Source organism: Roseibium sp. QJM3NY_11, from assembly GCF_056173175.1.
Genome location: NZ_CM149660.1, coordinates 5,508,085 through 5,734,850, shown reverse-complemented (window position 1 = coordinate 5,734,850; position 226,766 = coordinate 5,508,085). Strand labels below are relative to the sequence as shown.

Annotated in this window: 209 protein-coding genes, 1 tRNA gene, 1 other RNA gene, 1 pseudogene and 1 other annotated feature (2 of these 213 only partly in view); of the genes and pseudogenes, 120 read left to right on the top strand and 92 right to left on the bottom strand. The window is 62.5% G+C overall.

The window, feature by feature from the left end:
• Positions 1 to 501, top strand: partial view of a tRNA pseudouridine(55) synthase TruB gene (gene truB / locus AC0VX3_RS26240; protein WP_475522974.1) — the 3' portion only. The gene continues 444 nt to the left of window position 1, outside the view; the window shows 501 of its 945 coding nt (coding positions 445-945); the start codon falls outside the window, past its left edge; it ends in the stop codon at positions 499 to 501.
• 54 nt (positions 502 to 555) lie between these two features.
• Here truB and AC0VX3_RS26235 read toward each other — a convergent pair whose 3' ends face one another.
• The gene (locus tag AC0VX3_RS26235; protein WP_475522973.1) at positions 556 to 834 is read right to left on the bottom strand and encodes a hypothetical protein; all 279 of its coding nucleotides are present in this window, start codon (positions 832 to 834) and stop codon (positions 556 to 558) included.
• A 319-nt stretch (positions 835 to 1,153) separates the two neighbouring features.
• Here AC0VX3_RS26235 and AC0VX3_RS26230 point away from each other — a divergent pair, with 319 nt between their 5' ends.
• The 3 genes from AC0VX3_RS26230 to pnp all read left to right on the top strand — a co-directional run bounded on the left by AC0VX3_RS26230 (position 1,154) and on the right by pnp (position 5,277).
• Positions 1,154 to 2,368, top strand: a complete 1,215-nt coding sequence (locus tag AC0VX3_RS26230; protein ID WP_475522972.1) for an oxidoreductase — start codon at positions 1,154 to 1,156, stop codon at positions 2,366 to 2,368.
• 239 nt (positions 2,369 to 2,607) lie between these two features.
• Entirely contained in the window at positions 2,608 to 2,877 is a 270-nt protein-coding gene (rpsO, locus tag AC0VX3_RS26225; protein ID WP_342891651.1) for a 30S ribosomal protein S15, read from the top strand.
• Positions 2,878 to 3,147: 270 nt separating this feature from the next.
• Entirely contained in the window at positions 3,148 to 5,277 is a 2,130-nt protein-coding gene (gene pnp, locus AC0VX3_RS26220; protein WP_475522971.1) for a polyribonucleotide nucleotidyltransferase, read from the top strand.
• An 85-nt stretch (positions 5,278 to 5,362) separates the two neighbouring features.
• Here pnp and AC0VX3_RS26215 read toward each other — a convergent pair whose 3' ends face one another.
• A complete protein-coding gene (locus AC0VX3_RS26215; RefSeq protein WP_475522970.1) occupies positions 5,363 to 8,116 on the bottom strand; it encodes a putative bifunctional diguanylate cyclase/phosphodiesterase in 2,754 nt (917 codons plus the stop codon).
• A gap of 457 nt (positions 8,117 to 8,573) precedes the next feature.
• Between AC0VX3_RS26215 and dapB the strand changes: the two genes are divergently transcribed.
• Positions 8,574 to 9,386, top strand: coding sequence for a 4-hydroxy-tetrahydrodipicolinate reductase (gene dapB / locus AC0VX3_RS26210; protein WP_475522969.1), 813 nt, complete (start codon positions 8,574 to 8,576; stop codon positions 9,384 to 9,386).
• A 30-nt stretch (positions 9,387 to 9,416) separates the two neighbouring features.
• Positions 9,417 to 10,037 carry a 2,3-bisphosphoglycerate-dependent phosphoglycerate mutase gene (locus AC0VX3_RS26205; RefSeq protein WP_348142433.1) on the top strand — a complete coding sequence of 207 codons (621 nt, stop codon included), beginning with the start codon at positions 9,417 to 9,419 and terminating at the stop codon, positions 10,035 to 10,037.
• Between the two features lie 315 nt (positions 10,038 to 10,352).
• Here the strand turns inward: AC0VX3_RS26205 and AC0VX3_RS26200 are convergent, their stop codons facing one another.
• From AC0VX3_RS26200 to AC0VX3_RS26190, 3 genes are read right to left on the bottom strand one after another with little or no spacing between them, the layout of a single operon-like run.
• Positions 10,353 to 11,354, bottom strand: coding sequence for an adenosine kinase (locus AC0VX3_RS26200; protein ID WP_475522968.1), 1,002 nt, complete (start codon positions 11,352 to 11,354; stop codon positions 10,353 to 10,355).
• 32 nt (positions 11,355 to 11,386) lie between these two features.
• Positions 11,387 to 12,277, bottom strand: coding sequence for a prephenate dehydratase (locus tag AC0VX3_RS26195; RefSeq protein WP_342891645.1), 891 nt, complete (start codon positions 12,275 to 12,277; stop codon positions 11,387 to 11,389).
• Positions 12,278 to 12,306: 29 nt separating this feature from the next.
• Entirely contained in the window at positions 12,307 to 13,041 is a 735-nt protein-coding gene (locus tag AC0VX3_RS26190; RefSeq protein ID WP_475522967.1) for a 3-deoxy-manno-octulosonate cytidylyltransferase, read from the bottom strand.
• A gap of 197 nt (positions 13,042 to 13,238) precedes the next feature.
• On the opposite strand from AC0VX3_RS26190, the gene AC0VX3_RS26185 reads away from it, so the two are divergent.
• From AC0VX3_RS26185 to AC0VX3_RS26145, 9 genes are all read left to right on the top strand, one after another.
• Positions 13,239 to 13,790, top strand: coding sequence for a c-type cytochrome (locus tag AC0VX3_RS26185; RefSeq protein WP_475522966.1), 552 nt, complete (start codon positions 13,239 to 13,241; stop codon positions 13,788 to 13,790).
• 154 nt (positions 13,791 to 13,944) lie between these two features.
• Positions 13,945 to 15,366, top strand: coding sequence for a diguanylate cyclase (locus tag AC0VX3_RS26180; protein ID WP_475522965.1), 1,422 nt, complete (start codon positions 13,945 to 13,947; stop codon positions 15,364 to 15,366).
• A gap of 110 nt (positions 15,367 to 15,476) precedes the next feature.
• Positions 15,477 to 17,357 carry an extracellular solute-binding protein gene (locus tag AC0VX3_RS26175; RefSeq protein ID WP_475522964.1) on the top strand — a complete coding sequence of 627 codons (1,881 nt, stop codon included), beginning with the start codon at positions 15,477 to 15,479 and terminating at the stop codon, positions 17,355 to 17,357.
• Positions 17,354 to 19,249, top strand: coding sequence for an extracellular solute-binding protein (locus AC0VX3_RS26170; protein WP_475522963.1), 1,896 nt, complete (start codon positions 17,354 to 17,356; stop codon positions 19,247 to 19,249). The genes AC0VX3_RS26175 and AC0VX3_RS26170 overlap by 4 nt, the downstream gene beginning before the upstream one ends.
• A gap of 69 nt (positions 19,250 to 19,318) precedes the next feature.
• Positions 19,319 to 20,443, top strand: coding sequence for a microcin C ABC transporter permease YejB (locus AC0VX3_RS26165; protein ID WP_475522962.1), 1,125 nt, complete (start codon positions 19,319 to 19,321; stop codon positions 20,441 to 20,443).
• Between the two features lie 59 nt (positions 20,444 to 20,502).
• The gene (locus AC0VX3_RS26160; RefSeq protein ID WP_475525253.1) at positions 20,503 to 21,630 is read left to right on the top strand and encodes an ABC transporter permease; all 1,128 of its coding nucleotides are present in this window, start codon (positions 20,503 to 20,505) and stop codon (positions 21,628 to 21,630) included.
• A 31-nt stretch (positions 21,631 to 21,661) separates the two neighbouring features.
• Positions 21,662 to 21,904: a hypothetical protein gene (locus AC0VX3_RS26155; RefSeq protein ID WP_475522961.1), complete on the top strand. Its 243-nt coding sequence runs from the start codon at positions 21,662 to 21,664 to the stop codon at positions 21,902 to 21,904.
• Positions 21,904 to 22,413 (top strand): type II toxin-antitoxin system VapC family toxin, encoded by a 510-nt coding sequence (locus AC0VX3_RS26150; protein ID WP_475522960.1) that lies wholly within the window; start codon positions 21,904 to 21,906, stop codon positions 22,411 to 22,413. The genes AC0VX3_RS26155 and AC0VX3_RS26150 overlap by 1 nt, the downstream gene beginning before the upstream one ends.
• Positions 22,410 to 24,041, top strand: a complete 1,632-nt coding sequence (locus AC0VX3_RS26145) for an ABC transporter ATP-binding protein (RefSeq protein ID WP_475522959.1) — start codon at positions 22,410 to 22,412, stop codon at positions 24,039 to 24,041. The genes AC0VX3_RS26150 and AC0VX3_RS26145 overlap by 4 nt, the downstream gene beginning before the upstream one ends.
• Before the next feature lie 269 nt (positions 24,042 to 24,310).
• On the opposite strand, the gene AC0VX3_RS26140 is transcribed toward AC0VX3_RS26145, so the two are convergent.
• From AC0VX3_RS26140 to AC0VX3_RS26115, 6 genes are all read right to left on the bottom strand, one after another.
• Positions 24,311 to 24,898 (bottom strand): hypothetical protein, encoded by a 588-nt coding sequence (locus tag AC0VX3_RS26140; RefSeq protein ID WP_475522958.1) that lies wholly within the window; start codon positions 24,896 to 24,898, stop codon positions 24,311 to 24,313.
• Between the two features lie 369 nt (positions 24,899 to 25,267).
• Positions 25,268 to 26,533 (bottom strand): SulP family inorganic anion transporter, encoded by a 1,266-nt coding sequence (locus tag AC0VX3_RS26135; protein ID WP_475522957.1) that lies wholly within the window; start codon positions 26,531 to 26,533, stop codon positions 25,268 to 25,270.
• A 99-nt stretch (positions 26,534 to 26,632) separates the two neighbouring features.
• Positions 26,633 to 27,847 (bottom strand): lytic murein transglycosylase, encoded by a 1,215-nt coding sequence (locus tag AC0VX3_RS26130; RefSeq protein WP_475522956.1) that lies wholly within the window; start codon positions 27,845 to 27,847, stop codon positions 26,633 to 26,635.
• 65 nt (positions 27,848 to 27,912) lie between these two features.
• A complete protein-coding gene (locus AC0VX3_RS26125) occupies positions 27,913 to 28,491 on the bottom strand; it encodes a histidine phosphatase family protein (protein ID WP_475522955.1) in 579 nt (192 codons plus the stop codon).
• Positions 28,488 to 29,441 (bottom strand): NAD(+) diphosphatase, encoded by a 954-nt coding sequence (nudC, locus tag AC0VX3_RS26120; protein WP_475522954.1) that lies wholly within the window; start codon positions 29,439 to 29,441, stop codon positions 28,488 to 28,490. Before nudC ends, AC0VX3_RS26125 begins: the two co-directional genes overlap by 4 nt.
• Positions 29,442 to 29,594: 153 nt before the next feature.
• Positions 29,595 to 30,020 (bottom strand): HIT domain-containing protein, encoded by a 426-nt coding sequence (locus AC0VX3_RS26115; protein ID WP_475522953.1) that lies wholly within the window; start codon positions 30,018 to 30,020, stop codon positions 29,595 to 29,597.
• Positions 30,021 to 30,167: 147 nt separating this feature from the next.
• Between AC0VX3_RS26115 and AC0VX3_RS26110 the strand changes: the two genes are divergently transcribed.
• Together AC0VX3_RS26110 and ffs are read left to right on the top strand one after the other, a co-directional pair.
• Positions 30,168 to 30,800: a LysE family translocator gene (locus AC0VX3_RS26110; protein ID WP_475522952.1), complete on the top strand. Its 633-nt coding sequence runs from the start codon at positions 30,168 to 30,170 to the stop codon at positions 30,798 to 30,800.
• Positions 30,801 to 30,891: 91 nt separating this feature from the next.
• Positions 30,892 to 30,989, top strand: an RNA gene (gene ffs / locus AC0VX3_RS26105) — signal recognition particle sRNA small type.
• A 74-nt stretch (positions 30,990 to 31,063) separates the two neighbouring features.
• Here ffs and AC0VX3_RS26100 read toward each other — a convergent pair.
• Positions 31,064 to 31,333 (bottom strand): hypothetical protein, encoded by a 270-nt coding sequence (locus tag AC0VX3_RS26100; RefSeq protein WP_475522951.1) that lies wholly within the window; start codon positions 31,331 to 31,333, stop codon positions 31,064 to 31,066.
• Positions 31,334 to 31,653: 320 nt separating this feature from the next.
• Here AC0VX3_RS26100 and AC0VX3_RS26095 point away from each other — a divergent pair, with 320 nt between their 5' ends.
• The 10 genes from AC0VX3_RS26095 to AC0VX3_RS26050 all read left to right on the top strand — a co-directional run bounded on the left by AC0VX3_RS26095 (position 31,654) and on the right by AC0VX3_RS26050 (position 41,407).
• Positions 31,654 to 33,615, top strand: a complete 1,962-nt coding sequence (locus AC0VX3_RS26095; protein ID WP_475522950.1) for a DNA polymerase III subunit gamma/tau — start codon at positions 31,654 to 31,656, stop codon at positions 33,613 to 33,615.
• 89 nt (positions 33,616 to 33,704) lie between these two features.
• Positions 33,705 to 34,025 (top strand): YbaB/EbfC family nucleoid-associated protein, encoded by a 321-nt coding sequence (locus AC0VX3_RS26090; protein ID WP_342891627.1) that lies wholly within the window; start codon positions 33,705 to 33,707, stop codon positions 34,023 to 34,025.
• A gap of 218 nt (positions 34,026 to 34,243) precedes the next feature.
• On the top strand, positions 34,244 to 34,852 hold the full coding sequence (gene recR, locus AC0VX3_RS26085; RefSeq protein WP_475522949.1) for a recombination mediator RecR: 609 nt from the start codon (positions 34,244 to 34,246) through the stop codon (positions 34,850 to 34,852).
• A gap of 101 nt (positions 34,853 to 34,953) precedes the next feature.
• Positions 34,954 to 35,649, top strand: coding sequence for a sulfate transporter family protein (locus AC0VX3_RS26080; protein ID WP_475522948.1), 696 nt, complete (start codon positions 34,954 to 34,956; stop codon positions 35,647 to 35,649).
• A gap of 121 nt (positions 35,650 to 35,770) precedes the next feature.
• Positions 35,771 to 36,715: a glutaminase gene (locus AC0VX3_RS26075; RefSeq protein WP_475522947.1), complete on the top strand. Its 945-nt coding sequence runs from the start codon at positions 35,771 to 35,773 to the stop codon at positions 36,713 to 36,715.
• 362 nt (positions 36,716 to 37,077) lie between these two features.
• On the top strand, positions 37,078 to 37,476 hold the full coding sequence (gene sdhC / locus AC0VX3_RS26070) for a succinate dehydrogenase, cytochrome b556 subunit (protein ID WP_342891623.1): 399 nt from the start codon (positions 37,078 to 37,080) through the stop codon (positions 37,474 to 37,476).
• Positions 37,477 to 37,486: 10 nt separating this feature from the next.
• A complete protein-coding gene (gene sdhD / locus AC0VX3_RS26065; RefSeq protein WP_342891622.1) occupies positions 37,487 to 37,870 on the top strand; it encodes a succinate dehydrogenase, hydrophobic membrane anchor protein in 384 nt (127 codons plus the stop codon).
• 5 nt (positions 37,871 to 37,875) lie between these two features.
• Positions 37,876 to 39,702 carry a succinate dehydrogenase flavoprotein subunit gene (sdhA, locus tag AC0VX3_RS26060; protein WP_475522946.1) on the top strand — a complete coding sequence of 609 codons (1,827 nt, stop codon included), beginning with the start codon at positions 37,876 to 37,878 and terminating at the stop codon, positions 39,700 to 39,702.
• A 12-nt stretch (positions 39,703 to 39,714) separates the two neighbouring features.
• Entirely contained in the window at positions 39,715 to 40,560 is an 846-nt protein-coding gene (locus tag AC0VX3_RS26055; protein ID WP_475522945.1) for an FkbM family methyltransferase, read from the top strand.
• 64 nt (positions 40,561 to 40,624) lie between these two features.
• The gene (locus tag AC0VX3_RS26050) at positions 40,625 to 41,407 is read left to right on the top strand and encodes a succinate dehydrogenase iron-sulfur subunit (protein ID WP_475522944.1); all 783 of its coding nucleotides are present in this window, start codon (positions 40,625 to 40,627) and stop codon (positions 41,405 to 41,407) included.
• A gap of 289 nt (positions 41,408 to 41,696) precedes the next feature.
• On the opposite strand, the gene AC0VX3_RS26045 is transcribed toward AC0VX3_RS26050, so the two are convergent.
• A complete protein-coding gene (locus AC0VX3_RS26045; protein ID WP_475522943.1) occupies positions 41,697 to 42,506 on the bottom strand; it encodes a class I SAM-dependent methyltransferase in 810 nt (269 codons plus the stop codon).
• Positions 42,479 to 43,672, bottom strand: coding sequence for a Rossmann-fold NAD(P)-binding domain-containing protein (locus AC0VX3_RS26040; protein ID WP_475522942.1), 1,194 nt, complete (start codon positions 43,670 to 43,672; stop codon positions 42,479 to 42,481). Before AC0VX3_RS26040 ends, AC0VX3_RS26045 begins: the two co-directional genes overlap by 28 nt.
• A 267-nt stretch (positions 43,673 to 43,939) precedes the next feature.
• On the opposite strand from AC0VX3_RS26040, the gene msrA reads away from it, so the two are divergent.
• Positions 43,940 to 44,584, top strand: coding sequence for a peptide-methionine (S)-S-oxide reductase MsrA (gene msrA, locus AC0VX3_RS26035; RefSeq protein WP_475522941.1), 645 nt, complete (start codon positions 43,940 to 43,942; stop codon positions 44,582 to 44,584).
• A 143-nt stretch (positions 44,585 to 44,727) separates the two neighbouring features.
• Complete coding sequence (locus AC0VX3_RS26030; RefSeq protein WP_475522940.1) at positions 44,728 to 45,249, top strand: hypothetical protein; 522 nt, start codon at positions 44,728 to 44,730, stop codon at positions 45,247 to 45,249.
• A gap of 78 nt (positions 45,250 to 45,327) precedes the next feature.
• Here the strand turns inward: AC0VX3_RS26030 and recQ are convergent, their stop codons facing one another.
• The 3 genes from recQ to AC0VX3_RS26015 form a co-directional block, all read right to left on the bottom strand.
• Positions 45,328 to 47,217 (bottom strand): DNA helicase RecQ, encoded by a 1,890-nt coding sequence (gene recQ, locus AC0VX3_RS26025; protein WP_475522939.1) that lies wholly within the window; start codon positions 47,215 to 47,217, stop codon positions 45,328 to 45,330.
• A gap of 184 nt (positions 47,218 to 47,401) precedes the next feature.
• A complete protein-coding gene (locus AC0VX3_RS26020) occupies positions 47,402 to 48,295 on the bottom strand; it encodes a GNAT family N-acetyltransferase (RefSeq protein ID WP_475522938.1) in 894 nt (297 codons plus the stop codon).
• 116 nt (positions 48,296 to 48,411) lie between these two features.
• The gene (locus tag AC0VX3_RS26015) at positions 48,412 to 48,789 is read right to left on the bottom strand and encodes an MAPEG family protein (protein WP_475522937.1); all 378 of its coding nucleotides are present in this window, start codon (positions 48,787 to 48,789) and stop codon (positions 48,412 to 48,414) included.
• A 591-nt stretch (positions 48,790 to 49,380) separates the two neighbouring features.
• Here AC0VX3_RS26015 and AC0VX3_RS26010 point away from each other — a divergent pair.
• Together AC0VX3_RS26010 and AC0VX3_RS26005 are read left to right on the top strand one after the other, a co-directional pair.
• Positions 49,381 to 49,905, top strand: coding sequence for a protease inhibitor Inh/omp19 family protein (locus AC0VX3_RS26010; RefSeq protein WP_475522936.1), 525 nt, complete (start codon positions 49,381 to 49,383; stop codon positions 49,903 to 49,905).
• A 74-nt stretch (positions 49,906 to 49,979) separates the two neighbouring features.
• The gene (locus tag AC0VX3_RS26005; RefSeq protein ID WP_475522935.1) at positions 49,980 to 50,762 is read left to right on the top strand and encodes a DUF7662 domain-containing protein; all 783 of its coding nucleotides are present in this window, start codon (positions 49,980 to 49,982) and stop codon (positions 50,760 to 50,762) included.
• A gap of 184 nt (positions 50,763 to 50,946) precedes the next feature.
• Here the strand turns inward: AC0VX3_RS26005 and AC0VX3_RS26000 are convergent, their stop codons facing one another.
• From AC0VX3_RS26000 to AC0VX3_RS25970, 7 genes are all read right to left on the bottom strand, one after another.
• Complete coding sequence (locus tag AC0VX3_RS26000; RefSeq protein WP_342891608.1) at positions 50,947 to 51,312, bottom strand: RidA family protein; 366 nt, start codon at positions 51,310 to 51,312, stop codon at positions 50,947 to 50,949.
• Entirely contained in the window at positions 51,309 to 52,715 is a 1,407-nt protein-coding gene (locus AC0VX3_RS25995; protein WP_475522934.1) for an FAD/NAD(P)-dependent oxidoreductase, read from the bottom strand. Before AC0VX3_RS25995 ends, AC0VX3_RS26000 begins: the two co-directional genes overlap by 4 nt.
• A complete protein-coding gene (locus tag AC0VX3_RS25990) occupies positions 52,708 to 52,959 on the bottom strand; it encodes a 2Fe-2S iron-sulfur cluster-binding protein (protein ID WP_475522933.1) in 252 nt (83 codons plus the stop codon). Before AC0VX3_RS25990 ends, AC0VX3_RS25995 begins: the two co-directional genes overlap by 8 nt.
• A 28-nt stretch (positions 52,960 to 52,987) precedes the next feature.
• Entirely contained in the window at positions 52,988 to 54,088 is a 1,101-nt protein-coding gene (locus tag AC0VX3_RS25985; RefSeq protein ID WP_475522932.1) for an NAD(P)/FAD-dependent oxidoreductase, read from the bottom strand.
• A 116-nt stretch (positions 54,089 to 54,204) separates the two neighbouring features.
• Positions 54,205 to 55,185, bottom strand: coding sequence for a TRAP transporter substrate-binding protein DctP (gene dctP / locus AC0VX3_RS25980; RefSeq protein WP_475522931.1), 981 nt, complete (start codon positions 55,183 to 55,185; stop codon positions 54,205 to 54,207).
• A gap of 57 nt (positions 55,186 to 55,242) precedes the next feature.
• On the bottom strand, positions 55,243 to 56,541 hold the full coding sequence (locus AC0VX3_RS25975; RefSeq protein ID WP_342891603.1) for a TRAP transporter large permease: 1,299 nt from the start codon (positions 56,539 to 56,541) through the stop codon (positions 55,243 to 55,245).
• Positions 56,538 to 57,008 carry a TRAP transporter small permease gene (locus AC0VX3_RS25970; RefSeq protein WP_475522930.1) on the bottom strand — a complete coding sequence of 157 codons (471 nt, stop codon included), beginning with the start codon at positions 57,006 to 57,008 and terminating at the stop codon, positions 56,538 to 56,540. Before AC0VX3_RS25970 ends, AC0VX3_RS25975 begins: the two co-directional genes overlap by 4 nt.
• A 129-nt stretch (positions 57,009 to 57,137) precedes the next feature.
• Here AC0VX3_RS25970 and AC0VX3_RS25965 point away from each other — a divergent pair, with 129 nt between their 5' ends.
• The 12 genes from AC0VX3_RS25965 to AC0VX3_RS25910 all read left to right on the top strand — a co-directional run bounded on the left by AC0VX3_RS25965 (position 57,138) and on the right by AC0VX3_RS25910 (position 72,478).
• Positions 57,138 to 58,067, top strand: a complete 930-nt coding sequence (locus AC0VX3_RS25965; RefSeq protein WP_475522929.1) for a LysR substrate-binding domain-containing protein — start codon at positions 57,138 to 57,140, stop codon at positions 58,065 to 58,067.
• Positions 58,068 to 58,266: 199 nt separating this feature from the next.
• Positions 58,267 to 59,421: a cell division protein ZapE gene (gene zapE, locus AC0VX3_RS25960; protein WP_475525252.1), complete on the top strand. Its 1,155-nt coding sequence runs from the start codon at positions 58,267 to 58,269 to the stop codon at positions 59,419 to 59,421.
• A gap of 173 nt (positions 59,422 to 59,594) precedes the next feature.
• Complete coding sequence (gene mdh / locus AC0VX3_RS25955; protein ID WP_475522928.1) at positions 59,595 to 60,557, top strand: malate dehydrogenase; 963 nt, start codon at positions 59,595 to 59,597, stop codon at positions 60,555 to 60,557.
• Between the two features lie 76 nt (positions 60,558 to 60,633).
• Positions 60,634 to 61,833, top strand: a complete 1,200-nt coding sequence (gene sucC / locus AC0VX3_RS25950; protein WP_342891599.1) for an ADP-forming succinate--CoA ligase subunit beta — start codon at positions 60,634 to 60,636, stop codon at positions 61,831 to 61,833.
• Positions 61,833 to 62,741 carry a succinate--CoA ligase subunit alpha gene (sucD, locus tag AC0VX3_RS25945; protein ID WP_342891598.1) on the top strand — a complete coding sequence of 303 codons (909 nt, stop codon included), beginning with the start codon at positions 61,833 to 61,835 and terminating at the stop codon, positions 62,739 to 62,741. The genes sucC and sucD overlap by 1 nt, the downstream gene beginning before the upstream one ends.
• Positions 62,742 to 62,958: 217 nt before the next feature.
• Positions 62,959 to 65,946, top strand: coding sequence for a 2-oxoglutarate dehydrogenase E1 component (locus AC0VX3_RS25940; RefSeq protein WP_475525251.1), 2,988 nt, complete (start codon positions 62,959 to 62,961; stop codon positions 65,944 to 65,946).
• Positions 65,947 to 66,019: 73 nt separating this feature from the next.
• A complete protein-coding gene (odhB, locus tag AC0VX3_RS25935) occupies positions 66,020 to 67,528 on the top strand; it encodes a 2-oxoglutarate dehydrogenase complex dihydrolipoyllysine-residue succinyltransferase (protein ID WP_475522927.1) in 1,509 nt (502 codons plus the stop codon).
• A 44-nt stretch (positions 67,529 to 67,572) separates the two neighbouring features.
• Positions 67,573 to 68,187: a LysE family translocator gene (locus AC0VX3_RS25930; RefSeq protein WP_475522926.1), complete on the top strand. Its 615-nt coding sequence runs from the start codon at positions 67,573 to 67,575 to the stop codon at positions 68,185 to 68,187.
• Between the two features lie 17 nt (positions 68,188 to 68,204).
• Positions 68,205 to 68,621 carry an LIC10280 family protein gene (lfb1, locus tag AC0VX3_RS25925; protein ID WP_475522925.1) on the top strand — a complete coding sequence of 139 codons (417 nt, stop codon included), beginning with the start codon at positions 68,205 to 68,207 and terminating at the stop codon, positions 68,619 to 68,621.
• 19 nt (positions 68,622 to 68,640) lie between these two features.
• Positions 68,641 to 69,399 carry an SDR family oxidoreductase gene (locus tag AC0VX3_RS25920; protein ID WP_475522924.1) on the top strand — a complete coding sequence of 253 codons (759 nt, stop codon included), beginning with the start codon at positions 68,641 to 68,643 and terminating at the stop codon, positions 69,397 to 69,399.
• Positions 69,400 to 69,441: 42 nt separating this feature from the next.
• Positions 69,442 to 70,845, top strand: coding sequence for a dihydrolipoyl dehydrogenase (gene lpdA, locus AC0VX3_RS25915; RefSeq protein ID WP_475522923.1), 1,404 nt, complete (start codon positions 69,442 to 69,444; stop codon positions 70,843 to 70,845).
• Positions 70,846 to 70,948: 103 nt separating this feature from the next.
• The gene (locus tag AC0VX3_RS25910) at positions 70,949 to 72,478 is read left to right on the top strand and encodes a hypothetical protein (protein WP_475522922.1); all 1,530 of its coding nucleotides are present in this window, start codon (positions 70,949 to 70,951) and stop codon (positions 72,476 to 72,478) included.
• A 50-nt stretch (positions 72,479 to 72,528) separates the two neighbouring features.
• On the opposite strand, the gene AC0VX3_RS25905 is transcribed toward AC0VX3_RS25910, so the two are convergent.
• The gene (locus tag AC0VX3_RS25905) at positions 72,529 to 72,963 is read right to left on the bottom strand and encodes a MerR family transcriptional regulator (RefSeq protein WP_475522921.1); all 435 of its coding nucleotides are present in this window, start codon (positions 72,961 to 72,963) and stop codon (positions 72,529 to 72,531) included.
• A 79-nt stretch (positions 72,964 to 73,042) separates the two neighbouring features.
• Between AC0VX3_RS25905 and AC0VX3_RS25900 the strand changes: the two genes are divergently transcribed.
• Positions 73,043 to 73,681 (top strand): cation efflux transmembrane domain-containing protein, encoded by a 639-nt coding sequence (locus AC0VX3_RS25900; RefSeq protein WP_475522920.1) that lies wholly within the window; start codon positions 73,043 to 73,045, stop codon positions 73,679 to 73,681.
• Between the two features lie 74 nt (positions 73,682 to 73,755).
• Here the strand turns inward: AC0VX3_RS25900 and AC0VX3_RS25895 are convergent, their stop codons facing one another.
• Together AC0VX3_RS25895 and AC0VX3_RS25890 are read right to left on the bottom strand one after the other, a co-directional pair.
• Positions 73,756 to 74,007, bottom strand: coding sequence for a hypothetical protein (locus AC0VX3_RS25895; RefSeq protein ID WP_348142306.1), 252 nt, complete (start codon positions 74,005 to 74,007; stop codon positions 73,756 to 73,758).
• Positions 74,008 to 74,114: 107 nt separating this feature from the next.
• Entirely contained in the window at positions 74,115 to 74,522 is a 408-nt protein-coding gene (locus tag AC0VX3_RS25890) for a serine/threonine protein kinase (RefSeq protein ID WP_348142303.1), read from the bottom strand.
• 344 nt (positions 74,523 to 74,866) lie between these two features.
• Between AC0VX3_RS25890 and AC0VX3_RS25885 the strand changes: the two genes are divergently transcribed.
• Positions 74,867 to 75,430, top strand: coding sequence for a GNAT family N-acetyltransferase (locus AC0VX3_RS25885; protein ID WP_342891587.1), 564 nt, complete (start codon positions 74,867 to 74,869; stop codon positions 75,428 to 75,430).
• Here AC0VX3_RS25885 and AC0VX3_RS25880 read toward each other — a convergent pair.
• Positions 75,427 to 76,386 (bottom strand): tyrosine recombinase XerC, encoded by a 960-nt coding sequence (locus AC0VX3_RS25880; RefSeq protein ID WP_475522919.1) that lies wholly within the window; start codon positions 76,384 to 76,386, stop codon positions 75,427 to 75,429. The two genes, AC0VX3_RS25885 and AC0VX3_RS25880, sit on opposite strands and share 4 nt — an antisense overlap.
• A 414-nt stretch (positions 76,387 to 76,800) precedes the next feature.
• On the opposite strand from AC0VX3_RS25880, the gene tssD reads away from it, so the two are divergent.
• A complete protein-coding gene (tssD, locus tag AC0VX3_RS25875; RefSeq protein ID WP_475522918.1) occupies positions 76,801 to 77,451 on the top strand; it encodes a type VI secretion system tube protein TssD in 651 nt (216 codons plus the stop codon).
• 32 nt (positions 77,452 to 77,483) lie between these two features.
• On the opposite strand, the gene AC0VX3_RS25870 is transcribed toward tssD, so the two are convergent.
• Positions 77,484 to 78,782, bottom strand: a complete 1,299-nt coding sequence (locus AC0VX3_RS25870) for a DUF1835 domain-containing protein (protein ID WP_475522917.1) — start codon at positions 78,780 to 78,782, stop codon at positions 77,484 to 77,486.
• 229 nt (positions 78,783 to 79,011) lie between these two features.
• Positions 79,012 to 79,665, bottom strand: a complete 654-nt coding sequence (gene fsa / locus AC0VX3_RS25865; RefSeq protein WP_475522916.1) for a fructose-6-phosphate aldolase — start codon at positions 79,663 to 79,665, stop codon at positions 79,012 to 79,014.
• A 289-nt stretch (positions 79,666 to 79,954) separates the two neighbouring features.
• On the opposite strand from fsa, the gene AC0VX3_RS25860 reads away from it, so the two are divergent.
• The 7 genes from AC0VX3_RS25860 (at position 79,955) to AC0VX3_RS25830 (ending at position 87,996) form a co-directional block, all read left to right on the top strand.
• Entirely contained in the window at positions 79,955 to 82,150 is a 2,196-nt protein-coding gene (locus AC0VX3_RS25860; protein ID WP_475522915.1) for a primosomal protein N', read from the top strand.
• A gap of 92 nt (positions 82,151 to 82,242) precedes the next feature.
• The gene (locus AC0VX3_RS25855) at positions 82,243 to 82,602 is read left to right on the top strand and encodes a DUF1428 domain-containing protein (protein ID WP_475522914.1); all 360 of its coding nucleotides are present in this window, start codon (positions 82,243 to 82,245) and stop codon (positions 82,600 to 82,602) included.
• Positions 82,603 to 82,942: 340 nt separating this feature from the next.
• On the top strand, positions 82,943 to 83,503 hold the full coding sequence (locus AC0VX3_RS25850; protein WP_348146424.1) for a F0F1 ATP synthase subunit delta: 561 nt from the start codon (positions 82,943 to 82,945) through the stop codon (positions 83,501 to 83,503).
• Positions 83,503 to 85,032, top strand: coding sequence for a F0F1 ATP synthase subunit alpha (atpA, locus tag AC0VX3_RS25845; protein WP_342891579.1), 1,530 nt, complete (start codon positions 83,503 to 83,505; stop codon positions 85,030 to 85,032). Before AC0VX3_RS25850 ends, atpA begins: the two co-directional genes overlap by 1 nt.
• A gap of 33 nt (positions 85,033 to 85,065) precedes the next feature.
• The gene (locus AC0VX3_RS25840; RefSeq protein ID WP_475522913.1) at positions 85,066 to 85,950 is read left to right on the top strand and encodes a F0F1 ATP synthase subunit gamma; all 885 of its coding nucleotides are present in this window, start codon (positions 85,066 to 85,068) and stop codon (positions 85,948 to 85,950) included.
• 119 nt (positions 85,951 to 86,069) lie between these two features.
• The gene (gene atpD / locus AC0VX3_RS25835) at positions 86,070 to 87,494 is read left to right on the top strand and encodes a F0F1 ATP synthase subunit beta (RefSeq protein ID WP_475522912.1); all 1,425 of its coding nucleotides are present in this window, start codon (positions 86,070 to 86,072) and stop codon (positions 87,492 to 87,494) included.
• 94 nt (positions 87,495 to 87,588) lie between these two features.
• Positions 87,589 to 87,996 carry a F0F1 ATP synthase subunit epsilon gene (locus tag AC0VX3_RS25830; protein ID WP_475522911.1) on the top strand — a complete coding sequence of 136 codons (408 nt, stop codon included), beginning with the start codon at positions 87,589 to 87,591 and terminating at the stop codon, positions 87,994 to 87,996.
• Between the two features lie 117 nt (positions 87,997 to 88,113).
• Here AC0VX3_RS25830 and AC0VX3_RS25825 read toward each other — a convergent pair whose 3' ends face one another.
• The 7 genes from AC0VX3_RS25825 to AC0VX3_RS25795 all read right to left on the bottom strand — a co-directional run bounded on the left by AC0VX3_RS25825 (position 88,114) and on the right by AC0VX3_RS25795 (position 96,655).
• Positions 88,114 to 90,714 (bottom strand): sensor domain-containing diguanylate cyclase, encoded by a 2,601-nt coding sequence (locus AC0VX3_RS25825; RefSeq protein WP_475522910.1) that lies wholly within the window; start codon positions 90,712 to 90,714, stop codon positions 88,114 to 88,116.
• A gap of 389 nt (positions 90,715 to 91,103) precedes the next feature.
• Complete coding sequence (locus AC0VX3_RS25820) at positions 91,104 to 91,310, bottom strand: hypothetical protein (RefSeq protein ID WP_342891575.1); 207 nt, start codon at positions 91,308 to 91,310, stop codon at positions 91,104 to 91,106.
• 271 nt (positions 91,311 to 91,581) lie between these two features.
• Positions 91,582 to 93,204: an NTP transferase domain-containing protein gene (locus AC0VX3_RS25815; protein WP_475522909.1), complete on the bottom strand. Its 1,623-nt coding sequence runs from the start codon at positions 93,202 to 93,204 to the stop codon at positions 91,582 to 91,584.
• Entirely contained in the window at positions 93,201 to 93,896 is a 696-nt protein-coding gene (locus AC0VX3_RS25810; protein ID WP_475522908.1) for an XdhC family protein, read from the bottom strand. Before AC0VX3_RS25810 ends, AC0VX3_RS25815 begins: the two co-directional genes overlap by 4 nt.
• Positions 93,897 to 93,900: 4 nt before the next feature.
• On the bottom strand, positions 93,901 to 94,527 hold the full coding sequence (locus AC0VX3_RS25805) for a LysE family translocator (RefSeq protein WP_475522907.1): 627 nt from the start codon (positions 94,525 to 94,527) through the stop codon (positions 93,901 to 93,903).
• 15 nt (positions 94,528 to 94,542) lie between these two features.
• A complete protein-coding gene (locus AC0VX3_RS25800; RefSeq protein ID WP_475522906.1) occupies positions 94,543 to 94,914 on the bottom strand; it encodes an XdhC family protein in 372 nt (123 codons plus the stop codon).
• A 130-nt stretch (positions 94,915 to 95,044) separates the two neighbouring features.
• Positions 95,045 to 96,655 carry a phosphoenolpyruvate carboxykinase gene (locus tag AC0VX3_RS25795; protein ID WP_475522905.1) on the bottom strand — a complete coding sequence of 537 codons (1,611 nt, stop codon included), beginning with the start codon at positions 96,653 to 96,655 and terminating at the stop codon, positions 95,045 to 95,047.
• 531 nt (positions 96,656 to 97,186) lie between these two features.
• Here AC0VX3_RS25795 and AC0VX3_RS25790 point away from each other — a divergent pair.
• From AC0VX3_RS25790 to AC0VX3_RS25710, 17 genes and pseudogenes are all read left to right on the top strand, one after another.
• Entirely contained in the window at positions 97,187 to 97,885 is a 699-nt protein-coding gene (locus AC0VX3_RS25790) for a response regulator transcription factor (RefSeq protein WP_342891570.1), read from the top strand.
• Between the two features lie 141 nt (positions 97,886 to 98,026).
• Positions 98,027 to 99,844, top strand: coding sequence for a stimulus-sensing domain-containing protein (locus AC0VX3_RS25785; RefSeq protein WP_475522904.1), 1,818 nt, complete (start codon positions 98,027 to 98,029; stop codon positions 99,842 to 99,844).
• The gene (locus tag AC0VX3_RS25780; protein WP_475522903.1) at positions 99,841 to 100,308 is read left to right on the top strand and encodes an HPr kinase/phosphorylase; all 468 of its coding nucleotides are present in this window, start codon (positions 99,841 to 99,843) and stop codon (positions 100,306 to 100,308) included. Before AC0VX3_RS25785 ends, AC0VX3_RS25780 begins: the two co-directional genes overlap by 4 nt.
• Positions 100,309 to 100,445: 137 nt before the next feature.
• Positions 100,446 to 100,850 (top strand): PTS sugar transporter subunit IIA, encoded by a 405-nt coding sequence (locus tag AC0VX3_RS25775; RefSeq protein WP_342891567.1) that lies wholly within the window; start codon positions 100,446 to 100,448, stop codon positions 100,848 to 100,850.
• A gap of 8 nt (positions 100,851 to 100,858) precedes the next feature.
• Positions 100,859 to 101,143 carry an HPr family phosphocarrier protein gene (locus tag AC0VX3_RS25770; RefSeq protein WP_475522902.1) on the top strand — a complete coding sequence of 95 codons (285 nt, stop codon included), beginning with the start codon at positions 100,859 to 100,861 and terminating at the stop codon, positions 101,141 to 101,143.
• Positions 101,144 to 101,247: 104 nt separating this feature from the next.
• Positions 101,248 to 102,558 (top strand): class I SAM-dependent methyltransferase, encoded by a 1,311-nt coding sequence (locus AC0VX3_RS25765; RefSeq protein WP_475522901.1) that lies wholly within the window; start codon positions 101,248 to 101,250, stop codon positions 102,556 to 102,558.
• Between the two features lie 219 nt (positions 102,559 to 102,777).
• Positions 102,778 to 104,166, top strand: a complete 1,389-nt coding sequence (gene ahcY, locus AC0VX3_RS25760; protein ID WP_348146387.1) for an adenosylhomocysteinase — start codon at positions 102,778 to 102,780, stop codon at positions 104,164 to 104,166.
• 246 nt (positions 104,167 to 104,412) lie between these two features.
• Positions 104,413 to 106,923, top strand: coding sequence for a PAS domain-containing sensor histidine kinase (locus AC0VX3_RS25755; protein ID WP_475522900.1), 2,511 nt, complete (start codon positions 104,413 to 104,415; stop codon positions 106,921 to 106,923).
• Positions 106,924 to 106,962: 39 nt separating this feature from the next.
• Positions 106,963 to 108,489 (top strand): tRNA (adenosine(37)-N6)-threonylcarbamoyltransferase complex ATPase subunit type 1 TsaE, encoded by a 1,527-nt coding sequence (gene tsaE, locus AC0VX3_RS25750; RefSeq protein ID WP_475522899.1) that lies wholly within the window; start codon positions 106,963 to 106,965, stop codon positions 108,487 to 108,489.
• 51 nt (positions 108,490 to 108,540) lie between these two features.
• Positions 108,541 to 109,275: a nucleotidyltransferase family protein gene (locus tag AC0VX3_RS25745; protein ID WP_475522898.1), complete on the top strand. Its 735-nt coding sequence runs from the start codon at positions 108,541 to 108,543 to the stop codon at positions 109,273 to 109,275.
• A 2-nt stretch (positions 109,276 to 109,277) separates the two neighbouring features.
• Positions 109,278 to 110,861, top strand: a pseudogene (addB, locus tag AC0VX3_RS25740) (double-strand break repair protein AddB); the annotation flags it as partial.
• Positions 110,862 to 110,964: 103 nt separating this feature from the next.
• A complete protein-coding gene (gene addB / locus AC0VX3_RS25735) occupies positions 110,965 to 112,431 on the top strand; it encodes a double-strand break repair protein AddB (protein ID WP_475522897.1) in 1,467 nt (488 codons plus the stop codon).
• A complete protein-coding gene (gene addA, locus AC0VX3_RS25730) occupies positions 112,428 to 115,937 on the top strand; it encodes a double-strand break repair helicase AddA (protein WP_475522896.1) in 3,510 nt (1,169 codons plus the stop codon). The genes addB (AC0VX3_RS25735) and addA overlap by 4 nt, the downstream gene beginning before the upstream one ends.
• Before the next feature lie 84 nt (positions 115,938 to 116,021).
• On the top strand, positions 116,022 to 116,342 hold the full coding sequence (trxA, locus tag AC0VX3_RS25725; protein WP_475522895.1) for a thioredoxin: 321 nt from the start codon (positions 116,022 to 116,024) through the stop codon (positions 116,340 to 116,342).
• A gap of 146 nt (positions 116,343 to 116,488) precedes the next feature.
• Complete coding sequence (grpE, locus tag AC0VX3_RS25720; protein ID WP_475522894.1) at positions 116,489 to 117,109, top strand: nucleotide exchange factor GrpE; 621 nt, start codon at positions 116,489 to 116,491, stop codon at positions 117,107 to 117,109.
• 244 nt (positions 117,110 to 117,353) lie between these two features.
• Complete coding sequence (locus tag AC0VX3_RS25715; RefSeq protein WP_342891556.1) at positions 117,354 to 117,965, top strand: trimeric intracellular cation channel family protein; 612 nt, start codon at positions 117,354 to 117,356, stop codon at positions 117,963 to 117,965.
• Positions 117,966 to 118,099: 134 nt separating this feature from the next.
• The gene (locus tag AC0VX3_RS25710; protein ID WP_475522893.1) at positions 118,100 to 118,486 is read left to right on the top strand and encodes a VOC family protein; all 387 of its coding nucleotides are present in this window, start codon (positions 118,100 to 118,102) and stop codon (positions 118,484 to 118,486) included.
• Positions 118,487 to 118,813: 327 nt separating this feature from the next.
• On the opposite strand, the gene AC0VX3_RS25705 is transcribed toward AC0VX3_RS25710, so the two are convergent.
• The 5 genes from AC0VX3_RS25705 to AC0VX3_RS25685 form a co-directional block, all read right to left on the bottom strand.
• Positions 118,814 to 119,722 carry an ornithine cyclodeaminase gene (locus tag AC0VX3_RS25705; RefSeq protein WP_475522892.1) on the bottom strand — a complete coding sequence of 303 codons (909 nt, stop codon included), beginning with the start codon at positions 119,720 to 119,722 and terminating at the stop codon, positions 118,814 to 118,816.
• Between the two features lie 20 nt (positions 119,723 to 119,742).
• Positions 119,743 to 120,108, bottom strand: a complete 366-nt coding sequence (locus AC0VX3_RS25700; RefSeq protein ID WP_475522891.1) for a DUF1049 domain-containing protein — start codon at positions 120,106 to 120,108, stop codon at positions 119,743 to 119,745.
• Between the two features lie 64 nt (positions 120,109 to 120,172).
• Complete coding sequence (ihfB, locus tag AC0VX3_RS25695) at positions 120,173 to 120,472, bottom strand: integration host factor subunit beta (RefSeq protein WP_269584269.1); 300 nt, start codon at positions 120,470 to 120,472, stop codon at positions 120,173 to 120,175.
• Between the two features lie 14 nt (positions 120,473 to 120,486).
• Entirely contained in the window at positions 120,487 to 121,473 is a 987-nt protein-coding gene (gene sppA / locus AC0VX3_RS25690; RefSeq protein WP_475522890.1) for a signal peptide peptidase SppA, read from the bottom strand.
• Between the two features lie 147 nt (positions 121,474 to 121,620).
• Positions 121,621 to 122,541 carry a MurR/RpiR family transcriptional regulator gene (locus AC0VX3_RS25685; RefSeq protein WP_475522889.1) on the bottom strand — a complete coding sequence of 307 codons (921 nt, stop codon included), beginning with the start codon at positions 122,539 to 122,541 and terminating at the stop codon, positions 121,621 to 121,623.
• Between the two features lie 170 nt (positions 122,542 to 122,711).
• Here AC0VX3_RS25685 and AC0VX3_RS25680 point away from each other — a divergent pair, with 170 nt between their 5' ends.
• From AC0VX3_RS25680 to AC0VX3_RS25670, 3 genes are read left to right on the top strand one after another with little or no spacing between them, the layout of a single operon-like run.
• Positions 122,712 to 123,221, top strand: coding sequence for a TRAP transporter small permease (locus tag AC0VX3_RS25680; protein WP_342891550.1), 510 nt, complete (start codon positions 122,712 to 122,714; stop codon positions 123,219 to 123,221).
• Entirely contained in the window at positions 123,218 to 124,501 is a 1,284-nt protein-coding gene (locus tag AC0VX3_RS25675) for a TRAP transporter large permease (RefSeq protein ID WP_342891549.1), read from the top strand. Before AC0VX3_RS25680 ends, AC0VX3_RS25675 begins: the two co-directional genes overlap by 4 nt.
• A 38-nt stretch (positions 124,502 to 124,539) precedes the next feature.
• Positions 124,540 to 125,586: a TRAP transporter substrate-binding protein gene (locus AC0VX3_RS25670; RefSeq protein ID WP_475522888.1), complete on the top strand. Its 1,047-nt coding sequence runs from the start codon at positions 124,540 to 124,542 to the stop codon at positions 125,584 to 125,586.
• A gap of 127 nt (positions 125,587 to 125,713) precedes the next feature.
• Here the strand turns inward: AC0VX3_RS25670 and AC0VX3_RS25665 are convergent, their stop codons facing one another.
• Positions 125,714 to 126,142: an FKBP-type peptidyl-prolyl cis-trans isomerase gene (locus AC0VX3_RS25665; protein WP_342891547.1), complete on the bottom strand. Its 429-nt coding sequence runs from the start codon at positions 126,140 to 126,142 to the stop codon at positions 125,714 to 125,716.
• Positions 126,143 to 126,381: 239 nt separating this feature from the next.
• On the opposite strand from AC0VX3_RS25665, the gene AC0VX3_RS25660 reads away from it, so the two are divergent.
• Both AC0VX3_RS25660 and AC0VX3_RS25655 read left to right on the top strand, forming a co-directional pair.
• A complete protein-coding gene (locus tag AC0VX3_RS25660) occupies positions 126,382 to 129,288 on the top strand; it encodes a phospholipase D-like domain-containing protein (protein ID WP_475522887.1) in 2,907 nt (968 codons plus the stop codon).
• 3 nt (positions 129,289 to 129,291) lie between these two features.
• A complete protein-coding gene (locus tag AC0VX3_RS25655) occupies positions 129,292 to 130,284 on the top strand; it encodes a trypsin-like serine peptidase (RefSeq protein ID WP_475522886.1) in 993 nt (330 codons plus the stop codon).
• A gap of 63 nt (positions 130,285 to 130,347) precedes the next feature.
• On the opposite strand, the gene AC0VX3_RS25650 is transcribed toward AC0VX3_RS25655, so the two are convergent.
• Positions 130,348 to 130,818 (bottom strand): MarR family winged helix-turn-helix transcriptional regulator, encoded by a 471-nt coding sequence (locus AC0VX3_RS25650; protein WP_348146343.1) that lies wholly within the window; start codon positions 130,816 to 130,818, stop codon positions 130,348 to 130,350.
• Between the two features lie 181 nt (positions 130,819 to 130,999).
• On the opposite strand from AC0VX3_RS25650, the gene AC0VX3_RS25645 reads away from it, so the two are divergent.
• The 4 genes from AC0VX3_RS25645 (at position 131,000) to AC0VX3_RS25630 (ending at position 136,524) form a co-directional block, all read left to right on the top strand.
• Positions 131,000 to 132,943, top strand: a complete 1,944-nt coding sequence (locus tag AC0VX3_RS25645; RefSeq protein ID WP_475522885.1) for an FAD-binding monooxygenase — start codon at positions 131,000 to 131,002, stop codon at positions 132,941 to 132,943.
• A gap of 550 nt (positions 132,944 to 133,493) precedes the next feature.
• Entirely contained in the window at positions 133,494 to 133,781 is a 288-nt protein-coding gene (locus tag AC0VX3_RS25640) for a hypothetical protein (RefSeq protein ID WP_475522884.1), read from the top strand.
• A 51-nt stretch (positions 133,782 to 133,832) separates the two neighbouring features.
• Positions 133,833 to 135,056, top strand: coding sequence for a JmjC domain-containing protein (locus AC0VX3_RS25635; protein WP_475522883.1), 1,224 nt, complete (start codon positions 133,833 to 133,835; stop codon positions 135,054 to 135,056).
• Positions 135,034 to 136,524 carry a DUF4135 domain-containing protein gene (locus AC0VX3_RS25630; RefSeq protein WP_475525250.1) on the top strand — a complete coding sequence of 497 codons (1,491 nt, stop codon included), beginning with the start codon at positions 135,034 to 135,036 and terminating at the stop codon, positions 136,522 to 136,524. The genes AC0VX3_RS25635 and AC0VX3_RS25630 overlap by 23 nt, the downstream gene beginning before the upstream one ends.
• A gap of 10 nt (positions 136,525 to 136,534) precedes the next feature.
• Here AC0VX3_RS25630 and AC0VX3_RS25625 read toward each other — a convergent pair whose 3' ends face one another.
• The 5 genes from AC0VX3_RS25625 to AC0VX3_RS25605 form a co-directional block, all read right to left on the bottom strand.
• Entirely contained in the window at positions 136,535 to 137,233 is a 699-nt protein-coding gene (locus AC0VX3_RS25625; protein WP_475522882.1) for a 2OG-Fe(II) oxygenase family protein, read from the bottom strand.
• On the bottom strand, positions 137,211 to 138,560 hold the full coding sequence (locus tag AC0VX3_RS25620; protein WP_475522881.1) for a tryptophan halogenase family protein: 1,350 nt from the start codon (positions 138,558 to 138,560) through the stop codon (positions 137,211 to 137,213). The genes AC0VX3_RS25625 and AC0VX3_RS25620 overlap by 23 nt, the downstream gene beginning before the upstream one ends.
• Before the next feature lie 455 nt (positions 138,561 to 139,015).
• Positions 139,016 to 140,041 carry a substrate-binding domain-containing protein gene (locus AC0VX3_RS25615; protein ID WP_475525249.1) on the bottom strand — a complete coding sequence of 342 codons (1,026 nt, stop codon included), beginning with the start codon at positions 140,039 to 140,041 and terminating at the stop codon, positions 139,016 to 139,018.
• A gap of 58 nt (positions 140,042 to 140,099) precedes the next feature.
• Positions 140,100 to 141,128 (bottom strand): ABC transporter permease, encoded by a 1,029-nt coding sequence (locus AC0VX3_RS25610; protein ID WP_475522880.1) that lies wholly within the window; start codon positions 141,126 to 141,128, stop codon positions 140,100 to 140,102.
• Positions 141,125 to 142,678: a sugar ABC transporter ATP-binding protein gene (locus tag AC0VX3_RS25605; protein WP_475522879.1), complete on the bottom strand. Its 1,554-nt coding sequence runs from the start codon at positions 142,676 to 142,678 to the stop codon at positions 141,125 to 141,127. Before AC0VX3_RS25605 ends, AC0VX3_RS25610 begins: the two co-directional genes overlap by 4 nt.
• A gap of 136 nt (positions 142,679 to 142,814) precedes the next feature.
• Here AC0VX3_RS25605 and mtnK point away from each other — a divergent pair, with 136 nt between their 5' ends.
• Genes mtnK through AC0VX3_RS25585 form a run of 4 tightly spaced genes read left to right on the top strand, consistent with a single transcriptional unit; the run spans position 142,815 to position 146,842 of the window.
• Entirely contained in the window at positions 142,815 to 144,077 is a 1,263-nt protein-coding gene (mtnK, locus tag AC0VX3_RS25600) for an S-methyl-5-thioribose kinase (RefSeq protein WP_475522878.1), read from the top strand.
• Positions 144,074 to 145,183, top strand: coding sequence for an S-methyl-5-thioribose-1-phosphate isomerase (gene mtnA, locus AC0VX3_RS25595; RefSeq protein WP_475522877.1), 1,110 nt, complete (start codon positions 144,074 to 144,076; stop codon positions 145,181 to 145,183). The genes mtnK and mtnA overlap by 4 nt, the downstream gene beginning before the upstream one ends.
• Complete coding sequence (locus tag AC0VX3_RS25590; RefSeq protein WP_475522876.1) at positions 145,180 to 146,172, top strand: sugar-binding transcriptional regulator; 993 nt, start codon at positions 145,180 to 145,182, stop codon at positions 146,170 to 146,172. Before mtnA ends, AC0VX3_RS25590 begins: the two co-directional genes overlap by 4 nt.
• 4 nt (positions 146,173 to 146,176) lie before the next feature.
• Positions 146,177 to 146,842, top strand: coding sequence for a class II aldolase/adducin family protein (locus tag AC0VX3_RS25585; RefSeq protein ID WP_475522875.1), 666 nt, complete (start codon positions 146,177 to 146,179; stop codon positions 146,840 to 146,842).
• A gap of 551 nt (positions 146,843 to 147,393) precedes the next feature.
• Here the strand turns inward: AC0VX3_RS25585 and rpsA are convergent.
• The 3 genes from rpsA to aroA form a co-directional block, all read right to left on the bottom strand.
• Positions 147,394 to 149,091: a 30S ribosomal protein S1 gene (gene rpsA / locus AC0VX3_RS25580; protein ID WP_348146300.1), complete on the bottom strand. Its 1,698-nt coding sequence runs from the start codon at positions 149,089 to 149,091 to the stop codon at positions 147,394 to 147,396.
• A gap of 277 nt (positions 149,092 to 149,368) precedes the next feature.
• On the bottom strand, positions 149,369 to 149,995 hold the full coding sequence (gene cmk, locus AC0VX3_RS25575; RefSeq protein ID WP_348146297.1) for a (d)CMP kinase: 627 nt from the start codon (positions 149,993 to 149,995) through the stop codon (positions 149,369 to 149,371).
• Positions 149,992 to 151,359 (bottom strand): 3-phosphoshikimate 1-carboxyvinyltransferase, encoded by a 1,368-nt coding sequence (gene aroA, locus AC0VX3_RS25570; protein WP_475522874.1) that lies wholly within the window; start codon positions 151,357 to 151,359, stop codon positions 149,992 to 149,994. Before aroA ends, cmk begins: the two co-directional genes overlap by 4 nt.
• 450 nt (positions 151,360 to 151,809) lie before the next feature.
• On the opposite strand from aroA, the gene AC0VX3_RS25565 reads away from it, so the two are divergent.
• The 4 genes from AC0VX3_RS25565 (at position 151,810) to AC0VX3_RS25550 (ending at position 154,346) form a co-directional block, all read left to right on the top strand.
• Positions 151,810 to 152,211, top strand: coding sequence for a TIGR02300 family protein (locus AC0VX3_RS25565; RefSeq protein ID WP_475522873.1), 402 nt, complete (start codon positions 151,810 to 151,812; stop codon positions 152,209 to 152,211).
• A gap of 150 nt (positions 152,212 to 152,361) precedes the next feature.
• Positions 152,362 to 152,437 (top strand) — tRNA-Ala (locus tag AC0VX3_RS25560).
• 99 nt (positions 152,438 to 152,536) lie between these two features.
• On the top strand, positions 152,537 to 153,079 hold the full coding sequence (locus AC0VX3_RS25555; protein WP_475522872.1) for a DUF6538 domain-containing protein: 543 nt from the start codon (positions 152,537 to 152,539) through the stop codon (positions 153,077 to 153,079).
• Positions 153,080 to 153,126: 47 nt separating this feature from the next.
• Positions 153,127 to 154,346 (top strand): IS3 family transposase gene (locus AC0VX3_RS25550; protein WP_475522871.1). Its coding sequence is split into 2 segments (ribosomal slippage): positions 153,127 to 153,421 and positions 153,421 to 154,346, totalling 1,221 coding nucleotides; the frame shifts between segments, so codons are not numbered across the junction.
• Positions 153,414 to 153,530 (top strand) — a sequence feature (AL1L pseudoknot). It overlaps the preceding gene by 117 nt.
• A gap of 168 nt (positions 154,347 to 154,514) precedes the next feature.
• Here the strand turns inward: AC0VX3_RS25550 and AC0VX3_RS25545 are convergent.
• Together AC0VX3_RS25545 and AC0VX3_RS25540 are read right to left on the bottom strand one after the other, a co-directional pair.
• Positions 154,515 to 155,168, bottom strand: coding sequence for a hypothetical protein (locus AC0VX3_RS25545; RefSeq protein WP_475522870.1), 654 nt, complete (start codon positions 155,166 to 155,168; stop codon positions 154,515 to 154,517).
• A gap of 280 nt (positions 155,169 to 155,448) precedes the next feature.
• A complete protein-coding gene (locus AC0VX3_RS25540; protein ID WP_342891525.1) occupies positions 155,449 to 155,919 on the bottom strand; it encodes an Lrp/AsnC family transcriptional regulator in 471 nt (156 codons plus the stop codon).
• Between the two features lie 122 nt (positions 155,920 to 156,041).
• On the opposite strand from AC0VX3_RS25540, the gene AC0VX3_RS25535 reads away from it, so the two are divergent.
• From AC0VX3_RS25535 to AC0VX3_RS25520, 4 genes are all read left to right on the top strand, one after another.
• A complete protein-coding gene (locus tag AC0VX3_RS25535) occupies positions 156,042 to 156,989 on the top strand; it encodes an aminotransferase class IV (RefSeq protein ID WP_475522869.1) in 948 nt (315 codons plus the stop codon).
• Positions 156,990 to 157,088: 99 nt separating this feature from the next.
• Positions 157,089 to 158,462 carry an NAD-dependent succinate-semialdehyde dehydrogenase gene (locus AC0VX3_RS25530; RefSeq protein WP_475522868.1) on the top strand — a complete coding sequence of 458 codons (1,374 nt, stop codon included), beginning with the start codon at positions 157,089 to 157,091 and terminating at the stop codon, positions 158,460 to 158,462.
• Positions 158,459 to 159,073 (top strand): glutathione S-transferase family protein, encoded by a 615-nt coding sequence (locus AC0VX3_RS25525; protein WP_475522867.1) that lies wholly within the window; start codon positions 158,459 to 158,461, stop codon positions 159,071 to 159,073. The genes AC0VX3_RS25530 and AC0VX3_RS25525 overlap by 4 nt, the downstream gene beginning before the upstream one ends.
• A gap of 60 nt (positions 159,074 to 159,133) precedes the next feature.
• A complete protein-coding gene (locus AC0VX3_RS25520; protein ID WP_475522866.1) occupies positions 159,134 to 159,736 on the top strand; it encodes an SDR family oxidoreductase in 603 nt (200 codons plus the stop codon).
• An 81-nt stretch (positions 159,737 to 159,817) separates the two neighbouring features.
• Here the strand turns inward: AC0VX3_RS25520 and AC0VX3_RS25515 are convergent, their stop codons facing one another.
• The 6 genes from AC0VX3_RS25515 to AC0VX3_RS25490 all read right to left on the bottom strand — a co-directional run bounded on the left by AC0VX3_RS25515 (position 159,818) and on the right by AC0VX3_RS25490 (position 166,677).
• Complete coding sequence (locus AC0VX3_RS25515) at positions 159,818 to 161,491, bottom strand: ABC transporter ATP-binding protein (protein WP_475522865.1); 1,674 nt, start codon at positions 161,489 to 161,491, stop codon at positions 159,818 to 159,820.
• Positions 161,488 to 162,360 (bottom strand): metallophosphoesterase family protein, encoded by an 873-nt coding sequence (locus AC0VX3_RS25510; RefSeq protein ID WP_475522864.1) that lies wholly within the window; start codon positions 162,358 to 162,360, stop codon positions 161,488 to 161,490. Before AC0VX3_RS25510 ends, AC0VX3_RS25515 begins: the two co-directional genes overlap by 4 nt.
• A gap of 73 nt (positions 162,361 to 162,433) precedes the next feature.
• Positions 162,434 to 163,981 (bottom strand): ABC transporter substrate-binding protein, encoded by a 1,548-nt coding sequence (locus AC0VX3_RS25505; protein ID WP_475522863.1) that lies wholly within the window; start codon positions 163,979 to 163,981, stop codon positions 162,434 to 162,436.
• 65 nt (positions 163,982 to 164,046) lie between these two features.
• Entirely contained in the window at positions 164,047 to 164,940 is an 894-nt protein-coding gene (locus AC0VX3_RS25500) for an ABC transporter permease (RefSeq protein ID WP_475522862.1), read from the bottom strand.
• Between the two features lie 4 nt (positions 164,941 to 164,944).
• Positions 164,945 to 165,871, bottom strand: a complete 927-nt coding sequence (locus AC0VX3_RS25495; RefSeq protein WP_475522861.1) for an ABC transporter permease — start codon at positions 165,869 to 165,871, stop codon at positions 164,945 to 164,947.
• Entirely contained in the window at positions 165,865 to 166,677 is an 813-nt protein-coding gene (locus tag AC0VX3_RS25490; protein ID WP_475522860.1) for an HAD-IIA family hydrolase, read from the bottom strand. The genes AC0VX3_RS25495 and AC0VX3_RS25490 overlap by 7 nt, the downstream gene beginning before the upstream one ends.
• A 229-nt stretch (positions 166,678 to 166,906) precedes the next feature.
• Here AC0VX3_RS25490 and AC0VX3_RS25485 point away from each other — a divergent pair, with 229 nt between their 5' ends.
• Positions 166,907 to 167,806, top strand: a complete 900-nt coding sequence (locus AC0VX3_RS25485; protein WP_475522859.1) for a LysR substrate-binding domain-containing protein — start codon at positions 166,907 to 166,909, stop codon at positions 167,804 to 167,806.
• 117 nt (positions 167,807 to 167,923) lie between these two features.
• Here AC0VX3_RS25485 and adhP read toward each other — a convergent pair whose 3' ends face one another.
• From adhP to AC0VX3_RS25460, 5 genes are all read right to left on the bottom strand, one after another.
• Positions 167,924 to 168,940 (bottom strand): alcohol dehydrogenase AdhP, encoded by a 1,017-nt coding sequence (adhP, locus tag AC0VX3_RS25480; RefSeq protein WP_475522858.1) that lies wholly within the window; start codon positions 168,938 to 168,940, stop codon positions 167,924 to 167,926.
• Positions 168,941 to 169,244: 304 nt separating this feature from the next.
• Positions 169,245 to 170,804 carry an ABC transporter permease gene (locus tag AC0VX3_RS25475; protein WP_475522857.1) on the bottom strand — a complete coding sequence of 520 codons (1,560 nt, stop codon included), beginning with the start codon at positions 170,802 to 170,804 and terminating at the stop codon, positions 169,245 to 169,247.
• Positions 170,801 to 171,649 (bottom strand): ABC transporter ATP-binding protein, encoded by an 849-nt coding sequence (locus tag AC0VX3_RS25470; RefSeq protein WP_475522856.1) that lies wholly within the window; start codon positions 171,647 to 171,649, stop codon positions 170,801 to 170,803. The genes AC0VX3_RS25475 and AC0VX3_RS25470 overlap by 4 nt, the downstream gene beginning before the upstream one ends.
• 6 nt (positions 171,650 to 171,655) lie before the next feature.
• Positions 171,656 to 172,642, bottom strand: a complete 987-nt coding sequence (locus tag AC0VX3_RS25465; protein WP_475522855.1) for an ABC transporter substrate-binding protein — start codon at positions 172,640 to 172,642, stop codon at positions 171,656 to 171,658.
• Positions 172,643 to 172,673: 31 nt separating this feature from the next.
• On the bottom strand, positions 172,674 to 173,414 hold the full coding sequence (locus AC0VX3_RS25460; protein ID WP_475522854.1) for a 5-formyltetrahydrofolate cyclo-ligase: 741 nt from the start codon (positions 173,412 to 173,414) through the stop codon (positions 172,674 to 172,676).
• Positions 173,415 to 173,555: 141 nt separating this feature from the next.
• Between AC0VX3_RS25460 and AC0VX3_RS25455 the strand changes: the two genes are divergently transcribed.
• The 7 genes from AC0VX3_RS25455 to AC0VX3_RS25425 all read left to right on the top strand — a co-directional run bounded on the left by AC0VX3_RS25455 (position 173,556) and on the right by AC0VX3_RS25425 (position 181,929).
• The gene (locus tag AC0VX3_RS25455; protein ID WP_475522853.1) at positions 173,556 to 174,407 is read left to right on the top strand and encodes a MurR/RpiR family transcriptional regulator; all 852 of its coding nucleotides are present in this window, start codon (positions 173,556 to 173,558) and stop codon (positions 174,405 to 174,407) included.
• Positions 174,408 to 174,759: 352 nt separating this feature from the next.
• Positions 174,760 to 176,130 carry an ABC transporter substrate-binding protein gene (locus AC0VX3_RS25450; RefSeq protein ID WP_475522852.1) on the top strand — a complete coding sequence of 457 codons (1,371 nt, stop codon included), beginning with the start codon at positions 174,760 to 174,762 and terminating at the stop codon, positions 176,128 to 176,130.
• 78 nt (positions 176,131 to 176,208) lie between these two features.
• Positions 176,209 to 177,513 carry a carbohydrate ABC transporter permease gene (locus tag AC0VX3_RS25445; RefSeq protein ID WP_475522851.1) on the top strand — a complete coding sequence of 435 codons (1,305 nt, stop codon included), beginning with the start codon at positions 176,209 to 176,211 and terminating at the stop codon, positions 177,511 to 177,513.
• Positions 177,510 to 178,355 carry a carbohydrate ABC transporter permease gene (locus tag AC0VX3_RS25440; RefSeq protein ID WP_475522850.1) on the top strand — a complete coding sequence of 282 codons (846 nt, stop codon included), beginning with the start codon at positions 177,510 to 177,512 and terminating at the stop codon, positions 178,353 to 178,355. The genes AC0VX3_RS25445 and AC0VX3_RS25440 overlap by 4 nt, the downstream gene beginning before the upstream one ends.
• On the top strand, positions 178,355 to 179,413 hold the full coding sequence (locus AC0VX3_RS25435) for an ABC transporter ATP-binding protein (protein WP_475522849.1): 1,059 nt from the start codon (positions 178,355 to 178,357) through the stop codon (positions 179,411 to 179,413). Before AC0VX3_RS25440 ends, AC0VX3_RS25435 begins: the two co-directional genes overlap by 1 nt.
• Positions 179,414 to 179,423: 10 nt before the next feature.
• Complete coding sequence (locus AC0VX3_RS25430) at positions 179,424 to 180,893, top strand: glycerophosphodiester phosphodiesterase (protein ID WP_475522848.1); 1,470 nt, start codon at positions 179,424 to 179,426, stop codon at positions 180,891 to 180,893.
• 13 nt (positions 180,894 to 180,906) lie between these two features.
• Positions 180,907 to 181,929, top strand: a complete 1,023-nt coding sequence (locus AC0VX3_RS25425) for a LacI family DNA-binding transcriptional regulator (RefSeq protein WP_475522847.1) — start codon at positions 180,907 to 180,909, stop codon at positions 181,927 to 181,929.
• On the opposite strand, the gene AC0VX3_RS25420 is transcribed toward AC0VX3_RS25425, so the two are convergent.
• A complete protein-coding gene (locus tag AC0VX3_RS25420; protein ID WP_475522846.1) occupies positions 181,889 to 182,815 on the bottom strand; it encodes a DMT family transporter in 927 nt (308 codons plus the stop codon). The genes AC0VX3_RS25425 and AC0VX3_RS25420 overlap by 41 nt on opposite strands.
• Before the next feature lie 203 nt (positions 182,816 to 183,018).
• Between AC0VX3_RS25420 and AC0VX3_RS25415 the strand changes: the two genes are divergently transcribed.
• Positions 183,019 to 183,792, top strand: coding sequence for a LysR substrate-binding domain-containing protein (locus tag AC0VX3_RS25415; protein ID WP_475522845.1), 774 nt, complete (start codon positions 183,019 to 183,021; stop codon positions 183,790 to 183,792).
• Between the two features lie 7 nt (positions 183,793 to 183,799).
• Here the strand turns inward: AC0VX3_RS25415 and AC0VX3_RS25410 are convergent, their stop codons facing one another.
• Positions 183,800 to 184,150, bottom strand: coding sequence for a carboxymuconolactone decarboxylase family protein (locus AC0VX3_RS25410; RefSeq protein WP_475522844.1), 351 nt, complete (start codon positions 184,148 to 184,150; stop codon positions 183,800 to 183,802).
• A 130-nt stretch (positions 184,151 to 184,280) separates the two neighbouring features.
• The gene (locus AC0VX3_RS25405; RefSeq protein WP_475522843.1) at positions 184,281 to 184,949 is read right to left on the bottom strand and encodes a ZinT family metal-binding protein; all 669 of its coding nucleotides are present in this window, start codon (positions 184,947 to 184,949) and stop codon (positions 184,281 to 184,283) included.
• A gap of 243 nt (positions 184,950 to 185,192) precedes the next feature.
• Here AC0VX3_RS25405 and hmuQ point away from each other — a divergent pair, with 243 nt between their 5' ends.
• Positions 185,193 to 185,507 (top strand): heme-degrading protein HmuQ, encoded by a 315-nt coding sequence (gene hmuQ / locus AC0VX3_RS25400; protein WP_342891497.1) that lies wholly within the window; start codon positions 185,193 to 185,195, stop codon positions 185,505 to 185,507.
• A 7-nt stretch (positions 185,508 to 185,514) separates the two neighbouring features.
• Here the strand turns inward: hmuQ and AC0VX3_RS25395 are convergent, their stop codons facing one another.
• The 5 genes from AC0VX3_RS25395 to AC0VX3_RS25375 form a co-directional block, all read right to left on the bottom strand.
• Positions 185,515 to 186,126, bottom strand: coding sequence for a glutathione peroxidase (locus tag AC0VX3_RS25395; RefSeq protein ID WP_475522842.1), 612 nt, complete (start codon positions 186,124 to 186,126; stop codon positions 185,515 to 185,517).
• Between the two features lie 88 nt (positions 186,127 to 186,214).
• Positions 186,215 to 186,775, bottom strand: coding sequence for a DUF1190 domain-containing protein (locus AC0VX3_RS25390; RefSeq protein ID WP_342891495.1), 561 nt, complete (start codon positions 186,773 to 186,775; stop codon positions 186,215 to 186,217).
• A 76-nt stretch (positions 186,776 to 186,851) separates the two neighbouring features.
• Entirely contained in the window at positions 186,852 to 187,262 is a 411-nt protein-coding gene (locus tag AC0VX3_RS25385; RefSeq protein ID WP_342891494.1) for a DUF350 domain-containing protein, read from the bottom strand.
• Between the two features lie 20 nt (positions 187,263 to 187,282).
• Positions 187,283 to 187,927: a DUF2491 family protein gene (locus AC0VX3_RS25380; protein WP_475522841.1), complete on the bottom strand. Its 645-nt coding sequence runs from the start codon at positions 187,925 to 187,927 to the stop codon at positions 187,283 to 187,285.
• Positions 187,908 to 188,984 (bottom strand): potassium channel family protein, encoded by a 1,077-nt coding sequence (locus tag AC0VX3_RS25375; protein WP_475522840.1) that lies wholly within the window; start codon positions 188,982 to 188,984, stop codon positions 187,908 to 187,910. The genes AC0VX3_RS25380 and AC0VX3_RS25375 overlap by 20 nt, the downstream gene beginning before the upstream one ends.
• A gap of 159 nt (positions 188,985 to 189,143) precedes the next feature.
• Between AC0VX3_RS25375 and AC0VX3_RS25370 the strand changes: the two genes are divergently transcribed.
• From AC0VX3_RS25370 to AC0VX3_RS25360, 3 genes are read left to right on the top strand one after another with little or no spacing between them, the layout of a single operon-like run.
• The gene (locus tag AC0VX3_RS25370; RefSeq protein WP_348146207.1) at positions 189,144 to 189,584 is read left to right on the top strand and encodes a YjfI family protein; all 441 of its coding nucleotides are present in this window, start codon (positions 189,144 to 189,146) and stop codon (positions 189,582 to 189,584) included.
• A 32-nt stretch (positions 189,585 to 189,616) separates the two neighbouring features.
• A complete protein-coding gene (locus AC0VX3_RS25365; protein ID WP_348146204.1) occupies positions 189,617 to 190,288 on the top strand; it encodes a PspA/IM30 family protein in 672 nt (223 codons plus the stop codon).
• A gap of 10 nt (positions 190,289 to 190,298) precedes the next feature.
• Complete coding sequence (locus AC0VX3_RS25360; protein ID WP_475522839.1) at positions 190,299 to 191,468, top strand: glutathionylspermidine synthase family protein; 1,170 nt, start codon at positions 190,299 to 190,301, stop codon at positions 191,466 to 191,468.
• 141 nt (positions 191,469 to 191,609) lie between these two features.
• Here the strand turns inward: AC0VX3_RS25360 and AC0VX3_RS25355 are convergent, their stop codons facing one another.
• The 4 genes from AC0VX3_RS25355 to AC0VX3_RS25340 form a co-directional block, all read right to left on the bottom strand.
• The gene (locus AC0VX3_RS25355) at positions 191,610 to 191,789 is read right to left on the bottom strand and encodes a hypothetical protein (protein ID WP_475522838.1); all 180 of its coding nucleotides are present in this window, start codon (positions 191,787 to 191,789) and stop codon (positions 191,610 to 191,612) included.
• A 145-nt stretch (positions 191,790 to 191,934) separates the two neighbouring features.
• Positions 191,935 to 192,702: a sensor histidine kinase gene (locus AC0VX3_RS25350; RefSeq protein WP_475525248.1), complete on the bottom strand. Its 768-nt coding sequence runs from the start codon at positions 192,700 to 192,702 to the stop codon at positions 191,935 to 191,937.
• On the bottom strand, positions 192,635 to 193,174 hold the full coding sequence (locus tag AC0VX3_RS25345) for a GAF domain-containing protein (protein WP_475522837.1): 540 nt from the start codon (positions 193,172 to 193,174) through the stop codon (positions 192,635 to 192,637). Before AC0VX3_RS25345 ends, AC0VX3_RS25350 begins: the two co-directional genes overlap by 68 nt.
• A 196-nt stretch (positions 193,175 to 193,370) precedes the next feature.
• Positions 193,371 to 194,330 (bottom strand): DMT family transporter, encoded by a 960-nt coding sequence (locus AC0VX3_RS25340; RefSeq protein WP_475522836.1) that lies wholly within the window; start codon positions 194,328 to 194,330, stop codon positions 193,371 to 193,373.
• Between the two features lie 258 nt (positions 194,331 to 194,588).
• Here AC0VX3_RS25340 and AC0VX3_RS25335 point away from each other — a divergent pair, with 258 nt between their 5' ends.
• Positions 194,589 to 195,491, top strand: a complete 903-nt coding sequence (locus tag AC0VX3_RS25335; protein WP_475522835.1) for an NUDIX hydrolase — start codon at positions 194,589 to 194,591, stop codon at positions 195,489 to 195,491.
• Positions 195,492 to 195,568: 77 nt separating this feature from the next.
• Here the strand turns inward: AC0VX3_RS25335 and AC0VX3_RS25330 are convergent, their stop codons facing one another.
• Positions 195,569 to 196,183, bottom strand: coding sequence for a ferric reductase-like transmembrane domain-containing protein (locus AC0VX3_RS25330; RefSeq protein ID WP_475522834.1), 615 nt, complete (start codon positions 196,181 to 196,183; stop codon positions 195,569 to 195,571).
• Positions 196,184 to 196,190: 7 nt separating this feature from the next.
• Positions 196,191 to 196,679 (bottom strand): twin-arginine translocation pathway signal, encoded by a 489-nt coding sequence (locus AC0VX3_RS25325; protein WP_475522833.1) that lies wholly within the window; start codon positions 196,677 to 196,679, stop codon positions 196,191 to 196,193.
• Between the two features lie 1,391 nt (positions 196,680 to 198,070).
• Here AC0VX3_RS25325 and AC0VX3_RS25320 point away from each other — a divergent pair.
• Positions 198,071 to 198,745, top strand: a complete 675-nt coding sequence (locus AC0VX3_RS25320) for a DUF2161 domain-containing phosphodiesterase (protein ID WP_475522832.1) — start codon at positions 198,071 to 198,073, stop codon at positions 198,743 to 198,745.
• 32 nt (positions 198,746 to 198,777) lie between these two features.
• Here the strand turns inward: AC0VX3_RS25320 and AC0VX3_RS25315 are convergent, their stop codons facing one another.
• On the bottom strand, positions 198,778 to 199,920 hold the full coding sequence (locus tag AC0VX3_RS25315) for a heparin lyase I family protein (protein ID WP_475522831.1): 1,143 nt from the start codon (positions 199,918 to 199,920) through the stop codon (positions 198,778 to 198,780).
• 331 nt (positions 199,921 to 200,251) lie between these two features.
• Between AC0VX3_RS25315 and AC0VX3_RS25310 the strand changes: the two genes are divergently transcribed.
• The 3 genes from AC0VX3_RS25310 to AC0VX3_RS25300 all read left to right on the top strand — a co-directional run bounded on the left by AC0VX3_RS25310 (position 200,252) and on the right by AC0VX3_RS25300 (position 202,373).
• Positions 200,252 to 200,719 carry a hypothetical protein gene (locus tag AC0VX3_RS25310; protein ID WP_475522830.1) on the top strand — a complete coding sequence of 156 codons (468 nt, stop codon included), beginning with the start codon at positions 200,252 to 200,254 and terminating at the stop codon, positions 200,717 to 200,719.
• A gap of 98 nt (positions 200,720 to 200,817) precedes the next feature.
• Positions 200,818 to 201,165, top strand: coding sequence for a hypothetical protein (locus AC0VX3_RS25305; RefSeq protein ID WP_475522829.1), 348 nt, complete (start codon positions 200,818 to 200,820; stop codon positions 201,163 to 201,165).
• A 317-nt stretch (positions 201,166 to 201,482) separates the two neighbouring features.
• A complete protein-coding gene (locus AC0VX3_RS25300) occupies positions 201,483 to 202,373 on the top strand; it encodes a protein NO VEIN domain-containing protein (RefSeq protein WP_475522828.1) in 891 nt (296 codons plus the stop codon).
• A gap of 12 nt (positions 202,374 to 202,385) precedes the next feature.
• Here AC0VX3_RS25300 and AC0VX3_RS25295 read toward each other — a convergent pair whose 3' ends face one another.
• The 3 genes from AC0VX3_RS25295 to AC0VX3_RS25285 all read right to left on the bottom strand — a co-directional run bounded on the left by AC0VX3_RS25295 (position 202,386) and on the right by AC0VX3_RS25285 (position 204,877).
• Positions 202,386 to 202,973: a PIN domain-containing protein gene (locus tag AC0VX3_RS25295; RefSeq protein ID WP_475522827.1), complete on the bottom strand. Its 588-nt coding sequence runs from the start codon at positions 202,971 to 202,973 to the stop codon at positions 202,386 to 202,388.
• A complete protein-coding gene (locus AC0VX3_RS25290; RefSeq protein WP_475522826.1) occupies positions 202,963 to 203,427 on the bottom strand; it encodes a helix-turn-helix domain-containing protein in 465 nt (154 codons plus the stop codon). The genes AC0VX3_RS25295 and AC0VX3_RS25290 overlap by 11 nt, the downstream gene beginning before the upstream one ends.
• A gap of 361 nt (positions 203,428 to 203,788) precedes the next feature.
• Complete coding sequence (locus AC0VX3_RS25285; RefSeq protein ID WP_475522825.1) at positions 203,789 to 204,877, bottom strand: hypothetical protein; 1,089 nt, start codon at positions 204,875 to 204,877, stop codon at positions 203,789 to 203,791.
• Positions 204,878 to 205,006: 129 nt separating this feature from the next.
• On the opposite strand from AC0VX3_RS25285, the gene AC0VX3_RS25280 reads away from it, so the two are divergent.
• A protein-coding gene (locus AC0VX3_RS25280; protein ID WP_475522824.1) for an IS3 family transposase occupies positions 205,007 to 206,145 on the top strand; the annotation gives its coding sequence in 2 pieces (ribosomal slippage) (positions 205,007 to 205,274 and positions 205,274 to 206,145; 1,140 coding nt in all).
• A 290-nt stretch (positions 206,146 to 206,435) separates the two neighbouring features.
• Here AC0VX3_RS25280 and AC0VX3_RS25275 read toward each other — a convergent pair.
• From AC0VX3_RS25275 to AC0VX3_RS25265, 3 genes are all read right to left on the bottom strand, one after another.
• Entirely contained in the window at positions 206,436 to 209,897 is a 3,462-nt protein-coding gene (locus tag AC0VX3_RS25275) for an error-prone DNA polymerase (protein WP_475522823.1), read from the bottom strand.
• A 337-nt stretch (positions 209,898 to 210,234) separates the two neighbouring features.
• Complete coding sequence (locus tag AC0VX3_RS25270) at positions 210,235 to 211,710, bottom strand: DUF6504 family protein (protein WP_475522822.1); 1,476 nt, start codon at positions 211,708 to 211,710, stop codon at positions 210,235 to 210,237.
• Entirely contained in the window at positions 211,664 to 212,272 is a 609-nt protein-coding gene (locus AC0VX3_RS25265) for an ImuA family protein (RefSeq protein ID WP_475522821.1), read from the bottom strand. The genes AC0VX3_RS25270 and AC0VX3_RS25265 overlap by 47 nt, the downstream gene beginning before the upstream one ends.
• A gap of 516 nt (positions 212,273 to 212,788) precedes the next feature.
• Between AC0VX3_RS25265 and AC0VX3_RS25260 the strand changes: the two genes are divergently transcribed.
• From AC0VX3_RS25260 to AC0VX3_RS25245, 4 genes are all read left to right on the top strand, one after another.
• Positions 212,789 to 214,099 carry an extracellular solute-binding protein gene (locus AC0VX3_RS25260; RefSeq protein WP_475522820.1) on the top strand — a complete coding sequence of 437 codons (1,311 nt, stop codon included), beginning with the start codon at positions 212,789 to 212,791 and terminating at the stop codon, positions 214,097 to 214,099.
• A gap of 135 nt (positions 214,100 to 214,234) precedes the next feature.
• Positions 214,235 to 215,116, top strand: coding sequence for an ABC transporter permease subunit (locus AC0VX3_RS25255; RefSeq protein ID WP_475522819.1), 882 nt, complete (start codon positions 214,235 to 214,237; stop codon positions 215,114 to 215,116).
• 12 nt (positions 215,117 to 215,128) lie between these two features.
• Positions 215,129 to 215,971, top strand: a complete 843-nt coding sequence (gene ugpE / locus AC0VX3_RS25250) for a sn-glycerol-3-phosphate ABC transporter permease UgpE (RefSeq protein ID WP_342891460.1) — start codon at positions 215,129 to 215,131, stop codon at positions 215,969 to 215,971.
• 8 nt (positions 215,972 to 215,979) lie between these two features.
• On the top strand, positions 215,980 to 217,056 hold the full coding sequence (locus AC0VX3_RS25245; RefSeq protein WP_475522818.1) for a sn-glycerol-3-phosphate import ATP-binding protein UgpC: 1,077 nt from the start codon (positions 215,980 to 215,982) through the stop codon (positions 217,054 to 217,056).
• Positions 217,057 to 217,122: 66 nt separating this feature from the next.
• Here AC0VX3_RS25245 and AC0VX3_RS25240 read toward each other — a convergent pair whose 3' ends face one another.
• On the bottom strand, positions 217,123 to 217,878 hold the full coding sequence (locus tag AC0VX3_RS25240) for a helix-turn-helix transcriptional regulator (protein ID WP_475522817.1): 756 nt from the start codon (positions 217,876 to 217,878) through the stop codon (positions 217,123 to 217,125).
• Positions 217,879 to 217,930: 52 nt separating this feature from the next.
• Here AC0VX3_RS25240 and AC0VX3_RS25235 point away from each other — a divergent pair, with 52 nt between their 5' ends.
• On the top strand, positions 217,931 to 218,251 hold the full coding sequence (locus tag AC0VX3_RS25235; RefSeq protein ID WP_342891457.1) for a hypothetical protein: 321 nt from the start codon (positions 217,931 to 217,933) through the stop codon (positions 218,249 to 218,251).
• Positions 218,252 to 218,407: 156 nt separating this feature from the next.
• Positions 218,408 to 219,544, top strand: coding sequence for a DNA alkylation repair protein (locus AC0VX3_RS25230; protein ID WP_475522816.1), 1,137 nt, complete (start codon positions 218,408 to 218,410; stop codon positions 219,542 to 219,544).
• Between the two features lie 31 nt (positions 219,545 to 219,575).
• On the opposite strand, the gene AC0VX3_RS25225 is transcribed toward AC0VX3_RS25230, so the two are convergent.
• The 3 genes from AC0VX3_RS25225 to AC0VX3_RS25215 form a co-directional block, all read right to left on the bottom strand.
• Positions 219,576 to 220,775, bottom strand: coding sequence for an MFS transporter (locus AC0VX3_RS25225; protein WP_475522815.1), 1,200 nt, complete (start codon positions 220,773 to 220,775; stop codon positions 219,576 to 219,578).
• Positions 220,765 to 221,124 (bottom strand): MmcQ/YjbR family DNA-binding protein, encoded by a 360-nt coding sequence (locus AC0VX3_RS25220; protein WP_475522814.1) that lies wholly within the window; start codon positions 221,122 to 221,124, stop codon positions 220,765 to 220,767. Before AC0VX3_RS25220 ends, AC0VX3_RS25225 begins: the two co-directional genes overlap by 11 nt.
• Positions 221,125 to 221,298: 174 nt before the next feature.
• Positions 221,299 to 221,571, bottom strand: coding sequence for a hypothetical protein (locus AC0VX3_RS25215; protein ID WP_475522813.1), 273 nt, complete (start codon positions 221,569 to 221,571; stop codon positions 221,299 to 221,301).
• Positions 221,572 to 221,675: 104 nt separating this feature from the next.
• On the opposite strand from AC0VX3_RS25215, the gene AC0VX3_RS25210 reads away from it, so the two are divergent.
• The 3 genes from AC0VX3_RS25210 (at position 221,676) to AC0VX3_RS25200 (ending at position 223,439) form a co-directional block, all read left to right on the top strand.
• Complete coding sequence (locus tag AC0VX3_RS25210) at positions 221,676 to 222,536, top strand: LysR family transcriptional regulator (RefSeq protein ID WP_475522812.1); 861 nt, start codon at positions 221,676 to 221,678, stop codon at positions 222,534 to 222,536.
• Positions 222,537 to 222,696: 160 nt separating this feature from the next.
• The gene (locus AC0VX3_RS25205; RefSeq protein WP_342891451.1) at positions 222,697 to 223,125 is read left to right on the top strand and encodes an Hsp20 family protein; all 429 of its coding nucleotides are present in this window, start codon (positions 222,697 to 222,699) and stop codon (positions 223,123 to 223,125) included.
• A gap of 32 nt (positions 223,126 to 223,157) precedes the next feature.
• Complete coding sequence (locus AC0VX3_RS25200; protein ID WP_342891450.1) at positions 223,158 to 223,439, top strand: BQ00720 family protein; 282 nt, start codon at positions 223,158 to 223,160, stop codon at positions 223,437 to 223,439.
• Between the two features lie 115 nt (positions 223,440 to 223,554).
• Here the strand turns inward: AC0VX3_RS25200 and AC0VX3_RS25195 are convergent, their stop codons facing one another.
• Positions 223,555 to 224,769: an OpgC family protein gene (locus tag AC0VX3_RS25195; RefSeq protein ID WP_475525247.1), complete on the bottom strand. Its 1,215-nt coding sequence runs from the start codon at positions 224,767 to 224,769 to the stop codon at positions 223,555 to 223,557.
• 104 nt (positions 224,770 to 224,873) lie between these two features.
• The gene (locus tag AC0VX3_RS25190) at positions 224,874 to 226,259 is read right to left on the bottom strand and encodes a tetratricopeptide repeat protein (RefSeq protein ID WP_475522811.1); all 1,386 of its coding nucleotides are present in this window, start codon (positions 226,257 to 226,259) and stop codon (positions 224,874 to 224,876) included.
• A gap of 352 nt (positions 226,260 to 226,611) precedes the next feature.
• Between AC0VX3_RS25190 and AC0VX3_RS25185 the strand changes: the two genes are divergently transcribed.
• A protein-coding gene (locus AC0VX3_RS25185; protein ID WP_475522810.1) for a DUF302 domain-containing protein crosses the window boundary here: on the top strand, positions 226,612 to 226,766 show its 5' portion. 322 nt of this gene lie beyond the right edge of the window; the window shows 155 of its 477 coding nt (coding positions 1-155); its start codon is at positions 226,612 to 226,614; the stop codon falls past the right edge of the window.

Below are 226,766 nucleotides of genomic sequence, written 5' to 3'. Positions count from 1 at the left end.
ATCGAACTGGAAGCCCGCCCGATTGACGTCCATCGGCTGGATCTTGTCGACTGCCCGGATGCCGACCGCGCCGTTTTCGAGGCCGAATGCGGCAAGGGCACCTATGTGCGCGCGATTGCCCGCGATCTCGGCCGCCGTCTTGGCACATGTGCACACGTCACCGAGCTGCGCCGCCTGCTGGTGGGCCCCTTCGGCGAGGACGATCTAGTTGGCCTGGACGAACTCCTGGAAGCTGCCGAAAGCCTGGAAGAGGGTGCGGGCATCGAGACCCTGGTGGAGGAATTCGTTCTGCCGGTGCGCGAGGCGATGGACGATCTGATCGAGGTTCCGGTATCGCTTGACGACGCCGCGAAGATCCGCAAGGGCATGGCGGTGCTGCTGCGCGGCCGCGAGGCGCCGCTCAACACAGAGGTGGCCTTCGCCAGCCACGCCAATGTGCCGGTCGCCATCGGCTCTGTCGAAAAAGGCCGGTTCCAGCCATCGCGCGTGTTCAATCTGTAAGACCGGAGTGCCTGGATCCGGCGCGGCCTGAACGCCGCCGAAGCCTGCCCCTGTTCAAAGGTTTTCCCGGACCCATTTCGTGGTGCCCGGGGCGAGGCCCTTGAATTTTGGCGCGTCGGCCAGCGGCGCGACCAGCAAGGGGTCTCCGTCGGGCAATTGCCATTTGATCCGGTGATAGACCTTCGATCTTGACAGGTCGGTCACGACGAGTGCCAGGGAGGGCGACAGCCAGGAAAATTGCGGGCTTTCGAGCACGCTCAGTTCCACCCCGTCCGGGGGCGTCTTCCTTCCGTCGAAAGCGGGCAGAACGATCAGATAGGCGCTGTTGCTCATGTGTCTCCGGACTGTCTGCCGCGGGGGTGTCGCCCGGGATCGCCCGAAATTCGGCGCCGGGCGCACCGGCAGCCGTCGTTCCAGGCCCTGTTCCTCAAACGTGCAGCGGCCCTGATGGTTCCTTTGCGGAAACCCGGCGCGCGCGCCGCGCCCATGCCGCCGGCGGCCTTGACTGACGCCGGAATGGACGGTGTCCGCGCCCATGCGGCCTGATTGACAAAAGGGCGGGCGGCAGCCAGTTTTCTCTTTTCGAGGCGTTCCCCGAGGCGTTCCCCAGGGCGTTCCGTGAGGCGGCTCCCGAACAGGAAAGACAGCAATCTTGTCCAGAAACTCCGGCCCCGATGGCCGCAACGTGCTGTTCGAACCGCTGCAGTTGCCCTGTGGTGCGATGCTCAAGAACCGGATCGCGAAATCGGCCATGTCGGATTCCCTGGGGGATGGAACCGGCCACCCGACGCAAGCGCAGTGCCGGCTTTACCGACGCTGGGCGGACGGGGGGCAGGCGCTCGCGATTGTCGGCGAAGTTCAGTGCGGACCGGGCTTTGCGGAGAAGCCCGGCAACCTTGTGCTCGACGGCGCTTCCGACCTCGACCGGTTCCGGGATCTCGCACGCAGCGGCGCTGCGAACGACGCCCTGCTCTGGCTCCAGCTCGGCCATGCGGGCGCGATGGCCTATCCGCCGACAAGCAGTCCCAGGGGGCCGAGTGCGCTTGACCTGCCCGGTCTGACCTGCGCCGCTCTGACGTTGGACGAGATCTGTGCAGTGCCGCTCGCGTTCGCGCGGACGGCACTGCTGGCGAAACAGTCCGGTTTCGGCGGTGTCCAGATCCACGCGGCGCACAGGTTTCTGATCAGCCAGTTCCTGTCACCCTTGTTCAATCGCCGCAAGGATGCCCATGGCGGCCCCGTCGAAAACCGCATGCGTCTTTTGCTGGAGGTCATCGATGCGGTTCGCGAGGCGGTCGGAGCGGCGTTTCCCGTTGCCGTAAAGCTCAATTCGAGCGACCAGCTCGAAGGCGGTTTGAACGGCGACGACGCGTTCGAAATTGTTGCTGCGCTGGACAAGACGAGCATCGACCTGATCGACCTCAGCGGAGGAACCTATTTTCCGGGGGCCAAGTCCGCTTCCGACAGCGACGGCAAGGGGCCTTACTTCATCGACTTCGCGAGACGCGCGCGCGGTGTCACGAGCAAGCCGCTCATGGTGACCGGGGGCTTCAAGACCCTGGCCCAGGCGGTGGCGGCCGTTGCCTCTGGGCACGCCGACGTGGTCGGCCTCGCCCGCCTGCTGGCGCTTGAGCCGGCGCTGGCCGGGCTGTGGCACGCCGGCCGCTCTGCGGAGCCGGTTTTCCCGAGGTTCACCGATCCGCCGGAGGGCGGCATAACCGCATGGTACACGATGCGGTTGACCCAGATCGGGGAAGACCGGGAAACGCCCGAATACGGCGACCTGGAGCCTGCGGTAGCCGCCTACGAGGCCAGGGACCGGGAGCGCACGGCGACCTGGCTGCGCCATTTTTCCGGTCCTGGCTGAAACCGGCTGAAACCGGCAGCCCTGCGTCCCGGGGCCAACTGAGGGTCGCTTAAAGAAACCACTGGCTTTTTGGGGCATATTCCGCCATATATCGCCGCCATTGGGCATTCAGGTCCAATACGTCCATGGGAATCCTTTGCTGAACGACATCTCGGCTCTGGAAACTCGTGGATCAGGCCGGTTCCCGGCAGTTCAACGCGTCCGGTCAACGGACCGCAACTCTTCGAAAGGAAAGAGCGATGTCGATTACAACAGAGCGCAAAGCCGAGCTCATGAAAGAATACGCCATCAAGGAAGGCGACACCGGGTCTCCCGAAGTCCAGGTCGCAATCCTCACCGAGCGGATCAACAACCTGACCAGCCACTTCAAGTCCCACGGCAAGGACAATCATTCCCGCCGCGGTCTCCTGAAGATGGTTGCGCAGCGCCGGTCCCTTCTGGACTACGCGCGCGGCAAGAGCGAACAGCGTTACAAGACCCTCATCGAGCGTCTTGGCATTCGCCGCTAACAACCGAAAATCGAAAACGCGGCGGGTAGAGTGCCCGCCGCGTTTTTTTCAACTGCGTTTCCATTTCAGGACAAACGCACTATAGACATCTCGTGACACGTCATGGGGCAGGATTGCCGGCTTCTTTCCGCAGATATTTCGAAAGCAGCCCGTTGTCTTGCCCGTGACCTGTCCGCCGGTAACCGGCCCATCCGGGGCCGACCGGGAATGTGCCCGATAGCCGTGCTGTACCGTAAGCAGCCGGATCGGGTGAAGCTTTAAGGACAGATGATGTTTGACATTCATCGTGTGGAAGTCGAGTGGGGCGGACGTCCGCTCATTCTCGAAACGGGCAAGGTTGCCCGTCAGGCCGATGGCGCCGTCATGGCGACCTACGGCGAAACCAAGGTGCTGGCGACAGTCGTGTCGGCCAAGCAGCCGAGGCCGGGCCAGGACTTTTTCCCGCTCACAGTAAACTACCAGGAAAAGGCCTTTGCGGCCGGCAAGATCCCCGGTGGCTTCTTCAAGCGCGAAGGCCGTCCGTCCGAGCATGAGACGCTGACGTCCCGCCTGATCGACCGCCCGATCCGCCCGCTGTTCGCGGACGGCTACAAGAACGACACCCAGATCGTCATCACCGTGCTGTCTCACGACCTTGAGAACGCACCCGACATTCTGGCCCTGGTGGCTTCCTCTGCCGCGCTGACCCTTTCCGGTGTTCCGTTCATGGGCCCGATCGGCGGCGCGCGGGTCGGTTATATCGACGGCGAATACGTCCTGAACCCGCTCGTGGACGACATGCCGGAAAGCGCTCTGGACCTGATCGTTGCCGGCACCGGCGACGCGGTCCTGATGGTTGAATCGGAAGCCAGGGAGCTTGACGAAGACATCATGCTCGGCGCCGTGATGTTTGGTCACAAGGGCTTCCAGCCGGTGATCGACGCGATCATCAAGCTGGCCGAAACCGCTGCCAAGGAACCGCGCGAACTGGTCCTGCCGGATCATTCCGAGCTGTTCGGCAAGGTCAAGTCCCTGGCTGCCGACGATCTCGCTGCTGCCTACAAGATCACGTCCAAGACCGAGCGCAAGAACGCGATTGATGCCGCCAAGGCAAAGGTCGTCGAGGCTCTGATCACCAACGCTGCTGAAGGCGAGGCGGTCGAAGCGAACGTGCTCGGCGATCAGTTCAAGAAGGTCGAAGCCGAAATCGTGCGCGGCGGCATTCTCGATACCAAGACGCGTATCGATGGCCGTGACCTGTCCACCGTTCGTGCGATTTCCTCCGAAGTCGGCATCTTGCCGCGCGCACACGGCTCCGCTCTGTTCACGCGCGGTGAGACCCAGGGCCTCGTCGTTGCCACGCTCGGAACCGGTGAAGACGAGCAGTTCGTCGATCTCCTGGAAGGCACCGTGAAGTCGCACTTCATGCTGCACTATAACTTCCCGCCCTATTCCGTGGGTGAGACCGGCCGCATGGGCTCCCCGGGACGCCGCGAAATCGGCCACGGCAAGCTCGCATGGCGCGCTGTCCATCCGATGCTGCCGCCGCATCACGAATTTCCGTACACGCTGCGTGTGGTCTCCGAAATCACCGAGTCCAACGGTTCGTCCTCCATGGCGAGTGTCTGCGGCACTTCTCTGGCGCTGATGGATGCGGGCGTGCCGCTGAAGGCTCCGGTCGCGGGTATCGCGATGGGCCTGATCAAGGACGGCGACCGGTATGCTGTCCTGTCCGACATCCTCGGCGACGAGGATCACCTCGGCGACATGGACTTCAAGGTGGCTGGTTCCGAAAACGGCATCACCTCCCTGCAGATGGACATCAAGATCGATGGCATCACCGAAGAGATCATGAAGATCGCTCTGGGTCAGGCAAAAGACGGCCGCATCCACATCCTGGCTGAAATGGCCAAGGCCCTGACCGAAGCCCGTGCCGAACTCGGCGAACATGCGCCGCGCATCGAAGTGATGAAGATCCCGGTCGACAAGATCCGGGAAGTCATCGGCTCCGGCGGCAAGGTCATTCGCGAAATCGTCGAAAAGACCGGCGCCAAGGTCAATATCGAAGACGACGGCACCGTCAAGATCGCCTCTTCCGACGGCAAGGCCATCAAGGCAGCGGTTAACTGGATCAACTCGATCGCCGCAGAGCCGGAAGTGGGCGTGATCTACGAAGGCACCGTGGTCAAATGCGTCGATTTCGGCGCGTTCGTGAACTTCTTCGGCGCCAAGGACGGACTGGTGCACATCTCGCAGCTGGCTCCCAACAAGGTCGCCAAGGTCACCGACGTGATCAAGGAAGGCGACAAGGTCTGGGTCAAGCTGATGGGCTTCGATGAACGCGGCAAGGTACGCCTGTCCATGAAAGTGGTGGACCAGGAGACCGGCAAGGAATTCGACAAGGGCGAAGGCGCTGACTAAGCCTCTTCTTCTGAACAGCATTGGAACCGGGGGCCGCATGGCCCCCGTTTTCGTTTTAAATCCGGTGGTCGTTCCTCGGCGCCGGTCAGCCGGCTTCGGCGACAACCGCGCCCGGACCGTTCATGCCCGTCAGATACCGCTTGAAGTCGGCTCCGGACATGGGCCGCGCGAGACTGTACCCCTGGATCAGGGAACAGCCCATGGCGTGGATCAGGTCGCATTGCTCGCGGGTCTCGGCGCCCTCGCAGACCACGTCGATGCCAAGGGAACCGGCCATCGAGATGATGGCCTGAACCATGGCCTGGCCGTCCCGGTCCTTTTCAAGGCCCATTATGAAGGACCGGTCGATCTTCAGCCTGTCGATGGGCAGGCGCTTCAGATAGCTGAGCGACGAATACCCCGTTCCGAAATCGTCGAGTGACATCTTCACGCCAAGGGAGCTGACCGCATCGAGGATTGTTGCGGGATTGAGGCGCTGGTCGTCGAACATCACGCTCTCGGTGACTTCAAGCTGCAAGCTGGCCGGATCTATCTCGGTCTTCCGGAGAATGTCCTCCAGCAGGCTGAGAAAGCCCGTGTCCCGGCACTGGCGCGGCGATATGTTCACGCTTATGCCGTCCAGTTTCAATCCGTCGCGGTTGCACGACTGGAAGAAGGCGCAGGCTTCGCGCAGCACCCATTCGCCAAGCGGGACGATCAGGCCGCATTCCTCGGAGACCTTGATGAATTCGGTCGGTGGCACGGTTCCAAGGGCCGGATCGGTCCAGCGTGCCAGTGTTTCGCAACTGACAACGCGGCTCTTCGCATAATCGACAATCGGCTGGAAATTCAGATGCAGTTCACCCTTGTCGATGGCTTGGCGAAGGGCGAATTCCATCTGGCCCCTGCGTGCGGTCTGTGCGTTCATGCGGGCTGCGAAGAAGCGGTATGTGGAGCCGCTGTCGGTCTTCGCCTGGAACATGCTCCGGTCGGCCTGCAGCAACAGGGTCTCGACGTCGTCGCCATCGTTGGGGGACAGCGTGATACCCAGGCTTCCTGCCATGATGATCTGCGCGCCGTTGTCCAGATCGATGGGGTCGCTGACACTGGCCAGGATTTCGCGCGCGACCCGTTCGATCTGCCAGCGGTCTTCCGGGTTCGACAGGATGATCGCGAATTCGTCACCGCCCATGCGGGCAACGGTCTGGTCGGGGCCCACCGCGCTGGTCAGCCTGGCGGCGATGGTCTCGATCACATGGTCGCCGGCCGACGGCCCATAGGAATCGTTGACGGTCTTGAAGCGGTCGAGATCCAGCATCATCAGCGCGGTCAGTCCGCCCTGATGCTTGCTCCGCTGCACCGCCTGGCGCAGCCGGTCGATCAGCAGGCGCCGGTTCGGCAGACCGGTAAGCGCATCGATATTGGCGTTGACGGCGACCAGGTTTTCCTGGCGCTTGCGCTCGCTGATATCGGTGATCGTGGCGTAAAAGGCCGGCTCGCCACGCCACTCCATGACACGAACGTGCTGTTCGAGCCAGACGGTCCGCTGGTCCTTCGTGAACCCCTTGACCTCGTAGGCGCGCCCGGCGGTGCCGCTGTCGCTCAGGTCGTAATAGCTGCTCAGGCGGTCGCGTTCCTCCGGCGCGTAGATCACGAGGCTCGGCAGGTCCACGAGTTTCTTGGGATCGCCGCTTTCGTAGCCCAGCATCACCAGCAAGGCGTCATTGACATAAAGGATCCGGTGATTGGCCTGCACAAGCACACCGTGAAGCGACCCGTCGATCAGATCCTTGAACCGGGCGTCCCGGTCGCGCGCCGTTTCAAAGGCTGTCTCGAACATGCGGACCAGGGCATTGAATTCGGTGATCAGTCCCGGGGCGGGAGGGGTGACTTCACGGTCCTGCCTGAGGCTCATGGCGTAGTTGAGCAGGCTGCCGAGGCCTGCTCCCGTGATCCGGTTCACCAGAAGCGCCGCGCCGAGCGCCAGAAGAGCCGTGTACAGCAGGAACGGGCCGAACAGCCGCGTGTAGGTCTCCTCGACCTTCTGCAGTGTGTCGATCGGTTGCTTGATGACCGCTGACAGCATGAGGCCGTCGAGGCTCAGCATCAACGGGGCCTGGATGTAAAGGTGATCCTCCCTGAGCATGTAATTGACATCCGCGGTGGCGCCCTTGAGCGTTTCGGGAAGCCGCTCCGTGGTCAGGTCGCCGAGACCGGCGACGATCTCCTTGCCATGATAGAAAGCCAGGTCGTCAACCTTCAGGATCTTCGCGACGACACCGGGCAGCGTATAGGAATCGGTGACCGTGGTGCCGCCGAAGATCTTGCCGAGTTCTTGGCCTGACACCGGATCCAGAATCGGTGTCGCCATCGCGGCGGTGACCTCGATCGGTTCGGAGGAGTAGTCGGCATAATTGAGCCAGATGTCCGGGGGCATCGCCGCGCGGACGCTGGCAGGCAGCTGATGGCGGATGTCGATCAGGCCCAGGCTGCCGTTGACCCAGCTTTCCTCGTCCTGCCGGTCGATCAGCAGGATGTCGAGAACCGCGCTGGTCATGCCGGTGGAGGCGCGCTCGATGATGCTTTTCGCCGCGACCTTGTCGCCCTCCACGAGGGCCCTGCGAAGGGCCGGATCGGAGGCGACCGACCGTATCTGGGTTTCAAGAAGATCGAGATGCTGGGTGAAGACGAGTCTGGCAAGGGTCGCCCTGGACTTGGCATTGCGGGCGATCTCGTATTCGGCGATCGACAGGCTGCCGAGATAGGTGATCCAGAACAGCGCGATTGCCGTGCAAATCAGTCCGATCGCGAACAGACCCATGACGAGCCGGCTGAACGGTATGGAAAAACCGGGTTTCAAGGAAGCGCTCCCGGACATTCTCTGACACGGCGCCGGCGCGAGACGAAAAAATGAGGCCCGGGATGCCAGCCGGACCATGGCGATGCATTGCAACGCTCGGGATTTCGTACGTACAAATTATGCGCTGCAGCTGTCACGGAAGCTTTCTTGTAGTTCAGGGTTGTCGAAATTGGATCGTACTACCATAGAACTATCGTTGTGTTTCGCAAACATTAAGAATAAGAGTTTTGGCATATAGGGAAGATTTAAATATTAAACTTCGATCGGCTCGATGAATCAGTAATTTCTTGGGGCTGGTCGCTGTTTTCACGGTCTTCGAGATGGATTTATTGAAAATTTATTGTAAAATTTGACAATGCTGAACGTGGGTCTGCCTCGAAAGCGGCCGGCACAAGAGGCGTTTGCCTGCCCCCGTGAAACTGCTATACCGCTGCGGGAATTGTATGAGGGGAATGCGATGGGGCAGATGCGCTTGGTGATTGTGGGGGCGGGCGGCAGAATGGGCCGGGCCCTGACACGCGCCGTGACCGAAGCGTCTGGAGCCTGCGTTGTCGCCGCAATCGAACGCGAAGGCTCCGAACTGCTCGGCCAGGACGTCGGTGATCTGGCGGGAACCGGGACGCTGGGCGTTCCGTTGAGCGATGATCCGCTGACGGCATTCGCAGCCGCCGACGGTGTCCTGGACTTCACGGCGCCTGCCGCAAGTCTCTGGTTCGCCGAACTGGCCGCGCAGGCGCGCATCGTTCATGTGATCGGGACGACCGGCTGGAGCGAGGGCGAGGACGCGCCGCTCCTGGCGGCTGCCCGTCATGCGCGGATCGTCAAGTCCGGCAACATGAGCCTGGGGGTCAATCTGCTCGCAAGCCTGGTGCGCCGCGCGGCCGCCGCGCTGGATGCCGATTTCGACATCGAAGTGCTGGAAATGCATCATAAGCACAAGGTGGATGCGCCGTCCGGTACGGCGCTGCTGCTGGGCGAAGCCGCGGCCGAGGGGCGTGCCATGGATCTGGCCGCCCACTCCGTGCGTGTGCGCGATGGCATCATGGAACCGCGCAAGTCCGGCGATATCGGTTTCGCCACGTTGCGCGGCGGATCCGTCATCGGCGAGCACTCGGTGATTTTCGCAGGCGAGGGAGAGCGCATCGAGCTGACCCACCGGTCCGAGGACCGTCAGCTCTTCGCACGCGGTGCGGTGAAGGCCGCCCTGTGGGGCTTTGATCAGAAACCGGGGTTCTATTCGATGGCCGATGTCCTCGGTCTGAATTCATGACGTGGACTGTATATTTTTGAGGAGAGAGGCATGGATCGCCTTCTTGTGCTTGTTCGTCACGGACAGAGCGAATGGAATTTGAAGAACCTTTTCACAGGCTGGAAGGATCCGGGCCTGACGGAGCAGGGCGTGGCTGAGGCTCACAAGGCCGGTGAGCAGCTCAGGGACCTGAAACTGACCTTCGACCTGGCTTTCACGTCCGTTCTGTCGCGCGCGCAGAAGACGCTCGACATCATTCTGGAGGAGCTCGGTCAGAGCGGTCTTGAAACCTTCAAGGACCAGGCCTTGAACGAGCGCGACTACGGCGACCTGACCGGCATGAACAAGGATGAGGCCCGCCAGCAATTCGGCGAGGACCAGGTCCATGTCTGGCGCCGCTCCTACGACGTTCCGCCGCCGGGCGGGGAGAGCCTGGAAATGACCGCCGAGCGTGTTCTGCCGTACTACAAGGCGGAGATCCTGCCCCGGGTCCTGTCGGGCAAGCGCACGATCGTAGCCGCGCACGGCAATTCGCTGCGCGCGCTCATCATGGAACTGGAAAACCTCACACCCGAGGAGATCCTGAAGCGTGAGCTGGGCACCGGAACGCCGATCATCTATCGGCTCGACGAAAACGGCGGCGTCGTCAGCATGCAGGATCTCGCGGACTGAACCGGGCGGGGCCGCATCGGATTTCATGTGAAAAAGGGGGTGGTTTCGCCCCCTCAGCTTGTTGACAAACTCACGGGGTCATTCCGGACAAGCGCAGCTGCGCTGCGCGCTGATCCGGAACCCAGCGAGTCAGCGCGAGCTTACACGAGCACAAAACCAAACAAGGCTTTGAAAATATGGATAAAGACGCGCCTTCGGCGCGACAGATCCGCTGGGTTCCGGCTCTGGCCATGCAACTGCGCTGCAGACCGTCCGGAATGACCAACTGAGAGTTGGTCAGCAGTCTGGGGGGCGAAACCGCCCGCCCCCTTTTTGTCAGATCTCGAAGCCGTTCTGCGACGCGAGGTTTTTCAGGGGCCTTTCAGGCCGTGCGCCGACATGGCTGATGACGCTGGCGGCACAAAGGCAACCCAGTTCGGCCGCATCCTGCAACGCGTACCCGCGGGCCAGGCCAAACAGAAAGCCGGACGCGAACAGGTCGCCGGCCCCGGTCAGGTCGACGACATTGTCCACGTCGTTGGCCGGTATGGTGCTGGTTTCCGCGCCATTGAAGACCATGGCGCCTTCCTTGCCCAGCGTGAGTGCGGTCAGGACACCCGTTTCCCGGGCCGCCGAAACGGCGGATTCCAGGTCTGATGTCTCGTAAAGGGCCTTGAGCTCGTGCTCATTGGCAAACAGCAGATCGACCACGCCGTCTGTGAGCAGCGACTGGAATTCACTGCGGTAGCGGTCCACGCAGAACGAATCCGACAGGGTGATCGCCACCTTGCGTTCGTTCGCATGAGCGATTTCGGCGGCTTTCAGGAACGCCTTTTTCGCTTCCTCCGGATCCCAAAGATAGCCTTCCATGTAGGTGACGGCGGCAGCGGCCACGACGTCCTCATCCACATCCACGGGGCTGAATTCGGTACAGGCACCCAGATAGGTGTTCATGGTGCGCTCGCCGTCCGGCGTGATCAGGATCATCGACCGGGCGGTTGGCTTCCATTCACGCAGCCGCGGCGTGTTGAAGTAAACGCCGGTGCCGTTCATGTCGTGATAATAGGCATCTCCGAGTTCGTCTTCAGCGACCTTGCCGAAATAGGCCGGATGTCCGCCCAGCGAGGCTATGCCCGCAGCCGTGTTGCCGGCGCTTCCACCCGATATGCGGACGGTCTGTCCCATCTTGTCGAACAGGCGGACGGCTTCGTCCGTCTCGATCAGGCGCATGGAGCCCTTGATCAGGTTTTCCTGCAGCAGGAAGTCCTCTTCGACATGCGCAAAGACGTTGCAGATGGCATTGCCGATGCACAGGGCGTCAAATCTCGTTTCAGTCATGAAGTCCTCTGGGGTTGCCCGTTGATACGGCGTCAGGAGAGTGGATTGGGCCGCAGGGCGCGATTGGCTTCCGGTTCCTTGATCTTGTCCCGGAAGGGGCTTGCCCGGTAGACGCCGAGCATGTTCAGTTCCGCACAGAAAAAGGCCAGTTCCTCGAGGGCAAGAGCAACAGCGGGATCCTCGGGATGACCTTCGATGTCCGCATAGAACATGGAAGCAAAAAACCGGCCTTCCAGCTGATAGGATTCCAGCTTCGTCATGTTGACCCCGTTGGTCGCGAATCCGCCGAGTGCCTTGTAGAGCGCGGCCGGAACGTTGCGGACCCGGAAGATGAACGTGGTGATGACCGGCTGGCCGTTGTGCGCGGCCTCCATCTTATCGCGCGAGAGAATAACAAAGCGTGTCGTGTTGTGAGCCTCGTCCTCCACGTCCCGGCGCAGGATGTCGAGACCGTAGATCTCCGCGGCCATTTCCGGGGCGAGCGCGGCCACGGACGGATCGTTCATCTCGGAGATCTGGCGGGCCGATCCCGCCGTGTCACCGGCCACAACGGCGGTCAGGCCGAGTTCACGAATGACCTTCCGGCACTGTCCCAGTGCATGAATATGGCTGTGAACCTTTTTCAGCCCGGCCAGCGTCGCGCCTTTCGGAGCCATCAGCTGAAAGCGGATCGGCATGAAATACTCGCCGATGATGTGCAGATTGGATTTCGGCAGCAGGTGGTGGATGTCGGCCACGCGCCCGGCGACCGAATTCTCGATCGGGATCATCGCCAGGTCGGCACTGCTCTCGGCCATGGCCGAAAAGCAGTCCTCGAAGGTCGGGCAGGGAATCGCGTCGTAGTCGGGATAGACGCTCTGGCACGCCATGTGCGAATTGGCGCCTGTCTCTCCCTGAAACACTATCTTTTTTCTATCGCTCATGGGTCTTTCAGCCTCGCGGCGGTCTTTTCTCAGGTGGTCAGGTAGGCTGCCCGGGCCCGTTCCAGGTCCTCGGGCGTGTTCACGTCCATCGGGGCGCTGTCGATGATCGAGACATCGATCCGCATGCCCGCTTCCAGGGCGCGCAGCTGCTCGAGTTTCTCGCGCGCCTCCAGCGGCGAGGGCGGCAGCCGGACGAAGTCCGCCAGGGCGCTCCGGCGGTAGGCGTATATGCCGACATGCTGGTAAAGCGGCCCATCGCCGCTCGGTGCGGTCGCACGGGTGAAGTAAAGCGCGCGGTGATGGCCCCGGCCGTTCGGTGTGGTCACCGCCTTGACGAAATTCGGATCGTCCCGAAAGACCGGATCGGTGATCTCGGTCATGATCGTGCCGATAGCGACCTCCGTGATGCCGAGCGGGGTGAACGCGGCGCGAATCGCTTCCGGTGCGATCAGAGGCACATCGCCCTGCACATTCAGGATGACGTCATGGGCCGCATCGGGGTCAAGCAGGCTTGCCGCCTCGAAAATCCGGTCCGAACCGGACCCGTGGTCCGTGCGCGTCATGACGGCCCGGCCGCCATGATCCTGAACGGCCTCGAAGATGTCCCGGTTGTCGCAGGCGACCGCAACCGGGCCGATATCGGCGTTGCGGGCCTGTTCAAGAACCCGCACGATCATCGGTTTTCCGCAAATATCGGCAAGAGGCTTGCGCGGCAGGCGCGTGGCCGCCAGGCGGGTCGGAATAATCACAAGTGCTGTCGTCAACAGGGTCTCCCAGGGGCCGCAGAGATGCGCCGAAGCGCAAAAAACAAGGCCCGCGTCCGTTTGTCGTATCAGATGCCCTTTTAAAGCTATGGACAGCAAGGTCAAAAAATTTGTAGGTTCCGGCAAAATTCGACAAGCTGATAGGGGTCGCGGTTTGGCTGCGGACCCGGACGCGTATGAGCCTGGAGCCGGAGAGAATGGATTCCTTCACGCTGAACAAGGCCGCCGGGGCGGTCCTGATGGTCCTTATTTTGACGATGGGTGTCGGGATTGTATCCGACATCATCTTCCATCCGACGATTCCGGGAAAGCCGGGCTATGAAATCGTCGTGGCATCCGCGGAAGATTCCACATCGGAAGTCGAGGCTGTTCCGGAAGTCGCGCCGATTTCCGAGCGCCTGATCGAGGCGGAAGCCTCCGCCGGTGAAAAGGTCGCCAAAAAATGCGCGGCCTGCCATGACTTCAGCCAGGGCGGCGCCAACAAGGTCGGCCCCGGACTTTGGGATGTTGTCGGTCGCAAGCCCGGTGGACATGAAGGCTTCGGGTATTCTTCCGCGATGGTGGCTTACGGCGAAGAACATCCGGAATGGACCTTCGAGGAACTCGATCATTTCCTGCTTGCACCGAAGAAACATGTTTCGGGAACAACCATGGGTTTTGCAGGCCTGCGCAAGCCGGGCGACCGCGCCGACATGATTGCGTATCTTCGTGAGCTGTCCGACGCGCCGAAGCCGCTTCCGGCGGAGTAAGTCTCCACCACCTGGCAATGGCATGCTGAATTGTTTGAAAGCCGGGTTCCCAACCCGGCTTTTTTATTTGAATTAGATCGAATATTAATAAATCTTACGTAACGTCGCCTTGAAGCGACCGGCAGGGCCGGGCAAGGACCGCATGGGCATAAATTTGACGCGAAATGTATTCTCAGGGTCGAACGGAACGTGGATCGCGGCGGCCGTCGCCGCGGTGTGCTTTCTCGCGGGCATAACCGTGACGGCCCATGTCGGTCAGCTGGTCCGCAGTGAAATGGTGTCCCAGCACAAGCAGCAGGCTGTTGCGAGCCTGTCGGAAGCGCGGGCCCGGCTGGAAGGCGAAATCAACCGCACGGTTGCTCATGGTCTTGGCATCAGGGCCTATGTGGCGCAATTCGTCGACAAGTCCTTCGACATGGATGACTATAGCCAGATCGCGGTCGACCTGATCGAGGAAAACCCGTCCATCCGCTCCGTCGGACTTGCACCCAACAACATTCTTCGTGCCGTGTTTCCGTTAGAGCCGAACCAGTCGGCCATCGGTCTGAACTACCGGCTGAACACCGCGCAGTGGCCGGCAATCCGCGAAGCCATGATGTCGCGCAAGGTCGTCATCGCCGGACCGCTGGAACTGGTTCAGGGCGGTTCGGCCCTGCTGATCCGAATTCCGGTCTTTCCATCGTCCTACCCGGGCCAGGCCATGGGAGAGCGCAGCTACTGGGGGGTTGCCACGCTCGTCCTCGATCAGGCGGAATTGATGGCGCAGTCGGGGATCGGGGATGTTGTCAGCGGAATCAGGATCGGTGTCGTCAACAAGGCGACCGTCGACAGCAGCAAGATGGTTTTCGGCAGCCCGTCACTGTTCGAAAAGGACCATGTGTCCTTGCCGCTTCATCTGCCCGGCGGGCTGGAGTGGAACCTGATCGGGTATCCGGAAACCGGCTGGTCGAGCGCAGGCAACAAGATCTGGATCACCCAGCTGGTCGGCAGCCTGATCTCGCTCGTGTTCGGGTCTATGGCCTTTCTCCTGATCAGCGAGGTCTACAAGGTCCGGTCCATGGCGCTGCATGACCCGCTCACGGGCCTGGCGAACCGCCGCCTGCTGGAAGACCGCATGCATCAGCTCGCCGCCATGTGTGAGCGTACCGGGGCCGGTTTCGAGATCTTTTATGTGGACCTGGACGCCTTCAAGCCGGTCAACGACAATTACGGCCATGCCGTCGGCGATCAACTTCTCATCGAAATCGGTCATCGGCTGCACAGCCAGGTCCGCCAGACCGATACGGTCGCCCGGGTTGGCGGGGACGAATTCATCGTGCTGACGCCGGGCAACATGCGCCGCCAGGAGAAGGATGCGTTTTTCAGCCGCCTCGAAGAGCGGGTCGCGCAGGTTTTCGAATATTCGGGTGCGCGCATCGACGTGATGGCCAGCATCGGCTCGGCAAGCTATCCGGGGGACGCGGCAACCGTGGATGACCTGCTTCGGGTGGCCGACGGCCGGATGTACGCGCAGAAGGCAAAATCCAAGCGGGATTTGCGGGAACTTCCCGGCAAGGGTCTTCCCCAGACAGGTTAAATTTCTGTCATCAAGGCAAGCAGCGCGTGACGCCGGGCGAGCTGGTCCCTAGACTGACCCTCAAGATCTCCTGTTTTGGGATCGGGATCAGACAAGGGACGGAGAAGCCGATGGTGTTCACGTGGCGTGCAATAAAACGGACCGCCGCCGGGTTTGTACTCGCAAGCGGTGCGGTGATCTGCGGAATCGGGCAGGGGCCGGCGGCCGCCGACGAACCCGAGTGGCAGCACGCCACCGCATTCAACGGAACACCCAAATACGGACCCGACGCCCAAGTGTTCGACTATGTCAACCCGCAGGCGCCGAAGGGCGGCAGAGTCCGGCTGGCAGCCAGCGGCGGCTTCGACACGTTCAACATGCTGGCGCAAAAGGGCAACATCGCCCCGGGCATCCTCAATATCTATGAAAGCCTGATGGAGCCGTCGCTGGACGAGGAGGACATCAGCGCGCAATACGGTCTCCTGGCCGATGCCGTGCGTTTTCCCGATGACTATTCCTGGGTCGAGTACCGGCTGAACCCGCAGGCCCGGTGGCACGATGGGGTTCCTGTCTCGGCCGAAGACGTGGTCTGGTCGTTCGAAAAGGCAATCGAGCTCGATCCCAAGCGGAAGTTCTATTTCCAGAATGTCGAGAAGACTGAAATCGTCGATACGCACACGATCCGCTTCGACTTCGACGTGAGCGGCAACAGGGAGCTGCCCAAGATCATGGCCCAGCTCACCATTCTGCCGAAGCACTGGTGGGAGGGAACCAGCGCCAAGGGGGAGCCGCGCGATATTTCCCGCACCACCCTGGAGCCGCCGCTGGGCTCCGGGCCGTACCGGATCCGGGACTTTTCGCCCAATCGGCAGGTCATCTACGAGCGGGTCGAGGACTATTGGGGCAAGGACCTGCCCATCCGGGTAGGCACCCACAATTTCGACGAGATCCGCTACATTTCGTTTCTGGACTTTGCCGTCCAGTTCGAGGCCTTCAAGGGTGATCAGTACGATTTCCACGTCGAACGCAGTTCGAGCCAGTGGGCCAAGCGCTACGACTTCCCGGCCGTCAGGGACGGCCGCGTCGTCAAGGAGATCTTCCCGGACAGGTCGAGCGGTGTCATGCAGGGGTTTTTCCTGAACCTGCGTCGGGAGAAATTCCGGGATCCGGAGGTCCGGCAGGCGCTTAACTACGTCTATGATTTCGAAACCACCAACGAAATCGTTTCGGCCAATCTGCTCAAGCGGGTCAATTCCTACTTCGCCGGAACCGAGCTTGCTTCCTCGGGGCTGCCGGAGGGCAAGGAACTGGAAATTCTCGAGGAGGTCCGGGACCAGGTGCCGCCGGAGGTCTTTACAGAGGAATTCAAAAATCCCGTCGGTGGCAACCCGCGGAACGTGCGCGCCAATCTGCGCGAGGCGGTCACCCTCCTGCGCAAGGCCGGGTTCGAGCTCAAGGATCGCAAGATGATCGATCCTGCGACCGGCGAGCAGCTCAGCATCGAGTTTCTCTACAGCGACAAGGGCAGCGAACGCACGCTGCTGCCCTATGCAAAGAACCTGGAAAGCATCGGCATCGATCCGGTGCTGCGCCTGGTCGACACGTCGCAGTTCATCAACCGCGTCCGCAGCCGGGATTTCGACACCGTGGTTCTGGCGATCGGCCAGTCCCTGTCGCCCGGCAACGAGCAACGCGAATTCTGGGGGTCTGAAGCGGCCGACAACGAAAGCTCTGCCAACTACGCTGGTATCAAGAACCCCGCGATCGATCATTTGATCGACAAGGTCATCTTCGCCGAAGACCGGGAAACCCTGATCGCGGCGACGCGCGCGCTCGACCGGGTCCTCTTGTGGAACCACTATGTGGTGCCGCAGTTCTATTCCGACGAGACCCGTACAGCCCGCTGGAACCGGTTTGGCCATCCGGAAAAAATGCCGGAATACAGCACCGGGTTTCCCGAGATCTGGTGGTATGACGAGGCACTGGCGGCCAGGACGGAGGCTGCAAGATGAGCGGGGTGGCCTCTTTCACGCGCAGGCGCCTCATGCACCTGACGGGCGTGGCTGCCTTGGCCGGTCTTGCGCCTTGGTCCGCGCGCCCGGTGTCCGCGGCCGCGAATGCCGCCGGTCAGGGTCCCCGGCACGGCCTGTCCGTCTTCGGGGACCTGAAATACGGACCCGGTTTTACCCATTTCGACTTCGTCAACCCGGATGCCCCCAAGGGCGGCACATTCTCCTTTCAGGCACCCTACTGGTATTTCAACCAGAACACCCAGACCTACAACACCTTCAATTCCTTCATCCTGAAGGGAGACGCACCACCGCGCATGCAGCTGTGTTTCGACACGCTGATGGTGCGTGCCTGGGATGAGCCGGACGCCGTCTACGGCCTGGTCGCCGAGACGGTCGACGTGTCGGCGGACGCCAACACCTTCACCTTTCGCCTGAGGCCCGAGGCCCGCTTTCACGACGGCTCGAAACTGACGGCCGAGGATGCCGCCTTTTCGATCTTGCTTGCGAAAACCGACGGGCATCCCTTGCTCAGCCAGCCGCTGAGGGCGCTTAAGGGGGTGGAGGCTGTCGACGAACTGACACTGGTCCTGCGTTTCGACGGCACCCAGGCGCGCCAGTTGCCGCTCGAAGTCGCCTCCGACTACCCGATCTTCTCCAAGCGCTACTACACGGCTTACGACTTCAAGCAGTCGACGCTGACGCCGCCCCTGTCGTCCGGTCCCTACAAGGTCGGCAAACATGCCGTCGGGCGCTTCGTCGAATACAGCCGTGTCGAAAACTACTGGGCCAACGACCTGCCCGTGGTCGCCGGCAGGTTCAATTTTTCAACCATCCGGCTCGAATTCTTTCGGGAACGGCAGGTCGCGTTCGAGGCGTTCAAGAAGGGCGATGTGTTCTACCGCGAGGAGTTCTCCTCCAAGAACTGGGCCACGGAATACAATTTCCCGTCCCTTCAGGACGGCCGGGTCGTGCGCAGGGAGTTTCCGGACGGCCGGCCTTCCGGCGCCCAGGGCTGGTTCTTCAACACCCGCCGCAAGAAATTCGCCGATCCGAAGGTGCGTCAGGCGCTCGGGTATGCCTTCGACTTCGAATGGTCCAACCAGAACCTCTTTTACGGCCTCTATGACCGGATCCATTCTTTCTTTGAGAATTCCGACATGAAGGCCTCGGGTCCGCCGGCGCCGGACGAATTGGCGCTGCTGGAGCCGTTCCGCGATCAGCTTCCCGAGGCTGTTTTCGGTGACGCCATTGCCCCGCCGGTCAGCGACGGAAGCGGTCTCGACCGGTCCATGCTGCGCAAGGCAAGCGAACTTCTGGAGGAAGCCGGCTACCGCAGGCAGGGCAGCGATCTGATCGGGCCGGACGGCGAACCGATGACGATCGAGTTCCTGAACAACACCACCGCTTTCGAACGGATCACCAATCCGATGATCCGGAACCTGGAAAGACTGGGCATCAAGGCAAACCTGCGCATCGTCGATCCGGCGCAATACCAGTCACGCATGAACGACTTCGATTTCGATGTCGCCAGCCAGCGGGTGTCGAGCTCACCGACCCTGTCCGACACCATCCGCGAATTGTGGGGCGCACGGGCGGCCGATGTCCCCGGAACCTACAATATCGCCGGCATCAAGGATCCTGTGATCGACGCCCTGATGGACGTGGTCATCGCAGCGCAATCGCGCGCGCAAATGAACACCGCGGCCCGGGCGCTGGATCGGGTTCTCAGGGCCGGGTATTACTGGATCCCGCAGTGGTACAAGAACGTCCACACGGTCGCCATGTGGGACGTCTACGGGTACCCGCAGGACCCGCCGCGCTATTTCTTCCCCATCGAGGAACTCTGGTGGATAGAGCAGGAAAAGGCGGAAAAACTGGGAAAAGGCCGTTAGGGTCAGGTCTGTCGTGACAGCATGGGCCCGTTTCAGAAGGCCGATTCACAAAGGGAATGCACCAGCTCCATGGGCGCTTATATTCTTCGCCGATTGCTGCTGATGATTCCGACACTCGTCGGGATCATGGCCATAAACTTCTTCATCATCCAGTTCGCACCGGGCGGCCCGGTCGAGCGGGTCATCGCGCAGCTTCAGGGAACCGACGTGTCCGCCACGTCGCGGATCAGTGGCGGTGGCGGCGACATGATCGGTGCCGGCAACGATGCCTCGGGCGGCAGCGGTGCCGCCTCTTCCGACAGCGCCTCGTCCAAATACCGGGGCGCACAGGGTCTCGATCCGGAATTCATCAAGGAACTGGAGGCCCAGTTCGGCTTTGACAAACCGCCGCTGGAGCGGTTTCTCGAAATGCTCTGGAACTACGCCCGCTTCGATTTCGGCGAAAGCTACTTCCGCGACATCAAGATCATGGATCTGATCGCCGAGAAGCTGCCTGTGTCGATCTCGCTCGGTATCTGGATGACCCTGATTTCCTATGCGATTTCCATCCCGCTCGGCATCCGCAAGGCAGTGAGTGACGGCTCCCGCTTCGATGTCTGGACATCCGGCATCATCGTGGTGGCCTACGCCATTCCGGGTTTTCTCTTTGCTGTCATTCTGATCGTGCTCTTCGCCGGCGGGTCGTTCTGGGACCTGTTCCCCCTGCGCGGACTGGTGTCGGACAATTGGGAAGAATTGTCCTGGCCGGCCCGGATCGCGGATTATTTCTGGCACCTTGCGCTGCCCCTGACCGCGATGGCACTGTCCGCCTTCGCCACCACGACACTCCTGACCAAGAATTCCTTCCTTGACGAGATCCGCAAGCAATATGTGGTGACGGCCCGCGCGAAAGGGTTGTCGGAACGCCAGGTGCTCTACGGGCACGTGTTCCGCAATGCCATGCTGATCGTGGTGGCAGGCTTTCCGGGAGCCTTCATTTCGTCCTTCTTCGCCGGCGCGCTCCTGATCGAGACGATCTTCTCCCTCGACGGGCTCGGCCTGCTCGGCTTTGAATCCGTGATCAACCGGGACTACGCCGTGGTGTTTGCGACGCTCTACATCTTCTCGCTGATGGGCCTTCTGGTGAACCTCGTTTCGGACCTCACCTACACCTGGATCGATCCGCGGATCGATTTCGAAAGCCGGGAGGTCTGACCATGGACTCGCGTATCAACAAGAACATGGAAAGCGCCGGCTACGACGTGCTCAACCCGATGCCGGAGGAAACCGCACCGCCGCCGAAAAGGATGCGCCTGTCACCGATCAACCAGCGGCGCCTGTCCAACTTCAAGGCCAACAGGCGCGGGCTCTGGTCCCTGTGGATCTTCCTGGTGCTGTTCACCATTGCGATGCTGGCGGAGTTCTTCACCAACGATCGCCCGATTATCGTCTCCTACAAGGGAGAATTGCTGGCCCCGGTCTTCGTCGACTATCCGGAAGAAAAATTCGGCGGATTTCTCGCGGTGACCGACTATCGCGACCCGTTCATCCAGGAGGAAATCGCCGCCAATGGCTGGATGCTGTGGCCGCCGGTCCGCTATTCCTACCGGTCCGTGAACCATGACATTCCGGTGCCCGCTCCTGCGCCGCCCTCCTGGACCATGAACAAGCAGGAGCGCTGTTCGCGCTATCCGCTGGGCGCCGAGGATCCCAATTGTGTCATGGGCAACTGGAACTGGTTCGGCACCGACGACCAGGGCCGGGATGTGCTGGCCCGGCTGGTCTATGGCTTCCGCATTTCCGTTCTCTTCGGCCTGGCGCTGACCCTGGCCTCCTCGGCGATCGGCATCGCGGCCGGCGCGGTTCAGGGCTACTATGGCGGCTGGACCGATCTTCTGTTCCAGCGCTTCATCGAGGTCTGGACAGCCATTCCGACGCTCTATCTGATCCTGATCGTGTCCTCGTTCCTTGTGCCGGGATTCTGGACACTGTTCACGATCCTGCTGGCCTTTTCCTGGGTGGCGCTGGTGGGCGTGGTGCGTGCGGAATTCCTGCGCGGCCGCAACTTCGAATACATTTCCGCCGCCCGGGCGCTGGGCGTGTCCAATCCGGTGATCATGTGGCGGCATCTCCTGCCCAACGCCATGGTGGCGACGCTGACCTTCATGCCGTTCATCCTGAACGGTTCGATCTCGACCCTGACGGCGCTCGACTTCCTCGGCTTCGGCCTGCCTCCGGGCTCCGCCTCGCTCGGCGAATTGCTGGCCCAGGGCAAGAACAATCTCCAGGCGCCCTGGCTCGGCATCACTGGCTTCATCGTCATCTCCCTGATGCTGAGCCTCCTGATCTTCATCGGCGAGGCCGTGCGCGACGCCTTCGATCCGCGCAAGAGTTTTTTATGATAGGTTCTGAATACCGCACGTGGAGGTGGCCATGAACAGGATCGTGAGGAAGCATTTCCCGGTCGACAAGCTGCCCGTCGAACTGCGGGAAGGCCTGCCGGACGGATCCGAAGTGACGGTTACACTGGAGACCGAGCCGAGGGCGAGGGCGGCGTTCGACAGGGTGAAGTTCCGGGAGGGCCTGGATCGTGCTCGGACCTCCTTGGGGCAGACGGTTTCCCTGGAAGAGGCCACGCAGCGCATTCGGGATCTTCGTGAAGAATGGGATGACTGATGGAGCCGGTCGGTCGCCTGTATCTGGATACCAATATGTTCATCCTTCTCGGAGAGGGGCAGGAGGACGATCGCTGGCGACACTTGCTCGATGTCGTGAGCGTGGCTCCTGTGACGGGAGCGTCATTTCTGTGCACGAGTCAGTTCACTTCGGCCGAATTGCTTGACGTTCCTTTTCGGCGGAACAACGACAAGCTGGCAGAGCTCTACGAGGGGTGGGTTCATCCTGAGTCATCATGGCTTGAGGTTGCGCCTGTGGACCGGGACCTGTTGATCCATACAGCTCTGGTCCGGGACCAGTTTCCGGGCGTTAAAATGCCTGATGCCATTCACCTGGCGACAGCTTTGCTGTTGAAGGGATGCACACATATTCTCACTGCGGACAAACGGATCCCGCGAACCTCGAAAATTACGATGACGCGATGGGGCTTAAGCCAAACGTCAAAGGAACTCACGGCGATCGAGCCGTCCGTAGACAATCTGAAGTTGGTTCTGGCGCAATTGAAATGAAACAAGACACACTGCTTTCCGTCGAAGACCTGTCCGTCGCCTTTACCCAGGGCGGCCGGGAGACACTTGCCGTCGACAGGATCTCCTTCGACATCAACAAGGGCGAGACGGTTGCGCTTGTGGGCGAGAGCGGCTCCGGCAAGTCGGTCACCGCGCTCTCCGTGCTGAAGCTGCTGCCCTATCCGGCCGCCTCGCATCCCTCCGGCAGGATCCTGATGGAGGGGCAGGATCTGCTGACCCTCGGCGACAAGGCGATGCGCAAGGTCCGCGGCAACGATGTGTCGATGATCTTCCAGGAGCCGATGACCTCGCTCAATCCTTTGCACCCGGTGGAAAAGCAGATATCGGAAATCCTCAGGATCCATCGCGGCATGAGCGATATCCAGGCCCGGGCACGGGTGCTGGAACTGCTCGAACAGGTCGGCATCCGCGACGCGGAATCGCGGCTCGGCTCCTACCCGCACCAGCTCTCCGGCGGTCAGCGTCAGCGGGTCATGATCGCGATGACACTGGCCAACGAGCCGGATCTCCTGATCGCGGACGAACCGACCACGGCGCTCGATGTGACCGTGCAGGCGCAGATACTGGAGCTTTTGAAGGATCTTCAAAAGCAGCAGGGCATGGCCATGCTGTTCATCACCCATGACCTGGGCATCGTGCGCAAGTTCGCCGACCGGGTCTGCGTGATGACCGAAGGCAAGATCGTCGAACAGGGGCCGGTTGCGGAAATCTTCGACCGGCCGCAACACGCCTATACGAAGCATCTCCTGGCCGCCGAACCCAAGGGAGAGCCGCCCACGACCGATACGGACAAGCCGGTCGTGGTCGAAGCGGACGATCTCAAGGTCTGGTTCCCCGTCAAGCGCGGTTTCCTGCGCCGGACGGTCGACCACATCAAGGCCGTCGACGGCATCAACGTCACGGTCCGCGAAGGACAGACCCTTGGCATCGTCGGCGAGAGCGGGTCCGGCAAGACCACGCTCGGCCTCGCGATCCTGCGCATGATTTCCTCGACCGGCCGCATCGCCTTTCATGGCAAGGACATTCAGGCGAACTCCTGGAAGGAAATGCGCCCGCTGCGCCGGGACATGCAGATTGTCTTTCAGGACCCTTATGGCGCGCTCAGCCCGCGCATGTCGGTGGCCGACATCGTCGGTGAGGGCCTGCAGGTTCATTTCCCCGGCCTGACCGCCGGGGAGCGCGACCGCAAGGTCGCCCGGGCGCTGGAGGAGGTCGGCCTCGACGCCGCCACGCGGCATCGTTATCCGCATGAATTCTCCGGCGGCCAGCGCCAGCGGGTATCCATTGCCCGCGCGATGGTCCTGGAGCCGAAATTCGTCATGCTGGACGAGCCGACATCCGCGCTCGACATGAGCGTGCAGGCCCAGGTGGTGGATCTCCTGCGCGATCTTCAGAAGGCCCATGGCCTGGCTTACCTGTTCATTTCCCACGACCTGAAGGTGGTGCGGGCGCTTGCCAACGAGGTCATCGTCATGCGTCAGGGCAAGGTGGTGGAATCGGGCCCGTCCGAACAGATCTTCGACGCACCGCAGACCGACTATACCAAGGCCCTGATGGCTGCCGCCTTCCGGCTGGAAACCGCGCCGGCTGGTGTCGTCAGCGCGTAATACCAACCTCAATGGAGAGAAACCCATCTGATGGCTCTGATCCGGCTTTGCGGGCAAGGTGTATTGCGCAGGATCAGGCAGCGCAACGCCGCCCGGCAGACCGGAGCAGGTCGCCGAAGGCCGTGTTCGGGGACTGTTCAACTGCGTCGCAGGTTTTGAACGATAAACCATAGCGCCCTGCAATCTGCTCCTTGCCGAACAGTCCCCAAACACGGACAGATCGGTTCTTATCTATTGAAGTTTGTATAACAGGTCGGCTTGCGAGGGCGTCAGGTACAGTCTTTGAGCGGGGCTTCGTCCGTCAGTCCTTCTGCAGCCATCATCTCCTCCAGATCTGCATTCCGCACCAGCGGAACATAGCCACCGAGCTCCGGCGCTTTCAGATAGGTGCTGACCACGATCCTGCCCGGCTTGTCGGACGAGGCAAGGCAGCCGTCGACGCTAAAGTCCAGGCTGCCTTCCATCGTGTCGCGCTCGGCTTTGCTCATGGACACAAGGTGCGTCTGAAAGGCCTCGAAGACCGGAATCTGCCGTCTGGAGAGACGGAAGATCCCGATCCGCCAGCCGGTCTGCAGTTCCGAGGCAAGCTCGGCCTTCTCGGCGGGCAACGTCACCTTTTCGAAGGTGAGTTCCTTTTTCATCAGCATTTTGCCCCCGGATTTTTCCTTGAGCGTCAGCCGCATCCTCGCGCCATCTTTCGGGATGCGGATGCTGTCCGGATACTTGACCGCGACCCTGAGTTCTTCCGGTGCGGTTGTCAGGACATCGAAACTGTTGAGTTTGATGAGCGTTGTCAGCGGGACATGGCCGCAGGCGGTCAGGAACAGCAGAAGACCGGCCACCAGCAGGCTACGCATGTGCGCGCGGCAGTCCGTTGCTTTCGAGAGAATGTGCATAGCTGCACTCCTTGTCAGGGTGTCTTGAGGAAGGCCGGACCGGGGCCGACTGTTGCGGTCCGCAAGCCGGGGCACGTTGCGAAGATCGAAGTTCTTTTCCGGAATCACGTCGTCCCGGAACTCCGGGCCTCCAGTTTGGTCGAGAATAACCCCCGCCGGAGTCGGGGTCTTTCATAATGGTCTCCATCCAACCGCGATGATTAATTATCGTAAAACAATAAAAAATAAAAGCAAAAAATTAAATATGCAGCAGCCGTGCTGTACCCGGCGCGCCGTGTTTCGGTGTCATCTCGGTGGGGATTGGGCGGAAATTGAGCGGGTCAAGCCGCCTCAGCGATCCGGCATCGACCAATCGTCTGGCGGCTTGCCGCGATCGCGCATTCGCAGGGCAAGACCGATGGCGACACCGACGCCGATGGCGACCGTCAGATCGACCAGAACGGTCAGGATCAGCGTGGTCGCGAGCAGCAGCCGGTCGGCAAGCGGTTCGTTCAGGTAGCTTTTCCACTTGTGCGGTTCGCTCATGCCCCAGGCGGTCAGCACCAGGAGCGCAGCCATCGCCGGCAGGGCCAGGTAGCCTGCCAGCGGGGCCGCGACCAGCATCACCAGCAGTATGGTGACGGCATGGACCAGCCCGGCGACCGGTGTCTTGCCGCCGGCGCGGATATTGGTCGCCGTTCGGGCGATGGCGCCGGTCGCCGGCAGACCACCGAACAGCGAGGAGGCCAAGTTGGCCGAGCCCTGGGCAAGCATCTCGGCATTGGGGCGGTGTTTTCCCTCGATCATCCGGTCGGCGACCATGGCCGAGAGCAGAGATTCCACGCCGGCCAGGAAGGCGATCACGAGCGCGGAGGGAAACAGTTCGATGATCCGGTCCGCGGAGATGTCCGGCAGGGACGGCATGGGCAGCGTGTTCGGAAGCGCGCCGAAGCGGGAGGCGATGGTTTCCACCGGAAGGGCCGCGAAGGCCACGGCGAGCGAAGCGGCGCCGACGGCAACGATCAGGCCGGGAAATCGCGGAAACAGCCGCCGCAGCGCCACGATCAGAATCAGGGTGGTAACAGCGATGCCGCAGGCGGCCGGAGACGCCGTGTCCCGTGCGCTCCACAGTGCCGGCAGCTTGTCGAGGAAGTCGGCCGGCACCTCGGCAAGGCGGAGGCCGAAGAAATCCTTGATCTGGCTGGAGGCGATGATGACGGCGATGCCGATGGTGAAGCCATTGACCACCGGTTCGGGCACGTAGCGGATCAGGCTGCCGATCCGGAAGAAACCGGCCAGAAGCAGCATCAGTCCGGCCATGAAAGTAGCCAGCACGAGCCCGTCATAGCCATGATCGGCAATGACGCCGTAGACCACCACGATGAAGGCGCCGGTCGGACCGCCGACCTGCACGCGGCTGCCGCCGAGCAGCGAAATGAAGAAGCCGCCGACAATGGCCGTTACCAGCCCCTTCGCCGGATCCGCACCAGACGCGATCGCGATCGCCAGGCTCAGCGGCAGTGCCACCATGGCAACGGTGACCCCGGCGGCGAGGTCCGCGAGGAACAGGCGCAGGGAATAGTCCTGCAGGGTGGTTACGATCTTGGGGAGCCGCATCAAAGGCACCGGTGGAAGGAATTACGAGAAGACCCTTACTCTTCCGCAGCACGAGCCATTATGCAATGGCCGGTCTCCCTGCCGGTACCATATGTCGCGTCACCCCACCCAGCAGGTCGCGAAAAAGCCGTTCTTTTCCTGATCCTTGCCGATGGACCGGCGGGTCTTGAAGCCGATCAGTCCGTCGGCGCCACCGACATCATGACCGAGGCCTTCCAGGCGCTGTTGCAGGTTGCGCACCGCGCCGCGGGTGGTTTCCTTCATCGGCTTCCATGTGCCGACGAAGGCCTTGTTGCTGCCGTAGCGGTCGGCCAGATGGCCGACGAAGAGCGCATAGGTGTCACTCTCGTTGTAGTCCTTGATCACGTAGAAATTTTCCGTGGCGATGAAGGCCGGGCCGTAGCGGCCGCCGGGCAGGAGAATGTTGCCCGGCCGGTTCAATTCATGCGCCGGAAACGGTTTGCCACTGACGCGCGTGACGCCTTCACGCACGAAATCAGAGATCTTCTGGCGATTGTCCGGTCCCTCGCGCGTGCAGGACACGCTGTCCGGCAGGTGAACCTCGTACCCCCAGTCCCGATCCCTGGCCCAGCCGTGCTCGGACAGGTAATGCGCGATTGAGGCCATGGTGTCAACGTCGGAGGTCCAGATGTTGCGTTTGCCGTCGCCGTCAAAATCAACGGCATATTTGAGATAGGAGGACGGCAGGAATTGCGGCTGCCCCATCGCGCCGCCCCAGGAGCTTTTCATCGCCCGCCGGGAAACGTCACCGTTCTGCAGGATTTTCAGCGCGGCAATCACCTCGCCCTTGAAGAAATCCGGGCGTTGACCCATGAACGCCTGCGTTGCGACAACCCTGAGCGCATCATGCGGGATCTTCGCGCCGCCATAGCCGCTCTCGCGCGCCCAGATGGCCAGGATGATGCGTCCGGGCACACCGTATTGCGCTTCGATTCTGCGGATCGTTCCGGCATGTTTCTTCATCAGGTTGCGTCCGCGCGGCACCAGTGCGTTGAACTGGCTGTCGCGAAAATAACGCGCCGGTGACTTGAACTCCGCCTGAAAGTTGATCTTCGGCGGTGCGCCCTTGCCGCCTGGACCAACGAGGCCGGGCAGGGACGTGTCCGGGCTGAGCCCGTTGAGTTCCCGGTCGAGCGTTGCCTGGGAAATTCCGGCCTTTCGTGCGGCCGGCGCTATCTCGGAGTTCAGGAACTGCCGGAACTGGGCATCGTATTTCCCGGCCTGTGCCGGAAGATGAAACACCATCACGGCGGCGAGTGTTGAGATAAGAAGGCTCGGCAAGCGGCGGATCACGGTGGGCTCCCAGTTCAGACGACCGGTCTCAACCTAACATGATCTCCTGCCCGGACCGACCGCGATCACAGCTCTGTCCAAGCCAAATTGCGGCCGGTCTGGTTGCTCAGCCAGGCCTTGTCGAACCGGAACCAGCTGCCGCCGCGCGTCTGGTCGTGCGCTCGTGAGACAGGCGCGCCCATCAGGTGGCACATCAGCAGCGTGCCGACGCCGCCATGCCCGGTAAAGAGCACGGGATCGGTGTCGGGGACATGGCGCAGCGCGCTCTTGATCCCGGTGACGATCCGGCTCTGCGCATCGAGCGCCCGCTCCCAGCCGCGAACGGATCTGTCCGGCGTTGCGAAAAAAGCGTCGGCGGTTGCCTCAAATTCGTCCGGCGGCAGAAAGCCCGTCGCACTGCGGTCGTTCTCGTGGAGGAAATGCAGAACCCTGTGAAAGACGCTGCGCCGGCCGGCAAAGACCTGCGCGGTCTCGATCGCCTTGGCCTCGCCGCTGGAAATCACCTGACGGATGTCCGGTGCAAAGGCAAGGGCGGGCGCGAGGGCCGCCCGTTCCCGGCCCGTCTGTGACAGGCCCCAGTCGGGCACAGGCACCTCCGGATCGATCCTGACTTCCGGGTGGGTCAGGTAGACGCACCAGCTCATCCGCGGTCTTGCTCCAGCCAGCCCATTATCAGACTGTAGGCGATGGAAATCGACGGCGGAATCATGTGGTTTTCCGGGTGGGTTCCGGCGATCATCTGCCTGACCTCGTCCCGGTCGCACCATTTGCAGGCCTCCAGTTCGTCGTCCTCGATTTCGATGTCGGACAACGTCGCGACGCCCGTGCATCCCAGCATCAGGTTGGCCGGAAACGGCCACGGCTGGTTGGAGACAAGCCGGACTTCGCCGACCGCGATACCCGATTCCTCGAGCGTTTCGCGCCGGACCGCCTGCTCGATAGTTTCGCCGGGCTCCATGAAACCGGCCAGCGTCGTGTATATGCCCTCCGGCAGCCGTGCGGGCCGCCCGAGCAAGGCCCGCTCGCCGGTGGCATCCGTGATCAGCATGATCACGCAAGGATCCGTGCGCGGGAAATGCTGGCCCTCGCAGGAGGGGCAGTCCCGCCGGTATCCGGCTTCCGCCATCACGGTGCGTTCACCGCAGCGGGAGCAGTGGCGGTGGGTGCGGTGCCAGTGGATCATCGCCCGGGCCTGGGCAAGCGCGCCCATGTCCTCGGGCGGCAGGGCATTCTGCAGCGCCAGCGTGCGCAAGTCGATCAGTTGAAGGCCGCCGCGTTCGGACAGGTCCTCGTCCTCCTGCGGCAGCGTTGTGGCGAACACGGCCGCGCCGGTTCCGGCCCGCAGTCCCAGAAAAACCATTTCCTTCGGATCGGCGTCAAGCGCGATGGCAGTATCGAGATCGTGTCCCAGCCTCAGGGGCGTTCCGTCCGCGAACACCAGCGTGCGCGCCGTGGACAGTACGATTTCCGTATCCGCCTTGCGCAGAAGAGCCGCCAGATAGGCCTTGTCGCCGCGCCGGGTCGATCTCCTGTCGAGCGTGTTGCCGAGAAAACTCATCTCTATCGGCTGGAGACCGGCAGCGGTGACTTGCATGTTCTGTCCTTGAGAGGAGGGGCCCGGGGGACGCTCTGGATGGTGGTTCGGCCGAGACTAGGGTACGGACCCGGCTGCTGTCCACACCGCCGTGCTCAGCATGCCATATGCGGGCGTGACGGGGCGTGCCTTCGTGAAACAGACCGGTTCCTGTCAAGCCGCGTCGGCGTCGGATGACAGCATGTCCCTGAGCTGTTCGATCAACGTTTCCGCCTTTTCCGGATCGTAATGCAGGGGCGGGGCGACGCCCCAGACAGGGCCCGGCCAGGCGATGTCGTCGCGGAACCGGGCGATGACATGGACATGCAATTGGGACACCTGGTTGCCGAGGGCGCCGACGTTCAGCTTCTCGGCATCGGTGACCGCGCGCAGGGCGCGGCTTGCCTGCGCGATTTCGCGCATCAGCTGCAACTGGTCGTCTTCCTCAAGATCGATGAGCTCCACCATGTCGATCTTGCGCGGGACCAGCAGTAGCCATGGATAGTTGGCGTCCTTCATGAGGCGGACGGCGCAGAGCGGCAGATCGGCGATGAAATAACTGTCGCCTTCCAGTCGGGGATTAAGATTGAAGAATGTCATTTTGCGATCCAGAATTTTGGTGTCGGTGTGCCGGACACCTGTCGCGCCCGAATTGCATTCGCCCACCTTATGGCTAGAGTGAGCTGGAGGGGAACCGGTTTTGCCGGGTTCCGGACAAGTTCGCTTCACAATCCCGGAAACTCTGCCATGTCATTCGAAACAATCCTGAGTTTCGCCCTTGTTGTAAGTCTGCTGGTCATGTCGCCGGGACCGAATGGTGTTCTCATCGCCAAGACGGTTCCAACGTCCGGCAAGGCGGCGGCCTTTGCCGGTATAGCAGGGTTCACGACGGCCTTCTTCCTTCACGGGAGCCTGTCGATCCTGGGGATTTCCGTGATTCTGGTTCATTCCGCGGAGGCGTTTCTGGTGGTCAAGATGCTCGGCGCCGCTTATCTGTTCTGGATCGGACTGAAAGCCTTGCGCGAAGCCTTCACCACGGGTGGGCGGACGCTCGCCGTGGCGCCGGCACGGCGCAAGCGCACGCTGGCGAAAACCTATGGCGAAGGTTTTCTGACCAATGCGCTCAATCCGAAAGTGTCCATGTTCTACCTGGCCGCATTCCCGCAATTCATCCCGGCGGGCGAGGGCGCGATTTCAGCAGCGATGTCGCTTGTCGCGCTACATTCCCTCATCAACGCCCTGTGGTTTTCCGCGATTATCCTGATGCTGGCAAGGGTCGGGCAGGCGGCGCGCAAACCGACCTTCCAGCGCTGGTTGAAAGGTGTCACCGGTCTGGTGTTCATGGGGTTCGGCGTGAAACTGGCGTCCCTGCAGCCGTGAATCCCCGAAACGGCCGCCGGTTTTCCGGCGAACAAATAAAGCGTCTCCGCCTCTTGCCAAACCCCAGGGGGCATCTGATATAAGGCGCTCGGGAGGTTGGTGGTGGACGAGCCACTCGCCAACCGGGTCAGATCCGGAAGGAAGCAGCCCTAACGAGCCTCGGCACGGGTCGCCGTGCCAGCCTCCCACCCTGTTTCAGCCTCAGGTCCGGCCTCGGGCTAATTCAAAAAGCACCGTCGGTTTTCCGCGGTGCTTTTTTGTTGTCAGGACTTGCCGCCGGTCAGGCGGCGCTGGTTCGAGCGCACCCGTTTGGCGTAGGGCTTCAAGGCGGCGGCCGCCAGGGCCTCGCCGTGCCGGCTTGAAAAGTCCGGCCGTCCCCCAACGCTCATGGTTTTGAAAAAATCCAGTCCCTGGAGCGCCATGGCGCTGTTGATGGCAAGGGCGCTTTCGATGGAGGCCTCGGCCTTTTCAAACACCATGCGGTTCATCTCGGTCGCGTCGTGTGCTTCGCCCGCCAAAGCGGAAGTGGCCATGGATTCGCACCGTTTTGCGATGACCATCGGCGCGTGAAACCACAGGCTGAACATGTCGTTCGCAAGACTTGATTTTCTGGTTATGACGGTATCTCCGTGAGATGGGGCGGCTCGCGGGAATCACAGAACCTGTGGTGTTCCCCGAAGCGAACGAACGGGCAAGATAGGCGTTCGGGAGGAGAACGGCCAGCAATTAAAAAAGTTGCCCGCGACAAGGCGCTGAAATCACCGGAGACTTTCGGTGAAAAGCCGTGGCTCGTCCCCACAAAAACTTTCAAAAGCCAGTCCCACTTCGTGAAAAAACCGGTATGGTGCGGCTCATGAACGAGACAGGATTTCCCGACCAGGGCGCAGCAGACGCCGCCGGGCCGGCTCACGGCAGGACCACGGGCACATCTGCGCCTGATGCTTCCGGTGCGCCCGGTGCTCCGGAAGCAGCCGGCGACAGTGCCTACCGTGTGCTGGCGCGCAAGTACCGGCCGAAGACCTTTGAGGATCTGGTTGGTCAGGAACCGATGGTCCAGACCCTGGAAAACGCATTCGACACCGGCCGGATCGCCCAGGCCTGGATGCTGACCGGTGTGCGCGGCGTCGGCAAGACGACCACGGCCCGTATTCTCGCCCGCGGCCTCAATTACGAGGTTCCCGGCGTCGCCGACAGGCCGACGGTGAAACTGGCCGAGGAAGGCACGCACTGCAAGGCGATCATGGAAGGCCGCCATGTCAACGTCATCGAGATGGACGCCGCCTCCCACACCGGCATTGGAGATATCCGCGAGATCATCGACGCGGCCCGCTACCGCCCGGCGACGGCGCGCTACAAAGTCTACATCATCGATGAAGTCCACATGCTGTCCAACGCGGCGTTCAACGGCCTGTTGAAGACCCTGGAAGAGCCGCCGGAACATGTGAAATTCATCTTCGCGACCACGGAAATCCGCAAGGTTCCGATCACGGTGCTGTCCCGCTGCCAGCGTTTCGACCTGCGCCGGATCGACCAGTCCAAGCTGACCGGACTTCTGCGCCGGATCTCGGATGCGGAGAATATCCGGATCTCCGACGAGGCGCTCATGCTGATCGCGCGGGCCGGCGAGGGCTCGGCGCGCGATTCGTTGTCCCTGCTTGATCAGGCCATGGCCCATGGTGGCGGCGCCATCGAGGCCGACGACCTGCGCCAGATGCTGGGTCTTGCCGACCGCGCCCGGGTGATAGACCTGTTCGGCCATGTCATGGCCGGCAGGATCGAGGAGGCCCTCGGCGAACTGCAGGCGCAGTACGAGGTCGGTGCGGACCCGGCGATCGTGCTGACGGATCTCGCCGATTTCACCCATCTGGTCACCCGCATGAAGGTCGCGCCGAAATCGGCGGACGAGGCGTCCGTGACGGAAGCCGAGCGCGGCCGGGGCCGCGAATTCGCCGACGGCATTTCCATCCGTCTGCTGTCCCGCGCCTGGCAGATCCTGTTGAAGGGCGTTCAGGAAGTGCAGGCGGCCTCAAAACCGCTGGCCGCCGCCGACATGGTTCTGGTGCGCCTGGCCTATGCCGCCGACCTGCCGGATCCGGGCGATCTGGTGGCGCAGATCCGCAACGGGCAGAATCCTTTTGCCGGCGCCGCGCCTTCCGGTGGCGGCGGGAGCCCTTCGGGTGGCGGCGGAGCCCAGGCCATTGCCGTCGGTATGGGAGGCGGGCCGGCAAGTTCCGGCAACGGCCCGGCCATGCAGGCGAGCGCCAGGCCGCAATTGTCCACCATTCAGGGGGGCTTGCCGAGCGCCGGTGCCACCCCTGTGCCCGTGCGGCAGCCGGAACCGCAGCCGGACATCCAGCCGGAACCGGCCTTCAACCTGAAAAACCTGCATGACTGCGTCGCGCTCGCTTCCGAAAAGCGTGACGTGCCGATGAAGGTGGCAATCCAGCGCCAGATGCGGCTGGTCAAGTTCGAGCCCGGCAAGATCGAGATTCAGCCGACCGAGGATGCGCCGCCCGACATTGCTGGCGAGTTCGGACGCAAGCTCACCGAATGGACGGGACAACGCTGGTTTGTTGTGGTCTCGCGCACCCAGGGACGGCCGACCATCCATGAAGAGCAGGAAGCCAACCAGCAGCAGCTTCTCTCCGACGCCAGGTCTCATCCGACCGTGGCCGCGCTCCTGTCTGCATTTCCCGGTGCCAAGGTCGTCGACGTGAAGGTCCAGGTCTCGCAAGAGGATGACGCGGCTCTCGCGGATCCCATGGTCAGCGATCCGCTTTTGAACGAAGCCCTCGGCGACGATGAAGAGGATTGATCGCGGCGCCGTGTTCTTTTACATGCAGGCCACGGACAGGTAAGCGCGCCGCAGACTGCTGCGCATGAGATGCTGGAAGGAGTATTTCCATGGATTTCCTCAAGATGATGAAACAGGCCAAGCAAATGCAGGAGCAGATGGGCTCCCTGCAGGACCAGATGGTCGAAATCGAGGTCGAGGGCTCCGCCGCCGGCGGCATGGTCTCCCTGAAGCTGAACGGCAAGGGCGACATGAAGAGCCTGTCGATCGATCCGTCTCTCCTGAAAGAGGACGAAAAGGAGATCGTCGAGGACCTGATTGTCGCCGCCCACACCGAGGCCCGCGCCAAGGTCGAGCAGGCGATCCAGGAAAAGACCCAGGAACTCATGGGCGGTCTCGGCCTGCCCGAAGGCATGAAACTGCCGTTCTGACGCGCCCTTCGGGAAGGGGACGCCTGCGGCAGTGGCAGGCGCCAAACCCCTCCTCCGGCCTTTGAGCCTGCCTTCTCCCGAGGGGGAGGCATTGACGCACGTGGCGAGCCTGTCCCGGGCATGCGGCACCCCCTCTTTGTCGGAGAGGTCGAACTTCTGGCCCGGTGAGCGCACAGACCCTGGTCTGGCACGCAAGGGTGGTACGAGAGACAGGATAGATGGCGCAGAAAAATGTGGCGGGTCCGGAAATCGAGCGGCTGATCCAGCTTCTGGCCAAGCTGCCGGGCCTCGGGCCGCGCTCCGCCCGCCGCGCCGCCCTGCATCTCATCAAGAAGAAGGACCAGTTGCTGGTGCCGCTCGCGGATGCCATGGGCGTCGCGGTCGCGGAAATCGGCATCTGCTCCACCTGCGGCACGGTCGACACCTCCGATCCCTGCACAATCTGTTCTGATCCCCGGCGCGAGCAGGATGTGCTGGTGGTGGTCGAGGATGTCGCGGATCTGTGGGCGCTGGAACGGGCCGGCGCGGTCAATGCCCGCTACCATGTTCTGGGTGGATCGCTGTCGCCCCTCGACGGCATCGGCCCGGAAGACCTCAATCTTGCCTCGCTGATCAACCGCTGCGGCGTGGAGGGCTTCCGTGAAGTCATTCTGGCGATCAGCGCAACCGTCGAGGGCCAGACAACGGCTCACTACATCATGGATCAGCTCTCGCATCTGGACGTCAGCGTCACCAGACTGGCCCATGGTGTGCCGGTCGGGGGGGAACTCGACTATCTGGACGAAGGCACGCTCGCACAGGCGCTCAAGGCCCGGACACGGTTCTAGCGATCCGGTGCCGTGGGATTTCATTCATGCGACCGGGTCCTTGTGCCTCAGGTCTTCCTTTCCTATCTGAATTCCGTCCGTATCTGTTCCCAAGGGGTCCCATGTTCCAAGCCGCTTCCCGTGCCATGTCCGAGGTTTTCGAGCCGGAGTTCCGGGCGATTTTCTGGAAAATGCTCGGTTTCACGCTTGGCGTTCTGCTGGTGATCTGGATTGCCCTCCAGGGTCTTGTGGCGAATTTTGTCGAGCTGCCCTATGGCTGGATGGAAACGGCGCTGTCGGTTCTGACCGGGATCGGCGCCGTTTTTGCCCTCGGGTTCCTGATCGCGCCGATTTCCGCGCTGTTCGCGGGTCTGTTCCAGGACGACATCGCCGACATCGTCGACCAGAAAGACTATCCGGGTGACAGTCCGGGCAGGGCGCTGCCGTTCGCACAGTCTGTCGGCCAGACCCTCAAGTTCACCGGTATCGTCATTCTCGGCAACCTGTTCGCGCTTCTGCTGCTGCTCGTGCCGGGCGTCAATCTGGTGGCGTTCTTCCTGGTCAACGGCTATCTGCTCGGTCGGGAATTCTTCGAATTCGCCGCCATGCGCTTCATGCCGCCCGCCGAGGCAAAGGCGTTCCGCAAGGCTCGCGGCGGCACGGTCTTTGTCGCCGGCCTGGTCATTGCCGGTCTGCTGGCCGTGCCGATCCTGAACCTGGTCACACCGATCTTCGCAACCATCTTCATGCTGCATCTCTACAAGCATCTGGCCGCGCGGCAGGAGGTCGCCCCGTATTCGTCGCCGCCCCGGCCTTGAGCCGGGACCTTTTTCTCGGCTTCGATTGGCTCCCGGCTCCCGGCCGGGATGGCGCATCAAATCTCCAAGGGCTGGCTTTTCCGCGCAACTTTCTGCATAGCTCTCCCGAATGGAGAGGCGCATGCAGGATCTGCTGACGGACATCGCCGCGGCCGCGGCCGCAAACTCCGACAAGGGCAAGGTCGCAACCTATATTCCGGAGCTGGCCGGCATCGACCCGGACCAGTTCGGCATTGCCGTGGCCACGGCGGATGGAGGTCTGTTCACGGCAGGCGCTGCGGAAACGCCCTTTTCGATTCAGTCGGTCTCGAAAGTGTTCGCGCTGGCCCTGGCGCTCGGCCGCGTCGGCGACCAGATCTGGCGGCGGGTCGGGCGCGAGCCGTCCGGCCTGTCATTCGATTCGATCCTTCTGCTGGAACGCGAGAACGGCATTCCGCGCAATCCCTTCATCAATGCCGGCGCGCTGGTGACGACGGACACCTACCTGTCCGGGTCCAGCCCGCGAGAGGCGCTGGGCGAATTGCTGCGGTTCATCCGTGCGGCGGCCGATGACGAAGGCATCCACATGAACGAGCAGGTCGCCACGTCGGAGTTCGCGACCGGCCACCGGAATTTTTCGCTGGCTCATTACCTGGCCTCTCACGACAACATGCGCTCGGATGTCGACAAGGTGCTGGGAACCTATTGCCATCAGTGCGCCGTCGAAATGAATTGCCGTCAGCTTGCTCTGGCCGGCCGCTTTCTGGTGGATGCGCCGGCCATGCCCGCGCTGGTCTCGATCGAGCGGCGCCGGCGAATCAACGCGCTCATGATGACCTGCGGCCATTACGACGGGTCAGGCGACTTCGCCTTTCGCGTGGGCATGCCGGGCAAGAGCGGTGTCGGTGGCGGCATTCTCGTGATTTCTCCCGGGCGGGCGGCCATTGCCGTATGGTCCCCGGGGCTCAACCGCTACGGCAACTCGAAGCTTGGCACCGAGGCCATGGAACTCTTTGCGCACCGAACGGGATGGTCCGTCTTCGGCGTGCCGCATGCGGGTGGTGCAATTTGTCACGCCCCTTCGTAAGACTCGGTACATTTAAACGATTCAAAAGTGGTTTCGGGGCAATTTGGCCTGTAGGATATTTTGACGTTTGCAGGTGATGGCGCTAGAACCCCTTTGGACAACGCTTTGATTTGCTTACGTTTGCGTAAACGTAAAGTTAAGCGAAGTGAGCCAAGAAAGTCAGGTTTGAGGGTAATGTGCCTTGCGGTGGAAACCGCCGGGAGCCCGGACCAGGCTTCTTTTGCTGATATCGCTTCTGGTGTCTTTCCGCGGCCGGGTGGCCGTGGTCGGAAGGCGCCACCTGATTACTATCGATCACTTGCTGGTCAATCGCTCCCGATTGGACTTGCCGGTGATCAAGCGTCGTACGGGAGAGGAATTCCATGTCGAACGCCGATCTGCGGGGCAACCGCCCGCTGTCGCCCCATCTTCAGATCTACAAACCCATTCTGACGATGGTCATGTCGATCCTGCACCGCATTACCGGTGCAGCACTTTACTTTGGCACCATCCTGCTCGCGTGGTGGCTCATTGCAGCCGCCGCCGGCCCGTCCTACTTCGATTTTGTCAACGGCATCTACGGCTCGATCATCGGCCGCCTGATCCTGTTCGGCTTCACCTGGGCACTGGTGCATCACATGCTCGGCGGCCTGCGCCACTTCATCTGGGACATGGGCGCCGGTTTCGGCGAGCAGGCCCGCATGTGGCTCTCCAAGGCCACCATCATCGGTTCCGTTTCGTTGACGCTGATCCTGTGGGTCATCGGCTACGCGGTTCGCTAAGGAGAGCGTCATGACGGATATGCGCACCCCCCTCAACAAGGTTCGCGGCCTTGGCTCGGCCAAGGAAGGCACCGATCACTTCTGGAAACAGCGCCTGACCGCTGTCGCCAACGTGTTCCTAATCTCCTTCTTCGTGATCATGGTGATCGCGATGCAGGGATCGACCCACGCGGAACTGATCGCGACCCTCAGGAACCCGCTCGTTTCGATCGTCCTGCTTCTGGTGATCCTGTCCGGTGTCTTCCACATGAAGCTCGGCATGCAGGTGATCATCGAGGACTACGTGCACGGTGACGGCATCAAGTTTCTCATGCTGATGGCGAACACCTTCTTCTGCGTTTTTATCGGTTTCGGCTGCATCTTCGCAGTTCTCAAGATTGGCTTTGGAGGCTGACCCGGATGGCCAATACCTACGAATTTGTCGACCACACCTATGACGTGGTCGTTGTCGGCGCCGGTGGCGCGGGCCTGCGCGCGACCCTCGGCATGGCCGAGCAGGGTCTCAGGACGGCCTGCATCACCAAGGTGTTCCCGACGCGCTCCCACACGGTGGCGGCACAGGGCGGCATCGCGGCCTCCCTGAAGAACATGACGCCGGACTGCTGGGAATGGCACATGTACGACACGGTCAAGGGCTCCGACTGGCTCGGCGATACCGATGCCATGGAATACCTTGCCCGCGAGGCTCCGAAAGCCGTCTACGAGCTGGAACATTACGGCGTACCGTTCTCGCGCACCGAGGACGGCAAGATCTACCAGCGTCCGTTCGGCGGTCACATGCAGAACTACGGCGACGGCCCCCCCGTGCAGCGCACCTGCGCTGCGGCGGACCGGACCGGTCATGCCATCCTGCACACGCTTTATGGCCAGTCCCTGCGCCACAATGCCGAATTCTACATCGAGTATTTCGCGCTCGACCTGATCATGTCCGAGGACGGCGTCTGCCAGGGCGTGATCGCCTGGAACCTCGACGACGGCACCATCCACCGCTTCTCGGCCAAGATGGTCGTGCTCGCGACCGGCGGCTACGGCCGGTCCTTTTTCTCGGCAACCTCCGCCCACACCTGCACCGGCGACGGCGGCGGCATGGTGGCGCGTGCGGGCCTGCCGCTCCAGGACATGGAATTCGTCCAGTTTCACCCGACCGGCATCTACGGCTCGGGCTGCCTGATCACCGAAGGCGCGCGCGGCGAAGGCGGTTATCTGGTCAACTCCGAGGGGGAACGCTTCATGGAGCGCTATGCGCCCTCCGCGAAGGACCTTGCCTCCCGCGACGTTGTCTCGCGCTGCATGACCATGGAAATTCGCGAAGGCCGCGGTGTCGGCAAGAACAAGGACCACATCTTCCTGCATCTGGATCACCTCGATCCGGCGCTGCTGGCCGAGCGTCTGCCGGGCATTTCCGAAAGCGCCCGTATCTTCGCCGGCGTGGATGTCACCAAGGATCCGATCCCGGTTCTGCCGACGGTCCACTACAACATGGGCGGCATTCCGACCAACTACTGGGGTCAGGTGCTGAACGCGGACGCCAACAACCCGGACCGCATTCAGGAAGGCCTGATGGCGGTCGGCGAAGCTGGTTGCGCCTCCGTGCATGGTGCCAATCGGCTCGGCTCCAACTCCCTGATCGATCTTGTGGTCTTCGGCCGTGCCGCGGCGATAAAGGCCGCCGAGGTCGTCGATCCGAAAGCTCCTGTGCCGACGCCGAACGAAGCCTCGTGCGAGAAGATCATGGATCGCTTCGACCGCCTGCGCAACGCGGACGGGTCCACACCGACGGCCGATCTGCGCGACAAGATGCAACACGCCATGCAGGAAGACGCCGCCGTGTTCCGCACCCAGGAAAGCCTGGAACAGGGCTGCAAGCGCCTGACCGAAATCTGGGGCGAATTGCAGGACGTGAAGGTCTCCGACCGGTCGCTGATCTGGAATTCCGATCTGGTGGAAACGCTGGAGCTGGAAAACCTGATGGCCAACGCCATCACCACCGTCTATGGCGCGGAAGCCCGCAAGGAAAGCCGGGGCGCCCATGCCCGCGAGGACTTCAAGGACGGTCCGTTATCCGGCCGCGACGATGTCAACTGGCGCAAGCACACGCTGTCCTGGGTCAATGAGGCCGGCGAGGTGAAACTGGACTACCGTCCGGTTGTCACCGATCCGCTGACGACGCTGGAAGAAGGCGGCATCGACCCGAAGAAGATCGCGCCCAAGGCGCGCGTCTACTAAGGAGTGGCCCCGGTGAGCCAGGCGGCAACCCTTCCCGATACCAGAAGCCCGTTCGGCACCTATCCTGCCGAACGGCTGGTCCGGGCTGCGTGGCGGCTGGCCGACCGGCACGATCTCTCGCGCGGCCTGCGCAAGCGGATCCGCGGGCTGGTCGCAAGGGTCTTCAAGGGCCCTTATGACCTGGAGGCCGAGGGTCTCAGGTTCCGGATCTATCCGGGTGAGAACTATGACGACCGCAAGATCCTGGCCAAGGGGCGCCTGCCGGAACGCGAGGAGCACCGGCTGATCGCGCCTTATCTGGGAGACGGCAAGGTCTTCGTCGATGTCGGCGCCAATATCGGCTCCTATTCGGTGTTTGCGGCCAGGTGCGGCGCGGCCGTGCTGGCCATCGAGGCCAACCCGCAGACGGCGCGCAAGCTGAGCTTCAACGTCGAGGCCAACGAACTGGACACGGTCAGGATCGTCAATTCGGCGGTCGGCCCGCGCGAGGACACGCTGCCGCTGTGGCAGGAGCCCAGCAATTGCGGCTTTGCCACGTTCGTCAAGGACCTGACCACGGGCGAATGGGAAGGCGACTGGACTGCGACCTTCGTGAAGGTCCGCCCGCTCACGGCCATCGCGGACGAATACGGCCTGAGTGCGATCGATGTTCTGAAAGTGGATGTGGAAGGGTTCGAGGACCGGGTGGTGCTTCCCTTTCTCAGGCACGCGGACAGGAGCCTCTGGCCCCGCGTGATCCTTCTGGAAACAAATTGCCGGCCCTACTGGACCGAGGATTGCATCGCGGAGCTTGCAAACCGCGGCTACGGGACGGTCGGCCGGACGAATGACAACATGGTCTTCGAGCTTTCAGCCTAAGCCAAGCCACGAGACCAACGGGCCCGGACGCGAACATGGGCCTCAAACGCGGAGCAGTAACAAAATGGTTCAGCTGACGCTTCCCCGGAACTCCACGGTGACGGAAGGCAAGGTCTGGGACAAGCCCGAGGGGGCGACCAGCCTGCGCGAATACCGCATCTACCGCTGGAACCCGGACGATGGCCGCAACCCGCGGGTGGACACTTATTACGTCGATGTGGACGACTGCGGGCCGATGGTCCTGGACGGTCTCATCTACATCAAGAACAAGGTCGACCCGACCCTGACCTTCCGCCGGTCCTGCCGGGAGGGCATCTGCGGCTCCTGCGCGATGAACATCGACGGAACCAACACCCTGGCCTGCACCAAGGGCACGGACGAGATCGCCGGCGAAGTCGTCAAGATCTATCCGCTACCGCATATGCCGGTGGTCAAGGATCTGGTGCCGGACCTGACCCGCTTCTATGCCCAGCATCGCTCGATCGAGCCGTGGTTGAAGACCGTGTCGCCGGCCCCCGAAAAAGAATGGCGCCAGTCCCATGAGGACCGGGTCAAGCTGGACGGCCTTTACGAGTGCATCCTGTGTGCCTGCTGTTCGACGTCCTGCCCGTCCTACTGGTGGAACGGCGATCGCTATCTCGGCCCGGCCGTGCTGCTGCAGGCCTACCGCTGGCTGATCGACAGCCGTGACGAGGCCACCGGCGAGCGCCTGGACGATCTGGAAGATCCGTTCCGCCTCTACCGCTGCCACACCATCATGAACTGCTCCCAGGCCTGCCCGAAAGGCCTCAATCCGGCCAAGGCGATCGCCGAGATCAAGAAGATGATGGTCGAACGCCGGGTCTGACCGGTAGCGCCGTGGAAAAGAAAAAGGCCGTCCCCCGGGGCGGCCTCAGCTTGCTGACAAACTCACGTGAGTCATTCCGGCCGGTCTGCAGCGCAGTTGCATGGCCAGAGCCGGAAACCAGCGTTCACGTCGCGCCGCAGGCGCGTCTTTAATAATGATTTCAGATGTTTGAATTGCTCCGGTGCTCGCCTTCGCTCGCGCTGATGCGCCAGGTTCCGGATCAGCGCGCAGCGTCGCGGCACTTGTCCGGAAGGACCAACCGGGAGTTCGTCAACAAGCTGAAGCCGTTTTACCCCTTCGCCCGGCACACCAGCAGCGAGCTGTTGCACCAGCCGCGGAAACCCGGCAGGCGGCCGAGGCCGCGGGTAAGGGTTGTCTCCACCGGCTTCAGCGGTCCCCATTCGAAGGTCTTGCCGCGCAGGTGATGGAACAGCTTGCCGTGGCGGTTGGTCTCTTCGTACCAGGGGCTCAGCATCGGCAGGTACGGCAGGATCGACAGATAGCCGATCCCGATCACCGCTTCGATCGTCACCGCCTGTTCGATGATGTCCGACCATTCGCGCAAGGTCATGCGCACCTGGTGTTCCGGATAGTGCAGGTGCTTCAGCTTGAGCCGGTCCAGCCGGTAGAGCTGGGGCACGACAGCCAGGACCAGGCCGCCCGGCGCGACCACCTCGCCGCACTGGCGCATAACGGATTCGATCGCCGGCCCCTTGCCGGGCAGATGTTCGAGCACATCCAGCAGCGTGATCACGTCCGGACGCCAGGGCAGCTCGTCGCGGTGCTCGGTGAGGCGCGTCGCGTCCAGCACGATATCCGGTTCGAACGCGGCTTCGTAGTCGGCGCCGCAATAGTTGAATTCCAGGCCGGTATCGGCGAGATACTCTTTGGAAATCGAAGTCGAGCAGCCAATGTCGAGAATGCGCGGCTTGCGGTCGAGATCGCTTGACCATTTGCGTATTTCGCGCGACACGACATCGAATTTCACCGTGCCGTAAAGATTGCGCTGGGCGTTGGCCAGCTTCTTGACCAGATACTCGGAATGTACCGCAACCTCGGGTGCCGGGTCGGTTACATCGCGTCTCTTTGCTCGATCCATAGTTTGGTGCACGCGGCTTCTCCTTCCGGGTCCAGGCGATGAATACCGGGTTCGTAGGTGTATGTTGTCAGGTCCGACATCAGCACGATCAACTCGCCGAGGATCAGCTCGACGATTTCGTCGGCCACACTGCCGGATCCGGGAATGAAATTTGCCGGGTAGCCGTTGTTCACCAGGCAGATCTGGCGGTCTTTTCCGACAGGGGCGCCCGCGAATTGAAAGGCCCGGATCGACGGATGAATATCATGAGAGGGCACGGTTTCGAGATGAGCGACGTCGATCTCGATCCGGCGCGAGCTTGCGCTCGCCACAATGCAGCCATGACGTAATTGCCGCAGCACGTCCGCCGTGACCGAGAGCCGTCCGCTCGCGCCGACCACGAGGTCGCAGCGGTCCAGGTCGTCCGGCGTCATGGTCGCGGGAAAGCCCGCCAGGCGGGCTTCGGCGATCTTCAGCGGGTCGGGGTCGACGAGCGAAGCGATCACATCCAGCCGTCTGAGCGCCTTGGCCACGCCAAAACCGATCCAGCCCGCACCGAAAACGGTCGCGTGGCGTCCGGCAAGACTGTTGCCGAGATCCCGCATGAGCCCGTCCAGGCACCGGGCGATGGTCTCGCCGCAGCGCGCGGCTTCGAGGCGTTTCAATTCGCTGTCCGCGCAATGGAGAACCGGGACGCGCAGCCTGGTCTGATTGGCCCGCCAGACGCCCTGCTTGGTGATCTCCACGACGCCCTCGACCAGATGGAGATCGTCCGCGAAATCCTCGTGCAGCAATTCCACGACGTAGCCGCCGACTTCCTGAATGACAAGTTTCTGGCCGCTGTTCCGGCAGGCGAGGAAGCACGTCTTCAGAACGGTTGTCAGCACCTTGCGAAAGTCGTCTTCCGACTTGGGGCAATGCACCTTGTCGCCGTAAGCCGCCTGCCACTTGGTGCGTGTCGCGTCGCTGCCCGACGAATAGGGAATCCCGATGATCGCATCGAAGTCCATGACGCCCTCAAGCGCGTCCACCATGCGCCTGGTGTCATCGAAGAGATGGGCCACCAGCAGGTAGCGGTGCGCCTCGCTTTCCGCAAGGTCCAGCCGGCTCACCAGAGCAGGGAGAAATTCGGCACGGCGTGCATAGGCGGGCGTCGCCTGGAGAGCCATGTCAATTAATGGATGCATTGTTATAAATCCCAAGGGCTTAGGCATTCTGGCACCGGGCAACGGCTGCGCACAAGCCCGACCCGTCAATTAAAACTGGAAAAAGGCAAGGCAATGCGGCACCGCCCGGCCAGGGCCGGAACGGATGCGTTTTCCCCGGAAATGCAGGTGCCGGCTGGCCGGCCTGTCACGAATTGCTCACGGCCTTGTGCAATCGGCCGCATCCGAGTTGAATTGCAGAGGCTGCCTGATGCGCTATGTCTTGCGGCAACCGATGGAGAATTGATCATGACACACCTTCTGCCGCTCTCTCTGGCCGTGGCTGTCGCTGCCACTGTCCAGGTCTCCTCTCTCAAGGCCGAGACCGCCATTCTGGCAGGCGGCTGTTTCTGGTGTGTGGAATCGGATCTTGAAGCGCTGCCCGGCGTCAACGAAGTCGTCGCCGGATATGCCGGCGGAACGACCGACAATCCGACCTACAAGTCCTATGAGCGTGGTGGCCACCGTGAAGTGGTGAAGGTCGATTTCGACGAGAGCAGGATCAGCTATGGCGATCTGGTCGGCATTTTCCTGAGAACCGTCGATGTGACCGATGCCGGCGGCCAGTTCTGCGACCGCGGATTTTCCTATTCGACCGCGATCTATCCCCTGGACGCCGCCCAGACACGGCAGGCCGAGGCGGAAATCGCGAAGGCGGACAAGACCCTCGGCGGCAAGGTGGTCACGCCGGTCGAGGGCAGTGCCGTGTTCTGGCCCGCGGAAGACTACCACCAGGACTATTACAAGAGTTCGGCGCGCACGCTCACGCGGTTCGGCTACGTCACCCGGGCCGAGGCCTACAAGGGCTATCGCAAGGGCTGCGGCCGGGACGCCCGTGTCGAGGCAGTATGGGGCGAGGAGGCCTACAAGGGATTGCCGAAAGCGGGGTTATAGGCACGCGCGGCACGGACAAGGAACCCAAATGTGTTCCGCATCACTGAATTGATCCGCAGGACCGGGATATTTTGCTCGTGTTTGCCGCAGGGTAACATTTGCACTACATTCTGATGGGGCTCAAGATTCATGAGGCCGGTACCATGCTGAATTTGTTTGCCAGTCGTATCCACACGGAGCCGGAATTCATTTCTGAACTGAGGGCTGTTGAGACGGAGGACCGCCTCCGGAAAACCATGACCGGCCTGCTCGATGCCGCCGGTCTTGAGATAAACGACACCAACACACCGACGGAATTCGCCGCCGCGGCGACCGTCGCGATCATGAAACTTGTTCTCGTCACGGCCGGCCGCGACTTCGCCAAGCTGTCTTTCGAAAACAGGTTCGTGACGGGTCTGTTCGGCTTCCTCGTGGCCCACAAGCTCAGCCGCCGGACCAACGCGGACCTTGGGGTCGTTCTCGGGATCGCCGGCCTCGATCTCTTTTCCCGTGAGGAGATCGATCAGATCTACAAGCTTGGGTCGTCCTACCGGCGCCTGCGCCAGCACAGACAGATGCATGTGGCTCTGGGTGAAATCATCGAGGAGTTTCTGTCCCGGCCGGACGAGGCGGCGCTCGCCGACCTTGCCGATGTCTACCAGTTGTGCCTCCAGGCCGAAGCCTGAGGACGCTCGGGAGCTGACCTGACACGCTCTGGAACCGGTCGCCGGCCCCCGGAAGAACTACCCAGATAAATCCGTGTATCAAACCCCCGCTTCGAAGGCCTCGACCAGCTCCATGAACGCTTCACCGTATTTGTCCAGCTTCGACTGGCCGATGCCGGAGACCGCGAGCAGCGCGTCGGCGCTGACCGGCCGCGCGGCGGCGATGCCGGCCAGCGTTGCATCCGGAAACACCACATAGGGCGGCACGTTCTGGTCCCGGGCGATCTGGGTTCTGAGGCGGCGCAGACGCTCGAACAGGAGCTTGTCCTCGTGATCGAGTTCGTCTGCGATCGACGCCGTTCGCGAGGCGCGCGTCTTCTTCAGTCCGGCGGCGCTGCGGTCCTTGCGCAAGGCCAGCTTTTCCTCGCCGCGCAGGATACCCCGCGCTTTTTCGGTCAGGACCAGGGCGCCGAACTGGGCGTGGTCAACGTCGATGAACCCGGCCGCCACCAGTTGCCGCGCAATGGATTGCCAGGTCTTTAGCGGCACGTCCTGGCCGATGCCGAAGACAGACAGGCTGTCATGGCCGAAGCGGGCCGTCTTCTCGTTGCTCTTGCCGAGCAGGACATCGATGACATGGCCGGTGCCGAACCGCTGGCCGGTCCGGTAGATGGCCGACATCAGCTTCTGGGCGGCTTCCGTTCCATCCCAGGTCTCGACCGGCGAGAGGCAGGTGTCGCAGTTGCCGCAAGGTTCCGGATAGGTTTCGCCGAAATGGGCCAGCAGGGCCTGGCGGCGGCAGCCGACGGTTTCGCAGATGCCCAGAAGCGCGTTCAGCTTGGCGTTTTCCGCCCGCTTGACCTCGTCGGGCGCATCGCCCTCGGCGATCATGCGGCGTCTTTGAACCAGATCCGCCATGCCATAGGCCATGAAGGCCTCCGAAGGCGCGCCGTCCCGTCCCGCACGTCCGGTTTCCTGATAGTAGGCCTCGACGGAGGACGGCAGGTCCAGGTGGGCGACATAACGCACGTCAGGCTTGTCGATACCCATGCCGAAGGCCACCGTTGCGACCAGGCAAAGCCCTTCTTCCAGAAGAAACGCGTCCTGGTTGGCGGCGCGCTGTTCGGCCGGCAGGCGGGCGTGATAGGGCAGGGCCCTGATCCCCTTGGAACTCAGCCAGTCGGCAATGTCCTCGACCTTCGCCCGCGAAAGGCAATAGACGATGCCGCTCTCGCCTTCGTGTTTCTTCAGGAAATCCAGAAGCTGCTGGCGCTGGTTGGTGCGTTCGACGATTTCGTAGCGGATGTTCGGACGGTCGAAGCTGGTGGAAAAGACTTCCGCGTCCTCGAGCTGCAGCCGCGCCAGAATGTCCTTCTGGGTATGCGGATCGGCGGTGGCGGTCAGCGCGACGCGCGGCACGCCGGGATAACGGTCCCGCAGACACGACAGCGCCAGGTATTCCGGACGGAAATCGTGACCCCACTGACTGACGCAGTGGGCCTCATCGATGGCGAACAGGGCGATTTCGAGCGTGTCGAGAAACCGCCGGAATCCCTCGTTGGCGAGACGCTCCGGCGTCACATAGAGCAGGTCGACGGTTCCCGCGCGCACGGCGTCGAGCAGGTCCGACTGTTCGGGCTGCGAAAGTGTCGAATTCAGCGCCGCCGCGTTGACGCCGGCGGCCCGCAGCGCACCGACCTGGTCCTTCATCAGTGCGATCAGCGGAGAGACGACGATGCCGACGCCCCGGCGGCAAAGCGCGGGGATCTGGTAGCACAGCGACTTGCCGGCACCGGTCGGAAACAGCACGACGGCGTCGCCGCCACCGACCAGCGTTTCGATGACGGCCTGCTGCTTGCCCCGGAAGCTGCTGTAGCCGAACACCTTCTCCAGCACCGCAAGCGGCTTTGGCTCCGCACGGACAAGCGGAGCGGCAGCGGGCTGAGGTGGACGGGCGTCATCCGCGGAGAACGCGGGCGAAACAGACATGACCAGACGGATCCTTTGAGTTTCCCGCACCATGTCTTATTCGGGGCACAAGGGCAATCGGCGCGGATCCGGGCCTGTGGATGACACGGCGCCGGGCCGCCCAGCCATCCTTTTGCACATCCTCTTGGCCCATCCTCCTGCACTGACCTGAAGATGGTCACGGCTCTCTTGAGCTCTTTGGACCCTAGAATTCCGCGTCGGGATCCGTTGCCAGGGTCTCGGCGCAATGAACGCGCATAAGTTCCGTCAGTTCGCTCAGGTCGCCCGAAAGCTTCTCCGGCCGGATCGGCTTGCCGAAATGGACATTGAACCTGGCGTCTTTCTTGTTGAGCAGTTCGTTGAAAACCGTCATGTCGCGCAGTTCGGTGGAGACGCGCGCGAGGAAATAGAACAGTCCCGAGTTCCGGCCGCCCATGTGCATCGGAATGATCGGTGCCTTGTTCTTGCGTGCAAGCGCCAGGGCCGAACTCATCCAGGGCCGTTCGGTGAGCTTTCCACCGTGCCAGTGCGCGAGCCGGCCAGAGGGAAACAGCACCACCACACGCTCGTTGGTAAAGGCGGTCGAGGCCAGTTTCAGTGTCTCCTTGGACTTCTGCCGGCTCTTGAAGTCCGCCCGCCACTCCACCGGGATGATCATCTCGGCAAGGCGCGGATTGATGCGGATTGCATCCCGGTTGGCGAAGATGGCCAGATCGTCCCGCCGCGACTTGATGGCGTCGTAGAGCACGATGCCGTCGGCGATGCCTGTGGGGTGATTGGAGACAAGCACCACCGGGCCTTCGGCCGGCACCCGGTCCAGGCCCAGCGTGGTGACATTCAGCGTGAGCAGCTCGCTCAGATGGGCGAACACGTCCAGTGCTTCCATGGGCGCGATCGTGTCGGCCATGTTGACCGCGGACTTGTAGCGCAGGATCTTGTGGGCAAAGGGCTTGATGAACGGCCACCACGGGCTGGCCATCACCAGTTTGCCCCGTTCATTGATGAGTGTGTCGACGATATGCTGGTCCGAGGGAAGCTTCTGAGGCGCCGCCTGCGGGCGCGCCGGCAGGGTGTCTGTCGTCTGATCAGTCGTCCGCACACTTCACCTCTGCCCTTGGGTAACTCGCGATACTTTCGTGCATCGTTAACGAAATCAGCCGCTTGGTGCAAATATTCGTTGAACCTTTCTGGAGCAAGACGCCGCAGGAAGCCAGCTTACCCCCACACGGGGCTGGTGAACAGCGCGACTGTTGTCAGCAGGGAAGCTCCCCAGGCGATAGAGCGCGGCGAGGCCCGGTCGGCCCAGTAGCAGGCAACGTAAATCAGCCTGAGCAGAATGAACAAGACCGCCAGCCGGTCGACCCAGCCCGGATCGGCTCCCTGGTTCAGGGCCACGAACACCGCGGCTGCGAAAAAGGGAAAGGCCTCGAAGCCGTTGGCCTGTGCCCCCTGGGCACGCGCGCGGAAGCCGTCGCGCCAAAAGTCCGGATCCCGGGGCTTCGCGTTGTCATACGCCTTGTCGAGTTTTGCAGGCAAAGCCGAGAGCATCGGCAGGATCGCGGCGACGAGGACGCACCAGAGGGCGATTGGCATTGAGGCTTCCTTTTTGCGTGGGGCAGGCCTGGGAAGGACTGCGGTCTTGCGCCGCCGTTCTATCAGGCCCGGCGGCGATATCCTCATGATTTTCCGAAAGGGCGCCATTTTGTCATGGAGAGGGCCGTTGCAGCCATACGGGGGTGGCTGCCGCGCCCCGGCCATGGCACTCGATCGGCATGCGCGCAGGCTGCCTTCCGCGTCCGGCGTCGATATCTCCGGCCTTGCTCCCCGGCCGGTTGACATTTTCTTGATGCTGAATGCGCAGCTTCCGGAGAGAGGCATCTGCCTGACGAAACTGGCGATTTTCGCACAGCCGTCCCGATGGAAGGCGACATCTTCCGGTCAGGGTGGCGCTGCGCCGGAACGGGCTGTTTCCCGAGGGTTTCGGCGCCTGTGGTGCTTGTTTCAGGCAGATCGCCAACGCGGACGACGCCCTTGTCGGACCGCCGCAGGCCGTTGCGGAACCCGTGTTGTGGGCGATTGCCCGGGCCGTCGAAAGGCGGTCCGGTTGCAGCTATTTGGATTTTCGCCAAATTGTGGGCTAAGAGATGCTGCCATACTGGGACGAAGTTGAGGGACTGATTCGTCATGATGCGCGCTGGAAAATTCATATTGGTTGTCGGACTGGTGGTCCTGGCTGCGGGGTGCCAGCGGTTGTCAGGGGGGCGGAACTATGCCGCGCCACTGCCCGCGACGCCGACCACACCGGTCGGATCCGGCACGCTGGCTCCTCTGGATCCCGGTGCGCCCGGGGGAACGGCCCTCGACGATCCGGCGGCGCAGCCCGCCGATCTCGCGAACAATCCCGTGACAGCCCCCACCGATGCCAAGGACGTTGGCCGCACGGATCTGCTGGGCGGCTGGAAGGTCTCGTCCGGCGGCGACAACTGCATGGCATTCATGACCCTGACGACCTGGTCGGGCGGCTACCGGGCCAATACCAGAGGTTGTGCCAGCCAGGCCCTGTCGGGAATTGCCGCGTGGGACCTGAATGGCAATCAGGTGGTGCTCAAGGATGGCTCCGGCCTGATCGTGGCACAGCTTTACTCCAGCGCTTCCGGACAGTTCAACGGGCAAACGTCGGCGGGCGCTCCCATTTCCCTCTACCGTTAACGGCCCTCCGCATTTTTGCTGGACAGTTCGCGTTATAGGTGTATATTTGCACAGCAACCGGAAAGGCTGTGTAAATGTCGAAATATGAACCATTGCGGGAACATCTGGCACGTCTCGAGGACGTTGTCTGGGCTGCCAAGCTCAATCAGGTAGAAGAGATCATTGGTTCATCTCTTCCCAAAAGCGCCCGGGAACACCGGACTTGGTGGGCGAATTCCGGCGGCAGCCTGGTTCACCAGAATGCCTGGCTCGATGCGGGCTGGCGCGTGGAGCGCACGGATCTGATGCGCGATGTCATCGTGTTCCGCCGTCTGCGCATTGGCGGGACCGCGGCAGGAATGTCGAGCCGCACCGACCGTCCGGCGAAAAACCCCCAGAAAGCAGCGGAAAAGCGGCTGTCCAAGGAGATGGCGGCACTGCGCCAGCCGGCGACCGTGACCTTGCGCTCCGAATGGACGACACTCGGGGACGTTCTGCGCACGCCCTGTTCAAACGCCGGCATCCCCCGGGGCGGCGGCGTGCTTCGCCTGGCCACTTTGAACGGTGACGGGGTCGTCACCGTGATCGTGGCCACCTTGTCCGTGCACAAGGCCTACCGCAGCCTGCGCATGGCACTGAGAGACCTGGACAACGATACCGACAGTCAGATCGGCCGTGAGCTTTATCAGACAGACGGTTTCGACTTGTCGGCGCCGACCGAATGTGACCTGGTCAAGTTCGGAAACGCATGGCTGCTCACGGACGGCAGGGGCCGAAAGGCCAACCTTGACGATCAGTCGGAATGTTATCTCGTGGCGCAACTGCTTTACCTGCAGGAAGTGCAAAGCGGCCGCAAGGCGACCCTGCTGCTGCGCTAGCAGGAACGGGTCCGGTCAATCCTCAGCACCCTCCCGCACGGCAGCTCCGTGCTCCGTGCCTGGCACCCGCAGTTTCCCCCACCGGCTGCGGGTGTTCGGCCTTTTCCGCGATTTTATACAGCCGGTGTTATCGGTTTCCCCGGTGACTTGCTCTTTCCTGCTGACCGGGAGCCTCCAATGGTTTTCAAATGTCTGCTGATTTGTCGGGCTCGGCATAAGCGGCCGTGATGATGATCTCCACTTTGAGCTCGGCACGTGCCAGCCGCGCTTCACCACAGGCTCTGGCGGGGGCGTTTCCTTCCGGGACCCACGCATCCCAGACCGAATTCATCTCGTCGAAATCCGACATATCAGCCAGCCAGACGATGGCCTGCAGGATGCCGTTGCGAGACGATCCGGCCTTTTGCAACAGCGCGTCGATCCGCGACAGGCATTCTCTGGTCTGCTCCGCGACAGACTCGCCATCGCCGACCTGACCGCAAAGGTAAGCAACGCCGTTGTGTTTTACTATTTTGCTCATGCGGGTGCCGGTTTCGAGGCGCTCGATCATTGGGAAGTTTCCTTGTCATGTTCATGCTGTCCGGCCAACGCAGCGAGTTCGCCGAGGGTGACCGGTTTAACAGGTGCGCGGACGCGGAAATAGCCGGTGTCTCGAGGCGTTCGCCCGTTGGCCTCGGCGAGCAGTTCGGTTACTGTCAGCCCGCAGGAGCGCCCCTGACAAGGACCCATTCCCGGCCGTCCAAACGCCTTGGTCTGGTTCGGGCCGCGGCAGCCCAGTTTTGCATATCTTCTTATGTCGCCGGCCGTGACTTCCTCGCAGCGGCAGACAATGGTGTCGTCCGCCGGGGTCAGGGCGTTGGCATATGGGGGATAGGCCCGGTCTACGAAGGGACGCGCAGCCAGTTCCCTCCGCAAGCCGCGGTGCAAGGGTAGCGCAGCCGCGTCGCGTTCCGCTTGTGTAATTGCGCCAATCTCGCCAGCGATCGCCAGTGCAGCAATCCGGCCGGCCATGGTTGCCGCTTCGGCACCGCCGATACCGGCGCCATCGCCGGCTATGAAGATGCCCGGGAGCGGGGTGCGGCCCCATTCGTCTCTTTCGGGAATGAACGCGCGCTGCAGTTCGTTCCAATGGTGAGGAACGCCTAGAGACAGGGCTGCCTGCGTATTGGGAACGACGCCGTGATGCAGCAGTACCGTGGAGCAGTCCATTTGGTGTTGCCGTCCGCGAGCTTTGAAACGGATCGCCTCGACATGTTCGTCCCCCACGATCGCAAGCGCCGAGGCACCGGTAAAACGCTTCACTGCCGATGAGCGAAGCTCCTTCAACAGGTCAAGACCCCTTGCTAGCTGGCGCCAGCCGAGTACGGCTCCCAGGCCATGGTTAAGGAAGGCGGAAAAAATATTTGCGGTCGATCCGGTTTCCACCAGGGCCAGAGGCGGTGTGCCGGCCCGGCACATCTGCGCGGCGACGAGGTAAAGCAGCGGCCCGCAACCGGCGAGGACCGCGTTTTCGATAAGCATGCCGGATTGTTTGATAAGGATCTGTGCAGCACCCGCGGTCATTGCACCGGGCAGGGTCCAGCCGGGTATTGGCATGGGCCGTTCCAGGGCGCCAGTGGCGATCAGCAGGCACTTTGCGGTGACGACGGATGCCTCGCCCTGAACCGTGTAGGCGACACGGGCATCGCGTTCGATTTGCCAGACGACGGCGCCCGCAACATGAGTTATTTTAGGGTGCCGAAGTGAACGGACAAGGTCGAGACCCTTGCTGAAATCAGTTCCGAGGACGGCGCTGCGCGCTGTCGCGGCACGCTCCACATCGCGGTAGATCTGACCCCCTGCACGGTTCTGCTCGTCCAGAAGCAGGACGGAAAGCCCCGCGTCGGCAGCTGTATGGGCTGCGGACATTCCAGCCGGGCCCGCGCCGACGACCACGAGATCCGTTTCAGTCATGTTCGACCTCCGGGGCAGCAGGCCTCGAGACGCGCATGTCTTCGCACACTTCCACCATGCAGGCCTGTCGGACGATGCCGTCGATCTCCACCAGACAGTCGAAACAGGCACCCATCATGCAATAGGGATTGCGGGGTGCGCCGGACACCGGCGTGTAGCGGAAGGGCCCTGCTCCTGCCGCGAGCAGTTCCGCGGCAAGGTTTTCACCCTTGCAAAGCTGAAGATCGGTTCCGGCGAAATTCACGCGTACGGTTTGTTCGCCGGATGAAAGTTTACGAATTTGCAAAGCGGTCCTCACTGAACACCTTCACGTCGGGAGCGGCTGGCGTTCCTTCCAGCCAGTGCGGGAGAAATCGTGCATGGGCCGCCGCCAGCGTGACGCCGCTGTGGCAGGTTACCAGGTACGCCCCGGGCATTTCCTTGCTCTGTTGGTAGATGGGCAGTCCGTCCGGAGAGAGGACCCGCAACGCGCCCCAACTTCTCACAAGCTGGGCCCTGCCGAGTACGGGATAGGTTTCAATGGCGGTCTGGGCGAGACCGGACAGACCCTCCAATGTGACCGTATCGTCTAATCCGACTTCTTCATTCGTCGCACCGATCTGGACCCCTCCCTCCTCGACCTGACGGGCGATCAGCGACGGCCGGTTCATGATCCTTGGCAGCTTTTCGGTAATCAGAACCTGCCCGCGTTGTGGTCGTATCGGAGCCTTGAAGCCCATCCTGGGTCCGAGTTCGGTCGCGCCGAGGCCGGCCGAAAGCACGGTTTTGGCGGCCTCGACCGTGGTCCCGTCGTTGCAGGTCAGCCTGAAACTTCCGGTCCGGCTTACCGATTGTACGGTCTTGCCGGTCAGGACACGGCCGCCGAGACGGCGAACATCGTCCGCCAGCGCCTTGAGCAGCTTGAGCGGATTGGCATGACCATCCTGATGATGGAGGATCGCTCCGATCACCTTAGGACCGATTTCGGGTTCTTCCTTTCGCAATTCATTGTGTCCAAGGATCTCATACGGATAGTCGCCACCCAGTTTCGCTTTCAGCGTTTCGTACTGCCGGACAGTGTCGGCGAGCGTCTCTTCGGAAAAATGGAAGTCGTAGCCACCGTTTTGTTCGAGGCCGACCTCGTAACCGGTGTTGCCGTGAAGCTCGTCCGAAAAGGCGCGCCACGCCTTGACCGATTGCTGCGACCATTGCGCGTAGCGTGGCTGGTTCATCCCCTTGGACTGGACCCAAACCAGTCCGAAATTTCCGCGGGAAGCCCTGAAGCTTCCGTCATCGCCATCGATGACCGTCACCGATCTGCCCTGCTTGAGCAGACCCCAGGCGACGGAAAGCCCTACAACGCCTCCGCCGATGATGGCGTAGTCCGATTCCATGATATGTCTCATTCATGTGGTTGAAAGTCCGGCCGGCAAAATCTTGCCGGCCGGCGGGGCCTCACGATTCAAGGCTGTCCGCGTTTGTTTGAAAGCGGGCGGCTCAGTTCCGCGCTTTATCCAGGATGTCCTGGCCCCATTCCGCGTCGATGTCGGCGAGCACCTGCGGCCAGAACGTCTTTGCGGACCTTGGCGGCCATGGCGGCAAGCTGGGCATCGGTCAGTTCGACGACATTGGTCCCCAGTTCGTCGGCAAGGCGTTGTTCCCACTTGCCCTGATCTTCTTCCGCAACAACCCAGCGCTGGGCCTCGAAGTTTGCGGCCGCCAATTTCAGGGCGTCCTGCTCTTGCGAGTCGATGGACGCCAGAGACTCGTTGGAAATGATCATGAACCAGACTTCAAAATGCGTGTTGGCCGGGATGTAGGTCTTGGTCACGTCCCGGAAGGACGCGTAGTAACCCTCGGCTCCTGAACCTATGACGCCATCGACGACGCCTGTCTGAATGGCCGTGAAAGCCTCGGAAAACGGGATCGGGGAGGGAATGTACCCGAGCGCCTGTCCGGTAAGCTGGAAGCTCTTGATGCCTGGAACGCGGACCTTGATCCCGTTCGATTTCGACGGGTCTCCCGGATCGATCGGGTCGCGATTGAGCGAAATTCCGCCGAAATAGACAGGATAGGCAGCCAGCATGGTTATGTCCTGCTTGGCGTAAAGTTCGGCCATGGTCTGATGAAGAACGCCTTCCGGCCCATAGATCTTGCGCGCCTCATCCCAGTTCGAGGCAAGGAACGGAAAGGATGCGATCTGCATCTGCCGGTCGGTACCCGTCGCGGCTGGTTGGGTGGCCATGTCGACGGCGCCAACCGAAACAGCTTCCTGGACGACGGTATAGTCGCCAAGCGCGGAAGCGGCAAAAATCTTGATGTCTATGCCGCCGTCCGTCGCGTCCTTCACGGACCTGGCGAAGTCCTTCAGTTCGACATCGATCGTGGCTCCCTGCGGACGGACATGACTCATCTTCAGTTCCGTGGCCTGAGCGGCGCAGGCAAGGCTGACAATGGCGACAGCGGCAGTCGCTCCCGAGAGTATGTTCATGATAGTTCCCTTTCTGGTTATGCGGTTTTTGTTTTTTGTTTCATTGGACGGCTCGGTTCAGTAGCCGAACAGTCGTGGCAGGTAGAGCGAGAGGTCCGGCCAGAAGGAGGTCAGGAAGACCACCGGAACGTAGCCGAACAGGATCAGGATCATGGCGGGAGGTATGACCTGGGTGACTTTGACGTTGCCGATTCTGGCGCCGAGATAGAGGATGGACGCATAGGGCGGGGTCACGCCGCCCATCGCGGTATTCACACCCATGATCGCGGCGAACTGCACAGGGCTCACGTCCAGCGCCTGCATGAGCGGCAGGAGAAGCGGTGCGACAAGCAGGATGGCTGTGGCGTCATTGACCACCATTCCAACGAGAAACAGCAGGATATTGATCAGGATCAGCAACACGATCTTGTTCTCGGTGATGTCGAAAATCACGCTGACAAGTTGTTGCGGAATGCCTTCGTAGATGAACATCCGGCCAAGGATCATCGAGAACAGGATCATCAGCATGATGGCGCCGACAGCCGTGGCCGCGTTCTTGCCGGCTGCGAGGAAGTTGTCGAGGCGCAGGCCGCGATAGATGAGGAATCCGATGGGGATCGCGTAAATCACCGCCACAGCCGCGGACTCCGTCGGTGTCATGATGCCGCCGTAGATGCCGCCGAGGATGATGACCGGCATGAGCAGAGCCGGAAAGGCGTGGATTCCTCGTCTGACCACTTCTCCGGTAAACTCCGCCGCAGTCGGCTTTTCGTCCAGCACAAGGTTGAACCTGCGGGCCATCCAGAGGTTCACCACTGAAAAATTGAACATGATGAGCAAACCGGGACCGAGCGTTGCCAGGAAACAGGCGGCAATCGAGGTATCCGTGACCCAGCCATAGAGGATCATCGTTGCCGAAGGTGGAATGAGGAGACCCAGGATGGATGAGTTTGAAATCAGCGCGGTGGCATAGGCGCGGGGATAGCCGCGTTTTTCCATCTCCGGAATGAGCAGCGGGCCGATCGCCGAGACACCGGTGAGGCCTGAGCCGGAGATGGCGCCGATGACCGCGCAGGTGACCGCCGCCACTACGCCGAGCCCGCCGCGCACATGGCCGACGAATGCATTCACAAATCTGAGCAGGGCGGCAGCGATACCGCTTTCCGACATGATGGTGCCGGCCAGCACGAACAGGGGAATTGCGAGCAGGACCGGATTGCCGAGCTGCTGGAACCCCCAGAGGACCATGCCCTTCATGGTGACGTCGCCGATGAAATACATCGTCATCAGGGCGGCGCCGAAGCACCAGGGAAGCGGCACTCCGAATGTCAGGGTCACGACCAGCAGAGCGATGGCAAGAAGCGCGATATCGATCATCGTGCGCCTCCGTTCATCAAGGTCCTGATATGGCCGAGAAGATAATGGGCCGTGTAGACCATCATCAGGAAGAGGCCGGTGACCAGAGCAACGTCGGCATAGAAGGTGGGAATGTAGAGGGTCGGACTTTCCCGCCACACGCGCCAGGCGTAGCTGGTGTAGTCCCACGCCCAGTACAGCAGCCACAGACCGACTGCGAGACTGATGATTTCCCCGATGATGGCCAGGATTGTGTGCTGGCGTTCGGTCTTGAGAAAGATCTCCAGTACATTCGCGCGAATGTGCGTGTTTTCACGCGACGCGTTGACGGCGCCGAGAATGTAGAGCCAAAGGGTCGGAAACAGGATCGTCTCTTCCAGGCCCATCACCGGAACCTGCAGAACATAGCGTGTAATAACCTGAACAAACTGGCCAAGCGCCACACAGCAAATCAATGCTGTGAGCAGCCACTGTGCGAATTTTTGCAAAGTCGATCCCCAACGGTGTCCGGCCTCTTGACTGGCCAATGCGTGTTTGTCTCGACTTTAGAAGCCGTCAATACATAAATACAAATCGAAAATATTGCTATTTTGATAGAGTGGCTTTATGGAAAATGCATGAATCTGTCTTTCCGCCAACTCCAGACGTTTGTCGAAGTGATGCGAACCGGCTCTGTGTCCGAGGCGGGCCGGACGCTCGGCCGGACCCAACCGGCAATCAGCGCCATGATTGCGGGGCTGGAAAGGGAGATAGGTTTTCCGCTTTTCGAGCGGGAAAGACGGCGGCTGGTCGCCAGACCGGAAGCCTACTATTTCATGGAAGAAGCGGAGTTCATGCTCAAACGCATGAACCAGTCCGCCCGGATCCTGCGGGAAATCGGAAATCTTGACAGGGGCAAGCTGAAGATTGCCTGCAACCCGGCTGCGTCGAACTTTTTCCTGCCGAGGGTTGTCGGAGAATTTACGCGGGACAAGTCCAACATTGAGGTCTCGCTCATGATGCGGTCCTCGCCCGTCGTCGCGGAATGGATTGCCTCTCAGCAATACGATGTCGGCTTTGCCGAAACGCCTGAGCCGCGCAGAACCATTCGGACGGAAGATTTTGCATTTGGTTGCCTTTGCGCAATGCCGGTTGGGGATCCTCTGGCTCACAAGTCCGCGATTACGCCGAATGACCTTCACGACAAGCCGATGGCTGTGCTCTTTGAGGACCACGTCAGCACCGTGCAGATTCGCAAGGCGTTTAAAGACGCTGGCGCGCGACTCAGGCAGAGATTTGAACTCAGGACCTTTCTGCCTGCGCTGCAACTGGTCTCCCAGGGGGGCTGCTACACGATCTGCGAAAGCCTGAGTGCCGCCAGTCATGCCCGGAGCTTCGGGGATAGGGGTGGGGTGATCTTCCGGCCCTTCCGGCCCAACCTCTATCTGAACATGTCGGTGATGACGCCGGCGAACCGCCCGGCCTCAAGGCTTGCGCAGGAATTCGTGACCCATCTGAGCCTGGAGACGTCCAGGCTTCTCAAGAGCGTCGATGAGGGTCTTATCTGAAGTCGGAAGACGTATCTGCGGCGATGATCGCCAGGCACTTGTCCGAGAGGCTTTGCATTTCAATCAGTTGAAATGACAGGATGGGATGGATCAGACGATTTCATGACTTGCATCTGCGACGTTTTGACCTTATTCCGCCGTGCAATTGGTCTCACGCGCGACCCCATGAGTTCTCATGGAGGGAGTATCGCCTTTGAAGATGGAACTGCCGGTCAACCGCGCGATGAGCGCGCGCTACGATGCGCTGGTCGCATCCGGCGAGATATCGGAAGACCCGGTACAGCGGGCGGCCGTGCGCCAGCTCGACCTGCTCAACACCCGTCTTGCCGAAACGCGCCTGGCCTCCAAGAAAAGCTCTCTCGGCTGGCTGTTCGCCAGCAAGAAGAACCAGATCTGGTCCGCCGTGCAGGGGCTCTACATGTGGGGCGGCGTCGGGCGCGGCAAGACCATGCTCATGGACCTGTTCCATGAGGTCACGGTCATCCGCCGCAAGCGACGGGTGCATTTCCATGAATTCATGACGGATGTCCACGAGCGCATCCACGCACACCGCCAGGCGCACAAGCGCGGCGAGGTCAAGGGCGACGACCCGATCCCCCCGGTGGCCGAACAGATCTCGGAAGAAACGCGGCTGTTGCTGTTCGACGAGTTTTCCGTCACCGACATTGCCGACGCGATGATCCTGGGCCGCCTGTTCACGCAGCTCTTCGAGAAAGGCGTGATCGTCGTGGCGACCTCGAATGTCGAGCCGTCGAAGCTCTACAAGGACGGCCTCAACCGGCAGCTCTTCCAGTCCTTCATCGACATGCTGATTTCCAGGGTGGAGATCCTGCATCTGGATTCGCCGACGGACTACCGGTTGGAGAAGCTTGCCGGCGCCCCGGTCTACATCACCCCGCTGGACGGCGCGCGGACGCAGATGGATACGCTTTTCGCAAAGCTGACCCATGGCATGAAATCACATTCCGAAGAGCTCGAGAACAAGGGCCGCAAAATTCCGGTGCCTTGTGTGGCGGCCGGTGCGGCGCGGTTTTCCTTCGATGACCTGTGCATGCAGCCGCTGGGTGCGAGCGACTATCTGCGCATCGCCCATGCCTACGGAACGGTGTTTCTGGAGGACGTGCCGGTCCTGTCGAAGGCGCGGCGCAACGAGGCCAAGAGATTCATCAACCTGATCGACACGCTTTACGATAACGGCATCAAGCTGATCGTGTCGGCGGCAGCCGAACCACAGGATCTTTATGTGGGCGAGGACGGTACGGAAGCCTTCGAATTCGACCGGACGGCGTCGCGGTTGATCGAGATGCGGTCCGAAGCGTATCTTGCGGGAGAAAGACGGAATTCGCACGCATAGGTCTGCATATCGTTAACGAGAAGTATGCAGACGGGAAGATTAGAGACTTTTTGGCTGAGATTGCGCAATAATCTTTTGGCGAGGTTGCGCGGTCGCGGCAAACCGAGTAGTGCCATCGTCAGTCATCAGAGGATGGCATGGAGTTCCATCTTACGTAAAGGGAAACTTTCGATATGGCGCGGAACAAGATTGCCTTGATCGGCTCTGGTCAGATCGGCGGCACGCTGGCTCATCTGGCAGGTTTGAAGGAACTGGGAGACATCGTGCTCTTCGACATCGCGGAAGGCATGCCCCAGGGCAAGGCCCTCGATCTCGCTGAGTCCTCCCCGGTCGATGGCTTCGATGCCAAACTGGCCGGTGCCAACACCTATGAAGCCATCGCGGGCGCCAACGTCGTCATCGTGACCGCAGGCGTTCCCCGCAAGCCGGGCATGAGCCGCGACGATCTTCTGGAGATCAACCTGAAGGTCATGGAACAGGTCGGCGCCGGCATTGCCAAGAACGCTCCGAACGCCTTTGTCATCTGCATCACCAACCCGCTCGACGCCATGGTCTGGGCGCTGCAGAAATTCTCCGGCCTGCCGAAGAACAAGGTTGTCGGCATGGCCGGCGTTCTCGACAGCGCCCGTTTCCGCTACTTCCTGGCCGACGAGTTCAATGTGTCCGTTGAAGACGTCACCGCCTTCGTTCTGGGCGGCCACGGCGACACCATGGTGCCGCTGACCCGCTACTCCACCGTTGCCGGCATTCCGTTGCCGGACCTGATCAAGATGGGCTGGTGCACGGCCGAACGTCTTGAAGAGATCGTCCAGCGTACCCGCGACGGCGGTGCGGAGATCGTCGGTCTTCTGAAGACCGGTTCCGCTTTCTACGCACCGGCATCCTCGGCCATCGCCATGGCCGAAAGCTACCTCAAGGACAAGAAGCGCGTGATGCCCTGCGCTGCCGCCCTTGATGGCCAGTATGGCCTGAAGGACACCTATCTCGGTGTGCCGGTGGTCATCGGTGCCGACGGCGTCGAACGGGTCATCGAGATCGACCTCCAGGGTGAGGAAAAGACCAACTTCGACAAGTCGGTCTCATCAGTCGACGGCCTTATCGAGGCATGCAAGAAGATTCAGCCGGCGCTCGCCTGAGGCAGCGTTTGACCTGAAACCGTAGCGGCCGCTTCCGGTACATGCCGGAGGCGGATCGCCGATAACGGGGGAATACATGAACATTCATGAGTATCAGGCCAAAGCGGTGCTGAAGGAATTCGGCGCTCCGGTGGCCGAAGGCGTCGCCATCTTCTCGGCCGACGAAGCCGAAGCCGCGGCGAAAAAGCTTCCCGGACCGCTCTGGGTCGTCAAGTCCCAGATCCATGCGGGCGGACGCGGCAAGGGCAAGTTCAAGGAGCTTCCCGAGGACGCCAAGGGCGGTGTCCGCCTCGCGTTTTCCCTGGAAGACGTGATTGCCAACGCAAAGGACATGCTCGGCAACACGCTGGTCACCAAGCAGACCGGTCCGGCCGGCAAGGTGGTCAACCGTCTCTACATTGAAGACGGCGCCGACATCGAGCGCGAGCTTTACCTCTCCATCCTGGTCGACCGCACCGTCGGCCGTCCGGCCTTCGTCGTCTCCACCGAGGGTGGCATGGACATCGAGGCGGTGGCCGAAGAGACCCCCGACAAGATCATCACGCTGCCGATCGACCCGGAAACCGGCGTCACCGAGGCGGATGCAGGCAAGCTGTGCGACGCGCTGGAACTGACCGGCACGGCCCGCGAAGACGCCATGACGCTTTTCCCGATCCTGCACAAGGCCTTTGTCGAAAAGGACATGAGCCTTCTGGAAGTGAACCCGCTGATCGTCATGAAGGACGGCCGCGTGCGTGTCCTCGACGCCAAGGTCTCCTTCGACGGCAACGCGCTGTTCCGCCATCCGGACATCATGGACTTGCGCGACGTGACCGAAGAAGACGCCAAGGAAATCGAGGCGTCCAAGCATGATCTTGCCTATGTCGCGCTCGACGGCGACATCGGCTGCATGGTCAACGGCGCGGGCCTGGCCATGGCGACCATGGACATCATCAAGCTCTACGGCGCCGAACCGGCCAACTTCCTGGATGTTGGCGGTGGTGCTTCCAAGGAGAAGGTGACGGCCGCGTTCAAGATCATCACCTCCGATCCGAACGTGAAGGGTATCCTGGTCAACATCTTCGGCGGCATCATGCGCTGCGACGTGATCGCGGAAGGCGTGGTTGCGGCGGTCAAGGAAGTCGGCCTGCAGGTTCCCCTCGTTGTTCGCCTGGAAGGGACCAACGTGGAACTCGGCAAGAAGATCATCAACGAAAGCGGTCTCAACGTGATCGCCGCAGACGATCTCGACGACGCCGCCCAGAAAATCGTCAAAGCCGTGAAGGGGGGCGCATAATGTCCATCCTGGTCAACAAAGACACGAAAATCATCGTTCAGGGCCTGACCGGCAAGACCGGCACGTTCCATACCGAACAGGCGCTGGAATATTACGGCACCAAGATGGTCGCCGGCGTGCATCCGAAAAAGGGCGGCGAGACCTGGTCTTCCGGCCTGGAGGGAGCCGCCGAGCTGCCGATCTTCGCCTCCGTCGGCGAAGCGAAGGAAGCCACTGGTGCGGATGCCTCCGTGATCTACGTCCCGCCGGCAGGCGCGGGCGCGGCGATCATCGAGGCGATCGATGCGGAAATCCCGTTCATCGTCTGCATCACCGAAGGCATTCCGGTTGCCGACATGGTCAAGGTCAAGAGACGGCTGGAGAAATCAAGCTCCCGTCTGCTCGGGCCCAACTGCCCGGGCATCCTGACCCCTGAAGAGTGCAAGATCGGCATCATGCCGGGCTCCATCTTCAAGAAGGGCTCCGTGGGTGTTGTCTCGCGCTCCGGCACGCTGACCTATGAAGCCGTTTTCCAGACCACCAATGCAGGTCTCGGCCAGACGACGGCTGTCGGCATCGGCGGCGACCCGGTCAAGGGCACCGAGTTCATCGACGTCCTGGAAATGTTCCTGGCGGACGACGCGACCGAGTCGATCATCATGATCGGCGAGATCGGCGGCTCGGCTGAAGAGGAAGCGGCGCAGTTCATCAAGGACGAAGCCAAGAAGGGCCGTTCGAAGCCGATGGCCGGCTTCATCGCGGGCCGCACAGCGCCTCCGGGACGCACCATGGGTCATGCCGGTGCGGTGATTTCCGGCGGCAAGGGCGGCGCGGAAGACAAGATCGCGGCCATGGAAGACGCCGGCATCAAGGTGTCACCGTCTCCGGCCAAGCTCGGCGAGACGCTTCTCGAAGTCTTGAAGGGCTGATTCAACAAGATTATTTGCTGCGGGAGACGGAAACTGTTTACGTTTCCCGGTGCATGATGAAAGGATGGGTTACGGCGCGGCAGCGCGCCGTGACCATTTTTCGAGGGGCTGGCGTGTCAGGACATCCCGCGCACCGGCCATGGTAGGGAACCGGCCGCGGGTCATATTTTCGGCCCGCCTAAACAAAAAGGGCGGAGCAATCCTCCGCTAGATGAACATGGCACGGCAGGACGCGAACAACGTATTCGCACTGACGTCGTTGCTTTACGGCGCCAACGCAGCCTATATCGAAGACCTTTACGCACAGTACAAGACGGATCCGAATTCGGTTGACGCCGACTGGCGGGATTTCTTTGCGTCGTTCCACGACGAGAAGGAAGCGGTCCTGAAGGAAGCGCGCGGAGCGACGTGGAAACGCAAGGACTGGCCGATCGAGGCAAATGGCGATCTCGTCAATGCCTTTGACGGCAACTGGGGTCCGATAGAGCAGAAGCTTGGCGACAAGCTGAAGAAGAAGGCCGAGGTCAAGGGCGAGCCGGTTTCCGACGCCCAGGTGCATCAGGCGACGCGCGATTCCGTTCGCGCCCTGATGATGATCCGGGCCTACCGGATGCGCGGGCACCTGCACGCGGACCTCGATCCGCTCGGCCTTGCCGGCAAGGGCGATCACGAGGAACTGCATCCGTCTTCCTACGGCTTTTCGGAAGCCGACTGGGACCACAAGATCTTCATCGATCACGTTCTGGGTCTGGAATACGCCACCATCCGCGAGATGCTGGATATTCTCAAGCGGACCTACTGCTCGACGCTCGGTGTCGAGTTCATGCATATCTCCGACCCGGCGGCGAAATCCTGGATCCAGGAGCGCATCGAGGGGCCGGACAAGCAGGTTGCATTCACCTCCGAGGGCAAGAAGGCGATCCTGAACAAGCTGATCGAGTCGGAAGGCTTCGAGAAGTTTCTGGACGTGAAATACACCGGCACCAAGCGCTTCGGCCTTGATGGCGGCGAAGCGCTGATCCCGGCGCTGGAACAGATCATCAAGCGCGGCGGCCAGCTCGGCCTGAAGGACATCGTTTTCGGCATGGCCCACCGGGGCCGGCTGAACGTTCTGTCCCAGGTGATGGGCAAACCGCACCGGGCCATCTTCCACGAGTTCAAGGGCGGATCCGCCGCACCCGACGACGTGGAAGGCTCCGGCAACGTCAAGTATCACCTCGGGGCGTCTTCCGACCGGACTTTCGATGGCAACAACGTTCACCTGTCCCTGACGGCCAACCCGTCCCACCTGGAAATCGTCAACCCGGTGGTGCTCGGCAAGGCCCGCGCGAAACAGGATCAGCTGGCGGCCGACAAGGACGGCAGGTTCATCGAGACGACGGAAGTCGATCGCGGGTCCGTTCTGCCGCTGCTCCTGCACGGCGATGCCGCCTTTGCCGGCCAGGGCGTGGTTGCGGAGTGTTTCGGTCTGTCCGCGCTGCGCGGCCACCGCACGGGCGGATCGGTCCACGTGATCATCAACAACCAGATCGGTTTCACTACCAACCCGCGCTTCTCGCGGTCCTCGCCCTATCCGTCGGACATGGCGAAGGTGATCGAGGCGCCGATTCTGCACGTCAATGCGGACGATCCGGAAGCGGTCGTGTTCGCGGCCAAGATCGCCATCGAATACCGCCAGACGTTCCAGCGTCCCGTGGTCATCGACATGATCTGTTACCGCCGTTTCGGCCACAACGAGGGCGACGAGCCGGCGTTCACGCAGCCGATCATGTACCGCAAGATCCGCAAGCACGCGACCACCTTGCAACTCTATTCCGACCGCCTCATCAAGGAAGGCGTGCTGAGCCAGGAAGAAGTCGACCGGATGAAGGCCGACTGGCGCAAGCATCTGGACGTGGAGTTCGACACCGGCCAGGCGTTCAAGCCGAACAAGGCGGACTGGCTCGACGGCAAATGGGCCGGCATGAAGCGGGCCTCTGACGAGGACGATCCGCGCCGGGGCGAAACCGGCCTGCCGATAGACGAACTGAAGGACATCGGCCGGGCGCTGACCCGTGTGCCCGAGGGCTTCAACATCCACCGCACGGTCGGCCGGTTCATGAAGCAGCGCGAGCGCATGATCGAGACCGGTGAAGGCATCGACTGGGCAACCGCCGAGGCGCTCGCCTTCGCTTCGCTGCTGAAGGAAGGCCATCCGATCCGCCTGTCCGGCCAGGACTGCGAGCGCGGCACGTTCTCGCAACGTCACTCCGTTCTCTATGATCAGGAAGACGAAAGCCGTTACATTCCCCTGAACCACATCTCCCCCGATCAGCATCGCTACGAGGTCATCAACTCGATGCTGTCCGAGGAAGCCGTGCTCGGGTTCGAATACGGCTACTCGCTGGCCGAACCGCGGGCTCTGACCCTGTGGGAAGCCCAGTTCGGCGATTTCGCCAATGGTGCGCAGGTCCTGTTCGACCAGTTCATCTCGTCGGGCGAACGCAAGTGGCTGCGCATGTCCGGTCTGGTCTGCCTGCTGCCGCACGGCTACGAGGGCCAGGGACCGGAGCATTCCTCCGCGCGGCTGGAGCGCTTCCTGCAAATGTGCGCGGAAGACAACATGCAGGTCGCCAACTGCTCGACCCCGGCGAACTATTTCCACATCCTGCGCCGTCAGCTTCGCCGTGACATCCGCAAGCCGTTGATCCTGATGACGCCGAAATCCCTGCTGCGTCACAAGAAGGCTGTGTCCAGGCTCAGCGAACTGGGTCCCAACTCCACGTTCCACCGTGTCTTGTGGGACGACTGGGGACCCAACCTCAACGAGAAGAGCAAGCTTGTCGACGACGACAAGATGCGCCGGGTCGTGATGTGCTCGGGCAAGGTCTATTACGACCTGTTCGAGGAGCGCGAGAAGCGCGGCATCAACGATGTCTACCTGATGCGCATCGAGCAGCTCTATCCGTTCCCGAAAAAGGCGCTCATGCTGGAACTGGCCCGCTTCCCGCAGGCCGAGATGGTCTGGTGTCAGGAAGAACCCAGGAACATGGGTGGCTGGGGGTCCGTAGAGCCCTATATCGAATGGGTGCTGGAACAGATCGACGCCAAGCACCGGCGGCCGCGCTACGCCGGCCGCAATGCGATGGCCTCGACCGCGACCGGTCTGATGTCCGCGCATCTGGCGCAACTGCAGGCATTCCTTGAACAGGCTCTTGGAAGCTAGACGCAATTCGTTCAAGAGGGCCTTCGGGCCCTCTTCGCAAAATTTGGCCAGGTAATTTTAAGAGAAGGCGACCATGGCAACCGAAATTCGCGTGCCCACGCTGGGTGAATCCGTTTCCGAGGCGACGATTGCGCAGTGGTTCAAGAAACCCGGCGACGCCGTTCAACAGGACGAGCCGCTGGTGGAACTGGAAACCGACAAGGTGACCGTGGAAGTTCCCGCTCCCGCTGCCGGAACCCTGGAAAGCATCGTGGTCAAGGAAGGCGACACCGTCGAGGTCGGCGCTCTTCTCGGTCAGATCTCGGAAGGCGCGGCCGCCGCGCCCGCCGCACCGGAAAAATCGGCCGACAAGCCGGCGGCCAAGCCCGCCGCCAAAGCGGACCTTGTCGATGTGATCACCCCGAGCGCGGGCGAATCCGTCACCGAGGCCGAAGTCGGCGAATGGAGCGTCAAGGTTGGCGACACCGTCAAGGTCGACGACACGCTGGTGGAACTGGAAACCGACAAGGCCGCGCAGGAAGTGCCCGCGCCGGTCGGTGGCACCGTCGTGAAGATCACTGCCGAAACCGGCGCCACCGTCGAACCGGGCGCCCTGCTGTGCCAGATCGATCCGTCAGGTGCCGCCGCCGCGCCGGCGGTCGAGGTCCCGGCCGCATCCGCGCCGGCACCCGCCGCAAGCACCGGCTCGTCCATGCCGCCGGCACCGTCCGCCCAGAAGATGATGGCGGAAAACAACCTGTCTGCCGATCAGGTGTCCGGCACGGGCAAACGCGACCAGGTTCTGAAGGAAGACGTTATCAACGCGCTTGCCTCCGGTGCCACGTCCGCCGCCGCACCGGCTCCGGCCGCCATTCCCCGTGGCCCCGTGGCCGCCGGCGACGAGGCCCGCGAAGAGCGCGTGCGCATGACCAAGCTGCGCCAGACCATCGCGCGCCGCCTGAAGGACGCCCAGAACACCGCCGCCATGCTGACCACCTACAACGAGGTGGACATGGGACCGGTGATGGAACTGCGCAAACAGTACAAGGACCTCTTCGAGAAGAAGCACGGCGTCAAGCTTGGCTTCATGGGCTTCTTCACCAAGGCGGTGACGCATGCCCTGAAAGAGGTCCCGGCAGTCAATGCCGAAATCGACGGCAGCGACATCATCTACAAGAACTTCTGCCACGTCGGCGTGGCCGTCGGCACCGACAAGGGCCTGGTGGTTCCGGTGGTGCGCGACGCCGACCAGATGTCCATCGCCGAGGTCGAGAAGGAAATCGGCAATCTCGGCCGCAAGGCCCGGGACGGCAAACTGGGCATGGCCGACATGTCCGGCGGCACCTTCACCATCTCCAATGGAGGGGTGTATGGATCGTTGATGTCGTCGCCGATCCTGAACGCGCCGCAGTCCGGCATTCTGGGCATGCACAAGATCCAGGACCGTCCGATGGCCGTGAACGGCCAGGTGGTCATCCGTCCGATGATGTATCTCGCGCTCAGCTATGACCACCGGGTCATCGACGGCAAGGAAGCCGTCACCTTCCTGGTCCGTGTCAAGGAAAGCCTGGAAGATCCGCAGCGGCTGGTTCTGGATCTCTAGATCCGGAGCAGCCGGCCTCGCCCCCGTTTCTGGAGGACCGCATCATGAGTCTGGAGTTTCTGCTGACTGCCCTGATCGTGGTGCTGGTTCCGGGGACCGGGGTCGTCTACACGGTGGCCGCAGGGCTCGGCGGCGGGCGGCAGGCGTCCATCGCCGCCGCCTTCGGCTGTACCCTCGGGATCATCCCGGCGATCGTGGCCTCCGTGGTCGGTCTGGCGGCATTGATGCATACCAGTGCCCTGGTGTTCCAGGCGGTGAAATATGCCGGGGTCGTCTACCTGCTCTATCTCGCCTGGCAGATGCTGAAGGACAGCGGTCCGCTGGAGCTGAAGGCGGACGGCAGGGCGCGCAAGAGCTTTGCCGCCACTGCGCGCACAGCCTTCCTGATCAACATACTCAACCCGAAGCTGACGGTGTTCTTTCTCGCTTTCCTGCCGCAATTCGTCGATCCGGCAGCGAAGAATGCCGCGCTGGAGGTGGCTCTGCTCGGCGGCGTTTTCATGGCCATGACATTCGTCGTCTTCGCGATCTACGGCCTGTTCGCCGCCCTGATCGGAGAAAGGGTTCTGAAAAGCGACCGGGTCATGGTCTGGATGCGCCGGACGATCGCGGCTACCTTCGCCGGCTTCGGTCTGCGTCTGGCTCTGGCGGAGCGGTAAACCGACGGGAGGTGCAGATGGCATCACGGAACAATGCGGCTGGACTGAAATCATTCTCGTTGAGGCTTGCTGTGGTTCTCATTGTGGCCGTGTCTGCAGCACCCGTGCTGGCGGCACTTTCCGTGCCGTCTCACGCAACGACGAAAACCGCCTACCTGCCACAGATCGAAGGGGTCTATTCCGTGCTGGGCCGCAACCCCGACGGATCGCCCTATCAGGGCCAGGTCACCATCTCGGTGAAGGACGGCACGGCATTTTTTCAGTGGCGGATCGCCGGTCAGACCTTTCACGGCCAGGGGCCGCTGACCGGGGACACGCTTGTCATCGACTGGGGCGAAACCGATCCGGTGCACTACCGGATCGAGGCCGATGGATCCCTGTTCGGAACCTGGGCCAGGGGCCGTGCCTCGGAAACCCTGCGTCCGGTCAAATAGAGTGTCATCCGTAACCCGCATGTCCGATCAAGTTCACATCGTCACCGGCGGCAGCCGCGGAATTGGGGCCAGCGTTTGCGGGAAGCTCGCGGCGCTCGGGCACACGGTCGTGGTCAACTACGCCAGCAACAGCGCGGCGGCGGAGGCACTTGTGGCCGACATTTCCCAAGCCGGCGGCAGGGCGCAGGCGGTGCAGGCCGACGTCGGCAACGAAGCCGACATTCTGGCCCTGTTCCGGGCCGCCGACGATCTGGGGGATCTCGCCGGGCTGGTCAACAACGCCGGTGTTGTCGATCTCGCGCAGCGGGTCGACGAAATGTCGCTGGAACGTCTGAGCCGGATGTTTTCCATCAATGTGATCGGTTCGTTCCTGTGCGCGCGCGAGGCGGTGAAACGCATGTCCACCAGGCACGGCGGCAACGGCGGCGCCATCGTCAATCTCGGCTCGGCCGCGTCCAAACTCGGATCGCCCGCTCAATACGTCGACTACGCGGCCTCGAAGGGCGCGATCGACACCATGACGGTGGGACTTGCGCTTGAAGTCGCCGACGAGGGCGTGCGCGTCAACGCCGTCCGCCCGGGCATCATCGACACCGAAATCCACGCTTCGGGCGGCGCGCCCGACCGTGTTGCCCAGCTCCAGTCCAGGCTGCCGATGAAACGCGCGGGCACTGCCGACGAGGTGGCCGAGGCCATCGTCTGGCTGCTTTCCGCTCAGTCAAGCTATACGACCGGCGCCATTCTGGATGTGTCCGGAGGCCGGGCAATTCTGCCGTAACCTGTTTTTAAACCTGAAGTGAAAGAGACAAAGGCGACCAAAATGTCCCAATATGATCTTGTCGTCATCGGAACCGGACCGGGTGGCTATGTCTGCGCGATCAAGGCCGCGCAGCTTGGCCTGAAGACGGCCGTCGTCGAAAAACGCGCAACGCTTGGTGGCACCTGCCTCAACATTGGCTGCATTCCCTCCAAGGCGCTGCTGCATGCCTCGGAAATGTTCGAGGAAGCCGGCCACGGTTTTGAAAAGATCGGCATCAAGGTGAGCAAGCCGAAGCTCGACCTGCCGACGATGATGAAACACAAGACCGACGTGGTCGATGCCAACGTGAACGGCGTCGCCTTCCTGATGAAGAAGAACAAGATCGACGTGCACACGGGCACCGGCAAGGTTCTCGCCCAGGGCAAGGTCGAGGTGACTGGCGACGACGGCAAGGCAAGCGTGCTTGAAGCGAAGAACATCGTCATTGCCACCGGCTCCGACGTCATGCCCCTGCCGGGTGTCGAGATTGACGAGAAGCAGATTGTCTCGTCCACGGGCGGGCTTGAGCTGGACAAGGTGCCGGCCAGGATGGTCGTGGTCGGCGGCGGCGTGATCGGTCTTGAGCTCGGGTCGGTCTGGAACCGCCTCGGATCTGAGGTCATCGTGGTCGAGTTCATGGACAAGATCCTCGGACCGATGGACGGCGATGTCTCCAAGAACTTCCAGCGCATGCTGAAGAAGCAGGGCATGGCGTTCAAGCTGTCCTCCAAGGTCACCGGCGTCCAGAAGAAGGGCAAGGGCCTTTCCGTCAGTGTCGAGCCTGCCAAGGGCGGCGACGCCGAGACCCTGGAAGCAGACATCGTGCTGGTCGCCATCGGCCGCCAGCCCTATTCCGAAGGCCTCGGCCTCGACGCGGCCGGGGTTGCGCTGGACGAGCGTGGCCGGGTGCAGATCGACAAGCATTACAAGACCAATGTCGACGGCATCTACGCCATCGGTGATGTGGTCGCCGGGCCGATGCTCGCCCACAAGGCCGAGGATGAAGGCGTCGCCGTCGCGGAAATTCTCGCCGGTCAGGCCGGTCACGTGAACTACGATGTCATCCCGGGGGTCGTTTACACCCAGCCGGAAGTGGCGTCCGTCGGCAAGACCGAGGAAGAGCTCAAGGCGGCCGGGATCGAGTACAAGGCCGGCAAGTTCGCTTTCACGGCCAACGGCCGCGCGCGTGCCATGAACAAGACCGACGGGTTCGCCAAGGTGCTGGCCGATGCCAAGACAGACCGCGTCCTGGGCGTGCACATCGTCGGCTTCGCCGCCGGCGAGATGATCCATGAAGCCGCGGTGCTGATGGAGTTCGGCGGCTCTTCCGAGGACCTCGCCCGAACCTGCCACGCCCATCCGACCATGTCGGAAGCCGTCAAGGAAGCCGCCATGGGCGCATTCGCGAAACCGATCCATTCCTGAGGGTCAGTCATGCGTCCCGCTTCGGCGGGGCGCATTGTGCCCTTGGCCGGAACCCCCGGAACCGGTCGGATGAGTCATCAGTAATGCTCTTTGGTAGTCTTCCGTGAACCAGGCCTCAATCGCAAACGATGGCGCTTCGCCGGTGACGCGGGTTCATCTGCTCCTGGTTTCCGGTTTTCTCCTGCCGCTTGTCTGCGGTCTGGTCTTTTTCTGGCCCGACCGGACAATCCCGAATGTCGACGATCTCTTTTTCATTCCCTGGGCGGTGGAATGGGCCGGGACAGGCCGCCACTGGAACAGTCTGCTCGCGGTGCAGTTTCCGGGGCTTCAAAGCTATCACCTGCAACCGCGCATCCACATGATCCTTGCCGGCTGGTTCTTCGCGGGCGCGGGCACAGGTACAACGGCAATGGTGCTGTTCGAGTTCCTTTGTTACGGCCTGACCAGCCTGGCCTTCGTGGCGATCTGCCTCAGGCTGAACTTGCGCCTTGCCGCCATGTTCACGCCGCTGCTGTTCGCGCCTGCCTTTGTGGTCGCGGGCTTCCGGCTGGAACTGACCGGGTCTCTTCTGTTCCTGACCGGACTGCTTGTGTCCCTGCCGCTGCTCCGGAGCGAAGGCCTGGGAGACGGAAGCCGTTTCCGGACGGGCGTCGGCGTCTTCGGCAAGTTTCTGCTCGCCACTGCACCGCTGGCCGCGCCCGCCGTTTTTGCCTGGAGTCTCGGAGCCATCGCGTTGATCGAGATCGCGCGTCTGGCCTCCCGGCAGGCAGGCCCCGTCAGGCTTGCCGTCGAGGGACTGGCAGCCCTGGGGCTCGCCCTGCTTGTCTTTGCTGTCTCCGTCGATTTCGAATTCGCGGCGTTCTTCGAGCAATTTGCCTACCACGCAAGCCGCTCGACCGGTGGCGGGTTCAACGACGAGGCCATCTTCCGGGCCGTGCTGTTCGCGGCCGCGGCCGGTATCGTGTACCGCAAGGCCCGCGCCGCCGCGCTTCTGTGTGCGAGCCTTGCCGCGGGCCAGTTTCTGGCGGCGTTCCTGCACGACAAGGCGCTGATCCGGAATCTCGCCGCCTCCATGGTGTTTCTTGTGGCCGTCGATGCCGCTTTCTCGGCGCGCCGGGCCAGGGCCAAGGCAGGTCTGTTCGCGCTGCTGTTCGGGGTGCTGTCGTTCAATTTTGTCAGTTTTTATCTTCTGTCCACCCCCGCCGGCAACGCGAAGGACGTCGCCGCGGCCTATTCCCGGGATCTCGCGGCGGGCCGGCGCGTGTTCATCGACGAGATCATGGCGCATCATTATCTGGATCAGCAGACGGACGGCGCGCTTGCCTGGACCTGGGGCGGCACCTTTCCCAAGGGCCGGCCCACCCGCACCGCCGATCTGGAGGATGGCGATGTCTGGTACGTCAGCGAATACACGCTGCTCGGATATCTTAAGGGTCACCATGACACGGCGAAGACGCTCTGGCCGGATCCGCAGTACCGGCGCGTTCCGCAAATTCCCTGCGTCCTCGGCCGCCAGTCCTGCAATCTGCCGCAGGAACGCTGGACCATGATGCGTCTGGAACGGACGGCGGGAAGGGTCCTCGCCGAAAAGCTCGGCGAAGGGACCGGACCGCGTGTGCTTGAAGCCGACTGAGGTATCTTGCTCTCAGGTCCGCTTGTCTGCCGCCGGGGCTCGCGGTGCGGTCAGTCGCCTTTCGGAGAATGACCGGACTGGCACAGGCCGTGATCCCCGAACGCCTTCAGGACATTGCACTCCGTCACCGTATGGCTGCCCTTGCAACTGGTGGCAATACGCTTCAGTTCCGCTTCCAGCCTGGTGAGATGCGCGATGCGCCGGCGCACGGCCTTCAACTGGTCGGCGGCGATCCGGTCGGCCTGCCGGCAGGGCTTGTCCGGATGCTGGCCGAGTTCGATCAGGTCGCGGATGGCGGTCATGGGCAGGCCGAGTTCCCTGCAGTGCCGGATGAAACCGAGCCGTTCCAGGTCCGCCGGTCGATAGCGTCTCTGGTTGCCTCGGGTGCGCATCGGCGCATTCAGCAGCCCTTCTTTCTCGTAATAGCGGATCGTCGGAACTTTCACGCCGGTACGCTTTGACATTTCGCCGATAGAAAAATCCATCACAAGCCTCTTGAACCTCTAGTCGCTACAGGGATTACAAGGGTATCCGTGTTGAATTTTCAAGACCCGGAGAGTTTTCATGAGCGCATGTTGCGGACAATCGCAAGGCACATTTGATGGCATGTCGAAGGATTACCGTCGCCGTCTCTGGCTGGTCATTGCCATCAATGCGGGCATGTTCGCCGTCGAAATGGTTGCCGGTCAGGCTGCCGGGTCGAAATCGCTTCAGGCGGATGCGCTCGATTTCTTCGGCGACGCGGCGACCTACGGCATTTCCCTGGCCGTGATCGGGGCGTCCGTCAGGGCCCGTTCTCTGGCGGCGCTGGCCAAGGGCGCCAGCCTGCTCCTGATGGGCATCTGGGTCGCGGGCTCGACACTTTATCAGGTCTTCGTTCTGGGTGTTCCGCAGGCGGCGGTGATGGGCACCGTCGGGTTCATGGCGCTTGCGGCCAATCTCGCCAGCGTGCTGATCCTGGTCCGCTACAAGGACGGCGATGCCAACGTGCGCTCCGTCTGGCTGTGTTCGCGCAACGATGCGGTCGGCAATGTCGCCGTAATGCTTGCGGCGCTTGGCGTCTGGGGCACGGCGGCCGCTTGGCCCGATCTGATCGTCGCCGGTCTGATGGCGGGCCTGTTTGTCAGTTCGTCTGTCCAGATCCTGTCCCAGGCGATCCGCGAATTCCGCGACGACGCCGACCGGACCGTTCCGGAGACCTGACGGACCCCGGCACGAACCGGTTTACCTGCCTGTCTCCGGCGGTCGTGCCGGTCAGGCGCATCGCAGTCGCGGGATCACTCGACCGGCTTTTCCCCGGGCGTGGGCAGAATGATCTCTTCCTTGAGAATGTCATCGCTCAGATCATTGGTGGCGATGGCGACATCCGTTTCGACCTGCGGCACGATCATGGTATCCGCCACGGTCATTTTTTCCTTGGCTTTCGCGGACTTGCCCCAGGAACAGGCATTTGCCGGGGCGATCGCGAATGCGGCCAACGCAATGGCCGCGACACTGGTGCTCAATAGACGCATGATAGTCAGACGCATGATAGTCCTCCGTCGGTGTCGCGCGTTTGAAGAAACGGCATCTGCCGTAGGGTAAGGCAAATCCGCGATCTGGCAAGAAAAAACCGCAAAAGGCCCGTGGTGAGCTGTCACTTCTTGCGGACCAGATTGTAGGTCTTCTCCCTGCGGGGCTCGGACAGGTCATTGACGATGTTGACCACATGGGTATCCAGAAGATCGCCAAACACCTTGAGCGTGAGCTGCTTGCTGCTCAGGAAGCCGATCAGCAGAACCTGAATGGCGCCGTCGGAGCGCATCTCGGCCCTGGTCCAGCCCCATTTGCAATCGCGCGGGATACAGGAGGTGAAGGCCCGGACCCGGACATGGACCCGTTCGTTTTCGCAGCGGCTTTCCACTTCTATCCGGGAAATTTCCTTCGGAGCGGCATCTGCATTGACCCAGATACCGTCTTCGGGAAGCGGGCAATAGACGCGCTGTGCCAGGGAGGGCGTCGCCAGGAACAGAACAAAACCGGCTGCGAGCAGGATCAGACGCATGCGCATTCTCCCAAAAACAGAACCCGGATCGGTGCGGGTCTGAACAGCAACCTAGCCGATTGGTGTCTGTCCGGCTACACCATGGTTTGAGGCAACAAGTCCTTCGTAAAGGATTCCGTTCACGCAACCAGAGACTTATACCAACCTCAACATATAAGAACCCATCTGATGGCACTGTTCCTGTTTGCCGGCCAGGCGCGTTGCGCAGGACGGCCTGGTTGGCCGTTCAAGCGGTGCAACGCCGTCCGGCGGGCCGGAACAGGCCACCGAAGGCCGTGTCTGGAGACTGTTCCGCAGCGTCGAAGGTCTTGGACGATAACCCATATCGCCCTGCGACCTGCTTCTTGCTGAACAGTCTCCAGACACGGTCAGATGGGTTCTTATTTGTTGAGGTTGGTATTATCATGCAGTTCTTGGAAACACGGCGATTTCTTCTGCGCCTGCCGGAGGCGCGCGATTTTTCGGTTTACAGGGCATTTTATGGCGATGGCGAAGCGTCTCGTTTTTATGGCGGGCCGCTGCGCGCGGACCAGGCATGGCGCGTGCTCGCCGGCCATCTCGGCCATTGGCAGCTGCGCGGCTATGGTGTGTGGGCAATTGCGCCGAAGGGGGGCGCTGACATTATCGGCGGGTGTGGTTTTGTCTGGCCGGAGGGCTGGCCGCGCCGGGAACTGACCTGGTGGCTGATGCCGGCCGCACGCGGCACAGGTGCGGCCGTTGAAGTGTCGCAGGCGGCGATCCGGCACGCTTACGAGTGCTTCGGTTGGTCGAAGGTGGAAACCCACATGAACGACGAAAATCTCGCCGCCCGGGGGCTGGTTCGCAAATTGGGTGGCGAGCCCATTGCGCGCGAGCACTTTCCGGATGGTCTGGAGCGCACGGTCTATGGATTTCCCGGACCGCCCTAACGCCTCGGATGGGCCTTGTCATATGCGGACAGGAGATGCGCGCTGTCGATCTCGGTATAGATCTGTGTCGAGGCCAGGCTGGCATGGCCGAGCAGTTCCTGGATGGTTCTCAGATCGCCGCCGCCGGCCAGAAGATGGGTCGCGAAGGAATGGCGCAGCGCATGGGGTGTGGCGCTGTCGGGCAGGCCGAGTGCACCGCGCAGCCTGGCCATGGCCAACTGAATCATGCGCGGGTTCAACGGTCCGCCTCTGGCCCCCAGGAACAGGGGCCCCTGCGCGTCGACGGCATAGGGGCAGAGCTTCAGATAGAGATCCACCGCCTGGCAGACTGCGGGCAGGATCGGGACGATCCGTTCCTTGCCGCCCTTGCCGATGATGCGCAGTGTCCTTGTGCCGGTTCGCGGCGCTTTGGCGCCGGTCAGTGACAGGGCTTCCGAGATGCGCAGGCCGCATCCGTAGAGCAGCGTCAGCACGGCGGCGTTGCGGGCCTCGAGCCACGGCTCGGTTTCCATTGCCAGATCGCCGCTGGTGATGTTCAGGGCGTCTCCCGAAGAGACCGGCTTTGGCAACGACCGCGCCTGACGCGGCGGCCGTATGGCGGAGGAGGCGGCCGCATTGACTTCGCCGCGCCGTTCGAGAAACCGCAGGAAGGACCGGATCCCGGCAAGGCCCCGGGCCAGCGACCGGCTCTTGACGCCTTCGCGGCGGCGATTGGCGAGAAATCCGCGGAAGTCGGCCGGACGGAGCCCGGCAATGTCGTCCAGACCGGGCGCACCGCCCAGATGCATGGTCAGGAAACGCAGGAACTGACGCAGGTCCCGTTCATAGGCAAGCAGGGTCTTGTCCGAGAGACGCCGCTCGTCGGACAGGTGGTCGAGCCATTTGTCGACGCGCCGGTTCAGCTCCGGGCGGGCGCTCACGAGAAGAGCTTCGGTATCTTTTCTGGCGGCATTCATGGCGTCAGTCTGACGCCGGATCGGCAACGGTTCCGTTAACGGGCAATCGAATTGTGCAGTTTTACGCAGGACACCACCCAGGGCATCGCGGAAAACAACGCCTGAAACCGGTGTGAACAGACCCGCATGACCTTCGGGAACCTCATTTTGTGATGTTCGTCACACTTTGGCTGCGCATGTTTGTTCGCACCCTGGGGCGTACTGTGCAGATTTCTGCACATGGCCATATTTCACGAGACCCAAAGGATTGTCGGTTCAGGTAATAAAATCAATAGTTTGATGTTTTTTCGGCAAACTGGCACACCCGTTGCAATTCAACTGGTATCGGCGCCACACACCAACGGCGCCCCGGAAATCAGGTAACATCGCATTCAGGCAACATTGCCTTCAGGTCAGCCAGCAAGGAGTACTGAAATGTCCAACATCGCTTACATCACCGTCAAGGGCGCAACCCAGGGCGACATGACAGCCGACGCGACCACCGCCGACAGCATCGGCAACCTGTGGCAGGAAGGCCATGAGGGCCAGTCCCTCGTGTACCACTTCGAGCAGAACGCCGTTGTTCCGCGGGACCCGCAGTCCGGGTCCATCATCGCCACCCGCCGCCACATGCCGACCACCTTCATGAAACCGGTCGACAAGGCCACCCCGCTGTTGTGGCAGGCATTGGCCACCGGTGAGGCTCTGGAGATCGAAGTGCACTTCTGGCGCACCTCCACGGCCGGTGTTCAGGAGCACTACTACACGATCAAGTTCACCGACGCGGTTCTGGTGGAAGGCAAGACGATCCTGCCGGAACGTCACCGACGACAAGAACGCCTCGCGCGGCGACACCGACAAGTGGTCCTTCACCTACCGCAAGGTGGAATGGACCCACGAAAAGGCCGGCACCAGCGCTTCCGACGACTACCGCGCTCCGGTCACCTGATCGCCAGGACTGACTTCAAAACGAAATTGGGCCGCTTTCTGCGAAGCGGCCCATGCAGCCGGCAGGACGCCCCTCCCGCCGTCTGGAACCGCCCGGCCCTGCACCGGGCGGTTCGTCCCGTTCCGGCGCGCGGATAGTTCTCGCGGGCGGATACGGACGCCACCGGGCTTCAGAAGACTACGGGCCGCTGCTGCTCCTTGCTCCACCGCCAGTCCGGTTCGCCGAAGCAGGTGACGCCACCTTGGTCGCGCCTGCGCGGGCTGCAGGATGTCCAGTCGCGCCGGCCCTCCAGAAGCTCGCGGCCGGTATCTGAAAGAGAGAAGACCGTCTTGCCCCGGTTGGCACGGTCGAGACTGCTGCCGTCGTCGAGGACCGCGGGTGTTCCGGCGTCCCGCAGGCGGAGCAGCGTTCCGAGAAACATCAGGTCGCCGTGATAGGGCAGCGGGTCGCGTTCGCTCATGAACTCCCTGAAAATCTCTCCCCAGGGACGCGGGCCGTTGCCGAGGATTTCCAGAATGATCTGCTCGGTGAAGGACAGGCCGTTCTCAACGGAGGGCAATTCCGCCAGATAACGCAGGATGGCACCGCCCAGAAACGGCAGGGGACCACTTCGGCCTGCCAGCTCGAACAGGGGCAGCGGCGTCGGCGCGCACAGGGCGGTCCAGGCTTCGCGCGCCTGTGCAAAGGCGGAAACCGGCACCGGCTGGCGCAGGTCGTACATGTGCCGGAGCGCGGCAGGCGACAATTGGCCTATCCCGATGAATTTCGATATGCCGGGAAACCTGTCGACTGAGATCAGTTCGATCTTCCTGCGGTCCGTGGCCGTCTCCTGCAACATCGCAAGCAGTCTGGCGAGCAACAGCTGGTCATAGGGGTCGTGTTCGAACCACAGGGCTATCCGGCCGTATTTGTCGGCGTCGCTGATCCGGTGCTCGGCAGTGCGCAGCTTCTCAAGGTTGCTTTCATGGGATTCGCCTGGATATTCGGACGCGATGAAACCGGCGCGGGTCTCCAGCGAGCCGTGGCCACTGGTGACGGGTCCCTGGCAGATGGGATCGGCGAACATGAGAAAATCGCCGGCGAAGCCCGCGCGGGTCAAGGCGGCCTCGATGTCGTTGCCACAGCGCACATGCAGGGTCGGCAAGTCGGCGTCGGGCGCGCGGTGACGGGCTTCGATCGCGTTGCGTGCGGCGTCGATCCGCTCGACATGGCTCTTCAGCGCCGGCCAGCTGGCAACACCCGCCTCGCGGGCGATCGTCAACTGGGCATCGGTCAGCTTGAGCGCGGCAAGATCCAGCGCGCAGTACCTGGGGTGATGTTTGCGAAGGCGCGCGATCGCGGCGTCATCACCGGCGCGGACCGCGTTTTTAAGATCCTTTGCCAGCCGTTTCTGCCGGTCGAGGTCAAGCGACAGGTCGGTGGGGCTCAAAAGGGGAAGGGTTTGCGCATCGCGCATCTGGTCGGTCATGGCGACTCCCGGGCTCGGTTGTCATCCAGCGTCCGCATCTCCGGAACGAGCGGGTGTCAATTGTGGTGAGCGCGGGGCGCGCTCTGGACGTCTGGGCGTGGACACCTTTCCGCGGACCGGAGGCCCCGCCCGGGGCCTTGTCGCACGATAATCGGCACCTCCAGAGTTCGCAACGCGAAAAAAAACGGCCCGGATTTCCGGGCCGCCTGATCGTCTTGCAGATGGGTCTTCAGAGGATGCTCTGACCGGTCTTGGCCCAGTCGGCGAGAAACGCATCGAGGCCCTTGTCGGTCAGCGGATGCTTGACGAGGTTCTTGAGCGTTGCCGGCGGCACGGTGACGACGTCCGCGCCGATGATGGCGCAATCCTTGACGTGGTTGGCGGTGCGGATGGACGCCGCCAGGATTTCCGTGTCGAAGCCGTAATTGTCATAGATGACACGGATCTCGCGAATCAGTTCCAGCCCGTCGATGTTGATGTCGTCGAGGCGCCCGATGAAGGGGGAGATGAAGGTCGCGCCGGCCTTGGCGGCGAGCAGGGCCTGGTTGGCCGAGAAGCACAGCGTGACATTGGTCTTGGTGCCGTCTTCCGTGAGCTGCTTGCAGGCCTTGAGACCATCGAAGGTCAGGGGCAGCTTGATGACCACGTTGTCCGCGATGGCGCGCAGGACATGGGCTTCCTTCATCATGGTATCGAAATCGGTCGCTGCGACCTCGGCGGAGACATCGCCCTCGGTAATGGCGCAGATTTCCGCGATCACTTCCTTGAAGTCCCGGCCGGATTTGGCGATCAGCGACGGATTGGTGGTGACGCCGTCGAGAAGACCGGTGGAGTCCAGTTCCTTGATGTCCGCTGTGTCGGCGGTGTCGACGAAAAACTTCATGAGTGTCTACTCCCTGTGGGGTGCCCCTTATCCAGCCTGGCGCCGGTTGCCGGAAGCGCTGTCCCGGGGCAGGGGCCAAACGTTTGCATGGTCAGCCGCGCTTTCTTTACCCTAGGATGATGACAAGAAGAACCCCTGATTCTCCGGTGGACGAAATTATTGTGGTACGTACCTCAGGGAGGCCCGCTCTTGAACGCCGCATCCGGACAGGTGAAGTCTTGCACCTGTCCGGACCGCTTTCCGCAAGGTGCAAGTTGGCTCGGGCCAGGCGTTGAGGATCATAAATTCCGTGCTGTTTGACGACCCAGACGACCAGGAGACGATTGCCAGCGTGCTGGTCCCGGTCGCCGTGGCCGGTGCCTATACCTACAAGGTCCCGCCCGGCCAGACCGTCGTGCCCGGCACCATCGTCAAGGTGCCGCTCGGCCCGCGCGAGGTGATCGGCGCCGTCTGGGACATCGAACCCGACGCGGCCATCAATCCCAAGAAACTCAAGACGATTTCCAGGGTCTATGACACCACACCGCCGCTGGACGACGATCTGCGCCGCTTCGTGGACTGGGTGGCCGGCTGGACGCTCGGAGCGCCCGGCATGGTCCTGCGCATGGTGCTCAGGTCGGAAGAAGCCCTGGAGCCGGAGGCCCCCGTTCAGGGGGTGCGGCGCAAAGACGGCGCCGAACCGGAGCGGATGACCCCGGCGCGCGGGCGCGTGCTGGCAACCATGGAAGACGGTTTTGCCTGGACGAAAAGCGGCCTTGCCCATGCGGCCGGGGTCTCGGCCTCGGTCATCGACGGCCTGTTGAAGCAGGACGTGCTGGAGGCGGTGCTGATGCCGGCCGCGCCGCCGCCACCCGTGCCGCAACTCGATTACGCACAGAAGCAACTGACGCCTGCCCAGCAGGCGGCCGCGGACGGGCTGATCGGGAGTTTCGACAAGGGTGGCAGTGTCGCCCTCATCGACGGCGTCACCGGGTCCGGCAAGACGGAAGTCTATTTCGAGGCGATCGCCGAGGCGCTGCGACGCGGCCGGCAGGCCCTGGTGCTGTTGCCGGAAATCGCGCTGACCGAACAGTTTCTGCGCCGCTTCGAACAAAGGTTCGGCGTCTACCCGGCCGAGTGGCATTCGCAGATCACGGCCAAAAATCGTGTGCGCGTCTGGCGCGGCGTGGCCTCGGGCGATGTGCGTGTGGTGATCGGGGCGCGATCCTCGCTGTTTCTGCCCTTCAGGGAACTGGGTCTGATCATCGTCGACGAAGAGCATGACGCGGCCTTCAAGCAGGATGACCGGGTGCCTTACAGCGCGCGTGACATGGCGGTCGTGCGCGGGCATCTGTCCGGGTTTCCGGTTGTCCTGGCCTCGGCGACGCCGTCGGTGGAAAGCATGGTCAACGCGGATGTCGGTCGCTACAGCCTGCTGGAACTGCCCGAGCGGGCATCGGGGGCCGCCCTGCCGGACCTGAAAGCCATCGACATGCGCCAGGAAGGACCGGAGCGCGGCCGCTGGATGGCGCCGGAACTCGTACACGCGATCAAGGACACATTTGCCGCGGGCGACCAGTCGCTGCTGTTCCTGAACCGGCGCGGCTATGCTCCGCTGACCCTGTGCCGCACCTGCGGCCACCGGTTCCAGTGCCCCCATTGCAGCGCCTGGCTGGTGGAGCACCGGTTCCAGAAAAAGCTTGTCTGCCACCATTGCGGCCACAATGAACCTGTCCCGAAGGCCTGCCCGTCCTGTCAGAGCACCGACAGTCTGGTCGCCTGCGGACCGGGCGTGGAGCGGATCGCCGAGGAAGTTTCCGATCTCTTTCCCCAGGCCCGCGTGCTGGTCCTGTCCTCCGACATGGCCGGAGGTCCGGAGCGGCTCAAGCGGGAGATGAAGGTCGTCGAGGAGGGCGGCGCGGACATTGTCATCGGCACCCAGCTGGTCGCCAAGGGGCACAATTTTCCGAAGATGAAGCTTGTCGGTGTGATCGATGCGGACCTGGGACTGGCCCATGGCGATCCGCGAGCGGCGGAAAAGACCTTCCAGCTTCTGGCACAGGTCACCGGCCGCGCGGGCCGCGTCACCGGAGGCGGCAAGGGCATTCTCCAGACCTACAACGCCGACCACCCGGTGATCAGGGCCCTCCTGGGCGGCGACAAGCACGCGTTCTACCGGGCCGAGATCGACGCCCGCCGCGCCGCCGGCCTGCCGCCGTTCGGCCGGCTGGCCGCCGTCATCGTCTCCGGACCGGACCGCGCGTTCGCCGAAGGCTTTGCCCGTGCGCTCGCCCGCGCCGCCCCGCCGGAGCAGGCGGTGACCCTTCTGGGGCCTGCGGAAGCCGCGCTGGCCATGGTGCGGGGCCGCTACAGGTTCCGGCTCCTGGCCATGGCGCCGAGGCAGTTCGATCTGCAGGCCTATCTGCGCGGCTGGCTGGCCGCGGGCCCGAAACCCTCCAGAGGGCTGCGCCTGCAGGTGGACATCGATCCCCAGCATTTTCTTTAGGACGATCGCGCGGATCCCGCCGCCACGCTGCGTTGATGCCGGCACGTCGACATGGCATCTTTTGACCTGTTTCCACGCAGGGAGAGATACTGATGGCGTACATTCAAGGGTTCCTCGCGCCGGTGAAGACGGCAAGGAAGGCGGAGTACAAGGACATCGCCGAACGATCCTGGGCGCTGTTCAGGGAATACGGCGCCCTGGGCTGTTGCGAGGGCTGGGGAGACGCGGTGCCGGACGGCGAGGTGACCTCCTTTCCGATGGCGGTCAAGAAGGAACCGGATGAAACGGTGGTGTTCTCGTGGATCGTCTGGCCCGACAAGGATACGGCCGATGCCTGCGCCGCATCGATGGAGAACGATCCGCGCTGGGAAGAGGCCATGCCGGCGTCCGGCGGGGTGATCAGCCTGCAGCGGATGATGTTCGGCGGCTTCGAGCCGCTCATCCGGTACTGAGCTTCCACAGACTTGCCCCGCGGAAAAGAGCTCCCGCGGGACGCGTTCCGGACCGGCCTGACCGGCCCCGTGGCAAAATACCGTCTAAAGGTTTATGATGGCGCCGAGCCATTGATTGAAAAGGCTTTTTGGAGGCCGCCTGCAAAAAACACCGAGGAATCGGCAAGAACAGTCATTTGGCGAAGTTGCACACTTAGAAACCCTGTGCTAATTGAGGCGCGGCTTTGGGGGCAGCGGTTTAACCGTCATACCTTCTGACCTTGAAATCATTCATTTTTTCAATGTCTTGCGGGCGCTTGCCGCCTGGCGGGCTTGAAAAAAGTCAGAGAGCACGGACCTGGTGACTGACAACGTATCTCTCGTATCCGGCGTGGCAAAACGTTACGCCTCCGCCCTTCTCGGCCTTGCAGAGGACGAAGGCGTAACCGCTGACGTGGAACGGGATCTCACCGCTTTCGAAGGCATGATTGCCGAAAGCGACGATCTCGACCGTCTGGTAAGAAGCCCTGTATTCAGTGCGGAGGAGCAGCTCGCAGCGCTTTCCGCCCTTCTGGACAAGGCCGGTATTTCCGGTCTCGCTTCGAATTTCGTGAAGCTGGCCGCCCGTAACCGGCGCCTCTTCGTACTTCCCGACATGATCAAGTCGTTCCGCGTTCTGCTTGCCGAGCAGCGGGGCGAGGCAACTGCTGAGGTGACGTCCGCCACAGCCTTGTCCGACGAACATGTCGCTGCCCTGAAAGAAGCGCTCACCGCTTCCACGGGCAAATCCGTAAACATCGCAGCGACAGTCGATCCTGCCCTGATCGGTGGCCTTGTGGTCAAGGTCGGCTCCCGCATGATCGACACGTCTCTGCGTACCAAGCTCAATTCACTCAAGTTCGCGATGAAAGAGGTCGGCTGATGGATATTCGGGCCGCGGAAATTTCCGCAATCCTCAAGGATCAGATCAAGAGCTTTGGCCAGGAAGCCGAAGTCTCCGAGGTCGGTCAGGTGCTCTCCGTCGGTGACGGTATCGCCCGTGTTTACGGTCTGGACAAGGTCCAGGCCGGTGAGATGGTCGAGTTCCCGGGTGGGATCAAGGGCATGGCCCTGAACCTGGAAACAGACAATGTCGGTGTCGTTCTGTTCGGCTCCGACCGTGACATCAAGGAAGGCGACACCGTCAAGCGGACCGGCGCCATCGTGGAAGTTCCGGTCGGCAAGGGTCTGCTCGGTCGTGTTGTCGATCCGCTCGGCAACCCGCTCGACGGCAAGGGCCCGATCGAGGCGACCGAAAAGCGCCGCGTCGACGTGAAGGCACCGGGCATCCTGCCGCGCAAATCCGTGCACGAGCCGATGTCCACCGGACTGAAGGCCATTGATGCGCTTATCCCGGTCGGCCGCGGCCAGCGCGAGTTGGTCATCGGCGACCGTCAGACCGGCAAGACCGCGATCCTTCTGGACACATTCCTGAACCAGAAGTCGCTGCATGCCACCGACGATGAAAACGCCAAGCTGTACTGCATCTACGTTGCGATCGGCCAGAAGCGCTCCACCGTCGCCCAGTTCGTGAAGACACTGGAAGACGCCGGCGCGCTGGAATACTCCATCGTCGTCGCCGCGACCGCGTCCGACGCCGCACCGCTTCAGTACCTGGCACCGTTTGCCGGTTGTGCGATGGGCGAGTTCTTCCGCGACAACTCCATGCACGCAGTGATCGGTTATGACGATCTGACCAAGCAGGCCGTTGCCTACCGTCAGATGTCCCTGCTTCTGCGCCGCCCGCCGGGACGTGAAGCATTCCCGGGCGACGTCTTCTACCTGCACTCCCGTCTGCTGGAACGTGCCGCGAAACTGAACGAAGACAACGGCAGTGGTTCGCTCACGGCTCTTCCGGTCATCGAGACCCAGGGCAACGACGTGTCCGCGTTCATTCCGACCAACGTGATCTCGATCACCGACGGTCAGATCTTCCTGGAAACGGACCTTTTCTACCAGGGCATCCGTCCGGCTGTGAACGTCGGTCTGTCGGTGTCCCGCGTGGGCTCTTCCGCTCAGATCAAGGCGATGAAACAGGTGGCCGGCCCGATCAAGGGTGAACTTGCGCAGTACCGCGAAATGGCGGCCTTCGCACAGTTCGGCTCGGATCTCGACGCCACCACCCAGCGGCTTCTGAACCGCGGTGCACGCCTGACCGAACTTCTGAAGCAGCCGCAGTTCTCGCCGCTGAAGACCGAAGAACAGGTTGCTGTCATTTACGCCGGCGTGAACGGCTATCTTGATACGCAGCCGGTTGATCGGGTTCGCGACTTCGAGGAAGGCCTGCTTCTGTTCCTTCGTGGCGAGCATCAGGACCTGCTCGACGCAATCTGGGAAAAGAAGGCTCTCGACGACGAATTGACGGGCAAGCTGAAAGCTGCCGTCGACGCGTTCGCCAAGAACTTCGTTTAAGACCACACGCCGGGATAAGGAGCAGGGGCGGCCATGCCGAGCCTGAAGGACTTACGAACCCGCATCGCTTCCGTGAAGGCGACGCAGAAAATCACCAAGGCCATGCAGATGGTGGCCGCGGCGAAACTGCGTCGTGCTCAGGAGGCTGCGGAGGCAGCGCGCCCCTATGCGGAACGCATGGGTGCTGTGCTGGCCAACATCGCGGTGGCTTTCGAAGGCCGTGACGACGCGCCGAAGCTGATGTCCGGCACCGGCAAGGATCAGGTACATCTCCTGCTCGTTGCCACTGCCGAACGCGGACTGTGCGGTGGTTTCAACACCAACATTGCCAAGTTGGCCCGGATCAAGGCCCGCAGCCTGATCAAGCAGGGCAAGACGGTCAAGATCATCTGTGTCGGCAAGAAGGGCTACGACGCCCTGAAGCGGGAATTCGGCCAGTATGTGATCAAGACGGTCGATCTGCGCGACGTCAAGAATGTCGGCTTCTCCGACGCCGATCCGATCGGACGTGAAATCATCACGATGTTCGAGGATGGCGAATTCGACGTCTGCACGCTGTTCTATTCGACCTTCAAGTCCGTGATCGCACAGGACCCGACCGAACTTCAGCTCATTCCGGCTCACTTCGAGAGCACGGAAGCGGATGCCGGAGCGGGGTCCAACGCGATCTACGAATACGAGCCGGATGAAGCCGAGATCCTTGCGGATCTGCTGCCGCGGAACATTTCCGTTCAGATTTTCCGGGCGCTTCTGGAAAATGCCGCATCCGAGCAGGGCGCACGTATGTCCGCAATGGACAACGCCACCCGCAACGCCGGCGAAATGATCGACAAGTTGACGATCAGCTACAACCGCCAGCGGCAGGCGCAGATTACGACGGAACTGATTGAAATTATCTCGGGCGCGGAAGCGCTCTAGAGCATCCTGTGTCGGTAACGGCACAGACGACGATGCTCGAAAACATCAAAATCGATCAACTTTTCAGCTTTCACGTGAAGGCAGGTTGATCTAACGGGTTCGAGACGAGGATTAGGGATATGGCTGACAAAACGGTCGGACGGATCACCCAGGTCATCGGCGCCGTTGTCGACGTCAAGTTCGATGACCATCTGCCGCTGATCCTGAATGCTCTTGAAGTGGACAACCAGGGCACGCGCCTGGTGCTTGAGGTTGCTCAGCACCTGGGTGAAAACACCGTGCGCACGATCGCGATGGACTCCACCGAGGGTCTGGTGCGCGGGCAGGAGGTGGTCGACACCGACGGCCCGATCGCCGTGCCGGTCGGCGATGGCACGCTGGGCCGCATCATGAACGTGATCGGCGAGCCGGTGGACGAAGCCGGCGAGATCAAGTTCGAGGAACGCCGCGGCATCCACCAGGAAGCTCCGGAATTCATCGAGCAGTCCACCGAGGCTGAAATCCTGGTGACGGGCATCAAGGTCGTCGACCTGCTGGCGCCTTACGCTAAGGGCGGCAAGATCGGCCTGTTCGGCGGTGCCGGCGTCGGCAAGACCGTTCTCATCATGGAACTGATCAACAACGTCGCCAAGGCGCACGGCGGTTACTCCGTGTTCGCCGGCGTCGGCGAGCGGACCCGTGAAGGCAACGACCTTTACTGGGAAATGATCGACTCCGGCGTGAACAAGGAAAGTGGCGGCGAAGGCTCCAAGGCGGCCCTGGTTTACGGCCAGATGAACGAGCCTCCCGGAGCGCGTGCCCGTGTTGCCCTGACCGGTCTGACCCTCGCGGAACATTTCCGTGACAAGGGCCAGGACGTTCTGTTCTTCGTGGACAACATCTTCCGCTTTACCCAGGCCGGTTCCGAAGTGTCCGCGCTGCTCGGACGTATCCCGTCCGCTGTGGGCTACCAGCCGACGCTGGCGACCGACATGGGCGCGATGCAGGAACGCATCACCACCACCAACAAGGGCTCGATCACGTCCGTGCAGGCCGTTTACGTTCCTGCCGATGACTTGACCGATCCGGCACCGGCATCGACCTTTGCCCACCTGGACGCGACCACGGTTCTGAACCGTTCGATCGCTGAAAAAGGCATCTATCCGGCCGTGGATCCGCTGGACTCCACATCGCGCATGCTCGATGCCCGCATCATCGGTGACGAGCATTACGAGACCGCGCGTGCCGTGCAGGTGACCCTGCAGCGTTACAAGGCGCTTCAGGACATCATCGCCATCCTGGGCATGGACGAACTGTCTGAAGAAGACAAACTCTCCGTTGCCCGTGCCCGCAAGATCGAGCGCTTTCTGTCCCAGCCGTTCTTCGTGGCCGAGGTCTTCACCGGTTCCCCGGGCAAGCTGGTTGCCCTGGAAGACACCATCAAGGGCTTCAAGGGCCTGGTGGAAGGTGAATACGACCATCTGCCGGAAGCTGCTTTCTACATGGTCGGTTCGATCGAGGAAGCTATCGAGAAGGCTCAGAAGCTGGCAGCGGAAGCCGCCTGAGGTCTGGAAACGGCCGGGCGCCCCGATCGGCGCCCGGTTCCTCATGTCCGATGGCCCGTTCATCGGACTTCAAGACTGACAAGGAAGACGCCAAATGGCTGAACTTTTCCAGTTTGAGTTGGTCTCGCCTGAGCGCCAGCTGCTCTCCGAACAGGTGACCGAGGTCGTGGTGCCCGGCGCCGAAGGCGAGTTTGGCGTTCTGAAGAACCATGCCCCGTTCGTCTCCACGATCCTGCCGGGCATCCTGAAGGTCAACCGGGAAACCGGTGGTTGGGACGAGTATTTCGTTCGCGGCGGTTTCGCCGATGTTGCTGCAGGCGGGTTGACCGTGCTGGCCGAGCAGGCTGTTCCTGTCTCGGAAATCAGCCGTGAGCAACTCGACCAGGCCATCAAGGACGCGGAAGAAGACGTCGCCGACGCCAGGGATGACGATGCCCGGCAGAAGGCCGAGATGACGCTTGGCCAGTTGAAGGATGTCGTCGAGGCCCTCAACAAGGCCTGACCGGCACGATTGTGTTGTGATTGAGTTTCAAGACGCGGCTCGCTGGCGGGCCGCGTTTTTTCATGCCTGGATACCGTGTCTGGATACCGTGCCTGGTTACTGGCGACGAGGCCGGAGCTATTGCATGGAAACCTGGCAGACGGGCGCTTCGTCGAAGAACCTGTAGCCGTTCCGGCCGCTCTTCTTGACCATGTAAAGGGCGATGTCGGCGCGTTTGATCACCGAGCTCACGTCGATTGACTCACCGGTCAACTGGGCGATGCCGACGCTGACACCGATGGTCACTTGCTTTCCGCTCAATTCGAACGGCATCTGGAGGTTCTGGACGATCCGGTCGGCGATTTCGCTGGTGAACGAAACGCCGGAGCCCGAGCGGCTCAGGATGATCGCGAATTCGTCACCACCCAGGCGGGCGACAAGATCCGAGGACCGTACGCAATCGCGCAGGCGCTGCGCGACCAGCTTGAGCATTTCATCTCCGGCATCATGGCCATAGGCGTCGTTGACCGGCTTGAAATTGTCCAGGTCGAGCAGCATCAGATCGCCTTCGCACTGGAGCGCGGCAACCTTTCGAAGAGTATCCTCGAGCGTTGCATTGAAAAGAGTGCGGTTGGCCAGCCCGGTCAGCGTGTCGTGATGGGCGGCATACTCGATCTTTGCAACAGCCTGTTCCCGGGTCGTCACATCCTCATGGGTGCCGATCCAGCCACCGGCGGGCAACGGCGTTTGAATGACACTGATTACTCTGCCATTCGGGTGCTTGAATTTGGATCGGACGACGTTGCCGGCCGAAAGCCGCGTCATCAGGTCCATGACGTGATCGTGGACATTGCCCTTGAATTCACCACGGGTTTTCTCGGATTCGACAAGCTCGGTTATCGAAACGCCCGCGTGAACTTCGCCCTCGGGCTTGCTGAAGAGGTCGACATACTGCTTGTTCCACAGTGTCAGGCGGCCCTGGGCGTCGAAAACGCTCACGCCCTGACGCATGTTGGCAAGAACGGCATCCAGTTCTTCCCAGCGGTGGCGGGCTGTCCGTTCGTTTTCGGCAAGCAGTTTTTCCAGAAGCTTGCGGTCGGTTATGTCGTAGAAATTGTGGATCAGACCACCGGACGGCAAGGGGGTGCTGCGGGTTTCGATATAGACGCCGTTCGCGGTCTGCCGCTCGAAAACCTGGGCTGTGGTCAGGTCGTAGAACGAATACCGTTCCTGCGCGAGCGCTTCGATGTCGCCGGGACCATAGTCCCCGCGTTTCGCGTTGCGGATGAAGAAGTCGTACAGGGTGGGGCGCTCGTCGGTGAATTCTTGTGACACGTCCAGAAGCCGGCGAAACTCGTCGTTGCTTGATTCAAGCCTGAGGTCTTTGCCGTAGTAGGCAATGCCGCCGGGAAAATGATCGAATATCGTCTGCAGCGTGTCCGCATGCTGTTTCGTCTCGGTGATGTCGGTCAAGGAAACGACGACCCCGGCCTGTCCGGGCGTGTGGTCGATATCGGCAATGGATTGCGCGTTGAGGCGCAGCCAGACAGGTTCTGACTGCCCGCACCGGCTCAGCTTCACAAGGCGGTTCTTGATCTTTTCAGGTTCCCGAGCCGCGAGCATCAACGGGTTCAGATCCACTGCCGGGTCTGAAAAGTCAAGGTCGAGATCCTGGACGGCCTTGCCCTTCAGATCTTTCTGATCGCCCAACAGGGTGGCGGCTGCCGGGTTGAACGCCTGGATCCGCCCCGCCTGATCAAGCAGAAGAATTCCTTCGGTAAGGGCTTCAAGCGTGGCACGATGCACCGCTTCGGAGAGGCGGACCGCCTGGTCGGCAAGTTTGCGTTCGGTTATATTCTGGAACGCGCCAACCAGCCGGGACACGGTACCGTTTTCGAGGATCGGACGTCCGACGGCCCGCACCCAGGTATGCCGGCCCTTGGCGGTGATGAAGGGCAGCTCCAGGTCCCAGCCGATACCTTCCTTGATGCCCCGATTGACGGCTGCCGATATCTCATCCCGGTATTCTTTAGGGTAAAAGGAGAGCGCGGTTTTGACATCCGGTTGAAAACCGCTCTCGACCTCATGAATCTCACAGGTCTTGTCGGTCCAGGTCACGACATTGGTGTTCAGGTCGATTTCCCAGCCGCCGACACCCGAAACGCTCGTGACTTCCTGCAGGAGATCGTGTTTTCCGGCGGCCAGCTTCTGGTGCCGTTCCATTTCGATCAGGGTCTGCTGGTTCTGAACACTGAACCGGTGTGCCTTGATGAGGCCTTCCACGGCGGTTGCAAGCCGCCGGAGCTGCTCTAGCTGCTGCCGGGTGGGAATGCGCGGTTTTGTATCTATCACGCACAATGTGCCGAGCCTGTTGCGGCCGTCTATCGACAAGGGGCAGCCCGCATAAAACCGGATATGCGGCTCACCGGTGACAAGCCGGTTGTTATTGAAACGATCATCCGCTTCCGCGTCGGGAACGACAAAGATGTCATCGCTCAAAATGGCGTGCTGACAAAAGGAAGCACTGCGCTCGGTTCCCTCGGCATCCAGGCCGTAGCGGGCCTTGAACCATTGTTCTTCCACATCGACCAGCGCGATGAGACTGATGGGGCAGTCCATGATGCCGGCGGCGGCTTCAACAACCGCATTGTATTCGGGCAGGCGCTCGGAGCGGAGAATCTGAAGTGAACGCAACGCTTCGATGCGTTCCCGTTCGTTTTTGCCCTGCACAATAGTCATATAGCTGGTTTCCTCGAAGCCTTGGCTCCGGAATGGTAGTAATTTCCCTTACAAGGTAAGGTTGGAACTCAAAATAAAAGATTAAATTCAAGGGAGACACGAAATAAATTGCAACTTTTAAGAAAAAATAGAACGTGGCCGTATTTATGACAGTATTTTTAATGAAAAAAGATTGTATTGCCTGATATTTTTACTGATGAGGCATGTTCGAGGTTGAGCAGCCTAAGAATGAAAAACCACTGTCCGTCCCGGGGTAGCGAAGACCGGGCGTGCTCCCCGGCCAGATGATGGAGAGCCGCGCGCCAACAAAAAACCCGGTCGCGAGACCGGGTTTGAAGGTACGCGGCAGACCCGCGGATAACTGCATTTGTTTCAAGCAGCTTTGATTGTCAGGCTGCGCGGCGGAAGGACAGGCTCATGCCGCCACCGGACCGGTTGCGACGGCGCTCTTCCGGCGGAATGTAAACAATGGCGCTGTGCTCGGTGCAGTAGGACACGCCCGCTTCTACGCGCGTGTTGCACGGGAACACGTAGTTGCCGGAGTCGCCCTCTGCCCATTTGCAGCAGCCCGGACGCGGGAGAGACAAGTCAGCCATGATGTTTTCCTTTATTCTTTCTAACCAAGCGGCAAAAGCGCTCGAGCATCCTCCGGTAGGAGAGGATCCGAACAGCTTTTGTCAGAAATCGGATGTAATCAGCGCCCGGGACGTCATCCGTTGTCCACCCGCAAGGGTGCTCTTCAGCAAGCGCAGGCCTTACATAAGCGGCACGTCACAAAAATGCAATAGAATAGCTGGCAATTCCGGCCTGCGCACAGTGCATACCGGGTTAACACCCCGTTATCATTCCAAGATTGTTGGTGTTTATTCAGCTGCCTTGCCGATCTTCAGGCAACCGGCCCCCGGCAGCCCTCAATGCTTCCGGTGTATCAAGGTCAAGTCTTGCCGCAACGCCGATTTCAACCTCCGTCACGAAACCTGGATTGTCGGCAATGACATGCCGGGCGCCGACATCGCCGCTCAGGTTCTTCAGGGCGCTGAAAAACCGGCGGTCCCAAAGGACGGGGTTGCCGCGTTTGCCGTCCGCCGTCGCCGTCGCGATCAGGCAGGACCGGCTGCCGCGATAGGCGGACACGAGTTTGCCGAGCGCATCCGCCCCGATACCTGGCATGTCTCCCAGGAGAATGATCACGGCGTCGATATCCTCGGACACGGCGTTCACTCCGGCGCGGATCGACCCGGACATGCCGTCGGCGAAGTCCGGATTGTGCACCAGGGTCACATCGAGATCCGCGACCTGGGCCGCGATGTCCTCCGCCAGATGACCGGTGACGACGATGGTCTGCGTCAGCCCCGCGCCGCAGGCAGCCTCGGCCGCGTGCCGGATCAGCGGTTTGCCGTCCAGCGTGGCAAGAAGCTTGTTGGGACCGCCCATGCGGGATGACTTGCCCGCGGCAAGGACAAGCGCGGCGATCTTGGGCGCGCTGCCCGAGCGCTTGGCTTCCCGCGGCTGAGGCCGGGTTCCGATTTCCATCAGCAATCCTCCCACACCCATCGCGGTTATGTCGCCGGGCGTCACATCGAGCCCGGCCAGCAGCCGGTCGAGCACCCAGTCGAAACCGTTTTCCTTCGGGCTGCGGGCACATCCCGGAGCGCCAAGCACGGGGACGCCCGACAACTCGGCAAGCATCAGCAGGTTGCCGGGATCGACTGGCATGCCGAGATGCCGCACCGTGCCACCGGCCCGGTCGACGGCCGCGGGCAGAACGTCCTGCCGGTCGATCACGGCGGAGGCGCCGAACAGGATCAGGAAATCGGCCCCCTGCCGGATCAGCTCGGTCATGGCCTCGGCGACGGCTTCTGCCTCGTGCGGCACCCGGGTCTCGCGGAACACGGAACTGCCGCTCGCGCGCAACCGCTCTTCCAGCACCCGGCGGGTCTTGTCCATCGTGGCCGTCTTCAGATGCGCAAGCCGGGTTGCGACCAGTCCGACCCGGCGCGGCTTGAAGGGCGCGATCCGCACCGCCCCCTCGAGCGCTCGCTCGGCGGCCGCGATCAGGTCGCCGGGAAGCGCGAAGGAAATGATCTTCGCGGTCGTCACCATCCGTCCGGCACCGACCTTGCTGAAATTGGCAAGGGTGGCGAATGTGATTGCCGGGTCGATGCGATTGGCGGCCGTGACGGCGTCCGCATCGACAACCAGCAGTCCGTCGCAATCCGCATAAAGGTTCATGCGTCCGGTGAAGGCATCATCATGACTGAGCCCGGGCCCCATCGCTGCCATGGCCAGCCGGCCGGCAGCCTCGTCCTCACCTGTATCGCCCGGGTCGAGCCGGGCAACCACCAGGGTGCTTGCGCCCGAGGCGGCGAGATCTGCGCAGTCCTGCCCGGACAGGACATGGCCTTTTTTCAGGACACGTCCGGGCAGCGCCGTCTTGTGTGCGAGAATGCAGCCGGGCGCCTGGTCCACCGGACACGGGCCGAACTTCATGCGGCTGCTCCCGGCCCCTTGCGCAACGCGCCGATGACGGACCCGAGCACGGCGACAGCGATTTCCTCCGGCGACGCCGCGCCGATATCAAGGCCGATCGGGGCGTCGATCCTGCCGCAGACGGACGGATCGAGTCCGGCTTCGGCGAAGCGCTCCAGCCGCTTGCCATGGGTTTTGCGGCTGCCGAGCGCGCCGACGTAGAAACAGCCGGTCCGGAGCGCTTCGATCAGCGGATAGTCGTCGATCTTCGGATCGTGGGTGACGGCGGCGACGGCGGTAAACGTGTCGAGCGGCGTTTCCCTCAAGACATCTTCGGGCCATTCGGCTTTCAAGGTGCCTTCCGGAAACCGCGCCTCCGTGGCGAAGGCCGTTCGCGGATCGATGACCGTCACGTCAAGGCCGGCGATGGCAGCCATGGGCACGAGTGCCTGGCTGATATGAACCGCGCCGATGATGACGAGCCTCGGTGCCGGCACCGACACGTTCAGAAAGACCTCGCCGGTGCCGGTCGTGACCATGCCCGACTTGCCGGACCGGAAGCGCCGGTCGAAGTCCCCGGCCAGCGGGTCGGCACTGAAGTCGTCCGATTGGCGCACAAGCCGCTGGGCACCGCCGGGCATCTCCGTCACGACAATGGTCGCGCGCCGTCCGGTGCGGGCTTCGTTCAGCTCCTTGAGCAGGGAAAGATCCATGAGGTCAGGTCCGGTCCGTTGCCAGCTTGAGGCCGAGACCGACGAGCAGGGACCCGCCCAGCCAGCGTGTCAGGTCCTGGAACCTGGAGGACCGGGTGAGCCGCTTCTTGACTTCAGCGGCGAAGAACACGGTCACCAGGTCGGCCGAGGTGAAGGCGAAATTGACGATTGTCCCCAGCAGCAGGAACTGCACCCAGATCGGCAGACCGGCGTCCGGGCTGACGAATTGCGGCAGAAAGGCAATGAAGAACACCGCGACCTTCGGGTTGAGAATTTCCACCAGAATGCTGTCGGCAAAGGCGCGGTGCGCGGATTTTCCCGGCAACTCCGGCATGGGCCCGGCTGCCACCCGTGTCCGGATCATCTGGATGCCGAGAAAGACCAGGTAGCCGCCTCCCACCAGTTTCAAGGTGAAATAAAGCGTCGGCACGGCTGCGAAAATCGCCGACAGCCCGAACGCGGCTGCCAGCACGTGGACATAACAGCCCAGGTGGATGCCGGCCGCGGCCATCAGCCCGGCGCGCTGACCGCGCGAAATCGTCTGTGCGGCGGTGTAAAGCAGCGCGGGGCCGGGCATGTAGGCGAACAGGACGGTCGCGGCGGCGAAGGCAAGCATGGTTTCGATTGTCATCAGAGCGGTTCCGGTTCAGGTCACGGGTTCGACATGGACCCGGATCCGGCCGCCGCACGACAGGCCGACACGCCAGGCTGTTTCGTCGGCGACTCCAAACTCGAGAGTGACCGGTTTGCCGGTGTCGATGACATCGATGGCCTCGGAAACAACCGCACCTTCCACACAGCCGCCGGACACCGACCCCTCGAAATTGCCGTCCGCGTCGATGACCAGATGCGCGCCGACCGGCCGCGGTGCCGATCCCCAGGTTTCGATCACGGTCGCAAGCGCGACCTGCCGCCCCGATCCGCGCCAGTCCTCGGCGGTTTTCAGGACGTCGGCAACGGCTGGGGCGCCGGATGAAGCGCCAGTTGAGTCATCGGGTGAGGCAAGGGTGGCTGGCATGGTTTCGTCCCTGAAGTTCGGACGATCAATATAGACCTTTCTGCAGGCGATGAAAGAGACCGGAGAACAGAAACGGCGCCCGCGGTGGCAGGCGCCGTTGACAGTGTTAGCAGCTGTTGTCGCCGGGATCTTATTCCGCGGCGATGCGCAGAGCCGGCGCGGCGCTCAGCACGGCGCCGTCGACATGGGACTCGAAGGCTTCGAAGTTGCTGACGAACATTTCCACCAGCTTGGCGGCCTGCAGGTCATAGGCATCCTTGTCGGCCCAGGTCTCGCGCGGTGTCAGCATCCGGGCGTCGACACCGGCGACGGACACCGGAACCTCGAAACCGAAATTCGCGTCGGTCCGGAAGTCCGCGTCTTTCAGGTCGCCGGAAAGAGCTGCCTGCAGCAGGGTGCGGGTGGCCTTGATCGGCATGCGTTGTCCCGTGCCGTAGGCGCCACCGGTCCATCCGGTATTGACCAGCCAGCAGTTCACGCTGTGACGGGCGATCAGGTCTTTCAGAAGGTTGCCGTATTCGGACGGGTGCCGTGGCAGGAACGGGGCTCCGAAACAGGTGGAGAAGGTTGCCTGGGGTTCGGTGACGCCCTTCTCGGTTCCGGCGACCTTCGCGGTATAGCCGGACAGGAAGTGGTACATGGCCTGGGCCGGGGTCAGTCTGGCGATCGGCGGCATCACGCCAAACGCATCGGCAGTCAGCATGATGATGGTCCTGGGCACCGGCGCGCGGCCGGTGGGACTGGCGTTGGAAATGAAGTGGATCGGATACGCCGCGCGGGTGTTTTCCGTCTTCGAGCCATCGTCGAAATCGGGAACCCGGTTCTCGTCGAGCACGACATTTTCAAGAACGGTACCGAAACGCTGGGTCGTGGAATGGATCTCCGGTTCCGCTTCGGCCGACAGCTTGATGGTTTTCGCGTAGCAGCCGCCCTCGAAATTGAAGACGCCGTTTTCACTCCAGCCGTGTTCGTCATCGCCGATCAGCGTGCGGGACGGATCGGCGGACAGGGTTGTCTTGCCTGTGCCGGAGAGGCCGAAGAAGACCGCCGTATCGCCGTCGTCGCCCACATTGGCCGAGCAATGCATGGGCATGACGCCCTTGGCCGGCAGCAGGTGATTGAGCATGGTGAAAACCGATTTCTTCATTTCACCCGCATAGGAGGTCCCGCCGATCAGGATGATCTTCCGGGTCAGGTCGCATGCGATGACCGTTTCGCCCCGGCAGCCATGGCGGGCCGGATTGCCCTTGAAGCTCGGCAGGTCGACGATCGTCATGTCCGGCGCGAAACCGGCCAGATCACCGCTCTCGGGCCGCAGCAGCAGGTTGCGGATGAACAGGGAATGCCATGCATACTCGGTGTAGACGCGCACCGGCAGCCGGTGCGCCGTGTCCGCGCCGCCGTAGAGATCCTGCGCGAACAGTTCCCGGCCCTCGGCATGGTCGAGGAAATCGGCCAGCAGCAGGTCGAACTGGTCACGGGACATCTGCCCGTTGTTGTCCCACCACACCGTGTCCCTTGTTTCCTCATCGAGGACGACGAACTTGTCCTTGGGCGACCGGCCGGTATGGGCGCCGGTGTCTGCGACGAGGGCGCCGCCTGCGGTCAGCCGGGATTCGCCGCGGGAAATCGAATATTCGTAAAGCGCAGGCTCGTTCTGGTTCCAATAGAGCGCCTTCAGGCCCTTGAAGCCGAAGATCTCGCTGCCAATAGAGGGGTTCCTGACGCCAACTTCTTGCATTTTCCCGCAGTCCTCGTGATGTGGGCTTGTCTCTTCGCCACCGGAGAAAGTTAAGAAAGACTGAATCCGGCTGTGAGGGCTGCGAACGTAGTGGAATGGCTATGGGGCAGCAAGTCTGCCAAAGGGGCTATGTCCTTGTTAAATCGATTAAAAAAACCCTTTAAATTGCCAATGATTAATTTGGACGTCGAACTAAAAACCGAAACCTTCGAATTGTTCGTTATGGTGATTGAAGTGAAAGAAAATGAGTTTATTTCGCGTCGTCAGAGGGTCTTCGCCGCAGGTTGACGGGCAGGTTGACGGTCCGGGCGCACGGGTTACGGTGTGAGGCCGTCTTGAATTCGTCCACATCGAACCCCACCACTGAGGCCGCTGGGCAGTCTGTTGAGCCAGTATGCGGCAGCAGACCCGCCGACCGCCGGGTTTGCCTTAATTTATGCGCATTTAGCAGGCCAAAGGCTGTGTGTTACATTAATGCTGGTTAACCGATGCACACCATTCGGTGCGTTGCCGGAAATGGAAAAACAAAGCATGCCGACAATTGCTCTGGTCGATGACGACCGCAACATTCTGACTTCGGTCTCGATCGCATTGGAAGCCGAAGGGTATCGCGTCCAGACCTATACGGACGGCACATCCGCACTCGACGGTCTGCAGAGCGATCCGCCGGAATTGGCGATTTTCGACATCAAGATGCCGCGTATGGACGGCATGGAGCTGTTGCGCCGCCTGCGCCAGAACTCGGATCTGCCGGTGATTTTCCTGACGTCGAAGGACGATGAGATCGACGAATTGTTCGGTCTGAAAATGGGCGCCGACGATTTCATCCGCAAACCCTTTTCGCAGCGGCTCCTCGTCGAGCGCGTCCGCGCCGTGCTGCGCCGCGCGCAGCCCAAGGATGCCTCCGCTCCGCGCGACGACGCCGACAAGCTGCTGGAACGCGGCCAGTTGCTGATGGACCAGGAACGGCATACCTGTACCTGGAACAACAAGCCGGTGACGCTGACGGTGACGGAATTCCTGATCCTGTCCGCGTTGGCGCAGCGTCCGGGCGTCGTCAAGAGCCGCAATGCCCTGATGGATGCGGCCTATGACGATCAGGTCTATGTGGACGACCGGACCATCGACAGTCACATCAAACGCCTGCGCAAGAAGTTCAAGGTGGTTGACGACGACTTCGACATGATCGAAACCCTCTATGGTGTCGGTTACCGCTTCCGGGAGGCCTGATAACGATCCGGGTGATCTCCGGCGTGCCCCGGCAGGGGGCGTGCCGGAGGAGAACCCGGGTGGCGATGTCGCCGGCGCGGATCCGGTCCTGGTCCGGGCGTGGCCCGGGGAACGCTTCAATACAGTCAGGGAAGGCTCCAAATGGCGGTTGACGGTGAGAGCGCGGAAGGAATGGCCGCCTCCGAACCTCAATCCGGTTCGGAACGTCCCCGCTTGCGTCAGCTCGGCAACAAGCGCATCCGCCGCCGCCTCCTGAACCAGTTCGCACGTATTTTCGGCACTTATGTGCTGTCTTCCCTGACCCGGCGGATCATCGCCATCAATCTGGTCGGCCTGCTGGCCCTGGTGATCGGCATCCTGTATCTCAACCAGTTCCGGGCCGGCCTGATCGACGCGCGGGTACAAAGCCTTCTGACGCAGGGCGAAATCATCGCCGGGGCGATTGCGGCCTCGGCCACCGTCGACACGGGAACGATCACTGTCGATCCGGAACGCCTGCTGCAGCTTCAGGCGGGCGAAAGCATCACACCGACCCAGGAAGATCTCGACAGCCTCGACTTTCCGATCAACCCGGAAAGGGTCGGACCGGTCCTGCGCAGGCTGATCTCGCCGACCAAGACCCGCGCCCGGATCTATGATCCCGAGGGCATCCTGATCCTGGACAGCCGGCATCTTTACACCAGCGCCCAGATCCTGCGCTTCGACCTGCCGCCGCCGAACGCCGTGGAAGAGGGCTTCTGGGACACGGTGTGGCAGTGGACCAAACGCTGGCTGCGCCAGGGCGATCTGCCGGTCTATCAGGAGGTCGGAGGTGGTGACGGGCGCGCCTATCCTGAAGTGGAGGCAGCGCTTGCCGGCTCGCCGGCCAGCGTCACCCGGGTCTCCCAGCGCGGTGAGCTGATCGTGTCCGTGGCGGTGCCGATCCAGCGGTTTCGCGCAGTGCTGGGATCGCTGCTGCTGTCGACGCAGGGCGGCGACATCGATGCGATCGTGCGTGCGGAGCGGATCGCGATCATCCGGGTCTTCCTGTTCGCGGCAACGGTCACGATCCTTCTGTCGATCCTGCTCGCGGGAACCATCGCCGGCCCCGTCCGGCGGCTGGCGGCAGCGGCCGACCGGGTCCGCCGGGGATCGAACTCGCGCGAGGAAATTCCGGACTTCTCCGACAGGCAGGACGAGATCGGCCATCTGGCGCGCTCGTTCCGCGAGATGACCAATGCGCTCTACAACAAGATTGACGCCATCGAGCAGTTCGCCGCCGATGTTGCCCATGAACTGAAGAACCCGCTGACCTCCCTGCGCAGCGCCGTTGAAACCCTGCCGCTGGCCAGGTCGCAGGAGTCGAAGGATCGGCTCATGGAGGTGATCCAGCACGATGTCCGCCGTCTGGACCGCCTGATCAGCGACATATCCGACGCGTCGCGGCTCGATGCTGAACTGGCCCGGATCCAGGCGGATCCCATCGATCTTGCCGAACTTCTGCGCAACATGGCGGACGCCGCGAATGAACGCTCGGCGGTGGAGGAGGCCAGCGTCAAGCTCACTGTTGCCGACGCACAGGGGAGCAGGCCCTACAGAATGCTGGGTCACGACATCCGCCTCGGTCAGGTCGTCAGCAATTTGCTCGACAACGCCAGGTCCTTCTCGCCTGCCGACGGCATTGTCCGGGTCGACCTGAGCCGCGAGGGCCGCATGATCAAGATCACTGTCGACGACGACGGTCCCGGCATCCGGGCGGAAAATACGGAGCGCATTTTCGAGCGCTTTTACACCGACCGGCCTGATGGCGAGGGGTTCGGCAACAATTCCGGTCTCGGCCTGTCCATCTCCCGGCAGATCATTGCGGCACACGGCGGCACCATTTCCGCGGCCAACCGGCTGGAGCCTCTTGCGGACGGCAGCCACAGGATCGCCGGCGCCCGCTTCACCATTCGCCTGCCCGCCGGGCTCGGCAAGTGACCCGGCCCGCCGTCCACGCCAACTGCCTTGTTCTGGGAACCTGCGGCGTCCTGATCCGCGGCGGCGCCGGTTGCGGCAAGTCCTCGTTCTGCGACCTCCTGATCGAGGCCGCGCTGGCGAAGGGCAATCTCGGACGGTTGGTGGCCGATGACTACGTCCATGTCGTGCCGGAAGACGGCCGGTTGCTGGCCAGCCCGCCGGACACTATCCGGGGAATAATGGAGATCCGCGGGTTCGGGCTTGTCGACACGCAATATACGCCCCGCGCCCGTATAGATCTGGTTGTCGACCTGCTGCCGATGGAGCGGCTCGAGCGTCTGCCGGATGCGGCCTTCGTGACCGTGTGCCTTGAAGGTATTGAGGTGCCAGCCCTGTCCTGCCCGGCAAACAGACCCGATGTTTCGCTGCGGCTTGTTCGCTGGGCGCTTCGTGGTCTTCTCCCGGACGCCCCTGATTATATTTAGGGCACTGCCGGTGTTTTTTGCTTGCAACTGATCAAACGGTTGAAGAGAGTGCATCTGACTGATAAACGCCCGGCTCCGTCCGGATCCCGTGTGTGGATCCGAAGTTCATCGCACTCGATAATCAGGCAATCCCACGTATGATCGGACTTGTACTTGTGACCCATGGACGCCTCGCCGAAGAATTCAAGGCGGCGCTGGAACATGTTGTTGGTCCCCAGGAACAGGTCGAAACGATTTCAATCGGGCCGGATGACGATATGGAGCAGCGGCGCCAGGACATTCTGGCCGCCGTGGAAGCCGCCAATTCCGGCAAGGGTGTGGTGCTGCTGACCGACATGTTCGGCGGGACGCCCTCCAACCTGGCGATTTCGGTCATGGACAGCAAATCCGTTGAAGTGGTGGCCGGTGTCAACCTGCCCATGCTGATCAAGCTGGCCAGTGTGCGCACCGACCGCGCCCTCGCGGAAGCCGTCGACGAAGCCCGCCAGGCCGGTCAGAAATACATTTCGGTCGCCAGTCAGGTGTTGTCGGGGCAGAACTGACACAGACAATGACGACGCGGAACCTCTTGCAAAAAGACCTAAAGATAGTCAACCGCCGCGGATTGCACGCGCGCGCCTCGGCGAAACTCGTCAAGCTGGTGGAAACCTTCGCGGCCGAAGTGCATGTGTCGAAGGATGGCCAGACGGTCGGAGGCACGTCGATCATGGGGCTCATGATGCTTGCGGCCAGCCCCGGGTGCTGCATCAGCGTCAGCGTCAGCGGAACGGATGCGGATGCGGCCCTGGCGGCGATATGCGAGCTGGTCGAAAGTGGCTTCGGCGAGACCGATTGATTTTCACCTGTTTCGGCGCCACCATACGGCGCGTCGATCAGAGCGTGCTGACACGCTGAACCCTGTCCTTCGACACTTGTCTTCACCGCCGGTTGGGAAACGAAATGCCGAGTCAGACTGACGACCGATTGATTGGCGCTGCGCGAACCGCCCTCGCGCATGTTCACGAAACGCTGGACCTGGACTTCGCATTCGAGCTCTGGGACGGGTCCCGGGTTCCCGCGGACGCTCCCGCCGACGGCCTGCGGCTGGCCTTGTCCGGGGCCGCGCTGACCCGGCTGCTGCGCCGCCCGAAGCTCAAGACCCTGATTGATCTCTACGCCGCCGGCGACGTCGATCCCCGTGGCGGCAGCATCTTCGATTTCGCCACCAGGCGGCCCGCGATCAAGAGCCGGGACATCCGCAAGCGCCTGAACAAGGGTCTGCTTCTCAAATGCGCCGTGCCGCTGGTCCTCGGATGGGGGGCCGGAAAGGCGCGCCAGGGGCCCGGCGGGCTGGATGCAGGCCAGGGCGCGGACAGGGGCTCCGGCAGCCGCAAGGACGACATCGCCTTTCACTACGATGTCTCCAACGACTTCTACCGGCGGTTTCTCGATCCGGAGATGGTCTATACCTGCGCCTATTTCACCGACTGGTCGAACGATCTGGCGACGGCGCAGAAAGACAAGCTGGACATGATCTGCCGCAAGCTGCGGCTCAAGCCGGGCGACCGCCTGCTTGACATCGGCTGTGGCTGGGGCGCGCTGATCTGCCATGCCGCGGAGCATTACGGCGTCACCGCCGTGGGGGTGACGCTGGCCGAGGAACAGCTCAAACTCGCCAGGGAACGCATCGCGGAACGCGGTCTCGGCGACAGGGCCTCCGTGGAACTGATCGACTATCGCGAGATGAAGGGGTCGTTCGACAAGATTTCCTCCATCGGCATGTTCGAGGCGGTCGGCCTGGACAATTTCGACAATTACTTCCAGAGCGTTCGCCGGCTGCTCCGGCCACGCGGTCTTTATCTTCATCACGCAATCACAAGGCGCGGCAAGAAGGACCTGAAGGCCTTCCGCCGCAAGAAGCCGGAATATCAGGCGCTTGTCCGCTACATCTTTCCGGGCGGCGAGGTCGACCATATCGGCTGGACGCTTACCAACCTCGAGGCCCATGGGTTCGAGGTTCACGATGTCGAGGCCTGGCGAGAGCACTACGCCCGCACCACCCGGCTGTGGGCCGAGAACCTCATGGACGTGAAGGACGCGGCGATCGCGGAAATCGGTGAACACAGGTACCGGCTGTGGCTTGCCTATCTCATCGGCGTCTCGCTCGGGTTCGAGCGGGGCTCGATCGGCATCTTCCAGACAGTCGCCAGCAAGCGCGCAAAGGGCCCTTCCGGGATGCCGCCGACGCGCGAGGATCTCTACCGGTCCTGATGGCCCCGTTCAAAATCAGTCCGTCTGTTTGATCATATAAAGAATTCTTTATATCTTTATTGCTAAGCAGCGCCGCGGGCGCTATAACGCCCGGCAATGGTCTCCGGCAGTGTCCGGAGACCGGCTTGCGGCCCTGCGATGCCAGCATCACCATGTCACAGGGCGGCTGCATTCCTATCGGGCTGGGCTCTCAACAGGCTCCAACAGCAGGACACATTCATGACCGACTACATTATCAAGGATATCGGGCTCGCGGACTGGGGTCGTACCGAAATCGAGATCGCCGAGCACGAGATGCCGGGCCTGATGGCTTGCCGTGAGGAATTCGGCACGTCCAAGCCGCTCAAGGGTGCCCGGATCGCCGGGTCGCTCCACATGACGATCCAGACCGCCGTCCTGATCGAGACGCTGACCGCGCTGGGCGCCGAAGTCCGCTGGGCCTCCTGCAACATCTACTCCACCCAGGACCAGGCTGCCGCGGCCATCGCCGCCACCGGCGTTCCGGTCTTCGCCGTCAAGGGCGAGACCCTGGAAGAATACTGGGACTACGCGGACAAGATCTTCGACTTCGCCGATGGCGCCAACATGATCCTGGACGATGGCGGCGACGCCACGCTCTACATTCTCATGGGCGCGCGGGTCGAGGCCGGCGAGACCGATATCATCGAGAACCCGACCTCCGAGGAAGAGGAATGCCTGTTCGCGCAGATCAAGAAGCGCATGGCAGCCAACCCGGGCTGGTTCACAAAACAGAGAGACCTGATCCAGGGCGTTTCGGAAGAGACCACCACCGGTGTTCTGCGTCTTTATGAAATGCAGAAGAAGGGCGGACTGCCGTTCCCGGCAATCAACGTCAACGACAGCGTCACCAAGTCGAAGTTCGACAATCGTTACGGCTGCCGCGAAAGCCTGGTCGACGGCATCCGCCGCGGCACCGACGTCATGATGTCGGGCAAGGTCGCCGTGGTCTGCGGTTACGGCGATGTCGGCAAGGGTTCCGCACAGTCGCTCGCCGGTGCCGGTGCGCGCGTGATCGTCACCGAAATCGATCCGATCTGTGCCCTGCAGGCGTCCATGGACGGCTTTGAGGTCAAGACCATGGAACAGGTCCTGCCGGAAGGCGACATCTATGTCACCGCCACCGGCAACAAGGACATCATCACCTTCGACCACATGCGTGGCATGAAGGACATGGCGATCGTCTGCAACATCGGCCACTTCGACAACGAGATTCAGGTTGCCGCGCTGAAGAACACCAAGTTGCGCCCGGTCAAGGACCAGGTCGACATGTACGAGTTCCCGGACGGCAAGCGCATGATCCTGCTCTCCCAGGGCCGCCTGGTGAACCTGGGCAATGCCACCGGTCATCCGAGCTTCGTGATGTCCGCGAGCTTCACCAACCAGGTTCTGGCGCAGATCGAACTCTTCTCCAAGGGCGATCAGTACAAGAACGAAGTCTACGTGCTGCCGAAGCACCTGGACGAGAAGGTTGCCCGCCTGCATCTGGAGAAGCTCGGTGTGACGTTAACCGAGCTGTCAAACGAGCAGTCTCAATATCTGGGGATTAACAAGACCGGTCCGTTCAAGCCGGAACACTACAAATACTGATTTTGTCGGGGCGGCCCACTAGATGTGGTGACCGCCCTGATTCGGTCTTGTGAACAAAAAAATACGGGACCCTAGAATTTTAAGGGTCCTGTTAACTTTTCAGTTACGGACTCTTCTGCGTGATTCTCAAAAAGGTTATGGTTTAAGCGAATCAAGGGCCAGGAGGCGGATGTCCTTGATTTGCTCCCGGAATCCGGGAGCTGCGGTCCGCATCAGCGGGCATGGCGGCGTTAAGGGGATCACAATATGCCGAAAGGCAGCAGGAACGGCGCGCGGCCACGCGCGACGTGGCGCAACTGGAGTCTGAAATCGGTTCAGCTGGGCGGCACCGCATTGGTGGGCTCGGGTCTGTTTTCAAGCTCGGCTGCCGCGGATATGCTGGCCGACACAACCGCCGCCATAAATCCCGATAGCATGATTCTTTTTGGCGCGCTCGGCGGAATGTGCACCTTCGCGGTCACCGCGGCCGTTGCCCTGGTCCGTCACCGCAAGCAGGCCGCGCAACAGACCGGCACCCTGGAACAGGAAAAGAGCGACCTGAAATTCCGGGTGGACCGCCTGGAAGCGATGCTCAACACCGACGAGCAGCGGGTCGTTGTCTGGACCGGCAACGGCGCCATGCCCCAGATCTGGGGGGTCCTGCCGGAAAAATCCGGCGTGCCGCGTCCACCCGCGCAATTGCTTGCTTTCGGAAGCTGGCTGACCGCGAAAGGCGCCGGCGACCTGGAGCGGTTCCTGGACACGCTGTTCCGGACCGGAGAAGCTTTCACCACGACATTGAAAACCCGCACGGGCAGCTATGTGGAAGCGCTTGGACGCACCACCGGCGGGGCGGTTGTCCTGCGCCTGCGCGACCTGACGGGCGAGCGGCAGATGCAGGCCGAGCTGGCCGCCCGCAACGCCAAGATCTCCGGCGAGCTGCACATGCTGCATGCACTGCTGGATGCGATGCCTGCACCGGCCTGGCAGCGGGATGCGGAAGGCAATCTGATCTGGGCGAACGGCGCCTATGCCGAAGCCGTCGAAATGCCGGATGCGACAAGCGCCGTGACCCAGGGGGTGACGTTCCTGGACGCGGCGGCCCGCACGGCGATGGCCGTCCAGCGCACGGAAGACGGCTGTTTCAACGCCCGTATTCCGATCGTGGCCTCGGGCGACCGGCGGGTGTTCGAAGTGACCGATGTCAACGCGAATGTCGGCGGGGCCGGCATTGCCGTGGACATCAGCGAACTGGAACAGGCGCGCAAGGAACTCGGCCGCGCCGAGGATTTTCATGGCCGGACGCTCGACCAGCTGGCCGCCGCGGTCTCGATTTACAGCGCGGACCGCAAGCTGCAGTTCTACAACGCGGCGTTCCGCCAGCTCTGGGATCTCGATCCGGCATTTCTGGAAGGCCATCCGGAGGACGGCGCCGTTCTCGATGCCTTGCGGGCTGCGCGCAAGCTTCCCGAACAGGTGGATTACCGGGTCTGGCGCAACAAGATGCTGGACAGCTACCAGTCGCTGGAAGCCCGCGAAAGCTGGTGGCATCTGCCCGACGGGCGCACGTTGCGTGTCATCGCCAACCCGCATCCGCAAGGCGGTGTGACCTATATCTACGAAAATGTCACCGAACAGCTCGATCTGGAGAGCCGCTATAATGCGCTGACCCGTGTGCAGGGCGAAACCCTCGACAACCTCTCGGAAGCCGTCGCCGTGTTCGGCTCCGACGGACGCCTGCGCCTGTGGAATCCGGCTTTCGGCCAGATCTGGGGTCTGGAAGAAGACCAGCTCGCCGAGTTGCCGCATGTCAACGAAGTGGTGTCGGCCTGCACGCTCAATGACCTGGAACGGGGGGCCTGGGAGCAGCTTGTCGGCAACGTCACCGGCCTGCTCGACAACCGCACGCAGAAAGTCAGCCGGCTGGAGCGCCACAACGGCGACGTTCTCGACTATGCGACGGTGCCATTGCCGGACGGCGGCACGCTTGTCACCTTTGTGGACGTGACCGACAGCGTCAACGTGGAACGCGCCCTTCTGGAAAAGAACGAGGCCCTGGAACAGGCGGACCAGATCAAGAACGCCTTTATCCAGCACGTGTCCTACGAACTGCGCTCGCCGCTGACCAACATCATCGGTTTCGCCCAGCTCCTGGCGGACCCCAAGTTCGGCGAACTGTCGGAAAAGCAGAGCGAATACACCGATTACATCCAGTCCTCGTCGTCCGCGCTTCTGGCCATCATCAACGACATTCTGGATCTGGCCACGCTCGACGCGGGCATCATGGAACTGGACCTGGGCGAGGTCGACGTGGCCTCGACCGTGTCGGCTGCGGTCGAGGGCCTGAAGGACCGGATCGCCGAGGCGCGGATCAATCTGCGGACCCATGTGCCGGAGAACATAGGCATGATGGTCGCGGACGAAAAGCGCCTGCGCCAGGTGCTGTTCAACCTGATCGCCAACGCCGTGCGCTATTCCGAAGCCGATGGTGTGGTCGATGTCAGCTGCAGCAGGCAGGACGATCAGGTGACCTTCATCGTCAAGGATCACGGCTACGGCATTCCGGCGGAAATCCTCACCCAGGTGTTCAACCGGTTCGTCGGCCACGACACAGGTGCCCGGCGTCAGGGGGCCGGCCTTGGCCTCGCGATCGTGAAGAGCTTCGTGGAACTGCACGGCGGCACGGTCGATATCCAGTCCGCGGAAGGCAAGGGTACGACGGTCGCCTGTGCCTTCCCGGCGCGGCCGGAACTGGCAGAACACGCCGCGGCCGAATAGGGTGCCATTTCACTCTCTCCCTTGTCCTTGAGGCCCTCGATGGCAGATCATGACCTGAGCCTCCTCGAGGCGGTTTTCCTGGCCGTGAAAATAGCCGACGAGGCCGGAACGCGCGAACTCGCCAACGACATCGCGATGATCCTGAAGACCGGTGACACGATCTGCCTGTCGGGCGATCTGGGCGCCGGCAAGTCGGCTTTCTCCCGCGCCCTCGTTCGTGCGCTCGCCGGTGACCCGGAGCTGGAAGTGCCCAGTCCGACCTTCACGCTGGTGCAGACCTACGGGCACGACCGGTTCGATCTGTCCCATTTCGATCTCTATCGTCTGGAAGAGCCGGAAGAGATCGAGGAGCTCGGACTGGAGGATCTGCTCGAAACAGGAGCGGCCCTGATCGAATGGCCGGAGAAGGCGCAGGACCTGCTGCCGGCAAACGCGCTCTGGATCCGGATCACGCAGCCGCCGGGGGAGGCGGACCGGCGGGTCTTCCACTTGTCCTCGAACCAGCCGGACTGGCAGCAGCGCATCGGCGGCACACTGAAGACAAGGGCCTTCCTGCGCGCAAGCGGCCACGGTGGAGCGCAGCGCCGGTTTCTCGCGGGCGATGCTTCTCTGCGCACCTTCGAGACCGTGCACGATGGCGCGCGAACGGACGTGTTGATGCGCTGGCCGTTCCAGGGGGACGCGGTCGCCGCCAACGTCCGGGCCTATATGGAGAAGGTTCATCTGGCGCGGGACTGCCGCGCGGTTGTGGCGGTCGGCTCCGAACTGCGCAGGCACGGCTTCCTGGCTCCGGAAATCCTGGCGGCGGATCTCGATCAGGGATTTGTCCTGTCACAGGATCTGGGCCGCGAGACGATTGTCCGGGACGGCAAGCCGGTGCCCGAACGCTACCACGCGGCGGTCGAGGTCCTTGCCGCGATGCATGCGCAGACCTGGCCCGACATCGTCGAACTGGCCGACGGCAGCGTTTATGCACTGCCCGCCTATTCGCAGGACGCACTGATCGCGGAGGCGGCTCTTTTTCTTGAGTGGTATGTTCCCGAGCGCTCTCCTCTGAAGGCGGATGCGCGCGCGGGCACCGAATTCGAAGCGCTCTGGCGCAAGGTGCTGAACCGGCTGCCGGATGCGCAGACGGGCTGGGTGCTGCGTGACTTTCATTCGCCCAACCTGCTTTGGCAGGACGGTGGGAAAGGGATCGGCCGCATCGGTCTGATCGATTTTCAGGACACGGTGCGCGGACCGGTCGCCTATGATGTTGCATCGCTCCTTCTGGACGCCCGCACGGACATTGGCGCGGCTCTGGAAACGGAGCTCTTCGATGCCTATGTGACGGCCAGGGAAGCGGTGTCCCCGGATTTCGACAGGAACGTGTTTTCGGATGCCTATGCGGTCATGGCCGCGCAGCGAATTTCGAAGATCCTCGGGATTTTCGTCAGGCTGGCAGAACGCGACGGCAAGCCGGCATATTTGAACCACCTGCCGCGCATGCTAGCCTATCTTGGCCGGGTGCTTGACAGACCGGTCCTGTCGGACTTGAAAGACTGGTACGCCCGCTATCTGCCCTGATACGCCCTGAAAACGTCCAGCCCGGCCGGATGCCACCAATTGAGACACCCAATGACACAATCCCGGTTCCGCCCCTCCAAGGCCATGATCCTGGCTGCCGGCCTCGGCAAGCGCATGCGTCCCCTGACGGCCACCACCCCGAAACCGCTGATCGAGGTCAACGGCCAGGCGCTGATCGATCATGGGATGGATCGCCTGAAGGCGGCCGGGGTGAAATCCTGCGTTGTCAATGTGCATTACCTGGCCGATCTGGTGGAAGTTCATGTCCGTCGCCGCACGGACATGGAGACTGTCGTGTCCGATGAACGCGCCCGGTTGCTGGAGACCGGTGGCGGCATCAAAAAGGCATTGCCTCTGCTTGGCGACGAGCCGTTTTTCCAGCTCAATGCCGATACGTGTTACTGGATCGAGGGCGTCAAGCCGAACCTTGAACACATGATCGATGCCTGGGACGAAAGCCGCATGGACGCGCTGCTCCTGATCGCGGAAACCGTCAAGTCCGTCGGATATCATGGACGCGGTGATTTCGACATGGCCCGGGACGGCGCTCTGACGCGCCGGCCGGAAAAGGCGGTCACCCCGTTTGCCTATGCGGGGGCCGCCATCCTGCATCCGCGCCTGTTCGACGGCGCCCCGGACGGACCGTTCTCCATGAACGCCCTGTTTGACAGGGCGATCGAAAACGGCAGTCTGTTCGGTGTTCAGATGGAGGGTCTCTGGCTCCATATCGGCACCCCTGAAGCCATCGCCGCCGCCGAGTATGCCGTCCGCGAAAGCGCGGCCTGAGAATGACGGACAGTGCGCGGCTGTGGTCCGTTCCGCCTTCGGTTCCGTTTTTGAAAACACTGGTCGACACGCTGGTCGACGGCACGCTGGTCCCCGGCTTTCGACCGCTGGATGACCCGCTCCTGCTGGCCGGTGTGACGCTGTATCTGCCGACCCGCCGGGCCGCCCGCCTGTTGCCGGAGCTGTTCCAGAACCGCTTCGAAGGCCGGCCCGTTCTGCTGCCGGCAATCCGGCCGGTCGGCGACACGGACGAGGACATGCAGAGCCTGACCGGCGAGGCGGACCTGGAACCGCTGCCCGCGGCAATGCCGCTTCTGGAACGCCACCTGGCGATGACCCGGCTGGTCAAGGCCTGGAAGGGCACGCTGCGGCGGGAAGTGCTCAGCCTGCGCTCGGACGAACCTCTCGGCCTGCCGGCCTCCACCGCCGATGCCGCCTGGCTGGCCGGCGATCTGCTGACGCTGATGGACGAGGTCGAGACCGAGGAAGCCGACTGGTCCGGTCTTGCCGGACTGGTGCCGGAGGACCACGCCCGCTACTGGCAGATCACCCTCGATTTTCTGCAGATCGTACGGGAAGCATGGCCGGCGCATCTTCGTGAACTCGGCCAGATGGACCCGAAGGCGCGCAGGTCGGCGCTGATCCGGCGCGAAGCGCAACGTCTGAAACGGGCGCCCCTGCGCGGACCCGTCATCGTCGCCGGAGTGACCGGATCGGTGCCCGCAACCGCCGAACTCCTCAAGGTGGTTGCCGGTCTCCCGGGCGGGGCGATCGTGCTTCCCGGTCTCGATCGGTTCATGGACGACCGGTCCTGGACGGTCCTCGGCCAGCGCGGCGAAGCGGCCCCGCGGCGGCCCACCGCGATCAGATCCGGTGCGGACACGCTGCCCTCCCATCCGCAATATTCGCTGAAACAGCTTCTTGAAAGGCTCGGTGCGGCGCGCTCGGATGTCCGCCAGCTCGGTCCGGATCCGGATCCGGACCCGGCGCTGCTGCTGCGCGAGGAACTCGTTTCCGAAGCCTTGCGGCCCGCCGAGACATCCGATGGCTGGACCGGCTTTCTGGCCGGCCGCCCGGAGGCGGACCGGGCCGCGGCGCTTGAGAAGGTCGCCATCCTGACAGCGCGGAACGAGGCGGACGAAGCGTTGAGCGTTGCCATTGCCCTGCGCGAGGCCATCGAACAGGACCAGACGGCCGCCCTGGTTTCGCCGGACCGGATGCTGACCCGCAGGGTTGCGGCGGAGCTCGCGCGCTGGAACATACAGGTCGACGACAGCGCAGGGCGCCCGCTCGACCAGACGGCACCGGCCATCCTGGCGATCCTGGCGGCGAAACTCGCGCTGAACGGCTGCGATCCGATTGACCTGCTGGCCCTCTTGAAACATCCGCTGACCAGGCTCGGCATGCCGGTCAAGGATGTGCGCGCAGCGGCCCGGGCACTGGAACGCGGCGTCGTGCGCGGTCCGCGCGCCCGGTCTGGCACAACGGGTCTCAAACTGGCGGTGCAGGCCAGCCGCGACGACGCGGGCAAGGCCCACACGCCGCGCTGGAAGAAAATTCACGAGGCGGACTGGGATGTTATCGCCGGTCTCGTGGACCGGCTCGCCGCCGCGCTGGCGCCGCTGGAAGAGCTCGTGGCGGTCGGCGCGCCGGTGGATGTGATCGAACTGGCCAGAACGTCATGTCGAGGTGATCGAGGCGGTGGCCGTGGACGAGGCCGGCTCTGTTGCCGAGCTTTATGCGGCGGAAGCCGGCGAGGCTCTGGCGCAGTTCCTGACGGGTCTTCTGGAGGCCGGCTCGAGCGGGTTGGAGATTCCGCCGGGCGAATGGCCCTCTGTGCTGCCTGCCCTGATGTCCGGGCAGGCGGTGCGCCGGAGGTTGCCGGGCGACACGCGGGTGCAGATCCTCGGCCCGATGGAAGCCCGTCTGCAATCCTTTGACATCATGATCCTCGGCGGTCTCAACGAGGGGGTCTGGCCGCAGCGTACCCGCAACGACCCCTGGCTGAACCGGCCCATGAAACGCGACATGGGACTGGAGCCTCCCGAACGCCGGCTGGGCGCCGCTGCGCACGATTTCGCCCAGGGTCTCGGGGCCGGGCGGGTGCTTCTGTCGCGAACCGCGCGCGCCGACGGTGCGCCGACCGTCGCCTCGCGCTGGTTGCAGCGCCTGACCACCCTGGCAGGTCCCGGTCTCACCGGTGAAATGGAAAGACGGGGCGCGGGCTATTCGGCGCTTGCCGCGTTGCTGGATCGTCCCGATGGTCCGGTCAGACCCGCGCGACGGCCCGAGCCGAAGCCTCCCCTGGAGGCGCGCCCGAGGTCGCTGTCGATCACCGAGATCGAGCGCCTGATCCGCGATCCCTACGCGATTTTCGCAAGACATGTGCTCGAGTTGCAGCCGGTTGATCCGATCGGCGGCGAGCCGGGAGCCGCCGACAAGGGCAATCTGGTTCACGACGCGCTTGCCGAGTTCCTGATGACCTGGACCGGGCCGTTCGACGACAGCGCCGTGGAGGCACTGGTCGGGATCGGCGAGGTCCTGTTCGAGCCGCTTGATGCCTTCCCGGCAATCCGTGCCCTCTGGTGGCCGCGGTTCCAGAAAATTGCCGCGGGGTTCGTGGCCTTCGAGGGCGCGCGTTCGAAGTCCGTCACTCAGCGCTTCCTGGAGATCGGCGGAGGTGTTGATCTCAATCTGCCCGGGTTCGACTTCCGCCTGCGCGGACGGGCCGACCGGATCGACCTTCTGGACAGCGGCGGACTTTCGGTGATCGACTACAAGACCGGCCAGGTGCCCTCACAGAAACAGATCGATGCGCTGCTGTCGCCGCAATTGCCGCTGGAAGCCGCGATGATCAAACGCTTCGGTTTCAAGGACGTGCCCGCCGATGCTGCCATATCGGACCTGCTTTACCTCCAGCTCAAGGGAGGCTCGGATCCGGTGATCGAGGCGCCGCGCAATCCCAGGGATATTCCGCTCGAAGGTCTCATCGAGGATGCCTGGGCACGGCTGGAACAACTGATCGCACATTACGCCAGCGTGGAAACCGGGTATCTCTCCCGCGCCCGCGTCATGCGCGAACGGCAGATGCAGGGCGATTACGATCATCTTGCACGCACCCAGGAATGGGCGTTGTCCGGGGAGGAACCCGCATGAGCGGATTTCAGATCCCCGAGCTGACACGCGAACGCCAGGACCTTGCGTCCCGGCCACAGGCTTCCGCCTGGGTGAGCGCCAATGCGGGCTCGGGCAAGACCTTCGTGCTTTCGCGCCGGGTTGTGCGTCTGCTGCTCGACGGCACCGATCCGGGGCGCATTCTCGCGCTGACCTTCACCAAGGCAGCCGCCGCGGAAATGGCGACACGCGTCTTCCGAATCCTCGGCGACTGGGTCACCCGGGACGATGCCTCGCTTGCAGCCGAACTGGAGGACATCGAGGGCCGCCGGCCGGACGCGAAGCGGCTGGCGCTGGCGCGGCGCCTGTTCGCCCGCGCGCTGGAAACACCGGGCGGGCTGAAGATCCAGACCATCCACGGTTTCTGCGAAGCGTTGCTGCATCAGTTTCCGCTGGAAGCGAATGTCGCCGGGCATTTCGCCGTTCTGGATGACCGTGTCGCGGCGGAACTGATGGCGGATTCGCGCGCCACGGTGCTGCATGCGGCTGAAACCGATCCGGACGGCGCCTTCGGCAGAGCCCTTGCCTCCGTCATGGACCTGATGAGCGACGGCGGTGCCCAGAAGGCGCTCGACGAACTCATCCAGAGCCGCGACGCTTTCCGCCGCTGGACCGTTGATACCGATGGGCTCGATGCCGCCCTGGACGAACTGGCCGGGCTTCTCGGCGTCCGGCCCGCAGACCGGCTCGCGGATTTCGACCTGCGCTTTCGGGCCGAAACGCCGCTCGACCTGAACGCCTGCCGTGCCTATGCCGAAGCTCTGAACACCGGAACGAAAACCGACCAGGCCCGCGCCGATGCGCTGGTCACGGCTGCGAAGCTGACGGATCCGGCGACGTTTCGCGAGGCCTGGCAGGCGATCTTCCTGACAGCGAAGCTGGAACCACGAAAGTCTCTGGCCACCAAGAAGGTCGCCGAAGCCTTCCCGCAGATGGTCGAGGCGCTGGAGGCGGAGCAGCTCCGCCTGCTCGACCTTCTGGAACAGCGCTGCAGGATCGTCACCTTTGAAGGCACGGCGGCGCTGTTGCGCCTGGCGGATGCGGTGATCGGGCACTATGAGCGCGCCAAGACCGCCCGCGGCTACCTTGATTTCGAGGACCTGGTGGTCAAGACCGCGACGCTCCTCAAGAAATCCGCTGCGGCCCGGTGGGTGCAATACAAGCTTGACCAGGGTCTCGACCATATTCTGGTCGACGAGGCCCAGGACACCAGCCCGCGTCAGTGGGACGTCGTGACCGCGCTTGCCGACGAGTTTTTCGCAGGGGAGGGCGCTCATGAGCGCGTGCGCACCCTGTTCGCGGTGGGCGACGAAAAACAGTCGATCTATTCCTTTCAGGGCGCGGTGCCCGCCTATTTCGATGCCATGCGCCGGGCGTTCTCCGGACAGGCGGATTCCGCCGGGCGGGAATTTCATTCCGTCAACCTGCAGCTCTCCTTCCGGTCCACGCCGGATGTGCTCGGGGCGGTCGACAAGGTGTTCCATGACGAAACTGCCCACAAGGGCCTTTCCCAGGATCTGAAGGCGCCCGTGCACGAAGCCATCCGCCGGGATCCGGGGATTGTCGACCTGTGGCCGCTGGAAGCCGAAGCCGACATCGAGGAACCCGACGACTGGCGGCAGCCCGTCGATCATGTCGGCTCGGGAAGCCCCATGCTGAAGCTGGCGAAACGCATTGCTGTCGAAATCGGCAACTGGATGCGCGATGGAACCGCGGATCCGGGCGACGTGATGGTTCTGGTGCGCAAGCGCGGTCCCTTCGTCGAGGCACTGAACCGTGAACTGAAGGAACTCGATATCCCGGCTGCCGGCAGCGACCGCCTTGTTCTGACGGATCACATCGCGGTCCAGGATCTGGCGGCGCTCGGCCGTTTCCTGCTGCTGCCGGAGGATGATCTGTCCCTGGCCAGCGTCCTGAAGAGCCCGCTGTTCGGCCTGAATGATGAGGACCTGCTCGAGATTGCCCGCGAGACGCCGGACAAGATCCGGCCCGGCACGCTCTGGCAGATGCTGGTCAGGCGCAGCGAGACGTCCGAAAAATGGCGCGCGGCCCGGGCGACGCTGGAGGACTGGCGGTCACGGGCCGACTTCGTGCCGCCCTACGAATTCTACGCCAGGCTTCTCGGCGCGGACGGCGGCCGCCGGAGCTTCCGGGAAAGGCTCGGCGTCGAAGTCGATGACGTGCTGGACGAATTCCTGGCCCTGACGATTGCCTATGAGCAGGCAGGCACGCCCGGCCTGGAAGGGTTCCTGGCCTGGATGGCGGCCGCACCGACGGAGATCAAGCGCGAACTGACCAACACCAAGGGCATGGTCCGGATCATGACCGTGCATGGCTCGAAGGGACTGGAGGCCAGGATCGTGATCCTGGTCGACCCGGGGGCGCCGCCGGTCAGCGCGATCCACGATCCCGCATTTCTGCCCCATGCAAGGCTCGCCAACAGCTTGCTGCCACCCGCCCTCGTCTGGTTGCCGCCCAAGGCCAGCCGCATGGCCTGGCACGAGGACACCGTCGACACCTTGCGCGCGGCTCAGGAGGAAGAATATCGCCGGCTGCTCTATGTCGCGCTGACCCGCGCGGAGGACAGGCTGGTCGTTTGCGGCTGGCAGCCCAAACGCGGTGCCCATGAAAACTGCTGGTATGCGCTGGTCTCGCGCGCGCTGAAGCCCGAAGCGCGGGAAATGACCGGCCCCGACGGCGGCGTGTCCGGCTGGCGCTGGCAGATGAAGACAGGCAGTGCCGGAGATGGTTCGCCGCAGCCAGCGGCCTCCGGCGGCGAAGCGCAGACCGCTGCCCCGGACTTGCCCGCCTGGCTCCAGATGCCGATACGTCCGCTGGCCAGGAAAAAACGCCTGCAGCCTTCCCGCGCATTTGAAGCGATGGAGGAAAAACAGGGCATCGAGCCGGTGCCCGCCGTATCGCGTCTTCATGCCGGCCGGGAGGCCGCCTCCTGGCCGCTTGAGCGCGGGCGGCTGGTTCACCGGCTGCTCGAGCTGTCGCCGGATCTCGCCGCCGAAGACAGAAGGGCGGCGGCGGATGCCTTTCTCGGGCAGGCGCTGAAGCCGGAATTCGAGACCCGCCACGCCGGTCTTCTGGCAGAAATTGCCGCCATCCTGGAGGCACCGGATTTCGCACCGCTGTTTTCGGACCATGCCCGCGCCGAAGTTCCGCTCGTGGGAACGATTCGGGCAGGCGACGGCACCGAGGTCGAGGTCTCCGGCCAGATCGACCGCCTGCTGGTGGAGGAAAACCGGGTTGTGATTGTGGACTACAAGACCAATCTCAATCCGCCGGACACGCCCGCGTCTGTCCCGCTCGAATACCGGGCACAGCTTTGTGTCTACAGGGAAATGCTGAAGCAGATTTATCCCGGCCGGGACATTTCCGCCTGTCTCCTCTGGACGGCGGCCCCTTCTCTGATGGAAATCCCGGCAGAGATGCTCGACCGGACGTTCGCCGGTCTGCGTCCAGACGGCACAGCCGCTTGACGGCGCGCCTCCGGCTTCCTACTTTCGTGCCAACTGACGCGTCTGCATCGGGCAGGCGCGCGCTCAAAATCACGAGATCCTGACATGGCAACCACGCAAGTCACCGATGCTTCCTTTGAATCCGAAGTTCTTGAATCCGACGCCCCAGTCGTCGTGGATTTCTGGGCCGAATGGTGCGGCCCCTGCAAGATGATCGCTCCGGCGCTTGAGGAAATCTCCGAGGAGATGGGCAGCAAGGTGAAGATCACCAAGCTCAACATCGACGAGAATCAGGACATAGCCATGAAATATGGCGTCCGTTCCATTCCGATGCTCATCCTGTTCAAGGGTGGCGAGCCGATGGCGACCCAGATCGGAGCCGCGCCGAAAGGCAAGCTTTCCGACTGGATCAAGAGCGCCATCTGATCACACCCTTTCCTGCGGCCGGCCGGCGGCAGCCAGATGAGCTCAGCCGGCGGGCAGCTTGAATGCTGTCCGCCGATGCGCTTTGAAAATCCGGTCGACCGGTCGTATAAGCATCCGGAAACAGCCTGGAGCCAAACGGAACATTCATGAGTGAAGACAACAAAACCCCGGAAGATCAGCCGGCGGATGTAACGCCGGAAACCGAAGCTGCAGCCGACGCTGCCGGTGAGGCAGGCGCGGATCCGGTCGAAGCTCTGCAAGCGGAGAACGCCGAGCTGAAGGATCGCTCCCTGAGGGCGATCGCGGAAATGGAAAATCTGCGCCGGCGCACCGAAAAGGAAATCAAGGACGCGCGCCAGTACGCCGTCTCGAGTTTCGCGCGCGACATGCTGACGGTGTCCGACAATCTGCGCCGGGCACTGGAAGCCTTGCCGGAAGACGATCGCAAGAACGCCGATGCCGGCATCGCTTCGCTGATCGAAGGCGTGGAGATGATCGAACGCGATTTCCTCAACCAGATGGAAAAGAACGGCGTCCGGAAACTGGACCCCGAAGGTCAGAAGTTCGATCCGAATTTCCATCAGGCGATGTTTGAGGTGCCGAACACCGAAGTTCCGAACAACACCGTGGTTCAGGTGGTTCAGGCCGGCTATGTCATCGGTGACCGCGTGCTGCGCCCGGCCATGGTCGGCGTCTCCAAGGGCGGTCCGAAGGACGGTGCGCAAGCGGCATCCGCCTCGGGACAGACTGTCGACAAGAGCGCCTGACGGCGACCCGGTCGAGCCGAATTCAAGACGCCGCTTCCGCCTGTGCGGGAGCGGCTTTTCTGTTTGCAGAATACTGCAAGGGCACCAGATGGCCTTTGTTCCCGCGGATCGCTCAGGCTGCCGAGTTGCTTTTCCTTAAGGCAGGTGGAATCGTGTTTTGGCCCGCAACAGCTTGCAATAAGACCTGAACGGGAAGCGACAGGCTCTTTCCACGACGCTCTGGAACGCGGCCACTGGAGACGACATGCTGCTGCAGATACTGGATTATCTCGGAGTTGCCGTATTCGCTGTCACCGGCGGCATCGTCGCCTCGCGCAAGCAACTGGACTTCATTGGCCTGATGTTCTTCGCGACGCTGACCGGCATCGGCGGCGGAACCTTGCGGGATCTTCTTCTCGGCGTGCCGGTTTTCTGGGTCGAGAACGAGGCCTATGTGCTCGTCTGTCTGGTCGTCAGCGTTCTCGTCTGGTTCTTCGCCTCCTGGATCGAGAAGGTCGGCAAACCTTTGCGCTGGGCCGACGCGCTCGGTCTTGCGGCTTATTCGGTCATGGGCGCGGCCAAGGCCCTGTCTGTCGGTGACACTATCCTGGTCGCGATCATGATGGGCGTCACGACGGCCACTTTCGGCGGTGTGCTCAGGGACACGATCGCACGAGAACCGAGCGCCATTGTCAAACCCGAGATCTATGTCAGCGCGGCCTTTGCCGGGGCGGGCAGCTTTGTCGCTCTGGCGCAGCTTGGTTTCAGCCCGGTGGCTTGCGCGATTATTGCCGCCGCGCTGGCGCTTTTGCTGCGCGGCGGCGCCATTCTGCACGGCTGGACCCTGCCCGGCCATCAGGGCAAGGCCGGCACCTGAAGCCTGAAGCCTGAAGTCTGAAACCTGAAACCGGACGCTGGCCTACGGGTGTCAATGGGCCATCAGACGGGTCAAGATCGGCACTCTCTGGTATAAGATGACCGGTGGCTTCATGGGCGAGGTTGGAGAACCAGATGGCAGAACATGGCATTTTCTACTGGAACGAGCTGATGACGCGGGACACCGGGAAGGCCCGGGACTTCTACGGCAAGTCCCTCGGATGGACCTTCACCGAGGTGCCCATGGAGGAAGGGGTGACCTATGTCCTGGCCAATCTTGGCGACAAGCCGGTGGGCGGCATCTTCCCGATGGCCGGGCCGGAATACGACGGCGTGCCGGAACACTGGATGGCCTATGTGTCGGTCGACGATATCGATGAACGCCTGGAACTTGCCAGGGCGCATGGCGGGGAAATCATCCGTCCGCCGTTCGATGTTCCCGGCATTGGCCGTATCGCCATTTTGAAAGACTCCGGCGGTGCGGTTCAGGGGTGGATGACGCCTTCCGAACCCGCCGGCTGAAACGAAAGGCCGGTCCCGCTGGAACCGGCCCTGAATTTTGTGCGACATCGCGGCACGGCCGTGTGCGCCGCCGAAACCAGGCTATGCCCTAGTAGACAAGTCCGGTCGTGGCCGACACGCAGTACATCAGCGCGATTGCGATTGCTGGTAGGCTTGCCGAATAGGCAAGGGTCGTCAGCATGATTTGCTCCTCTTGAGATACGACGGTTTTCGAAGACGGCTCCTGGTGCCACGCCCGGTTTCCCGGGCTGTCCCTTGAGGCGCACGTCCCCGTTGATACCCCCTGCTGTCCGCAGATATGGGGCCTTCCGCCGGACGTTCCAGAGGTCAGGTTTTCAAGAAAATGTGTGCAGCGAGTGCGTGGTCCGCGAGACCGGTGCCCGAGCCGGGCAGAAACAGCGTTCTCTGGCCGTAATACCGGCGTCCGGCCTTGCTTCCGCGGGTGAGTTCCTTCATGTCCGCGGCCCATTCGAGCCCGGTCAGGGGCGGTGCGGCAAGATCAGATGTGAACAGCCGGGCTTCCTGCAAAAGAAGTTCCGGCAGGGGCGCCGACGGGTCGAGCACGTCGATGTGGCAACCTGCCGGCGGGTCGAGCGCAGCCAGGGCATCCAGGTGGCCCGCCTGATGGTCAAGCCCCGCGATACAGACCATGTCGGCCCCGTCCAGCGCCGTCCGGATGTCGCCGGTCTCGCCGACATGCGCGTCCCTGAGCGCGGCAAGTCCGCCGATCCGGGAGCGCGTCCCCTGAGAGGTTCCCGCAAGCAGGACCGAGGACAGGTTTCTGACTTCGGCATAGGCGGAGACCAGCCGGGGCAGGCGCGGATCGTCGCCGATCACCAGCAGCCGGGAGGTGTCTTCCCGCGACAGGTAACCGGCCGCGAGCGCGTGCAGGGCGGAAGTGCGCCAGGCATTCAGGCGCATGCCGTCCAGAAGTGCGACCGGCTGGCCGCCGGATCCTGAAAACAGAAGATAGAGACTGGAGGCCAGGCCGGGCTGTTCCGGGAGGTCGAGCGACAGGGCGCAACCGACATAGCCGCGCGATACATCGCCCTGGGCGGCAAAGTCTGTCCAGGCCGACTGCAGCGAGAGAGTGCCCGTCAGGTGATCGGGCCGGTCGATCGGTATGGGGCTGGTCCGAGGCGCGATGGTATTGGATCTGTAGGCGTGGCGCAGGGTTTCCAGGACGGCCCTGTCTTCCAGACAGGCATCGATTTCACCGCTGGCGATAATCCGCATGCCTGGATATCACCCGCCCGTCAGGCAGCCGAGCGGGTGTCCGGCCCGGCCAGGCCCTTGACGCCGCTGGCCGGCTGTGCGGGCGCCTGCATGTCGCGGAGCTGATCGGCTTCCTTGTGCCACTTGTCGGCTTCCCGGCGTTTGACGCGGGCTTCCTTGCGCCAGCGGCCCTGTTTTGCCCAGGCTCCCAGGCCGCCGACGACGACGCCGACACAGAGGCTGGCGAACATCACCCAGAACAGCGGAATGTCCGTAATGGTCAGGCGTGGGTCCTGGGGATCGAACGGGTTCAGGGACAGGGACACCGTGTGCCGGTTGGTAACCGCCAGGGCAATAACGACAACCGCGATCACAGACAAGATCACGTTCTTGATGAAACGGGTCACAGCTTTCTCCCGGACTTTTCAAAATCACGGTTCGATTCTAGATGGGATCGTGACACCGGCGCAATCAGTCGTCGCCGTGATCCACACCATCATTCAACCGGATGCGCATCTCCTTGCCGGTCTTGAAGAACGGCACGAATTTCTCGTCCACTTCCACCTTCTGTCCGGTTCGCGGATTGCGGCCGATACGGGCGGGGCGGTTCTTGACGGAGAACGCGCCGAAGCCGCGAAGCTCCACGCGGTCGCCGCGCATCAGGGCCTCGGTGATCTCGTCCAATATGGCGTTGACGATGTTCTCAACGTCCCGCTGATAGAGATGCGGATTTTGTTCGGCTATGTGCTGAACAAGCTCAGATTTGATCATGAAGGCCCCCTCGCTTAACGATTGCTGTCCGCCGCGTCAGAAGCCTGCCAAACGGATACGAGCCCGTCAAGCGTAAGGCCTCGCGGAATCAGCCCCTTAGCGTTATTAATAGGCTGCAGAAGGGCGGATCCGACTCCATTTCCGAATTCTCGCGACATGCGCGAGGAGAAAGGAAGCTCTTCCAGGTTCTCCTTGGTCGTCCATGTGACGACCGGAAGATCCTTTGCCACGCCCTTCTCGCTGACCAGCCAGTCGATGGCGATTTTCTCGCCGCCGATGGCATCGATCAGCTTTTCCGAAAGCGCGTCGTGACCGGTCAGGATGCGGCCGTCGGCGAGTTCCTTCGCCTTGGGCAGGTCCATTTCACGCCGCTCCGCCACCAGTCCGACAAACCAGTCGTAGGAGGCCATGACCAGGGTTTCGAGCATCGCCCGCGCCTCGGGACTGGTCTGCGAATAGAAATCCGGCTCGGCCTTCAGCGGCGCACTTTTGACCGCATCCATTTTCACGCCGATGGTTTCCATCAGCTTCTGGATGTTGCCGAACTGGAACAGGACACCGATCGAGCCGGTGATGGTGTTGTACCTGGCGACAATGTGGTCCGCGGCCAGCGCGACCATGTAGCCGGCGGATGTGCCCACGGTACGGATTTCCGCGACGACCGGTTTCTTTTCGGCAAGGCCCCGCAGGGCTTCATAGAGTGCTTCGCCGCCGGTGGTGCTTCCGCCGGGAGAATTGATCGAGATGACGACGCCCTTGACAGCATCGGACTTGCTGATCTTCTCGATCATCTTCAGGGTCTTGCGGTCTTCCAGGATGACGCCTTCGATCGGAATGCGCGCAATATGGGCGGACCGCTTGGACAGTCCCGCGACGCCCGATACGTAAAGAAGGCCGCCGATCAGCGCCAGGGCGACGATGGCGAAGGTCGCGATCCGCCAGAAGGTCACCTTGCGCCTGAGCCGCCTTCTGTCCACCAGCGCGTCAACATCTACTGACATGAATTCCGTATCTCCGGTCGAGAGCGTTTGAAAACCAGCAATCTAAATAGGGTGACCGCCACAAGAAATGCAATCGCCTTCTGAGATTTGCATCAGATTGCGGCGATTTGAGTCTCATGCGGTTTTTTTCATGGACCGGTTCTTGACCTAGTCGCCGAGAGGCTGCGGACCGGTGCGTCCGTGGAATGCGGTCAGGGAGGCGCGAATGCGCCGCAGGTTTTCGCTTGTCGTCGCCGAACGCGTCTGGGCCACGGTCATGGCGATGGCGTCGACAATGATCAGATGGGCGTAGCGCGAGGCTGTCGGTTTGTAGATGTCGGGGTCCTCGGGCAGGTCGACCAGAATGGAGATCTTTGAAATCTGTGCGAGACGGGACCCATTGGGAGTGATCGAGATCGTGGTGGCGCCATAGCCGCCGGCAATTTCAGCGGCACTCACCAGTTCGTCCGCTTCACCGCTGGCCGAAATGCACAGCAGAACGTCTTTCGGTCCGAGCGTGGCCGCGCGCATCTGCAGCAGGTAGCTGTCCTCCAAGGCAAAGGAGGGGATGCCGAGCCGGAAGAACCGGTTGGCCGCTTCGCCTGCGACCATTGACGAACCGCCGCCTATGCCGGCCGCCAGAAGCTGCCGGCAGGCCGAAATCTCCGTCACGGCCAATTGAAGTTTGTCCGGATCAACCTGGCCGCGCATGACGTTGGCGGTGGCGTAAAGGGCGCCCAGCACGCGGTCTATGGCGGTGTCGCTGGCGACCTGCTCGCTCGCCGCCGGCGGGGAGATGTACTGAAGGCTGACGGCGAGGTTCTGAGCCAGGCGCAACTTGAACTCGCGAAACCCGTCGCAGCCGAGCGTCCTGCAGAAGCGGACCACTGTCGGCGTGCTGACGCCACAGGCTTTTGCCAGCGTGGCGATGGTCATGTCCGAGATGTCTGCCAGGTGTTGTTGCACATGGTCGGCCACCTTGCGCTCGCGCGCCGAGAAGCCGGTGTGGTTACGAAGAGCCGAGATGAGGTCGATCGCGGCATGGCCGCTGGAACTGTCGTCGGACGGGGGGCTGATTTTCGCCTGCACATATGTCTCCCTTGTTGCGGGATTTGTAATTTGATTACAGAAAAGCGTCAACGCGGGGCTGAATATAGACTGATTTTCATCAAAAATGTAATTAAAAGACAAAATAAGCTTGACTGAGCGCTGAAATTCCTCTGAAAATGTAACTAAGATACATTTTAGAGGGAGGCCACATGCGTGCGTGGGCTGTTCATACCAGCGCGAAGCTGAATACGGCTGCGGAAGCCGTCATAGCCGTGCTGATGGCATTGCTGGTTCTTGATGTCTGGCTCGGGGTTGTCGACCGGTATTACTTTCACTGGCAATTGCCGTGGCCCGAGATTGTCGCCCGTTACTTGATGATCTGGGCGGCACTGCTGGCGGTCTCCTCCGGCATCGCCCGGCGCGACCATATCGGCCTGACGGCCGTGATCATGCGTGTGCCCGTCCCATTGCGCCGGGCGGTCCTGATCGCGGTGGATCTGTGTGTCCTGGCTCTGTTTCTATACGTCTTCTGGTACGGGCTCGGCTTCGCCGCGAGCGGCGCGAGTCGTCAGGCAATGATCTTCGGCGTCAGTCTTCAACCCTTTTACGCCGCGATACCGGCAGCCGCCGCGCTCGCGTCGGTCCAGACGGTTCTTGCCATGATCCGGGACGCGGGCACACATCTTGATGCACCGCCGTTCGCGGAGACCTCAGCATGATTGTCGCCGCTGTCTTCATAGGGTTCGTCCTTCTCGGCATGCCCATCGGTTTCGCCATCGGCGCAGCCGGGGTGATCGGGCTGATCGACATGGGCGGGGATCAGTTCCTTGCGATCGGACCCAGCCGCATCTTCAACGGCCTGAACATCTTTCCCTTCCTGGCGATGCCGTTCTTCATCCTGGCCGGTGAGATCATGAACCACACCGGCATCACCGACCGCCTGGTGCGTCTCGCGCAGGTCCTTGTCGGCCATTTCCGGGGAGGCCTGGCGCACACCAACATGCTGGCCTCCGTCTTCTTCGCGGGGCTGACCGGCTCGGCAACGGCGGATGCCGCCGCCTTCGGGCGCACGCTGGTGCCCGCCATGGTCAAGGAAGGTTATCGCCGCGACTATGCCTGCGCGGTGACCGCGGCCGGCTCGATCATCGGCCCGACCATTCCACCGTCCGGCCTGATGGTTGTCTACGGATCGCTGATGGGGGTCTCTATCGGCGGCCTGTTCGCCGCAGGTATTCTGCCGGGCCTCGTCATCTGCATCGTGTGCATGGCTGTCATCGCGCTTGGGGCGACCCGCAACAGTCTGCCCAAGGCCGAGCGCCGGGCGAACCTGAAGGAGATCCGGCAGGTTCTGGTGTCCTCCCTCACTGCACTGCTGATGCCGGTCATCATCTTGGGCGGAATTCTGGGCGGTGTGGTCACGCCGACGGAAGCGGCTTCGGTTGCGGTGGCCTATGCCCTGTTCATCGGCGCGTTCGTCTACCGCTCGCTGACGATGGCGGCGCTTTACAAAATGCTCGTGAGCACCGCGCGGATCACGGGCGTGATCTTCGTGATCATCGCCTTTGCCGGCATTCTCGGCTGGTGGATGAGCTTCGAGCGCGTGCCCCAGTTGCTGGCGGAGACCATTCTGGGGCTCTCCGACAACCGCTACCTCGTGATCGCGATCATCATCGGCTTTCTGCTCGTTGTCGGCATGGTGATGGATATCACCGCCATCCTGATCATCCTGGCGCCGGTGCTGGTCCCGCTCACCGCCCAGGTGGGCCTGGAGCCGATCCACGCGGGCATCATCTTCGTTCTGGCGCTCAACATCTCCCTGATGACGCCGCCCGTCGGCGCGTGCCTGTTCGTTCTCTCATCGGTTACCGGAGAGAAACTGGAACGGATCGCCATCAAGCTGTGGCCGTTTCTGGTCGCGGAATTGGCGGTCCTGTTCCTGTTTGCTTTCTGGGAAAGCGCGGCGCTGTTTCTGCCGCGCGCCTTCGGGTTCGCCCAATAAAAAACCAAAACAAGCTGACAGAGGAAGTGGAGAAGAAAATGAAATCAATCGCAAAGGGACTGGCTATCGGTCTTGCCGCAACGCTCATGGCTGGAAGCGCGCTCGCCGACGGAAAGGTGCTGAAATTCGGTCACGACAACAAGACCGACCCGTTCGAGAATCCGGCTCATGCCTGCACGGCCGTCTTCTCCAACATCGTCGCGGCCGACACCAACGGCGCGGTCGAGGTGGAGGTCTTCGGTTCGAACCAGCTCGGCTCGGCCGCCGAACATGTTCAGCACGTGCGCGACGGTGTGCTGCAGGCCACGCTGACCTCGACCGGCGCACTGGCGAGCTACTACCCGCGCGTCGATGTTCTGAACCTACCCTTTGCCTTTGCCGACAACGCGGCGACCTATGAGGTCTTCGACGGCGACTTCGGCAAGGAACTCGCAGCCGACATCGAGGCGACACTCGGCGATGTTGTCGTGCTTGGCTTTCCGGATACGGGCGGGTTCTTCGCGGTCACAAATTCCAGGCAGCCCATTGCGTCGCTTGAGGATTTCGACGGCATCCGCATCCGCACCATGACGCTGCCTTCGCACCAGACCATCATGCAGGCGCTGGGTGCCCAGGCCTATCCGCTGTCCTGGGGTGAGGTCTATTCCGGACTGCAGACCGGCGTCATCGATGGCCAGATGAATCCGGTGCCGATCATTTCCTTCGCGAAGTTTTCGGAAGTGCAGAAATACCTCACGCTGACAAACCACCTGTTCTCGCCCTACACGTTGATGGTCAACCGGGAGTTCTTTGAAGGCCTGAGCGAGGATCAGCAGAAAACCCTGCGCTATGCGGCTGAATCCTGCACGACTGCGAGCCGTGGCCTGTCGCGCATCATCGAGGCCTCCGACCGCGGTCTGGCCGGCCTGATGGACAAGATGGAAGTGACCGCGCTCAGCGCCGACCAGCGTGCTGCTATGGCGGCCGCCGCGCAACCGGCATTCGAAGCGCACGTGGCGGAAAATCTCGACGCCAGGGCGAACGAACTGCTGAAGTCCTTCAAGGCCGAGGTTCAGAAGGCAAATGACAGCGCTTACCTGAACTGACAGCTTGCCCGCAAGAGCGGCAAGGAGAGCGACCGGAAGACCTTTCGCTCTCCTTGGATCTAGAGCCCCGCGGGAAACCGCGGGGCTTGTGCATTCGGAGCGTGCCGTCCAACGGTGGCTTGCCGTATCAGCCGATCGCGGTCAGCTGGATCTCGAAGGTCAGCGCCTTGCCCGCCAGCGGATGGTTGGCGTCCAGCACGACTTCGTCTTCCGCAATCTCGGCCACGACGACGGTCATCATCTGGCCGTTGTCGGTCTGCGCCTGCAACTGAAGGCCGACCTCCAGCGGAACGTTGTCGGGAATGTTGGACCGCGGCACGGCCTGCCGCGCGTCCGGATTGTGGGCGCCATAGGCGTTTTCGGCTTCGATCCGGACGGTTTTCTCGTCACCGACCTTCATGCCGGGAATGGCTTCGTCGAGACCAGGAATGATCTGCCCCGACCCGATGGTGAATTCCAGGGGATCCCGTCCTTCCGAACTGTCGAAGACAGAGCCGTCGTCCAGCGTGCCCTTGTAATGAAGACGAACCGTGTCGCCGCTCTTGGCTTCGGTCATGGTGCGTATCGCAATTCTGTCTGGGGGTGTGAGTGTTGAGGCCGCGTGCATTGGCGGGTGCTCGTCGTGCCGACAAGCCTAAACAAGCAGCACAAAATGTAAAGACCTTGCCCTGTCGGCGGATACTTGCAGCTCCCGGCCATGTTCCCTTGCGGAAATGGTCATCGGGCAGTCACAATTTTCACAACCGGTAAGGTATAGTATGAATTTCATTCAACCGGCCTCTGGGGGAGCGGATCATGGCTTTGGAAAAGGAATATCTGGCGCGCCTTGAGGCAAAGGTCCAGCAACTCACCGCGAACAACGGCATGTCGCTTGCTGCGGTGAAACGCAGGATGACGGATCCGATGGCGCCGGGCATCGACCCCGAGGCTCCCGGATTTCCGCGTGCAGCCGGTGGCCAGACCGAAGCCGCCTCGCTCGAGGCCGTCATTCGCTGGTCCCGCCCGGTCCTCTGGATCCGGGAAGACGCAATCGCCACGGACTATTCCATCGCGGCCAATCACGAAATGGACCCGGATCTGCTGGAGGAAATGAAGACCCACCAGGCCGGTATCACGGCGATCATTCCCTCTGTCGGCCGGATCGAGCTTTTCAACAACATGCATTACGAGTGGGCCGGCACGGGCTGGATCATCGATTTTGACGGCGAGACCGATATTGTCGTCACCAACGCCCATGTCGCCGAGGTCTTCGCGCGCAGGGGCGGGGACGGCTTCGTGTTCCGCCCCGGCATTCCCGATTTCCAGATCCCGCAGCGGGCCATGATCGACTTCAGGGAGGAAATCGGCAGCGCGGCCCCACGGGAATTCCCGATCACCGAAGTGATCTGGATCTCGCCGGATCAGCGTCGGGACGTGGCGTTTCTGCGCGTCAGACGGCAGGCGGGGGCCGACCGTATTTCGCCTCCCGTTCCTCTCGCGCAAGGTCTCGACCAGACCAGTCTGCTGGCGGTTCTGGGATATCCCGGCAAGGACGACCGCGTCGAATATGCGGAGAACCTGTCCCGGGTGTTCGGCGAGAGTTTCGGGATCAAGCGGCTGGCGCTCGGGCGGCTGACAGGCGACAGCGGCCAGGTGATCACTCATGACTGCTCGACATTGCCCGGCAACTCGGGTGCACTCGTCTGGGACTGCCAGTCGAAAGCCGCCGTCGGTCTGCATTTTGCCGGCACCGCGTTTTCCAACAATTTCGCGGTCCCGGTCCGGTCCTTGCGCGAACTCGTCCGCCTCCGGCCCTGGCAGGGGCCTGCCATGAGTCCCTGGATCCGGGGAGACGAGGCAACCGGCAATCCCACCCAAGGCGCGGTCCAGCCGCAACCGGCCGGCCAGAGCCCGGCCCGGGTCATGCCCGACGGCTCGGTCAATCTGACCGTGCCGCTCAACATCCGGCTCAGCCTGGGCGGTGGCAGCGCCTCGATTTCGGCGCCGCTTGCGGATGATGCAGGCAATGTCCTCCGGAAAACAGACCGGGCCAGCGCCGAGACCGTGGTCGATGCCGTGCGTGCGATCGCCCTGGCCTCGCCCAACGGCGCTGCCGTGCTGGAGGTCAGTGCCGAATTCCTGTTCATCGACGGCGACCTGAGCGACGACACCGGTGTCGTGGTTGCCGTGGCGCCCGGGGCCGCTCTCGCCAGCGCCGCCTATGGTCTGGAGGACAGCTTCTCCGGGGTTCCGGTGGTCATCGAATTCGCCGATCCGCAGGTCATCGCGGAAGAGATGTTCGGATACCGGGTGGAAACCGAAGCCTTTCGCGGGCGCCGTGCCGGGTATTCCCGCGATCTTCAGGACCAGCGCTTCGACCTGTCCCCGGTGACGGACAAGATCAAGATGCGCCTGTGCGTCAGTCCCGAGGCCGGCTGGCCGGTCCTGCGCGAATTCCTCGAGATCGACAAATACGAGCAGCTGACCATCGGCATGTACCACGTCACGGCACTGCATGTGGTCGACGCCCTGAAGGCGATTGCCGGGCGGTCGCGGCCGACGCCGCGGATCACCCTGACCCTCGACCGGCAAAGGGGCGACAGGCCGGTCAATCCGGACGACATCAGCGACGGCACCAAGAAGGACGACATTCCCGAACGCGACACGATCAGGGATCTGGAAGACGCGCTCGGCAAGCGGTTTCTCTATGCCAAGGCGGCGCTGGGCAGCGGCGGCCTGTTCGCGACCGCCTATCACATCAAGGTGGCGGTCTGGACCGACCGGCTGCCGGGCAACAAGAAAGAGGACAAGATCTTCTGGCTGTCCAGCGGCAACTGGCAGTCCTCGAACCAGCAACCTCTGGACATAGCCGTCGACGAGATCCCGGGCCTCGGCTTCGAGACCGTTGCCGACTATAACCGCGAGTATCACGCGGTGGTCGAGCATGAGGGGCTCGCCGGGACGTTTCGCGCGCATCTCGAGCAGGACCAGATCGACAACGCGCTTGCGAGCAGCCTTGAATCCGGCCGCCGGCTTCTGGACGACGAGATCCTGGTGCCCGTCGAGATGCTGGAGCGCTCACGCCGGCCCTCGGCCTTCAGGCCGTTTCCGCCACTTGACCTCCATGAGGACATGACCGTTCATCCGCTGCTGACGCCCGACAATTATCCTGAAGAGGTGCTCGATCTCGTCAACGCGGCGACCACCCGTCTGTGGATCTGCAACCAGTCCTTCAACCTCTGGAAAAACCTGGATGACACGCCGGATCATTTCCTGGCCATCGCCAAGGCGATCCGGGAACGTCAGCGGGCCGGGGTCGATGTGCGCATCCTGTTCCGCAACATCTTCGGCAGCGAGAGGAAGACCATGCGCCGGCTCAAGGCCTTCGGCATCCGGACCGACCGGGATCACATGCGGTTCTTCCCGAAGAACCACACCAAGGGCATGGTCGTCGACGATCACACGGTGATGCTCGGCTCGCAGAACCTGACCGGCGGTGGCACCGGCCCCAACAGGGATGCCAGCCTGATTGTCCGCAACGCCCGGGCAAATGCCTATTTCGCCGACATCTTCCTGCATGACTGGACCCAGTATGGCGATCACCGTCCCGCGCCGGACAGGGAAAGTGTCCGTCCGCTCCGGATCTCCCGTGCCGGCGCCAGGGTCGAGGCGCCGCAAGGGTATGTCGCCCTGTCGCTCGGCGAATTCCTCGGGGAGGGCTGATCCATGGCAAAGTCGGGAAAATCCGGCCCGGACCGCAAGGTCCGGAGCTACATGGAAGAGACCAACGGCGGTGGCTCGCCGGAACCGGTCGAGGGTTTCAACTTCTACCGGGCGGCCACCGCCGGTTTCCGGCAGGATGTGTTCGGGCCGCAGCTTCTCCGGGACAGGCCCGATGGCGGCTTCTTCTCCGACGGCGGCCGTCTCGGCCCGCCGCCCGTGCCGCAGCAGGAAAAGGTCATCGGCTTCGACAGCCGCCAGCGCATCGCCGACACGGCCATGACACCCTGGCGCTGCATCTGTCATCTGGAGGTCCAGTACGACCGGGGTCCGGTCGGCTTCGGCTCCGGGTTCCTGGCCGGGGCGGATCTCGTGGTCACCGCCGCCCATGTGCTGGTCGACCGCAGCCTTTACGGCTGGGAGCAGCCGCCGCGCCTGGCCGAACGCGTCCGGATCACGCCGGGCCGCGACGCGACACTTGCCCCCTACGGCACCCGTGTGTGCGACGTGCCTTCGCGGGGCAAGAACCACATGGTTCCGGACCTGTGGAAGAAGATCGCCCGATCGACCGCCGAAGCTGCCGATTTTCAGCGCCAGGCACAGGGCCAGGATTATGCAGGCCTGCGCATCGACACCCGGGAAATCGGTGAGCGCCTTGGCTATTTCGGCCTGCGCGATTTCGCGGCCACCTTCGACGCGGCCGACAACGAGCGCCTTTTCGTCAACACGGCCGGCTATCCGCATTCGCCTGACAAACCCTATGGCACGCTCTGGTACAACGCCGGGCGCACGGCCGGCTTGAGCAAGGATGGCGCGTTCATCGACTACATGGTCGATACGGAAGGCGGACAGAGCGGCAGCCCGGTCTATTTCTACGACAAGTCCGCGCGCCAGCGCCATGTCATCGCCATTCACACCACAGGCGACTTCGTCAATCGGGGCGTCCTGATCCAGGGCAGCGTCTATGACGAGATTGTCTCCTGGCGGGGACACGACTGACGGCCACTGACACCGTCTTGCAGACACCGGCTTTCCGGGTGGGCTTGCGGATACCTGAAGCCCTCAACGGTCCTTTGGCGCGGGGCGCAGGGGCGCGCGGCTGAGATCGTTGACCGCGTCGGTCGCCTTCTTCAACAGCCGCAGGAAATCTTCGGTCTCCGTTTCATCCAGTCCGCTCAACATGACCGTCTGCGCATGTTCGACCGCCGGGGTCAGCCTTTCCAGCGCGGCCCGCCCCGTCTCGGTCATGTGCAGAACCCTGGCGCGCCTGTCGCTCGCGCTGATCTCGCGCGACAGGAACCCCTTGGTCACCAGGCGGTCCACCACACCGGCGATGGTGGTGCGGTCATAGGCGATCAGGCCGGCGAGCGTGGCCTGATCGATGCCGGGATGGGTTCCGACACGGGACAGGGCCGCGAACTGGACAGGGGTGATATCGAAACCGGCCGCCTCGACCTCTGAATGAAACACGGCCACCGCGATCTGTTGCAGTCGGCGGATCAGATGACCCGGAAAATCGTTGAGGTCTTTCACGCCAGTCTCCAGATGCAGATTAATTGACAGCATACTGATAATCAGTATGCTTATTAAATGGCAGGGTTCGATGTTTCTTGTAGCATCGTTCCAACCTGGGCCAAACGGGTGCCCCGAACCGGAGCGGCATCAGGGGATCTTCCGAGGCACGGGTCTTCAGCAAGGGCGGAGGTGACAGTCGATGCAGTTTCATCTGAACGGGTTCAGGACCGGAGATCCGGACATTGCCGGCCCGACCAGGGACGAGGCCGCTCTGGCCGATTCTGACCGGTTGCCGGAAGAGGTCGATGTCCTGATTGTCGGCTGCGGGCCGGCCGGATTGACGCTGGCGGCGCAACTGGCGGCGTTTCCCGATATCAGAACCCGGATCGTCGACCAGAAACCTGGCCCGCTGCAGCTTGGCCAGGCCGATGGCATTGCCTGCCGCACCATGGAAATGTTTAACGCCTTCGGGTTCGCGGACAAGGTCGCCAGGGAAGCCTACTGGGTCAATGAGACCACGTTCTGGAAACCGGACCCGGCCGGACCTGACAAGATCGCCCGCAACGGTCGGGTGCAGGATGTCGAGGACGGCCTGTCCGAGTTCCCGCATGTGATCCTCAACCAGGCGCGCGTCCACGACTTCTATCTCGACATCATGAAAAACGCGCCGAACCGGCTGGAGCCGAATTACAGCCGCCGTGTCACCGCGCTGGAGATAGACGTGGCGGCGCGCGAGGATGGCCATCCGGTCACGGTTCACCTGGAACGCACCGGCCCGGACCGCGACGGCGAGGGCGAGATCGTGCGCGCGAAATACGTGGTCGGTTGCGATGGCGCGCGCAGCATGGTGCGCAAATGCCTTGGCCGCGACCTGAAGGGCGAGGCCGCCAACCAGGCCTGGGGCGTCATGGACGTGCTGGCGGTCACCGATTTCCCGGACATCCGCTACAAGGCGCTGGTGCAATCCGCCGCCGAGGGCAGCATCCTGATCATTCCGCGCGAAGGCGGTTATCTGGTGCGGATCTATGTGGAACTCGACAAGCTCAGGCCGGACGAACGCGTCGCCGGCCGCAACATCGGCGTCGACCACCTGATCCAGGCCGCGCGCAGGATCCTGCATCCTTTCACGTTCGACGTGAAGGAAGTCGCCTGGTGGTCGGTCTACGAAATCGGCCAGCGGCTCTGCGACCGGTTCGACGACTTGCCGGAGACGGAGCTGGAGGGGGAGGAGACCGGTCCCCGCCTGCCCCGTGTCTTCATCGCCGGGGATGCCTGTCACACCCACAGTCCGAAGGCCGGGCAGGGCATGAATGTGTCGATGCAGGACACGTTCAACCTGGGCTGGAAACTGGCGCATGTGCTGACGGGATTGAGCGGACCGGAACTGCTGCACAGCTATTCGGCGGAACGTCAGGATATCGCGCGCAACCTGATCGATTTCGATCGCGACTGGGCCAGGATGCTGAGCGCGCCTTTGAAGACGGCGGAGACCCCCGACGGCGTGGAGCCGGAAGAAGTCCGGAAATATTTCGTCCGGCACGGCCGTTACACCGCCGGCACCGCGTCGCGCTACAGTTCGTCGGTCCTGACGGGAACCGGCACACATCAGCATCTGGCCACGGGATGTCCGCTCGGCATGCGTTTTCATTCCGCACCTGTGGTTCGCCTTGCCGACGCCAGGCGGATGCATCTGGGCCACACGATCAAGGCGGACGGCCGCTGGCGTGTCTTCGCCTTTGCCGGGAACAGCATATCACCGCATGCGGCCCTCGCCGACCTCTGCGAGTTTCTTCAGACCGCCCCAGGCTCGCCGATCCTGCGGCACACACCGCCGGGCAGGGACGTGGACGCCGTCATCGACGTGCGGGCGATCTTCCAGCAGTCACACCGGGATCTCGGCATCGAGAAAATGCCTGCGTTCCTGCTCCCGGCAAAGGGACGCTTTGGGCTCGTGGACTACGAAAAGATCTTCTGCGCGGACCAGCCAGGGGGCGCCGACATTTTCGACCTGCGCGGAATTGACCGCGCCGACGGTTGCCTGGTGATCGTCCGGCCGGACCAGCATGTCGCCGAACTCCTGCCCCTGACCGCCCACGGCGATCTCGCGGCCTTCTTCGAGCGGGTCTTGTTGCGGCAGACGTAACGGACCGCCAGCCCCTCCGGCATCCTACCGGAATTGCGGCTCGGCCATCCCGGGGCGCCTTCCCCGCCTTGAGCGGGGATCCATACCACGGACCCACACGGGTGCCGGGCATGATCGAGCCCCACGCTCGGCCACCACACTGGCCTCTCCGACCGCTATGCAAACGAATGGACCCCCGGCAAACGCAGCGCGACCGGGGGAGTCACAGGGGCGAAGGCGCTGCTGGAGCGGCCAGTGTGCCATGTCCAGTATCGCTACTATTAGCGGCGGACGGGTCAGCGCTTGGGGAGCGGGGTCCATTCGGCCACGGAAACCTCCGTATGCTGGAACCGGGGCATTTTCTCGCCGAGGTCCGACATGCTCGTCACGTCCTGTTCCGTCCGGAGATACAGGGCAATGCAATCATTAGGTTTATAAGAAATTTTTGCTGTTTTTGATTGAGTGACCTTACGATATATGCGAGATTTGACGCTCCCGTGAGCCGAGGCATTTCAATGAACTCGCTCATGTGCGCGGAGAAAATTTTATTTGAAATTTCGGAGAACGGAAGATGGTCGAGAACAAGAAGGAAAACCAGGACATCATGGCGCGCATCGTCGTCAAGGCCTGGACGGATCCGGACTATGTGGAGCTTCTGAAGTCGTCGCCGCGGAAAGCTCTTGAAGAGGAAGGTTTTCAGTTCGAGAAGGGCGGCAACGTCGAGGTTGTTTTTCGTTTCGATACCGAGAAAACGAAGAACATCACCATTCCGACCCCGCCCGATCTCCTGAAACTGGACAGGGATGATCTCTTGATGATTGCTTCACAGACCATCGCGATCCAGCTTGAATTGTTCTGATCGAAAAACAAAATCATGAACGTAATTGGTAGATTGCCTCCGGCTGAAGGAATGCGGCTCGCTGCATTGCTTCACCCGCTGCCGCTGGAGCTTTTCTTCAGCGAATATTATGAGAAGAAGCCTTTGTTTCTGACAGGTCGAAGCCTGTCTGACCGCTATCCCCGGTTTCCGGACCTGAACGGGTTCGAGGAAATGATGTGGCAGAACGAGGAGAAGCTTCGCCGGGTCCTGCGCGTCAACAAGCGTGGCAAATATTGCCCGATGCCGCACCCTTCGCAGGGCAAGAGCTTGTTCCGGTGGGCGGTGGACCGCTTTTACGAAGGCTGCACGCTTATTCTGAATGGGACCGACACGATGTCGGTCCCCATTGCCCAGGCTGCACGGGCGATCGAGGCGGAATTCGGTGGCAAGGTGGCTGCCAATGCCTTCCTGACGCCGCCCGAACAGCAGGGTTTCCTGGCGCATTTCGACACGCATGATGTCTTCGTGCTGCAGCTCGTGGGCAAGAAGTGCTGGCCTCTGTTCGACCGGCGCATCGATCTGCCGATCGACCGCCAGATTCATCTGATCGATCAGGCAAGTGTCGGAGAGCCAAGCGAAACCTATGAATTGTCGCCGGGCGACCTGCTTTATGTTCCCCGCGGACTCGTTCACGGTCCGCACACGCCAGAGGGACTTTCCCTGCACCTGACCATGGGATTTCGGCCACTGCGTTGGGTGGATTGCCTGGGCTCGCTCGTGCAGGTCATTGCGGAACACAATCCGGCCTTGCGCAAATCGATGCTGGCAGGAAGTTCAGATGAACTTGCCGATCAGTTTACCGAAGTGTTGCAGGAATTCGTGCAGGATGCGGGCAATGCCAGGATGCAGAAGCTTGCCAGGGAGCGCGCCTACGAGGCCTTCAACGCCATGCTGCGGCCTCTTCCGGGCGATCATTTGAGCAATGCGCTCGCAAGTGACGCGATAGACGGGGACACGCGCGTTCGCCGGCGTCCCGAAGCTGCCTGCCACGTTTATGAGCAGGGCAACTCGGTTCGAATCCAGTTTCCGGGCATCGGGATCGCCTCCGAGCAGGAAATGCAGCCGGGTTGCATCGAAATGCCACTGGTCGCAGGGGCGGCCTTGCGCTGGATCTCCAGGTCGGTGGAGCCGTTTTCCGCGCAGGATCTGACAAACCGCATCGATCTGGACGGACGGATCGAGCTGATCAGGCTGCTGGTCCGCAACGGTCTGCTGATGATCTGCGGTGACGATGATTTATCGGGGCGCGTTTGACGACCTGGCCGGCTTCGGAGACTGTCTTTTCCTGGCCGGTCGGGTTCTGCAGCAGGTCGAGGCGAGAAGCGCGGCCTCACCGTTGATCAATGAGGCGGCCCGGTCGGCATTGCGCAGGGAAGGCGCGGTTCTGCTGGCGCAGCTTATGCTTGCCGATACCGTATTGAAGCAGAAAGCCGGTCTGCGCCGGTGTGCGAAGCTGCCGCCGGACCCGGCTACGGAAATCCTTGAGCTTCTGGAACAGTGGCTTCACGGAACGGTTCTGACCAGCGTGGACCGGGCTCTGTCGGACTGGTCCGATGGTGTGTCGCTGATGCTGTCGCGCCTCGCTGCCGACCGGCCGCGATTGGAAACCTTCTTCGGCATTCCTGCCGACAGTCCTGTTCTCGAATTGGGTCCGGCGTTGAGTGAGTATCACTCGGGGGAAACGGTCCGGCGCCTCGTATTTGCCGAGGCAACGATTGTCTACAAACCCCGGAGTGTCGAGCGGGAATGCTGGTGGCACAGACTTGCCGTGTGGGCCAGGGACGCGGGGCTGGGGGAGCTTGGAGCCACCCGTGCTCTTGGCCGGGACGGCTATGGCTGGTGTGCGTGGATCGATGGCCACGAGAGCGTGAGCGAAGAGGGCGCACACGCCTTTTACCTGCGGTGCGGCACGCTGTTGTTCTGGCTCTGGCTGACCAACACGCATGATGCGGTCGCGAGCAATATCGTTGCCTCTCAGGCCCGTCCTTTCCTGATTGACTGCGAAATGGCGTTGTATCCCGGCTGCGCGCAAGAAGACTTTCCACTGGCCAGGACCGGTTTCCTGCCGCCTGCCACGTCGGACCCCGACTACGGCAGCTCCGGCCTGGCCTTCGGGCCGCAACGTCTGCACCGTGTCCGCTGTTTCGAGGTCGCGGCAGATGGCACCGTTGAGCTGAAGCGGCAGACACGGCAACGACTGGATATGGGCAATATGCCCACTGTTAAAGGCGTATCCCGCGATGCCGGCAGCTATCGTGACGTGATTGCCGAAGGTTTCGAGGCGGCCTATCGCGCGGCGATGGAGCGCAAGCCGGAGCTGTTGGCGGAAGGTGCGCCGCTGGCCATGTCTGGCGGAATGTCCGGCCGCGTTTCGATACGTCCGACCGTGATCTATGGAGAGATACTGGCCGGTTTTCTGGCGACCTCCTGCCGGGAGAGCTGGCTTGAAGACACGCTTGGCTCGCTCCCGTTGCCGGCAGGCCTGGCTGGAGCACAGGTGGATGACCTCCTCCGCAGCGAACAGCAAACGCTCCGGCGGCTGTCCATCCCGCGGATTGAAACCCGCGATTGCGATGCAAGTGTCAGCGTGTGCGGCTCGGCGATTCCGCTTGCGGGCTGTCTGCCCGGCAAGGCCGTCGCCTGCGCGAGAGCACGGGACCTGTCGCCCTCCGGCCTCGCGCATTTGCTCGCCGAACTGGACGCGCTCACCAGGGCCGCCTGAATGCACATATTTACGGGCCTGTATCCCGGAGACCTTGCGACAAGGCGGGGCCGTCATCGATGTCGAACGGAATGAAGGACCGCTCCTGAAACCTTTTTTTCCAGCGCGGATCCGCCTCGACCCAGTTGCGGGGAAGGAGGTCGAAGGCGATCGAAATGCGCGGAACCCGCCCCTGGTACGCCGGGACAGTGTGGACGAGACCCGGCCGACCGAACACCGTGACTTCACCGGGCCGGTTCGCCAGGGCGACGGGCTCATCGGTCCCGTAAAGCGTCACGCTGCCGTCGGTCTGGATGGTTATGTGTCCGTGCAAGGGGTAGCTGTGAGCATGTTTGGGCAGGTGCTGGCCATTGCGAAGGACATTCGCCCAGCACTGAACATAGACCGGCCGGTTTTTTTGCTGCAGGCGCTCGATGGCAGATCGAACGGCGCTGCGGATTGTCCCGGCAAGACGGCCGAAAGCGGGATCTGCGAAGCTCAGAAGGTTGTAGTTGGCATAGTGGGATGACGTGAGTTCCGGGTGACGCCCGTCCCAGTCCGCGCTGACCGGCAGGCCCAGGATCTCCGCCTCCCTGGCAAGCACAAGATCGGCCAGAGCATGAAGCGTTTCGGAATTCTGCCAGTCGAAATGCAACAGCGGCACGTCTTCGATGTTCCGCAGATCGACAAACCTCAGGTCGGGGGCTTCAGCTGTCAGGGACTTGTCCATTGTGAATATGCTCTTCTAGATAGGTCAGGTGGTGAGGTATGCCGACGCTCGCCGTGTCTTGCGGGCCACTGTGTCCGGATCCGAAATGGCCCATGCCGGACAGGATGATGTCCCAGTTCCGCGGCCGGTAGAAATGGCCGGGATCCTGCTCGATGTTGCTGTAATCGGCCTTGCCGGAATTCTCCAGAATGGCCTGCAGCGCCGGGCTGAGAGGTTTGTTTTGAACCTCCCGCCAATAGGCGGTGTCGCGCCGTCCGCTGAGCCGGTAATGGACAAAGATGAAGTCGACGGTGGTGTCATATCTGCGGCAGCAGATATCGTTCCACGTGTCCAGGTCATCAAGGCGTGCGGCAAGCAGCATGATGTTTGCCTGGGTCAGGGAAATCCCGGTTGATTCCAGCGGCTCGATAAAACCGAAGGCATTGCCGAGAGCAACGCAATTGCCGGTATGCGCACGCATGTGCCGGCCATGGCGGAACGGCACCCGCATGACCTCGACATCATCCGAAGAGGACACTCCAAGATGCGCCAGGAGCCGGTCTTGCGCGGCCTCGTAGTCCATGTGGCGCGAACTGAAGCAGTAGCCTGCGCCCAGTCGGGACCAGAGTGGAATTTCCCAAACCCATCCCGCCTCCAGCGCAGTGCAGCGTGTATAGGGTGGCAGTGCCCTGGTCCGGTTGTTGTAGGGCAGACGCACGGCAACCGCGCTGTCGTTGTCGAGCCGGTCGCCGGCGGGCAGGTATTCGATGTTCAGCGTGTTGCCCAGAAGCAGGGACCGGAAGCCGGTGCAATCAATGAAGAGATCCGCTTCGAAGCCTTCGACGCTCCTGATCCGGTTCGCCGTCCGCTCGATTGCCTCGACCCGTTTCCTGACATGGCGCACACCGCGCGCTGTCGCGATCGAGCGCAGATACGCGCCGTACCGTGTCGCGCACACGTGGTACCCGTGGGCCTGAAGGTGGGGATCGAACCGGTTTTCGCGGCACAGATGCATGGTCCGGTAAAGGGCGTCCGCGCCGGGTGATGCCGCATGGGCCTGGTCGGGTTTGCCGAAGGGATGAAAAAAGCGCCCGCCCCGATGATTGAAGTGATGAAAGTCGATGCCGGTCTTGAATGTGCCGTCGACAGCGCGCAGGAACTCACGCTCGTCCAGTCCAAGGGCATGATTGAACCGCCGTGAAATGGCATTCAGCGATTCACCGACCCCGAGCGGCGGAACATCCGGCGACTCGATCAGCGTGAGGGAGCACTCCGGATGAAACCGCTGAAGGTATGCCGCCGCCATCCATCCGGTTGCGCCACCTCCGACAATGACGATCTTTCTCATTGGAACTCTGAACTCTATCGAATTTGCCGCGTCTGCATCTCTCGTTCCGAACCTTGGAGAGACACCCTGAGGCGCCGTTTTTTCCGAAACACGAGCCATGTGCCCGGCCAGATCCGATGCAGGTCTCAAAAGGTAAAATTTCTATCAAGGGTACTATATACCAGGAAAAAACAATTTAAAGTATGTGTCGGCAGTCACTCAAGCCGTTCCGACCGCTCTGCGAACGATTGGACCCCCGGTCGCGCTGCGCTTGCCGGGGGAGTCGGTGGGGGAGAGGCTGAGGGTGCCAATGCGCCGTGTCCGGGATTTGCAGTCGTGAAGGAGGTGCGCAGGCGTGCGGTGCGTTCCACAAGATTGCCTACAGGAGCTTGTTATCAAAAAGCCCGGCATCGCTGCCGGGCTTTCGAAGGTTTGTGTCTCATCCGGTGCCGCCATTCAACGGGACGGCTGGTGGGTCAGCGTCCGGGCAGCGGGATCCATTCGGCGGTGGAGACATCCGCGTGCTGGAACTGTGGCATTTTCTCGCCAAGCTCGGCCATGTTCTTCACGTCCTGCTCGTTCAGGAAGTCCTGGGTGATCAGTGTCGGCGGAACGACGACCTGCTTGCCCGGGTCTTCACCGGCAAGCATCAGGGCGAGCGTGCGCACGCTGACTTCACCGACAACGGCCGGGTTGGTCGCGACCGTTGCGGCCCAGGCACTGTCCGGCTCGCGCATGGCGGAGATATCCGCGGTCGAGACATCGGCGGAGTAGATCTTGATGTCCTGGCTGAGACCGGCCTCGTCGACGGCAATCTTCACGCCCTTGGCGAATTCGTCGTAAGGGGCAAAGACGACGGAAATCGTCGGGTTGGCCTGCAGCACGGAGCGCGCCTGGTTGGCGACGGAATTGGCGATCGGATTGTCGAGCGTGCCGAACATGGCCGCTTCCTTGATGCCGACATTGGCTTCCTTGACTTCCTTCCAGGCGACGTCGCGCCGGTCGAGCGGGGCAATGCCCGGCACATAGACATAGCCTGCGGTGAAGCTGTCGCCATTATCCTTGATGGCCTGTTCCAGGGCCAGCTTGCCGAGAAGATAATCGGACTGCTCGACCTGCGGAATGGCATCGGTTTCGACGTTGACGTCGAAGGCGACGACCTTGATGCCGGCCTCGACCGCGCGCTGGGCGGCGGGTTTCATGGATTCCGTCAGTCCGTGCTGGATGATGATGCCGTCGACGCCGAGGGCAATCGCCTGATCGACCATATCGGCCTGGAGGGCGGCATCCTGCCGGCTGTCCAGCACGCGCAGGTCCACGCCGAGGGCTTCGGCCTGCTTTTCGACGCCTGAAAGATACGACTGGAAGAAGTCGCCGGTGGACAGGTAGCGCACCAGCGCGATCTTCACATCCTCGGGCTTGTCGAACGGGGCCGGCATGTCAGCGGCAAGCGCAACACCACTGCCCGACAGTCCCAGCCCGGCAGCAACCGCGAGCTTCATGAATTCACGTCTCAACATTGTGTATCCTCCCATTTTTTGAACGGGCGCCTTTCCGGCGTCACGCTGTTCTCCTGCCGCCGCGCCGCGAGGACAGGTAGAACGTAAAGACAAGGGCGGCGACAAGCACGGCGCCCTTGACGAAGTCCTGCATGTAATAAGGGGCGTTCATCATGGTCAGCCCCTGGAGAAGAATGCCGACAAAGAGGGCGCCCGCCGCCGTCCCGAACGCGTTCGGACGGGCCGCGCCCAGTACCGCGAAACCGATCAGGGCGGCGGCGACGCTGTCGAGCAGAAGGTTGTTGCCAGACGCGATGTCGCCGCGGCCGAGCCGCGCAGCGAGCAGGATGCCGCCGACCGAGGCGAGCATGCCGGAGATCATGTAGGCGACGATCTTGTAGCGGTGCACATTGGTGCCGACCAGACCGGCGGCGCGCTCGTTGGAGCCGATGGCATACATCAGCCGGCCGTGGCGCGTGTAGCCGAGAAACAGCCAGATGATCAGGGCGATCAGCAGGAAGAGAACCACGGGAACCGGCAGCAGCCGGTCCAGAAAGAGATCGAACCGGTGCCGGCCCAGCCACAGGAAGGCAGCGGAAAAGGTGCCTTCGGCAACCGACCCGTCCGACAGATTCATGCCGGTCGCGATGGAATTGCCCTGGGTCGGAATGCGCTGCAGGCCGATCAGCAGGAACATCATGCCGAGCGTCGCCAGAAGGTCGGGCACGCGCATCTTCACGATCAGAAGCCCGTTGATCAGCCCGACAAGGGCGCCCATGGCAAGGCACACGAAGACGGCCACGAACGCTGATTGTTCCAGGATCACCATGGTATAGGCGGACAGCATCAGCGCGGAGGTCGCGACCGAGCCGATCGACAGGTCGAAACCGCCGACAACCAGCGTGCAGGTCACGCCCAGGGCCAGAATGCCGGTGATGGCCACCGACTGGAAAATGAACACCGCCGACCGGGCGCTGGCAAAACCGCTGGCATAGATGCTGAAGAAGACCGCAAGTCCGCACAACAGCACGATGAAACCGTAGCGGATGGCCAGCTCGAGTGCGGTCCTGGAGGTGTCGTTTGATGTCATGCCATTGCCTGGTTCTGATTTTGGGACGGAGAAGGCAGATTGTCTGGAGCCGGCGCCCGGACGGGGCCGGAGACGGCCGTGACCAGCTTGTTCAGGTCCACGTCCCTGTTGACGTATTCACCGGCGATCATGGCCTCGTTGAGGACGATGATCCGGTCCGCGATTTCGAGGGCCTCGTCGATTTCGGCGACAAAGACAAGCGTCGTCCGGCCGGCGGCTGTCTGGCGGATATAGTGTCCGATGTCCCGCCGGGCGCCGATGTCCACGCCCTGAAACGGCTCGTCAAGCAGGAGCACCCGCGAAGCCTTCAGCAGCCAGCGGCCGATCATGACTTTCTGCTGATTGCCGCCCGAGAGTGTGCCGATGCCGTCCCGGTCGCTCTGACACTTGACGCCAATCCTGTCGATCATCTCGCTGCTGGCCCGCCGCTGGGCGCGCTCGTTCAGGAACGAGAACCGGCTGAAGGCCTTCAGGAAGGGCAGTGTCATGTTGTCGGCGATGTCGAAATCCGCGATCACCGCGTTCACGCTGCGGTCTTTTGGCGACATGAACACGCCGCTGGCAACGGCCTCCGTGGCACTTGTCGGGCGGTAGGCCTTGCCGTCGAGAAACAGAACGCCGCCCGCCGGTTCGGCAAGGCCGAAAAGAACCTCGGCGAGTTCGGTGGTGCCGCTGCCCAGAAGTCCGGTGAACGCGATGACCTCGCCTTCCCCGGCCGTGAAGTTGATTGGCGGGCTGTCCTCGAACAACCGCAGCTCTCTGGCTTGAAGAACGGCTTCGCCGCCCTTGACCGGATCGATATCCACTTCGGTCATCTGGTGGCCGAGCATGGCATTGACCGCGCCGACATAATCGAGCGGCTCCGTGTCGAAGAGGCCCGAAACGGCGCCGTCGCGCATGGAGACGATCCGGTCCGCCACCCGGCGGATGTCGGACATGCGATGGGAAATGTACAATATCGCGACGCCGTCCGCCCTCAGCCTGTCGATCAGGGCGAACAGCCTCTCCGCCTCGGACGCGGACAGGGACGATGTCGGTTCGTCCAGGATCAGGAGCTTCGGTGATCTTGCCATCGCCCGGGCGATCGCGATCATCTGACGGTCGGCGACGTCGAGATCCGCGACACGGGTGCGCACGTCCATCGTCAGACCCATGCTCTCGGCGACCGCGCGGGCCTGACGGCGCAGTTTGCGGTCGTTGACGAACAGGCCGACACCCGGCTCGGTCAGGCGGTCGAGGGTCAGGTTGGTGGCAACGTCGAGATCGGGAATGACACCGTCGTCGATGGACTGGTGCACGGTGACGACACCCTTGGAAATGGCATCGGCAGCATCCACCGGCGCATAGGGGGCACCGTTCAGTTCGAGCCTGCCCGAATCCGCGAAATGGTAGCCGCACAGGATCTTGACCAGCGTCGATTTGCCGGCGCCGTTCGCGCCCATCAGGGCCGTGACCTCACCCGCGCGCAGGTCCAGATCGATCCCGCGCAGCACGTGATTGCGTCCGAAGGATTTCTCCAGACCGGTCAATTTGCAGGTGATGTCTTTCACCTTTCCTCCCAATTTTTGACGAGCTCCTCTCTCGCTGCAATCGTTACAGCACGGTGAATAGCCTTTTGTCAACTGAGTTGACTTTTGAATAATCTTGACCTTTATTCGAGAAAAATCGGGAGGAAAGTGCAGCAAGATGAACACACCGGATCTCTATCGCCCCCTAACCCCTGAAGAGCTTGGCGGCCGTCTGTCGGCAGTGCCCGTCGTTGCCGCACGCGTCGGCGAGGACCCGGCGCGATGGACGGTGAAAGAGGTCGGCGACGGCAACCTGAACCTGGTTTTCATCGTGGAAGGGCCGGTGGGCACGGTGATCGTCAAGCAGGCGCTGCCCTATGTGCGCCTGGTCGGGGACAGCTGGCCGCTGCCACTCTATCGCGCCTATTACGAGAACCATGCGCTGGTCCGACAGGCGGAACGTGATCCGGGCTCCGTCCCGCAAATCTATCATTTCGACGAGGCCCAGGCGCTGATCGTGATGGAGTTTCTGTCGCCCCACAAGATCCTGCGGCGCAAGCTGATCGACGGCGAGAAGGTCGCGGGTCTCGGCGGTTTTCTGGGACGCTTCTGTGCCCGCACGGCGTTCCGCGGTTCGGAGCTTTCCCTGAAGAGCGCCGACAAGAAAAAGGATGTCGGCCTGTTTTCCGGCAATGTCGAGATCCCGGCCATCACCGAAGCGCTGGTGTTCACCGATCCCTATTACGACGCCAAGATGAACCACCACACGCCGGGCCTCGATCCGGTGGTGGCGGACCTGCGCGCGAACCCGCATCTGAAGGCACGGGCGCAGCGCATGCTGATGAAGTTCGCTTCCAACACCGAGACGATGCTTCACGGCGACCTGCACAGCGGCTCGATCATGTCGACGGAAGCTGAGAGCAAGGTCATCGATCCGGAATTCGTTCAATACGGTCCCATCGGCTTCGATGTCGGCATGCTTGTCGCCAATTTCCTGATGGCCTATTTCAGCCAGCCGGCGCATCGCGAGACATCGGCTCTCCGGTCCTATCAGGACTGGATCCTCACGGTCATCGAGGAGGTTCTCACCGCCTTCGAAGCCGAATTCAGGACGCTCTGGTCCGCTGAGCGCACCGGAATGCTGTATCCGGCTGCCCTGTTCGAGGATCAGGGGCAGTCGTCGGTGGAGGCTTGCAGCGAGCTGCTGGCGGAAATCCGCTCCGATGCCCTCGGATTTTGCGGTATCGAGATGCTCCGGCGAACGCTTTCACTGGCCCACAACGCGGATTTCGAGGACATAGGCGACGAAACTCTCAAGCGCCGGCTCGAAACGCGCAATCTCCTGATGGGGGCCGAACTGCTTCTGCGGGCCGAGGAGATCGGCACGAACGGGATGCTTCTCGATCTGGCCCGCCAATTCAACGCAAAGGATGTTCCATGAAGGTCAACGGCACCCATTACCGCTCCCTCTGGTGGGATGACAGCAAGGCCGCCCTGCAGATCATCGATCAACGCTGGCTGCCGCACGAATTCCGGATCGAGCAGGTCGATACACTCGAAAAATTCGCCGACGCGATCGTGGAAATGCGCGTGCGTGGCGCGCCGCTGATCGGTGCGACCGCCGCCTACGGCATGGCCCTGGCTGCCCGGCTCGACCCGTCCGACGCGCATCTTGACCGGGCCTGGGACACGCTCGACCGGACGCGCCCGACGGCGATCAACCTGCGCTGGGCACTCAACCGCTGCAGAACGCTGCTGAAGGCTCTGCCTGAAGGCGCGCGCGCCGACGCCGCCCTGAAACTCGCTCACGAGATTTCCGACGAGGACGTCGAGATCAATCGGCAGATCGGTCTCAACGGCCTTGAGATCATCCGCAGGATCGCCGCGGCCAAGAAGGATGGCGAACCTGTGCGTTTGCTGACCCATTGCAACGCCGGCTGGATCGCGACAGTCGACTGGGGCACGGCAACCAGCCCGATGTATCATGCCCATGATGCCGGCGTGCCGATCCATGTCTGGGTGGACGAGACCCGTCCGCGGAACCAGGGCGCGCTGACCTCGTGGGAACTCGGCAGCCACGGCATTGCGCACACCTACATCACCGACAATGCCGGTGGCCATCTGATGCAGCACGGCCTTGTCGACATGGTCATCGTCGGAACCGACCGCACCACCCGCCGGGGCAACGTCTGCAACAAGATCGGCACCTACCTGAAGGCGCTGGCGGCAAAGGCGAACGACGTGCCTTTCTATGTGGCATTGCCGTCGCCGACCATCGACTGGACGGTCGACAACGGCGTCGTCGAAATCCCGATCGAGGAACGCAATGAACGGGAAGTCACGCACATCCAGGGGCTTACAGAGCAGGGCTCCATCGGCCAGGTCCAGGTGACACCGCCCGGGACCCCCGGCGGCAACCCGGCCTTCGACGTGACACCGAACCACCTCGTGACAGGCCTGATCACCGAACGTGGCGTCTGCGAGGCGAGCGCGGAAGGGCTTGCGGGCCTGTTTCCGGATCTTGCCAATCTCGAAAAGAGCGCATGACGCCGGGTCCGGGCAAATCCCGGTCGGGTGACGCGAAAACCGTCGCCCGCGCCCGGTCCCAGGACGAGGCGATCATCGAGGTGACCTGGTGCTACTACCAGGAAGGCATGAACCAGAACGAGATTGCCGAACGGCTCGGCATCTCGCGCGCGACCGTGGTCAATTACCTGTCCGAGGCGCGGCGGCGGGACTATGTCCGCATCACGCTCGATCATGACATCTTCCGTGACCAGGAATTGGCCCGCAAACTGGTGGACCGGTTCGCTCTGCGCGATGCCGTCGTCGTGCCGTCCTCGCCTGACGGCGCGGACCAGTCGCTCGACCGGGTGACCCGGGTGGTGTCGGACTGGCTTCCCAGCCTGCTGGAGCCGGGCGATCGCCTCGGGGTGGCCTGGGGCGAGACCGTCTACCGGGTCGCGGAAGCCGCACCCCGTGTCCCCATGGAAGGGCTGACCGTCGTGCAGCTTGTCGGGTCGCGGCCCGCCGCGCTCGGTTTTGCGGCGGAAACCTGCTCGGCCACGCTGGCGCGCCGCTACGGCGCCCATTGCATCAATCTTCACGTCCCGCTTCTCCTGTCGGACAAACAGCTTGTCGACCGTCTCAAGCAGGAACCGGTGATCCGGGAACAGCTCGACGCGGTCGCCGACTGCAACAAGACCCTGTTTGCATGCGGCACCTGCACCGCCGACAGCCACGTCGTCCATGCAGGGCTGCTCGACCGGTCCGACGTGGACGCCTGCGCCGGCAAGGGCGCCGTTGGCGTCATCTGCGGCCGGCTGATCGATCACAAGGGCACAGGCGTCAGGCGGAACATCGAGGACCGCATGATCGCCGTGACCCTGGACCAGATGAAAAACAAGGACATGGGGCTTCTGGTCGGATCCGGCCCCGCCCGGGCAAGGCCCATGCTGGCCGCCATCCGGGGCGGCTACGCCACCCATGTCGCCACCTGCTCGCAAACCGCCGCCGAAATGCTGGAGCTCGCCTGAAATCATGCCGAATACACTCTATCAGGACACACCGGACCTCAGGCAGGCGATCATCGACGCCTGCCGGGACATGAACCGCCGGGGGATCAATCAGGGCACCTCGGGCAACATTTCGGCCCGGGCCGGCGACCGGATGCTCATCACGCCCTCAGGTGTTGCCTATGACCGGATGACGCCGGACATGCTGGTGTCCCTGCCGCTTGACGGCAAGGGTGCGCCGGAAGGACCGCTGCCGCCGTCGACGGAATGGCAGTTCCATCTGGCGTTGCTGCGGGCAAAGCCGGAGATGAACGCCATCGTTCACGCCCATCCGGTGCATTGCACGGCGCTCTCCATCAACCGGGAGGAAATACCGGCCTGCCACTACATGATCGCGCTGTTCGGCGGCAACACCGTGCCACTGGCCGGTTACGCCCTGTTCGGCAGCGAGGAACTGGCGGACAACGTGGTCGCCGCCATGCGCGACCGCCATGGCTGCCTGATGGCGAACCACGGCGCCGTGGTTGCCGGCGAGACGCTCGACAAGGGCCTCTGGCGCCTGGAAGAACTGGAAGTGCTCGCCCGCGCCTATATCCTCAGCCGCAGCATCGGCACGCCGCATATTCTCTCAGACAGCGAAATCGACAGCGTCCTGGGCGCGGTTGCCAATTACGGCCTGAAGACGGCCTGAGCGGGAACGCAAAACCAGTGCAGGGCAAGGGAGCATGGGCCGTGTGCCCTCCAAGGGCCAGCCTGTGAGGGCACCCGGGAGGATGGCGGAAAAGACGGAACACCGCTCCGCTCAGCATCCTTTCGGAACCGCGGCCCGGCCACCCCCGCAGCGCCTTCCCCCTCTCCCCAAGGCCTTCCCCTTCTCCCCCAGGGTCCTTCCGGAACCGTGCCCCCGCCACACCCTGCAGTGCCTTCTCCGACTTGATCGGGGACCCATCCCACGTTGCCACCCGGCAGCACGCCTGATCCAGCCACCGCGCGGCAACCGCATCAGCCGTTCCAACCGCTCTGCGAACGAATGGCCCCCCGGTCGCGCTGCGCTTGCCGGGGGAGTCGCCAAGGGGCAGGGCGGGAGCATGCTGCGGCCGTGTGAAACGTCAGGGAGGACAGTCGCGAAGGAGGTGCTTGGGTTTCAAGGGACACAACGGGATTGCGCCTGCCGAAATGAAAAAAAAGCCCGGCATCGCTGCCGGGCTTTCGCGTTTTTCGATCTGATGACGCTCAGATTGATCAGTCGTCGGACTGCTGCTTCAGAGCCGCACCGAGGATGTCGCCGAGGGAGGCGCCGCTGTCGGAGGAACCGTACTGTGCGACGGCTTCCTTCTCTTCGGCGATTTCCAGAGCCTTGATCGACACGGTGACCCGGCGGGTCTTCTTGTCGAACTGGGTGATGCGGGCATCGAACTTGTCGCCGACGGAGTATCTTTCCGGACGCTGTTCTTCGCGGTCACGGCTGATGTCCGTGCGGCGGAGGAACGCTGTCAGGTCGCTGTCAGCGATCTTGACGTCCAGACCGGCATCCTTGACTTCGATGACTTCACAGGTCACGACGGAGTTCTTGCGAAGTTCACCGGCTGCACCGGAGTCCATCGGGTCGCCGGAGAGCTGCTTGATGCCAAGCGAGATACGCTCCTTGTCGACATCAACGTCCAGAACGACGGCCTTGACCATGTCGCCCTTCTTGAACTCTTCGATGACCTGCTCGCCCGGACGGTTCCAGTCGAGGTCGGACAGGTGAACCATGCCGTCCACGTCGCCGTCGAGGCCGATGAACAGGCCGAATTCGGTCTTGTTCTTGACTTCGCCTTCGACTTCGGTGCCGGTCGGGAACTGCTCGGCAAAGGCATCCCACGGGTTCTGCAGGGTCTGCTTGAGACCGAGCGAGATGCGGCGCTTGACCGGATCGACTTCCAGGATCATCACTTCAACTTCCTGGGAAGTGGAAACGATCTTGCCCGGATGAACGTTCTTCTTGGTCCAGGACATTTCCGAAACGTGGATCAGGCCTTCGATGCCCGGCTCCAGTTCGACGAAGGCACCATAGTCGGTGATGTTGGTCACGCGGCCGGTGAACTTGGCGTCGATCGGGTACTTGGCTTCGATACCGTCCCACGGATCGGTTTCGAGCTGCTTCATGCCCAGGCTGATGCGATGCGTTTCCTGGTTGACGCGGATGATCTGCACCTTGACCGTCTGGCCGATGGTGAGAACTTCCGACGGATGGTTGATGCGGCGCCACGCGATGTCGGTGACGTGCAACAGGCCATCGATGCCGCCAAGGTCGACGAACGCACCGTAGTCGGTGATGTTCTTGACCACACCTTCCACGGTATGACCTTCTTCCAGGCTCTGGACCAGTTCCGAACGCTGTTCGGCGCGGGTTTCTTCCAGAACGACACGGCGGGACACGACGATGTTGCCGCGGCGCTTGTCCATCTTCAGGATCTGGAACGGCTGCGGCGTATGCATCAGCGGGGTCACGTCGCGGACCGGACGGATATCGACCTGCGAACGCGGCAGGAAGGCAACGGCGCCGTCCAGGTCGACGGTGAAGCCGCCCTTGACCTGGTTGAAGATCTGTCCATTGACCTTCTCGCCGGCTTCGAACGCAACTTCGAGGCGGACCCAGCTTTCTTCGCGGCGAGCTTTTTCGCGCGACAGAACAGCTTCGCCGAGCGCGTTTTCGACACGCTCCAGGTAAACTTCGACTTCGTCGCCGACACCCATTTCGCCGTCGCGGCCCTTGGCGCCGAATTCCTTCAGCGGCACGCGGCCTTCAACTTTCAGGCCGACGTCGATGACGGCCAGGTCTTTTTCGATGGCGACGACGGTGCCTTTGACAACGGCACCTTCGTAAAGGTCGTTATGGACGAAGGACTCCTCGAGAAGAGTCGCAAAATCCTCGATGGAGGGATTGAAATCAGACAAATGTTTCTCCTGGCGCCAGTTGGCGCGCCGCCGGCGGGTTGGTGTTGCACTCCGGACCTTCAGTCTCCCGGGACTGCGATTTTCGCTGATCCTTCCGTTCCTCCAGGAAACGGGCCGGCGGGGCGGGAGCCGGAAAATCCGGTCTCGTCACAGGACGCAAATCAGGAGCGCCCTGCCGAAATTCGGTTTGTTCTTTAAAAAGAACCGCCGGCCTCAAGGCCGGCAAGCGTTCCGGATGCACGAACAGGGGCGCACCGATGGTGAACCCCAGATCCTCTCAGGCATCCCTGGCGCGGGAGACGATATCCACAGCCGCCTGGAACGCGGTCTCTATATCCATTTCTGTCGTATCAAGCAAGACCGCATCGTCAGCTTGTTTCATCGGAGCCACGGTTCGCTGGCTGTCGCGCTCGTCCCGGCGCTTCAGATCGTCCAGAACGGAGGCGTAAACGGCCTCCTGGCCCTTGGACAGCATTTCGTCGGTGCGGCGCCGCGCGCGCGCCTCGGAAGACGCGGTCACGAACAGCTTGACGGTAGCATCCGGGCACACCACCGTGCCGATGTCGCGGCCGTCCAGAACCGCGCCCGGAGGAACCCGGGCGAACCGGCGCTGCAGCTCGACCAGCTCCTTGCGCAGGCCGCCGAGAACGGCGATCCGGGAAGCCGCTTCGCCGATTTCATGCGCGGACAGAACGGATTTGTCCATCTGCGCGAGATCGAGATGGCGGGCGATGTCGATGGCGATGGTTTCGTCGCCGAGCGGCAGGCCCTTGACAAGAAGGGCGGCAGCCACGGCCCGGTAGGTCAGCCCCGTATCCAGATGCCGGAGGCCGAAATGGTCCGCCAGCCGCCGTGACAGGGTGCCCTTGCCGGACGCGGCCGGCCCGTCGATTGCGATGATCATGCGGCCTCGCTGGCGTTGGCGGCGACTTGTGCGCCCAGTCCCTCGAACAATTCGGTGAAATCCGGGAAGCTCGTGGCGATCACGGCGCCGTCGTCGATGGTCACCGGCTTGTGCGCGGCCATGCCCAGCACCAGGAACGACATGGCGATGCGGTGGTCGAGGTGGGTGACAACCGTGCCGCCGCCGATGGCGTTGGCCCCGCCGGTGACGGTGAGTGTGTCTTCGGTTTCGCGGCAGGGAACGCCGTTGGCCTCAAGGCCCCGCGCCACGGCCGCCAGACGATCCGATTCCTTGACGCGCAACTCTTCAAGGCCCGGCATGAACGTGTCTCCCGTGGCAAAGGCGGCGGCAACCGCCAGCACGGGATACTCGTCGATCATCGACGGTGCCCGTTCCGCCGGCACGGTGACGCCCTTCAGACGGCTGGCCCTGACACGCAGGTCACCGACCTCCTCGCCGCCGGTCTCGCGCCGGTTGACGATCTCGATATCCCCGCCCATCTCGATGAGCGTGGTGATCAGCCCGGTGCGGTGTTCGTTGAGAAGCACATTGCCGATGGTCACGTCGGAGCCCGGCACGATCAGGGCGGCAACCACCGGAAAGCCAGCGGAGGACGGATCGCCGGGAACATCGATATCCTGTGGTTTCAGCTCCGGCTGGCCCTTGAGCCGGATCACCCGCTCGCCCGCGTCGTTCAGTGTGACCGATATGTCGGCGCCGAAGCCCTTGAGCATTCTTTCGGTATGGTCCCGGGTCGGGATCGGCTCGATCACCGTGGTTTCGCCCGGCGCATTGAGGCCGGCCAGCAGCACGGCGGATTTCACCTGGGCGGAGGGCATCGGCACGCGGTAGGTCAGCGGTAGGGCCAGCTCCGGTCCGCGAATAGAAGCCGGCAGCCTGTCGCCGTCCCGCGCGATCACGTTTGTGCCCATGTCGCGCAAGGGGGTCAGCACCCGGCCCATCGGCCGTTTGGACAGGGAGGCGTCGCCGACAAAGGTGGCGGCAATGTTGTGGCTGCCGAAAATGCCCATGGTCAGGCGCACGCCGGTGCCCGCGTTGCCGAAATCGATGACATGCTCGGGCTCCAGCAGGCTGCCCAGCCCGATGCCGTCGACGGTATAGCTGCCGTCGGCCTGTGTCTCGATGGTGGCGCCGACGGCCCGCATGGCATCGGCCGTGGCCAGCACGTCCTCCGATTCCAGGAGGCCCTTGACGGTGGTGCGCCCGACGGCGAGCGCGCCGAACATCAGCGATCTGTGGGAAATGGATTTGTCGCCGGGCACGCGGATCGTGCCGGTCAGGGGGCTGCCCATACGCGATGTGAGCGGCCCGGATGCGCCATGCGGCGCGGTATCGTGTGACATTTGAATGTCCGCAACTAGGATCGGTTGTCAAAAGGTGACACGTCCTATCACGCGGATGCGGCTGCGTCATCCATTGACACCCGCATTTCCCGCAGGGACGGATTTTTGCGCCGATCCGCACCGGCGGCCAGCCGAACGGCTGCCTGGAAGGTCATCCGGACAGGCATACAGGCGGGCATTCGGATGCTCATTCGGGCGCGGGTCCTTGCCGCGCATCGCCGATGGCTCCGCAAACCGGCCACAGATCCGGGCGGGAGGGCATAAAATGCACCGCTGGATGCAGGGAGTGTGGGAAAGGCATTGCGTGACGCTTGAAATTTGGTGCGCAACATGCAGAACAATGGTCCCTGTAACTTTTTTCTCCGATTTGTCTTTGACAGGGAAACCTCCGAAGGCTATGGGGCTGCCCACTAATTCAAGTCGGCTAATAACTTTAAGAGGGTGAGCACAGTGGCAAAACCTGAACTAGGCACGAAGCGGCTGTGTCCGGGCTGCGGCTCGAAATATTACGATCTCAACCGGGAACCGGTGACCTGCCCGAAATGCGGCACCGTGTTCGAGACGGTCATGACGAGCCGGGCTGCGAAAGCGGCCAAGGTGGAGGAAAAGGCCCAGGAGGACGAGGAAGAGGAGGAGCAAGACGCTGCTGCTCCGGAAATCGTCACCCTTGAGGAGGCGGACGCGGAAGCTGAAGGCGACGACGTGCCTGACCTTGAAGGCGGCGAAGTCGAGCTGGAAGAAGATGAGGACGACGCCAGCGGCAGTGACGACGTGTTCATCGACGACGAGGACGAGGACGAAGAGTCCGTTCCGGGCATCCGCGTCGGATCCGACGACGACGCCGATCGCTAAGAGACTGATCAGGCAGGGTATTTTCCCTGCCTGTTGTTTTCCGGGGCAGACGGGAAATTTCGTTCCATTTTCTGCTTGATCTTGCCTGGAGGTGTGACTATGTTCCGCCTCCATCGACGCCGGAACCCAAGCCGGCCGGTTACGGAACATGGGGCCATAGCTCAGCTGGGAGAGCGCTTCGCTGGCAGCGAAGAGGTCAGGGGTTCGATTCCCCTTGGCTCCACCATTCCTCTTTTCTTCAAAAGAAAACAGTAACTTACTGATCTGCAATGGTGTTTTCCGGGGACTGTTACGCTGAGGTGTTACAGTGAGGACCCCTGAGAAGATGCCCGGGCATACCCGTCTGTATCGTCGCGGAGCCGTCTACTACCACCGCGCAGCCGTTCCCCAAGACATCGTTGCCACATACGGTAAGCGCGAAGAGACCTTCTCGCTGAAAACACGAGACCACGCTGAGGCCGTTCGCCGGGTGCGTATTGCTGCCGTTGAGGTGGACAAGAGGTTTGATGCGCATCGGCTTAAGCTGGCGCGGCAACAGGAACCTGCGCTGCAAGAGTTGACGCCCGAACAGATTGCCACGATTAAGGCGGTCTACCTGCATCATCTTCTGGAAGAGGATGAGGAGGTTCGGCTCGAAGGCTTCGAGGAATTTGAGACCGATGGCGATGAGCGCGTCTTAACATCGCCCTTGCAGTTCAATCCACGACCCACCTTTGAAGAGTGGGAGGAGCTTGTCGAGGATACTGACCGTCACAATCGCTTCAATTTATCTCGCGGGAAGCAGGATGTCTTCCATCGCTCCGAAGCTGAAGACGTGCTGTCTTGGGAGGGGATTGATCTCAAGCTGGACCCGGCCTCGCGAAATTGAACCGCCCCGGGTTTACCGGAGAGTAAAACTCTCACAGGATACCCGTTATGGATCAGAAGACAGTTCCCCCGAGATATACGGCAGAGTTTCGCGAGCGCGGCGTTCGGCTTTTTCGCGACCACCGCAGGGACTATGACAGCGACAACGCCGCCTATCGTGCCATTGCGTCGAAGCTCTGCTGCTCCAAGGACAGCCTGCGTGCGTGGTGTGTCCAGGCCGCCCGTGATGCGGGCGAACGCGCAGGGCCCACCAGCGAGGACAAGGCCCAGATCAAGGCTCTTGAGCGGGAGAACCGGGAGCTTCGCCAGGCCAACGAGATCCTGAAGAAGGCGTCTGCTTATTTTGCCCAAGCGGAACTCGACCGCCCGTTCCGCAAATGATCACGTTCATCGAAGAGTACCGTGAAGCCTTTGGGGTCGAGCCGATCTGCCGCGTTTTGCCGATCGCCTCATCGAGCTACTATTCGCATGCCGCCGCTGCCCGTGATCCGGATCTGGCTTCGGCCCGCGCGAAGAAAGACGATGCGGATGCCCGGGAGATCCTGCGCGTCCATGAGATGAGCAAGGGGCGCTATGGAGCCCGCAAGATTTGGCGTCAACTGCACCGCGAGGGCTGGGACATTGCCCGCTGCACCGTGGAGCGCTTGATGAAGGGGCTTGGCTTGCAAGGCGTCACGCGTGGAAAGAAGAAGACAACGACACCGGATCCGGCCATGCCTTGTCCGCTGGACAAGGTCAACCGGAACTTCACGGCCACAGCCCCGAACCAGCTCTGGGTTTCGGATTTCACCTATTGTTCGACATGGCAGGGAATGGTCTATGTGGCCTTCGTCATCAACGTCTTTGCCCGCAAAATCGTTGGCTGGCGAGTCTCCACCTCTATGTCCACAGGCTTCGTGCTCGATGCCTTGAACCAGGCCATCTGCCAAAGGCGCCAGAACCAGGCCGGCGGGCTGATCCACCACTCCGACCGGGGCAGTCAATATCTGTCGATCCGCTACTCGGAACGGCTGGCGGAGACCGGCATCGACGCATCGGTCGGAAGCGTTGGCGACAGCTATGACAACGCCCTGGCGGAAAACATCATCGGTCTGTTCAAGACGGAAGTCATCAACCTGTTCGGCCCTTGGAAATCAGAGGGCCAGATCGAATGGGAAACCCTGAAATGGGTCTCTTGGTACAACACCGAGCGGCTCCACAGCGCCATCGGATACTCAACCCCATGCGAAAGCGGAGGAGGCCTTCTTTCGAAACTCAAGCGCCCTTGATAAGGTCGCCTAATCTTTGAAACAAAATCTCTCAGGTAAACCCGGGGCGGTTCATCCTGGCGGAATTCGTCCGTCCGTTTCGGTCCCATAGTAAGTCTCCTTTGTTGCAGTAAATGCTATCAAAGGAGCGGCATCAAACCGCGACAGGACCATCGCAGTCCAGAGCTATCAGAGAGGATGCTTCCTCTTCGCATGGAAGATCATTCTGAGAGCAGCGGGAACATCCCTTTCGCTTGTCACCTTGAAGAGGGTGTTTCCACGGTCATCCTTGATCGGAAGGTCGGCAACAGGCTCGAAATGATCCACTGTTCCACGCACGGTGATGGACAGCTGCTGGATTTGGGGTTGGATGATAACATACCAGAAATTGTCGGGAGTATCTGAGAAGTTCCTCGCCTTGCCACGCTTGAGGTCACCTACCGAGCGTTCACGGACCGCCGAGAGCAGTGCCACAGCAGCCTTTGACATAGGCGGGTTGAGTAGCTCTTTTGCCAACGACAGGAACTCTTGGTCTCCGGGACCGAAAGCAACTCCGCTAACAGGGCTTCCGGCGGCTGTGTTGTCGGCGGGCGGTTGAACGATGGCCGAAACAGCAATGGCTTCGGATTGCGTCCCTACATTTAGGGCAATCGCATCTTCGAGGTCGAATGAGAGAGCTGATACCCCCTCATCGAACTTGTAGTTCTTCAAGAGAAGCACGCTGCGTGGCCCAACGGTCTTTGCGCCCGCTCCGAAGAGGCGGACTTCATGTGGCGACATCTCAAGTTGCCAGACGCCATCGGCAATACGTTCAGCTTTCTCGGCGGTGATCGTCAGTCCCATTGCACGTCCTTTCTGGAAGTTATCTGTACAGATAGTTCTGCAGATAGTATTTTTCAGACGATCTGCCAAGCGCAACGCTGCAACCCGCCAACCCGCCAACCCGCCAACCCGAAGGAGAACACTGCTACAGTGGGGTGACACAGAGATGGGCGAGTGGTATGTGTAAGCTACTGAAAAAATGAAAGAAAATAAGCCGACAAGCGTCTCCCCTTGGCTCCACCATTCCTTCTCCTTCGGGATAATTTCCCTTGAAATTGGACGTGTGTCACGCCGCAGCCTCTCAGTCCGCCAGCGGCACCTGAAGGCTCGTCTTCACCCGGTCCACGACCACCGATGTTGCGAACCGGCGGATATTGGGGTTCTCGACGAAGACCTGACGCGAAAAGCGGTCGTAGTCCTGCATGTCCCTTGCCAGAACGATCAGGATGAAATCGGCGTCGCCGGTGATGTAGTAGCACTGCTGCACTTCCTCCAGGGCCATTATCGACCGTCTGAAGTCGTCCAGCAGGTCGACGCGCTCCCGCTCCAGTTCGACCTCGACGACGAAGGTCATCCGTGCATCGATTTTTCCGGGATTAAGCTGCGCGACCTCGCGCTCGATGACGCCGGTCTCGTTGAGCCGTTTCAGGCGCCGTTGAACCGAGGAGCGCGACGCGCCGACCCGGTCGGCAAGCGCGTCTGCGGACAGCCGGGCGTCCTGCTGCACGATGGACAGGATCTTCCGGTCGATCTGGTCGAGGGAAGTGGGCAATTTACATCTCCAAATTTATGATGTTGATGCAAATTAACCGGCAGGAAATTCGACGTCGAGCAAAACAGGTCAAATTCTTGCGCTAGCCTGTTCCGGTGTCAAGGAAAATGGAGCGCCAGCCGATGAAACCGGAACCTGTCCTTTCCCCCAGCTATTCGGATCCTCACCCCTATCCCGCCGGTGTTGCCTGGCAGGACGGGCAGTACATTCCGGTTTCTGAAGCCAAGATTTCCGTTCTGGACTACGGCTTCCTGCATTCCGATGCGACCTATGACACCGTGCATGTCTGGGACGGGGCGTTCTTTCGCCTCGACGCGCATATCGAACGGTTCCTGGCCGGGGTCGAGCGGCTGCGCATGACATTGCCGGTTTCCGCCGGCGAGATACGCGAAATCCTGCATGGGTGCGTCGCGCTCTCGGGTCATCGCCGGGCTTATGTCGAAATGATCTGCACCCGTGGCGCTGCCCCCGACTTCAGCCGTGACCCGAGAGCCGCCGTCAACAGGTTTCTCGCCTTCGCGGTGCCATACGGCTCGGTGGCGAGCGACGAGCAGATGCGGCGCGGCCTGCATGTGAGTGTAACCGATGTCACCCGGATACCGCCCGGCAGCGTCGATCCCCATATCAAGAACTATCATTGGCTCGACCTGATCGGCGGCCTATTCAATGCATACGACCGGGGCGGCGAGACCGCGCTGTTGCTGGACGGTGCCGGCAATATCGCGGAAGGTCCGGGCTTCAATGTCTTTTCCGTCCGCGGCGGCGCCCTGCTGACCCCCGCCGCCGGCGTCTTGCGCGGCATCACGCGCCGCACCGTCATCGAGATCTGTCAGCAACTGCGGCTTGGTGTCGACGAGGGCGCGCTGTCGCCGGAGGCGTTGCGCAGTTCCGACGAGGTTTTCATCACCTCCACGGCGGGCGGCATCATGCCGGTCACCCGGATCGACGAGCGCGACGTGAACGACGGCGAGGTCGGTCCTGTCACCGAAACGATCAGGCGGACCTACTGGCAATGGCACACGGATCCGCGGTTCATTGAGGACGTGTCCTATGCGTCGCCACAGGCATGAGCGCACGCGCCGGAAAAAGTCTTTCGTCACCTGTTCCCGTGTCTTTTCCGGAACCTTGAGCCATTCCGGCAGTTAGCCCTGTGAACCACAGGAGCTTTCATGCCGAAGATCACCACCGTCAATCCCGCAACCGGGAAAGAAATACAGTCCTACGACATGATGAGCGAGGCCGAGGCGGTCGGGCGGGTCGAGAAATGCCATGCCGCGTTCGAGGACTGGCGCGGGCTGTCTCACGACGAGCGCGCGCCGTATCTGGAGAGGATTGCCGCAAAGCTGCGCGACAACGCGGATGAGCTGGCCGAACTGATGACGGCGGAGACCGGCAAGCTGCTGAGGGACGGCCTGACCGAGGTCGAGATCTGCGCGGCGATTTTCGAGTATTCTGCCAAACAGGGCCCGAAGGTGCTCGCTGACGAGGAGCGCACCCACGGCGACGGCAGCCGTGGTGTCGTCACCTACCAGCCGGTCGGCGTCATCTATTCGATCCAGCCCTGGAACTTCCCGCTGTATCAGCCGGTCCGCGTGCTGGCCGCCAATCTGATGACCGGCAACGGCTGCGTGTTGAAACATGCCAGAATCTGCACCGGCTCGGGGCTGCGCCTGCGCGAACTGTGCATCGAGGCAGGCCTTCCGGAGGATCTCTTCCAGGTGATCCTGATCGACCACGACACCAGCGACAAGCTGATCGAACACCCGAAGGTGCGCGGTGTGACGCTCACCGGCAGCGACGGCGCCGGTCGCCATGTCGGCAGTGTGGCCGCCAGGGCACTGAAGAAGACCGTGCTGGAACTGGGCTCAAACGACGCCTACCTGGTGCTGGAAGATGCCGATATCGAAACGGCGGTGAAATTTTCCGTCATGGGCCGGCTTTACAACAACGGCGAGACCTGCGTGTCGGCCAAGCGCTTCATCGTCACCGACAAGGTCTACGATCAATTCGTCGAGGCGTTCGTGGCGCAGATGCAGGAGATCACCCTCGGCGACCCGCTGGACGAGGCGACGCAGCTCGGCCCGCTGTCCAGCCAGGACCAGTTCGAGACGGTGCGCGACCAGGTGGACAAGAGTGTCGCCAACGGCGCGAAAATCCTGTGCGGCGGCAATGTTCCCGGCCGCACCGGTGCCTATTATCCCGCCACGGTGCTTGGCGATGTCAAAGCCGGCATGCCCGCCTATGATGACGAGATCTTCGGCCCCGTTGCCGCGGTCATCCGCGCCAGGGACGACGAGGACGCCATGCGGCTGGCCAACGACAGCCGCTACGGTCTCGGCGGCGGCATCTTCTCCAGGGACGAGGACCGGGCCCTGGAGCTGGCCCGCAAGCATTTCGACACCGGCATGGTGCGCATCAACTCCTTTGGAGCGGCGGATCCGAACATGCCGTTCGGCGGGGTCAAGGACAGCGGCTACGGACGTGAGCATGGCGGCTTCGGCATGAAGGAATTCGTCAACGTCAAGGCGGTGTACCTGCCATGATCACGCTCCATGCCCTGAAATATTCCCGCGCCACCCGCGTTCTCTGGCTGTTGAACGATCTCGGTCAGCCGTGCGAGCGCATCGATTACGACCGCACCGAGGCCTTTCGGGCGCCGAAGGACCTTGCCGCATTGCATCCCCTGGGCAAGTCCCCGGTCATCGAGGACGACGGTCAGGTGATCGCGGAATCGGCGACGATCCTGCGCTATCTGGTGGACAAATACGGTGACACAGGCCATCAGCCCGAGCGCGGCACGCCCGCGTTCTGGCATCACGAGGCCCTGCTCGACTATGTCGAGGCGTCGTTTGCCGAGGTGGCTCTGGCTGCAATTCTGCCCGCCTTCGCGGGACAGGACGTGCCGGAACCCGCCAGGGCCGCTCTCGAGCTTCACCTGTCCTACATCGCCGGAGAACTGGACACCGGGCCGTTCCTGTGCGGCGCCGGGCTGACCCTGGCCGATATCCAGATGTCCTACCTTCTGGCGTTGCTGGAGCGCTTCGGGTTCCTGAAGACCGCTCCGCGCCTCATGGCCTATTGGAAGAGATTGCAGGAGCAGCCCGGCTACATCGCGGCAGTCGACGCCAGCGGGCCCATGGCGCCTCCGGGCTGAGGGGCGCCAGAAAGCGCCAGAACTTGCCAGAAACAGCCAGAACACGAAAAGGAATTTCAGATGAGCTTCAATGTTCTTGTCGCCGGGGCAACCGGCAAAACCGGCCAGCTTGTGATTGACGAATTGATCGCACAGGGTCACGCGCCGACTGCGCTCGTGCGCGCGGGGTCCGATATCGAGACGCTGCCGGACGGTGTCGCCCTGCGCCAGGGCGACCTGACCGCCTTGCAGGCCGGTGTCTGCCAGGGGATGGATGCCGTTGTCTTCGCGGCCGGGTCCGGCGGGTCCACCGGAGCGGACATGACCGAAAAGGTCGACCGGGACGGGGCGCAAAAGCTTGTGGACCAGGCGCGGGAAGCCGGCGTGAGACGGTTCGTGATGCTGAGTTCCGTTGGCGCGGACAAGAGCGATCCGGACGGCGATCTGGCGCATTATCTCAAGGCCAAGCATGATGCCGACGAACATCTCAAGGCCTCGGGCCTGAACTTCGCCATCCTGCGACCCGTCGCCCTGTCGGATGAGGACGGCAGCGACGGTGTCGTTCTGGGGGCCGATGTCGACAAGACCGCGACAGCCAGCCGGGCCGATGTCGCCCGCCTCCTCGCCGTTGCGGCGACGACGGAGCGCTTCGACGGGGCAGCCGTGGACATGCAGTCGGCCTGATCCCGCCGTGTCTCTTGACAGGCGGCAATGACAGGTCCGTGCGCCTCTACAAGGCGCGCCCTGCCATCGACGGTCCGTCTCCTAGGCGGACAGCGATACCGGTGCGTCGCCGACGCACGTACCAGCCGCCTGCTTGCGGCGCCTGACGGGAATCCCGGAGGGGACAGCCGAGAGGAGCCGTCTTGTGTAGGCATGCCGGGGCGCGGCCAGCAGCTCGCCGGCAGGACCCGTCTCGACGATCTCGCCCTTGTACATCACCGCGATGCGGTGGCTGACGCGCTCGACCACGGCGATGTCGTGCGAGATGAACAGGAAGGCCAGGCCGTCGCGCTGTTGCAGTTCCAGCATCAGGTCGGTGATCTGGCGGGCAATCGAGACATCGAGCGCCGACACGGCTTCATCGGCGATGATCAGCTTCGGTTCGACCGACAGCGCCCGGGCAATGCACAGTCTCTGGCGCTGTCCGCCGGAAAACTGATGCGCGAAACGATCGATGGCATCGGTTTCAAGGCCAACCCTTGCCACGAGCTGCGCCGCGAGATCCTTCTGCTCCCCGCGTGAGACAAGCCCATGGATCCTTGCCGGTTCGGTGATCAGTTCATGAACGGGAAGGCGTGGGTTGAGGCTTGCGTAGGGGTCCTGGAACACCATCTGGGCCTGCTTGCGGCTTTTTCTGAGTTCCGCTTTCGAAGCGCCCGTGAGCGGCGCGCCATTCAGGAAGACCGTGCCGCTTTCCGGCTCGATCAGGCGCAGGATGGATCGCGCCAGGGTGGACTTGCCGCAGCCCGATTCCCCGACCAGCCCGAGTGTCTCGCCCCGCGCGATTCTGATGGAGACGCCCTTTACGGCCAGAACACCCTCCGAGGCCTTTGAAAACAGGCCCGATTTCGAAGCGAACCGTGTCGACAGGCTGTCCACCTCCAGCACCATGTCCGTGCCCGCGGCCGTCGTGCTGCTGCCGGTGCCCAGCTTTGGCGTTGCGGCCATCAGTGTCTTCGAATAGGCGGCTTGCGGCCGGTTGAAGAGATCCTCAACGGCAGCTTCCTCGACCTTCTCCCCGTGCCGCAACACGACCACCCGGTCCGCCATCTCCGCGACCACGCCCATGTCGTGGGTGATGAACAGGACGCCCATGCCGATCTCTGCCTGAAGGCTCCTGATCAGCGACAGGATCTCGGCCTGGGTGGTGACGTCAAGAGCCGTGGTCGGCTCGTCGCAGATCAGCAGCCTGGGGCGGCAGGCCAGGGCCATGGCGATCATGACGCGCTGGCGCAGGCCGCCGGAAAGCTCATGAGGGTACTGGTCCAGCCGTCGGACCGGTTCGGGAATGCGAACCTGATCCAGGGCCTCCAGCGCGGCTTTCAGCGCCTCCCGGCGGCTGAGACCCAGGTGCCGGATGAAAACCTCGGCAACCTGATCGCCGATTTTCAGAACCGGATTGAGCGAGGTCATCGGTTCCTGAAACACCATGGAGATCGCATTGCCGCGCAGCCGGGTCAGTTGCGCGTCGTCCAGCGCTCTCAGGTCCCGGCTGGCATCGCCGTCAGCCAGCAGGATCCGGCCGGACCGGATGGTGCCGCCTTCGCGCTCGATCAGGCGAAGGATCGCAAGCGCCGTCGCGGATTTTCCGGAGCCGGATTCCCCGACCAGCGCCAGTGTTTCGCCGGCATGGATTTCAAAGGAAAGACCCTTGACCGCTTCATGCGTGCCGAAGGAAATCCTGAGGTCCTCAACGGCAAGGACAGGTCCGCTCATGTGAGGTCTCCGCGTCTTTTCGCAGCCGTTTCGACGTGCTGGCTGAAGGGCGGCAGCACCGGCGTCCAGCGGGTGGCCGTCGGCCGGAAGGAAAAGGCGAACGGATCGCGGCCCCGGACCTGCCACGAGACTGTGTCATCGAGTTCCAGAAGGGAAAAGGCACCCGCGGGTTCGCCGCTGGTGGTAAAGCTCTCGGTGAGCGACTGCTGAGTCAGATGGGTGATGCCGTCGACGGTGGTGACGGTGTTCCAGTGGACGTGGCCAGACAGGCAGACGACCGGGAACCGGCATTGCGCAAGGGCAGCCCGGGCGCGTTCGGCCATCGGATAGGTGGAAGCGGACGGATTGCGTTCGAAATAATAGTTGCCGGTCTGGCCATGGCCGGACACGGGCACATGGCTCAGGACCAGAAGCGGGCGGTCGGTGGTCTGTGCGACCCGCGACAGCCACAGAAGGTCCGCCTCGCGCAGGATGAACCCCGTGTGCTCCGGCTTGCGCATGATCTTGCTGTCCGCGCGCCACAGGACGATCCGCCAGCCGCCGGCATCGAACGTCGTATTCACCATCGACTGGCCCAGGATGGCCTCGTTGTCGGCGACCTCCAGATGATCGCGGTCGTGGTTGCCGTTGATGTGATGGATGGGGGCCTCGACGGCCTTGAAGGCTTCGGCGACTTCCCTTTCGAGGCGAAGGTCCTCGTCCCGGCCGATGTCGGAAATGCGGTCGCCGAGATCGACGACGAAATCCGGTCTGGCGTCATTGGAAAAGCGGGCGAAGTCCGCCATCAGGTCCAGCGCGGTATCGCCGCGCTTGGTGGCGGAGGGGGCGCCGTGATGAATGTCGGCGACAACGGCAATACGGACTGACACGGGCGGGTTTCCTGACTGGAGAATACAATTCGGGGAGGAGCGCCGCCGGCATGCCGGCGGCGCCCCCGTTTGCCTAGTTGACGGCGACGGACCCGGCGCGGAAATCGAGCACATAGGGGATGTGGCCCGGCTTTGGCGCCCAGTCGATGTTGTTCTTCATCGCCCAGCTTTCATACGGACGGTAAAGCGGCAGAACCGGCGGATCCTGCTTGATGCGTTCCATCATCTCGGCATAGGCCGCGCGGCGCAGTTCGTTGTCGCCGGAGAATCGGAACTGTTCCCAGGCCCTGGCGTAGTCCTCGTCCGTGTTGAAGCGGCCTTCGGATTCAGACGGGCCGTGCGGCGCCCACATCACGCCGAAGGAGCCGAACGGATCGGCAAAATACATCGGGTTGGACCAGTTGCGGGACATCATGTCCGCGGACCCGCCGCTCCATTTGTCCTGAACGTTGACCTTGCCCTTGATGCCGACATCGGCCCACATTTCCATGATCGCCTGGGCTGCCAGAACACCGTTGGTGTAGTAGCTGGGGGCTGTGTCGTAGGTGATTTCGAAACCGTCATAGCCGGCTTCCTTCAAGAGTTCCTTGGCCTTTTCCGGATCGTATTCGAAGGTGGTCAGCTCCGGCTGGTACAGCTCGCCGAATTCCTTCAGCGTATGGGTCGAGGGAACCACGGCCTTGCCGCCCCAAAGGGCTTCGTTGAGCGTGTCGCGGTCGATGGCGAGCGACATGGCCTGACGGATGCGGGCATCCTTCAGCTTCGGATGGTTCACGTTCATGATCATGACGTGGAACAGCGCGGTGGCGCTGCCGGCTGCCTTCATGTCCGGATCTCTTTCGATCAGGCCGAGCTGGTCCGGAGCGATGTTGGTGACGATGTCGGCTTCACCGGTCTTCAGCGAGGTGATGCGCGAGGCTGTTTCCGGCATGTGCCTGACGGTGACCTTGTCGAGAGGCGCCTTTTCGGCCCAGAAGTCGTCGAACCGTTCCCAGACGACGCGCTCACCCGGCACGAATTCGGCGACCTTGTAGGGCCCGGTGCCGACCGGCTTCAGCGAGAAGGCTTCGTAGTCGTCATGCTCGATCTTGTCCGGATCGCCGGCGAGGCTCATGGTATAGTCCAGCGGAACGATCATGACCTGCTGCAGGTTCAAAAGCGTTTCCCAGAGCGGCTCGGGGCGCCTGGCGGTGATGCGCACGGTGAAGTCGTCGATCTTTTCGGCCTTCTCGAAGTTGCCGAGACGATCGCGGGCGCGCACCTGGTAGGGCGGGAAGTCGGCCTGATACATGCGGTTCAGCGAGAAGACGACATCGTCGGCGGTCATGTCTTCGCCGTTGTGGAACGTCACGCCCTCGCGCAGCTTCAGTTCCATCACGGTCGGCTCGATCAGCTTCCATTCGGTCGCCAGACCCGGGAGCCACTCGGTGTCGGTGGTGTCGTGGTTCTTGGCGATCAGCGTGTCGAACGAGTTGTAGTAGAACTGCGAGCCGACGTTGGAATGGTCGCGGCCCGGATCCAGATAGCTGGACACGTTGGCGGCGCCAACAGTCAGTTCGCTCGCGAATGCACCGGTCGCAAGCAGCGATGCGAGTGCGGTGGTTGCCAGTAGTTTCGTCATCTTGAGCCTCCAAGGCTTCGGGGGTGTTGTTCTGGCCGTTTCCGGCTTCTGTTGGTGTTGCGGGATCAGCGGGACCTGAGACGGACATCCGCCTTGTCGCGCAGCCAGTCACCGAGGATCTGGACTGCGAAAGTGAGGAGAAGGATCACGGCAGCGGGTGTGAGCACGATCCAGGGAGCGGTCGGCAGGTAGTCGCGGCCGATGCCGACCATGGATCCCAGCGTCGCCGTCGGCGGCTGCACGCCGAGACCGAGAAACGAGAGGGTCGATTCCAGGATCACGATGTTGGAGAAATTCAGGGTGAATTGGACCACGATCGGCGAAACGACATTCGGCAGAATGTGGTGGAAGGCGATCCGCAAAGGCGTCGCGCCCGCCGCCTGCGCGGCTTCGACGAACGGCATCTGCGCCAGCTTCTTCACTTCCGCCCGTACGATCCGCGCGTATTGCTCCCAGCCGTAGACGCCGAGAACCAGCACCATCACATCGAGTGACGATCCCATCACGGCCAGGATCAAAAGCGCGATCAGCGTGAACGGAATGGCGATCTGGGTATCGACCATGGCCATGACGAAGTCTTCGAAGACACCGCCGGCGATACCGGCCAGCAGACCCAGCGTGCCGCCGATCAGGAGACCGATGACGGAGCCCGCCAGGGCCAGTGCGAAGGTGAGGCGCAGGCCGTAGATGCAGCGGGACAGGATATCCCGGCCAAGTTCGTCCGTACCGAAAAAGAAACCGTCCCTGTAGCGCTCGAAGCCGACCGGCGGCCGCAGCCGGGAGATCAGGCTCTGGGCATTGGGATCGAAAGGCGCGATCAGGGGCGCGGCAAGCGCCGTGAAGATCAGGACCAGGCCGACAACGAGTGCGATGCGGACGATCCAGTTCGCATCCGACCACACCGGAATACGGATGGGGGCGGTGCCGCGCGATGAAGAGGCTTGGGTCAGGTCGCTCATTTGCTCATCCTTTCGAAAGACGGATGCGCGGATCCGCGTAGGCGTAGGCAATATCGACCGCCGCGTTGATCACGATGACCACGACGGCGACCGACAGCACGGCGAACTGAAGAACGGGATAGTCGCGAAGGATGGCGGACCGCACGAGCAGGTCGCCAATGCCGGGCCAGGCGAAGATCGCTTCCACGACGACGCTGCCGGAGGCCGCCAGCACCGCGATCTGCAGACCGATCACCGAAAGAAGCGTGATGGCGGCGTTGCGCAGGCCGTGCTTCAGGATGACGACCCACTCCGGCAGACCCTTCGCCCGGGCGGTACGCATATAGTCCTGGCTGAGCACGTCCAGCATGGCATTGCGGGTGAAACGGGTGATGGCGGCCACCAGAATTCCCGAGATCGCCAGGGTGGGCATGATGAAGTGCAGGGCGGAGCCGTCGCCGATCACCGGCAGCCAGTTGAGCGTGTAGCCGAAGATCAGCACCAGCAGGATGCCGATGATGAAGGCGGGCACCGCATAGCCGAGAAAGGCGATCACCATGACCACGCTGCCGATGATGCTGGTGCGGTATATCGCTGACAGGATGCCGAGCGGCACGGACACGATCAGGGTGAAGGTGATTGCGCTGAGCAGCAATTTCAGCGACGGCCAGGCTCGTTCGAGCACGATCTGCGACACCGGGCGGCGTTCAAGGAACGACAGGCCGAACTCGCCGGAGAAGACGGACACCAGATAGCGCCAGTACTGGCTTCCGATGGACGCATCCAGACCGTAATAGGCAATCAGGAGTTCCCGGTCCTCACGGGTAATGCCCTCGCCGAGAACGAAATCGACCGGATTGCCGGACAGCCGCGTGGCAAAGAACACCAGGGTCACGATGACGAGCAGGGTGACCGCCATCTTTACCAGGGCGCGCAACACGTAGATCAGCATGACGCCACCTCCATGGGGGTCTGTTCGGGGGAACCGGCAGAGGCTTTCTGAAGGTCGGCTGCCGGCGTTCGGGGGGCGTGGGCGACGAGGTGAATGAAATCGAGACCGGCGCGGATGGCGGCAACGCCGTCGGTGGCGGCATTGTCGCCGACAAACACCGCGTTGCTTGCCGGAACACCGGCATGGTTCAGCGCGGCTTCGATCAGGAACGGTTCGGGTTTGCCGAACACCCTTGCCGGGGTGTCGGCCCCGCAGGCCCGGAATGCGGCGAAAAGCGACCCGGTTTCCGGAACGGGCCGTCCATCGCCGTTCGGGTGGGAGAGATCCGGATTGGTGAGCACCATCTCCGCACCCTTGTCCAGCAGCCGAAGGGCGCGTTCCAGGCACGTCAGGGTGAAGCTGGTATCCCGGCCAAGAACGATGACATCGGCCTGGTCGTTCGCATCTTGCAGGCCGAGATCTGCTGCAAGGCGCTGAAGCGGCGGTTCCGCGAACACAAGCACCCGCGCGCCCGGATGCTCCGACGCGACGGTGCGGACAGCAAGCTCACCGGCGAGAAAGATACGCTCGGCCGGCAGGTCCAGACCGATCGCCCTGAGCTTGCCTGAAAGCGTGGCGCCGGTGTCCGCCGAGTTGTTCGATACGATCGACAGCCGGTTGCCGGCGGCCTGCACGAAGGCCTGCGCTCCGGGCAGGGGGCGCGCCTCCGCGATCAGGCATCCATCCAGATCGCAAAGGACAGCCGCATAGGCATCGACATCTGCCGCGCTCAGAGATTTTGTCGTTGTTGTAGTGCGCGCACGCATTGCGATGCCCATACCTTCCCGTTCGCCGCTCAGCCCGTGTTGGGCAGCGGTGACATGTCCGCCGGTCGGTCCGGCGCAGGTCTGTTTTCAAAAAGAAGCAGTGCCCGGTGGAGGCGGCCTGCCGAGGTCGGGATCAAACTGTCGTTTCTGTGTGACGTGGCTGTTACAGGACGAACCTAAGGTTTGGGGCGGTGCAACATTTTGCTTCAAACCGGATGGAAAGCCTCAAATGTCGGTAACCCTGCCCCGTATTCGCGCCGTCAACGCCGTCGCCGCCGGTGGGTCCTACGCCGCGGCGGCGCGCACGCTGAAGGTTTCGCAGCCGGCTGTCGCCCGGCACGTGAAGGACCTTGAAAGGGAATACGGCGTTCGCCTGTTCGACCGGAAGAACGGCGTTCTGTCACCGACGCCCTTGTGCAGTGACCTCTGCGATATTGCCGAACGCATGGAAGAGGCCGAGCGCACGGCAACCCGGCTCCTGACCCGGCACAACACGCTGCTCAACGGCCGGCTGGTCATCGGTCTGGGAAACTCGATGCCGGGCATGGCTTTGATCGCCCTGTTTCTGAAACGGCATCCCAGCATCGAAATCGCAGTGGAGACCGGATCGCACGAACAGATCACACGTGGAGTGCTGACCCGTGAGGTGGATATCGGCGTGCTACCGGATGTTCCGGCCGACGGCCGCTTCCGGCGCGAACTGCTGGCAAGGCAGAATGTGGTCGCGATCGTTCATCCCGACAGTCCGCTGTCGCGGGGAAAGTCGGTGACCTGCGAGCGGCTCATGGCTGAACCGCTGATCTTCCGCACAAAAGGATCGTCCACACAGCGGGTGGTCGACCGGGCCTTTCGGACCGCCGGTTTCGAACCGTCGCCGCTGCTGACCCTCGACACCCGTGACGCGGTTTACGAGGCCGTCGTCAACGGGTTGGGGGCCGGTTTCATGTGGCGGTTCGGAACCGGCCGGACCGACATCGTCCACCGCATCTCGGTGTCTGACATGCATCGCCAGTATGAAGAGCAGGTCTTTTCCCTGACGGACGAACGGAACCTGCTGTTCGATGCCTTCTATTCAACCGTCACCGCCTTCCGGAGCGAGGCCGAGGTCATCCTGGAAAACCGGAGCTGAAGGCTCTCTGCCGCCCCTTCTGCCATCGGCGCCACGAAGCCGGGTTCGACGCCGCCCTCAGCGCGCTGGTGCGCGATACAGGCCGGTGTGCCGAAGGGTTCGTGGTGCGCGCCGACGTCAGATGTTCATGACGATCCGGCCCTCGATCTGCCCTGCCTTCATCCGGTCGAAGATACTGTTGACGTCGTCCAGCGTTTCTTCGGAGTAATGCGCCGCGACCTTGCCTTCGGCCGCAAAGCCAAGGGATTCTACCAGATCGAGCCGTGTGCCGACGATGGAACCGCGAATTGTCTTGCCGTTGAGCACGGTGTCGAAGATGGACAGCGGGAAGTCTTCCGGCGGCAGGCCGACGAGGCTCATGGTGCCGCCGCGCGCCAGCATGCCGACACCTTGCTGGAACGACTTGCCCGCGACCGCGGTGACGAGAACGCCTTCCGCGCCGCCGCCGGCCTGAACCTCGGCAACCGGATCGCACTCGAACGCGTTGATGACCTGGTCCGCGCCCAGGGTTCTCGCCAGTTCCAGCTTGTCGTCGGCAATGTCGACCGCGATCACATGCAGACCCATCGCCTTGGCGTATTGCACGGCCATGTGACCGAGGCCGCCGATGCCGGAGATGACCACGGTCTGGCCGGGCCGGGTGTCGGTTTCCTTCAGCCCCTTGTAGACGGTGACGCCGGCGCACAGCACAGGCGCTGCCGCGGCAAGGCCCAGGCCGTCGGGGATGTGCCCGACATAGTCGGGATCGGCCAGGACGTAGTCCGCGAAACCGCCATTGACGCTGTAGCCGGTGTTCTGCTGGTCGTGGCACAAGGTTTCCCAGCCGCCCATGCAATGGCGGCAGTGACCGCAGGCAGAGTGCAGCCAGGGAATGCCGACGCGGTCGCCTTCCTTGACCGAGGTGACGCCGGCGCCGACCTCGGCGACGATCCCCACACCTTCGTGGCCGGGAATGAACGGCGGATTGGGCTTCACCGGCCAATCGCCGTTGGCGGCGTGCAGATCCGTGTGGCAGACGCCGGAGGCCTTCACCTTGACGACAATCTTGCCGTCCGAAACGACCGGCTTTTCAACCTCGCAGATGTCGAGAGGAGCACCGAACTTGCGCACGACGGCGGCTTTCATGCTGACCATTGCTGATATCCTTCTCTCTATGGTTCGCGAAACGTTTGCCTTGCCGGATCCCTTGCGGGCAAGGCTGCTTCGAGGGGCAGGCGATACCGTGACGCAAACCGGTGACGGTCGACCTCGAACAAACAGCCGGAACGCCCGCGGTCCTTGAAACCGGTTTCGCGCGATGCCGGAATTCATATGGGAGGCCGTCGGGTGTCGCCAGTTCGTCCGATTACGTATCGGGGTGCCGGCTGGCCGAAATGCGCAAGCGAAATCGGTGGTGCCTGTCAGGCAAGGGAGAGTGTATTGACGGGATCGTGCAGCATCACGTGTCCCGCTCGTCCCGCCGCCCGATCCATTCCAGCACCGGCGCCAGCTGATAGAGCAGCACCGACAGGAGAATGGAGACCACCGCGACGGTCCAGATCATGCCGTAGTCGAGATATCCGCGAGACTGGTTAAGGAGATTGCCGAGGCCTTTGCCGGTGGCCAGCCACTCCGCGATCATCACGCCCAGCAGCGCCTTGGGCAGGGCAAGGCGCGCGGCGACGAACAGCCATTGTCGACTTGCCGGGATGGCGATCAGGCGCAGCTTGCGCAAGGTCGTGGCGCCATAGGCATCCACAAGATCGAATGCGGCTTTCGGGATCATCGCAAAGCCTTGCGCCAGAACGACGAAGGCGGCGAAGAAGGTGACGGAGATGGTGATCACCAGCGTCACCGTGATGCCCCGCCCGAAGATCAGCACGGCCAGTGGTGTCAGCGCCACCAGCGGCATGGTCTGCGTCACCAGCGCGAAAGGCAGAAGCGCCCGCATCAGGAGAGGGGCCGCAAAGGAGAGCAGAGCCAGGGCAAAAGCGAAGCCGAGCCCCAGCAGCATGCCGGCGATGGTGATCGGAACGGTTTCGGCAAGTGCTGCCAGCAGGCGCGTCTGCGCCGAAGCTGCAGTCTTTCCGGTGATGAGGTAGTCGACCACGCCCATCGGCGTCTTGGCGATGATCGGCGAAAGATCGGCCCAGAGCAGCATTGCCTGCCAGATCAGCAGCGGCATCAGGATCGCGGCGGCCAAAAGCAGCGCGCGGCGGACGGGGGCTTCGTTTGCCGCTCCGGGTTCGGGGCCCGTCACACCGATGTTCACGGCGCGGTTGAGCGATGTTGTGCGGGCGGCAAGGGCGGCTGACAGCGCATAACCAAGTCCGGCGATCGCCGTGGCGGTCAGGCCGATCCCCCACAGACGGTCCGGTTCGGCGCGTCCGAGCGAGCCGAGCAGAAAGGTGCCGAGGCCCCAGCGGGCGCCGGAACCGAATTCCGCCAGCACGGCGCCCAGCACCGCGGCCGGTGCCGCCACCTGAAACCCGCTCAGGATGGTGGGCAGGGCCGATCGCAGCCGCAACAGCCACAGTGTCCTGAGCGGACCGCCGCCATAGGCGCGGATGAGATCCACCGCGCGCGGGTCGGCCGACTGCAAGCCGGCCATGGCAGCCGTCATCGTCGGGAAATAGACCAGCAGGGCCGCGAGGGTGATCCGCGCCGTTTCGCCATCGAGCGCGATCACCAGCACCGGCGCGATGGCAATCGGAGGCACGGTGAAGGCGGCGATGTTCACACCCCGGAAAATCCGCTCCGCGACCGGCCAGAGACAGAAGGAGACGGCAGCGGCAAGCGCCACGGCGTTGCCGATGAGGAAGCCGAGCGAGGCCGTGTAAAGCGTGGCGGCGACATGCGGCCGGTATTCGCGCCATTCCGCCGCCAGCCGCAGGAGGATTTCTGACAGGGGCGGCAGGGTGCCGTCGGCGACCAGTTTCAACTGACCGGCGAATTCCCAGGCCGCCAGCAGCAAAAGGATCAGGGCGCCCGTGGCGAGATGGTCGCCGAACCGGGTCATGCGGATGTTCCGGATTTAACCGTAGCGGCAACAGGTGCGGCATCCAGGGCAGCGGTTTCGGCGGCGGCGCTGGCCGCCGAGGTTTCGGGATCCAGCAGGGCGGCGATCCTGTCGCACACAAGGTGAAACGCGGGGTCGCGCAGCAGTTCCGCGCTGCGCGGGCGGGAGAAGGACACCGGAATATCGGCAAGCACCCGCGCGGGCCGGGGCGACAGCACGACGACACGGTCGGCCAGATAGACCGCCTCGTCGATGCCGTGGGTGATCAGCAGTGTCGTCGGCCGCTTCGCCGACCAGATACGCTGCAGTTCGAGGTTCATCTGCCGCCTGAGGATCAGGTCCAGAGCGCCGAACGGCTCGTCCATCAACAGCACACGCGGCTCCGTCGCCAGTGACCGGGCAATGGCAACACGCTGGCGCATGCCGCCGGACAATTCGCCCGGACGGGCCTTTTCAAACCCCTTGAGTCCAACCAGCTCGATCAGGCCGTTGATCTTCCCGGCGTCCGGACGCTGGCGCCCGAGCACCTCGAAAGGCAGGCGGATATTTTCCTCGACGCTGCGCCAGGGGAGCAGGGCCGCATCCTGGAATGCGACCCCGACCGCTCCGGACCGACAGGCCGACCGTGGGCTGTCGCCGCCGATCCGCAGCGATCCGGAATCCTCGCTCTCCAGCGCCAGTGCCAGCCGGAGCAGCGTGGACTTGCCGCAACCCGACGGCCCCAGCAGCGCCGTGAAGGACCCGGCCGGACAGTCGAGCGAGAGATTGTCGATGACGGGCAGGGCCTTGCCCTTGATTGAAAACGCCTTGGAGACACTCGTGAAGCGAAGGGGAAGGCCCTGCATGTCCGGTCAGCCTTTGATCTCTTCCAGGAGGCTCGTGTCGAACATGTCGGGCGTTGCCTTGATGCCGATCTTGCCAAGAGTCTCGATATTGGCGGCGATCCCCTCCGCGTCCATTGTAAAGATCCCGCCGGAATGTTCCATAAGCGGCTTCTGGGCACCGTTGAAGAAGACTTCGTTTTCGATGGTGCGGCCGGTTCCGGCAAACCACGAAGCGGCGAACTTCGGTGGATAGGCGGTGGTGTCGGCGAAGTTGGCATCCCAGCCCGCACGGCTGGCCTTCAACCAGGCGACCAGTTCGGCGCGTTTGGTCTTCAGCACCTCTTCGGTCACCACGACCGTGTCGTTGTAGGTCTTGTAGCCGAAATCGTAGAGCAGGAAGCTGACCGCCTTTTCGCCGGACTGTTCGATCGTGAAGGGCACATTGGTGGTGAAGTCGAGCGAGGCGTCGACTTCGCCTTTGATCAGTGGCGTCGGATCGTAGGCGTAGGGAACGATGTTGACCTCGGACCGGTCTATGCCGTTGATCGCCAGCATCGCCTCCACCGAGATGACGTTGACCGGCGGCACGGCAAGCGTCTTGCCCTTCAGCTCTTCCGGCGAATTGATCGGTGTCTTGGCCAGGGAGACGATGCCGATCGGGTTCTTCTGATATTGCGCGCCGATGATCTTGAACGGTGCGCCCTGATCGACAATCGTCTTGATGGTCGTGTCCGGTGTGGTCAGCGCCAGGTCCGCCTTGCCGGCGATGATCGAACTTTCCGGGATCACGTCGGGACCACCGGGCAGATAGGTGAGATCCAGGCCTGCGTTCTTGTAGAATCCGTCGTCGATGGCGGCGAAGTAGCCGGCGAATTCCGCGTCGTTGATCCAGGCGGCCTGCATGGTCAGCGGCGTGGCGGCGGCGGCGCGCGAAACGAAGCCCGGCATGGCCCCGGCGGCGGCGGCCGTGCCCATGAGGTTCAGAAAGCGACGGCGGCTGGTCATAAAGGTCATCATTCACATCCTTTCAAATACGGCGGAAGGGTCAGGTCTTGAGGCCTCGCATCTGGCGAAGTTCCTGTAGGGGAGGCGTCTGGGCGATCTGTTCGGGTTCGAGCAGGTCCCAGTGAATGCCGCGGGGCCGCGTGCCGCGGTTCCCGATGGTGTGGAACCGCTCCGGAGTGGCGATATGGTCGACAAGAATGTCGGTCGGGCTCGGGAACAGCTTGTCCTCGACCACCTGAATGTCGTGCACGATGGCGGTCACGGGTGATTTGTCGTCGACAATGCCGAGTTCGGTGAACATGCCCCATTCCATATCGAAAAAGCCGTGTCCTTTTCCGAACCGCACCCCGTCCATCGAAACTGCCGAAGCCCCGGTGACCAGAAAGTCGAACCGGCCGCGCTCCGCGATTTCCGCAAGCGTGATCGGACGCCCGAAATGCTCCAGCCCGTCCAGCCAGGCGGCGAACAGTTCCTGGCCCTTCGGCACCATCTCCGGTTCCAGCAGCCAGAAGCCGCGATAGATTCCGTAGGTGGACACCACCATGGACTTGCCCGCCTCGAGCATGCGGCGGCGCAGGTCGACGAGGCAATTGTCGGGCGTGATGAAGGCATAGCTCCCGGTCTGGAAAAACGTCTGTTCCACGATCCGGTCCGTCGCCTTGTCAGAACCGATGAAGTCCGGGATCACTTCCGCGAAGTTCTTGTGAAATCTGGAATCCGGCAGGGCCACCGCATCGAGTTTCGACCAGATTTTTTCGCGGACGATCTTTGTTTTTGTCACGAGAGGTTCCGTTTGTTTCTAAATTGACTTTTTCTGAAACAAGAGTTTCATAGACATTCTCGCTTGTCACGTGTTTTTTCAAGCCGCCGTGATTTTGCTTTAATCGGGCGGTGAAACTCCGGCAGAGGACGAAGGCAGGAAATGGGAACTCGACTGGCGCTGCGGATCCAGGAACGGTTCGAGGAATTAACGCCCTCGGAGCAGAAACTCGCCCAGTTCCTGCTTGATCGGCCCGACGAGATACTTGCGTCTTCCGCGACCGAACTCGCCCGGTTCACCGGTGTCTCCAAGGCGACCGCCGCCCGCCTATTCCGCAATCTCGGCTACAATGATTTCAACGACGTGCGCCTGCAGGCGCGCGAGGAACGCAACCGCACCGGTCCGGTCCAGCAGATCCCCATGCCGCAGGCGGCGGTGGACGAAACGGTCACCGTGCCGACGCATCTGCAGGTGGAAAGCGCCAATCTGACGCGCACCTTCGAGGAGCTGCGGCCCGATGTCCTCAATGCGGCCGCCGAGCAGATTGCCGGGGCGGGCCGGGTCTGGGTCGCCGGTCTGGGGATTGAAAACGGCATCGCCCGTTACCTGCGCATCCTGCTGACGCGGGTGCGTCCGGGCGTTCACATGATTTCCGAAAACGCGGCGACATGGCCGGAGGAACTGGCCTCGACCGGGCCCAATGACGCCCTGATCATCATTGCCGTCCGGCCCTGGACCAAGCAGATCTCGACGGTCCTGACCTTCGCCCGCACCACGCGGCTGAAAACGATTGTAATCACCGATCCCACCAACACCGGAAGAGCGCGGCGCAAGGAGGCGACGGTGCTCAACTGCCATGTCTCCACGCCCTGGAGCGAGCTGACCCAGACCAGTGTCCTGTCCATGGCGCAGCTTCTGGCGGCGACGGTCGCCAACCGGATCGGCGGCCGCGCCAAGGCCCGCCGCGACCTGATCGCCGACCTCGCCGAGGAAATCGAATCCGGCGACATCTGAGCGCGGGCAAGCCGGGATTTCGCTGTGGTGTGCCCTTCGCCGGCTGTCGAACAGGTTTGCAGCCGCAACACACCTGCCGCATTGCCCCGGTCAGGCGCAGCGCAATGCCGGGGCCTATTCGCAGCGCAACATGTTGAAGCAGGACAAATTTTACCAGCCGAGGGTCCGTGAGGCCGCCCGCTCGCTGGAAACGAGCAGGCTCCGCAGCCGAAATGCCGATTCTCGTCCTCTTGTCATATCTCCGTAATCTGCCCGAATTAAAACCGTCCTTGCACACGTGTGCAAAATGTATCTATTCTGCGCATGGCGCCTCCGGGAGGGACGCTGCGCAACAGACAGCAGGCGAGATCTGATGACAACTCTAGTTTCAAAACTGCGCCAGTCCACAGCGGCTGCCGTTCTGGCCGTCACCGCGGCATCCTTTGCCGGTGACGCCTTCGCGAAAGATCTGACAATCACCGTTTGGGCCGGGGGGACCAACGACAGCGACGTATATCGTCTCGATGCCATCGAAATGGCCGCGGACATCCTGACGCGGGAATATGCGATCCTCGGCGAGGAGCTGAACATCACGGTCGAAAAGAAGCGCGACTTCGCCGACTGGGGCGCCTTCAAGCAGGCCGTCACGCTGGCCGCCGAATCCGGCGATGCGCCGAACATCGTCGTCACCAGCCACCTGGACATCGCGCCGTGGAGCCAGGCTGGCCTCATCGTGCCGGTCGAGGACTATGTCGACATGGACGCCTGGCCGCTGAACAATCTCTATGACAATCTGGTCGAGATCACGTCCTACAACGACGTCGTCTACGGCCTGCCGCAGGATGCGGAAAGCCGTCCGTTCTTCTTCTGGAAGGACACCATGAAGCAGCTCGGCTACTCGGACGCGGAAATCGACGCTCTGCCGGCCAAGGTCGAATCCGGCGAATACACGCTTGCCAACGTTCTGGAAGACGCCAAGAAGGCTGTCGACATGGAGCTGGTGGAAGAGGGCTACGGCTTCTACCCGCGCGTTTCCAACGGCCCGGACTATGCACAGTTCTACCAGTCCTTCGGCGGTGAGCTGCTCGACAAGGATACCGGCAAGCTGCTGCTGGACAAGCAGGCGATGACGGACTTCTACCAGTTCTTCGTGGACGCCGTTGACGCGAAGGTCACCCGCAAGAACCACATCGGTACCGAGTGGGACCAGTGGTACGCGGAAGTGGCCAGCGGCAAGGCGGCCACCTGGCACGGCGGCACCTGGCACTACGCCCGCTACACCGGCAAGGAAGGTCTCGACGACTTCTTCGGCAACATCCAGTTCACGCTGATCCCGGCCGGCAATGAAAACGGCCGCGCCAACACAATCACCCAGCCGCTGGCCTATCTCCTGACCGCCCAGGACGATGAGGACGATGTCGAAATCGCGGCCCAGCTGATCAAGATCGCCTCCGAGCCGCGCATCAACACGCTGCACGCGATCAAGTCGGCTCACCTTGGCATCGCCAGAGAACAGTCCAATATCGAGCTCTATGCCAACGATCGCTGGGCGGCGGAAGCCACCGAACGTCTGCTTGGCCAGGCCAATGCGCAGCCGAACCACACCGACTATGGCCAGTTCTCCCAGATCATGTTCAAGGGTCTGGAAACGGCCTGGACCGGTACGAGGACCCCGGCCGAGGCCGTGGCCGAAGTCGAAGCCGAAATGAAGGCGACCCTGGGCGACGAAGTGATCATTCGCTGATCGAACGATCAATTCGGTACCGGAAACCGGGCGGCGGCGTCATGTGCGCCGCCGCCCGTGACCTTCAGGAGTTACCCCATGCGGCGCGCACATCTGCTGGGCCTCGGCTTTCTCTCGCCGGCCCTTGCGATCATTGTTATGCTTTTCCTGATCCCGGTCCTTCTGACCGTGATGTTCTCTTTCACAAACATGAGTACTGCGACCGGGATCAGCGGCGGTGCCTATGAAATCAATTCGGCCTCTCTGCGGAAACTGGCGGACGCGGGCGCGCAGGAAAGCTTCCTTGATGCGCTCGGCCAGGAAGCCTTCGTCGTTGACGATACCGGCATCACCGCGGCCGCGGCTGCCTACGGCGAGCAATTCGCCAACGAGGTCGGGTCGGAGATGCTCGGCGAGCGGTTTACCAGCCGCCGCGACCTGGAACGCGCCTTCCGCAAGCTGAAGTCCCGGCCGAGATCGACCCGTGACATCAAGAAGGCGGCCGACCTGTTCAAACGCTCCGTGCTCAACGTGCGGTTCGAGACGGCCGATGGACTTGTCGGCGCAGTCACGGGCAACGGCATCGCGATGACGCCGGATCAGCAGGAGCTGCTGACGAGGACAATCTATACCGGCTGGAGCTGGACCACGGACAATTTCGCGCTGATGACGCAGATCCCCTATATCTGGCGGGTGGCGGGAAACACCGTAATGTATGTTGTCCTGACCCTGTCGGTGTCCGTAGGGCTGGGACTGTTTCTTGCCGTCACGACGTTTTATCTGCCGTCGCTTCCGGCGGCGAGCTTCCGGGCGATCTGGTTCCTGCCGCGCATCCTGCCCAATGTCATTTTCGTGCTCATGTGGAAGTGGCTGGCCTGGGACACGGGGTTCATCTCGTCTTTCCTCGCCAATTTCGGCGTGGCGCCGAGAAACTGGATGCTGGATACCGACATCCATGCCTGGGTGTTCATCGTGCTGATCAACGGCATGGTCGGCGCCTCGCTCGGCATGATCCTTTTCGGCAGCGCGATCAAGGCCATCCCGCAACCGATGCTCTACGCCAGCGAAGTGGACGGCGCTTCCCGATGGCAGCAGATCCGCTACATCATCCTGCCGCAGCTGCGCTGGCCGATCATGTTCATCTGCGCCTATTCGACCCTGTCCCTGATGACGAGCTTTGAATACATCCTGCTGTCCACCGACGGCGGACCGGGCGGGGCGACGGAAGTCTGGTCCCTGATGGCCTTCCACACCGCGCTCGACAATTACGCGGGCAATCTTCAGTACGGCCTCGGGGCCGCCATGGCGCTGGTTCTGGTGATCGTCGGCATCCTCGCCTCGCTCGTCTACCTGCGCATCTTCAACTTCAACGATCTCGTGGCCAAGCCACGGATCGAACAGTGAGGAGGACCGCCATGATGTCCTCGAATTTCCGCTCCTGGCCGCTGTTCCTGCTGCTGACCGTGCTCTCGCTGCCGCTGGTGACCATGTATGTCTATCTGTTCGTGGACACGGTCACCGACACCACAGCGGGTTCGCTGATCCCGGACAAGTTCACGCTCCAGCACTGGCGCTTCCTGTGGGAAGCGCCGGAAACCGGCCGCGTCAGCATCTGGACGGTGACACTCAACACCTTCATCTTCGCCATTTGCACCACCCTGGTGAACGTGTCGGCCTCTGTTACCGCCGGCTATGCGCTGTCGCGCCTCAACATGCCGTTCAAGCGTTTCTTCCTGGGCGGCATCCTGACGCTGCACGCCTTCCCGACGATCACCCTGATCATCTCCATCTTCCTGATCCTGCAGATGATCGGCCTCTACAACACGCTGATCGGTGTCATCCTGGTCAAGACCGCGCTGGAGCTGCCCTTCGGTATCTGGATCATGAAGGGGTTCTTCGACAATGTTCCCTGGGAAATCGAGATGGCCGGGCTGCAGGACGGGGCCAGCCGCTTCACCGTCTGGTGGAAGCTGGTGCTGCCGCAAGTCCAGCCCGGCATCGCGGCTCTTGCCGTGTTCGTGTTCCTGTCCGCCTGGAGCGAATTCATTCTTCCGCAGGTGCTGGCCCCGAGCGGCAGCGCGCAGGTGCTGTCCACCTATCTGTCCAACCTGATCTTCGACGACGTGAAGCCGGACTTCAACATGTTCAAGTCGGTCGGCGTCTTCTATGCGCTGCCGGTGATCGTCATCTATCTGATCTTCAACAGGCAACTCATGAACATCTATGGCGGAGGCACGAAGGGCTGATGCGAATTTCAATTGAAAACTTCACCAAATCCTTCGGCGACACCACCGTGATCGAGGACATGTCGCTGGAAATCGGGGATGGCGAAATGCTCGCTTTGCTGGGGCCGTCCGGCTGCGGCAAGTCGACGACGCTGTTCGCAATCTGCGGCATTCACCGCATGAACGCCGGCCGCCTGCTGTTCGGCGATGCCGACGTGACGGAGGTTTCCTCCCAGAAGCGCAATGTCGGCGTGGTGTTCCAGAACTATGCGCTCTATCCGCATATGAACGTCTACGAGAACATCGCCTTCCCGCTGAAGGTGCGCAAGGAAAGCAGGGCCGAGATCGACCGGAAGGTGCAGGAAATCGCCGAACTGGTGCATATCGGCGAGCTGCTTCATCGCCGCCCGATGCAGCTCTCGGGCGGCCAGCAGCAGCGGGTGGCCCTGGCCAGGGCGCTGATCCGCAAGCCCGATATCCTCCTGCTCGACGAGCCTCTGGCCAACCTCGACGCCAAGCTGCGCCTGGAAATGCGGTCCGAAATCCGCCGCATCCAGCTTGCCACCGGCATCACCGCCGTCCTGGTCACCCATGACCAGGTGGAGGCCATGTCCATGTGCGACCGCATCGCCATCATGGACAAGGGCCGGATCGTGCAGCTGTCAACGCCGAAGGACATGTACGAAAACCCGTCCTCGGATTTCGTCGCGGGCTTCCTGGGCAATCCGCCGATCGCCTTTCTGGACGGAACCGTCGCCGACGGCGGTTTCAGGCTGGCGAATTCGCAGGTCACCCTGCCGGTGCCCTCCGGCATCAGGTTGCCCGGAGAAGGCGCGCCCATGCGCTTTGGCGTCCGTCCCGAATTCTTCCAGCCCGGCAATCCGCTCAAGGTTCCGGGAAAGGTCAGCTTCGTCGAGACCCAGGGCCGGGAAGAGCTCTATGACGTGACGCTGGAAAACGGCGCCGTGCTGCGCTCCATCCAGTTGCAGAGCGCCGGGTTCGAGCTGGGGCAGGACGTCTCCTGGGGCATTGCCGAGGACAGGATCCTCGCGTTCGGGCCCGACGGGGTCCGGTTGTGACGGTAACGGCATGACGCAGTTCCGGCCCGGCAGAACCTGGATCGACATCCATGAAGGTCCACCGCTGGCGATCGCCCATCGCGGCGCGAGCGCCTATGCCTTCGACAACACGCTGCGCGCCTTCAAGGTCGCCCGCGAGATCGCCGCGGACATGTGGGAGGTCGACATCCGGCTGACCTCGGACGGTGTGCCGGTGGCCTTTCACGATGCGGACCTGAACAAGGTCTGCGGGTTGGATCTGAAGGTCGGCGACGTCAGCGCCGCGAGACTGGCGGAGCTGACCGCTGCAGCCGGGCGTCCCGCGCCGCGGTTTGCCGAGGTTGCCGAACTCGCGGCTCGGTGTGGTGCCGGGATCTATCTGGATGCCAAGGAAGCGGACGCTGCGACCCGGGCCATCGACATTTTGCGCGGCCATGGCATCGAGCGGGTCATCGTCGGTGCGAACACGCCGGATTACTGCGCCGACCTGACCGCCCGAGGCTGCCCGTTTCCTGTTTCCATCCTGGTCGGGATCGGTATCGATCCGTTCCCGGTCGCGGATTTCTGTGATGCGGAAATCGTGCATCCCTGCTGGGAGCGGGCGGGCGAGCGGCCGGACGGGCTACTGGACGGCGCTTTCTTTGCGGAGGCGGCACGGCGGGGGCTGGCGATTGTCACCTGGCACGAGGAACGCGTCGACGTGGTCGAAGCGCTGGTGAAGATGCCCGTGCTCGGCATCTGTTCCGACCAGCCCGAACTTGTCACCCGGTTCAGGCGCGATTCCGGGCGGCAGCCGGCCATCGTCTGTCACCGGGGTGCCTGCGGCATCGCACCGGAAAACACGCTGGCCTCGGCAAATGCCGCCTGGTCCGCAGGTTTCGACTTTGTCGAGATCGATGTCCGGGAAACCGCGGACGGTGGGCTTGTCGTCCATCACGATCCGCAACTGGACCGCACGACCGACGCCGTCGGAGACCTGAGTGCCGCAACCGTGCAGCAGCTCTCCGGGCTTGATGCGGGCGGCTGGTTCGATCCGTTTTACGCAGGGGAAAGCATCCCGCTGCTCGAGGACATCACGGACCTGGCGTTCAGGGCGGGCGGCAGGCTGTATGTCGAAATCAAGCAGGCCGATCCCGTCACGACGGCGGCGGCGGTGCTGCGCAGGCTGGCCGTGGACGACGTCTTCTTCTGGTCCTGGAACACGGACTGGCTGAAACGGATCCGGCAGGCATTTCCGGAAGCGAAACTGATGGCGCGGGCGGAGGATTTCGACACGCTCGAGGACTGTCTGACCGCCTTCGATGCGGCGATCATCGAATTCAACGCAGGCAACGCGACTGCCGCCGCCATCGCGGCGGTCCACGCGGCCGGTCGGCAGGTGATGATTGCCTACATGGGCAACGACCCTGAAGAGATGGACCGGCTGTTGCAACTGGAACCGAACCTCATCAATGTGAACGCGCCGTTTCTGGTGGCGCGCCGGACCGAAAAAAACCGATAACAGGAATGGAACAATGTCGGATCCCTCCGGGACCAGAAAAACGGTCAATTCCTTTGATGTGGCCAAGCTTGCCGGCGTCTCTCGTTCCGCTGTTTCCAGGACGTTCACGGACGGTGCCAGCGTCTCCAGGGAAACCCGGGAGAAGGTCATCGCCGCCGCGGGACAGCTCGGCTACCGGGTCAATGTTCTGGCCCGCTCGCTGCACAAGCAGAAATCGGATCTGGTCGGCGTGGTGGCCGCCGACCTGGACAATCCGTTTCGTGCCGAGCAGATCGATCTCCTGTCAAAGGGGCTTCTGGAACGGGGCCTGCGGCCGATCCTGTTGCGCGGCGAGCCGTCTGCCGATGTCGCCGACCTGATCGGATCGCTGCTGCAATACAGCGTCGCCGGGGTGATCGTGACTTCCGACACGCCTCCTGAGGAAATCTGCATGGAATGCCTGGAAAACGGCGTTCCGCTCGTCGTGGTCAACAAGCGCGACACGGGCGCGCCGGTCGACCGGGTCGTGACGGCCTTCGAGGGTGGCGGCCGGCTTGCGTTCGAGCACCTTGTGGCGAGTGGCTGCCGCAAGCTTGCCGTGGTCACGCCCGAAAGTTCGTCCTATTCGATCAACGGGCGCGCGCTTGCTTTTGAACAGGCGGCCAACAACAACGGCATTCCCGTCGTTCGGATCGCCTGGGGCTCGCAGTCCTATGAAGGCGGCCTGGAAGCGGCGGCGTTCGTCAATCGCATCCGGAGCGAAATCGACGGCATTTTCTGTACGGCGGACTATCTGGCATTGGGTGTCCTCGACGGCCTGCGCCACGATCACGGTTTGGCCATACCCGAAGACATTCAGGTGATCGGCTATGACGACATCCCTCAGGCTGCCTGGAAAGCCTACGATCTCACCACGCTGGCACAGAGCAGAAAGGTCCTTTGCGAGGCGACGCTCGAGCTTCTGATGCAGCGGTTGGAAAACTCGGACCTGCCGCAACAGGTGCGTGTGTGCAGCGTCAGCCTGAAGAAGCGCGGCACGACACGGGCGGTTTCGTAGGAGCGGCTGCGTCCGGCCGTCTTCCCCAGTTCAGCGTCACCGCGAGGCTGGCAAGCACAATCAGGCCGAGTCCGGCGAGTTGGCCGGGGCTGATCAACTGGCCATAGACGAGGGCATCGACGACGATCGCGCTCGCGGGATAAAGAAAGAGCAGCACGGCGATCACCGGTGTCGTCAGCTTCGGCAAGGCATTGTAGAGCATCACGTAGACTCCGCCCGTATGAACCAGGCCGATGACCGTGAGCCAGCCCCATTGCCCGGCGGACAACTCGAACGGGGACAGCGGTTGGAATGCCACGAGAACCAAAGAGCCTGTCAGAAACTGGATTGTGGCCAACTGCGCTGCTGTAAGGCCTGTCAGTCCTTTGGCGATGATCGTCACACCGGCATACAAGCAGGCGGCAGCAAGCGTAGCGCCAAGACCAAAAAGATAGCTGCGGTCAGCCGCAAATTCTGCGCCGGTCAGACCGGTCGCAAGCACCAGTCCGAACAACGCCAGGGCGATCCATATCAGCGTGACAGGCCGCAGGCGCTCATGGAAGACAAGGGCCCCCAGGAGGACCACCAGGAACGGCTGGATATGAAAGGTGATCGTGGCCACCGCGATCCCCGTCTGCCGGATACCTTCGAAGAACAGCACCCAATTGCCCGCCATCAGCACTCCGCTGGCCACGGCCGGCAAGAGAACCCTGCCCGGTGCACGAAAGATGCAGGTGAGATCTCCGCGCCAGAAACAGTAAGCCGCCAGGGCAAGCCCGCCGACGATACATCGGTAGAAGGCGACGGTAACGGGGCCCGCCCCGCTTTCCAGGACGCAGAGACCGATTGTACCGAGCAGGGTCTGCGCGGCCATGACGCCGATCATGCCTTCCTTCTGTCTGGTCATGGAAGTTTCCTTGCGTCGGGATTGGGACCACTGTGCGCGGTCGTTCTTCTCGACAGAATGGGTTCGGTTTCATTATTCGGTCAAACGATATAGTCTGAAGACACTGTTCAGGTTATCTAAAAGATATGCAGCTCGATCACACGCTTCTCCGAACTTTTCTTGCTTGCGTCGATGCAATGAGTTTCAGCCGCGCAGCGTTACGCGTGCACAAGTCGCCGGCGACGGTGTCCATGCAGATCCAGCGTCTGGAAGGGCGCATCGGCAAGCCTCTGTTCCTGCGTGATACGCGAAATCTTGCACTTACAAGTGCAGGGGAGGAACTGGTGGGTTACGCAAGGCGTATCCTGCGCTTGCATGACGAAGCGGTTGCGGCTTTCCGACGACCGGACATGGAAGGTTCGGTGACGATCGGTGCGCCTGACGACTACATCGTCGCCATGTTGCCCGACGTGCTCCGGCGATTTGGCGAAATGTTTCCGCGCGTGGAACTCAATGTGGTCTGCGCCCAGTCCACAACGCTCCTGCCGCAAGTCGATGCGGGTGACATTGATCTGGCCATCGTCACGCGAACCGGTGGCACCCAAGGCCATCTGATCCGGCGTGAGCCGATGGTCTGGGTCGGATCGAAAGACGGTCAGGCCCTGGAACGTGACCCTCTGCCGGTCGCGCTCTATGAACCGGGTAGTCAGGCCCGCACCGTGACTCTGGCCGCACTGCATCGAAGCGGTTTGAGCTATCGCTCGGCCTATTCCAGCTTCAGTCACTCGGCGCTGGTCACGTTGGTCGAGGCTGGCCTTGCAGTGGCCGCCGTTGCGCAGATGGCGGTTCCCACCTCGGTCGAACGGCTCGGCAGGAGCCTGGGTCTGCCTCCGGTTGACGCTCTGGATATCATCCTGGTGCGCAGCGGGAACGCGACCAACGCTCCCTGCGAAGCGTTGGCCCTGGTTTTGCTGGAAGACCCGGGAAATGGCCTTTGAGGCGCGTTCAGTCTTCCTCACAAAGCCCGTCATAGGCGGCAAGGGCCTCGGCGCCGTAGATCATCGACGGGCCGCCCCCCATATAGACCGAGACACCGATGACCTCGAGGATCTCGTCCCGGTTGGCGCCGAGCCGGGCTGCCGAGCGGGCGTGGTAGGCCAGACAGCCGTCACAGCGCGCGGTGATGCCGATGGCCAGCGCGATCAGTTCCTTGGTCTTGGCGTCAAGCGCACCCGGGCTTGTGGCCGCCTTGGCCAGCGCGCCAAAGCCCTTTGCGACATCCGGAATGCCCTTGCGGACGGCGGCCATGCGATCGTCGGTCTGCGCGACAAAATTTTCCCAGTCGGATACGGCCATGCTTCTGGCTCCCTGTTCGGTATGAGGCACTTTCCGAGGGGACCTTAGGTGGCGGCGAACCGGGCAGCGTTGACCTGTCTCAACGGGCGATGGGTCCGGCACGAAATTTTTCGCGCCGGACGCTTCCCGGTCAGTGGGAGATCATTTCCTCCACGATTTCTCCGGCCGTGAGGGAGGCAGGGAAGTAAGTCGGCCAATTGGTCACTTCTTCCAGAAGGCCTGCGCGGTCGTTGCCCCAATAAAGGTGATAGTGATCGGCGTCGGCCGGAGCTATGCGGTGGTCGCTGAACTGGATGAAGCCCGGCGCGCCGTCGTCGCCACCGGTTTTGCGGAAGATGAAGCGGACGCCGCGATTGCCCTTCGTGTAGGTCAGGATCTCGTAGCCATCGGTTTCATACTGCCCGGAAACACTGTCCTCTCCAGTGTGAAACGTGACCTGACCGTCGCTGATGACAATCCGGTCAACATCGGTCTTGTAGCCGGTCTCGTAATAGGCGCGGTACTCCTCGGCACTCTTGTCGCCGTGGGCGGCCTTGTGCGCCATGACCGGAGCCAGGGTGCCGTCCTGGAGATAGGGATAGACCGATTGCCAGTCGCCGTCCCAGTCGGAGAGCAACCGGTTCGCGACCTGCTCGTCCTTGAAATAGCCCTTGCTGATTTCCTTGTTCGCGGCCTCGTCATGACTGTGGGCATGGGTATGTGCCTTGCTGTCGGTTGAGCTTGCGGTTGCCGGCGCGGCGAGAAGCAGCGTTACGCCGAGTGCCAGGGAGCCGGCAATCCGGAAGTTTCTGGGTGCCATTGTCTGAACCTTTCATGCAGAGACAGGTGATGGGAACGAAAGTGGTAATGTTATTACATTACATTTGATGGGGTAGTCCAGATGCGCTCTGCTGACAATAGGCTTGAGAGGAAATTTGAAGGTGTGCGCCAGGGGACTGCCGAAGGACGCCTTGTGCTTCCTAAAACCTGATTGTACAAATCAGGTTAAATGACCCGGTCTGCAACGATCAGGCCGCCGGACAACAGCAGGAGATCCAAGATCATGTATGTCGCCATGAACCGTTTCACGATCAGGGGAGGCCAGGAAAAGGCCTTTGAAACCGTCTGGAAAGAGCGTGAATCGAAGTTGGAAGATGTCCCGGGGTTCAAATCTTTTCATCTTCTGAAAGGCCCCCTCGACGAGGACGCCGGCACGACGCTCTATGCTTCGCATACGGTCTGGGCGAGCCACGAGGATTTTGTGAACTGGACAAAGTCCGAGCACTTCCGCCAGGCGCACAGGAACGCCGGGAACAACAAGGGTCTTTACGTCGGTCACCCGCAATTCGAAGGCTTCGAGTCCGTTCTGGACGCCTGACGGATTGTCAGCGGCTTTCCGGGGCGTCCGCCAGATCCGCAAGCACCGCCTCGATGGCGCGGGTCACGCCGGCTGAAGTCGGCGGTGCCGGTGTCGGGAACCAGGCGACAACCCGGCCACCCGGGCCGATCAGATACTTGTGAAAGTTCCAGTAGGGCCGTGCTGCGGAGCCGAGTGTGTCTGCCGCCCATCGATAAAACGGATGCGCGGCCTTGCCCCGGACCGGCGTCTTGGCGGTCAGGGCAAACGTCGCGCCGTATTTGCCTTCGCAGAATTTTGCGATCTCGCCATCTGCCCGCGGCTCCTGTCCGCCGAAATCGTTCGACGGCACGCCCAGGACGACCAGGCCCCGGTCCGCGTATGTTTCGTGCAGGTCCTGCAGTCCGGAAAGCTGGCCGCTGAAACCGCATTCCGTCGCCGTGTTGACAATCAGCACGGCTTTGCCCTTGAGGTCCTTCAGCGCCAGCGGGTCGCCATGGGGCATGGCGAAGCTGAAGGCATGGGCGGACGGACCTGTGCCGGATGCAATATCCTTCCCGGCACCGGATTGCGCGAATGCCGGCCGGGCCGTGCCCAGCGCGCAAATCGTCAGGAAAACGGCAGCGGCAATCCGGATCATGTGTCAGCCTCCAAATTCTGCTTGACATACGGGCGGGGCCTGCCGGCGGTTCACCTGGGGCCGCTGCGAACGGCCGGCGCCGGCGGGTCTAGCCGCCCCGGGAGCTGAAACTGGAGCGGCTGCCGAACCCGCCGCGCGAGGCGACGGAGGTGCGTGTCTGCACCTTGGCGGGCTTCGGCGGCGTCTTGACCGCATCGTTGTAGGTCCGCCAGGAGCTGCCACCGTAGTTGCCGACGTAGTAGCCGCCGCTGGTGTAGAAGCCTTTCTGGCCCCGGCTCGAATACACCGGGCGGACATTGTTGCCGATCACCTGGGACGCGACCGCGCCGGCGAGTGTCCCCGCCAGGAAGTATCCCGAAGGCGACGGCGTGTAATAGGGGCCCGCGCTGGACGTCTCCTGGAGACAGGCGTTGCCGTGCTGTTCTGAGCATAGCGTGATCGTCTTGTAGCGCGGCCCGCTGGTCTCGTGGGTTGCCTTGCCGGCCTGGAGGGCCGCGGCGCAGACCTCATCCGGCACGTAGTCGTCGGCAATGCATTCCGCTTCGGTCTTGTAGACCCGGCCTTCCAGGTCCGGTTCGTCTGCGCAACCGGCCAGTGTCACGGTTGTCGTCGCCATGACCACCAGCTTGATCGACTTGGAGCGTTTCATGAGTTTCTCCCGACCTTCCAAACGGTCTGATCTGTTGGGATTGAGGGTCCCGCGGGGCCGGAGCCGCGCGAGCCGGTCAATAGGTGATGCAGGCGGCGTTGAGCAGTCCGACGGTGATCGAAATCGCGGCGAGCTTTGTGCTGATGGCCATTTCGCCCGCTTCGATCCGGGCGGTGATCTTCGGATAGAACCGGCGGAAGATCTGATAGGCGATCAACTGCGCGATACAGGCGATGATGCCCCAGAGGATGAAGTCGAAGATGTTGACCGAATTGGCGGCGGCGCTTGCCAGCGGCAGCGAGAACCCGAGAAAGGCGGCGCTGAACACCAGCGAGGCGGCGACATTGTTGTCCTTGATCAAGGCCATTTCGTCATGGGGTGTCATGACCGTGTAGATCTTCATGAAGATCAGCAGCATCGCGATGGCCGCGATGAAATAGGCGACAAAGGGAATGATGCCGTAAAGGGATGCCTGTAGGTCTGCCATTGGTGTCTCCCGTGACGTTATTAGACAGAAAAATTATGGCGCTCGAGGGGAAAGCCGATCATGAAGGCGACGCTTCTTTCCGCGCCTTCCGGTTCTTCCATGTTGATGAGCAGCATTTCGTCGCGCCCGTCCCTGAGGGGCCGGGCGAACAGCATGGCCGTTTGAAAGATGCGCCGCCGGCCGCTGCCGTCCCGCGCGTCGCACACGTCCTCCCAATAGGTCATCGGGTCTTCCGGTGCGGTGGAGGTGTCGAACCAGGCGCGCTCGAAACGGTGGTCGCCGTCCTCGCCGCGAAGCGTGTAGCCCGTCTGGCGGATCGCGGTCTTCATGCGGTCCCATTCGGCGTCGCCGGACGGATACTGCACATCGTGGAAGTACCACAGCATGATCTCGTCGACCCGCTCGTCGGTCTCGCCGTCGCCGCCCTGAAACTGGATCAGGAAGCGGTCGTCATCGGGGTAGAAGCGGTGCATGTGCGACTGCTCGCCGAGGTCGCAGTGACCCTGGGCCGTGATCATCAGCGTGGTGTCCGGCCGTTCGATCAGGCTGTCGGCGGGCAGGAGCCGCAGCGCGATCGGGTCGAAGGTGATGCCGCGGCCGATGGTCAGACCGAGAACTTCCGGCGGCTGCCAGCCTTTCGACCGCTTAAACAGAGACCCGAACATCGCTTCCCTCCAGGCCGGCCAGGATCTGGCGTTCGGACAATCGCGCGCTCGCAAGGTAATAGAACGAGCCGCCCGACTTCAATGTTTTCGGGAAGGGGCGGAACAGAAAGGCGGCATCGTCCGGCTGTGACACGGCAATCAGGGTGCCTTCGGCGCCGGAAAGCGCTTTTTCCAGAAAAGCCGTTTCGGTTGCGCCGCCATTGCCGCCAGTGGCGCCCTCCGTCTCGATGACGGCCGAATAGATGGTGGCCCCGAGACCGGCCGTGGACAGGGCCATCAGGATCTGGCCGGCGCCCGGGTCCTGGGCGGCCCGCACCAGCGCCTCGCAGGAATTGGACACGACCGGTTCGATGCCGGCGAGCCTGCCCGCACGCCGTGCGGTGTCCCTGTCCTCGAAATAGGCAGCCACGTGGACGGTCTCGTTGAGTTCACGGATCGCGAGGCACGTGTTGAAGGTCTCCGCGTCCGAGCCGGCATAGACCAGCACCTTCTGCGCGCCGGGGATCGCGGCGCGCCGGAGCGATTGCAGCGCATCCATGCGTTCGGCCCGGATCAAACGCACCCCTTCGGGAACCTCGACGTTCTTGGAGTCCGCCAGCAGGATGATCTTGTCGTCGCCGTCCTGGCCGGCGATCAGGTTTTCCACCATCAGCGGGGTCCGGTCGCGACGGTATCCCACGATGACCGTCGCGTTCTCGACGCGCTCGAAATTTCCGTTTCCGTCAGCCATACGCCTCACTCCTTCCACAAGGACACCCGTCAGCCGGCCCAGAACCGCGGAGAATATCAGAAGAGCCCCGGGAAAGAACCAGAACGCGGCAACCATGCGTCCGGCTTCCGTCTCCGGCGACAGATCGCCGTAGCCGACCGTGGACGCGGTCGTTGCCGCGAAATAGATGAAAGTCAGCGGGTTGTCCGTCAGTCCGCTCTCGCCCGCCAGCACGAAAAGCACCCAGGAAATCAACAGATAGGCGCAGATCAGCGACCCAAGCAGCCAGAGCTTGAGTTCCAGAACATGCTGGTAAAGTCGCGAAACAATTAATTGCAGAATAGGCACGGCTTAAATCGGCCCCGGTTTCAATGGCGGCTACTCTGACCAGCGGCGGCGGCCTTGTCAATTCGGATCGCGCAGGGAAAAATCGCTTGAATCAGTCATGTTTGACTTCTACTTGTTCGGTGCCGAAAGGCCAAGACAGCGGAAACGGGAGCTTCTGGAATGACTGCAAGGCAAACACCCTGGACATTGCAGGAGCTTAAAGAGGCTCTCGAGCAGTCCGCCTCGTTCGGCGGGGACGAAATCAGCTGTGCGCTCAGCGTTGAGCAGCCCGATGTGCTCGAGGTCCGGCTGGGGTCGGCCGGCGGCATCGCCCTGTTCGTGACCGTCGGGGACACGCAAATTCTCACCACCACGGTGTTGTGGCCGCGCGAAGACCAGGACGATCCCGGCGCTTTCGAGGCGATGATGCTGCGCAACCACAAGAAGCTGCTGCCGCTGTGCGCGCTGTCGATCGACCTGGTCGACGGCCGTGAGTATTATGAACTCTTTGGCGCCATGTCGGTGCGGTCAACGCTCGATTCCGTCGAGACCGAACTGCGCACCATTGCCAACAGCGCCCTGGAACTGGCCGCGGATGTCGGCCCCAGGGCCGTCGTCTGAACCCGCCGTTGATTTAGCAAGGACATCTGAAAATGACTGTTTGGGGCAAATTGATCACGGCGTTCAAGGGCCATGCCAACGACGCGGCGGAAGCTGTTCAGGACGCCAACCTGATGACGATCCTTGAGCAGGAAGTGCGCGAGGCCAAACAGGCCATCGCTGCCGCCAAGGACGAAAAGGCCCGCATGGCCGCCAACCGCAAGCTGAAGGAAAAATCCGTCGGGGAACTGATGGGCGAGATCGAGCGGCGCACGGACGCGGCCCGCAACGCCAAGGCCCAGGGCGACGAGCCGCTGGCCGTGGAGATCATCGAGAGCATCCTGAAACTGCGTGACAAGACGGAAGCCGATCAGGCCCTGTTCGACCAGTACAAGTCGACCGAGGAGCGCATGGACGCCAGCATCCGCCAGTCCGTGAACAAGATCGAGACCCTGCAGCGCAAGATCGAGAGCGCCAAGGCCAACGAAGCGCTGATCAAGGCCCAGAAGGCGGCCTCCACCAACACCACCGCCTCCGATGGCAGGCTTGCCAGCGCCGTCGACAGCCTTGCCCGTCTGGAACAGCGCCAGGCCGAGCAGCAGGCCATGCTGGAAGCCGCAGACGAGGATGCCCGCCAGGAAAGCGGCGCCGACCTGGAAGCCAAGATCAAGGCCCTGGAAAACCCGGGCCGCAACGATGTCCAGGCGCTCCTGGCCAAGCTCTGACGGCGGCCCGATGCAGCGCATCGATCTGCCCGAGCGGCCGGACTGGAAGGAAGAGGCCGAACGTCTCGGCTTCGGTTTCCACACCATGTATGGCGCGCCCTACTGGGACGAAAGCCACGCCTACAGCTTCACGCTGCGCGAGATCGAGGAGGATCTGGAGGATCCTTCGCAGGCGCTCTACGGCATGTGCCTCGATCTGGTCGACCGGGCCGTGCGCGACGACGCCCTGCTTGAAAAAATGGCGATCCCCGAGGCCTACCGCGCCTGGATTCGCGCCTCCTGGGAAGCCGGACAGCCGTCCCTCTACGGCCGCTTCGATTTTTTCTATGACGGCAGCGGCCCGGCGAAGCTGCTTGAATTCAACGCCGATACGCCGACGGCACTCTACGAGACCGGCTTTTTCCAGTGGATATGGCTGGAGCAGCAGATGGCGGCCGGTGTGTTGCCGCCCGGGGCCGACCAGTTCAACTCCGTCCAGGACCGGCTGATCGAGCGCTTCGCGGCCATGTTCGCGCCTGGTTATCACATTCATTTCGCCTCTTCGAAGGACCAGGACGAAGACCGCGCCACCGTGCGCTATCTGGAGGATTGCGCCCGGCAGGCGGGTCTGATCCCGCATTTTGTCGCCGTCGAGGACATCGGCGTGGACGGGGAGGGCCGCTTTGCCGACACCGAATCCCACGTCATCGACGCCCTGTTCAAGCTCTATCCGTTCGAGGACATGTTCCGCGAGGACTACGGCCCGTATCTGCCCGGGGCGCCGGTGCAGCTTCTGGAACCGCCCTGGAAGGCGATCCTCTCCAACAAGGCGATCCTGCCATTGCTCTGGGAGATGTTTCCGGGCCATCCCAATCTCCTGCCTGCCTATTTCGACGGCGAGGCGGACAAAGAGTTTCTGAAAGGCGCGCATGTGCGCAAGCCGTTCTTCAGCCGGGAAGGCGCCAATATTACGGTGCTGAGGCCGGAGGCCGAGGACATCACCACGCCGGGCCACTACGGCGCCGAGGGCCATATCCTGCAGGCCTATGCCGAACCGCCGAAATTCGGCGACGACTACGTCATGATCGGCTCGTGGATCATCGGCGGCCAGGCATCGGGCATCTGCCTGCGCGAGGACAAGGCGCTGGTCACCCAGGACCTGTCGCGCTTCGTGCCTCATGTGATCCTGGAACAAGGGTAAAACGCAGTCTGGCGAGTCGGCAGGTCCCGGATCAGGTCCGGGACTGCGTTGATTGAGAATCCGCGGTGCACCCGGCCCCGCGCGCCCCGGCCTTGAGCCGGGGCGCGCGGCACTTGAGCAAGCGGAGCATGCGCCGTTCCGTCAGTCCTTGCCGGAACCAGGTTTCTGCGGTGCTACGCCGGCATCGGGCTCCTGGCCGAAAAACGTGCCGCCGAGCTGTCCGCCAGCACTGGTGTTGTCCGCGACGCGCTTGATCCGGGCCGCTTCTTCCTCGGCTTCCTTGCGCTGTTCCGGGCTCATTGTGATCTTTTCGTCGGTCATCTGATCCTCCTGTTCCGTTTCGGGGTCTGGAGAGTCAACGGGCGGGCGTCAGGATCGTTCCAAATGGGGTCTCGCCATCAGCGCGACGGGACAGGCACTCCGACTTCAAACCCGCACAGGTCCGCCAGTGTCATGTCCGCCAGTGTCATGTCCCGGGGGAAGCCGGAAGCGTGAAGGCGAAAGTCGTCAGGCCGTTCTCGCAGGCCACGTCGAGGCGACCGCCATGAGCGGCGGCGATCGACGAGGCGATGTAAAGGCCGAGACCGAGTCCTTCGCCTTTCGTGTCCTTGCCGCGCTGGAACGGCTTGAACAGACGGTTTCTCACATGGTCGGGAATGGCCTCGCCACGATTGATGACCTGAAGGACCATGTCCCCGCCGGTCTCCAGACTGCGTACCTGCACCGGCTGGCCGGGATCGGTGTGCCGGATGGCGTTGGACACAAGGTTGGACACCGCCTGGGCAACGCGCGGGGCATCGCAGATCAGGGGCTGGTCGAAGGCCAGTGCGAGCTCGATCGCGCGGTCCGGGAACGCGGCGCGGATTTCCGCGACAACCTGTTCGATGGCTTCATCCAGTGGCGCGTCCGGCACCGCATGGACACGGATACCGCCGCCGAGGCGCGACTTGGCGTGCAGCATCATGTTCTCGATGAGGTCCTGCATGCGCAGCAGGGAGGACTTCATCAGTGACAAGACAAGTTGCGCATTGTCGGATCGGGGCTCCCGTTCCAGCTGCCGGATCCCCGCCGAGAGAGCCGCCACGGGACTGCGCAGATCGTGACCGAGCACGGCCACGAACTCTTCCTGGATCTTGGTCATCTCGCGCTCATGGGCCGCGAGGTGTTCATGAGCCAGCAACCGTTCCTCGGTCTCCAGACTGCGGCCGATTATGTCCGCGAACAGTTGCAGCATGGCCACGGCACGCGGCTGCTTGACGTTCTCTTTGCTCTGTGTCGATGGCGCACAGGGTTCCGAAGAAGACGCCGTTGCTCCGGTAGATCGGGATCGAGGCGTAGCTGATGATGCCGAACTTGGCCGCGATCGGATGACCGCCATAGACCTCGTCGGTGGCCGCGTCGTTGAAGAGCACGTTCTGCGCCGTTTCGCGCACGGTCTGACAGAAGGTCGACTGGATTTCGATCTCGTCGCCCGACTGAAGGCCGAAATTGATCTCGTCGACGGTACGGCAGGCGACCCAGCGGTCTTCGGTCACCCGGGCGACCGCAGCGAAGCGCATATTTGTGGCCAGCATGACCGTTTCCAGGATGACACCGACGGTGTCGCTGGTGGCAATGGCCTCGATATCCGCCTGGAAATCGTGCTTCCCGGCGAGAAAGGCGGCGTGATCCTGCAGGCCGGTTATCGGCAGAGGGACTTCGTTCATGGCTATTGACGGCTCGTTTCAGGTCCGTGACCTTGATAGATTTCCCGATCCGGAAACGGTTGGCAATCCCGTGCCTCAGCCGGATCGCACGAATCCTTCGCTCCATATTCAGGTTTTTCGGCTCTGTCACCCGTAAAATGCGGATTTTGGCCGGTTTTGCTCTTGAGACTGTCCCTCGAGGGGGGCGTGATGCCTGTCACCGGTTGGAAATGGTGCATGGCCGGCGCGGGTTCCAGATCTCCAGAAGGCTTGCGCCGAGGACCATCGCGCCCCCGGCAATTTCCACCGGTGTCAGGAACTCCCCCGCCATGAGCGCCGCCGAAGCCGCACCAACGAGAACCTCCGTCATCAGGAGGATGCCGACGCGCGCCGGTTCCAGCCGGACGGTTGCCCACATCAGCGCCGCCGTCGACAGGCCCCACCACAGGCCGCCGGCCGTGAGCGCCAGCACGCCGATGCGCAGGATCTGACCGGCCGCCGCGTCTTCCCGGATGGACGGTCCGGCAGCATGGGCGGTTCCCGTGACCGCTTCCGTGAACAGGCCCGGTACCAGAGTGAGCATCAGGGCGAGCAGCAGCGCGGTCAGGGCCGCGCCGGCGGCGAACACGAAGGTGGCGTCCACCGGCCCGAGCGTCGATCTGGCCTTGATGCCGGTGGTGGCGATCGCCCACAGCAGCCCCGCGATCAGCGCCATCCATTCTCCGGCGCCGTCCGGCAGCGGCACGGTGCCGTCCGCGCCCAGCATCACGCCGAGTCCCGCAAGGCCGAGGCCGATGGCCAGGAGGCGCCGGCTCGGCGTCGGCCAGCCCATGACATAGCGGTCGATCAGGGTGCTCCAGACCGGTGTCATGAAAAACAGCAGGATGACGATCGCGACCCGGCCATAGATGAAGCCGATCGAATACAGCGCGAAGGCGGCCCCGCCAAGGGTGATGGAAACAAGCGCGACGCGGCTGGTGCTGACAAGGGTCCGCCATCTGCGGAGCGCGGCCGGCGCCAGCAGCAGCGTCGCCGCCAGCGTGATCGCCAGGGTGCCCCACGGGCCGTCCAGCCCCGTGCCGGCGAGCGCGCGCACCGGCAGCCAGTAGAAGCCCCAGAGCACGCCGGTGCCAAGCACGATCGCCGTGGCCAGCGCTGTTGTGCGTGTGTCGGTCATGGCCAACCGATATCCCATGGCGTCGGTTCAGACAAAATTTTCCTGTTTCCCGGGCCGCCTCCCGGCGATTTCGTCGAACCCCCTGCCGCCCCGGCCCCCGAGCCGGGGCCTTCCGCCGATCACGGCGGATCCCGGTTCGGGAGCCGGAGCCGTTGCGATGGGACACGGGAGGTACGCGCCTGTGACAGCAAGGTCAGGCCGCGCTATCCTTTTTGCAGGAATGCGGGATATCGCTGTGCTCACCGCAAGGAAGACCTCATGGACCTGATGATCCTCAGCGCCGGCGCGGGCGAAAGACACTGGCACGGACCGCGTTCGGGTCGCCCGCTGCGCAGCAGCGGCAAACGCCAGATGCAGAAGATCGGCGCGTTTCTGGGCGGCGAACGCCTGCGCCCGGACCTTGTGCTGACCGATGGCAGCTTGCGGGCGCATGTCAGCGCGGAAAAAGCCCTCAAGGCGGCCGGCTGGACCGCGCGGGGGATCAGTACGAGCGAAGATCTCGCCGCCGGACGATTGCCTGCGCGTTTGCCCGCGCGTGATGCCCTGAAGCAGCCGCTGCTGGTGGCGCTGCCCGGAACGGTGAGACAGCTTCTCGGCGATCCGGCCTTCGGCCTGCCGCAAGGGCGTGTGGAGGAACTCGGCCCCGGCTGTCTGTTGCGTCTGGCCGGACAGGACGGTCGCTTCCGCCTGATCGCACGCACCGATGCCGGAGACCTGCCGGATCTCTTCCCCTATCCGGCGCCGGACGGCGCGGGCCGCCGCGACCGCCCGGCCTATTATTACCGCCAGTCCGCCGTCATCCCGGTCCGCCACACGCCGGAAGGCTCGCAAATCCTGATTGTCGGTTCCTCCAGCGGCCGCCACTGGACCGTCCCCAAGGGCATCGTCGATCCGGGTCTCTCGCCCGCCGCCTCCGCCAGGATAGAGGCCCGCGAAGAAGCCGGCATCAAGGGCAGGGTCGGCAAGGATCCGCTCGGCCAGTTCTCCTATGAAAAATGGGGCGCGGCCTGCGAGGTCACCGTGTTCGTGATGGAGGTGACGACAGTGCTGGAGGGGCCCGACTGGGAGGAGAGCCACCGGCAGAGGCGATGGGTGTCGGCGCCGCAGGCGGCGGACCTGCTGCGGCTGGAGGCGTTGCGGGAGATGGTGGCGGGGATGTAAAACTCTTTGGGAGAAGCGCGACCGGCGACCGGAAACAGCCGGTCACGGGCCGGTTTCATCGTGCTTTTGTCCTCGCGTCACGCGCGCCGCGGTCCTCTCTTTCGGACCAGCAGGTCCGCTGCCACCTTCACGGTCGCCGCCAAGACCAGCATGCACAGGCCGACCTTCGACCAGGTCTCCATCGTGCCTTCGATCAGCAGCGCATGGACCACACTGCCGGTGATGATGACCATCGCCAGCGCCGTATGCGCGCGGCGCCACACCCGCGGGCGCAGGCGATGGCGAAAGAGGGCAAGGAGCGCGGCGGCAAGGACCGCCCATAGCGCGATCACGCCCCAGGCCGAAAACGGCGTTGGCGATCGGAACAAGAGCGCATCGATCACGTCCGGCGGGCTGGTGATCCACAGGCCGGCGACATGGCTCAGCACCAGGGCGACCAGCAGAGCGCCGATCCAGCGGTGGATGCGCCGCCCGCGTGCACCGGAAAGACCCGGCAGACCTCCGCCCGCCAGCAGGGGCTGGAGCAGCAGCAGCGCCATCGCGGCAATACCTGCAAACCCGGCTGCGATATAGACCGGCTGCCGCCAGGCAAGCAGCGGGCTCAGGGCCGCGGCTGCGACCGGCACGAGGAGTGCCGCCGCCAGGGCGGCCCAGGTCAGGAGCGCAGCGGTTCGGCGGCTGGCTGTCGGCATTCCCCGCTCAGGCCGGCTGCAGAACGAAATGCGCTTCCAGGCTGGTGTCCCGCGCGCTCGACATCACCGGACGCAGGAACACGGTCTCGAAGTCGCCGCCGTCATAGGCCAGATGTCCGTGCGCCTGGCCGAAGGCCGGCACGATCTGCGGCATTTCCAGACGGAATACGCCGTTCGCGTCGCTCATGGTAGCACCATGGCTGCGCCGGTCGCGCTCGTGGCCCTCGGTGGTGTGCGCCCAGACCTGAATGCGCTGTCCGGCCAGTGGTGCACCATCGCCCGCGCGCCGCACCGTGCCGGTCATCCAGAACCCGCCGCCGCCGATCCGGCTGACGACCGGCGCGTCCGGCAGATAGTTGTTGGACCCGCCGCGCATGGACCGCGTCGGCGCCAGGCCATCGGCGCGGGCCGGGACGACAAGCCCGGACGCGGCCGCCACAACGGCGGCGCCGCCCGTGGCAAGCAGGCCGCGGCGGGTAAGGAGGTCGGTGGTCATCGGGATCTCTCCTGTCGGACAGTCATTTCCCGGCGGCTTGCCGCGTGCCGGGATCACTGTAAATTACGAGCGCTTCGTCAGGAAATTATAGTGCGTTTGTGGCGATTTCCGAGATGGGCCCCGCACAGATGGGAAAAAGCGCGCTCACGCTTGCGTGAATGACGGCCACCGGTGCCGGAATTTCCAATTTGTTTGGCGATAGCGGCGATGGCTGCTTGCGCCATTTACAAGGCCCACGCCCCACCCACAGCCTCATCCTGAGGAAGCCCCACCTCACAACCTCACCCTGAGGAAGCGCAAAGCGCTGTCTCGAAGGATCGGCGGCCCATTCCGGCAGTGGCGGCCGCCCCTTCGAGACACCGCTGACGCGGCTCCTCAGGGTGAGGCGGAGTGTGTGGCCGGGGCCGTGAGGAGCGGTCCCGCCGGGCCGGGCCAGGCCGGGATGCGCCATGACCCGCCACGCCGGAATGCACCACGCCACACCGTGCCTCGTAGCGCCACGCCAGCCGCGCCGGGGCGCGGATCATTGAGAACGGCCCGGAAACGGTGGCCCGAACCCGTCGGCGATGGCTGCTTGCACCATTTACAAGGCCCACGCCCCACCCACAGCCTCATCCTTAGGAAGCTCCACCCGCAGCCTCATCCTGAGGAAGCCCCACCCCACAACCTCATCCTGAGGAAGCATCACCTGAAAGCCTCATCCTGAGGAAGGCCGCAGGCCTGTCTCGAAGGATCGACGGCCCATTCCGGAAGTGGCAGCCGCCCCTTCGAGACGCCGCTGACGCGGCTCCTCAGGGTGAGGCGGAGTGTGTGGCAGCGGCCGTTATGGCCTGTCCCGCCGGGCCGGGCCGGGCCAGGCCGGGATGCGCCATGACCCGCCACGCCGGAATGCACCACGCCACACCGTGCCCCGTAGCGCCACGCCAGCCGCGCCGGGGCGCGGATCATTGAGAACGGCCCGGAAACGGTGGCCCGAACCCGTCGGCGATGGCTGCTTGCACCATTTACAAGGCCCACGCCCCACCCCCAGCTTCATTCTTAGGAAGCCCCACCCGCAGCCTCATCCTGAGGAAGCCCCACCCGAAAGCCTCATCCTGAGGAAGGCCGCAGGCCTGTCTCGAAGGATCGGCGGCCCATTCCGGCAGTGGCGGCCGCCCCTTCGAGACGCCACTGACGCGGCTCCTCAGGGTGAGGCGGAGTGTGTGGCAGTGGCCGTTATGGCCTGTCCCGGCGTGCCCCGCCCCGCCGGGCCGGGCTGGGATGCACCACGCAGCGCCACGCCAGCCGCGCCGGGGCGCGGATCATTGAGAACGGCCCGGAAACGGTGGACCATTTCCGGCAGCGGCGGCTTGCCGATTGTCCGGGTTTTGCCTCCTGCCTAAACTCCCGGCATGGAACGCATTCTGGAAACCGATCTCTACCTGCCGGTCAAGACCTTCCTTCAGGGTCAGGGATATGAGGTCAAGGCCGAGGTCGGCTCTGCCGACATCGTCGCCTGCCGCGGCGAAGAAGACCCGGTGATCGTCGAACTGAAGACCGGCTTCACGCTGAGCCTGTTCCACCAGGCGGTCGACCGCCAATCGATCACCGATGCGGTCTATGTCGCGGTCGCCCGCGGGCCGGGCAAGCGGTTTCTGGCAAGCCTCAAGAACAACCTCAAGCTCGCCCGGCGGCTCGGCATCGGCGTCATCACCGTCCGCCTTGCCGACGGTCTGGTCGAGGTTCCCCTCGACCCGGCGCCGTTTTCGCCGCGCAAGTCCAAACCCCGCAAGGCCCGGCTGCTGCGCGAATTCTCCCGCCGCGTCGGCGATCCCAACACCGGCGGCTCGACCCGGGTGACGCTGGTCACCGCCTACCGCCAGGACGCGATCCGCTGCGCCGGACACCTTCACGCCAACGGCCCCAGCCGCGGGTCGGACGTGGCCAGGGCAACCGGCGTCACCCGCGCCACCCGCATGATGGCCGACGATCACTACGGCTGGTTCGAACGTGTCGAACGCGGGATCTATGGCCTGACACCCAAGGGGCGGGGCGCGGTTGACGGTGGCGATGCAGGAGGCGGATAGGGACCGCCCTGCCGCCTGCCGCCTGCCACCTGTCAGTCGGCCAACCCGACCTGCGTGACCGTCCCGTCGCAATTGCCGATCTTTCTGGAAATGCAAATCCGGTCGACATCCATGTGGTGCGTTCCGGTTATCCGGTCCCGATAGGCGCCGAACTTGAATTTCATCCGGCTGGGGCCCAAACCGTCATGGCCCACATGACCGCTCATCCGCACAATGAAGCGCCCGTTCGCGTAGACGTCGATTTGTCCCTGTTCCGCGCCGAGGGGTTTGATCCGGTAGGACATGGTCACCCAGCCTTTGCGCGGATCCGGCAGCTGTGGCGGTTCGCCGCCGTCGGTTGTCCAGACGGTGAACCCCTCCGGGGTGCAGACCTTGTCCTCGCGGGTGCATTTCAGGGGCTGCGATTTTTTTAAGGCCCGCTGCCCTTGCCCTTCGGGCGCGGCCAGCAGAGACGGGTCGTCGGTTTTCAGGTCGGGGTCGCCGTCCGCCACGGCCACCATGCAGCGGCACCTGTCGCGCTGTGCGGTGATGTGAAAGACGCCATTGTCGAACCTTTGAGCCAGAAACGGGTTCTGGCTGTAGTCGTGCGGCCACTCCGAAGCGGGGGCGTATTTCCATTGCGCCATTATCCATCGGCTTGAGCCGCAGGGCGGCGGCGTGCCCCTCGTGCGGAAGCGGATCGTGTACCAGTGCGGATCCGACACGTCGTGGACATATTTCTTCTGAAGCAGGCGCAACTCGTTGCGTTGCACTTTCGTGCTGTCGCCTTCCTCGCAGCGGCTTTCGAGGCTGCGGGCGTCCGGTGCAATCATGCTGAAACCGAGATCCGTGGCATCGTCGTCGGCCGTGTAGCGCTCGAGACGTTCCGGCGCCAGGCCGAGGTCAACCCCCTGTTTCCGGTAGGCCTCCCTGCTGGCACAGTCGTCGACATCTCCGCGGGCCTTGTCGATCGAGGCAGTCAGATAACGGGTTGTCGTCGTGTTCGTGACTTCCTCGTCGAAGGTGATCAGCCGCGGGTAATCCGCCTGACAGGTGGCCCAGACGTACTTATTGAGACGCCCGTTGCTGAAGCCCTCCCGCAACTCCGCCCCGAGGGAGGGGGTGGCGGAAAGGGTGACGCAAAGTGGCGCACACACGGCCAGTAAGAAACTTGAAAACAACAGTCGACCGAACATTGCCCCCTCCCGGAAAACAGAGCCTTCGATGCCTGCGCGACCAGCGCCTGCACCGATTGCTGGAAATACAATCCAGAATAGCATGGACGCCTCTCCAAACCAATGTCGAGCGACGACCCGAATCCGGCGATGTTCAGAGCGTCTCTGCCCAAAGAGTGCTGATCTTGCCTCATCTGGTGGCTGATTTACGCCCGCCGGACTTCGTTGCACCGCGCGCCCGGCCGCCAGGAGCACGAATTGTATTTTCTGTGTGCCACATCACACTTTTCACGCCCAGTTGGCCGTATCGTTCCCGCAGTGTTGCGGGCAATCAGAGCAACGAGGCAATCCCATGATCATCAGCCGCGTCGATCAGACGAGATACCCGAAATTCACGCGTTATGTTCGCAACAGCCTGCCTTCCATCGCGAATGTTGCGGCCATGCGGCGTGCCTTTCTCAGATACGCGCAAATGAATCGCACGACCTTGCAGCGGGCTCTCGCCTGGGGAAACCAGCCGACACTGAACATCACGGCGCTCGCATCGCCCGCCGGTACTTTCAGGAATGGCGAGTTCACGCCCAACACCGGCTCCAATGAAATTCGCCTGAACCAGATCCTGGTGACGGCCTATGAAAACGGGACCCCTGCCAACATGGCCTATACGACCAACGCGGCCGGGACGCAGTTGCCGCGCGTCGGGGTGACCATCCTGCACGAGTTGGTGCACTGGGGCGACGATCAGGATGGCATCGATTATCCCGGTGAAGAGGGAGAGCTTTTCGAAACGGCGGTTTACGGACGGAACACCTCGGGATGAGCCCCGCCGCGCACTTCAAAACCTTTCGCCGCACCGCAGGCGTGTTCATCTGGGCGTTGCTGGTTTCTGACGCGCCCTTCGCAAGAGGAGATTCAGTTTTGGCGTACGACCCCATTGCGCTTGAGGCCGTGATCGGCGATCCGCGGGTGCAGGCATTCATGCATCCCGAGGAAAGCGGGCGGTTTCCGTTACAGGTCACTCTGCCGGAAGGCACTGACACCGGGAGCTTCGCGGCTGTCGATCTGGGCGTCCCGTCCGTGTTTCTGAACCCGGCCACCGCGCCGGACCCGGCCCGGGCCAACCTGATCGTCTCGACGCTTGAACTCGGGGAAACCGGCGGCAGCATCGAATTCAGCCTGCCGATCGAAGGGCTCTTTGGCTCGGCACAACTGCGCCTTGAAAATGGCGCCTGGACCGTGAGCTCCCTGCGTCTGGTCGAGCAATAGGCAGCCACGCCGCTTGCACCCCTCTCCCCCCTTGGGGGGAGATGTCCGTGAAACGGACAGAGGGGGGTGAAACCGTGCCTCATGTCCTGTGAAAGCTGTGTCCCGCCGAGAGGCTGTCCCCCCTCTGTCTCCTGCCGGAGACATCTCCCCCGCAAGGGGGGGAGAAAGCAGCAAGTGGCAAGGCCGGTTGCGGAAAGCAGTTCCCTTGAGCGCCGCACACCTTTCCCCCCGGGCGGTCATCCCCGCTCACGCTTCGCTTGCCGGGGATGACCGCCGGCGGAGGGGGCGTCGCCGTGTGCCGAAAGCGCTTTTCCCGCATGACACAACCGGACCGCCGGTCTACCCTGGCGTGCATGAGCGCAGCCGACTGGACAGATACGGAAAATGACGCCGTCGTCGCGGCTTATTTTTCCATGCTCGGCGAGGAACTGTCCGGTCAGTCCTACAACAAGGCGGCCCGTAACCGTTTGCTGCAGGAGCAGACCGGCCGCAGCCGTGGTTCGATCGAATTCAAGCTCAGCAACGTCTCCGCAGCGCTGAAAGGCTTGGCGCAGCCGATGATTGCGGGCTATCAGCCCCGGTTCAATTTCCAGATGACACTCGCGGAAGCCGTTTCCCGCTGGCTGGCAGGGCATCCGGAATGGGAAACGGCGCTCGCCAGCACACATGAGAGCACCCAGGAAAGCCCACAGGCGGCCGGACTGGCGGAGCCGCAGGCCCTGTTCGTCGGAGTCGCTCCGACACTGCGAAATGCGCCGCCGCCGGAAGAGACCGGGAGATTGCAGGCGGTCGCCCGGCACTTCGACGTCGCCGGCCGGGACGAACGCAACCGGGCGCTTGGCTTTGCTGGTGAGAAACTGGTGTATCACCACGAACGCGGCCAGTTGCTGCGTCACGGACGCGACGACCTCGCCAGACGGGTGCGCTGGGTCTCAAGGGAAGACGGTGACGGCGCGGGCTATGACATCTCAAGCTTCACACCGGAGGGCCGGGACCGCCTGATCGAGGTCAAGACCACCAACGGCTGGGAACGCACGCCCTTTCACATCTCGCGCAACGAACTGGAGGTGGCGAATGAGCGCCGCGACGACTGGGTCCTCTTCCGCCTCTACGAATTCGCCCGCACCCCCAAGGCCTTCGAACTGCGCCCGCCGCTGGAAGCGCATGTCGCGCTGACGGCGACGAGTTTTCAGGCGAATTTCGGGTGAGGGGGAGGGCTGTCAGAGGTCTTCGAAGAAGGGTTTCAGGGCCGTTGCGAACTTGGGCATGCCCTTGCGCGTCAGATCGGTCAGGAATTCGGTTTTGGTAAAAGGCGGATTGTCCAGACGCTTGCGGACAGATCGCATGGCGCTGACGGTGAGAGGGCGATTGAGTTCGAATTGCCCGACCAGGAATGTGTCCGGGTCGATGGCTTCCAGCTCGTACTTTTCCAGCACTTCCTCAGGGAAGTCCTTCAGATTGCTGGTGACGATTTGCTGTGCCTCTCCTGCGAGGGCTGCGGCGACCACGTGACGGTCGGCCTGATCCGGGAGGCCTTCAATGGCAGCGATCAACGGTCGGTGACGATGAACCCAGCAGGGTTCGAAGGCGTCCTTCATGATGGCCACGGTGCGATCTATCTTGTCTCGTGTCGTCGCGTGATTGGCGAGAACGCTACGCGACCATTCGTCCATGATCTCATCCGTCCAGACGGCCCTGAACAGGCCGTGATGGACCATGGTCAAAAGGATGTCGCGCATCCGGTTGGGGTAGAGCACATTGGCATCCAGAACGACGCAGAACCCGTCCGCGACGAAATCAGCCGGCATCGATTTCCTGGCCGAGCGCGGCCAGTTCAGCCAGGGCTTCCTCCTGTTGTGTGTCTCTTTTGGCCTTGTAAGCCATCAGGTCATCGAATTTGATCCGCCGGTGCGACCCGACTTTGAAGCACTTGATGTCACCGCGTTTCAGCAGCTTTGTCAGGAACGGGCGCGACACGTTCAGCATGCTCGCGGCCTGGGCCGTGGTCAGATCCGCTCCGGTCGGCACCAGCGTGACCATGCTGCCGCTGGCAACTTCCGACAAAAGGTTGATCATCAGCTCGCTGATGGCCGGAGCAATGCGTAGTTCATTGCCTGCCGTTCCCGCAACGACAAGCGCGCCCTTGGCGTCCTGCGAATTGGCCAGGGCCGCGGCCGCATGCGCCGCGCTTGCAATCTCATCCGGCGTTGGCAATCGGTGGTCCAGGGCATCGGACCTCGTCTTCTCGAGTGTTGCAGCCATGGCAGCGTCTCCCTTCCGTCTCCAGACAAGATAGGATTTCTGGCGATGGATCGCAAATGAAATAAGTGAAATAAATGAAATAAGTGTAAAGGGGGTGCGCCTTGACGACTGGGTCCTCTTCCGCCTCTACGAATTCGCCCGCACCCCAAGGCCTTCGAACTGCGCCCGCCGCTGGAGGCGCATGTGGCGCTGATGGTGACGAGTTTTCAGGCGAGTTTCGGATGAGGTGTGCGCCGGAGCAACTGTTTATTGGTTTAGCTGTATGCTCATCCGCAGCACGGAATTCCGACTATTCGCTACGCTGCCCTAAAGGAATTAATAGCAAGACTCGCAATTGTGACATTTCGTCGCTTGGTATCAGTTAGCTAGCCAAAGAAGAATCTTCATCATCATCAACATCTGCCCCAACGAATTCTAAAAGGTTCCTTTCGATGATCCTTTTAACTTTCGGGTCACTGATTTTATACAAGTGAACATGTTTTCCTCCCGATTCGCTTGGGAGCGTCCCATCTTGCGTGATGACACCGCTTTCTTCCCAACCAATTATTTTATTCCTGGCTCCCTGATGTCCAATCTTAAATTTCGTCTGCACATCTTTATTTACGAATGAAGTTTTCCCGAGCCGCAACACCTGGTGAAGCAATTTTCCTGGATACCAAGTGTCGACATTCTCCGTGCAATAAGCGTCTAATCCGCGGTTCAAAGAGACTTCATTTATCTGCTCTGTCTCCCCGGAAATGTCGTGCTCTCGAATGATGATATCCAGAAGCCTAATAAGCTCGCGCGGGGATCTCATCGCCATGTTTGCCAGAAGAGCAAAGGACTCAGTTGGATCTAAGTTGGGATCAATCATGTCAGCATAAGATAAGTGACCGTTTGAGAAAAATTGCAAGCGAGTATCCACCATTTCACGCAAGCCGTCCTCGGTCCAAGTGATGTTAGCGTGAGCAAGTTTGTCTAATCGAACCGGTAAATTTTTGGAAAAGTAATCTTTGACGTTTCCCCAAAGAAAGAAAATCCACGAAAGCCCATCTATCTCCATGAGTTGAATGTGATTAAAGATCGGGTAAACGAGTCGTGCTGTCGCTTCTGCGGAATTAGAAGTTGCGGCTGTTTCATCTACTTTGTCTACAAGAACGCAAATGCCAGAAAATCCAAATGCTCGAGACAGATCGACAAGCTTGGCCAATATGACCCTCGGAACATTGCTCGCGTTGGACTTAAGTGACCTCAGGATATCCTCAGTTGCATCAGTTATATCTAAGTCAGCATCTATTTTCTTTTTTGAAAGGGCGCCCAGTGCAGCGGCAAAGATTTTACTGATCGAATCCCATCTAGCGTTCATCCAGACGTGGCTCTTGGTCGTCCAAGCGCTGTTAAGCAGCTTCAAGGCCTCGGTCGTCGATATATTGCGGTCCATTTCAGGAACAGATAAGTAAAATTCCTCCAATAACGCAACTGCTAACGATCTTTCACCGGGGTCCAAACCTTCGATAGAGGTGGCTCGGGAAATCTGAACAGCTGGGATAAGTGGAATTTCTGCCTGTCTTTGGCTTAGATGCCGGAAACAGGAGAGACGATGACTAGACGACCGCGCCGGAACCACAGCCCGGCTTTCAAGGCGAAAGTGGCGCTTGCCGCGATCAGAGGCGAACAGACGCTGGTGGAACTGTCCCAGCAGTTCGACGTGCACGCCAACCAGATCAAGCAGTGGAAAGACCAACTCCTTGAGGGGGCGATGGGCGTTTTTGGCGATGAATCGAAGACGGAACCGGCGGGGCCAACCGTCGATGTCAAAACACTGCACGCCAAGATCGGGGAGTTGACGCTGGAGAATGATTTTTTAGCCGGAGCGCTCGGCAAGGCGGGATTGCTGGGCGGAAAGAAATGATCGACCGCGAGCATAAGCTATCCGTCGTGCGCCAGGCGAAGCTTCTCGGCTTCAGCCGTAGCAGTGTCTACTATTCGCCGCGTCCAGTATCCGATGGCGATCTGGCTCTGATGCGCCGGATCGACGAACTGCATCTCGACTATCCCTTTGCCGGAAGTCGAATGTTGCAAGGGCTCTTGAATGGAGAAGGGCTGGAGACTGGGCGGCTGCACGTCACCACGCTGATGAAGAAGATGGGCATCGAAGCGATCTATCGCCGCCCGAGCACCTCGAAACCAGCGCCAGGGCACAAAATCTATCCCTACCTCCTGCACAAGCTTTCGGTCACCCGGCCCAACCAGGTGTGGGCAATGGACATAACCTACGTTCCGATGGCTCGCGGTTTTGTCTATCTCTGTGCCGTTGTGGACTGGTTCAGCCGGAGGGTTCTGTCGTGGAGGCTGTCGATCACGATGGAGGCAGCCTTCTGCATCCAGGCAGTCGAGGAGGCACTGGCTCGCTATGGCAAGCCAGAAATATTCAACACCGACCAAGGTTCGCAGTTCACTTCCATCAACTTTACGGCGGTGCTGAAGAAAGCTGAGATCGCCATCTCGATGGACGGCAAGGGTGCGTGGCGGGACAACGTATTCGTCGAACGGCTCTGGCGTTCGATCAAATACGAGGAAGTCTACCTCCACGCTTACAAGACCGTGTCCGAGGCCCGCGCTGGCATCAGCCGCTATCTGACCTTTTACAATAGCCGACGCCCACATTCATCCCTTGACCGGCAGACGCCGGATCAGGCCTACTTCAACGCGCTGACGCCGATGATGGCGGCGGCATAATCGAGGCGGAAATCCACTTAGCAAAACGCCCCGATCTGTTCAGACAAACCGAGCCAGCTCTATAATCTCTCCGTCATACTTTCTCTAAAGTTGCATGTCTTTTCCGGCTCGTCGAGGCGCATGCACCAGTATCAACGATGATTTCCTAGTTTGGTGAGCCGTCGATTGCGTATCGCTTATACTTCCAAATTGTCCATAAGATGGGCAACGTCTGCTTTGGTGCTACTGCACAGGAAGGCGGCCAGCGATGCAAACGACCGCCCCCCCCCCCCCCCGCCCATTCTCCCCCCTCAATGAAAATCCCGGCTCGGAAACAGCCGCTTCGCCTGTTCTCGCGGATGCATCGCCCTTGGCCTGGGCGGAGGCTTCATGTGCACCGGGACGTCGTCGGTCTTGGGCGTCGTTTGCCCCAGGACGTCATCGTTCGGGTGGCCCAGTAGAGACAGGTCGCCGGAGCGGTCTTCGATGGTGTCGGCGATCAGGTGGACGACCTGGCCTTCGCGCTCCAGGCGCCCGGTGACCTTCAGCAGGCGGCCGCCGAGGACGGTGGGGCGGAAGCGTTCGTAGATCTTCGGCCAGACGACCACGTTGCTGACCCCGGTCTCGTCCTCCAGGGTCAGGAAGATCACGCCTGAGGCGGTGCCCGGCCGCTGGCGGGTGATCACAAGGCCGCAGACGGAGACGCGGCGGGCCTCGCGCGGGGAGAGAGCTGCGAGGCGATCGTGCGGGGTCAGGTGCGGGATATGCGGGCGCAGCAGCTCCATCGGATGGGCGCGCAGGGTCAGGCGGGTGGCCAGATAATCCTCGACCACCTCCTGGCCGAGATGCATGGCCGGCAGATGAACCTTCGGCTCGAAGATCGCCTCGCCGTCGATCGGGTCGTTGAACAGCGGCAGCGGTTTCGCCGAGCGGATGGTCTTGACCTGCCACAGCGCCGCGCGCCGGCTCAGCCCCATGCCGGCGAAGGCGTCGGCCTCGGCGAGGCGCTCCAGGGTGGCGGGGGCGACGCCGGTCCTGAGCCACAAGGTCTCGGTGTCCGGATAGCCGTTGCCGCGCGCGGCAACGATCCAGGCGGCGTCTTCTTCCCTCAGGCCCTTGATCTGGCGAAAGCCCAGCCTGAGCGCCAGCGCGCCGTCGCCGCGCCGCTCCAGCGTGCAGTCCCACAAGCTGGTGTTGACGCAGACGGGCCGGACCTCGATCTGGTGGTCGCGGGCATCGCGCACGATCTGCGCCGGGGCGTAAAAGCCCATCGGCTGGGCGTTCAGAAGCGCGCAGGCGAACTCCGCCGGGAAGTGGCATTTCAGATAGGCCGAGACATAGGCAAGCATGGCGAAGGCCGCCGCGTGGCTTTCCGGAAAGCCGTATTCGCCGAAGCCCTCGATCTGGCCGAAGCAGTTCTGCGCGAACTCAGGTTCGTAGCCGCGCGCCAGCATGCCGGAGATGAATTTTTCCCGGAGCTGGCCAATGGTGCCCATGCGCCGGAAGGTCGCCATGGAGCGGCGCAGCTTGTCGGCTTCCGACGGGGTGAAGCCGGCGGCGACCACGGCGATCTGCATCGCCTGCTCCTGGAACAGCGGCACGCCGAGCGTCTTGCCGAGCACCTCCTCCAGTTCGCGCGAGGGAAACACGATCTTCTCCTTGCCCTGGCGGCGGTTGATGTAGGGATGCACCATGCCGCCCTGAATCGGGCCGGGGCGCACGATCGCCACCTCGATGACCAGGTCGTAGAATTCGCGCGGGCGCATGCGCGGCAGGAAGTTCATCTGCGCCCGGCTTTCCACCTGGAAGACGCCGATGGCATCGGCCACGCACAGCATGTCATAGGTGGGCGTGTCGGCCTGGGGCACGCTCGCCAGCGTCAGCTCCCGGCCGTGATGGTCCCGCAGAAGGTCGAAGCACTTGCGGATGCAGGTCAGCATGCCGAGGCTGAGCAGATCGACCTTGAGGATGCCGAGCGCGTCGATATCGTCCTTGTCCCATTCGATCACGGTGCGGTTTTCCATGGCCGCGTTCTCGATCGGGCAGAGCGCGTCGAGCCGTCCCCGGGTGATCACGAAGCCGCCGACATGCTGGCTGAGATGCCTCGGGAAGCCGATGATTTCCCGGATCAGCTCGATGGTCTGGATGACGCGCGGATTGGCCAGATCGAGGCCGAGTTCCTTCACCCGCGTGTCTTCGGGCCCGCTGTTCGAGCTGCCCCAGATCTGGCCGGCCAGGGCGGCGGTGACATCCGCGTTCAGCCCCATCACCTTGCCGACCTCGCGGATCGCCGCGCGCGAGCGGAAATGGATCACCGTGGCGCACAGACCGGCGCGGTCGCGGCCGTATTTTTCATAGACATACTGGATCACCTCCTCGCGCCGCTCGTGCTCGAAATCCACATCGATGTCGGGCGGCTCGCCCCGGTGTTCGGAGATGAAGCGTTCCGACACCATGGTGATGGTCTCCGGTCCGACATCCGTGATGGCGAGGGCGTAGCAGATGATCGAATTGGCCGCGGATCCCCGGCCCTGGCACAGGATCTGCCGGTCACGGGCAAAGCGGATGATGTCGTGGACGGTGAGGAAATAGGCGGCGAATTTCAGCTTCTTGATCAGCGTCAGTTCCTTGTCCGCCAGCTCTGAGGCGCGCTGGGGCACGCCGGCCGGATAGCGGCGCTCCAGGCCCTCATAAGTCAGCCGCTCCAGCCGTTCCTGGGGGCTTTCGCTGCCCAGGGTCTCGTCGGGATATTCATAGGACAGCTCGGAAAGATCGAAGCTGCAGCGGGTGGCGATCTCGAGGGTCCGCCGCAGCGCGGCCGGGTGGTGGCGGTAGAGCCTTGCCATGTCGCCGGGCGCCTTCAGCCGCCGCTCGCCGTTGGGCAGGGCACGGGTGCCGATCTGATCGATGGTGCAGCCTTCGCGCAGGCACGTCAGCACGTCGGCCAGCCTGCGCCGGCCGGCATGGTGCATCATCACGTCGCCGACGGCGACCATCGGCGCGGCCAGCGAATGGGCGGCGGCCGCGCAGGCGCGGAACCAGGTCTGGTCGGTGCCGTCATAGCGCGGCGCGGCGCCCAGAAACACATGGCCCGGCGCCTCCTGGCGCAGCGTGCGGATGTGGTCCCTGGCCGTCTCACAAAGCCCCCTTGCAGGATCGGACACCTGTGGCAGGGCGATCAGGATCAGGCCCTTGCAGGCCGTCCGCAGATCGGCGGTCTCCAGATGGCAATCGCCCTTGTCCGCGCGCCGCTTGCCGAGCGTCAGCAACTGGCTGAGCCGCTCATAGGCCGCCCGGTCCGTGGGCAGCGCCACCCAGTCGACCGGGCTGCCCTGAAGCACGAGCCGGGCGCCGACAATGAGCCGGGGAAGCCGGGGCGGTTTCACCGGCCCAGGTGTTGGCCCGGGTGTTGGCCCCGGTGTTGGCCCAGGTGCCGGCCCAGATGCCGGCGCAGGCAGGGCCAGGGCAAGCGGCGGCGCGGCGGTGGTGACCTGGCGGGAAGACGGGTCGGTCTGCGCATGCGAGCGCACCGGCACGCCTTCCTCCGCCGCTGCACGCCGGATCTCCTTCAGCGCCGAATAGGCGCGCACCACTCCGGCCAGCGAATTGCGGTCGGTGATCGCGACCGCCTCCAGCCCGAGCGCGGCCGCCCGGGTCACCAGTTCCTCCGGATGGGACGCGCCGCGCAAAAACGAGAAATTCGAGGTCACGACGAGTTCCGCATAGCGCACCGGCTCCGGGCGGAATGTGCCGGGGAGGGGTTCAACGCTCATCGGCGTGGCTCCTGCAGCACGTGGTCCAACCGACAGGTGTGCCCAACCCGTGGCGCCGCCCCGGCCCTGAGCCGGGGCCTGCCCGAAACCGGGGCTTGACGAGGTCCCGGCTCAAGGCCGGGACGGCGGGGTGGCTGTGGCGTGGCGCGGCGGCTCCGTTCTCCTCCGCTGTCATCCCGGCCAAGCGCCAGCGCAGAGCCGGGACCCACTCGCCCGCCCGCTTGCCGAAGCTGGAGTGAAGGACCCTGATCGCGCCGCTCTGCAAATGAGTGGGCCCCGGATCTCCGCTCCGCTGCGTCCGGGGTGACACGAGGAGGGTCAAAGCGTGCGGGTCCCATCAGGCGAATTCCCCCTGGACGAACCATCCCGGGTTCTGCTGCGCCTGGGGGGTGTGAAACAGCCACAGGCGCCGGCCCTCGCCGGTTTCCACGCGCCAGTAATCGCGCAGGCCGCCGCTCCAGTCGGCGTCGTTTTCCCACCAGGCGGGGGTGATCCGCTCCGGCCCCTCCGCCTCCAGCACGCTCAGGGCGCGGCCGCGCCAGCGGAAGCGCCGGGGCGGCTCGAAACCGGAGCCGGAAATGGGTTCGGGGGCAAACAGGCGGATCGGCCGCGGGCGATGGTGGGGCCAGCCTGGTGCCGGCCGGCTGTGAGCGGCGGGCACCAGCTTGAAGCTGCGTTCGGGAATGTGGCTGTCGACCGGCTGGAAGCGCAGGATGTTGTCGAGCCCCACCCGGTTGCCGAGCTGGGTGATCAGGTCGTCGAGACCGTCCTTCTCCAGCCCCTCGGAGCGATCCAGCTGGCGCATGCCGAGCGGCTCGACCGCGATTGCCTCCAGCCGGATCATGTCGATGCCGTAGCCCGCGTCGACCGTGCTCACCCCGCGCTCGAACAGGGCCAGCAGCCGCGCGCCGTCGCGCATCGGCCGGGCGAGCTTGAGTTCGACCGACCGGTTTTCCTGGTCGACCCGGCGGAAGGTCAGCTTCAGCGCGCGGGCGCCCTTCTGCGCCGCGTCCAGCCGACGGCACAGGTGGTCGGTGAGGCGGCGGGCGGCGGCCATGACGTCGTCGACAAGGCCGATCGGGTCGGGCAGGGTGATGCGCACCGCGAAGATCCGGTCTTCGCTCAGGGGGGAGATCTGCTCGGGCAGGGTCCCCAGCGCCTGGTCGAGACGGGTGAGCACCTCCCGGTCATAGCGCCGGGCGACGGTGGCGCGCGGCAGGTTGTAGAGATCAGACACGGTGGCGATGCCGAGCCGTTCCAGGCTGGTGCAGGTCTGGTCGGCAAGGCGCAGGGCGGACAGCGGCAGCGGGCCGATTCGCGATAGCCTTTCGCCGGGCGGGGCGATGCCTTCGGAAAACCGGGCGAGCGCCCAGGCGGTGCCGGGCGTGTCGGCCAGGCCCAGCCGGGCGGTGAGGCCGGCGCGGGCAAGCCGGGCGCGGATGTCGTCGAGCAGCGGTTCCTCGCCGCCCATCAGATGGGCCGAGCCGGTGATGTCGAGAAACAGTCCGTTGCGGCCGTCGAGACCGATCCAGGGGCAGTAGCGGGTCGCCCAGCGGGCGAGCACTGCCAGGAAGCGCTGATCAGTGGCGGGATCGGCCGGCCGGGTCAGCAGGCCGGGGCAGAAGCTGCGCGCATGAACCAGCGTCATGCCGCGGGAAAGGCCGAAGCCTTCCGCGCGCGGGCAAAGGTCGTAAAGGCGTTCGGAGTTGCGGTCGAACAGGCTCAGCGCGAAGGGCGCGTCGACGGGGCGGGCGCGCAGGGACCGCTCAGCCGCCAGCCTCGGAAACCACAATGATACGATGCGACGCTGCATCCCAACGGACAACCCATTCCGACAATGTTCCTATTTTGTTCTTTATAAGCGACCAGCGCCAGTGAGTCGAGTCATGGCGGTTTTGACGAGGGGTGGCGGACAGCGGGCCTGAGGGCGCCGGAACCCCCGTGCAGCGCCAGCGGGTTTCGGCGGCATTGCTGCCCGCGCCCTCCGCGATCAGCAAGAGCGCGGTGGTGCCGCCGGCTTCCGCGGCCAGTTGCAGCCGCCGTCCTTCCGTCAGGCCGATGGCGCCGGAAACCTCGGCCACCACTAGCCCGGCGGCGCCGGACCTCAGCGCCGTCTCCGCGCTCGCCAGAACGTTGAGCGGGCTGTCGGCGCGGGTGACGAGCAGCCTGCCGGGATCACAATAGGGGACGAGACCTTCCGGGTTGACGGTCGGCCGCCGGCGTTCGGCAATCCACACCACGGCTCCCGGCGTAGCCTTGTCCATGTTCGGGGCCGCGCCCGCCGCAATGGCGGCAAAGGCCAGCGCGCCGTCGCCGCAGATCTCGTGGGCACGGGCGGTTTTGGGCGGATAGACGGAGGTGAAGGACAGGGACATGCGGCGCCGGGTCGTGAAAACACGGCCCGAGCTTAGCCGAAGCCCGGCGATTCAGGAACCGGGCATATTTCACACTGCAGGCACGGAGCCGAAGCAAATCATGTCCCTGGAATATCAGGCGGGCCGGTTGCTGCCGGATCCGTCACCCCCGATCCGCCACCATGGGTTCATGTGAGCCGCCTAACAGTCTCCAGAACAGATCCCGAAACCGCACTGCCGCGCGTGTCGCGGCGCGCGCGGACATGGACGTGTGCAACCGTTGCATGCCGCCCCTCTGTCGAAAATATGGTCTCATTTTTGACTGAGGACGGGGTTTTGACGATTTTATCCCGTTTCCCCTTGCGGACGCGGTCTGGGCGTCTTTTAATGTTCATATGAGCGTCACATAACGTTCATATGAAAACAATACGAAACGCAGGCGTTACCGTTCCTGGTGCCGATGAAGCCATTTCGGCGCCGTGAAAAAACAAACTGCTGACCGGGGCGAACCAGCCCTCGACATGGGAGCAAATGAATATGGCTTATCGCAAGACCGTCGCCAGCCTTGTTGCTGCGGCTGCCCTTCTGGGCACTTCCTCCGCATCTTACGCCGCGACCGACATTTCCTGGTGGCACGCCATGGGCGGCCGTCTTGGCGAAGTCGTCGTTGACATCGCCAACGGTTACAATGGTTCCCAGGACGTCTGCCAGATCACTCCGGTGTTCAAGGGCACGTACGAAGAAACCCTGACAGCGGGCATCGCCGCATTCCGCGCCGGCGAACAGCCGAACATCCTGCAGGTCTTCGATGCCGGTGCCGCCACCATCATCGGTGCCAAGGGCGCTGTCATCCCGGCCCAGGACATCCTGGAAAACGCGGGCGTTGCCTTCGACATCGAAGATTACATCGACGGTGTCCGCTACTTCTACGCCGACAGCGACGGCAAGATGATCGGCATGCCGTTCAACTCGTCCACGCCGATCCTCTACACCAACGAGGATGCCCTGAAGAAGGCCGGCGTCGAAGCGCCGAAGACCTGGGAAGAGTTCGAAGCCATCGCTCCGAAGCTGAAGGAAGCCGGTTACGTGCCGCTTGCGCAGTCTCATCTGCCGTGGATCTTCACCGAGAACTTCAAGTCCCGTCACAACCTGCAGTTCGCGACCAACAACAACGGTTACGACGGTTCGGAAGGCACCACGCTTGTCTTCGGTGAGCCGATCAAGAACCACTTCACCAAGGTGAAGGGCTGGCTGGACGACGGCCTGTTCGGTTACTACGGCACCGGCTGGGGCGACAACCAGACCCCGTTCAACGAAGGCAAGGTGGCCATGTGGCTCGGCTCTTCGGGGTCCTTCGGCGGCATCTCCAAGACCGTCGAATTCCCGTTCTCCGCGACCTACCTGCCTTACTGGGACGCTGTTGAAGGCGCCGGCACGGGCACGTTCATCGGTGGGGCTGCCCTGTTCGCCATGTCCGGCAAGCCGGACGAAGAGAACAAGTGCGTTGCCTCGTTCTACCAGTACCTGACCTCCCCGGAAGTCCAGTACATGTGGCACAAGGAAACCGGCTACGTGCCGATCACCAACGCTGCCTATGAGCTGGCCAAGAAGGACGGCTACTACGAAAGCACGCCGGCCGCCGAAGTCGGCATCAAGCAGCTGACCCTGCCGGGCGGCGAATGGACCAAGGGCTACCGCATGGGCTTCTACGTCCAGATCCGCGACGTCATGAACCGCGAGTACGGCAAGATCCTGTCCGGTGACACCTCCGTTGAAGACGCCTTCGCCACGATCGAGGCGGACGGCAACAAGCTTCTGGAGCGTTTCTCCAAGACCACCAACAACTGATCGCCAGTTGATCTGATCCCGATGGGGGCGCCCCCTATTCCCAGACAGGCGCCCCCATTCCCATAAAAGCGAAGCGGGCAGACCGGACAACCGGTGGCCCGCTTCGCCCGTTCCCGGTGGTCGAGACGCAATCCAATGAAAAAAGTCCACTTCAAGTCCCCGTGGCTGCCCTATCTGCTGCTGTTGCCGCAGCTCGGCATCGTGACGGTCTTCTTCCTCTGGCCGGCCGCCGAGGCGGTCGAGTCGTCCTTTTATCTTGAAGATCCGTTCGGCTTCGGCTCGACCTTTGTCGGCCTGGACAACTTCACGGACACGCTGACGTCCACCGACTATGGCCGCACCGCGCGGTTCACGGCCGTGTTCACGTTTTCCGTGACGCTGCTGTCACTGGGCCTTGCCCTGTTGCTGGCGGTCAAGGCCGACAAGGTTCTGCGCGGCGCGTCCTCCTACAAGACCCTGCTGATGTGGGTCTACGCGGTCGCGCCCCCGGTGGCCGGTCTGATCGGCGTTCTCCTGTTCGACCAGCATGTCGGCCCGATGGTCGATTTCTTCGCCCTGTTCGGCTGGCAGATGCAGATCGGCGTCAACTACTTCGATACCAGCTTCGCGATGATCACGACGGCGGTGTGGAAGCAGATCCCGGTCAACTTCATCTTCTTCCTGTCCGGCCTTCAGGGCATTTCCAAATCCGTCCAGGAAGCGGCCAGCATCGACTGCCGGTCCGGCTTCCGCCGGTTCTGGACAGTCACCTTTCCGCTGCTGGCGCCGACCGGGTTCTTCCTGCTGATCATCAACATCACCTACGCCTTCTTCGACACGTTCGGCATCATCAACGTCATCGTGAAGAACGAGCCCGGCAACAATCCGGTGACCCTTGTCTACAAGGTCTATCTGGACGGCTTCCGCGGCAACGATCTTGGCGGGTCTTCGGCCCAGTCCGTCATCCTGATGGCCATGGTCTTCGTCCTGACAATCATCCAGTTCCGCCTGATCGAGCGGCGCGTCCACTACACCTGATGGAGGTCTGAAATGAAACGACTGCAGATCTCGGACCACGTGATCCTTCTTCTCGGTGTCTTCTTCATGGTCACGCCGGTCGTGCTGGCATTCCTGACCAGCACCCACGATGCGCTGACCGTCTACAAGCAGGGCATCCAGTTCACGCCCGGCGGCAAGTTTCTCGAGACTTACGAGAAGGTCCTGTTCGAGGCAGGCGGCTTCACCAAGGAAGTCGACGGCTTCGTCATGCTCAAGAATTCCATGATTCTCGGCTTCGGCTTCGCCATCGGCAAGATCGTCATTTCGATGCTGGCGGCCTATGCCATCGTCTATTTCCGCTTCCCTTTCGCGACACTGTGCTTCTGGGTGATCTTCGCCACCCTGCTGCTGCCGCTCGAGGTGCGCATCCTGCCATCCTACGAGATCGTTCAGAAACTCGGCATGGTCAACACCTATTCCGGCCTGATCGTGCCGCTGATCGCCTCCGCGACGGGCACCTTCTTCTTCCGCCAGTTCTTCATGTCGGTTCCCGACGAGTTGCTGGAAGCAGCCAGGATCGACGGTGCCGGACCGTGGAAATTCTTCAAGGATATCCTGGTGCCGATCTCCAAGACGATGATCGCGGCGATCTTCATCATCATGTTCGTATACGGCTGGAACCAGTATCTCTGGCCGACCCTGATCACCACCGACGAATCCCTGTTCACCCTGGTGCGCGGCATCAAGCAGATCCTGCAGGTCTGGGTGGGCGCGCAGATTCCGGCCTTCAACGAGGCCATGGCCCTGGCGATCCTCGCCATTGTGCCACCGGTGCTGATCGTCGTGGTCTTCCAAAGCTGGTTCGTCAAAGGGCTCGTCGAGAGCGATAAGTGAGGTATTGAATGTCAACGATTACTCTCGACACCGTCCGGAAGGTGTATGCGGGCAACGTGGAGGCCGTCAAAGGCGTTTCCATCGATATTGCCGACGGCGAATTCATCGTTCTGGTTGGCCCGTCCGGTTGCGGCAAGTCCACCCTGCTGCGCATGATCGCCGGTCTGGAGGACATCACCAGCGGCGAGGCGAAGATCGGCGAGCGTGTGGTCAACAATGTCGACCCGGCCGATCGCGACATCGCCATGGTGTTCCAGAACTACGCGCTTTACCCGCACATGACGGTCTACAACAACCTGGCCTACGGTCTCAAGAACCGGCGCATGGACAAGGCCGAGATCGACCGCCGGGTGAAGGAAGCCGCCCGCGTGCTGGAAATCGGCGACTATCTCGATCGCAAGCCCCGGGCGCTGTCCGGCGGCCAGCGCCAGCGTGTCGCCATGGGCCGGGCCATCGTGCGCGAACCGGCGGCGTTCCTGTTCGATGAACCGCTGTCCAACCTGGATGCCAAGCTGCGCGTGCAGATGCGTGTCGAGATCAAGCGCCTGCAGCGGGCTCTCGGCACCACCAGCGTCTACGTGACCCATGATCAGCTGGAAGCCATGACCCTGGCGGACCGGCTGGTGGTTCTCAACGGCGGCAACATCGAGCAGATCGGCGCGCCGATCGATGTCTACGACAAGCCGGCGTCCACATTCGTGGCCAGCTTCATCGGTTCGCCGGCGATGAACCTTCTGCCGGTGAAGACGGATGGTTCTGCGCTTGCGCTGGAAAACGGCGACGGCCTGTCCGGCAACAATCCGAAGGGCATGGACCGATACATGATCGGCATCCGTCCGGAGCATCTGGCTGTGGTCGACGGTCCCGCCGGCGGCGAGGGCATCGATCTTGAGGTCACGGTCAACGTGCTCGAGCCCGTCGGCGCGGAAAGCTACATCTATGCCAGCTTCGCGAGCGGCGGACCGGAAATTGTCGTGCGCGTATCGAGTCATGCCCGCCACGAGCCCGGCGAAACGCTCCGCCTGAAGGCGCAGCCGCAGGACGTGCATTTCTTCGACGCTGGCACCGGCCGCCGGATCGACTGACACGCCCGCGTCCGGCGGATCCTGCCGAAACCGAACAGGCCACTCCGGGCAACCGGGGTGGCTTTTTTACGGGCGTATGACATCCAGATTCTTCAGCGTCGCGTCGAACTGATCGATCCCGATGACAGTGAACCTTGCCTCCAGCATTGCCGCTGCTTCGATCCGATCACACCTGAAAGTTCGAATTGCCCCTCTCAACTGGTCAAATGCCAGCACATACCAAACGGGACTGTGCAGCAGCAGGTAGTGCGGTTCTATGGTGCGTCGCGTAACCCGGCCCTCGATTGACCTGTAGGAGATCTCGAGAAGGTGCCGGGTGACAAAGGCCTGATGAAGCTCCTCGACCACCGGCTGACCAGGTGCCGAAAAGGCGGACAGGACCATATGCGAGGCCGCTTCTCCAACCCGGATGCGGGACTTGATGTCCGAGATGTCGTTCTTCAGCCTGGGTGAGAAGGACGCAAGCAACTTGCGCCGTATGGGGGCCAGTTCAGCCATGAAGAAAGGTGACTTCATCTGTTCCGCGACCGCCAGGCTCACCAAAAGGTCGATTGCTTCCGAATAACTGAAATTCACGCGTCCGATGCCCCAGCTGCTGTGCAGTCTGACACCACCTCCCCGTCCGCGATCGGCCTCAATGGGCAGGCCCTGGTCGCGGAGAACCTGGATGTCACGAGAAAGGGTTCGACTGCTGACGCCGAGTTCATCCGAGAGACCCGTGACTGTCAGGGCTTCATCCGACTTGAGCCGGGCGCTTATCAGCTCCAGACGTTTCATGCGTTCGGTGGTGGAACTCTTGGGCATCGAATAAATAAGACACATAATGTCATATTTATCCATAGGGTTCTCTCATCAACAACTCTAGGAGACAAAAATGTCAGAACCCGTAACCGTTCTCGCCCCCATCAAGCTCGCGTCCGGCAAAACGGAAACAGACTTGCTGGAGGCCTCCAGCCGGTTTCAGGAGAACTTTGTCAGGCATCAGAACGGTATCCTTCGGCGTGAGCTCGTGCGTACGGCAGAAGGCCAGTATCTCGATATCGTGCAATTCCGCAGCGCCGACGATGCGGAAAAAGTCATGGAGGCGGAAAGATCGTCTCCTGACTGTATGGAGTTCTTTTCCATGATGGACTTGTCCGACGTGGATATGGATGCCGAGATGCCGATGTATCGTTCGCTGGCGACTTATAGCTGATCGCCGCAAACACCAATGACCGGCCGGCAGCGTGTCTGCCGGAGCGGTTTCATTCCGTGCTTCCTGACGGTGCTTGTCAGGAGCTTTCCTGCAAGGCTCTGGAACCGAAGGCCAGGCTCTGGCACATGGATGCCTAATCGAACATGGGAGCTGTTGTTGGAACCGTTCAAAAACAACATTTCGCCAGAGCTGGCGCGCTGCATCGGCGGGCATATCGTCCGGCATCTTGATGGTTTCGACCGCCGTGCGTTTGAAACGGACATCCTTGCCGAGCTCGAAACGCTAGAGCTGAAGCAACGTGCGGCACTGATCGCGAAGGTCATGGACCAGCATCTGCCGGATGGCCTCGGCCAACGCTTCGCCGTCTTGCGAAAAATGCTGCATCCGATGACAGAAGTTGCCTTCGACCGCGGCAGCGACGAACACGGCATCCGCGGCTGGGGCATGATGCCGCTCGGCATGGTGGTCTCTGGCTGCGGTCTCAACGATTACGAAGCATCCTTCGCGCTTCTGAAGGAGATGACCCGGCGCGCGACGGCGGAGTTCGATGTGCGTCCCTTTCTGGACATGGATCAGGACAAGGCGCTGGCGATCATGGCGCCCTGGGTGACCGACGACAGCGTTCATGTGCGCCGGCTGGTCTCGGAAGGCACGCGCCCGCGCCTTCCCTGGGGCTTGCGGCTGAAAAAGTTGGTGGCCGATCCTTCCCCCACCTTGCCTCTCCTGGAAGCGCTGAAGGACGATCCGGAGGACTATGTCCGCCGCTCTGTCGCCAATCACCTGAATGACATTGCCAAGGACCATCCGGACCTGGTGGCGGAGATCGCCGTGCGCTGGCTGAAAGATGCCGACAAGAACCGGGAAAAGCTGGTCCGCCACGCCTGCCGTTCGCTGGTTAAGCAGGGCCATTCTGCAACGCTTGCTGCCTTTGGCCTGAACCTGCCGGAGATTCAAGTCGACGGGCCGCTTATCACGACCGAAAAAGTCGAGTACGGCTCGGCGCTCGGCTTCCGGATCAACCTGACCTCAACCGGCAAGGCGCCGCAGGAGCTGGTGCTCGACTATCTGGTGCATTTCAGGAAAGCCAACGGGTCGCTCAGTCCCAAGGTGTTCAAATGGACCAAGGTCAGCCTTGCCCCCGGTGAAACCCTGTCTCTCACCCGCAAGCATGCCATCAGGCCGATCACCACGCGGGTCTATTATGGTGGCAGCCAGGCCGTCAGCCTCAGGATCAACGGCCAGGACTTCGGCTACGCGGAGTTTGAGCTGGTGATGGCGGACGCGGGGGACTGATACCCGGGAGTGCCGGTTGCGCGCCCGCTGTTCACGGCGCCGTCTGAGCCAGCCGTTTCAATCTCATCATTCCGAGGATACCGAGCGCCGGGCCGATGGCCATGAGCGCGAACACGCCGGGCCAGCCGATCAGCTCCGCGCCGAGCGGGGTCAGTTGAACGGTGAAGAACGTCAGGGCAAAGCCGAGCGCGGTCTGGAAGGTCATCAGGCTGCCGGCTTGGTCCGGTGGCGCGTAGTCGGCGACAAGCGCGGAAAACTGCGCCGAATCCGGCAGGATCGCGGCGCCCCAGACCAGGACGCACAGCACCGTCAGCCAGACAGGTCCGCCAAAAGCCAGCGCGGAAGCCAGGGCCGCGGTGCCGCTGACGGCCATGGCAAGGATGGCGATATTGGCCTTGCCGACCCGGTCGGCGACGAGGCCCGCGACGATACAGGCCAGCCCTCCGGCGGCAATCGCCAGAAAGGCGATCAGGCGCGACAGAACGGTTGCCGCTTCCCCGGGCATATGCGCGGAAAAGGACGCTGCAAGCGCCACGCCGATCCAGGCCCACATGGCGTAGAGCTCCCACATGTGGCCGAGATAGCCCGCATAGGCATAGCGGATCCTGGTGTCTGTCCAGGCGGTCAGGATGGCCGTCATCTTCATGCGCGGCGCCCTGGCGTGAAAGGGACCGAGACGGGAGAACAGGCACAGGATGCCCCCTGCCGCCGAGGCGAGCGAGGCAACGCTCAGGCTCCAGCGCCAGTCTGTACCGCCCAGAAGGGCGAGCAGATGCGGCGCCGCGGAACCGAGGGTCAGGGCCCCGACCAGCGTGCCGACAAGAAAGCCGCGGTCCTTCCGGCCCCAGCCCACCGCGATCTTCATGCCGACGGGATAGACCCCTGCCAGAAGGGCGCCGGTGGCGAAACGGGCGAGGATCGAAACCGTGCCGCCCGGTTCGGCAACGAGCAGACTGGCGTTGAAAAGCGCGGCAAGGATGGCGCAGACGGCAAAGAACCGCCGCGGGTCGATCCTGTCGGCAAGGCCCATCAATGCGGAGGCAACGGCACCGAAGACAAATCCGATCTGGACAGCGCTTGAGAGCGCGGCCTGCCGGCCTTCCGAAATCTCGAATTCCCGCGTCAGGTCGGGAAGAATGGCGGCGGACATGAACCACAGGCTCATGGCGGCGATCTCGGCCAGCATCAACAGGGTTAGCGAGCGCCATTTCCCGGACATGTCAGACGGCAAGGCCGAGGTCCTTCCGCTGCTTTTTCGTCAGTTTTCCGGCGATGATCTTGTGGGCGGCGACGATATAGGCCTTCAGGTCGTCTTCCGGCAACGCGCCGTTTTCCTCCATCTGCACCCATTTGGCGCGCGCCAGATAGGGGGCCGGAACCAGACCGTCCTGTTGGGTCAGGAGGGCATAGGACAGGTCCGAGCACTTGAAGCTGAACTTGGCGTGTGCCCCTTCTCCCCAACTGGAACACACGGCGAAGATCTTGCCGCCAACCTTCCAGACGGAGGCATTGCCCCATTGAACGACATGGGTTGTCGCCGGCAGGGCGCCGCAAAAGATGTCGAACTCGTCGCGGTTCATGAGAAACTTCATGCTGGCAGGAAAAGACACGGGATCGGCGAGGGTCCGAGACTGGCCTGTCCTGCCCCCGGGCGCAAGCCGGACCGGATCACGGTAACGTCATTCCAGCGCTTGACCTGCTGCGGTCCGGCCGGAGCTGTCCCTGCATGCGGCAGCAGCCGCGGACCCGTGAAATCAGTTGCGCACCAGCCGTGCCGCCGGGATCCTTGCCCGCCGGGAAAGGCGCCGGAAGGGGCGAAACATCCTGCGCAGCAGGCACTTGCAGTAAAATTTCCTGATCCTTTGAGCGCGGGCCTTGTGCCGTCTTTCAAGCAGCACATTCTCCGGCAGGTTTTCCGGCCAGAACTCGGCGTGATGGGGATGAAGGGATCTGATCGGATCGTTCCAGGCGGGGGAGACGCCTTTCTGATCGTCACGTCGACAGTTGAAGGATGGCAAAACGATCATTGCGTGCACCTTGTCAAATTTGGAGTCAGTTGATCGGTGTTTGCAAAGCATTCCACAAAGTTGCATTATCTCATTGTTTTTAAGTTGAAATCGAGATTTCAAAAATGAAACGAAACATCGATTGGCAGGATTTGAGGCTGTTTCTGGCGGTGGCGAGGGCAAGTGGGCTGGCCGGCGCGTCGGAAGTGACAGGTGTCAGTGCCGCAACCCTCGGACGGCGTGTCGCCGCACTTGAAGCGGATCTCGAGGTTCGGCTGGTCGAGCGTGAAGCACGCGGATATCAGCTCACGACCGCGGGCCGGGAGCTGATGTTTCAGCTGGAAGACATGGACCAGACCGCCCGGGCCATCGACCTCTGGCGGCAAAGCGGCCGCACACGCCGCAGGATCCGGATATCGGCCGGTGGCTGGACCATGCGCCTTCTGCTCGATCATCTGGACGCGTTCTGGTCACCGGATCTCGGCTGGATGCCGGAGTTCCTGGCCGATCCGCGCGACCGGGATGTCGCCAGGCGCCAGATCGACATCGGCATTCGCAATCGCCGCCCCCAGCAGGAATGGCTTGCGGGCAGGAAGGTCGGCACGGTCCGCTTCGCGGCCTATCAGGCCGCGAGCGTTCCGGCGGGCCGCGACATCGGCTGGGTGGGACTTGTCGAGGACGAAGCCAATTTTCCGGCGGCGACGTGGATCAGGGAGAACCACAACGAGGACGTGACCGTCACCCTGAACAAGGCGACCTATGCGCTGACGCTCGTGCGCAAGGGCCTTGTGCGCATGGTGCTGCCCTGTTTCGTCGGTGATGCCTTTGACGACCTGGTGCGCCTGTCGGACCCGATCGAAAGCCTGACGACCGAGCGCTGGCTGGTCATGCATCAGGACGAGCGTCATCAGCCGGATCTGCGGCAGGCCATATCGTCTCTCGCCAACCTGTTGAAAAAAAGCCCTGTTCTGACTTCGGGCTCCTGAAGCACGCGCACCCGGGAGCCGCATGAATCCCGTCAGATCCGTGCTCCTTGAATCAATTTTAACGAAGCTCCATATTTAATGACGAATGGAACCGTTGGTTCCGACCCGGATGCCTATTGGAGGGTCCGGGCGCAAGGTCGCTTCCACAAGGACTTTGAGGATGTCACGCATGTCAGCGTTTTCCAGCCCGTTCATGCTCGGGTTCGACGATATCGAGCGCGTGCTCGATCGCGTCTCCAAGGCCGCCAATGACGGTTATCCGCCCTATAATATCGAAAGACTTCCGAAAACCGAAGGTCAGGGCGATATCATCCGGATCACCCTGGCGGTGGCCGGGTTTACCAGAGACCAGCTTGATGTCTCCGTGGAGGAGAGCCAGCTGGTCATCCGCGGACGGCAGGTCGACGACAAGACCCGTCAATACCTGCATCGCGGCATCGCGGCCCGCCAGTTCCAGCGGGCGTTTGTCCTGGCCGAGGGGATCGAGATCCTCGGAGCCGACCTGAAGGATGGACTCTTGTCCATCGATCTGGCACGACCGGAACCGGAACGTGTCATAAGAAAAATAGAAATCTCCAGCGGCGAATAGACCCTCGTCGGCTAACAGATGGAGAATGACTGATGCACGATAAGATCATGGCCTGGACAGACCGAACCCTTCTGTCCGAATTCATGTCCGTTGACGAGCTGACCGAGCTCGGGACCGGCGATATCGCCTATATCAAACCGATCAAGGCGCGCGAACTGAAGGAAATGTTCCCGGATGTTCCCCCGCTGCATGACAACATGACGCTTTACGCGCTGCTGAATGCGGACGGTACGCCGATCCTGCTGGCGGACAGCCGCGAGGCCGCCGTCGCCAACGCCTTTGAAGCCGATCTGGAAATGGCTTCTCTGCACTGAGTGGACACACGGGACCCGGCGCGTGTCGCCGGGTCCCGTTTCCTTTTCGCAAGGGCCTGTCTCGGCTCACCTGCTGCCGATGAACTTCACGCGTCTTGCTGAGGGACCTCCGGTCTCAACTCAGCTCGCGTTGCCTTGATCTGTTGCCGTCTGTGTCGACCCGGCCCTCCGGATCCGGACCGGTGGGCGCAGCCTCCGCGGCCGCCCTGGGCGGTTTGCGCCAGGGCTGGCTCTTGTACCAGCCGGCCACATAGGCAACGGCAATCAGGGCGGCAAACCCGAGAAGGTTCGACAGGATCTGCGGGATCCAGTCGCCCCGGCCCCAGACCATGTCGCGCAACAGGCCGGCGGCCTGGGCGATCACAAGGCTGGCCATGAAGACGGGCAGCGACTGCTGGCCCACCTTTTGCACGATCCCCAGAAACCGTCCCCACACAGCGCCATGTCCGAGCAGGCGCCGGCCGTGCTCGCCGGCCGCCACCCAGGCCAGATAGGCCAATGCCAGAAAATGCAGGTAGCGGAACAGTCCGAATTCCGTCTTGATCCAGAGCGGCCGGATCGCCTCGCGTATCTCCCGCGCCCAGGCCAGGTCCAGATAATGTTCGCTGTGAATGCGGAAATAGGCGAACGGAACAGTGACAACCAGAACCACGGCGCACAGGACGACAAGCCTTCTGTCGACCGGCGGCGCCGGTATCCAGCCGCGCATGAAGGCAAAGCCGGTGAAGAACAGCATTTGCCAGGCGAACGGATTGAAGAACCACTCCCGGTGGAGCCCGTTCGACATGGTCCAGGGTTCCGCCGGCAGGTTCAAAAGATCGAACTGGGAGGCGAGCCAGAGCCCGATGGACAGCGCGAACGCGGCTGTGACCGAATATCTTGCCGCCAGCATGATCACCGGAATCAGCGCCAGGATCACGATATACATGGGCAATATGTCGAAATAGTTCGGCACCCAGGTCAGGGTCATCAGGCCGGGCAGGGCGATTTCGGTCTTGTTGAAGAGATGCCACAGGTTCAGGGATGCCACGTAATCCTGGGTGAGATCGCAGCAGGTGGTCAGGTAATTGCTTTCATGCAGCATCACCAGACCGACGGCGATCACCAGGATCTGGCCGATATGGGCCCAGTAGACCTGCCACATGCGGTGGACAATGCGCGCCGCGCCCATGCCCCAGCCATGAAGATCGAAAATCTTGCCGAAAGCGAGGGCCGACGCCATGCCGGAACAGAAAACGAAGATTTCCGTGGCATCGGAGAAACCGAAACGGGCCGGGATCCAGAGTGTCCACCAGTTGCCGGGCAGATGGGCGATGTAGATGATGAACATTCCGATCCCGCGGAAAAAATCGAGCCGCGGGTCGCGGATGCGTTTCGTTTGCGTGTGTGCGTTCACTTTGTATCCAGAAAAATCATGTGCCGGGCCGGGCGGGGTCAGACCGAACCGGTGGCCCTGAGCTTCTTGTCTTCCATCACCTGTTGCGCGCGATGCATCTTCTCGCAGGTTTCAAGGCGCTGTTCAGCGAACCGGTCGAGAGCGCCGCGCTTGCGGGTGCGGCTCTTGATAAGCCGATCCGCGTCGTCCGGCAATCCGGCCCGCAGGGCGGCGTCGATGGTGATCCGTTCGAAGACATCCCGCTGGGCATGGGAGCCGCCGACCAGATGGAGATTGTCCCGGGCCGACGCCAGCAGGGTGAAGGCGGAGGCGTAATTGCCTTTCCGGTACTGCTCCAGGCCGAGGCCCGCGGGCAGGCCGGCTTCCGCCGTGACATGACCGATATCCGTCTCGCTCCTGGCGCGCTGCCGCAACCCCGCCAGAAGCCGTTCGGCTCCCATGCGGCGGCCGCCGTTCAAAAGGGCCAGAAGGTAATGCAGGTCGGCGAAGACATTGCAGCCGTCCTCGGCGCGCTTGTCGGAAAGAAGCGCCAGCTCGTCCCATCTGGAACCGACATTGGCCCCTTCCAGTTCGAGCCGCACCAGCAGCGAGGCCGCATTGGATATGTCCCGGTAGTCGTCGGTCTTGTCCTTGCGGATGTCGGAATCATAGAGCGCCAGCGCCTTGTCCGCGTTTCCCTGATCCAGGTACATCAGCGCCAGGTGCCACCACACATGGTAGCCGAAATTGTTGCAGTGCGACCAGCCGTCCGGATGGTTCTCCAGCCAGCCGGCGCCTTCTTCGGACCGGCCGGTCATGTCGTGGACGTGGGCGACGGCGTGCAGCCCCCAGGCGTCGTCCCGGGCAAATTCCAGCCCTCTGCGCCCCGAAGTTTCGGCGAGCCGGTAATCGCCCGTCTCCTCGAAGCAGAAGGCCCGGCAGCCCAGAAGGTAGCCGTAGGCCGGATGGGTCTCGTGATAGGCGGAATAGACGCGGTCGAGCGACTGGCGCATGCCGGCGGCATCGCCCAGCACGAAACGGATGGCATGGACCAGTTTCATGACAAGCGCGTCTTCGGGCACCTTCACCAGAGCGGCGTCCAGGATATCGGCCGAACGGGTGGGAAATCCCTGCAGCCAGGCATTGAGCGCGTCGAGCACGGCCGTTTCGCGGTCCGTCAGCGGCGTGTGCAGGGCGGAGGCGCGCGCGACCTTCAGGCAGTCGCTTGCCGTGTCCAGGAACTCCCGGCGCCCGAGCAGCAGGCAGAACAGGCCGCGTGTCGCATGGCCGAGCGCGAAGTGGGGCGCAAGGCTCAGGCAGGTTTCAAGATGCTGCGGCGTCGTCTTGCCATGGGCAAGAAACGCCCTCACGGTGTCGTTCCAGGCCGCCAGGGCGTCCTTGTCCGACAGTGTGAGATCATACCCGAATTGATCACTGAGACGCATAACAGGCCTTTTTTGTTTCCGGTCCGGACAGGTGTCGCGTCTGTGGTTTCGCCAGGATCCGCGAGTGTCCGGCCGATGAATCCCCGACGCTCAAAATCCGCAGGCTTCACTTGAACTGCAAAACACAAAAAGGTGTTGGCAATGTGTAGGCCCTGGAAGGATCCACAAGCTCGATCCGGCGCCATGCACCGGTGCCGTTTGCGCGCCCTTGCCGAACAGGCCCGATTTGATGCTAAAGGCCCGATTTGCCACACCCACACCGCATTGTGAGATGTCCGTGACCTGAAGTCGTGTCCTCATGTGCAAACGGGATCGTAAGATCCCGATTGCTCAAAATGCGGGAGAGAATACAATGCGCATGCTGATGTGTTTCATGGTGATGATGCTTGCCGCGGGCATTGCCCGGGCGGACGGCATCGCTGCCCGGGAGGGCTGGCAGGTGCTGCCAACGTCTCTCGGTTACGACGAACTGGTGGAGAACGTCCAGACCGCCGTCAAGGCGGAAGG

Excerpts from the sequence above, each read along its gene's own strand:
- AC0VX3_RS26235 (WP_475522973.1), bottom strand. The coding sequence starts at position 834 with ATGAGCAACAGCGCCTATCTGATCGTTCTGCCCGCTTTCGACGGAAGG.
- rpsO (WP_342891651.1), top strand. The coding sequence starts at position 2,608 with ATGTCGATTACAACAGAGCGCAAAGCCGAGCTCATGAAAGAATACGCC.
- pnp (WP_475522971.1), top strand. The coding sequence starts at position 3,148 with ATGTTTGACATTCATCGTGTGGAAGTCGAGTGGGGCGGACGTCCGCTC.
- dapB (WP_475522969.1), top strand. The coding sequence starts at position 8,574 with ATGGGGCAGATGCGCTTGGTGATTGTGGGGGCGGGCGGCAGAATGGGC.
- AC0VX3_RS26205 (WP_348142433.1), top strand. The coding sequence starts at position 9,417 with ATGGATCGCCTTCTTGTGCTTGTTCGTCACGGACAGAGCGAATGGAAT.
- AC0VX3_RS26200 (WP_475522968.1), bottom strand. The coding sequence starts at position 11,354 with ATGACTGAAACGAGATTTGACGCCCTGTGCATCGGCAATGCCATCTGC.
- AC0VX3_RS26195 (WP_342891645.1), bottom strand. The coding sequence starts at position 12,277 with ATGAGCGATAGAAAAAAGATAGTGTTTCAGGGAGAGACAGGCGCCAAT.
- AC0VX3_RS26185 (WP_475522966.1), top strand. The coding sequence starts at position 13,239 with ATGGATTCCTTCACGCTGAACAAGGCCGCCGGGGCGGTCCTGATGGTC.
- AC0VX3_RS26175 (WP_475522964.1), top strand. The coding sequence starts at position 15,477 with ATGGTGTTCACGTGGCGTGCAATAAAACGGACCGCCGCCGGGTTTGTA.
- AC0VX3_RS26170 (WP_475522963.1), top strand. The coding sequence starts at position 17,354 with ATGAGCGGGGTGGCCTCTTTCACGCGCAGGCGCCTCATGCACCTGACG.
- AC0VX3_RS26165 (WP_475522962.1), top strand. The coding sequence starts at position 19,319 with ATGGGCGCTTATATTCTTCGCCGATTGCTGCTGATGATTCCGACACTC.
- AC0VX3_RS26160 (WP_475525253.1), top strand. The coding sequence starts at position 20,503 with ATGCCGGAGGAAACCGCACCGCCGCCGAAAAGGATGCGCCTGTCACCG.
- AC0VX3_RS26155 (WP_475522961.1), top strand. The coding sequence starts at position 21,662 with ATGAACAGGATCGTGAGGAAGCATTTCCCGGTCGACAAGCTGCCCGTC.
- AC0VX3_RS26150 (WP_475522960.1), top strand. The coding sequence starts at position 21,904 with ATGGAGCCGGTCGGTCGCCTGTATCTGGATACCAATATGTTCATCCTT.
- AC0VX3_RS26145 (WP_475522959.1), top strand. The coding sequence starts at position 22,410 with ATGAAACAAGACACACTGCTTTCCGTCGAAGACCTGTCCGTCGCCTTT.
- AC0VX3_RS26140 (WP_475522958.1), bottom strand. The coding sequence starts at position 24,898 with ATGCGTAGCCTGCTGGTGGCCGGTCTTCTGCTGTTCCTGACCGCCTGC.
- AC0VX3_RS26135 (WP_475522957.1), bottom strand. The coding sequence starts at position 26,533 with ATGCGGCTCCCCAAGATCGTAACCACCCTGCAGGACTATTCCCTGCGC.
- AC0VX3_RS26125 (WP_475522955.1), bottom strand. The coding sequence starts at position 28,491 with ATGAGCTGGTGCGTCTACCTGACCCACCCGGAAGTCAGGATCGATCCG.
- nudC (WP_475522954.1), bottom strand. The coding sequence starts at position 29,441 with ATGCAAGTCACCGCTGCCGGTCTCCAGCCGATAGAGATGAGTTTTCTC.
- AC0VX3_RS26115 (WP_475522953.1), bottom strand. The coding sequence starts at position 30,020 with ATGACATTCTTCAATCTTAATCCCCGACTGGAAGGCGACAGTTATTTC.
- AC0VX3_RS26110 (WP_475522952.1), top strand. The coding sequence starts at position 30,168 with ATGTCATTCGAAACAATCCTGAGTTTCGCCCTTGTTGTAAGTCTGCTG.
- AC0VX3_RS26100 (WP_475522951.1), bottom strand. The coding sequence starts at position 31,333 with ATGGCCACTTCCGCTTTGGCGGGCGAAGCACACGACGCGACCGAGATG.
- AC0VX3_RS26095 (WP_475522950.1), top strand. The coding sequence starts at position 31,654 with ATGAACGAGACAGGATTTCCCGACCAGGGCGCAGCAGACGCCGCCGGG.
- AC0VX3_RS26090 (WP_342891627.1), top strand. The coding sequence starts at position 33,705 with ATGGATTTCCTCAAGATGATGAAACAGGCCAAGCAAATGCAGGAGCAG.
- recR (WP_475522949.1), top strand. The coding sequence starts at position 34,244 with ATGGCGCAGAAAAATGTGGCGGGTCCGGAAATCGAGCGGCTGATCCAG.
- AC0VX3_RS26080 (WP_475522948.1), top strand. The coding sequence starts at position 34,954 with ATGTTCCAAGCCGCTTCCCGTGCCATGTCCGAGGTTTTCGAGCCGGAG.
- AC0VX3_RS26075 (WP_475522947.1), top strand. The coding sequence starts at position 35,771 with ATGCAGGATCTGCTGACGGACATCGCCGCGGCCGCGGCCGCAAACTCC.
- sdhC (WP_342891623.1), top strand. The coding sequence starts at position 37,078 with ATGTCGAACGCCGATCTGCGGGGCAACCGCCCGCTGTCGCCCCATCTT.
- sdhD (WP_342891622.1), top strand. The coding sequence starts at position 37,487 with ATGACGGATATGCGCACCCCCCTCAACAAGGTTCGCGGCCTTGGCTCG.
- sdhA (WP_475522946.1), top strand. The coding sequence starts at position 37,876 with ATGGCCAATACCTACGAATTTGTCGACCACACCTATGACGTGGTCGTT.
- AC0VX3_RS26050 (WP_475522944.1), top strand. The coding sequence starts at position 40,625 with ATGGTTCAGCTGACGCTTCCCCGGAACTCCACGGTGACGGAAGGCAAG.
- AC0VX3_RS26045 (WP_475522943.1), bottom strand. The coding sequence starts at position 42,506 with ATGGATCGAGCAAAGAGACGCGATGTAACCGACCCGGCACCCGAGGTT.
- AC0VX3_RS26040 (WP_475522942.1), bottom strand. The coding sequence starts at position 43,672 with ATGCATCCATTAATTGACATGGCTCTCCAGGCGACGCCCGCCTATGCA.
- msrA (WP_475522941.1), top strand. The coding sequence starts at position 43,940 with ATGACACACCTTCTGCCGCTCTCTCTGGCCGTGGCTGTCGCTGCCACT.
- AC0VX3_RS26030 (WP_475522940.1), top strand. The coding sequence starts at position 44,728 with ATGCTGAATTTGTTTGCCAGTCGTATCCACACGGAGCCGGAATTCATT.
- recQ (WP_475522939.1), bottom strand. The coding sequence starts at position 47,217 with ATGTCTGTTTCGCCCGCGTTCTCCGCGGATGACGCCCGTCCACCTCAG.
- AC0VX3_RS26015 (WP_475522937.1), bottom strand. The coding sequence starts at position 48,789 with ATGCCAATCGCCCTCTGGTGCGTCCTCGTCGCCGCGATCCTGCCGATG.
- AC0VX3_RS26010 (WP_475522936.1), top strand. The coding sequence starts at position 49,381 with ATGATGCGCGCTGGAAAATTCATATTGGTTGTCGGACTGGTGGTCCTG.
- AC0VX3_RS26005 (WP_475522935.1), top strand. The coding sequence starts at position 49,980 with ATGTCGAAATATGAACCATTGCGGGAACATCTGGCACGTCTCGAGGAC.
- AC0VX3_RS26000 (WP_342891608.1), bottom strand. The coding sequence starts at position 51,312 with ATGATCGAGCGCCTCGAAACCGGCACCCGCATGAGCAAAATAGTAAAA.
- AC0VX3_RS25995 (WP_475522934.1), bottom strand. The coding sequence starts at position 52,715 with ATGACTGAAACGGATCTCGTGGTCGTCGGCGCGGGCCCGGCTGGAATG.
- AC0VX3_RS25985 (WP_475522932.1), bottom strand. The coding sequence starts at position 54,088 with ATGGAATCGGACTACGCCATCATCGGCGGAGGCGTTGTAGGGCTTTCC.
- dctP (WP_475522931.1), bottom strand. The coding sequence starts at position 55,185 with ATGAACATACTCTCGGGAGCGACTGCCGCTGTCGCCATTGTCAGCCTT.
- AC0VX3_RS25975 (WP_342891603.1), bottom strand. The coding sequence starts at position 56,541 with ATGATCGATATCGCGCTTCTTGCCATCGCTCTGCTGGTCGTGACCCTG.
- AC0VX3_RS25965 (WP_475522929.1), top strand. The coding sequence starts at position 57,138 with ATGAATCTGTCTTTCCGCCAACTCCAGACGTTTGTCGAAGTGATGCGA.
- zapE (WP_475525252.1), top strand. The coding sequence starts at position 58,267 with ATGGAACTGCCGGTCAACCGCGCGATGAGCGCGCGCTACGATGCGCTG.
- mdh (WP_475522928.1), top strand. The coding sequence starts at position 59,595 with ATGGCGCGGAACAAGATTGCCTTGATCGGCTCTGGTCAGATCGGCGGC.
- sucC (WP_342891599.1), top strand. The coding sequence starts at position 60,634 with ATGAACATTCATGAGTATCAGGCCAAAGCGGTGCTGAAGGAATTCGGC.
- sucD (WP_342891598.1), top strand. The coding sequence starts at position 61,833 with ATGTCCATCCTGGTCAACAAAGACACGAAAATCATCGTTCAGGGCCTG.
- AC0VX3_RS25940 (WP_475525251.1), top strand. The coding sequence starts at position 62,959 with ATGGCACGGCAGGACGCGAACAACGTATTCGCACTGACGTCGTTGCTT.
- odhB (WP_475522927.1), top strand. The coding sequence starts at position 66,020 with ATGGCAACCGAAATTCGCGTGCCCACGCTGGGTGAATCCGTTTCCGAG.
- AC0VX3_RS25930 (WP_475522926.1), top strand. The coding sequence starts at position 67,573 with ATGAGTCTGGAGTTTCTGCTGACTGCCCTGATCGTGGTGCTGGTTCCG.
- lfb1 (WP_475522925.1), top strand. The coding sequence starts at position 68,205 with ATGGCATCACGGAACAATGCGGCTGGACTGAAATCATTCTCGTTGAGG.
- AC0VX3_RS25920 (WP_475522924.1), top strand. The coding sequence starts at position 68,641 with ATGTCCGATCAAGTTCACATCGTCACCGGCGGCAGCCGCGGAATTGGG.
- lpdA (WP_475522923.1), top strand. The coding sequence starts at position 69,442 with ATGTCCCAATATGATCTTGTCGTCATCGGAACCGGACCGGGTGGCTAT.
- AC0VX3_RS25905 (WP_475522921.1), bottom strand. The coding sequence starts at position 72,963 with ATGGATTTTTCTATCGGCGAAATGTCAAAGCGTACCGGCGTGAAAGTT.
- AC0VX3_RS25900 (WP_475522920.1), top strand. The coding sequence starts at position 73,043 with ATGAGCGCATGTTGCGGACAATCGCAAGGCACATTTGATGGCATGTCG.
- AC0VX3_RS25895 (WP_348142306.1), bottom strand. The coding sequence starts at position 74,007 with ATGCGTCTGACTATCATGCGTCTATTGAGCACCAGTGTCGCGGCCATT.
- AC0VX3_RS25890 (WP_348142303.1), bottom strand. The coding sequence starts at position 74,522 with ATGCGTCTGATCCTGCTCGCAGCCGGTTTTGTTCTGTTCCTGGCGACG.
- AC0VX3_RS25880 (WP_475522919.1), bottom strand. The coding sequence starts at position 76,386 with ATGAATGCCGCCAGAAAAGATACCGAAGCTCTTCTCGTGAGCGCCCGC.
- tssD (WP_475522918.1), top strand. The coding sequence starts at position 76,801 with ATGTCCAACATCGCTTACATCACCGTCAAGGGCGCAACCCAGGGCGAC.
- AC0VX3_RS25870 (WP_475522917.1), bottom strand. The coding sequence starts at position 78,782 with ATGACCGACCAGATGCGCGATGCGCAAACCCTTCCCCTTTTGAGCCCC.
- fsa (WP_475522916.1), bottom strand. The coding sequence starts at position 79,665 with ATGAAGTTTTTCGTCGACACCGCCGACACAGCGGACATCAAGGAACTG.
- AC0VX3_RS25855 (WP_475522914.1), top strand. The coding sequence starts at position 82,243 with ATGGCGTACATTCAAGGGTTCCTCGCGCCGGTGAAGACGGCAAGGAAG.
- atpA (WP_342891579.1), top strand. The coding sequence starts at position 83,503 with ATGGATATTCGGGCCGCGGAAATTTCCGCAATCCTCAAGGATCAGATC.
- AC0VX3_RS25840 (WP_475522913.1), top strand. The coding sequence starts at position 85,066 with ATGCCGAGCCTGAAGGACTTACGAACCCGCATCGCTTCCGTGAAGGCG.
- atpD (WP_475522912.1), top strand. The coding sequence starts at position 86,070 with ATGGCTGACAAAACGGTCGGACGGATCACCCAGGTCATCGGCGCCGTT.
- AC0VX3_RS25830 (WP_475522911.1), top strand. The coding sequence starts at position 87,589 with ATGGCTGAACTTTTCCAGTTTGAGTTGGTCTCGCCTGAGCGCCAGCTG.
- AC0VX3_RS25825 (WP_475522910.1), bottom strand. The coding sequence starts at position 90,714 with ATGACTATTGTGCAGGGCAAAAACGAACGGGAACGCATCGAAGCGTTG.
- AC0VX3_RS25820 (WP_342891575.1), bottom strand. The coding sequence starts at position 91,310 with ATGGCTGACTTGTCTCTCCCGCGTCCGGGCTGCTGCAAATGGGCAGAG.
- AC0VX3_RS25815 (WP_475522909.1), bottom strand. The coding sequence starts at position 93,204 with ATGAAGTTCGGCCCGTGTCCGGTGGACCAGGCGCCCGGCTGCATTCTC.
- AC0VX3_RS25810 (WP_475522908.1), bottom strand. The coding sequence starts at position 93,896 with ATGGATCTTTCCCTGCTCAAGGAGCTGAACGAAGCCCGCACCGGACGG.
- AC0VX3_RS25805 (WP_475522907.1), bottom strand. The coding sequence starts at position 94,527 with ATGACAATCGAAACCATGCTTGCCTTCGCCGCCGCGACCGTCCTGTTC.
- AC0VX3_RS25800 (WP_475522906.1), bottom strand. The coding sequence starts at position 94,914 with ATGCCAGCCACCCTTGCCTCACCCGATGACTCAACTGGCGCTTCATCC.
- AC0VX3_RS25795 (WP_475522905.1), bottom strand. The coding sequence starts at position 96,655 with ATGCAAGAAGTTGGCGTCAGGAACCCCTCTATTGGCAGCGAGATCTTC.
- AC0VX3_RS25790 (WP_342891570.1), top strand. The coding sequence starts at position 97,187 with ATGCCGACAATTGCTCTGGTCGATGACGACCGCAACATTCTGACTTCG.
- AC0VX3_RS25785 (WP_475522904.1), top strand. The coding sequence starts at position 98,027 with ATGGCGGTTGACGGTGAGAGCGCGGAAGGAATGGCCGCCTCCGAACCT.
- AC0VX3_RS25775 (WP_342891567.1), top strand. The coding sequence starts at position 100,446 with ATGATCGGACTTGTACTTGTGACCCATGGACGCCTCGCCGAAGAATTC.
- AC0VX3_RS25770 (WP_475522902.1), top strand. The coding sequence starts at position 100,859 with ATGACGACGCGGAACCTCTTGCAAAAAGACCTAAAGATAGTCAACCGC.
- AC0VX3_RS25765 (WP_475522901.1), top strand. The coding sequence starts at position 101,248 with ATGCCGAGTCAGACTGACGACCGATTGATTGGCGCTGCGCGAACCGCC.
- ahcY (WP_348146387.1), top strand. The coding sequence starts at position 102,778 with ATGACCGACTACATTATCAAGGATATCGGGCTCGCGGACTGGGGTCGT.
- AC0VX3_RS25755 (WP_475522900.1), top strand. The coding sequence starts at position 104,413 with ATGCCGAAAGGCAGCAGGAACGGCGCGCGGCCACGCGCGACGTGGCGC.
- tsaE (WP_475522899.1), top strand. The coding sequence starts at position 106,963 with ATGGCAGATCATGACCTGAGCCTCCTCGAGGCGGTTTTCCTGGCCGTG.
- AC0VX3_RS25745 (WP_475522898.1), top strand. The coding sequence starts at position 108,541 with ATGACACAATCCCGGTTCCGCCCCTCCAAGGCCATGATCCTGGCTGCC.
- addA (WP_475522896.1), top strand. The coding sequence starts at position 112,428 with ATGAGCGGATTTCAGATCCCCGAGCTGACACGCGAACGCCAGGACCTT.
- trxA (WP_475522895.1), top strand. The coding sequence starts at position 116,022 with ATGGCAACCACGCAAGTCACCGATGCTTCCTTTGAATCCGAAGTTCTT.
- grpE (WP_475522894.1), top strand. The coding sequence starts at position 116,489 with ATGAGTGAAGACAACAAAACCCCGGAAGATCAGCCGGCGGATGTAACG.
- AC0VX3_RS25715 (WP_342891556.1), top strand. The coding sequence starts at position 117,354 with ATGCTGCTGCAGATACTGGATTATCTCGGAGTTGCCGTATTCGCTGTC.
- AC0VX3_RS25710 (WP_475522893.1), top strand. The coding sequence starts at position 118,100 with ATGGCAGAACATGGCATTTTCTACTGGAACGAGCTGATGACGCGGGAC.
- AC0VX3_RS25705 (WP_475522892.1), bottom strand. The coding sequence starts at position 119,722 with ATGCGGATTATCGCCAGCGGTGAAATCGATGCCTGTCTGGAAGACAGG.
- ihfB (WP_269584269.1), bottom strand. The coding sequence starts at position 120,472 with ATGATCAAATCTGAGCTTGTTCAGCACATAGCCGAACAAAATCCGCAT.
- sppA (WP_475522890.1), bottom strand. The coding sequence starts at position 121,473 with ATGTCAGTAGATGTTGACGCGCTGGTGGACAGAAGGCGGCTCAGGCGC.
- AC0VX3_RS25680 (WP_342891550.1), top strand. The coding sequence starts at position 122,712 with ATGCGTGCGTGGGCTGTTCATACCAGCGCGAAGCTGAATACGGCTGCG.
- AC0VX3_RS25675 (WP_342891549.1), top strand. The coding sequence starts at position 123,218 with ATGATTGTCGCCGCTGTCTTCATAGGGTTCGTCCTTCTCGGCATGCCC.
- AC0VX3_RS25670 (WP_475522888.1), top strand. The coding sequence starts at position 124,540 with ATGAAATCAATCGCAAAGGGACTGGCTATCGGTCTTGCCGCAACGCTC.
- AC0VX3_RS25665 (WP_342891547.1), bottom strand. The coding sequence starts at position 126,142 with ATGACCGAAGCCAAGAGCGGCGACACGGTTCGTCTTCATTACAAGGGC.
- AC0VX3_RS25660 (WP_475522887.1), top strand. The coding sequence starts at position 126,382 with ATGGCTTTGGAAAAGGAATATCTGGCGCGCCTTGAGGCAAAGGTCCAG.
- AC0VX3_RS25655 (WP_475522886.1), top strand. The coding sequence starts at position 129,292 with ATGGCAAAGTCGGGAAAATCCGGCCCGGACCGCAAGGTCCGGAGCTAC.
- AC0VX3_RS25645 (WP_475522885.1), top strand. The coding sequence starts at position 131,000 with ATGCAGTTTCATCTGAACGGGTTCAGGACCGGAGATCCGGACATTGCC.
- AC0VX3_RS25640 (WP_475522884.1), top strand. The coding sequence starts at position 133,494 with ATGGTCGAGAACAAGAAGGAAAACCAGGACATCATGGCGCGCATCGTC.
- AC0VX3_RS25635 (WP_475522883.1), top strand. The coding sequence starts at position 133,833 with ATGCGGCTCGCTGCATTGCTTCACCCGCTGCCGCTGGAGCTTTTCTTC.
- AC0VX3_RS25630 (WP_475525250.1), top strand. The coding sequence starts at position 135,034 with ATGATTTATCGGGGCGCGTTTGACGACCTGGCCGGCTTCGGAGACTGT.
- AC0VX3_RS25625 (WP_475522882.1), bottom strand. The coding sequence starts at position 137,233 with ATGGACAAGTCCCTGACAGCTGAAGCCCCCGACCTGAGGTTTGTCGAT.
- AC0VX3_RS25620 (WP_475522881.1), bottom strand. The coding sequence starts at position 138,560 with ATGAGAAAGATCGTCATTGTCGGAGGTGGCGCAACCGGATGGATGGCG.
- AC0VX3_RS25615 (WP_475525249.1), bottom strand. The coding sequence starts at position 140,041 with ATGAAGCTCGCGGTTGCTGCCGGGCTGGGACTGTCGGGCAGTGGTGTT.
- AC0VX3_RS25610 (WP_475522880.1), bottom strand. The coding sequence starts at position 141,128 with ATGACATCAAACGACACCTCCAGGACCGCACTCGAGCTGGCCATCCGC.
- mtnK (WP_475522878.1), top strand. The coding sequence starts at position 142,815 with ATGAACACACCGGATCTCTATCGCCCCCTAACCCCTGAAGAGCTTGGC.
- mtnA (WP_475522877.1), top strand. The coding sequence starts at position 144,074 with ATGAAGGTCAACGGCACCCATTACCGCTCCCTCTGGTGGGATGACAGC.
- AC0VX3_RS25590 (WP_475522876.1), top strand. The coding sequence starts at position 145,180 with ATGACGCCGGGTCCGGGCAAATCCCGGTCGGGTGACGCGAAAACCGTC.
- AC0VX3_RS25585 (WP_475522875.1), top strand. The coding sequence starts at position 146,177 with ATGCCGAATACACTCTATCAGGACACACCGGACCTCAGGCAGGCGATC.
- cmk (WP_348146297.1), bottom strand. The coding sequence starts at position 149,995 with ATGATCATCGCAATCGACGGGCCGGCCGCGTCCGGCAAGGGCACCCTG.
- aroA (WP_475522874.1), bottom strand. The coding sequence starts at position 151,359 with ATGTCACACGATACCGCGCCGCATGGCGCATCCGGGCCGCTCACATCG.
- AC0VX3_RS25555 (WP_475522872.1), top strand. The coding sequence starts at position 152,537 with ATGCCCGGGCATACCCGTCTGTATCGTCGCGGAGCCGTCTACTACCAC.
- AC0VX3_RS25545 (WP_475522870.1), bottom strand. The coding sequence starts at position 155,168 with ATGGGACTGACGATCACCGCCGAGAAAGCTGAACGTATTGCCGATGGC.
- AC0VX3_RS25535 (WP_475522869.1), top strand. The coding sequence starts at position 156,042 with ATGAAACCGGAACCTGTCCTTTCCCCCAGCTATTCGGATCCTCACCCC.
- AC0VX3_RS25530 (WP_475522868.1), top strand. The coding sequence starts at position 157,089 with ATGCCGAAGATCACCACCGTCAATCCCGCAACCGGGAAAGAAATACAG.
- AC0VX3_RS25525 (WP_475522867.1), top strand. The coding sequence starts at position 158,459 with ATGATCACGCTCCATGCCCTGAAATATTCCCGCGCCACCCGCGTTCTC.
- AC0VX3_RS25520 (WP_475522866.1), top strand. The coding sequence starts at position 159,134 with ATGAGCTTCAATGTTCTTGTCGCCGGGGCAACCGGCAAAACCGGCCAG.
- AC0VX3_RS25515 (WP_475522865.1), bottom strand. The coding sequence starts at position 161,491 with ATGAGCGGACCTGTCCTTGCCGTTGAGGACCTCAGGATTTCCTTCGGC.
- AC0VX3_RS25505 (WP_475522863.1), bottom strand. The coding sequence starts at position 163,981 with ATGACGAAACTACTGGCAACCACCGCACTCGCATCGCTGCTTGCGACC.
- AC0VX3_RS25500 (WP_475522862.1), bottom strand. The coding sequence starts at position 164,940 with ATGAGCGACCTGACCCAAGCCTCTTCATCGCGCGGCACCGCCCCCATC.
- AC0VX3_RS25495 (WP_475522861.1), bottom strand. The coding sequence starts at position 165,871 with ATGCTGATCTACGTGTTGCGCGCCCTGGTAAAGATGGCGGTCACCCTG.
- AC0VX3_RS25490 (WP_475522860.1), bottom strand. The coding sequence starts at position 166,677 with ATGCGTGCGCGCACTACAACAACGACAAAATCTCTGAGCGCGGCAGAT.
- AC0VX3_RS25485 (WP_475522859.1), top strand. The coding sequence starts at position 166,907 with ATGTCGGTAACCCTGCCCCGTATTCGCGCCGTCAACGCCGTCGCCGCC.
- adhP (WP_475522858.1), bottom strand. The coding sequence starts at position 168,940 with ATGGTCAGCATGAAAGCCGCCGTCGTGCGCAAGTTCGGTGCTCCTCTC.
- AC0VX3_RS25475 (WP_475522857.1), bottom strand. The coding sequence starts at position 170,804 with ATGACCCGGTTCGGCGACCATCTCGCCACGGGCGCCCTGATCCTTTTG.
- AC0VX3_RS25470 (WP_475522856.1), bottom strand. The coding sequence starts at position 171,649 with ATGCAGGGCCTTCCCCTTCGCTTCACGAGTGTCTCCAAGGCGTTTTCA.
- AC0VX3_RS25465 (WP_475522855.1), bottom strand. The coding sequence starts at position 172,642 with ATGACCTTTATGACCAGCCGCCGTCGCTTTCTGAACCTCATGGGCACG.
- AC0VX3_RS25455 (WP_475522853.1), top strand. The coding sequence starts at position 173,556 with ATGGGAACTCGACTGGCGCTGCGGATCCAGGAACGGTTCGAGGAATTA.
- AC0VX3_RS25450 (WP_475522852.1), top strand. The coding sequence starts at position 174,760 with ATGACAACTCTAGTTTCAAAACTGCGCCAGTCCACAGCGGCTGCCGTT.
- AC0VX3_RS25445 (WP_475522851.1), top strand. The coding sequence starts at position 176,209 with ATGCGGCGCGCACATCTGCTGGGCCTCGGCTTTCTCTCGCCGGCCCTT.
- AC0VX3_RS25435 (WP_475522849.1), top strand. The coding sequence starts at position 178,355 with ATGCGAATTTCAATTGAAAACTTCACCAAATCCTTCGGCGACACCACC.
- AC0VX3_RS25430 (WP_475522848.1), top strand. The coding sequence starts at position 179,424 with ATGACGCAGTTCCGGCCCGGCAGAACCTGGATCGACATCCATGAAGGT.
- AC0VX3_RS25425 (WP_475522847.1), top strand. The coding sequence starts at position 180,907 with ATGTCGGATCCCTCCGGGACCAGAAAAACGGTCAATTCCTTTGATGTG.
- AC0VX3_RS25420 (WP_475522846.1), bottom strand. The coding sequence starts at position 182,815 with ATGACCAGACAGAAGGAAGGCATGATCGGCGTCATGGCCGCGCAGACC.
- AC0VX3_RS25410 (WP_475522844.1), bottom strand. The coding sequence starts at position 184,150 with ATGGCCGTATCCGACTGGGAAAATTTTGTCGCGCAGACCGACGATCGC.
- AC0VX3_RS25405 (WP_475522843.1), bottom strand. The coding sequence starts at position 184,949 with ATGGCACCCAGAAACTTCCGGATTGCCGGCTCCCTGGCACTCGGCGTA.
- hmuQ (WP_342891497.1), top strand. The coding sequence starts at position 185,193 with ATGTATGTCGCCATGAACCGTTTCACGATCAGGGGAGGCCAGGAAAAG.
- AC0VX3_RS25395 (WP_475522842.1), bottom strand. The coding sequence starts at position 186,126 with ATGATCCGGATTGCCGCTGCCGTTTTCCTGACGATTTGCGCGCTGGGC.
- AC0VX3_RS25390 (WP_342891495.1), bottom strand. The coding sequence starts at position 186,775 with ATGAAACGCTCCAAGTCGATCAAGCTGGTGGTCATGGCGACGACAACC.
- AC0VX3_RS25385 (WP_342891494.1), bottom strand. The coding sequence starts at position 187,262 with ATGGCAGACCTACAGGCATCCCTTTACGGCATCATTCCCTTTGTCGCC.
- AC0VX3_RS25380 (WP_475522841.1), bottom strand. The coding sequence starts at position 187,927 with ATGTTCGGGTCTCTGTTTAAGCGGTCGAAAGGCTGGCAGCCGCCGGAA.
- AC0VX3_RS25370 (WP_348146207.1), top strand. The coding sequence starts at position 189,144 with ATGACTGCAAGGCAAACACCCTGGACATTGCAGGAGCTTAAAGAGGCT.
- AC0VX3_RS25365 (WP_348146204.1), top strand. The coding sequence starts at position 189,617 with ATGACTGTTTGGGGCAAATTGATCACGGCGTTCAAGGGCCATGCCAAC.
- AC0VX3_RS25360 (WP_475522839.1), top strand. The coding sequence starts at position 190,299 with ATGCAGCGCATCGATCTGCCCGAGCGGCCGGACTGGAAGGAAGAGGCC.
- AC0VX3_RS25355 (WP_475522838.1), bottom strand. The coding sequence starts at position 191,789 with ATGACCGACGAAAAGATCACAATGAGCCCGGAACAGCGCAAGGAAGCC.
- AC0VX3_RS25350 (WP_475525248.1), bottom strand. The coding sequence starts at position 192,702 with ATGCTGCAACTGTTCGCGGACATAATCGGCCGCAGTCTGGAGACCGAG.
- AC0VX3_RS25345 (WP_475522837.1), bottom strand. The coding sequence starts at position 193,174 with ATGAACGAAGTCCCTCTGCCGATAACCGGCCTGCAGGATCACGCCGCC.
- AC0VX3_RS25340 (WP_475522836.1), bottom strand. The coding sequence starts at position 194,330 with ATGACCGACACACGCACAACAGCGCTGGCCACGGCGATCGTGCTTGGC.
- AC0VX3_RS25335 (WP_475522835.1), top strand. The coding sequence starts at position 194,589 with ATGGACCTGATGATCCTCAGCGCCGGCGCGGGCGAAAGACACTGGCAC.
- AC0VX3_RS25330 (WP_475522834.1), bottom strand. The coding sequence starts at position 196,183 with ATGCCGACAGCCAGCCGCCGAACCGCTGCGCTCCTGACCTGGGCCGCC.
- AC0VX3_RS25325 (WP_475522833.1), bottom strand. The coding sequence starts at position 196,679 with ATGACCACCGACCTCCTTACCCGCCGCGGCCTGCTTGCCACGGGCGGC.
- AC0VX3_RS25320 (WP_475522832.1), top strand. The coding sequence starts at position 198,071 with ATGGAACGCATTCTGGAAACCGATCTCTACCTGCCGGTCAAGACCTTC.
- AC0VX3_RS25315 (WP_475522831.1), bottom strand. The coding sequence starts at position 199,920 with ATGTTCGGTCGACTGTTGTTTTCAAGTTTCTTACTGGCCGTGTGTGCG.
- AC0VX3_RS25310 (WP_475522830.1), top strand. The coding sequence starts at position 200,252 with ATGATCATCAGCCGCGTCGATCAGACGAGATACCCGAAATTCACGCGT.
- AC0VX3_RS25300 (WP_475522828.1), top strand. The coding sequence starts at position 201,483 with ATGACACAACCGGACCGCCGGTCTACCCTGGCGTGCATGAGCGCAGCC.
- AC0VX3_RS25295 (WP_475522827.1), bottom strand. The coding sequence starts at position 202,973 with ATGCCGGCTGATTTCGTCGCGGACGGGTTCTGCGTCGTTCTGGATGCC.
- AC0VX3_RS25290 (WP_475522826.1), bottom strand. The coding sequence starts at position 203,427 with ATGGCTGCAACACTCGAGAAGACGAGGTCCGATGCCCTGGACCACCGA.
- AC0VX3_RS25275 (WP_475522823.1), bottom strand. The coding sequence starts at position 209,897 with ATGAGCGTTGAACCCCTCCCCGGCACATTCCGCCCGGAGCCGGTGCGC.
- AC0VX3_RS25270 (WP_475522822.1), bottom strand. The coding sequence starts at position 211,710 with ATGCAGCGTCGCATCGTATCATTGTGGTTTCCGAGGCTGGCGGCTGAG.
- AC0VX3_RS25265 (WP_475522821.1), bottom strand. The coding sequence starts at position 212,272 with ATGTCCCTGTCCTTCACCTCCGTCTATCCGCCCAAAACCGCCCGTGCC.
- AC0VX3_RS25260 (WP_475522820.1), top strand. The coding sequence starts at position 212,789 with ATGGCTTATCGCAAGACCGTCGCCAGCCTTGTTGCTGCGGCTGCCCTT.
- AC0VX3_RS25255 (WP_475522819.1), top strand. The coding sequence starts at position 214,235 with ATGAAAAAAGTCCACTTCAAGTCCCCGTGGCTGCCCTATCTGCTGCTG.
- ugpE (WP_342891460.1), top strand. The coding sequence starts at position 215,129 with ATGAAACGACTGCAGATCTCGGACCACGTGATCCTTCTTCTCGGTGTC.
- AC0VX3_RS25245 (WP_475522818.1), top strand. The coding sequence starts at position 215,980 with ATGTCAACGATTACTCTCGACACCGTCCGGAAGGTGTATGCGGGCAAC.
- AC0VX3_RS25240 (WP_475522817.1), bottom strand. The coding sequence starts at position 217,878 with ATGTGTCTTATTTATTCGATGCCCAAGAGTTCCACCACCGAACGCATG.
- AC0VX3_RS25235 (WP_342891457.1), top strand. The coding sequence starts at position 217,931 with ATGTCAGAACCCGTAACCGTTCTCGCCCCCATCAAGCTCGCGTCCGGC.
- AC0VX3_RS25220 (WP_475522814.1), bottom strand. The coding sequence starts at position 221,124 with ATGAACCGCGACGAGTTCGACATCTTTTGCGGCGCCCTGCCGGCGACA.
- AC0VX3_RS25215 (WP_475522813.1), bottom strand. The coding sequence starts at position 221,571 with ATGATCGTTTTGCCATCCTTCAACTGTCGACGTGACGATCAGAAAGGC.
- AC0VX3_RS25210 (WP_475522812.1), top strand. The coding sequence starts at position 221,676 with ATGAAACGAAACATCGATTGGCAGGATTTGAGGCTGTTTCTGGCGGTG.
- AC0VX3_RS25205 (WP_342891451.1), top strand. The coding sequence starts at position 222,697 with ATGTCACGCATGTCAGCGTTTTCCAGCCCGTTCATGCTCGGGTTCGAC.
- AC0VX3_RS25200 (WP_342891450.1), top strand. The coding sequence starts at position 223,158 with ATGCACGATAAGATCATGGCCTGGACAGACCGAACCCTTCTGTCCGAA.
- AC0VX3_RS25195 (WP_475525247.1), bottom strand. The coding sequence starts at position 224,769 with ATGTTCATCATCTACATCGCCCATCTGCCCGGCAACTGGTGGACACTC.
- AC0VX3_RS25190 (WP_475522811.1), bottom strand. The coding sequence starts at position 226,259 with ATGCGTCTCAGTGATCAATTCGGGTATGATCTCACACTGTCGGACAAG.